The 190,097-nt window shown below is 36.4% G+C and carries 201 protein-coding genes, 1 other RNA gene, 5 pseudogenes, 2 riboswitches and 3 other annotated features (1 of these 212 only partly in view); of the genes and pseudogenes, 136 read left to right on the forward strand and 71 right to left on the reverse strand.

The window, feature by feature from the left end:
* The 3 genes in view from tpiA to eno are tightly spaced (at most 30 nt apart) and all read left to right on the forward strand, a layout consistent with a single transcriptional unit that may run on beyond the window.
* Positions 1 to 609, forward strand: partial view of a triose-phosphate isomerase gene (tpiA, locus tag ACXVYO_RS02485; protein WP_001231043.1) — the 3' portion only. It extends 147 nt beyond the left edge of the window; 609 of the gene's 756 nt are visible here — the last part of the coding sequence; its start codon lies off the left edge, out of view; the stop codon is at positions 607 to 609.
* Complete coding sequence (gene gpmI / locus ACXVYO_RS02490; protein WP_001231145.1) at positions 606 to 2,135, forward strand: 2,3-bisphosphoglycerate-independent phosphoglycerate mutase; 1,530 nt, start codon at positions 606 to 608, stop codon at positions 2,133 to 2,135. Before tpiA ends, gpmI begins: the two co-directional genes overlap by 4 nt.
* 30 nt (positions 2,136 to 2,165) lie before the next feature.
* Entirely contained in the window at positions 2,166 to 3,461 is a 1,296-nt protein-coding gene (eno, locus tag ACXVYO_RS02495; protein ID WP_000103948.1) for a phosphopyruvate hydratase, read from the forward strand.
* 50 nt (positions 3,462 to 3,511) lie between these two features.
* On the opposite strand, the gene ACXVYO_RS02500 is transcribed toward eno, so the two are convergent.
* Complete coding sequence (locus ACXVYO_RS02500; protein WP_458465938.1) at positions 3,512 to 4,462, reverse strand: nucleoside hydrolase; 951 nt, start codon at positions 4,460 to 4,462, stop codon at positions 3,512 to 3,514.
* 275 nt (positions 4,463 to 4,737) lie between these two features.
* On the opposite strand from ACXVYO_RS02500, the gene ACXVYO_RS02505 reads away from it, so the two are divergent.
* The 13 genes from ACXVYO_RS02505 to alo all read left to right on the forward strand — a co-directional run bounded on the left by ACXVYO_RS02505 (position 4,738) and on the right by alo (position 18,363).
* Positions 4,738 to 5,106, forward strand: a complete 369-nt coding sequence (locus ACXVYO_RS02505) for a CidA/LrgA family holin-like protein (protein ID WP_000673220.1) — start codon at positions 4,738 to 4,740, stop codon at positions 5,104 to 5,106.
* Positions 5,103 to 5,795 (forward strand): LrgB family protein, encoded by a 693-nt coding sequence (locus tag ACXVYO_RS02510; RefSeq protein ID WP_458465939.1) that lies wholly within the window; start codon positions 5,103 to 5,105, stop codon positions 5,793 to 5,795. Before ACXVYO_RS02505 ends, ACXVYO_RS02510 begins: the two co-directional genes overlap by 4 nt.
* A 94-nt stretch (positions 5,796 to 5,889) precedes the next feature.
* Positions 5,890 to 6,123, forward strand: coding sequence for a preprotein translocase subunit SecG (gene secG / locus ACXVYO_RS02515; RefSeq protein WP_000557263.1), 234 nt, complete (start codon positions 5,890 to 5,892; stop codon positions 6,121 to 6,123).
* A 162-nt stretch (positions 6,124 to 6,285) separates the two neighbouring features.
* Positions 6,286 to 7,026: a carboxylesterase gene (gene estA, locus ACXVYO_RS02520; protein WP_162937161.1), complete on the forward strand. Its 741-nt coding sequence runs from the start codon at positions 6,286 to 6,288 to the stop codon at positions 7,024 to 7,026.
* 142 nt (positions 7,027 to 7,168) lie between these two features.
* A complete protein-coding gene (rnr, locus tag ACXVYO_RS02525) occupies positions 7,169 to 9,607 on the forward strand; it encodes a ribonuclease R (RefSeq protein ID WP_458465940.1) in 2,439 nt (812 codons plus the stop codon).
* 373 nt (positions 9,608 to 9,980) lie between these two features.
* A complete protein-coding gene (smpB, locus tag ACXVYO_RS02530) occupies positions 9,981 to 10,448 on the forward strand; it encodes an SsrA-binding protein (protein WP_458465941.1) in 468 nt (155 codons plus the stop codon).
* 126 nt (positions 10,449 to 10,574) lie between these two features.
* Positions 10,575 to 10,929: a transfer-messenger RNA gene (gene ssrA / locus ACXVYO_RS02535) on the forward strand.
* 389 nt (positions 10,930 to 11,318) lie between these two features.
* A complete protein-coding gene (locus ACXVYO_RS02540) occupies positions 11,319 to 11,996 on the forward strand; it encodes a response regulator transcription factor (RefSeq protein ID WP_458465942.1) in 678 nt (225 codons plus the stop codon).
* 325 nt (positions 11,997 to 12,321) lie between these two features.
* Positions 12,322 to 13,335, forward strand: a complete 1,014-nt coding sequence (locus tag ACXVYO_RS02545) for a siderophore ABC transporter substrate-binding protein (RefSeq protein ID WP_458465943.1) — start codon at positions 12,322 to 12,324, stop codon at positions 13,333 to 13,335.
* 19 nt (positions 13,336 to 13,354) lie between these two features.
* Positions 13,355 to 14,371: an ABC transporter permease gene (locus ACXVYO_RS02550; RefSeq protein WP_061679285.1), complete on the forward strand. Its 1,017-nt coding sequence runs from the start codon at positions 13,355 to 13,357 to the stop codon at positions 14,369 to 14,371.
* Complete coding sequence (locus ACXVYO_RS02555; protein WP_166702690.1) at positions 14,368 to 15,432, forward strand: iron chelate uptake ABC transporter family permease subunit; 1,065 nt, start codon at positions 14,368 to 14,370, stop codon at positions 15,430 to 15,432. The genes ACXVYO_RS02550 and ACXVYO_RS02555 overlap by 4 nt, the downstream gene beginning before the upstream one ends.
* Positions 15,429 to 16,181, forward strand: coding sequence for an iron ABC transporter ATP-binding protein (locus ACXVYO_RS02560; protein WP_458465944.1), 753 nt, complete (start codon positions 15,429 to 15,431; stop codon positions 16,179 to 16,181). Before ACXVYO_RS02555 ends, ACXVYO_RS02560 begins: the two co-directional genes overlap by 4 nt.
* A 643-nt stretch (positions 16,182 to 16,824) precedes the next feature.
* Entirely contained in the window at positions 16,825 to 18,363 is a 1,539-nt protein-coding gene (gene alo / locus ACXVYO_RS02565) for an anthrolysin O/cereolysin O family cholesterol-dependent cytolysin Alo (protein WP_458465945.1), read from the forward strand.
* A gap of 51 nt (positions 18,364 to 18,414) precedes the next feature.
* Here the strand turns inward: alo and ACXVYO_RS02570 are convergent, their stop codons facing one another.
* The 3 genes from ACXVYO_RS02570 to ACXVYO_RS02580 all read right to left on the reverse strand — a co-directional run bounded on the left by ACXVYO_RS02570 (position 18,415) and on the right by ACXVYO_RS02580 (position 20,885).
* Positions 18,415 to 19,695, reverse strand: coding sequence for a purine/pyrimidine permease (locus ACXVYO_RS02570; protein ID WP_458465946.1), 1,281 nt, complete (start codon positions 19,693 to 19,695; stop codon positions 18,415 to 18,417).
* Positions 19,696 to 19,822: 127 nt separating this feature from the next.
* Positions 19,823 to 20,245 carry a cyanase gene (gene cynS, locus ACXVYO_RS02575; protein ID WP_458466036.1) on the reverse strand — a complete coding sequence of 141 codons (423 nt, stop codon included), beginning with the start codon at positions 20,243 to 20,245 and terminating at the stop codon, positions 19,823 to 19,825.
* A 58-nt stretch (positions 20,246 to 20,303) separates the two neighbouring features.
* Positions 20,304 to 20,885, reverse strand: a complete 582-nt coding sequence (locus ACXVYO_RS02580) for a beta-class carbonic anhydrase (RefSeq protein ID WP_458465947.1) — start codon at positions 20,883 to 20,885, stop codon at positions 20,304 to 20,306.
* A 167-nt stretch (positions 20,886 to 21,052) separates the two neighbouring features.
* On the opposite strand from ACXVYO_RS02580, the gene ACXVYO_RS02585 reads away from it, so the two are divergent.
* A complete protein-coding gene (locus tag ACXVYO_RS02585; RefSeq protein WP_458465948.1) occupies positions 21,053 to 21,484 on the forward strand; it encodes an Lrp/AsnC family transcriptional regulator in 432 nt (143 codons plus the stop codon).
* Between the two features lie 200 nt (positions 21,485 to 21,684).
* Here the strand turns inward: ACXVYO_RS02585 and ACXVYO_RS02590 are convergent, their stop codons facing one another.
* Positions 21,685 to 22,650, reverse strand: coding sequence for a DUF4822 domain-containing protein (locus ACXVYO_RS02590; protein WP_458465949.1), 966 nt, complete (start codon positions 22,648 to 22,650; stop codon positions 21,685 to 21,687).
* Between the two features lie 393 nt (positions 22,651 to 23,043).
* On the opposite strand from ACXVYO_RS02590, the pseudogene ACXVYO_RS02595 reads away from it, so the two are divergent.
* Positions 23,044 to 23,466, forward strand: a pseudogene (locus tag ACXVYO_RS02595) (Lrp/AsnC family transcriptional regulator); the annotation flags it as partial.
* A gap of 45 nt (positions 23,467 to 23,511) precedes the next feature.
* On the opposite strand, the gene ACXVYO_RS02600 reads toward ACXVYO_RS02595, so the two are convergent.
* A complete protein-coding gene (locus ACXVYO_RS02600; RefSeq protein WP_458465950.1) occupies positions 23,512 to 24,069 on the reverse strand; it encodes a cysteine hydrolase family protein in 558 nt (185 codons plus the stop codon).
* Positions 24,070 to 24,357: 288 nt separating this feature from the next.
* Here ACXVYO_RS02600 and psiE point away from each other — a divergent pair, with 288 nt between their 5' ends.
* From psiE to ACXVYO_RS02625, 5 genes and pseudogenes are all read left to right on the forward strand, one after another.
* Entirely contained in the window at positions 24,358 to 24,759 is a 402-nt protein-coding gene (psiE, locus tag ACXVYO_RS02605) for a phosphate-starvation-inducible protein PsiE (RefSeq protein ID WP_000671179.1), read from the forward strand.
* Positions 24,760 to 24,898: 139 nt separating this feature from the next.
* A complete protein-coding gene (gene speG, locus ACXVYO_RS02610; RefSeq protein ID WP_071723872.1) occupies positions 24,899 to 25,414 on the forward strand; it encodes a spermidine N1-acetyltransferase in 516 nt (171 codons plus the stop codon).
* A gap of 215 nt (positions 25,415 to 25,629) precedes the next feature.
* A pseudogene (locus tag ACXVYO_RS02615) lies at positions 25,630 to 25,836 on the forward strand (DUF3955 domain-containing protein); the annotation flags it as partial.
* The gene (locus ACXVYO_RS02620) at positions 25,810 to 26,037 is read left to right on the forward strand and encodes a DUF3955 domain-containing protein (protein ID WP_176374192.1); all 228 of its coding nucleotides are present in this window, start codon (positions 25,810 to 25,812) and stop codon (positions 26,035 to 26,037) included. The pseudogene ACXVYO_RS02615 and the gene ACXVYO_RS02620, both read left to right, overlap by 27 nt.
* 60 nt (positions 26,038 to 26,097) lie before the next feature.
* Complete coding sequence (locus tag ACXVYO_RS02625; RefSeq protein ID WP_063263145.1) at positions 26,098 to 26,337, forward strand: DUF3947 family protein; 240 nt, start codon at positions 26,098 to 26,100, stop codon at positions 26,335 to 26,337.
* Positions 26,338 to 26,370: 33 nt separating this feature from the next.
* Here the strand turns inward: ACXVYO_RS02625 and crcB (ACXVYO_RS02630) are convergent, their stop codons facing one another.
* The gene (gene crcB, locus ACXVYO_RS02630; protein ID WP_063263146.1) at positions 26,371 to 26,727 is read right to left on the reverse strand and encodes a fluoride efflux transporter CrcB; all 357 of its coding nucleotides are present in this window, start codon (positions 26,725 to 26,727) and stop codon (positions 26,371 to 26,373) included.
* A complete protein-coding gene (gene crcB / locus ACXVYO_RS02635; protein WP_073517073.1) occupies positions 26,724 to 27,128 on the reverse strand; it encodes a fluoride efflux transporter CrcB in 405 nt (134 codons plus the stop codon). The genes crcB (ACXVYO_RS02630) and crcB (ACXVYO_RS02635) overlap by 4 nt, the downstream gene beginning before the upstream one ends.
* Before the next feature lie 55 nt (positions 27,129 to 27,183).
* Positions 27,184 to 27,243, reverse strand: a riboswitch (Fluoride riboswitch).
* A 220-nt stretch (positions 27,244 to 27,463) separates the two neighbouring features.
* Here crcB (ACXVYO_RS02635) and ACXVYO_RS02640 point away from each other — a divergent pair.
* From ACXVYO_RS02640 to tyrS, 5 genes are all read left to right on the forward strand, one after another.
* Positions 27,464 to 28,522: an endonuclease/exonuclease/phosphatase family protein gene (locus tag ACXVYO_RS02640; RefSeq protein WP_458465951.1), complete on the forward strand. Its 1,059-nt coding sequence runs from the start codon at positions 27,464 to 27,466 to the stop codon at positions 28,520 to 28,522.
* A 27-nt stretch (positions 28,523 to 28,549) separates the two neighbouring features.
* A complete protein-coding gene (locus tag ACXVYO_RS02645) occupies positions 28,550 to 30,052 on the forward strand; it encodes a DUF4077 domain-containing protein (protein WP_458465952.1) in 1,503 nt (500 codons plus the stop codon).
* A gap of 197 nt (positions 30,053 to 30,249) precedes the next feature.
* On the forward strand, positions 30,250 to 30,645 hold the full coding sequence (locus tag ACXVYO_RS02650) for an SET domain-containing protein (protein WP_000573651.1): 396 nt from the start codon (positions 30,250 to 30,252) through the stop codon (positions 30,643 to 30,645).
* Positions 30,646 to 31,033: 388 nt separating this feature from the next.
* Positions 31,034 to 31,951, forward strand: a complete 918-nt coding sequence (murB, locus tag ACXVYO_RS02655) for a UDP-N-acetylmuramate dehydrogenase (protein WP_458465953.1) — start codon at positions 31,034 to 31,036, stop codon at positions 31,949 to 31,951.
* A gap of 97 nt (positions 31,952 to 32,048) precedes the next feature.
* Positions 32,049 to 32,264: a binding site (T-box leader), on the forward strand.
* 52 nt (positions 32,265 to 32,316) lie between these two features.
* The gene (gene tyrS, locus ACXVYO_RS02660) at positions 32,317 to 33,576 is read left to right on the forward strand and encodes a tyrosine--tRNA ligase (RefSeq protein WP_458465954.1); all 1,260 of its coding nucleotides are present in this window, start codon (positions 32,317 to 32,319) and stop codon (positions 33,574 to 33,576) included.
* A gap of 383 nt (positions 33,577 to 33,959) precedes the next feature.
* Here the strand turns inward: tyrS and ACXVYO_RS02665 are convergent, their stop codons facing one another.
* From ACXVYO_RS02665 to ACXVYO_RS02675, 3 genes are all read right to left on the reverse strand, one after another.
* Positions 33,960 to 35,138, reverse strand: coding sequence for an NAD(P)/FAD-dependent oxidoreductase (locus tag ACXVYO_RS02665; RefSeq protein WP_000043194.1), 1,179 nt, complete (start codon positions 35,136 to 35,138; stop codon positions 33,960 to 33,962).
* Positions 35,139 to 35,182: 44 nt separating this feature from the next.
* Complete coding sequence (locus ACXVYO_RS02670; RefSeq protein ID WP_001115312.1) at positions 35,183 to 35,623, reverse strand: DUF1641 domain-containing protein; 441 nt, start codon at positions 35,621 to 35,623, stop codon at positions 35,183 to 35,185.
* Positions 35,624 to 36,052: 429 nt separating this feature from the next.
* Positions 36,053 to 36,400 (reverse strand): winged helix-turn-helix transcriptional regulator, encoded by a 348-nt coding sequence (locus ACXVYO_RS02675; protein WP_000760478.1) that lies wholly within the window; start codon positions 36,398 to 36,400, stop codon positions 36,053 to 36,055.
* A 392-nt stretch (positions 36,401 to 36,792) separates the two neighbouring features.
* Between ACXVYO_RS02675 and ACXVYO_RS02680 the strand changes: the two genes are divergently transcribed.
* The 4 genes from ACXVYO_RS02680 (at position 36,793) to ACXVYO_RS02695 (ending at position 44,859) form a co-directional block, all read left to right on the forward strand.
* Positions 36,793 to 37,956, forward strand: a complete 1,164-nt coding sequence (locus tag ACXVYO_RS02680; RefSeq protein ID WP_458466037.1) for an MFS transporter — start codon at positions 36,793 to 36,795, stop codon at positions 37,954 to 37,956.
* Positions 37,957 to 37,968: 12 nt separating this feature from the next.
* Positions 37,969 to 38,811 carry an aldo/keto reductase gene (locus ACXVYO_RS02685; RefSeq protein WP_458466038.1) on the forward strand — a complete coding sequence of 281 codons (843 nt, stop codon included), beginning with the start codon at positions 37,969 to 37,971 and terminating at the stop codon, positions 38,809 to 38,811.
* Positions 38,812 to 38,936: 125 nt separating this feature from the next.
* The gene (locus ACXVYO_RS02690; protein WP_458465955.1) at positions 38,937 to 39,866 is read left to right on the forward strand and encodes a thioester domain-containing protein; all 930 of its coding nucleotides are present in this window, start codon (positions 38,937 to 38,939) and stop codon (positions 39,864 to 39,866) included.
* A 571-nt stretch (positions 39,867 to 40,437) separates the two neighbouring features.
* Entirely contained in the window at positions 40,438 to 44,859 is a 4,422-nt protein-coding gene (locus ACXVYO_RS02695; RefSeq protein ID WP_458465956.1) for a putative mucin/carbohydrate-binding domain-containing protein, read from the forward strand.
* Positions 44,860 to 44,898: 39 nt separating this feature from the next.
* Here ACXVYO_RS02695 and ACXVYO_RS02700 read toward each other — a convergent pair whose 3' ends face one another.
* Positions 44,899 to 45,537, reverse strand: coding sequence for an NAD(P)-dependent oxidoreductase (locus ACXVYO_RS02700; RefSeq protein ID WP_458465957.1), 639 nt, complete (start codon positions 45,535 to 45,537; stop codon positions 44,899 to 44,901).
* A gap of 299 nt (positions 45,538 to 45,836) precedes the next feature.
* On the opposite strand from ACXVYO_RS02700, the gene ACXVYO_RS02705 reads away from it, so the two are divergent.
* The 5 genes from ACXVYO_RS02705 (at position 45,837) to ACXVYO_RS02725 (ending at position 52,531) form a co-directional block, all read left to right on the forward strand.
* A complete protein-coding gene (locus ACXVYO_RS02705) occupies positions 45,837 to 47,267 on the forward strand; it encodes an alanine/glycine:cation symporter family protein (protein WP_458465958.1) in 1,431 nt (476 codons plus the stop codon).
* A 332-nt stretch (positions 47,268 to 47,599) separates the two neighbouring features.
* Positions 47,600 to 49,042, forward strand: a complete 1,443-nt coding sequence (locus tag ACXVYO_RS02710; RefSeq protein ID WP_458465959.1) for an alanine/glycine:cation symporter family protein — start codon at positions 47,600 to 47,602, stop codon at positions 49,040 to 49,042.
* A gap of 296 nt (positions 49,043 to 49,338) precedes the next feature.
* Complete coding sequence (locus ACXVYO_RS02715) at positions 49,339 to 50,520, forward strand: NupC/NupG family nucleoside CNT transporter (RefSeq protein WP_144615191.1); 1,182 nt, start codon at positions 49,339 to 49,341, stop codon at positions 50,518 to 50,520.
* A 502-nt stretch (positions 50,521 to 51,022) separates the two neighbouring features.
* Positions 51,023 to 52,204, forward strand: a complete 1,182-nt coding sequence (locus ACXVYO_RS02720) for a NupC/NupG family nucleoside CNT transporter (protein WP_073517059.1) — start codon at positions 51,023 to 51,025, stop codon at positions 52,202 to 52,204.
* Between the two features lie 93 nt (positions 52,205 to 52,297).
* Positions 52,298 to 52,531, forward strand: a complete 234-nt coding sequence (locus ACXVYO_RS02725) for a hypothetical protein (RefSeq protein ID WP_458465960.1) — start codon at positions 52,298 to 52,300, stop codon at positions 52,529 to 52,531.
* Between the two features lie 25 nt (positions 52,532 to 52,556).
* On the opposite strand, the gene ACXVYO_RS02730 is transcribed toward ACXVYO_RS02725, so the two are convergent.
* Together ACXVYO_RS02730 and ACXVYO_RS02735 are read right to left on the reverse strand one after the other, a co-directional pair.
* Positions 52,557 to 53,063: a ferritin gene (locus ACXVYO_RS02730; RefSeq protein ID WP_000949395.1), complete on the reverse strand. Its 507-nt coding sequence runs from the start codon at positions 53,061 to 53,063 to the stop codon at positions 52,557 to 52,559.
* A gap of 53 nt (positions 53,064 to 53,116) precedes the next feature.
* The gene (locus ACXVYO_RS02735) at positions 53,117 to 53,440 is read right to left on the reverse strand and encodes a MazG nucleotide pyrophosphohydrolase domain-containing protein (protein WP_098078507.1); all 324 of its coding nucleotides are present in this window, start codon (positions 53,438 to 53,440) and stop codon (positions 53,117 to 53,119) included.
* 73 nt (positions 53,441 to 53,513) lie between these two features.
* On the opposite strand from ACXVYO_RS02735, the gene ACXVYO_RS02740 reads away from it, so the two are divergent.
* Entirely contained in the window at positions 53,514 to 54,092 is a 579-nt protein-coding gene (locus ACXVYO_RS02740; protein WP_458465961.1) for an LOG family protein, read from the forward strand.
* Positions 54,093 to 54,210: 118 nt separating this feature from the next.
* Positions 54,211 to 54,477 (forward strand): annotated as a pseudogene (locus tag ACXVYO_RS02745) (hypothetical protein); the annotation flags it as partial.
* Positions 54,478 to 54,660: 183 nt separating this feature from the next.
* Here the strand turns inward: ACXVYO_RS02745 and ACXVYO_RS02750 are convergent.
* From ACXVYO_RS02750 to ACXVYO_RS02760, 3 genes are all read right to left on the reverse strand, one after another.
* Positions 54,661 to 54,858, reverse strand: coding sequence for a hypothetical protein (locus ACXVYO_RS02750; RefSeq protein WP_000656323.1), 198 nt, complete (start codon positions 54,856 to 54,858; stop codon positions 54,661 to 54,663).
* Between the two features lie 267 nt (positions 54,859 to 55,125).
* Complete coding sequence (locus ACXVYO_RS02755) at positions 55,126 to 55,566, reverse strand: Dps family protein (protein ID WP_001041895.1); 441 nt, start codon at positions 55,564 to 55,566, stop codon at positions 55,126 to 55,128.
* Positions 55,567 to 55,901: 335 nt separating this feature from the next.
* Positions 55,902 to 57,335: an alanine/glycine:cation symporter family protein gene (locus ACXVYO_RS02760; RefSeq protein ID WP_458465962.1), complete on the reverse strand. Its 1,434-nt coding sequence runs from the start codon at positions 57,333 to 57,335 to the stop codon at positions 55,902 to 55,904.
* Positions 57,336 to 57,745: 410 nt separating this feature from the next.
* Here ACXVYO_RS02760 and ACXVYO_RS02765 point away from each other — a divergent pair, with 410 nt between their 5' ends.
* The 7 genes from ACXVYO_RS02765 to nprB all read left to right on the forward strand — a co-directional run bounded on the left by ACXVYO_RS02765 (position 57,746) and on the right by nprB (position 63,767).
* On the forward strand, positions 57,746 to 58,243 hold the full coding sequence (locus ACXVYO_RS02765; protein ID WP_458465963.1) for a cation:proton antiporter regulatory subunit: 498 nt from the start codon (positions 57,746 to 57,748) through the stop codon (positions 58,241 to 58,243).
* Entirely contained in the window at positions 58,244 to 59,443 is a 1,200-nt protein-coding gene (locus ACXVYO_RS02770) for a cation:proton antiporter (protein ID WP_073517052.1), read from the forward strand.
* Positions 59,444 to 59,522: 79 nt separating this feature from the next.
* Positions 59,523 to 60,116, forward strand: a complete 594-nt coding sequence (locus ACXVYO_RS02775; protein ID WP_458465964.1) for a DedA family protein — start codon at positions 59,523 to 59,525, stop codon at positions 60,114 to 60,116.
* A gap of 137 nt (positions 60,117 to 60,253) precedes the next feature.
* Positions 60,254 to 60,688, forward strand: coding sequence for a DUF3920 family protein (locus ACXVYO_RS02780; RefSeq protein ID WP_073517051.1), 435 nt, complete (start codon positions 60,254 to 60,256; stop codon positions 60,686 to 60,688).
* Positions 60,689 to 60,800: 112 nt separating this feature from the next.
* Complete coding sequence (locus ACXVYO_RS02785; protein ID WP_458465965.1) at positions 60,801 to 61,211, forward strand: MarR family winged helix-turn-helix transcriptional regulator; 411 nt, start codon at positions 60,801 to 60,803, stop codon at positions 61,209 to 61,211.
* Positions 61,212 to 61,262: 51 nt separating this feature from the next.
* A complete protein-coding gene (locus ACXVYO_RS02790) occupies positions 61,263 to 61,958 on the forward strand; it encodes a pirin family protein (RefSeq protein ID WP_458465966.1) in 696 nt (231 codons plus the stop codon).
* Positions 61,959 to 62,117: 159 nt separating this feature from the next.
* Positions 62,118 to 63,767, forward strand: a complete 1,650-nt coding sequence (gene nprB / locus ACXVYO_RS02795) for a neutral protease NprB (protein WP_458465967.1) — start codon at positions 62,118 to 62,120, stop codon at positions 63,765 to 63,767.
* A gap of 78 nt (positions 63,768 to 63,845) precedes the next feature.
* Here the strand turns inward: nprB and ACXVYO_RS02800 are convergent, their stop codons facing one another.
* The 4 genes from ACXVYO_RS02800 to ACXVYO_RS02815 form a co-directional block, all read right to left on the reverse strand.
* Complete coding sequence (locus ACXVYO_RS02800; RefSeq protein WP_000082521.1) at positions 63,846 to 64,163, reverse strand: metal-sulfur cluster assembly factor; 318 nt, start codon at positions 64,161 to 64,163, stop codon at positions 63,846 to 63,848.
* Positions 64,164 to 64,282: 119 nt separating this feature from the next.
* Positions 64,283 to 65,974: a methyl-accepting chemotaxis protein gene (locus tag ACXVYO_RS02805; protein ID WP_458465968.1), complete on the reverse strand. Its 1,692-nt coding sequence runs from the start codon at positions 65,972 to 65,974 to the stop codon at positions 64,283 to 64,285.
* A gap of 224 nt (positions 65,975 to 66,198) precedes the next feature.
* Entirely contained in the window at positions 66,199 to 67,893 is a 1,695-nt protein-coding gene (locus tag ACXVYO_RS02810; protein ID WP_458465969.1) for a methyl-accepting chemotaxis protein, read from the reverse strand.
* Between the two features lie 415 nt (positions 67,894 to 68,308).
* Positions 68,309 to 69,127, reverse strand: a complete 819-nt coding sequence (locus ACXVYO_RS02815) for a class I SAM-dependent methyltransferase (RefSeq protein WP_458465970.1) — start codon at positions 69,125 to 69,127, stop codon at positions 68,309 to 68,311.
* A gap of 112 nt (positions 69,128 to 69,239) precedes the next feature.
* Positions 69,240 to 69,510: a binding site (T-box leader), on the forward strand.
* A gap of 51 nt (positions 69,511 to 69,561) precedes the next feature.
* Between ACXVYO_RS02815 and metG the strand changes: the two genes are divergently transcribed.
* On the forward strand, positions 69,562 to 71,196 hold the full coding sequence (gene metG / locus ACXVYO_RS02820; RefSeq protein ID WP_458465971.1) for a methionine--tRNA ligase: 1,635 nt from the start codon (positions 69,562 to 69,564) through the stop codon (positions 71,194 to 71,196).
* A 42-nt stretch (positions 71,197 to 71,238) separates the two neighbouring features.
* On the opposite strand, the gene ACXVYO_RS02825 is transcribed toward metG, so the two are convergent.
* From ACXVYO_RS02825 to ACXVYO_RS02850, 6 genes are all read right to left on the reverse strand, one after another.
* Entirely contained in the window at positions 71,239 to 71,493 is a 255-nt protein-coding gene (locus ACXVYO_RS02825) for a hypothetical protein (RefSeq protein WP_458465972.1), read from the reverse strand.
* 192 nt (positions 71,494 to 71,685) lie between these two features.
* Positions 71,686 to 72,588 (reverse strand): EamA family transporter, encoded by a 903-nt coding sequence (locus ACXVYO_RS02830; RefSeq protein WP_458465973.1) that lies wholly within the window; start codon positions 72,586 to 72,588, stop codon positions 71,686 to 71,688.
* 138 nt (positions 72,589 to 72,726) lie between these two features.
* Positions 72,727 to 74,169 carry a sensor histidine kinase gene (locus tag ACXVYO_RS02835; RefSeq protein ID WP_458465974.1) on the reverse strand — a complete coding sequence of 481 codons (1,443 nt, stop codon included), beginning with the start codon at positions 74,167 to 74,169 and terminating at the stop codon, positions 72,727 to 72,729.
* Complete coding sequence (locus ACXVYO_RS02840) at positions 74,147 to 74,812, reverse strand: response regulator transcription factor (RefSeq protein WP_002145008.1); 666 nt, start codon at positions 74,810 to 74,812, stop codon at positions 74,147 to 74,149. Before ACXVYO_RS02840 ends, ACXVYO_RS02835 begins: the two co-directional genes overlap by 23 nt.
* Positions 74,813 to 75,175: 363 nt before the next feature.
* Positions 75,176 to 75,637, reverse strand: a complete 462-nt coding sequence (locus ACXVYO_RS02845) for a L,D-transpeptidase (protein ID WP_073517039.1) — start codon at positions 75,635 to 75,637, stop codon at positions 75,176 to 75,178.
* 30 nt (positions 75,638 to 75,667) lie between these two features.
* Positions 75,668 to 76,111: a DUF3978 family protein gene (locus ACXVYO_RS02850; protein WP_458465975.1), complete on the reverse strand. Its 444-nt coding sequence runs from the start codon at positions 76,109 to 76,111 to the stop codon at positions 75,668 to 75,670.
* A 412-nt stretch (positions 76,112 to 76,523) separates the two neighbouring features.
* On the opposite strand from ACXVYO_RS02850, the gene ACXVYO_RS02855 reads away from it, so the two are divergent.
* A complete protein-coding gene (locus ACXVYO_RS02855; RefSeq protein WP_458465976.1) occupies positions 76,524 to 77,138 on the forward strand; it encodes a DedA family protein in 615 nt (204 codons plus the stop codon).
* A gap of 56 nt (positions 77,139 to 77,194) precedes the next feature.
* Here ACXVYO_RS02855 and ACXVYO_RS02860 read toward each other — a convergent pair whose 3' ends face one another.
* Positions 77,195 to 77,980 (reverse strand): hypothetical protein, encoded by a 786-nt coding sequence (locus ACXVYO_RS02860; protein WP_458465977.1) that lies wholly within the window; start codon positions 77,978 to 77,980, stop codon positions 77,195 to 77,197.
* A gap of 164 nt (positions 77,981 to 78,144) precedes the next feature.
* Between ACXVYO_RS02860 and ACXVYO_RS02865 the strand changes: the two genes are divergently transcribed.
* From ACXVYO_RS02865 to ACXVYO_RS02880, 4 genes are all read left to right on the forward strand, one after another.
* The gene (locus tag ACXVYO_RS02865; protein ID WP_073517036.1) at positions 78,145 to 78,366 is read left to right on the forward strand and encodes a helix-turn-helix transcriptional regulator; all 222 of its coding nucleotides are present in this window, start codon (positions 78,145 to 78,147) and stop codon (positions 78,364 to 78,366) included.
* On the forward strand, positions 78,356 to 79,063 hold the full coding sequence (locus tag ACXVYO_RS02870) for a DUF3169 family protein (RefSeq protein ID WP_458465978.1): 708 nt from the start codon (positions 78,356 to 78,358) through the stop codon (positions 79,061 to 79,063). The genes ACXVYO_RS02865 and ACXVYO_RS02870 overlap by 11 nt, the downstream gene beginning before the upstream one ends.
* Positions 79,064 to 79,105: 42 nt before the next feature.
* The gene (locus ACXVYO_RS02875) at positions 79,106 to 80,158 is read left to right on the forward strand and encodes a M50 family metallopeptidase (RefSeq protein ID WP_458466039.1); all 1,053 of its coding nucleotides are present in this window, start codon (positions 79,106 to 79,108) and stop codon (positions 80,156 to 80,158) included.
* Positions 80,159 to 80,254: 96 nt separating this feature from the next.
* The gene (locus ACXVYO_RS02880; RefSeq protein ID WP_000404783.1) at positions 80,255 to 80,395 is read left to right on the forward strand and encodes a DUF3985 family protein; all 141 of its coding nucleotides are present in this window, start codon (positions 80,255 to 80,257) and stop codon (positions 80,393 to 80,395) included.
* Positions 80,396 to 80,790: 395 nt separating this feature from the next.
* Here the strand turns inward: ACXVYO_RS02880 and ACXVYO_RS02885 are convergent, their stop codons facing one another.
* Positions 80,791 to 81,177, reverse strand: a complete 387-nt coding sequence (locus ACXVYO_RS02885; RefSeq protein ID WP_458465979.1) for a DUF3938 domain-containing protein — start codon at positions 81,175 to 81,177, stop codon at positions 80,791 to 80,793.
* A gap of 460 nt (positions 81,178 to 81,637) precedes the next feature.
* Here ACXVYO_RS02885 and ACXVYO_RS02890 point away from each other — a divergent pair, with 460 nt between their 5' ends.
* On the forward strand, positions 81,638 to 82,159 hold the full coding sequence (locus ACXVYO_RS02890; protein WP_458465980.1) for a GNAT family N-acetyltransferase: 522 nt from the start codon (positions 81,638 to 81,640) through the stop codon (positions 82,157 to 82,159).
* Positions 82,160 to 82,269: 110 nt separating this feature from the next.
* On the opposite strand, the gene ACXVYO_RS02895 is transcribed toward ACXVYO_RS02890, so the two are convergent.
* Positions 82,270 to 83,163 (reverse strand): YitT family protein, encoded by an 894-nt coding sequence (locus tag ACXVYO_RS02895; RefSeq protein ID WP_000530035.1) that lies wholly within the window; start codon positions 83,161 to 83,163, stop codon positions 82,270 to 82,272.
* Between the two features lie 277 nt (positions 83,164 to 83,440).
* Here ACXVYO_RS02895 and ACXVYO_RS02900 point away from each other — a divergent pair, with 277 nt between their 5' ends.
* From ACXVYO_RS02900 to ACXVYO_RS02930, 7 genes are all read left to right on the forward strand, one after another.
* Positions 83,441 to 83,725 carry a hypothetical protein gene (locus ACXVYO_RS02900; protein WP_073517034.1) on the forward strand — a complete coding sequence of 95 codons (285 nt, stop codon included), beginning with the start codon at positions 83,441 to 83,443 and terminating at the stop codon, positions 83,723 to 83,725.
* A 28-nt stretch (positions 83,726 to 83,753) separates the two neighbouring features.
* Positions 83,754 to 84,536, forward strand: coding sequence for a membrane protein insertase YidC (gene yidC, locus ACXVYO_RS02905; RefSeq protein ID WP_073517033.1), 783 nt, complete (start codon positions 83,754 to 83,756; stop codon positions 84,534 to 84,536).
* Between the two features lie 129 nt (positions 84,537 to 84,665).
* Positions 84,666 to 85,628, forward strand: coding sequence for a hypothetical protein (locus tag ACXVYO_RS02910; protein WP_458465981.1), 963 nt, complete (start codon positions 84,666 to 84,668; stop codon positions 85,626 to 85,628).
* A gap of 295 nt (positions 85,629 to 85,923) precedes the next feature.
* Positions 85,924 to 86,160: a binding site (T-box leader), on the forward strand.
* A 65-nt stretch (positions 86,161 to 86,225) separates the two neighbouring features.
* The gene (locus ACXVYO_RS02915) at positions 86,226 to 87,539 is read left to right on the forward strand and encodes an APC family permease (RefSeq protein ID WP_458465982.1); all 1,314 of its coding nucleotides are present in this window, start codon (positions 86,226 to 86,228) and stop codon (positions 87,537 to 87,539) included.
* A 107-nt stretch (positions 87,540 to 87,646) separates the two neighbouring features.
* Entirely contained in the window at positions 87,647 to 88,831 is a 1,185-nt protein-coding gene (locus ACXVYO_RS02920) for an MFS transporter (RefSeq protein ID WP_458466040.1), read from the forward strand.
* Between the two features lie 80 nt (positions 88,832 to 88,911).
* Entirely contained in the window at positions 88,912 to 89,082 is a 171-nt protein-coding gene (locus tag ACXVYO_RS02925; RefSeq protein ID WP_458465983.1) for a hypothetical protein, read from the forward strand.
* A gap of 270 nt (positions 89,083 to 89,352) precedes the next feature.
* Positions 89,353 to 91,236, forward strand: coding sequence for a SpaA isopeptide-forming pilin-related protein (locus tag ACXVYO_RS02930; protein WP_458465984.1), 1,884 nt, complete (start codon positions 89,353 to 89,355; stop codon positions 91,234 to 91,236).
* Between the two features lie 30 nt (positions 91,237 to 91,266).
* On the opposite strand, the gene ACXVYO_RS02935 is transcribed toward ACXVYO_RS02930, so the two are convergent.
* Positions 91,267 to 92,025, reverse strand: coding sequence for a TrmB family transcriptional regulator (locus tag ACXVYO_RS02935; protein WP_458465985.1), 759 nt, complete (start codon positions 92,023 to 92,025; stop codon positions 91,267 to 91,269).
* A gap of 188 nt (positions 92,026 to 92,213) precedes the next feature.
* On the opposite strand from ACXVYO_RS02935, the gene ACXVYO_RS02940 reads away from it, so the two are divergent.
* The 4 genes from ACXVYO_RS02940 to ACXVYO_RS02955 all read left to right on the forward strand — a co-directional run bounded on the left by ACXVYO_RS02940 (position 92,214) and on the right by ACXVYO_RS02955 (position 96,118).
* Entirely contained in the window at positions 92,214 to 94,214 is a 2,001-nt protein-coding gene (locus ACXVYO_RS02940; protein ID WP_458465986.1) for a methyl-accepting chemotaxis protein, read from the forward strand.
* A 78-nt stretch (positions 94,215 to 94,292) separates the two neighbouring features.
* Positions 94,293 to 94,595, forward strand: a complete 303-nt coding sequence (locus ACXVYO_RS02945; protein WP_071748124.1) for an MTH1187 family thiamine-binding protein — start codon at positions 94,293 to 94,295, stop codon at positions 94,593 to 94,595.
* A gap of 48 nt (positions 94,596 to 94,643) precedes the next feature.
* Positions 94,644 to 94,889 carry a YusU family protein gene (locus ACXVYO_RS02950; protein ID WP_001290594.1) on the forward strand — a complete coding sequence of 82 codons (246 nt, stop codon included), beginning with the start codon at positions 94,644 to 94,646 and terminating at the stop codon, positions 94,887 to 94,889.
* Between the two features lie 311 nt (positions 94,890 to 95,200).
* Positions 95,201 to 96,118 carry a proline dehydrogenase family protein gene (locus ACXVYO_RS02955; RefSeq protein WP_000436767.1) on the forward strand — a complete coding sequence of 306 codons (918 nt, stop codon included), beginning with the start codon at positions 95,201 to 95,203 and terminating at the stop codon, positions 96,116 to 96,118.
* Between the two features lie 22 nt (positions 96,119 to 96,140).
* Here ACXVYO_RS02955 and ACXVYO_RS02960 read toward each other — a convergent pair whose 3' ends face one another.
* Positions 96,141 to 96,980 carry a D-alanyl-D-alanine carboxypeptidase family protein gene (locus tag ACXVYO_RS02960; RefSeq protein ID WP_458465987.1) on the reverse strand — a complete coding sequence of 280 codons (840 nt, stop codon included), beginning with the start codon at positions 96,978 to 96,980 and terminating at the stop codon, positions 96,141 to 96,143.
* A 97-nt stretch (positions 96,981 to 97,077) separates the two neighbouring features.
* Complete coding sequence (locus tag ACXVYO_RS02965; RefSeq protein ID WP_001096344.1) at positions 97,078 to 97,224, reverse strand: YuzL family protein; 147 nt, start codon at positions 97,222 to 97,224, stop codon at positions 97,078 to 97,080.
* A gap of 237 nt (positions 97,225 to 97,461) precedes the next feature.
* Between ACXVYO_RS02965 and ACXVYO_RS02970 the strand changes: the two genes are divergently transcribed.
* The 8 genes from ACXVYO_RS02970 (at position 97,462) to ACXVYO_RS03005 (ending at position 105,310) form a co-directional block, all read left to right on the forward strand.
* Positions 97,462 to 99,843, forward strand: a complete 2,382-nt coding sequence (locus ACXVYO_RS02970) for a 3-hydroxyacyl-CoA dehydrogenase NAD-binding domain-containing protein (RefSeq protein ID WP_458465988.1) — start codon at positions 97,462 to 97,464, stop codon at positions 99,841 to 99,843.
* Between the two features lie 21 nt (positions 99,844 to 99,864).
* The gene (locus tag ACXVYO_RS02975) at positions 99,865 to 101,037 is read left to right on the forward strand and encodes an acetyl-CoA C-acetyltransferase (protein ID WP_458465989.1); all 1,173 of its coding nucleotides are present in this window, start codon (positions 99,865 to 99,867) and stop codon (positions 101,035 to 101,037) included.
* 135 nt (positions 101,038 to 101,172) lie between these two features.
* Entirely contained in the window at positions 101,173 to 101,352 is a 180-nt protein-coding gene (locus tag ACXVYO_RS02980; protein WP_458465990.1) for a hypothetical protein, read from the forward strand.
* Positions 101,353 to 101,424: 72 nt separating this feature from the next.
* The gene (locus ACXVYO_RS02985) at positions 101,425 to 103,209 is read left to right on the forward strand and encodes an acyl-CoA dehydrogenase family protein (RefSeq protein WP_080492771.1); all 1,785 of its coding nucleotides are present in this window, start codon (positions 101,425 to 101,427) and stop codon (positions 103,207 to 103,209) included.
* A gap of 139 nt (positions 103,210 to 103,348) precedes the next feature.
* On the forward strand, positions 103,349 to 104,071 hold the full coding sequence (locus tag ACXVYO_RS02990) for an MBL fold metallo-hydrolase (RefSeq protein ID WP_458465991.1): 723 nt from the start codon (positions 103,349 to 103,351) through the stop codon (positions 104,069 to 104,071).
* 3 nt (positions 104,072 to 104,074) lie between these two features.
* The gene (locus ACXVYO_RS02995) at positions 104,075 to 104,623 is read left to right on the forward strand and encodes a TetR/AcrR family transcriptional regulator (protein WP_458465993.1); all 549 of its coding nucleotides are present in this window, start codon (positions 104,075 to 104,077) and stop codon (positions 104,621 to 104,623) included.
* Positions 104,624 to 104,798: 175 nt separating this feature from the next.
* The gene (locus tag ACXVYO_RS03000; RefSeq protein WP_075312353.1) at positions 104,799 to 105,026 is read left to right on the forward strand and encodes a helix-turn-helix transcriptional regulator; all 228 of its coding nucleotides are present in this window, start codon (positions 104,799 to 104,801) and stop codon (positions 105,024 to 105,026) included.
* Positions 105,023 to 105,310 (forward strand): DUF2178 domain-containing protein, encoded by a 288-nt coding sequence (locus tag ACXVYO_RS03005; RefSeq protein WP_458465994.1) that lies wholly within the window; start codon positions 105,023 to 105,025, stop codon positions 105,308 to 105,310. The genes ACXVYO_RS03000 and ACXVYO_RS03005 overlap by 4 nt, the downstream gene beginning before the upstream one ends.
* A 49-nt stretch (positions 105,311 to 105,359) precedes the next feature.
* Here the strand turns inward: ACXVYO_RS03005 and ACXVYO_RS03010 are convergent, their stop codons facing one another.
* Entirely contained in the window at positions 105,360 to 105,488 is a 129-nt protein-coding gene (locus ACXVYO_RS03010; protein WP_002193867.1) for a hypothetical protein, read from the reverse strand.
* Positions 105,489 to 106,041: 553 nt separating this feature from the next.
* Here ACXVYO_RS03010 and ACXVYO_RS03015 point away from each other — a divergent pair.
* The 4 genes from ACXVYO_RS03015 to ACXVYO_RS03030 all read left to right on the forward strand — a co-directional run bounded on the left by ACXVYO_RS03015 (position 106,042) and on the right by ACXVYO_RS03030 (position 108,722).
* Positions 106,042 to 106,227, forward strand: a complete 186-nt coding sequence (locus tag ACXVYO_RS03015; protein WP_002112687.1) for a hypothetical protein — start codon at positions 106,042 to 106,044, stop codon at positions 106,225 to 106,227.
* 13 nt (positions 106,228 to 106,240) lie between these two features.
* A complete protein-coding gene (locus tag ACXVYO_RS03020) occupies positions 106,241 to 106,489 on the forward strand; it encodes a spore coat protein (protein ID WP_001002985.1) in 249 nt (82 codons plus the stop codon).
* Positions 106,490 to 106,735: 246 nt separating this feature from the next.
* On the forward strand, positions 106,736 to 107,686 hold the full coding sequence (locus ACXVYO_RS03025; RefSeq protein WP_458465995.1) for an L-lactate dehydrogenase: 951 nt from the start codon (positions 106,736 to 106,738) through the stop codon (positions 107,684 to 107,686).
* Positions 107,687 to 107,708: 22 nt separating this feature from the next.
* Positions 107,709 to 108,722 (forward strand): PTS transporter subunit IIC, encoded by a 1,014-nt coding sequence (locus tag ACXVYO_RS03030; RefSeq protein ID WP_458465996.1) that lies wholly within the window; start codon positions 107,709 to 107,711, stop codon positions 108,720 to 108,722.
* Positions 108,723 to 108,776: 54 nt separating this feature from the next.
* On the opposite strand, the gene ACXVYO_RS03035 is transcribed toward ACXVYO_RS03030, so the two are convergent.
* Positions 108,777 to 109,424, reverse strand: a complete 648-nt coding sequence (locus ACXVYO_RS03035) for a phosphatase PAP2 family protein (protein ID WP_458465997.1) — start codon at positions 109,422 to 109,424, stop codon at positions 108,777 to 108,779.
* Between the two features lie 143 nt (positions 109,425 to 109,567).
* On the opposite strand from ACXVYO_RS03035, the gene ACXVYO_RS03040 reads away from it, so the two are divergent.
* The 16 genes and pseudogenes from ACXVYO_RS03040 (at position 109,568) to sufB (ending at position 122,390) form a co-directional block, all read left to right on the forward strand.
* The gene (locus ACXVYO_RS03040; protein ID WP_458465998.1) at positions 109,568 to 110,095 is read left to right on the forward strand and encodes a hypothetical protein; all 528 of its coding nucleotides are present in this window, start codon (positions 109,568 to 109,570) and stop codon (positions 110,093 to 110,095) included.
* A 253-nt stretch (positions 110,096 to 110,348) separates the two neighbouring features.
* Complete coding sequence (locus ACXVYO_RS03045) at positions 110,349 to 110,591, forward strand: DUF3937 family protein (protein WP_458465999.1); 243 nt, start codon at positions 110,349 to 110,351, stop codon at positions 110,589 to 110,591.
* A 760-nt stretch (positions 110,592 to 111,351) separates the two neighbouring features.
* Positions 111,352 to 111,717, forward strand: coding sequence for an arsenate reductase family protein (locus ACXVYO_RS03050; protein WP_458466000.1), 366 nt, complete (start codon positions 111,352 to 111,354; stop codon positions 111,715 to 111,717).
* 41 nt (positions 111,718 to 111,758) lie between these two features.
* The gene (gcvH, locus tag ACXVYO_RS03055; protein ID WP_000026896.1) at positions 111,759 to 112,142 is read left to right on the forward strand and encodes a glycine cleavage system protein GcvH; all 384 of its coding nucleotides are present in this window, start codon (positions 111,759 to 111,761) and stop codon (positions 112,140 to 112,142) included.
* Between the two features lie 573 nt (positions 112,143 to 112,715).
* Positions 112,716 to 113,060, forward strand: coding sequence for a toprim domain-containing protein (locus ACXVYO_RS03060; protein WP_098668822.1), 345 nt, complete (start codon positions 112,716 to 112,718; stop codon positions 113,058 to 113,060).
* A gap of 3 nt (positions 113,061 to 113,063) precedes the next feature.
* Positions 113,064 to 113,372, forward strand: a complete 309-nt coding sequence (locus tag ACXVYO_RS03065) for a thioredoxin family protein (RefSeq protein ID WP_002008881.1) — start codon at positions 113,064 to 113,066, stop codon at positions 113,370 to 113,372.
* A 154-nt stretch (positions 113,373 to 113,526) separates the two neighbouring features.
* Positions 113,527 to 113,871: a hypothetical protein gene (locus tag ACXVYO_RS03070; protein ID WP_048528307.1), complete on the forward strand. Its 345-nt coding sequence runs from the start codon at positions 113,527 to 113,529 to the stop codon at positions 113,869 to 113,871.
* Between the two features lie 125 nt (positions 113,872 to 113,996).
* A riboswitch (SAM riboswitch) is annotated at positions 113,997 to 114,104 on the forward strand.
* Between the two features lie 180 nt (positions 114,105 to 114,284).
* On the forward strand, positions 114,285 to 115,310 hold the full coding sequence (locus tag ACXVYO_RS03075) for a methionine ABC transporter ATP-binding protein (protein WP_458466001.1): 1,026 nt from the start codon (positions 114,285 to 114,287) through the stop codon (positions 115,308 to 115,310).
* A complete protein-coding gene (locus ACXVYO_RS03080) occupies positions 115,303 to 115,968 on the forward strand; it encodes a methionine ABC transporter permease (RefSeq protein WP_061678021.1) in 666 nt (221 codons plus the stop codon). The genes ACXVYO_RS03075 and ACXVYO_RS03080 overlap by 8 nt, the downstream gene beginning before the upstream one ends.
* A gap of 23 nt (positions 115,969 to 115,991) precedes the next feature.
* Complete coding sequence (metQ, locus tag ACXVYO_RS03085; RefSeq protein WP_458466002.1) at positions 115,992 to 116,804, forward strand: methionine ABC transporter substrate-binding lipoprotein MetQ; 813 nt, start codon at positions 115,992 to 115,994, stop codon at positions 116,802 to 116,804.
* Positions 116,795 to 116,971: pseudogene (locus ACXVYO_RS03090) on the forward strand (MetQ/NlpA family ABC transporter substrate-binding protein); the annotation flags it as partial. The gene metQ and the pseudogene ACXVYO_RS03090, both read left to right, overlap by 10 nt.
* A 238-nt stretch (positions 116,972 to 117,209) precedes the next feature.
* Positions 117,210 to 117,995, forward strand: coding sequence for a Fe-S cluster assembly ATPase SufC (sufC, locus tag ACXVYO_RS03095; RefSeq protein ID WP_000929163.1), 786 nt, complete (start codon positions 117,210 to 117,212; stop codon positions 117,993 to 117,995).
* A gap of 15 nt (positions 117,996 to 118,010) precedes the next feature.
* The gene (gene sufD, locus ACXVYO_RS03100; protein WP_000152177.1) at positions 118,011 to 119,303 is read left to right on the forward strand and encodes a Fe-S cluster assembly protein SufD; all 1,293 of its coding nucleotides are present in this window, start codon (positions 118,011 to 118,013) and stop codon (positions 119,301 to 119,303) included.
* Positions 119,303 to 120,523 (forward strand): cysteine desulfurase SufS, encoded by a 1,221-nt coding sequence (gene sufS / locus ACXVYO_RS03105; RefSeq protein ID WP_001020767.1) that lies wholly within the window; start codon positions 119,303 to 119,305, stop codon positions 120,521 to 120,523. Before sufD ends, sufS begins: the two co-directional genes overlap by 1 nt.
* Entirely contained in the window at positions 120,513 to 120,944 is a 432-nt protein-coding gene (gene sufU / locus ACXVYO_RS03110; RefSeq protein WP_000009525.1) for a Fe-S cluster assembly sulfur transfer protein SufU, read from the forward strand. Before sufS ends, sufU begins: the two co-directional genes overlap by 11 nt.
* Positions 120,945 to 120,992: 48 nt before the next feature.
* Entirely contained in the window at positions 120,993 to 122,390 is a 1,398-nt protein-coding gene (sufB, locus tag ACXVYO_RS03115; protein ID WP_001118824.1) for a Fe-S cluster assembly protein SufB, read from the forward strand.
* Between the two features lie 181 nt (positions 122,391 to 122,571).
* On the opposite strand, the gene ACXVYO_RS03120 is transcribed toward sufB, so the two are convergent.
* Positions 122,572 to 123,318, reverse strand: a complete 747-nt coding sequence (locus ACXVYO_RS03120) for a VanZ family protein (protein ID WP_458466003.1) — start codon at positions 123,316 to 123,318, stop codon at positions 122,572 to 122,574.
* Entirely contained in the window at positions 123,318 to 123,647 is a 330-nt protein-coding gene (locus tag ACXVYO_RS03125) for a PadR family transcriptional regulator (protein WP_458466004.1), read from the reverse strand. Before ACXVYO_RS03125 ends, ACXVYO_RS03120 begins: the two co-directional genes overlap by 1 nt.
* 575 nt (positions 123,648 to 124,222) lie before the next feature.
* Here ACXVYO_RS03125 and ACXVYO_RS03130 point away from each other — a divergent pair.
* From ACXVYO_RS03130 to yunB, 3 genes are all read left to right on the forward strand, one after another.
* Positions 124,223 to 125,614: a bifunctional metallophosphatase/5'-nucleotidase gene (locus ACXVYO_RS03130; protein WP_458466041.1), complete on the forward strand. Its 1,392-nt coding sequence runs from the start codon at positions 124,223 to 124,225 to the stop codon at positions 125,612 to 125,614.
* Between the two features lie 65 nt (positions 125,615 to 125,679).
* Positions 125,680 to 125,982: a YunC family protein gene (locus ACXVYO_RS03135; protein WP_000248463.1), complete on the forward strand. Its 303-nt coding sequence runs from the start codon at positions 125,680 to 125,682 to the stop codon at positions 125,980 to 125,982.
* 54 nt (positions 125,983 to 126,036) lie between these two features.
* Positions 126,037 to 126,768: a sporulation protein YunB gene (yunB, locus tag ACXVYO_RS03140; RefSeq protein ID WP_458466005.1), complete on the forward strand. Its 732-nt coding sequence runs from the start codon at positions 126,037 to 126,039 to the stop codon at positions 126,766 to 126,768.
* Positions 126,769 to 126,804: 36 nt separating this feature from the next.
* Here the strand turns inward: yunB and ACXVYO_RS03145 are convergent, their stop codons facing one another.
* A complete protein-coding gene (locus ACXVYO_RS03145) occupies positions 126,805 to 127,788 on the reverse strand; it encodes a M23 family metallopeptidase (RefSeq protein WP_061678025.1) in 984 nt (327 codons plus the stop codon).
* Between the two features lie 189 nt (positions 127,789 to 127,977).
* Between ACXVYO_RS03145 and lipA the strand changes: the two genes are divergently transcribed.
* Both lipA and ACXVYO_RS03155 read left to right on the forward strand, forming a co-directional pair.
* Complete coding sequence (gene lipA, locus ACXVYO_RS03150; protein ID WP_000166375.1) at positions 127,978 to 128,874, forward strand: lipoyl synthase; 897 nt, start codon at positions 127,978 to 127,980, stop codon at positions 128,872 to 128,874.
* A gap of 72 nt (positions 128,875 to 128,946) precedes the next feature.
* Complete coding sequence (locus ACXVYO_RS03155) at positions 128,947 to 129,276, forward strand: DMT family transporter (RefSeq protein WP_458466006.1); 330 nt, start codon at positions 128,947 to 128,949, stop codon at positions 129,274 to 129,276.
* Between the two features lie 11 nt (positions 129,277 to 129,287).
* On the opposite strand, the gene ACXVYO_RS03160 is transcribed toward ACXVYO_RS03155, so the two are convergent.
* The gene (locus tag ACXVYO_RS03160) at positions 129,288 to 129,770 is read right to left on the reverse strand and encodes a YbaK/EbsC family protein (protein WP_458466007.1); all 483 of its coding nucleotides are present in this window, start codon (positions 129,768 to 129,770) and stop codon (positions 129,288 to 129,290) included.
* Between the two features lie 74 nt (positions 129,771 to 129,844).
* Complete coding sequence (locus tag ACXVYO_RS03165) at positions 129,845 to 130,399, reverse strand: histidine phosphatase family protein (RefSeq protein WP_458466008.1); 555 nt, start codon at positions 130,397 to 130,399, stop codon at positions 129,845 to 129,847.
* A 286-nt stretch (positions 130,400 to 130,685) separates the two neighbouring features.
* On the opposite strand from ACXVYO_RS03165, the gene ACXVYO_RS03170 reads away from it, so the two are divergent.
* Positions 130,686 to 131,129, forward strand: a complete 444-nt coding sequence (locus ACXVYO_RS03170; RefSeq protein ID WP_458466009.1) for a hypothetical protein — start codon at positions 130,686 to 130,688, stop codon at positions 131,127 to 131,129.
* A 22-nt stretch (positions 131,130 to 131,151) separates the two neighbouring features.
* Here the strand turns inward: ACXVYO_RS03170 and ACXVYO_RS03175 are convergent, their stop codons facing one another.
* Entirely contained in the window at positions 131,152 to 131,967 is an 816-nt protein-coding gene (locus tag ACXVYO_RS03175) for a YhfC family intramembrane metalloprotease (RefSeq protein ID WP_458466042.1), read from the reverse strand.
* Between the two features lie 99 nt (positions 131,968 to 132,066).
* On the opposite strand from ACXVYO_RS03175, the gene ACXVYO_RS03180 reads away from it, so the two are divergent.
* Positions 132,067 to 132,798: a MerR family transcriptional regulator gene (locus tag ACXVYO_RS03180; protein WP_458466010.1), complete on the forward strand. Its 732-nt coding sequence runs from the start codon at positions 132,067 to 132,069 to the stop codon at positions 132,796 to 132,798.
* Between the two features lie 37 nt (positions 132,799 to 132,835).
* Here the strand turns inward: ACXVYO_RS03180 and ACXVYO_RS03185 are convergent, their stop codons facing one another.
* Positions 132,836 to 133,414 (reverse strand): YhcN/YlaJ family sporulation lipoprotein, encoded by a 579-nt coding sequence (locus ACXVYO_RS03185; protein WP_002191082.1) that lies wholly within the window; start codon positions 133,412 to 133,414, stop codon positions 132,836 to 132,838.
* 115 nt (positions 133,415 to 133,529) lie between these two features.
* Between ACXVYO_RS03185 and ACXVYO_RS03190 the strand changes: the two genes are divergently transcribed.
* On the forward strand, positions 133,530 to 133,841 hold the full coding sequence (locus tag ACXVYO_RS03190; protein ID WP_002073449.1) for a YutD family protein: 312 nt from the start codon (positions 133,530 to 133,532) through the stop codon (positions 133,839 to 133,841).
* Positions 133,842 to 133,880: 39 nt separating this feature from the next.
* On the opposite strand, the gene ACXVYO_RS03195 is transcribed toward ACXVYO_RS03190, so the two are convergent.
* The 3 genes from ACXVYO_RS03195 to glpX form a co-directional block, all read right to left on the reverse strand.
* Positions 133,881 to 134,378, reverse strand: coding sequence for a cytoplasmic protein (locus ACXVYO_RS03195; RefSeq protein WP_458466011.1), 498 nt, complete (start codon positions 134,376 to 134,378; stop codon positions 133,881 to 133,883).
* 371 nt (positions 134,379 to 134,749) lie between these two features.
* The gene (locus ACXVYO_RS03200) at positions 134,750 to 135,016 is read right to left on the reverse strand and encodes a DUF3055 domain-containing protein (protein WP_000392615.1); all 267 of its coding nucleotides are present in this window, start codon (positions 135,014 to 135,016) and stop codon (positions 134,750 to 134,752) included.
* 16 nt (positions 135,017 to 135,032) lie between these two features.
* Positions 135,033 to 136,004: a class II fructose-bisphosphatase gene (glpX, locus tag ACXVYO_RS03205; RefSeq protein ID WP_088867965.1), complete on the reverse strand. Its 972-nt coding sequence runs from the start codon at positions 136,002 to 136,004 to the stop codon at positions 135,033 to 135,035.
* A 147-nt stretch (positions 136,005 to 136,151) separates the two neighbouring features.
* On the opposite strand from glpX, the gene ACXVYO_RS03210 reads away from it, so the two are divergent.
* The 4 genes from ACXVYO_RS03210 to ACXVYO_RS03225 all read left to right on the forward strand — a co-directional run bounded on the left by ACXVYO_RS03210 (position 136,152) and on the right by ACXVYO_RS03225 (position 138,819).
* A complete protein-coding gene (locus tag ACXVYO_RS03210) occupies positions 136,152 to 136,592 on the forward strand; it encodes a DUF86 domain-containing protein (protein WP_048528348.1) in 441 nt (146 codons plus the stop codon).
* A gap of 79 nt (positions 136,593 to 136,671) precedes the next feature.
* Positions 136,672 to 137,304 carry a helix-turn-helix transcriptional regulator gene (locus ACXVYO_RS03215; RefSeq protein ID WP_087959413.1) on the forward strand — a complete coding sequence of 211 codons (633 nt, stop codon included), beginning with the start codon at positions 136,672 to 136,674 and terminating at the stop codon, positions 137,302 to 137,304.
* Between the two features lie 108 nt (positions 137,305 to 137,412).
* Positions 137,413 to 138,177 (forward strand): TIGR01457 family HAD-type hydrolase, encoded by a 765-nt coding sequence (locus tag ACXVYO_RS03220; RefSeq protein WP_033659218.1) that lies wholly within the window; start codon positions 137,413 to 137,415, stop codon positions 138,175 to 138,177.
* 111 nt (positions 138,178 to 138,288) lie between these two features.
* Positions 138,289 to 138,819, forward strand: coding sequence for an iron ABC transporter substrate-binding protein (locus tag ACXVYO_RS03225; RefSeq protein ID WP_087986025.1), 531 nt, complete (start codon positions 138,289 to 138,291; stop codon positions 138,817 to 138,819).
* Between the two features lie 34 nt (positions 138,820 to 138,853).
* Here ACXVYO_RS03225 and ACXVYO_RS03230 read toward each other — a convergent pair whose 3' ends face one another.
* Complete coding sequence (locus tag ACXVYO_RS03230; RefSeq protein WP_458466012.1) at positions 138,854 to 139,435, reverse strand: NAD(P)H-dependent oxidoreductase; 582 nt, start codon at positions 139,433 to 139,435, stop codon at positions 138,854 to 138,856.
* A 381-nt stretch (positions 139,436 to 139,816) separates the two neighbouring features.
* On the opposite strand from ACXVYO_RS03230, the gene ACXVYO_RS03235 reads away from it, so the two are divergent.
* From ACXVYO_RS03235 to ACXVYO_RS03245, 3 genes are all read left to right on the forward strand, one after another.
* Positions 139,817 to 140,605 (forward strand): ABC transporter ATP-binding protein, encoded by a 789-nt coding sequence (locus tag ACXVYO_RS03235; protein WP_001021173.1) that lies wholly within the window; start codon positions 139,817 to 139,819, stop codon positions 140,603 to 140,605.
* Positions 140,589 to 143,162 carry an FtsX-like permease family protein gene (locus ACXVYO_RS03240; RefSeq protein ID WP_458466013.1) on the forward strand — a complete coding sequence of 858 codons (2,574 nt, stop codon included), beginning with the start codon at positions 140,589 to 140,591 and terminating at the stop codon, positions 143,160 to 143,162. Before ACXVYO_RS03235 ends, ACXVYO_RS03240 begins: the two co-directional genes overlap by 17 nt.
* A gap of 503 nt (positions 143,163 to 143,665) precedes the next feature.
* On the forward strand, positions 143,666 to 144,145 hold the full coding sequence (locus ACXVYO_RS03245) for a GNAT family N-acetyltransferase (protein ID WP_458466014.1): 480 nt from the start codon (positions 143,666 to 143,668) through the stop codon (positions 144,143 to 144,145).
* 177 nt (positions 144,146 to 144,322) lie between these two features.
* On the opposite strand, the gene ACXVYO_RS03250 is transcribed toward ACXVYO_RS03245, so the two are convergent.
* On the reverse strand, positions 144,323 to 144,814 hold the full coding sequence (locus ACXVYO_RS03250) for a phosphatidylglycerophosphatase A family protein (protein ID WP_000665100.1): 492 nt from the start codon (positions 144,812 to 144,814) through the stop codon (positions 144,323 to 144,325).
* Between the two features lie 120 nt (positions 144,815 to 144,934).
* On the opposite strand from ACXVYO_RS03250, the gene yutH reads away from it, so the two are divergent.
* Positions 144,935 to 145,936: a spore coat putative kinase YutH gene (gene yutH / locus ACXVYO_RS03255; protein WP_000581260.1), complete on the forward strand. Its 1,002-nt coding sequence runs from the start codon at positions 144,935 to 144,937 to the stop codon at positions 145,934 to 145,936.
* Between the two features lie 60 nt (positions 145,937 to 145,996).
* Here the strand turns inward: yutH and ACXVYO_RS03260 are convergent, their stop codons facing one another.
* Positions 145,997 to 146,212, reverse strand: a complete 216-nt coding sequence (locus ACXVYO_RS03260) for a hypothetical protein (protein ID WP_001137787.1) — start codon at positions 146,210 to 146,212, stop codon at positions 145,997 to 145,999.
* A gap of 189 nt (positions 146,213 to 146,401) precedes the next feature.
* On the reverse strand, positions 146,402 to 146,638 hold the full coding sequence (locus ACXVYO_RS03265; RefSeq protein WP_000431158.1) for a NifU family protein: 237 nt from the start codon (positions 146,636 to 146,638) through the stop codon (positions 146,402 to 146,404).
* Positions 146,639 to 146,833: 195 nt separating this feature from the next.
* On the opposite strand from ACXVYO_RS03265, the gene ACXVYO_RS03270 reads away from it, so the two are divergent.
* The 5 genes and pseudogenes from ACXVYO_RS03270 (at position 146,834) to phnA (ending at position 150,463) form a co-directional block, all read left to right on the forward strand.
* The gene (locus tag ACXVYO_RS03270) at positions 146,834 to 147,142 is read left to right on the forward strand and encodes a YuzD family protein (protein ID WP_000248590.1); all 309 of its coding nucleotides are present in this window, start codon (positions 146,834 to 146,836) and stop codon (positions 147,140 to 147,142) included.
* A gap of 53 nt (positions 147,143 to 147,195) precedes the next feature.
* Positions 147,196 to 147,990 (forward strand): nucleotidyltransferase domain-containing protein, encoded by a 795-nt coding sequence (locus tag ACXVYO_RS03275; protein ID WP_458466015.1) that lies wholly within the window; start codon positions 147,196 to 147,198, stop codon positions 147,988 to 147,990.
* 96 nt (positions 147,991 to 148,086) lie between these two features.
* Complete coding sequence (locus ACXVYO_RS03280) at positions 148,087 to 148,764, forward strand: CPBP family intramembrane glutamic endopeptidase (RefSeq protein ID WP_458466016.1); 678 nt, start codon at positions 148,087 to 148,089, stop codon at positions 148,762 to 148,764.
* Between the two features lie 319 nt (positions 148,765 to 149,083).
* A pseudogene (locus ACXVYO_RS03285) lies at positions 149,084 to 149,886 on the forward strand (DUF2628 domain-containing protein).
* Positions 149,887 to 150,121: 235 nt separating this feature from the next.
* Positions 150,122 to 150,463, forward strand: a complete 342-nt coding sequence (gene phnA, locus ACXVYO_RS03290) for an alkylphosphonate utilization operon protein PhnA (protein WP_000212737.1) — start codon at positions 150,122 to 150,124, stop codon at positions 150,461 to 150,463.
* Positions 150,464 to 150,626: 163 nt separating this feature from the next.
* Here the strand turns inward: phnA and ACXVYO_RS03295 are convergent, their stop codons facing one another.
* From ACXVYO_RS03295 to ACXVYO_RS03310, 4 genes are all read right to left on the reverse strand, one after another.
* Positions 150,627 to 151,424 carry an ABC transporter permease gene (locus ACXVYO_RS03295; RefSeq protein ID WP_073516985.1) on the reverse strand — a complete coding sequence of 266 codons (798 nt, stop codon included), beginning with the start codon at positions 151,422 to 151,424 and terminating at the stop codon, positions 150,627 to 150,629.
* Complete coding sequence (locus ACXVYO_RS03300) at positions 151,408 to 152,067, reverse strand: ABC transporter ATP-binding protein (protein ID WP_458466017.1); 660 nt, start codon at positions 152,065 to 152,067, stop codon at positions 151,408 to 151,410. The genes ACXVYO_RS03295 and ACXVYO_RS03300 overlap by 17 nt, the downstream gene beginning before the upstream one ends.
* A gap of 208 nt (positions 152,068 to 152,275) precedes the next feature.
* Complete coding sequence (locus ACXVYO_RS03305; RefSeq protein WP_144535513.1) at positions 152,276 to 152,449, reverse strand: aspartyl-phosphate phosphatase Spo0E family protein; 174 nt, start codon at positions 152,447 to 152,449, stop codon at positions 152,276 to 152,278.
* 233 nt (positions 152,450 to 152,682) lie between these two features.
* Positions 152,683 to 153,753, reverse strand: coding sequence for an NAD(P)/FAD-dependent oxidoreductase (locus ACXVYO_RS03310; protein WP_000682067.1), 1,071 nt, complete (start codon positions 153,751 to 153,753; stop codon positions 152,683 to 152,685).
* A gap of 501 nt (positions 153,754 to 154,254) precedes the next feature.
* Here ACXVYO_RS03310 and ACXVYO_RS03315 point away from each other — a divergent pair.
* The 3 genes from ACXVYO_RS03315 (at position 154,255) to ACXVYO_RS03325 (ending at position 156,142) form a co-directional block, all read left to right on the forward strand.
* The gene (locus tag ACXVYO_RS03315; protein ID WP_000595024.1) at positions 154,255 to 154,494 is read left to right on the forward strand and encodes a YuzB family protein; all 240 of its coding nucleotides are present in this window, start codon (positions 154,255 to 154,257) and stop codon (positions 154,492 to 154,494) included.
* Between the two features lie 387 nt (positions 154,495 to 154,881).
* Positions 154,882 to 155,748: a diaminopimelate epimerase gene (gene dapF, locus ACXVYO_RS03320; protein ID WP_458466018.1), complete on the forward strand. Its 867-nt coding sequence runs from the start codon at positions 154,882 to 154,884 to the stop codon at positions 155,746 to 155,748.
* Between the two features lie 40 nt (positions 155,749 to 155,788).
* Positions 155,789 to 156,142 carry a HesB/IscA family protein gene (locus ACXVYO_RS03325; protein WP_000573830.1) on the forward strand — a complete coding sequence of 118 codons (354 nt, stop codon included), beginning with the start codon at positions 155,789 to 155,791 and terminating at the stop codon, positions 156,140 to 156,142.
* 146 nt (positions 156,143 to 156,288) lie between these two features.
* Here ACXVYO_RS03325 and ACXVYO_RS03330 read toward each other — a convergent pair whose 3' ends face one another.
* Positions 156,289 to 156,852: a GNAT family N-acetyltransferase gene (locus ACXVYO_RS03330; RefSeq protein WP_458466019.1), complete on the reverse strand. Its 564-nt coding sequence runs from the start codon at positions 156,850 to 156,852 to the stop codon at positions 156,289 to 156,291.
* Positions 156,853 to 157,069: 217 nt separating this feature from the next.
* On the opposite strand from ACXVYO_RS03330, the gene ACXVYO_RS03335 reads away from it, so the two are divergent.
* Entirely contained in the window at positions 157,070 to 157,423 is a 354-nt protein-coding gene (locus ACXVYO_RS03335) for a YxeA family protein (protein WP_458466020.1), read from the forward strand.
* 27 nt (positions 157,424 to 157,450) lie between these two features.
* Here the strand turns inward: ACXVYO_RS03335 and ACXVYO_RS03340 are convergent, their stop codons facing one another.
* Positions 157,451 to 157,912 (reverse strand): 2-thiouracil desulfurase family protein, encoded by a 462-nt coding sequence (locus ACXVYO_RS03340; RefSeq protein WP_048528388.1) that lies wholly within the window; start codon positions 157,910 to 157,912, stop codon positions 157,451 to 157,453.
* A gap of 78 nt (positions 157,913 to 157,990) precedes the next feature.
* Between ACXVYO_RS03340 and ACXVYO_RS03345 the strand changes: the two genes are divergently transcribed.
* Positions 157,991 to 158,872 (forward strand): helix-turn-helix domain-containing protein, encoded by an 882-nt coding sequence (locus ACXVYO_RS03345; RefSeq protein ID WP_458466021.1) that lies wholly within the window; start codon positions 157,991 to 157,993, stop codon positions 158,870 to 158,872.
* Between the two features lie 17 nt (positions 158,873 to 158,889).
* Here the strand turns inward: ACXVYO_RS03345 and ACXVYO_RS03350 are convergent, their stop codons facing one another.
* From ACXVYO_RS03350 to ACXVYO_RS03360, 3 genes are all read right to left on the reverse strand, one after another.
* A complete protein-coding gene (locus ACXVYO_RS03350; protein WP_458466022.1) occupies positions 158,890 to 160,137 on the reverse strand; it encodes an MFS transporter in 1,248 nt (415 codons plus the stop codon).
* A 175-nt stretch (positions 160,138 to 160,312) separates the two neighbouring features.
* The gene (locus ACXVYO_RS03355) at positions 160,313 to 160,792 is read right to left on the reverse strand and encodes a GyrI-like domain-containing protein (protein WP_458466023.1); all 480 of its coding nucleotides are present in this window, start codon (positions 160,790 to 160,792) and stop codon (positions 160,313 to 160,315) included.
* 122 nt (positions 160,793 to 160,914) lie between these two features.
* Positions 160,915 to 161,904, reverse strand: a complete 990-nt coding sequence (locus ACXVYO_RS03360; RefSeq protein ID WP_000829779.1) for an NAD(P)/FAD-dependent oxidoreductase — start codon at positions 161,902 to 161,904, stop codon at positions 160,915 to 160,917.
* A gap of 462 nt (positions 161,905 to 162,366) precedes the next feature.
* Between ACXVYO_RS03360 and ACXVYO_RS03365 the strand changes: the two genes are divergently transcribed.
* From ACXVYO_RS03365 to pepA, 5 genes are all read left to right on the forward strand, one after another.
* Positions 162,367 to 163,575, forward strand: coding sequence for an NAD(P)/FAD-dependent oxidoreductase (locus ACXVYO_RS03365; protein ID WP_000856609.1), 1,209 nt, complete (start codon positions 162,367 to 162,369; stop codon positions 163,573 to 163,575).
* Positions 163,576 to 163,698: 123 nt separating this feature from the next.
* A complete protein-coding gene (locus ACXVYO_RS03370; RefSeq protein ID WP_458466024.1) occupies positions 163,699 to 164,205 on the forward strand; it encodes an NUDIX hydrolase in 507 nt (168 codons plus the stop codon).
* Positions 164,202 to 164,519, forward strand: coding sequence for a YuiB family protein (locus ACXVYO_RS03375; protein WP_000027015.1), 318 nt, complete (start codon positions 164,202 to 164,204; stop codon positions 164,517 to 164,519). Before ACXVYO_RS03370 ends, ACXVYO_RS03375 begins: the two co-directional genes overlap by 4 nt.
* 84 nt (positions 164,520 to 164,603) lie before the next feature.
* Positions 164,604 to 165,230, forward strand: coding sequence for a 3D domain-containing protein (locus tag ACXVYO_RS03380; RefSeq protein ID WP_073517218.1), 627 nt, complete (start codon positions 164,604 to 164,606; stop codon positions 165,228 to 165,230).
* A gap of 145 nt (positions 165,231 to 165,375) precedes the next feature.
* Positions 165,376 to 166,860, forward strand: coding sequence for a cytosol aminopeptidase (gene pepA / locus ACXVYO_RS03385; protein ID WP_458466025.1), 1,485 nt, complete (start codon positions 165,376 to 165,378; stop codon positions 166,858 to 166,860).
* A gap of 130 nt (positions 166,861 to 166,990) precedes the next feature.
* Here pepA and cdaS read toward each other — a convergent pair whose 3' ends face one another.
* Complete coding sequence (cdaS, locus tag ACXVYO_RS03390) at positions 166,991 to 167,596, reverse strand: sporulation-specific diadenylate cyclase CdaS (RefSeq protein WP_001158741.1); 606 nt, start codon at positions 167,594 to 167,596, stop codon at positions 166,991 to 166,993.
* 143 nt (positions 167,597 to 167,739) lie between these two features.
* Here cdaS and ACXVYO_RS03395 point away from each other — a divergent pair, with 143 nt between their 5' ends.
* Together ACXVYO_RS03395 and galU are read left to right on the forward strand one after the other, a co-directional pair.
* A complete protein-coding gene (locus ACXVYO_RS03395; protein WP_458466026.1) occupies positions 167,740 to 169,464 on the forward strand; it encodes a phospho-sugar mutase in 1,725 nt (574 codons plus the stop codon).
* Positions 169,465 to 169,572: 108 nt separating this feature from the next.
* The gene (galU, locus tag ACXVYO_RS03400) at positions 169,573 to 170,460 is read left to right on the forward strand and encodes a UTP--glucose-1-phosphate uridylyltransferase GalU (protein WP_242256526.1); all 888 of its coding nucleotides are present in this window, start codon (positions 169,573 to 169,575) and stop codon (positions 170,458 to 170,460) included.
* 45 nt (positions 170,461 to 170,505) lie between these two features.
* On the opposite strand, the gene ACXVYO_RS03405 is transcribed toward galU, so the two are convergent.
* Together ACXVYO_RS03405 and ACXVYO_RS03410 are read right to left on the reverse strand one after the other, a co-directional pair.
* The gene (locus ACXVYO_RS03405) at positions 170,506 to 171,099 is read right to left on the reverse strand and encodes a biotin transporter BioY (RefSeq protein ID WP_458466027.1); all 594 of its coding nucleotides are present in this window, start codon (positions 171,097 to 171,099) and stop codon (positions 170,506 to 170,508) included.
* Positions 171,100 to 171,149: 50 nt separating this feature from the next.
* A complete protein-coding gene (locus ACXVYO_RS03410) occupies positions 171,150 to 171,893 on the reverse strand; it encodes a DUF3298 and DUF4163 domain-containing protein (RefSeq protein ID WP_458466028.1) in 744 nt (247 codons plus the stop codon).
* A 95-nt stretch (positions 171,894 to 171,988) separates the two neighbouring features.
* On the opposite strand from ACXVYO_RS03410, the gene ACXVYO_RS03415 reads away from it, so the two are divergent.
* Positions 171,989 to 172,372 (forward strand): hotdog fold thioesterase, encoded by a 384-nt coding sequence (locus ACXVYO_RS03415; RefSeq protein WP_001140606.1) that lies wholly within the window; start codon positions 171,989 to 171,991, stop codon positions 172,370 to 172,372.
* Positions 172,373 to 172,411: 39 nt separating this feature from the next.
* Here ACXVYO_RS03415 and ACXVYO_RS03420 read toward each other — a convergent pair whose 3' ends face one another.
* Together ACXVYO_RS03420 and ACXVYO_RS03425 are read right to left on the reverse strand one after the other, a co-directional pair.
* The gene (locus ACXVYO_RS03420; protein ID WP_000287155.1) at positions 172,412 to 173,788 is read right to left on the reverse strand and encodes a glycine--tRNA ligase; all 1,377 of its coding nucleotides are present in this window, start codon (positions 173,786 to 173,788) and stop codon (positions 172,412 to 172,414) included.
* A 348-nt stretch (positions 173,789 to 174,136) separates the two neighbouring features.
* Positions 174,137 to 174,850 carry a DNA alkylation repair protein gene (locus ACXVYO_RS03425; protein ID WP_098254956.1) on the reverse strand — a complete coding sequence of 238 codons (714 nt, stop codon included), beginning with the start codon at positions 174,848 to 174,850 and terminating at the stop codon, positions 174,137 to 174,139.
* A 118-nt stretch (positions 174,851 to 174,968) separates the two neighbouring features.
* On the opposite strand from ACXVYO_RS03425, the gene ACXVYO_RS03430 reads away from it, so the two are divergent.
* Complete coding sequence (locus tag ACXVYO_RS03430; protein WP_000390058.1) at positions 174,969 to 175,436, forward strand: hypothetical protein; 468 nt, start codon at positions 174,969 to 174,971, stop codon at positions 175,434 to 175,436.
* Between the two features lie 109 nt (positions 175,437 to 175,545).
* On the opposite strand, the gene ACXVYO_RS03435 is transcribed toward ACXVYO_RS03430, so the two are convergent.
* Positions 175,546 to 176,871, reverse strand: coding sequence for an SLC13 family permease (locus ACXVYO_RS03435; RefSeq protein WP_141524233.1), 1,326 nt, complete (start codon positions 176,869 to 176,871; stop codon positions 175,546 to 175,548).
* 289 nt (positions 176,872 to 177,160) lie between these two features.
* Between ACXVYO_RS03435 and kapD the strand changes: the two genes are divergently transcribed.
* On the forward strand, positions 177,161 to 177,784 hold the full coding sequence (gene kapD / locus ACXVYO_RS03440) for a 3'-5' exonuclease KapD (RefSeq protein WP_016085749.1): 624 nt from the start codon (positions 177,161 to 177,163) through the stop codon (positions 177,782 to 177,784).
* 41 nt (positions 177,785 to 177,825) lie between these two features.
* Here kapD and ACXVYO_RS03445 read toward each other — a convergent pair whose 3' ends face one another.
* Complete coding sequence (locus ACXVYO_RS03445; protein ID WP_458466029.1) at positions 177,826 to 178,209, reverse strand: kinase-associated lipoprotein B; 384 nt, start codon at positions 178,207 to 178,209, stop codon at positions 177,826 to 177,828.
* Between the two features lie 164 nt (positions 178,210 to 178,373).
* On the opposite strand from ACXVYO_RS03445, the gene ACXVYO_RS03450 reads away from it, so the two are divergent.
* Entirely contained in the window at positions 178,374 to 178,550 is a 177-nt protein-coding gene (locus ACXVYO_RS03450; protein ID WP_000982762.1) for a hypothetical protein, read from the forward strand.
* Positions 178,551 to 178,618: 68 nt separating this feature from the next.
* Positions 178,619 to 179,158, forward strand: coding sequence for a superoxide dismutase [Cu-Zn] (sodC, locus tag ACXVYO_RS03455; RefSeq protein ID WP_458466030.1), 540 nt, complete (start codon positions 178,619 to 178,621; stop codon positions 179,156 to 179,158).
* A 70-nt stretch (positions 179,159 to 179,228) separates the two neighbouring features.
* On the opposite strand, the gene ACXVYO_RS03460 is transcribed toward sodC, so the two are convergent.
* Entirely contained in the window at positions 179,229 to 180,383 is a 1,155-nt protein-coding gene (locus tag ACXVYO_RS03460; protein ID WP_458466031.1) for a MalY/PatB family protein, read from the reverse strand.
* A 117-nt stretch (positions 180,384 to 180,500) separates the two neighbouring features.
* Between ACXVYO_RS03460 and ACXVYO_RS03465 the strand changes: the two genes are divergently transcribed.
* On the forward strand, positions 180,501 to 180,752 hold the full coding sequence (locus tag ACXVYO_RS03465; RefSeq protein ID WP_061680261.1) for a YugE family protein: 252 nt from the start codon (positions 180,501 to 180,503) through the stop codon (positions 180,750 to 180,752).
* 176 nt (positions 180,753 to 180,928) lie between these two features.
* On the opposite strand, the gene ACXVYO_RS03470 is transcribed toward ACXVYO_RS03465, so the two are convergent.
* Positions 180,929 to 181,768 carry an alpha/beta fold hydrolase gene (locus ACXVYO_RS03470; protein WP_063260546.1) on the reverse strand — a complete coding sequence of 280 codons (840 nt, stop codon included), beginning with the start codon at positions 181,766 to 181,768 and terminating at the stop codon, positions 180,929 to 180,931.
* Positions 181,769 to 181,877: 109 nt separating this feature from the next.
* Positions 181,878 to 182,870: a 2-hydroxyacid dehydrogenase gene (locus ACXVYO_RS03475; protein ID WP_458466032.1), complete on the reverse strand. Its 993-nt coding sequence runs from the start codon at positions 182,868 to 182,870 to the stop codon at positions 181,878 to 181,880.
* A 266-nt stretch (positions 182,871 to 183,136) separates the two neighbouring features.
* Between ACXVYO_RS03475 and ACXVYO_RS03480 the strand changes: the two genes are divergently transcribed.
* From ACXVYO_RS03480 to yugI, 3 genes are all read left to right on the forward strand, one after another.
* Positions 183,137 to 183,634, forward strand: a complete 498-nt coding sequence (locus tag ACXVYO_RS03480; protein ID WP_061680264.1) for an Lrp/AsnC family transcriptional regulator — start codon at positions 183,137 to 183,139, stop codon at positions 183,632 to 183,634.
* Complete coding sequence (locus ACXVYO_RS03485; RefSeq protein ID WP_458466033.1) at positions 183,631 to 184,821, forward strand: aminotransferase; 1,191 nt, start codon at positions 183,631 to 183,633, stop codon at positions 184,819 to 184,821. The genes ACXVYO_RS03480 and ACXVYO_RS03485 overlap by 4 nt, the downstream gene beginning before the upstream one ends.
* 252 nt (positions 184,822 to 185,073) lie before the next feature.
* Positions 185,074 to 185,418, forward strand: coding sequence for a S1 domain-containing post-transcriptional regulator GSP13 (gene yugI, locus ACXVYO_RS03490; RefSeq protein WP_000003765.1), 345 nt, complete (start codon positions 185,074 to 185,076; stop codon positions 185,416 to 185,418).
* Positions 185,419 to 185,530: 112 nt separating this feature from the next.
* Here yugI and ACXVYO_RS03495 read toward each other — a convergent pair whose 3' ends face one another.
* Complete coding sequence (locus ACXVYO_RS03495; RefSeq protein ID WP_048542215.1) at positions 185,531 to 185,764, reverse strand: DUF378 domain-containing protein; 234 nt, start codon at positions 185,762 to 185,764, stop codon at positions 185,531 to 185,533.
* Positions 185,765 to 186,038: 274 nt separating this feature from the next.
* Between ACXVYO_RS03495 and ACXVYO_RS03500 the strand changes: the two genes are divergently transcribed.
* Complete coding sequence (locus ACXVYO_RS03500) at positions 186,039 to 187,391, forward strand: glucose-6-phosphate isomerase (RefSeq protein WP_000103655.1); 1,353 nt, start codon at positions 186,039 to 186,041, stop codon at positions 187,389 to 187,391.
* Positions 187,392 to 187,499: 108 nt separating this feature from the next.
* Positions 187,500 to 187,913, forward strand: a complete 414-nt coding sequence (locus tag ACXVYO_RS03505; RefSeq protein WP_458466034.1) for a YugN-like family protein — start codon at positions 187,500 to 187,502, stop codon at positions 187,911 to 187,913.
* Here ACXVYO_RS03505 and ACXVYO_RS03510 read toward each other — a convergent pair.
* Positions 187,900 to 188,895 (reverse strand): potassium channel family protein, encoded by a 996-nt coding sequence (locus ACXVYO_RS03510; protein ID WP_458466035.1) that lies wholly within the window; start codon positions 188,893 to 188,895, stop codon positions 187,900 to 187,902. The genes ACXVYO_RS03505 and ACXVYO_RS03510 overlap by 14 nt on opposite strands.
* 94 nt (positions 188,896 to 188,989) lie before the next feature.
* Positions 188,990 to 189,670, reverse strand: coding sequence for an MgtC/SapB family protein (locus ACXVYO_RS03515; protein WP_063260549.1), 681 nt, complete (start codon positions 189,668 to 189,670; stop codon positions 188,990 to 188,992).
* Between the last annotated feature and the right edge of the window lie 427 nt (positions 189,671 to 190,097).

The raw sequence follows: 190,097 nt of genomic DNA on the forward strand, positions 1-190,097 counted from the left end.
TTAGTAGCGGCAACTGAAGGAACTGACTTACAAGTAGGTGCACAAAACATGCACTTCGAAAAAAATGGTGCATTCACTGGCGAAATTAGCCCAGTAGCACTTAGCGACTTAAAAGTAGGCTATGTAGTACTTGGCCACTCTGAGCGTCGTGAAATGTTTGCTGAAACAGATGAGTCAGTAAACAAAAAGACTCTTGCAGCATTTGAACATGGTTTAACACCAATCGTATGTTGTGGTGAGACTTTAGAAGAGCGCGAAAGCGGAAAAACATTTGATCTAGTAGCAGGTCAAGTAACAAAAGCACTTGCAGGTTTAACAGAAGAGCAAGTTAAAGCAACTGTTATCGCTTATGAGCCAATCTGGGCTATCGGTACAGGTAAATCTTCTTCTTCTGCAGATGCAAACGAAGTATGTGCGCACATCCGTAAAGTTGTTGCAGAAGCTGTTTCTACAGAAGCTGCAGAAGCTGTTCGTATTCAATACGGCGGTAGCGTAAAACCAGAAAACATTAAAGAGTATATGGCACAATCTGACATCGACGGCGCTTTAGTTGGCGGTGCTAGCTTAGAGCCTGCTTCGTTCTTAGGTCTTCTGGGGGCGGTAAAATGAGAAAGCCAACAGCTTTAATCATTCTTGATGGTTTCGGACTACGTGAAGAAACTCACGGGAATGCTGTAGCACAAGCTAAGAAACCTAATTTTGATGGTTACTGGAACAAATTCCCTCACACAACGCTTACAGCTTGTGGTGAGGAAGTGGGGCTTCCAGAAGGTCAAATGGGTAACTCTGAGGTTGGTCACTTAAATATCGGTGCTGGCCGCATTGTATATCAAAGCTTAACACGCGTAAACGTTGCAATTCGTGAAGGTGAGTTCGATCAGAACGAAACGTTCCAAAATGCAATTAAAAGCGTAAAAGAAAAAGGTACTGCTCTTCATTTATTCGGTTTACTTTCTGACGGTGGTGTGCACAGTCACATGAACCATATGTTTGCTCTTCTTCGCTTAGCAGCAAAAGAAGGCGTGGAGAAAGTTTATATCCATGCATTCTTAGATGGCCGCGATGTTGGACCACAAACAGCAAAAGGTTATATCGATGCAACAAATGAAGTAATTAAAGAAACAGGAGTAGGACAATTCGCGACTATCTCTGGTCGTTATTACTCTATGGACCGTGACAAGCGTTGGGATCGCGTAGAAAAATGTTACAGTGCTATGGTGAATGGTGAAGGCCCTACTTATAAATCAGCAGAAGAGTGTGTAGAAGACTCTTATGCAAATGGTATCTACGATGAATTCGTATTGCCGTCTGTAATTGTTAACGAAGATAACACGCCAGTTGCAACAATCAATGATGATGATGCAGTTATCTTCTATAACTTCCGTCCAGACCGTGCAATTCAAATTGCTCGTGTATTTACAAACGAAGACTTCCGTGAGTTCGATCGTGGTGAAAAAGTACCTCACATTCCTGAATTCGTTTGTATGACACATTTCAGTGAAACTGTAGATGGTTACGTGGCATTCAAGCCAATGAATCTTGATAACACATTAGGTGAAGTTGTTGCGCAAGCGGGATTAAAGCAACTTCGTATCGCGGAAACTGAAAAGTATCCGCACGTTACATTCTTCTTTAGCGGTGGTCGTGAGGCTGAATTCCCAGGAGAAGAGCGTATCTTAATTAACTCACCGAAGGTTGCAACGTATGACTTGAAGCCTGAAATGAGCATTTACGAAGTAACGGACGCTTTAGTAAATGAAATCGAAAATGATAAACATGATGTTATCATTCTTAACTTTGCGAACTGTGATATGGTTGGCCATTCTGGGATGATGGAACCAACAATTAAAGCAGTAGAAGCAACTGACGAATGTTTAGGAAAAGTTGTAGAAGCGATTCTTGCAAAAGATGGTGTAGCACTTATTACTGCTGACCATGGTAATGCTGATCAGGAGTTAACTGCTGATGGTGGACCAATGACAGCTCATACAACTAACCCGGTTCCTTTCATCGTTACAAAAAATGACGTAGAGCTTCGTGAAGGTGGTATTTTAGGAGATATCGCCCCAACAATGCTTACACTTTTAAATGTGGAACAACCGAAAGAAATGACAGGTAAAACAATTATTAAATAATTTGCTTATATAAAAAGGAGAGAATTTATTATGTCAACAATTATTGATGTTTATGCTCGCGAAGTCCTTGACTCTCGTGGTAACCCAACTGTAGAAGTAGAAGTTTACACAGAAAGCGGCGCTTTCGGACGCGCTATCGTACCAAGTGGTGCATCTACTGGTGAGCACGAAGCAGTAGAATTACGTGACGGTGACAAATCTCGTTACCTTGGTAAAGGTGTTCTAAATGCAGTAAACAACGTTAATGAAGCAATCGCTCCAGAAATCGTTGGTTTCGACGTAACTGACCAAGCTGGTATCGACCGTGCTATGATCGAATTAGATGGCACTCCAAACAAAGGTAAACTAGGCGCTAACGCTATTCTTGGTGTATCTATGGCAGTAGCTCACGCAGCAGCTGACTTCGTAGGTCTTCCATTATACCGTTACCTTGGTGGATTCAATGCAAAACAATTACCAACTCCAATGATGAACATCATCAACGGTGGTTCTCACGCTGATAACAACGTAGACTTCCAAGAGTTCATGATCTTACCAGTTGGTGCTCCAACATTCAAAGAATCAATCCGTATGGGTGCTGAAGTATTCCATGCACTTAAAGCTGTATTACATGACAAAGGTCTTAACACTGCAGTAGGTGACGAAGGTGGATTCGCTCCAAACCTTGGTTCTAACCGTGAAGCATTAGAAGTAATCATCGAAGCTATCGAAAAAGCTGGTTACAAAGCTGGCGAGAACGTATTCTTAGGAATGGACGTTGCTTCTTCTGAGTTCTACAACAAAGAAACTGGTAAATATGACCTTGCAGGCGAAGGCCGTACTGGCTTAACTTCTGCAGAAATGGTTGATTTCTACGAAGAGCTTTGCAAAGACTTCCCAATCATCTCTATCGAAGATGGTTTAGACGAAAACGACTGGGATGGTCACAAATTATTAACTGAGCGTATCGGTGATAAAGTACAATTAGTTGGTGACGACTTATTCGTAACTAACACGCAAAAACTTGCTGAAGGTATCGAAAAAGGTATCTCTAACTCAATCTTAATTAAAGTTAACCAAATCGGTACTTTAACTGAGACTTTCGAAGCTATCGAAATGGCTAAACGTGCTGGTTACACAGCAGTTGTATCTCACCGTTCTGGTGAAACTGAAGATGCTACAATCGCTGACATCGCAGTTGCAACTAACGCTGGCCAAATCAAAACTGGTTCTATGAGCCGTACTGACCGTATTGCTAAGTACAACCAATTATTACGCATCGAAGACGAACTAGGCGAAATCGCTGTTTACGATGGTATCAAATCTTTCTACAACATCAAACGATAATTGTAGAAAATAACGACAGACCGTGAGAAATCACGGTCTGTTTTTTTATGTTAAAATTGCTCACCCGTCATAAGTGACATGAAATGTTTAAAGAAACGGTTATAATCAAAATCAATTGCGATTTGATGACTCGGCCAATCAGTAAATGGTTTAGATTCTCCTAAAGAACGAAATTCTCCAATGCTTGCTCCTTGTGCATAGGATTCCGTCATGACAGCGATAGGTGATTTATGATACGTAAACATAGAGTTATCAAGTAAAGCGAGTATTGGTATTGTGTCATGAAAGGGGCTTCCTTTTAAATCTGGTAGGGCATTTTTATAATATCCATAGTAATAATGATCGAATAACGGTTTGACAAGTGGGGCTTTTCCTTTTGCTTCAATGTATTCAGCCATTTCTGGTGTAATGACAGAATATTGAGTGACGTTTAACGGGTATATATACATGTTAGCTGTGGATTGAAGGACTATATTAGCAGCAGTAGGATCGCCATAAAAGTTTGCTTCGGAAATAGGTGTAACATTACCAGGGTGTAAAAAGGCACCGCCCATTACATAGTAAGATTTAATTTGCTTCATTAGCTGTTTACATAGGATGAATAAAATGGCGAGTGAGGTAAGTCTTCCTAAACTTACAATGATTAATTCATCTTTATATTGCTCAATAAGAGGGATAACTTCAAAAAAATTCTCCATTTCTCCGTTAGTGACATTCTCCTTTGGAATAATTGGCCCGAGCCCTTGTTTCCCGTGTACATTCGTAAAGAAAGCAGGAGGGGCACCAGTAAGCGGTTGTTCTGAACCACCAAATACTTTAATATTTCTATTTTTTGTTTCGTGCTTAAGAAAATGAGCATTTTGTACGGCCATTTCTTTTGGAACATTGCCGTAATCAGCAACAATGCCGATGATTTCTATTTCATTGATAAAGAATGCTAAGAGGAGGGCCATCGCATCATCAATCCCAGGATCACAAAAAATAAGAACTTTTTTGGGCATATGTTCACCACCTATCTTATTCATATATATGTAAGCTTAAGGATAAAAAGATTATTTTATTGAAATAACAACCTTATAAATTCAGAAAATAAAAACTTTTTATATTAGGTCAAGGTTTTTGACTTAATTTCTGCGCAGAAATCCAGTCATATCAAGGTTGTAAGCGTCTAACATAGGCTGTTTTTGCTGTCAAGTTGATAAATTGCAGCTTTTTACAATTTATACTATGATAAAGATATTAAGAGAAGATCGTATAAACATGAGGGATGATGAACATGAAATTTACAAAGATTCTTGTCCAAATTGCTGCTCTTTACGTCTTTTATATGGTTGGAACTTGGGTACAAGAAATGTTAAATATTCCGATTCCAGGAAGTCTGATTGGAATGTTCCTCTTACTTGTTTTACTTAGCCTAAAAGTTCTTCCAGTGAAATGGTTCGATTTAGGAGCAGAAACACTCGTTGCTATTATGCCGTTTTTATTAATTCCGCCAACGCTTGGCCTAATGAATTACGGTGCTTTTTTTATGAGTAAAGGAATTTCTCTTTTCATTACAATTGTAGCGAGTACATTTTTAATTATTATTGTCGCAGGACATACAGGACAATATCTTGCGAATAGAAAGGAAAGAGAGTCGCGATGAGCCAAATATTAATCGGAATTGGTTGGGTTCTTTTTACGTTGCTATTATACCAATTGTCTAAAAAAATCTATCAATTATTTCCAACACCATTCACCATTCCAATGCTTGTAGCAACAGGATTAATGGCTTTCTTATTTATCATGCTTGATATACCATATCAACATTATATGGAAAGTGGTGGCGGCTGGATTGCAAAATTGCTCGGACCCGGTGTTGTAGCCTTTGCAATTCCTCTTTATAAACAACGTCACGTTCTTCAAAAGTATGTTGTACCGATTGCTGGTGGCGTATTAGTAGGTACAACAGTTGCCATTGCGAGTGATTTTGCCATAGCATCACTTATGGGGACAGATAAAAGCTTAATTTTATCTTCTTTACCAAAATCGGTGACAATGCCAGTTGCAATGAGTGTTTCAGAGCAAGTTGGTGGTGTACCGTCATTAACAGCAGCGTTCGTTGTTATCGCAGGGATTACTGGAACGATTACCGGCCCGCTTTTATTAAAATGGAGCCGTGTTACAAACTCAGTTGGTAAAGGTATCGGGTTTGGATGTGCTTCTCATATTATGGGTGTTATGAGAGCGATGAAAAATAATGAACATGAAGGTGTTATTGGATCGGTAACAATGACATTAACAGCAATTTTGACATGTTTGCTCGGACCGTTATTTGCAATGATGTTTATGTAATAGAAGAAAAGCGAGAGCGACTCTATAGCTCTCGCTTTTCTATAGAATTTATGCTACAGTTAAAATAACTGAATCTTTGTAGGAGGTACGCCAAGTGCATACGTTATTATCCGTTTTACTTATTATTGTATCGATTTTAATGATTGTTATGGTACTTATGCAGTCTAGTAATAGCTCAGGCCTTTCAGGTGCAATTTCAGGCGGTGCAGAGCAATTATTTGGTAAGCAAAAAGCACGTGGAATTGAAGCAGTATTAAACCGTATTACAATTGTTTTAGCGGTTTTATTCTTTGTATTAACAATTGCTGTTACGTACTTAAATTTATAGAATTGAAAGAAGAAGCGTTAGTAAGTTGTACTAATGGTTCTTCTTTTTTTATTTTGCCATTTGAAAGATGTTTCTAATTAGATTATAGAAATATAAATATGGTACACTAAGATATAGAAAGAATACGACTAGATTACAGAAGAGAAAGAGGAGAAGTACATGATGAAATTAGCATCTCCGAAACCATTTACATTTGAGGGTGGAGACCGCGCTGTTTTATTACTACATGGTTTCACAGGAAACTCAGCTGATGTACGTATGTTAGGGCGTTTCTTAGAGAAGAAAGGCTACACTTGTCATGCGCCAATTTATAAAGGGCACGGTGTACCACCAGAAGAGCTTGTTCATACAGGTCCTGAAGACTGGTGGCAAGATGTAACAGAGGCATATCAGCTTTTAAAAGATAAAGGCTTTGAGAAAATTGCTGTTGTTGGATTATCACTTGGCGGCGTATTTTCTTTGAAATTAGGTTATACAGTACCGGTTTTAGGTGTAGTACCAATGTGTGCACCAATGTATATTAAGAGTGAAGAAACGATGTACCAAGGTATATTGGCATACGCCCGCGAATATAAAAAGCGTGAGCAAAAATCACCAGAGCAAATCGAACAAGAAATGTTGGAATTCCAACAGACACCGATGAATACATTAAAAGCATTACAACAATTAATTGCTGACGTACGTAACAATGTGGATATGATTTATGCACCAACATTTGTTGTACAAGCACGTCATGATGAAATGATTAATACAGATAGTGCTAACATTATTTATAACGGTGTAGAATCTACGTTAAAAGACATTAAATGGTATGAAGACTCTACGCATGTCATTACACTTGATAAGCAACGTGACGAGCTACATGAGGATGTATATAACTTCTTGGAGCAACTAGATTGGTAAGATCTAGTTGCCTCTTTTTTTCATAAGGAATTTTTTGTGAAAACTGTAAAAATCATAAGGGGAGTATTGAAGTTTCGCTTTATACATCCCCTATCTTTCGGATACACTAAATAATATAAGGTTTTAAAGGAGGTATTTTTGCTTGGAAGAAATCACACAAGAACATATTGATAAGTTGTTATTATTTATGAGAGAAGAAGCGTATAAACCGCTGACGATACAAGAGTTAGAAGAGGCATTTGGAATTGAAGGCTCTGAGGGCTTTAAAGATTTTGTAAAGGCACTTGTAATGATGGAAGAGAAGGGACTTGTTATCCGTACACGTAGCAATCGTTACGGTCTTCCTGAAAAAATGAATTTAGTACGTGGTAAGTTAATTGGACATGCACGTGGCTTTGCATTCGTTGTACCTGATGAGAAGAAGACGGGAGACGATGATCTTTTCATCCCGCCTACAGAGCTAAACGGTGCACTTCATGGCGATACTGTATTAGCACGCCTTAGTTCCCAATCGAGCGGTTCGCGTCAAGAAGGTTCAATTGTACGTATTTTAGAACGCGGCACGAAAGAACTAGTTGGTACATATACAGAATCGAAAAACTTTGGATTTGTTATACCTGACAATAAGCGCTGGACGAGTGATATCTTTATCTTGAAAAGTGCATCAATGGGTGCTGTAGAAGGCCATAAAGTAGTTGTGAAAATTACGAGCTATCCAGAGAATCGTTTAAGTGCAGAAGGTGAAGTTATTCAAATTCTAGGTCATAAAAATGATCCAGGAGTAGATATTTTATCTGTTATTCATAAACATCATTTACCTTTAGCATTTCCTGAAGAAGTGATGGAGCATGCAAACAGTGTACCAGAAACGATTTCAGAAGAAGATTTAAAAGATCGTCGTGACCTGCGTGACCAAATGATCGTAACGATTGACGGTGCAGACGCGAAAGATTTAGATGACGCTGTTACAGTAACGAAGCTTGAGAACGGTAATTACAAACTTGGCGTTCATATTGCGGATGTAAGTCATTACGTTCAAGAAGGTTCTCCAATTGATGTAGAAGCAGCGGAAAGAGCGACGAGCGTCTATCTTGTTGACCGTGTAATTCCGATGATTCCACATCGTCTATCTAACGGTATTTGTTCGTTAAACCCGAAAGTAGACCGCCTGACATTATCTTGTGAAATGGAAATTAACAACTTAGGTGATGTTGTAAAACACGAGATTTTCCAAAGTGTAATTAAAACGACAGAGCGTATGACGTATGCTGACGTAAGAAGCATTTTAGAAGATGAGGACGAAGAATTAATTAAGCGCTATGAGCCGCTTGTACCGATGTTTAAAGAGATGGGGCAATTAGCACAAATTTTACGCGAAAAACGTATGCGCCGCGGTGCAATCGACTTTGACTTTAAAGAAGCGAAAGTATTAGTGGATGAAGAAGGAAAACCGACAGACGTTGTTATGCGTGATCGTTCTGTATCAGAGAAGTTAATTGAAGAATTTATGCTTGTTGCGAACGAAACAGTAGCAGAGCACTTCCACTGGATGAACGTACCATTCATGTACCGTGTCCATGAAGATCCGAAAGAAGATAAGCTTGAGCGTTTCTTCGAGTTTGTAACGAACTTCGGATATGCAGTAAAAGGACGTGCGAATGAAATACATCCTCGTGCGCTGCAACAAATTCTTGAAATGGTTCAAGGACAGCCGGAAGAAGTAGTTATTTCAACGGTAATGCTTCGTTCAATGAAACAAGCGCGTTACGATGCGGATAGCTTAGGGCATTTCGGTTTATCAACTGAGTTCTACACGCATTTCACATCGCCAATTCGTCGTTACCCAGATACGATTGTTCATAGATTAATTCGTGAATATATCATTAACGGTAAAGTCGACCATGAAACACAAGCAAAATGGCGTGAAAACTTACCTGAGATAGCAGAGCATTCTTCTAATATGGAACGCCGTGCTGTTGAAGCAGAACGTGAAACAGACGAAATGAAAAAAGCAGAGTATATGGTTGATAAGATCGGCGAAGAGTATGACGGTATGATTAGCTCTGTAACAAACTTCGGTTTATTCGTAGAGCTTCCAAATACAATTGAAGGTCTTGTACATGTTAGCTACTTAACGGATGATTACTACCGTTATGACGAGAAACATTTCGCAATGATCGGAGAACGTACAGGTAACGTATTCCGCATCGGAGACGAAATTACAATTCGCGTTATTAACGTAAACAAAGACGAGCGTGCAATCGACTTTGAAATCGTTGGCATGAAAGGTACACCTCGTCGTAAGTTCAAAGATCGCCCAGTCGTGATCGAACAGCCAAGAACAGGCAGAAAGAAACGCGGTGGACGTAGCGAGCGCAGTAATGAGCGCGGCGGAGAACGTGGTACAGGTAGAAAATTTGACCGTGGTGGCAAAGGAAAAGGCACAGGAAAAGGAAGAGGATCAGCATCAGCATCAGCATCCGCTAGCCAGCCAGGGAAAAAAGATGGTAACGGCAAGAAGAAAAAAGCATTCTTCGAAAACGTACCAGGATTCAAGAAGAAAAAGAAAAAGCGTAAGTAAGAAAAGGAAAGCTTCGCTTTGATGAAAAGCGAGGCTTTTTCTTTTTTCTTGGTGGCTTGAGAGCGAGCCACTTTCGCTTTTTATTGTAATCCAGCTACAGTGGCTAGAATCTATTGGCCATTTCACGCCCTCGGACGAAGCAAAAAGCGCTTCTCTGTCGGGAGTTCCAATGTCCAAGGATTCTGAGCGAGCCACTTTCGCTTTTTGTTGTAATCCAGCTACAGTGGCTAGAATCTATTGGCCATTTCACGCCCTCGGACGAAGCAAAAAGCGCTTCTCTGTCGGGAGTTCCAATGTTCAAAGATTCTGAGCGAGCCACTTTCGCTTTTTATTAACATTTGTTACAATAGTAAAAATAGAGGAGGGACGTTATATGCCAAAGGGTACAGGTAAGATTATTGCACAAAATAAAAAAGCATTTCATGATTATTTCATCGAAGAAACATACGAGGCAGGGCTTGTCCTTCAAGGAACGGAAATTAAGTCGATTCGCGCTGGACGCGTGAACTTGAAAGATGCGTTTGCACGTGTACATAATGGTGAAGTATGGGTTCATAATATGCATATTAGTACATATGAGCAAGGCAATCGTTTCAATCATGATCCGCTTCGCACGAGAAAGTTACTTCTTCATAAAAAAGAAATTGAGAAGTTAACGGGTGCTTCCAAAGAAACAGGCTATGCGTTAGTTCCAGTTAGAATTTATTTAAAAAATGGATTCGCGAAAATGGCACTTGGTTTAGCAAAAGGTAAAAAGCAATATGATAAGCGTAACGATTTAAAAGAGAAAGAAGCAAAACGTGAAATTGCCCGCGCGTTCCGTGATCGTCAAAAGATGTAATACAGATATTTACATTTGTAAAACGGCGCGCGTATGATATAATAACTTATGTAAGATTGTTGCACATTGAAAAACAGCTCTTAGTAGCTATCACGATATTTTCTTCGTATGCTCCATTTTTATCATGGGGACGTTACGGATTCGACAGGGATAGTTCGAGCTTAGGTTGCGAGTCGAGGGGATCGGCCTCGTTAAAACGTCAAAGCCTATAATTGGCAAACAAAACAATCTTTCTTTAGCTGCTTAATTGCACTAAAGGTTCCTCCCTCCATCGTCCATGTGGTAGGGTAAGGGACTCAAACTAAGTGGACTACGCCGGAGTTCGTCGTCTGAGGGCGAAGGAAGAGAACAATCAGACTAGCAACTTGGAAGCCTGTCGATAGGCCGAAGAGTTCGCGAAATGCTAATATATCGACTACACTCGTAGAAGCTTAAGTGCCGATATTTTTGGACGTGGGTTCGACTCCCACCGTCTCCACCAATACATAACTGTTTGGTGGTTTTTTATTTTGTATGATATGAACCATAACTTTGCCAGGTTGGCTGGGTTATGGTTCTTTTTGTTTTGTGGTTTTATAAAATGCTTAAGTTGATAGAGGAGGGGCGTTACCCTTGAAACTTAAACTGAAGGAATAGTTATTGCTGATAAGCCGCTAAATACTGTAACTGCCCTTAATGATTAAATAATATATATTTAAATCTTCATATCTTTTGTGTTTCTATTCGTATCTATTGTAAGATTATATAGAGTTCTCCTAATAAGCTGTTATAATGGCTTTTTTAGGAATTTGATATTTATAAATCTTAAATTATTTTTTTGAGATAATTTTTTATCTAACTAAGTTATATTGAAGTAGAGGTGAACCATCGGTGAGGCAGGTGTTAGTAATTAAGAATGAGCGGTCTTTTGCAAAGAAAATCGTAAGCGGTCTAACGCAAGAAGGCTCTTTCATTTTAAAACTTCACAATGAAAACCAAGGTTTAAATATAATATATGAACAAGATTGGGATATTATCATATTGGATTGGGATTCATTAAGTATATCGGGACCAGAAATTTGCAGACAAATACGACTTGTTAAAACGACACCAATCATTATTGTGACTGATAACATTTCTAGCAAGGATTGCATAGCAGGGTTGCAAGCAGGAGCAGATGATTATATTAGAAAACCATTTGTAAAAGAAGAATTAGTAGCAAGGGTTCAAGCGATTTTAAGAAGAACTGACTGTATCCAGCAAAATGAGATAAACTTTTTTCAATTTAAAGATCTCTTTGTTGATGCATCTAGCAATATTGTGAAAAAAGGTGGCAAAAATCTCTCGCTTACGAAGCGCGAGTACGATTTACTTGTATTTTTAATTAAGAATAAAAATACAATATTAAGCCGTGAAATGCTTTTGAACCAGGTTTGGGGATATGACGTAGTAGTAAATCCGAATGTCGTAGACTTATATATTGGGTATGTAAGAAAAAAGCTAAAGTGCGAGAAGAAAGACAGATATATTCAAACGATACATGGCAGAGGCTATTCAATGGTTGAATGATAAAAATAAGATAATAAAGTAGTTTCTGTGAAATATTAGCTATTACTGCGCGTATTTTGTAAGGGAGGACTCTCTCTCGCATTCGTTGAGACAGTATTTAATGAAGGTTAATCAACAGTCCAGAACGCACATATTACTTTTTATACTTGATTTTATGAATTCACACCATTCACAAGATTTTCACAGAATTAATGACTATACTTATTTACAGGATGTTTAAATGAAAATGATTATCAATAGCAATTTAGATACATGAAAGTTACTATCTAATTCAATCTATGACGTCATCATTTTCGAACTAAATTACATAATAAGGAGTATACGTATGAAAAAAACTATGCTTTTAAAATTAGTAAGTATTCTAGCAATTTTCACTTTAATGTTAGTAGCTTGCTCAGATTCAGGTAAGGAAACTTCGAAAGCTAATAAAGGTGATAGTAGTGATAAGCCAAAAACGGTTGAAATCACTGATGCTCATGGAACTGTTAAAGTCCCTGTAAATCCAAAGAATGTAGTTGCTTTAGATAATAGAACTTTTGAAACTCTAGCTGATTGGGGAATTAAATTAGCGGCTGCTCCAAAGGATATCATGCCTGCGGATTCAGCATATAAAAAAGATGATTCAGTTAAAAATATCGGGAATCACCGCGAACCAAATCTTGAAATTATTGCAGCGGCAAACCCTGAACTTGTAATCGTTGGTCAAAGATTTGCTGATCATTACGAAGAAATCAAAAAATTAGTGCCAAATGCAGCTGTTATTGATCTTAATTTTGATGTTTCTGAGAAGGCTACTAAGCCTGGAGAAAACTTAGTAAAAGGACTTAAAGATTCTACAACTACTTTAGGAAAAATCTTTGCTAAAGATAAAGAAGCTAAACAATTAGTAGCTGATTTTGATAAATCTATTGAAAAAGCAAAATCTGCTTATAACGGAAAAGATAAAGTTATGAGTGTTATCGTTACTGGTGGGAATATTGGTTTTGCTGCTCCACATTCTGGTCGTGTTTGGGGACCAATGTATGAAATTTTCGGTTGGACTCCAGCATTAGAAGTGTCTAATTCTACTGCAGGTCATAAAGGTGATGACGTTTCTGTTGAAGCTATTGCACAAACAAATCCTGATTGGCTTTTCGTATTAGATCGTGATGCTGCAACATCTGATGCAGCTAAGTCAACACCTGCTAAGGATGTTATTTCTAAATCACCAGCTCTTCAAAACACAACTGCTGTTTCTAAACAACAAGTTGTTTATGCACCAGAAGATACTTACACAAATGAATCAATTCAGACTTATGTAGAGTTATTTGGAAATCTTGCAAAAACTTTAGCTAAGTAGTGTAAAGGGGTACGAAGCAGTGTCAAAAAATATGATTTCTAGGGTTGAGAATATTTCTCAACCCCAGTTTTATAATCACAATAAAATATGGACAAAACCTTTTATAATAGCGGTTATAGTTGTTATAATTTTAGGGATTATATCACTGTTTACTGGAGTTTATGATATACGTGGACAAGAGGACGGAATGGAGATGTTTTTCATCACTCGTGTTCCGAGAACAGTTGCATTAATGCTTACTGGAGCTGCAATGGCGATGGCAGGGCTCGTCATGCAACTCATTACACAGAATCGCTTTGTTGAACCTACTACAACGGGGACGATTGAATGGTCAGGCTTAGGCCTGCTTTTTGTGTATTTACTATTTCCTGCCCCAACTTTAGTTCAAAGAATGACGGGTGCAATCATTTTTTCTTTTATAGGAACTATGATTTTCTTTCTATTTTTAAGAAGAGTTAAGCTTCGCTCATCTTTAATTGTTCCGATTATTGGATTGATGCTTGGAGCAGTTATTTCTGCAGTGTCTACTTTTTTGGGACTCCTTTTTCAAATGACGCAAAGTATTGAAACTTGGTTTGTAGGTTCATTTGCTAACATTCAGGTGGGAAGGTATGAATATTTATGGCTGATTGTTATCATTACTTTGCTTATTTTTATGTATGCGAATAGATTGACTTTAGCTGGACTAGGAGAAGATGTCGCAACAAGCCTTGGCGTTAATTACAATAGAATTGTTCTTTTTGGGACTGCTCTTATCTCTGTTGCAGTTGGAATTGTTGCAGCTGTTATTGGACACTTACCTTTCTTGGGATTAATTGTGCCAAATATTGTTTCCATGTTTAGAGGTGATGATCTTAGAAGTAATTTACCTTGGGTTTGTGTGATTGGAATGGGGACAATAACTGCCTGTGACATCATTTCTCGAACAATAATAAAGCCTTTTGAAGTCCCTGTTTCTTTAATACTTGCAACAGTGGGAGCGGTCGTGTTTATTACTATTCTATTGAGACAAAGAAAACCAAGGAGGCTGCGATGATCACATTAGAATATAAAAATAAAGAAAATGTCGAAATCGATTCTAGCCTTCATAATGCAAGTAGATCAGCTAGTGCTTTTCGTTCTAAGAAGGAAGCAAGACGTTATTGGATTTTACTCATAGCATTGATTGCTTTAGGTCTCCTTTCTTCATATGGACTTTTAGTTTATAACAACCCAGTTCCGATAGATTCACCTTCTTTTATCCCAGTTGTTCAGAGAAGGATAGTAGCTATTGTTGCAATGATTATTGCGGCAGTTTGCCATAGCTTATCGACAGTTGCTTTCCAATCTATTACGAATAATAAGATTATTACTCCTTCACTTTTAGGTTTCGAATCACTTTATTCAGCAATTCAAACGAGTACAATATTCTTCTTTGGTGCTAGTGCATTAATAAACTTTAATGGAATTGGATCATTTTTATTTCAAGTTGTTGTGATGGTCTTCATGAGTTTGATACTTTATGGATGGTTACTTTCCGGTAAATACGGGAATTTACAACTTATGCTTTTAGTTGGAATTATTATTGGTACCGGGCTAAATTCTGTGTCAACTTTCATGAGAAAACTACTTGCGCCTTCAGAATTTGATATTTTACAAGCGAGATTATTTGGTTCTGTTAATCATGCAGACCCTGCATATTTTCCTATTGTAATTCCTATGATCATAATTGTAGCGGTATTAATTTTTGCTCATTCTAAGAAGTTGAATGTTTTGTCACTAGGGAAGGATGTTGCTACTTCTTTTGGGGTTAAATATCAACCTAGTGTAATTTATACGCTTGTGTTAGTAGCTATTTTAATGTCTATCTCAACCGCTCTAATTGGGCCACTTACGTTCTACGGCTTTTTAGTAGCAACTTTGAGTTATCAGGCGGCGTCAACTTATGATCATAGATATATTTTCCCAATGGCGTTTGCTATAGGATTTTTAATAATGACGAGTGCATACTTTTTAATGTATCATGTATTCCATGCTCAAGGTGTAGTTTCAGTTATTATTGAATTATTTGGTGGAATCATATTCTTAACTATAGTTTTAAGGAAGAGGGCTTTATGATAAAAATCGATAATGTTAAAAAGTTCTATACTGATAAGGTGAAAATAGGACCTTTGGATATTGAAATACCGAAAGCAGGCTTTACTTCTTTAATTGGACCAAATGGCGCTGGAAAGTCTACGACACTTTTGATGATTGGAAGACTTTTAGATATGGATGAAGGTCAAATTCAAGTAGCGAATATGGATGTTTCTGAATCCAAATCAAAAGACTTAGCAAAAGTTTTGACTATATTACGACAAGAAAATCATTTTGTAACGAGGCTTACGATTAGACAACTAGTTGGATTTGGGCGCTTTCCTTATTCAAAGGGAAGATTAACTAAAGAAGATGAGGTTATCATTTCTAAATATATTGATTTTCTAGATTTAACTAGTTTAGAGAATAGATATTTAGATGAGCTTTCTGGTGGTCAAAGACAAAGGGCATATGTAGCGATGGTATTGTGCCAAGAGACTGAATACGTGCTGTTGGACGAGCCTCTGAACAATCTCGATGTTGCGCGTTCTGTTCAAATGATGGAGCATTTGAGACGTGCAGCTAATGAATTCGGAAGAACAATTTTAACTGTTATGCATGACATAAATTTTGCAGCTAAATACTCTGATAAAATTTGTGCTATGAAAGATGGACAAATTGCTGCTTTTGGAACAGTAGAAGAGGTTATGGACCCAACACTTTTAACAGATATTTTTGAAACAAAAATAGAAATTATCAAAGGTCCTTATGGGCCAATCGCTGTTTATTAATTACGAAATGAGTATGCAAAAAAGCTGCTGTCTATATTTTATAGACAGCAGCTTTTTTTATGCGGTTTCCAATGATAACTCTGTCCCACAGGTATTTCATTATTTCCGGTCCTGCGACGCTTCCAACAATAAACTTGTAAATTACTCATAAAATGCAAAGGAATGCTTTACTTTTTCAAATATCTACGAAACGAAAAGTTTATCCCGCTTTAATGGGCAGTAAGACCCCCACCTCAAAATTCAGCGAAAGCAAAGAATTTAGGGGGGGCGGGCTGCCCATAAAAGTCCGATTGGTGAGGGCTAATAATCAGTGGGGGATGAAGAAAATCCCCACTGATTAAAGTTTCACTTTATCTCTGTATAACTTTTTATGAGGATTCAGCTTGGTTCTTAGTATGTAATATTGCATATAAGAGTGTATTGATAAAAGTGTAAGGGGTCACTATAATGAGGGCATAAAGATAGATCACATTTTCGTAGCAATAAAAAAGGAGGAAATAATATGGAAATCGCAATGGCTGTTTTGAAATTTGTAGGTGGCGTAATCCCGTTAATTCAAGAACTTTTAAAAGCATTTATGTAGGTTTATTAGTTAGCAATCATTTATCAATCATTATCATATCTTACTAAAAAAAAGAACGGGGTGATTTTTCTGAATATTAAGAAAAACACTAAAAGAAGAAAGTTCCTTGCATGTTTATTAGTTAGTCTATGCACTATTAATTATTCATCTATTTCCTTCGCAGAAACACAAGTAGGTAATGCAACTGATGTAATCAAAAATGCTAGTGGCATTGATACTGGTATAGCAAATCTTAAATATAATAATCAAGAGGTTTTAGCTGTAAATGGTGATAAGGTGGAGAGTTTTGTTCCGAAAGAAAGTATCAATTCAAATGGTAAATTTGTAGTAGTGGAACGCGAGAAAAAATCACTTACAACTTCACCAGTCGATATTTCGATTATTGATTCTGTGGTGAATCGTACGTATCCAGGAGCGGTACAACTTGCAAATAAAGCTTTTGCAGACAATCAACCGAGTTTATTAGTGGCTAAGAGAAAGCCTTTGAATATTAGTATAGATTTACCTGGCATGAGAAAAGAAAATACAATCACTGTCCAAAATCCGACATATGGTAATGTGGCTGGAGCAGTAGATGATTTAGTATCTACTTGGAATGAAAAGTATTCCGCAACACATACGTTACCTGCAAGAATGCAGTATACAGAATCTATGGTTTATAGTAAATCACAAATCGCAAGTGCCCTTAACGTTAACGCTAAATATCTCGATAACAGTCTAAACATCGATTTTAATGCGGTTGCAAATGGAGAGAAAAAAGTGATGGTAGCGGCATATAAGCAAATATTTTATACCGTAAGTGCTGAACTACCTAACAATCCATCCGATCTTTTTGATAATAGTGTTACTTTTGGTGAGTTAACTCGTAAAGGTGTAAGTAATTCGGCTCCACCTGTTATGGTTTCAAATGTAGCTTATGGTAGAACTGTTTATGTAAAATTAGAAACAACATCTAAGAGTAAAGATGTACAAGCTGCTTTTAAAGCCTTACTTAAGAATAACAGCGTCGAAACGAGTGGACAGTATAAAGATATTTTTGAAGAAAGTACCTTTACTGCTGTAGTATTAGGCGGAGATGCGAAAGAGCATAACAAGGTTGTTACTAAAGATTTCAATGAAATCCGAAATATCATTAAAGATAATGCTGAATTAAGTCTTAAAAATCCAGCATATCCAATTTCATATACAAGTACTTTCTTAAAAGATAATGCAACTGCTGCTGTTCATAACAATACAGATTATATTGAGACGACAACTACAGAATATTCAAGTGCTAAAATGACACTTGATCATTACGGTGCTTACGTTGCTCAATTTGATGTATCTTGGGATGAATTCACATTTGATCAAAATGGAAAAGAGGTACTAACACATAAAATATGGGATGGTAGCGGCAGGGACAAAACGGCTCATTACTCTACAGTAATTCCTCTTCCGCCAAATTCCAAAAATATAAAAATTGTAGCTAGAGAATGTACGGGTCTTGCATGGGAATGGTGGAGAACAATTATTAATGAACAAAATGTTCCATTAACAAATGAAATAAAAGTTTCAATTGGAGGAACAACATTATACCCAACTGCTAGTATTAGTCATTAGGTATAAAAAAGCGCCCTGTAAGTAGGGCGCTTTTTTACTTAATCGTAAATTTTACTCTTTCCAAAACTGTTCTAACAAAATAACAATCATAGTACCTACGAGTAGTCCATTACTTAAAACATATTGTAAAGAAGAAGGAATGCCGCTAAATGCGCTTTCTGGAAGAAACATTATTCCTAAACTGATTAATAATGTAATTCCCAATATAGTTAATCGGCGTTGATTTAATTCTTCACGTAAAGTGGATTGAAATGAAATGCCTATTACTTGGACAAATGTTGCTAAAAGTGCAGCATTAGCAATCGGGCCTGGAAGCAAGGATATAAAGCTTACAATTGAGGGGATAAAAGAAATACCTGCTAATATAAGACTTGCTATAAGGAACGACTTCACTTTTCTTTGTCCCGTTAGTTGAATAAATCCTGCTGATGCAGGTAATGGTACAATTCCAATTGTAGAGAACAACGACGAGATAATATGTGATATACCTCCGATCCATACACCACGGTTCAGTGTTTGCCTTTCATTTTCTTTAGATAACGGAGCCACTTGTTTTACAGCTGAAACAGCAGCAATTGTATTTGCAACTAAAAGAAATGTAAATAAAGTTGCAGTTAGAGTCATTCCAATATCGAATCTAGGCATGCCCCAAGCGAATATCTGTGGTAACTTAACTAGCGGTGTGTATGAAGGCATATGAGACGACTTTCCTAATAAAGCATACAAAAGCCAACCAATTGAAATGCCAAGTAATACAGCGTAACTTTTCATCCATCCTTTCCCTTTAATTGATAAGAAGGTAATCATGGCAAAAACAAAGAGTGCAATAGTTGCTGTTGTATAATCAGGATGAGTTGCAGCCCCTTGTAACCCCATCATTCCTTTTAGTAACACACCACTAAGCTGAAGTGCTAAGATTAAAAGAAAAGTTCCTGTAACCAAAGGTGTAAATAAACGTAGAATTCGATGTACAAGCCCTGTTATACCAAGAATGAAGAGTAATATACCTGCAATAATTAACCCGCCTTCTAAAAGTTGCAACACGTCTTTTGCACTTTGTCCCTGATGCATAGCGACTTGTCCCAATATGACAAATATACTTACCCATGAACCGGCTGGCCCATCCGCAATGGGATAACGATGTCCAAACCACGCTTGTATAAATGAACTTACTCCGACAACTAAAAAAGTTCGCTGCATTAATGTTGAAATATCTTCTATTGATAAATGAAATATGCCACCAATAATGATAGGCAATGCAATTGCATTTGCTAATAAAAAAACAAACCACTGTAGAATGCTAAAGCTCGCATTAGAGTATTTTTTATTCATGTTATTCTCCTTTATCGAAAAAGAATCTCATAGTAAAGATCCATCCTTTCTATACATTTAGATTAAAAAGGATGGATTTTGTAAATCTATAAAATTATTTTAATTATATAGATGAATTTTTGGTTAATTACCATGTACGGAACGGTAAGAATTTCCCGTTAAGTGTAATGACGATACGAGGGTCGCCACCTTGTGGATCTTCTTGTGTATCCACACCGAGGTTGAAGTTAATTGCACTCATTACACCTTCGCCGGCTTTTTCTAAGATTAATTCTCTAAGAGTTGGTGCGTATTGTAACATCATTTCGTATAGTCGATATAAGATTGGATCAGTAGGAGGCATTTGCATTACTTGCCCTCTAAGTGGAACTACTGTTAATGCTTGAACTACTTCTTCATCTAATTCTAATAGTTTACCGATTTTTTCTGCTTCCGGACGTGTCATTGTAGCTTGTCCTAATAATGCTGTTACAACCCAAGTCTCAGAGTTTTCACTTACTTTTGAGATTTCTTCCCATGTTAAACCTCTTGCGATTTTTGCTTCCATAATTTTTTGCGTAGCTTCTTATCTATTCATATTTAATAACTTCCCTTCATTTAAGTAATGATTAATGTTTCATACCATTTAATTTTTTATATCCATCGACTACTAAATCTAATTTACCTGTGTGAGGATCAATAACTAAACCATGTACAGGAACATCTTTTGGAATAAGTGGATGATTTCTTACTAAATCAACATTAGCTTGAGTCGAATCGCAGATATCATCGAATCCAAATAGCCATTTTTCAAGGTCAACACCAGCATATTTAATTGCTGATAAAATTTCTGGTGAAGCTACTCCACGATCTAATATTTTTTGAAGTGTTCCTTTTGGATTCGTTTGGCTCGCACCACATCTATGGTGTCCAATAAGGAAGATTTCATCTGCATTTAAATCGTATACTGACGCTACAACACTTTGCATAACACTATCGAAAGGAGAAGTAATTTTACCACCTGCATTTCTGATAACTTTTGCATCACCGTCGTGTATATCTAAAGCTTTTGGGAGTAGCTCAATTAAACGAGCATCCATGCAAGAAACAACAACCATACGTTTTTTAGGCATTTTTGTTGCTTCACGAGGAGCGTATTCCTTATTTTCTACAAATTGTTCATTGAACGATAGAATTTCTTGTAATAACATATTTGTAACCTCCTTTAAATCTAGATTTATTTTTTTGATGTGTCCTCTATGTTATAAGTGAATATACCTGATAAATAATGTGATGTAAGAGGATAAACTAAGTATAGTGAATTGTATCGATAAGCAGAATAAGTTGGCGAAACACTTTCGGGCTTTCTACTTTCACGGTGAAAGGATTGGTTTATATCATTGATCAAACAGATTTTGAGATACTGAAATTATTAGGAGAAAACTCGAGAATACAATGGAAAGAACTTGGTCAGAAAATACATATGACAGGGCAGGCTGTAGGAAATCGAATTCGGAGATTAGAGGATCTAGGAATTATTGAACAATATACAATTGCAATAAACCGAATCAAATTAGGACAAGTAGTGACTGCATTTGTTACTTTGTTTGTAACAACAGCTAATCATCAAGAGTTTATGAATTTCTTTCAAGGAGAAGAAGGGATTTCTGAGGTACACCGTGTAAGTGGTGAGGGGTGTTATTTATTAAAAATACATTTTGCTTCCAATGAAGACTTAGATAACTTTCTAGGGCGGCTATTAAAATACGGGAATTATCGTGTTAACTTATCAATAGGAAAGTTGAAATAAGGTTTCTTTTCCTTGGAGGGGATGGTAACATTATTTGCTAAGCCTTATTTGTATAGAGATAATGAAGTCGTTTAATGTTTATCTTAAATAGTCAGAGCCTTACTGCAATTTATGTGTAGTAAGGCTTTTTTTAGGGAGTTATAAATAATTTTGCCTTGAAAAACCCTGTAGCTCAGTACAGGATTTGTAATAAAATGTTTTTAAAAGCTAAATTGTGGTTTCATATCACCTTTATAAGGTTCATGTTCAACGAATACAGTGATGTCTTTACCAGCTTGATCTTTACCAGTTCTTTTATACGTAAATTTATTATTATTCAGTTCAGTAAGTTCAAGAGCGGCACCATATTTGTTATTTCCAATTGAAACATGGGCTCTTATTTTATTTTCATGTACAACATCGAAGTAGCCATAATCACCGCGGCTTTGACCTGTTTCGCTATTGAAGAACTCATATTTATTAGACTTGTCATCAAATTTTGCTAAGCTTATAAAATTAGAATTAAACTGTGTTACATCGTTACCAGCTTCATCTAATACTTTTGTTCCGTGCCAAAGGGTACCACCTAAAATTTTATCTCCATCAACATTTTTAACAATATCTCCTGTAGTAGAGTTCAGTTGCTTGTCCGGATCAGTGAAAGAAAGTTCTTTTTCTTTATATGGAACATGTTCAATGAAGACTTCTACATCTTTACCGTTAGCATCTTTCCCCATTCTTTTATAAGTAAATACATTTTTATTTAGTTTTGTCATGTCAACAACAGCTTGATACTTCATTGATTCTGAAATTAATACTCTCTTCTTCCCATCATTTGTGACAAAGAAAGTTCCTTTATCGCCACGACTTGCACCTGTTTTAGCATCAAAGAATTCGTATCTTCCTGATTTCGCATCATATTTTGCAAGACCAATGAAGTTTGCATTCTCTTTTGTTAAATCATTTTTATCTTTGTCTAACACTCGTGTGCCTTGCCAATTTGTATCGCTAAGGATGTTAGCCATTTTTTGCCCTTTCGTTAACTTATTTTCCTTTTTTGTTTCTTTAGCAGTTTGTTCTTGTTTTGGTTTACTATGATTTTCTTCGGCTTTAGTGCCAGCACAACCTGTTAATGCTAATGTGAATCCGAGCAGTATGGATGATAGTGCTTTTGTTTTTTTGTTCATGTTTATCGTCTCCTCATTTTATGATTTTAAGTAGCACGGTTTGCGATTATAGTAATAGTTAGTCCTTCTGAACGCAGTTATTACGTTTATTATGTTAATCCTCGAGTATAAACTGCCTCTAAATAAAACATTAAAAAAAGATAAACTAATTACTAAAAAATTTTCATATTTATAAAAAAATCGCTAGCTTGCTGTATGGCCCTTTCGAACACTTACCAATTTTTTTGATGCCTACGAGTAATCCCAAAATACATAGTAAGGAAGAAGGAAAGCCGTTAACAGTAATGTAATTCTTAATAGAGTTAATCAATTGTATTGTAAAAATTTTTAAGATGGATTGTAGGGGGAAATGAAAATCTTATAGAAGGTGATTCCTATAGGAAGGGGACGGCTATGTTTGATTTAACAGATCTTAAGATTATACAATTACTACAAGAAAACGCTAGGATGAATTGGAAGGAAATTGGAGAGCTAGTACATTTGACGGGCCAGGCTGTTGGGAAACGAATTAATAAATTAGAAGAGGCAGGTGTCATTCAAAAATATACGATAGATATCGACAGGGCTAAGCTGGAAGGGTCTATCATGACCTTTGTTACGCTATTTTTGCATGCACCACATTATCATAATCAAATTCAAACCTTTTTCGAAAAAACGGACGTAATTACTGAAATGTATCGTATAAGTGGCGATGGATGTTATATCATGATTCTTCATACATCTTCGCACCAGCAATTAGAAGAGACTCTTGCAGATGTTTTACATTATGGTGATTATCGTATAAATACTGTCATTAAGACAATTGAAAAAAGAAAGAATAAGATATTTATTCTTTCTTTTTTCATATGGAACTGTAATTCTTTATTTGCTTTTGTTTATAAAACTGCTTGCGGATATGACTTTTGCGTAAATATCACCAAACTCTAATGCACTCATGAACGATTGATGAGCGTGTACCACGGGGATTAAATTTCCTTGAAACTCTAAATCTTTTGTTGTACAAGCATCTTCAATTACAACACATTGAAATCCTAAATCACTGGCAGCGCGTACGGTTGCATCAATACATACGTGAGTCATCATACCGCAAATGACTAGTTGATCTATTTTTTCTGCCTTTAATGTTTCTAATAAATTTGTTCTTAAAAAACTGTTAGGGTGATGTTTTTGTATGACTTTTTCGTTAGCAATCGGTTGTACATCATCATGAATTTGAACACCTACTGTATCGGGTAAGAAGAAAGTAGCTCCTTCATTGTTCGCGATATGTTGTACGTGAATAACTGTTTTATGCTTTTCGCGAAATAGTTTCAAGACTTCTTTCGCTGTTTTTACGGCTTTTTCAGGTCGATGTAATGCCATATTTCCGCCTTCAAAGTAATCATTTTGTATGTCGATTAATAGTAATGCTTCGTTCATCATTAATCCCCCCACAATTAGTTATACAGCACGTTATTTGTACTGTATTGTTATTATATAAATTACAAGTATGTGGAAGTAATAACGTCATGAAACGATTTTGACGTATATAGTTTCATTGTGAAAAAGCTAAAAGATACAAAGTGAAGCTTGGGGAAGCGACTATATTAAGCGTAAATATCCGAATGGTGAAGTGATAGTGAAAGAGGACGATCATATTTGATTTAACACTTCTGTAAGTATAATTTTGCTATAATAAATAAGTATTTACATGAAGGAGAGTGTGAAATGAAGTTTAATATCGATCATTATATAGCTAGCGTTTTACAGTGGATATTAAATATAGCGTTAATTATATTGTCCATTGTTTTATCGATCTTTTTAATTAATGAGACAATCACATTTATTCAATACATATTTTCAACAAAGGAATATACATCGTATAAATTGGTTGAGAGCATCATCGTTTATTTCTTATACTTCGAGTTCATCGCATTGATTATTAAGTATTTTAAGTCGAATTACCATTTCCCGTTACGTTATTTCATTTATATCGGAATTACGGCTTTAATTCGATTAATTATTGTGTCTCATGAGGAACCGATGGAGACGTTGTTATATGCGGGATCCATTCTCGTTTTAGTCGTTGCTTTATACATATCAAATATGAGAGATTTGAGAAAAGAGTAGTGCAGGCATAAGTTTGTACTACTTTTTTATGTCTTGACCTTCAAGTTGCTTGAAAGTTTACAATGTAAATAGGGCGTTTGAAATTGAAAAAAATTGAGAAATTAAGTGAAGAGGTTTCTTTTACTTGGAGGTTATAGCAATGAGTCAGGAATTGAAGTTACGTCCTTTAGAACGGGAAGATTTAAAGTTTGTACACGAACTTAATAATAATGCACATATTATGTCGTATTGGTTTGAAGAACCGTATGAGGCATTTGTAGAGCTGCAGGATTTATACGATAAACATATACATGATCAAAGTGAACGCCGATTTATCGTGGAGAAAGATAATGAGATGGTTGGATTGGTCGAGTTAGTGGAAATCGATTATATTCATCGTAGAACAGAATTCCAGATTATTATTGATCCAAATTATCAAGGATATGGTTATGCAGCAGAGGCGACGCGTTTAGCGATGGATTACGCTTTTTCTGTATTAAATATGCATAAAATATATTTAGTTGTCGATAAAGAGAATGAAAAAGCTGTACACGTTTATAAAAAGGTTGGATTTATGGTAGAAGGAGAACTTCTCGACGAGTTTTTCGTTGATGGTAACTATCATAATGCGATAAGAATGTGTATGTTTCAGAAGGAATATTTTAGAACGAAATAATGGATTGAAAAGGCTATAGACAGTGATTGTCTATAGTCTTTTTTTTTTTTTTTTTTTTTTTTTTTTTTTTTTTTTTTTTGTATATTAAACAACAACTATTTATCGTAAAACGATAAATAGTTGTTGACTTGTAATGTGGTCAAGCTTATTATGATGGTAGTAAGAATAGTAAAAAGGAATGCAGATAAATGAATTGTGAAATCAAAGGAGAATATATTATGAAAAAATATTTATTAGCAATTGTATTGATATCATTAGGCGCTACTTGTTTAATCATACATGGGACGACAAGTAAAATGGATGGAAGTGGTTTGCTTATAGAACCTTACTTCTTCCTAGTACCAGTGAGCTATCTATTGTTCTTTAGTGGTATTGGTGTGTCAGTATTTGAATTTATTACTTCAAATAAGGAGAAAAAATACTTATTAGCTTCTAGTCCAATATTTTTAGGCGTGTTATGCATAATTATGTTTAATATAATTGGTTCTGAAGTAAAACCAGACGGAACTTTAGTGGAGCCATTTTTCTTAATTCCATTAGCATATTTATTTACTTTCACTGGAATTGTTGCAATTTTGTGTGTGGCTCTTTTCTCAGTGATTCGAAAAAAGACAGCACGATAAAACACTTGCCATGAAATAGAAGCATAAGATATGGAAGAAAAATAATAAGTGAGCTGAATCATGATGAATCATTATTTTTATAGTGGTAGACAAGTGGGAGCAGCCATTACATTGGCAGGAGCACAGGGGACAATTCATGCTGTGAATCAAGCGATTCAAATGCAGCAACAAGCATATTTTGCACAAATGATGCAAGGGCAGTATATGTCGTACTCACAGTTTCCGATGCAAGCTGTACATTATGATGTGCATCCAGCATATTTATTTTCCATCCCATATGGCGGGACATACTTCTTATGAAAGAAAGCGACTGATCAGAGTCACTTTCTTTCTTTATATTCCGCCTAGTTTCATGCCAAGGAATGCAAAAAGGATACCAATCATATAAGTGGCACTTAAATATAGAAATAGTATGCCGAAGTTTTTACGGTTGAAAAGCTGAACAGATTCTAATTTAAACGTTGAAAATGTCGTGAAGGCACCCATAAATCCAGTCCCTAATAATAATTGCCAACTTGTGGTGACTCCGTTGCCAATTATATATCCGAGTAAAAATGCGCCTGTTATATTGATGAGAAATGTAGCAATTGGAAACGAAGTTTTATTTCTTTTTTTAAACCAATTGCTAATTGCAAATCGTGTAATAGCACCGAAGAAACCTCCAGTTGCCACTAGTAAAGCCTCCATCATAAGTGATCACCTTCCGTAAGTTGTTTCTTAATTAAGAAATCACCTAGTGTATAGCCAAGGCCAGACATAATGAGGCCACCAAGTATACTGCATGTTACGTATAAGAAAGCCGTACCCCATTCAGAAACATTGATTAATTGCACAGTTTCTACACTGAATGTCGAGAACGTCGTAAAGGAACCGATGAATCCAGTTCCAATGCCTGTAATAATTTCTGAAGGTAAGATATTTCGCCGAGCTATATACGTAGTTAGCCACGCTAATAAGAAACAGCCGATTAAGTTAATGAGCAACGTGGCTAATGGAAATGAATACTGCCATGAAGTATGAATAGTAAGACCTAAATAATAGCGAGAGAGGGCCCCTAATATACCGGCTATGCCAACGATAATATAAATCAATTTCTTCACCTCTTTAAAATAGCTTGCTCAAAAAAATAGACTCCTACCAGTAGTTATACTGGTAGGAGTCATTAGCTAAGCAGCAGTTATGGCGAACTCCATCGCCTTTGATTATTACATATAGTGTACTAAAAATTGCATTGAATTTCCAGAGTGAAGAAGTGGAGTCATTTTGTATGTGTGTGATGGTTTAAGGTAGGGTGATATGCTTATAAACTAAATATAGTGATATAAGGTTTTCGATGTGATAAAATATTTCTTATGTCTGTCATTCAGTTTTATTTAACTGAAAATAAAGATAATTTAGTTGTGTGTTTTAGAAAAGGGGCGTTTATTTGAAGAAATTATTAAAAATAGTACTTATATGTATTTTGATAGGAGCTTGCATTTTAGGTGGTTTTTTAGCGTATATGACACTTACAAAAAAACAGCCTGCTGATGTTATAAGCTTGAAGGTGGAAAATAATAAGGAGCGTGTATTAGCGCCTGACAATGAGTTTAAAGTTACAACATTTAATATTGGATATGCTGGATTAGATAAGGATCAAGATTTCTTTATGGATGGAGGAAAGGGATCTGGTTCAAGTAGTAAAGAGCAAACGGAAACGAATTTAAAGAATATGCTTTCGTTTTTACAAAATGAGAATAGTGATTTTGCGTTATTACAAGAAGTTGATATAAAATCATTGCGGTCTTTTGATGTAAATGGGCATGAGTTTTTGAAAAAGGGACTACCTGAGCATGCTTCGTCATTTGGAAAGAACTATGATACAAAATGGGTCCCTGTTCCAATTACAAGTCCAATGGGATATGCGGAGGCTGGATTAAGTACGTTTTCGAAATATAAAATTCAAACAGCGGAGAGGTTCCAGCTTCCTGGAATGGAGCCTTGGCCAAAGCGTTTATTTGATTTAGATCGAGCGATTGTTGAACATAAAATCCCTGTTAGTAATGGGAAGTTTGTTAGACTCGTAAATTTACATTTGTCTGCGTATGATGAAGGCGGACAAATTAGAAAGCAGCAAGTAGAGTATTTAAAAGAATATATGAACAAGCATTATAAAGATGGTGATTACGTAATAATGGGCGGAGATTGGAATCAATTACTTTCTGATATTCAGTTAAGTGATCCGAAGTTTGTGAAAGAGCGTCCAGAATGGTTAGTAGAGTTGCCGAAGGACTTTACTAATGGTGGCTTTAAGTGGGCTGTAGATCCGTCTGTTATGACGGTGAGAGATGATGTGAAGAAGTATGTGGAAGGTGAAAACTTTGTCACGATTATTGATGGCTTTATCGTTTCACCGAATGTGGAGATTGTAAATGTACAAGGGAAAGATTTAAAGTTTGAGAATAGTGATCATAACCCAGTGAGTGCGGTCTTTAAGTTGAAGTAATTAAGCGTAGAAAGTGGGACTTTATATATGGAGTGGTTAAAGAAAACTTGTTTTTCTAACCTTGAGAAAGAATCACAGAAAAATCATTTATTGCTGTTTATCACGATTTGTAGTTTCTTCCTTGGAATAATCGCGATTGGGTATTACGGATATATTTTTACAGAGAGAGCAATAGCATTTTGGGTTTGTGGTATTTCAGTTGTTGTATTTGGAACGCTTCTGACTTTTATAGAAAGCATGGAAGCGATGTATAAATATATTATGACATTTATGCTGCTTATTATGTCTTTCATTATGGTACAAGCTTTTAACGAAAGCCCGGCTGTATTCCAAATGGTCTACTTTACATTAGCAGTTTCACTTATTTATTTGAGTGAACGTCTCGTTATCATTCTCGGCGGAGTGGCGGTTGTTCTTACATTTATTCTTTGTAGTTATTGGCCGGAGCAATTTTTTGCTTATACAGCGGCATCTGAAGCTGCAAACTTCGCAAGCTTGTTAGCAATCGTAACGATCGCTATGTGGGGCGTAACGAAGATTGGATCTAATCTGCTAGCTCGTTTAAGTGATGAGAAGCAAGAAGTAATGAGGAAAGCTCAGGAGCTAGAAGAGACTCAAAGGCTTATTGAGGAAACGGTTGTAAAGTTAGATAGTAATTTCAATCATTTAAGACAAAATATGAATACATCGACGGAGTCGATGAGTGAAATTAATTTCGCTTTTGAAGAAGTGGCAGTTGGTACCCAATCACAATCAGAGATGATGCATCGTTCGGTAGAAGTATTGAACGATATGGAGGGGAATATTGAACAAATCATTTCTCAAGTGAGAAATGCATCAATTCGTATGGATGAAAGTTTAGAAATTTCAAAGGGCAGTGTACATACTTTACGAAATTTTGAAGCGAATATGAGAAGTTTAAATGATGTTGTTTCACAATCAGGAATTATATTTAGAGATTTAATGATGCAGTCGAAGCAAATTAATGAAATTGTAGATGTAATAACGAATATTTCAAGTCAGACGAGTTTGCTAGCTTTAAATGCAAATATAGAAGCTGCAAGAGCAGGAGAGCATGGAAAAGGATTTGCTATTGTAGCGAATGAAGTATTAAAGCTTGCTGAAGAATCAAATCGTTCTGCGGGGAGAATTCAAGGTATTTTGAAGGAGTTTAGTAATCAAGCGAGTAAAGTGGAAGTACAGGTAGAGAAATCAGAAAGAGTACAAGAAGAATGTAACGAAATGCTAGCAAGTGTTTTAACAAATGTAACGGATTTAGGGAAGTTTATTGATGTAATTAATGATGTAATGAGAGAGATTGTTGATCATCAAGAAAGTTTCCAAGTTAAAACGACGAATATCGTAAAGGATGTTACACATGCTTCTCATGTAATCCAGCAAACTTCTGCTGCTACAGAAGAAGTGTTAGCAAGTGTAGAAGAAGAAAAACATCGAAATGATACATCAGTGAAGACGTTACATACGGTTAGCGAGCAAGTGAAGTTACTAGAAGATATTCTAGAAAAGTAATATTTCTTGAAAAGGGCACACCATGTGTGCTCTTTTTTCATTTAAATAAATACTTGATAGTAATTTAATTGCTTTTCTGTGCGTTTTCTGCCAAGCTTAAGGAGATAAAGTGAGACTAATACCTACTAATTATTAGTTGAACTCCCGCAAATAGCGGGATAAAATACTTCAAAGAAAGAATTATATAGGTGACGCATATGATTGAAGTTAAGACTTCTGAACTTAGTGATGGAGAATTTAATAGAGGTGTATTTGCAACTCGTGATATTAAAAAGGGTGAGTTGATTCACTCAGCACCAGTTATCTCTTATCCGAATGAACAGCATGAACACATTGAGAAAACGTTACTTGCTGACTACGCATTTGAGTATGGGGTAAATCATACGGCATTCCTGTTAGGATACGGCATGTTATTTAATCATGCATATAATCCGAATGCAACGTATGAAATTGTCTTCGAGAATCATACATTTAACTTCTTCGCTTATAAGGATATAAAAGCGGGAGAAGAAATTTTAATCAACTATAACGGTGAAGTTGATGATGACGAACTGTTATGGTTTGATAAGGAAAAAGAAGAGAACGAAAAGTAAATTATAATAAATAATGAAAAAGATGCTTTTACACAGGTAAAAGCATCTTTTTTTATTGATGAAAATAAAGTAAAGATTACAAAAAATACCACTTTATTTTCGTATGGTATAGTAAGATACTGAAGGATAGTGTTTTGAAAAAGTAATATATTTTACAAATTGTTGTCTTTCTGATGACATGTCAAGTTTAGTAGCCCATTTGGGTTGCTTTATTATGAAATATATATTTTAATATGAGTGGCACCTCTTATAAATTAAGAGGTTTATAGGTGTCTCGAATTGATTTTGGGTACACTGTATCCACCACTTTAGGTTCGTTCATGTATGTGGGGATATTATGGGCCCGTATAACGGGATAAAAAGAATATAGAAATAGAGGAATCGTAAAATGAATATGCAAGAGGTTTATAAATATTTAAGTACGGTATTGCCTGAAGGTCATGTGAAACAAGATGAAATGTTAAAGAATCATACGCATATTAAAGTTGGCGGAAAAGCAGATGTGTTCGTTGCGCCGACAAATTATGATGAAATTCAAGAAGTTATCAAATATGCTAACGAATATAATATTCCAGTTACGTTTTTAGGGAATGGATCGAATGTCATTATTAAAGATGGTGGAATTCGCGGGATTACAGTAAGTTTAATTCACATTACAGGTGTGACTGTAACAGGAACGACAATTGTAGCGCAATGTGGTGCAGCAATTATTGACGTATCACGTATTGCGTTAGATCATAATTTAACGGGTCTTGAGTTTGCTTGTGGTATTCCAGGTTCAGTTGGCGGAGCATTATATATGAATGCTGGTGCTTACGGCGGTGAAGTATCGTTTGTATTAACAGAAGCTGTTGTGATGACAGGTGATGGAGAGCTACGTACTTTGACGAAAGAAGCATTTGAATTTGGATATCGTAAGAGTGTATTTGCGAACAACCATTACATTATTCTTGAAGCGAGATTTGAACTTGAAGAAGGTGTACGTGAAGAAATTAAAGCAAAAATGGATGATTTAACGTTTAAACGTGAATCAAAACAGCCTCTAGAATACCCTTCATGTGGTAGCGTATTTAAGCGCCCACCAAATAACTTTGCTGGTAAGTTGATTCAAGAATCAGGCCTACAAGGTAAGCGAATTGGTGGAGTGGAAGTTTCCCTAAAACACGCTGGATTTATGGTGAATGTGGATAACGGAACAGCACAAGATTATATCGATTTAATTCACTTTGTACAAAAGACTGTTGAAGAGAAATTTGGCGTGAAGTTAGAGCGAGAAGTAAGGATTATTGGAGAAGATAAAGAGTAACGAAATACGTATGAAAATGTGAATTATTTTAAAATAACATTTGGGTATTGTTGACAATTTGTTTTCAATTCAATATAATGGCTAATAATTTAACAAATCATATACGTTGAAAGAGCCCAGTAGCAGTTTGTCACTGTTAACGAGAGAGCTAGGGGTTGGTGGAACCTAGCACAAACAAACTTGCGAATTACACTCTGGAGTATCTTAGGTAATGCTAAGCGGATTGGCAATCGATATTATTGCTAAGAGTGGTATGAGTAGCTACGCTATTTATACAAACTGGGTGGTAACACGGTGAATAATCGTCCCTATGTCATAGACATAGGGACTTTTTGTTTTCAAAAAAATAGAGGGGATGACAAAAGATGAATATCATTGATGAATTAGAATGGCGCGGCGCCATTAATCAACAGACGGACGAAGAAGGTTTACGTAAGCTAGTAGAAGAGAAACAGATTTCACTATACTGCGGAGTTGATCCGACTGGTGATAGTATGCATATCGGACATTTGATTCCGTTTATGATGATGAAGAGATTCCAGTTAGCTGGCCATCATCCAGTTATTTTAATCGGCGGGGCAACAGGAACAATTGGTGATCCGAGCGGACGTCAATCAGAACGTCAACTTCAAACGTTAGAAGTCGTTCAACATAATGTGGATGCGTTAACAGCGCAAATGAAAAAGTTATTTGATTTTGGCGGAAATAGCGAAGTGAAGATGGTAAATAACTACGACTGGACACGTGAAATAAACATTATTGAGTTTTTACGTGATTACGGGAAAAACTTTAGCATTAATAGCATGTTAGCGAAGGATATTGTAGCAAGTCGTTTAGATACAGGGATTTCTTTCACAGAATTTACGTACCAAATTTTGCAAGCGATGGACTTCCATCATTTATACACGAAAGAAGATGTTCAACTGCAAATTGGTGGTAGTGACCAATGGGGAAATATTACGAGTGGTTTAGATTTAATTCGTAAGTTAGAAGGGCACGAAGCGAAAGTATTCGGACTAACAATTCCGTTATTATTGAAATCAGATGGTACGAAGTTTGGTAAATCTGCAGGTGGTGCGGTTTGGCTTGATCATGAAAAAACAACACCATTTGAATTTTACCAGTTCTGGGTGAATACAGATGACCGTGATGTCGTTAAATACTTGAAATACTTTACGTTCTTAACGAAAGAGCGTATTGATGAATTGGCAGCGAAGGTAGAAACAGAGCCTCATAAACGTGAAGCACAAAAAGTATTAGCGGAAGAAATGACGAAATTCGTTCATGGAGAAGAGGCATTTTCACAAGCTGTGAAAATTACAGCAGCATTATTTAGCGGAGATATTAAATCGTTAACAGCTGATGAAATTGAGCAAGGCTTTAAAGAGATGCCAACATTCGAGTCTGCAAAAGAGACGAAAAACATCGTAGAATGGCTAGTTGATTTAGGAATTGAACCATCTAGACGACAAGCGCGTGAAGATATTAATAACGGAGCTATTTCTATGAATGGTGAAAAAGTAACGGATGTAGGTACGGATGTTACTGTAGAAAATTCATTTGATGGACGATTTATCATTATTCGTAAAGGGAAGAAGAACTACAGCCTAGTTAAATTAGGATAATGAATAAGGTTGAAAAATTATATCAGCGATTTTCTCGATATATCGATTTGCCGACGAAAGATGATAATAAAAGCTGTTCCAAAGAGGGACAGCTTTTATTATCAAAAGTCAGTATATTTCGATAATTATAGAGGATTAACTTATGCTTCTGCCGAATAAGTAAGTTAGAGAAAAATACGGATAAAGTGAAACTTTAATCAGTGGGGGTTTTGTTCATCCCCAACTGATTATCAGCCCTCGTCAATCGGGCATTTACGGGCTGTTGATTTCCAACCTAACTTTTTTGCTCCCATTGAATTTTGAGGAGGGAGATTTACTGCCCGCAAATAGTGGGATAAAAATAGCCCGAACCATGCAGGGCATGATTCGGGCTTATATTCAGATTAGTAAGCTAAGCTGAATAGACCTTTAATGTGTGATAAGTAACGAACGTTACTTGCTTCTTTCATTAATGATGCTGGTAAGCCTTTAAGTGGAGTATTGCTTGCTCCAATTGTAGCAACAGCATCTTTACGTCCTAGACTAGCAAGTGTTCCAGAGTTTACAGGTGCGAACTCTTCGAATGCTTTGCCTTCTAGTGCTGCGTATAAGTTGTATCCAATTAACTCACCCATTTGCCAAGCGATTTGTGCAGTTGGTGGGTATGGACGTCCGTCTGGAGCGAAGACAACAGCGCTGTCTCCAGCAACGAATACGTCTTTGTGAGAAGTAGATTGTAGGTATGCATCAACTGTTGCACGACCACGGTTTACTTCAAGACCTGATTCACCGATTAATGGGTTACCTTGTACGCCACCTGTCCAAACGAATGTGTTAGCAACAAGTTTTTGACCGTCTTTTAAGTCGATTTCATTGCCAGCAACGTTTGTTACAGGAAGACCTGTTAAGAATGTAACGCCGCGTGCTTCTAGGCTAGTAGTTGCACGTTCGATTAAGTGGTCTGGTAATACTGGAAGGATTTTTGGACCTGCTTCAACAAGAAGAAGTTTAACTTCTTTTGGATTTACGCCGTGGCTTTTTGCAAGTTTAGGCATAATGTCAGCAAGCTCACCAACTAGCTCAACGCCAGTTAATCCGCCACCACCGATTACGATTGTAGCATCAGCTTCGTTTTTCGTTTTCGCGTATTCACGAATACGGTCTTCAACGTGTTTGTAGATTTTGTTTGCATCAGCAGCAGATTTTAATACCATGCTGTTTTCTTCTAGTCCTGGAATACCGAAGTAAGCAGTTTTACTTCCTAAAGCAACTACAAGTGCATCGTAAGATAAAGTAGTGCCACCAGCTAGTTTGATTTCTTTGCTATCAACTGAGAATGACTCAACTGTTGCAATTTTAAGATCAATGTCTTTACCTTTGAAAAGCTTTGTAAGTGGCATTGCAATTGCTTGCTCAGCAACGTTACCAGCTGCAAGGCGATGTAGTTCAGTGATGATTTGGTGCGTTGGGTATTGGTTAATCACTGTAACTTGTGCTTCTGATTTGCTGTAATATTTACGTACGTTTAAAGCGGCAAGAAGACCGCCATAACCAGCGCCTAAGATGACAATTTGTTTTGACATAGTATGATATCCCCCGTCTTTACTAATTGTTGTTATAAGTTAAATTATTTATTGTTACGTTCTGCACTAATTTGAAGGTATGCGTTCACAAAGCGGAACATTTTTTGTGCTTGTGGGTCTTTTAGTAATTTTAATAGACCAAACAGGCCGATAACTTCGTTGCTTTCGTCAGCACGATCTTTCGCTTCGATAGCAGTTGCAGCCATGCCTTTCACTGTATCTTTTACAGGTTCTACAAGCTCTGTGATTGCACTAACAGTGTCGCTTTTTAATACTTCATCAGTAGCAACAGTTTGAGCGAAGTCATAAGACTTAGTTAAAATGTTAACAAGCTCAGTTAATTTTGGAAGCTGTTCTACTAGTGTAGTTAATGATTCTTGTACCTCAGGTTTTAACAACTGATCAAGTACATCAAGTTGTCCTTGGCTAGCAGAAATTTGTACAGTTTCTTGTTCTGGCTTTGTTTGAGTCATAGTTTCTGGCATCTCCAATTCTCCTTTACGATAGCAATACTCTTATTTTTGATAGGTAAGATAGTAAACGCTTGCGAAACTTTATACAAAGTTTCACAAAGCACAATAAAATGCCTTTAAATTTATGCCAGCAAGTAAGCTGAAATCATAAATCCAAAACCATAATGTCCTACCTATTATTTATGAACTGTCCGATACTTGGCTTGTCCGCATAATGGAAAGTTCCTTTATCGGAAAGTGTATATAATATATATCCTATATTATATACTATATACACCTATGTTAACATAAAAATGATTCCTAATTATTTGATATTAAGTGTATAACGTAGTACTGACAAGGCGTGAAAGCGTATAAATTATTTTGTTAAGCTAAGAAATGTACGTATATATAAAGAAAAAAAGGAAAAAACGGACAAATTTATGTTCATTTTTTCCTTTTTTATTGTTCACCTTCTGTTATTAGCATCGATGTGTTACCGCTTTTTTCAAGATGGCATTCGCCCCAAGTACAAAGGGAATCAAGAATGGATTCTAAAGACCAACCGTAGTCTGTAAGGGAATATTCTACTTTCGGTGGTACTTGATTGTATACCTTTCTTTGAATAACTCCATCCTCTTCTAATTCGCGTAATTGCTGTGTTAACATCTTTTGTGTAATACCAGGCATGAGACGTTTTAATTCACTCGTTCTCTTTGTACCTTTCGTTAAGTGGCAAAGAATAACGACTTTCCATTTGCCCCCGATAACCTCTAAAGTCGCTTCGACGGGAATGTTATATTTCTTCATATACAAATCTCCTTTGATGAATGTAAATTTCAGTTCTCCAACAAAAGAAGCTAAATAGTTTAAATGTTACTAAAAAGTACCTATAGCACTTTAAAGTACGTACTTTTTATCATGTTGAATATGTTCCATAATAGCATACGTAAGAGGGAAATGAGTAGTACGGTACTAAAAAGTGCCTATGTTACTTTTGGGTACCTATCGTACTTTTAAGTGCGTTCTTCAAAAATAGAGTGAAGCCATTCATAATAGCCATATAGCAATAAATTTATTTTTGTAGAAGATAAAAAGGCCTTTTTATCATACTATTATGATTGGATTTCTCGCATTAAGGAGGAGTTCAATTGAATTCATATACAGTATCTTCTTCGGCGGTACAGACGAACCGGAGAAGTATGTTTGCTTTATTAGCACTAGCCATTAGTGCGTTTGGAATAGGTACAACCGAATTTATTAGTGTCGGTTTATTACCATCTATTTCAGAGGATTTACATGTTTCTGTTACAACAGCGGGTTTAACCGTTTCTTTATATGCGTTAGGAGTAGCATTTGGTGCCCCAGTATTAACGTCATTAACAGCTAGTATGTCGCGAAAGACGTTATTAATGTGGATTATGATTATTTTCATTATTGGTAATGGAATTGCAGCGGTGGCAACAAGTTTTACTGTGTTACTTATCGCGAGGGTTGTATCTGCGTTTGCGCACGGCGTTTTTATGTCGATCGGATCTACAATTGCGGCTGCTCTTGTACCAGAGAATAAACGTGCGAGTGCAATTGCATTTATGTTTACTGGTTTAACTGTTGCGACCATTACAGGCGTACCAATTGGAACGTTTATCGGTCAACAATTTGGCTGGAGAGCATCGTTTATTGTAATTGTGGCAATTGGAATCGTTGCCTTAATAGCCAATAGTATGCTAATTCCTTCTAACTTAAAAAAAGGTACGCCTGTATCATTTCGCGATCAGTTTAAGCTAATTACGAATGGAAGACTATTACTTGTATTTATTATTACTGCATTAGGATACGGGGGAACATTCGTAACATTTACGTATTTATCTCCGCTATTACAAGAAGTAACAGGATTTAAAGCAAGTACCGTTACAATTATTTTGTTGGTGTACGGGATTGCAATTGCGATTGGGAATATGGTTGGCGGAAAATTATCAAACCATAATCCGATTCGAGCATTATTTTACATGTTCTTTATTCAAGCAATTGTATTATTTGTTTTAACATTTACAGCGCCGTTCAAAGTCGCTGGATTCATCACAATTATTTTCATGGGACTATTCGCATTTATGAATGTTCCAGGGCTACAAGTGTATGTCGTTATATTGGCTGAGAGGTTTGTTCCAAGTGCTGTGGATGTAGCATCCGCGATTAACATTGCAGCGTTTAACGCAGGAATCGCTCTTGGTGCTTACTTAGGTGGCATTGTAACGAACTCGTTAGGGTTAATTCATACAGCTTGGGTAGGCGGAATTATGGTAGTAGGTGCTGTTATGTTAACAGCATGGAGTATGACATTAGAAAAAAGAGATCAATTGAAATAAGGGAGAGAAAATATAATGAAACATTTACAAAGTACAACAACATTGCATAACGGTGTAGAAATGCCTTGGTTCGGTTTAGGTGTATTTAAGGTCGAGGATGGACCAGAACTTGTAGAAGCTGTGAAATTGGCGATTAAAGCAGGATATCGCAGTATCGATACAGCTGCGATTTATGGAAATGAGAAAGCAGTAGGAGAAGGAATTCGCGCTGGCATAAAAGAAGCCGGGATTTCTCGAGAAGATTTATTCATTACTTCAAAAGTGTGGAATTCGGATCAAGGGTATGAAACGACACTTGCTGCATATGAAGAAAGCTTAAAAAAATTAGAACTAGATTATTTAGATTTATATCTTGTTCATTGGCCTGTAGAAGGGAAATACAAAGAGACGTGGAGAGCGTTAGAAACACTTTATAAAGAAGAACGCGTACGTGCAATTGGCGTAAGTAACTTCCAAATTCATCATCTGCAAGACGTACTAGCAGGTGCAGAAATGAAACCGATGATTAACCAAGTGGAATATCACCCTCGTTTAACGCAAAAAGAATTACAAGCGTTCTGTAAAGAGCAGGGTATTCAAATGGAAGCATGGTCACCACTTATGCAAGGTCAATTGTTAGATAACGAAACATTACAGGAAATTGCTGATAAGTATGGTAAAACGACAGCTCAAATCATTTTACGCTGGGATCTTCAAAATGAAGTTGTTACAATTCCGAAGTCAACGAAGGAACACCGCATTGTTGCAAATGCCGATATATTTAATTTCGAATTAACGAAAGAAGATATGGAGAAAATCGATGCGTTAAACGAAAATCATCGCGTTGGTCCAGACCCTGATAATTTCGATTTCTAAACTTATAGTGGAGAGAAAGAGTGCAAAACAGTTTGCACTCTTTTTTGTTTTGTTTATGCATAAAAAAAAATTCTAACTAAATAATAAACAGTAGTAAATTTGTTATTTCATAAGGGGTTGTAAACATGAATATAAAAAGATCGTTCAAGCTAATGGCCGCTTTTTTGAGTGTTTTATTCGTATTTGCGAACTTATTATTTCCACTTCAAAAAGCATTCGCGGAAGTTATGGATCATACAAAGTATGAAATGGATTGGAGTTATAGTAGGTCAAAGAAGAAACCAATTCGAACAGAGCTTATAAAAACAGCAGATGGCAAAATTGCCTTTTGCCTAAATGTAGATTTGAAATCTCCGAGCGGTCAAGATTTACCGGAAATGGGGAAAGTGGATGTTAATGTGTACCGTGTACTATTGAATGGATATCCACAAAAGAGTCCACAAGAATTAGGTGTTTCTGATTGGAGAGAAGCACATTATGCAACGCAGCTTGCAGTATGGAATGCGTTAAAACAAATCGATATTAATGATTTAGATTTCCGTAATAAAAATGTAGAAAAGGTAACGAAAGATATCGTTGCAAAAGCAAATGCTAGTGAGGAATTACAAGAAATTACGATGAGCGTCGTGCCATCAGAAGAACAACAAGCAGTGTTGAAAAATGATTTCTTTGAAACAGGTTTATATACAGTAGAAACAAACGCGAAAAGTGGAACGTATAAAGTGCAAGCAACAGGTGCACCAGCTGGCGCGAAGTTTGTAAATGAAAAAGGCGAAGCGAAAACAGAATTTAGTGTGGGAGAAAAGTTCCGCATCTTAATTCCAAAACAAACACCAGCTGGTGGATTTAGCTTTAAAGTATTAGGGAATTTAACAAAGTTACAAGGGATTGCACATAAAGGGACACCGACTATTCAAAATGCGGTTGTATTACTCGAACGAAGTGAGGAAAAAACAAGTCCGGAGTTATCGGTAAGTTGGAAAACAACAAATGGTCATGATAACAATAAACCACATACTCCAAATGAACCACATAAACCGAATCAAAAGAGATAATGAAAAAGCATTGGCCTTGTGCCGGTGCTTTTTTATATGAATGATAAAATTATATTAGGAAAATTAAATGTGGGATAAAATTACTGTTTATACAGTTCAAACTCTATTTAGAAATAATATAGATATGTTAAAATTCAAACGTAACAATCAATAGATTATATTCACAAAATTGTAACATTATTCTAATTGGAAAGGCTATCAAACAAAGTAGAAAGCGTGTAAAATTCAGTTGAAAAAACTACCTATAGATGGTCATATATGAAAAAAATGTAAGTTCCTATTGTTATTTGTATTTACACATGTATAGATGACAAGACCGAAAATCTTTTACTATTCTCTTTTTATGTAGACAGAGAACTCATCACAAGTAGAGAGAAGTGAGGAGGATACAGCACATAAAAATTTTTATAATATAAGAAAGCGAATACATGGAGAGGGATGCGGTAGTAAATGATACAGGTGCGCGAGGTGTTAGTCTATTCGCTAAATGTTTTTATAAAAATAATAGGATGTCTTATTAAATGAATATATAGGATAGTTTCTCTAAATAAAGGAACAGGAGACACAGATTATGTCGAAGAAAAAGAGTAGTAGGGTATTAGTAGCTGGAATATGCATATCAACATTATTATCGCCAGTAGCTTTCGAAGCATCGAAAGGATATGCGGCACCTTTGGAAGAGAATAAAGGTGGGAAATTAGAAGAGGTTAAAGAGAATAAATTTGAGCAGAGGGTATTTCAGTTGCCGGGGAAAGGTAGCGTAGAAGAAGAAAATAATCGTTTAAGAGTTACTTGGAAACTTTCCGCTAATGAACCGACTGGAATTTATGCAGAGCCAAATGAAGAGATTACAATTGATATAAAAGGAACGCAGTCTATTCAAGCTTTTATTGGAACGAGATCTTATGATGAAAAGGATCCAGAAGAGTTTGATTTGAAACCAGGGAAAAATGTTATTTCATCTCCAAGAGGCGGTATTTTATATTTTTACAATATGAATAACGAAGGAGAAGTAACAGCTTCAGTTACGAATGGTGGTAGTCACTGCCCTTTATTTATTTTAGGTAAGCATACGAAAAAAGATTGGGATGAAATGTTAAAAAAATATAAGGATCCTTATGCAGTGGAATTAAAAGGTGAGAGAAGTTTAATTACTGCTAGTCCGAGCTCTATACAAAAGTTTATGAAAAACACAAACCCGATAGAGTTAATGAAATTGCATGATAGGATTATTCGAATAGAAAATGCAGTAGCAGGATTATCTGAGGACGGTGTTGGGGTTGCGAAATCTCCAATTCATTATGCTCAGTTTGTTGAGAAACGGAAGCCTGCTGAAGATGACTTTATGTTTGCGAAAAATTATCATACAGGATATATCCCGACGGCAATGAATAGAGTTTTGGATATAGAAGTGCTTGAAAAGGATGGCTGGGGACCATGGCATGAAGTTGGACATTTACATCAGCAAGAACCTTGGAAGTGGTCTAAAGTAAGGGAAGTCACGGTAAATATTTACTCATTAGCTGTTCAAAAGGCGTTAGGGAATCAATTAGAAATGGACGGGCATTATAAAAACTCATTTGAGTATTTAGAGAAACCTAAAGCAGAAAGATTCATTGATGACATTAATCCTCTTACAATGTTTTGGCAATTAAATGTAGTGTATGGAGAACATTTTTATCCTAGGTTACATCAAGCTTATCGTTTGTTACCTCAGAGTGAAATGCCTCATTCTGATGAAGAGAAAAAGCAGCTATTAATTTATATGACATCACAAGTGGCAGGGCAAAATTTAATTCCTTTCTTTGAGGAATGGGGATTAACACCAAATGATGATATTAGAGAGAAAATAGAAAAATTAAAGTTACCTAAATTAGAAAAAGAAATCTGGAAAGCTACAGATAGTAATGATATTCGCGAGAAGCAAGTTGAACCGTATAAAGTTCCGTATGGTGAACCTGCTAATGAGGTACAAAACCTTTTAGTTGGTACGGATTTGGATGAGAATGAAGCGAGTAAACTTGTCCGAAACTTAGGGGAGAATGTAAAAGTAACAGGTAAGATTATATGGTCTAAATTAGGTGATGGGAAACAGGAAGTGTTAGTAGAAATTGAGGATGAGAAAGGAAATAAAAATTCAATTCCTGTCCAAGTTAACGGAGTTTATGATGACAGTATAGTTTTCCAAGGACTTTCAGATGATGTAATGTCGACAGTGACACTTCACCACAATGAGAAGAAATTAAATGTAAACTTTACTAATAATGAAATACATTATCGTTTTGAAAAAGAAGAATATATGGGCTTAACGCTATACGATCGAAATGGGATTGAAAAGAAACGTGTATCAGCAGAAGGACAAGAAACGGGAAAAAGATTTGCGATGGAACTAAATGAATTGAATTTTGAATATGGTGATGTAGTAAAAGTATTCCACGCAGAACCAGGCCGTTTGAAGTGGTACAAAAATAACGCACTTGTAGATCAAGGGAAAGCTAAAAATAAAAAAGAAAAATTATTCCAAATCACTGAGCAAGGGTTCGAATTAAAAGATAGTTTACAAGAAGTGACGGCGAAACCGCAAAAAGTAGTAGTCGGAATGGATGTAGAAAAGTTAGATCCAAAATCTTTTGTTGAAGTAAAAGATGGAGAAGTAATCGGTTTTGTAGAGAAACCAAATACAACAAAAATCGGTGAACAAAAAGTAAAAGTAGAAACGAAAGATCGTTTTGGAAATAGAAAAGTGACGGAAGTACCTGTCGAAGTGATTTATGGAGATAGTATTGCATATGTAGGATATAACAATGAAATTGCTTCAGTTATAACATTAAAGCATGATGAGAAGAAATTACATGCGACTGATATGAATAAGCAAATTCATAAATATTTTGATACAGAACAATATATGGGAATCACTTTATATGATCAAAATGGAACGGAGAAAAAGCGTGTAACAGCAGAAGGACAAGAAACTTCAAAGAACTTTGCAGAGCAAGTGAATGGAGTGCAGTTTGAGTATGGAGATGTTGTGAAAGTATTCCACGCAGAACCGGATCGTTTGAAATGGTATCAAAATAATACCCTTACTGGTCAAGGTGAGAAAAAAGGGGCAAAAGAATTATTCTTCAAAGTGACAGAAAAAGGCTTTGAGAGAATGGACATGTTGCAAGAAGTAACAGCGAAACCACAGCAAGTAGTAGTAGGAACAGATGTTGAAAAATTAGATCCAAAATCTTTTGTTGAAGTAAAAAATGGAGGAGTAATTGGATTTGTAGAGAAACCAAATACATCAAAAATCGGTGAACAAAAAGTAAAAGTAGAGACGAAGGATCGTTTCGGAAATAAGCAAGTGACAGAAGTTACATTAGAAGTAATTTACGGTGATAGCATTATGTTCTTTGGTACATGGTATGGTGGGACGAATATTAAATCGATTGTGACATTAAACCATGAAGAAAAGAAATTTAGTACAACCAATTCAGAAGGTCCAATGCATACTTCATTTGCAGACGAGAAGTATATGGAAATGACTGTATACGATAAAGCTGGAAAAGAGAAGAAAGTAGTATCTGTAAAAGCATCTGAAAATACAAAAGCATTTGCAGAACAATTCAATGGAATGACTTTTGAGTATGGTGATGTAGTAAAAATCTATCAAAGAGAGTTTGATCGATTTAAAGTGTATAAAAAGAATGAATTTGTGAATACAGAGTATGGCGTTCATGAGGTAGTCTTTAAAGTTACGGAGCACGGTTTCGAAAGAATGGCGACTCAACAAGAAATAACAGCGAAACCGCAACAAGTAGTAGTAGGAACAGATATTGAGAAGTTAGACGCAAAGAACTTTGTTGACGTGAAAGATGGAGAAGTAGTTGGATTTGTAGAAAAACCCAATACAACAAAAATCGGTGAACAACAAGTGAAAGTAGAAACGAAAGATGTGTTTGGAAATAAGCAAGTGACAGAAGTTCCTCTAACAGTAACATATGGAGATAGCCTACTTGTATATGGATTGAGCTATAGAGATGGTGACTTGAAATCAATTGTAACTTTGCATCATGATACGAAAAAACTGAGTGCGACAGATACAAAGAACCTAATTCATGATTACTTTAAAGATGAAAAGTATTTTGAATTCACATTGTACGATAAAGAAGGATCAGTGAAGAAAAATATAGCGGTAAAAGGTTTAGAGAACACGCAAGCATTTGCTAAGGAAGTAAATGGAATTACATTTGACTATGGAGATGTAGTGAAAGTATATCATGCAGAATCTTCTCGTTTACATTGGTATCAAAAAGATGTATATGTGGGCGAAGGAAAAAGTAAAGAGATAAAGGAATTAGTCTTCAAAATCACTGAAAATGGATTTGAAAGATTAGACGGCGAGCAAACAGTAACAGCGAAACCGCAAAAAGTAGTAATCGGAACAGAAGTTGAAAAGTTAGACGCGAAAAACTTTGTTGAAGTACAGGGCGGAGAAGTAGTAGGTTTTGTAGGTAACCTTGATACGACAAAAATGGGTAAGCAAACAGTAAAAGTAGAAACGAAAGATCGTTTTGGAAATAAAAAAATAACAGAAGTAGCATTAGAAGTAACGTATGGAGATAGTCTTGTATACCAAGGGCTGGGTGATGTTATTCGTTCTGTTGTAACGTTAAATCATGAAGATAAGAAACTACATGTAACGCATACAAATGAACAAATTCATAGTTACTTTAAAAATGAATTATATATGGGAATTACACTATATGATCAAAATGGAACGGAGAAAAAACATGTAACAGCAGAAGGACAAGAAACTTCAAAGAACTTTGCTGAGCAAGTAAATGGAACTTCGTTCCAGTATGGAGATGTAGTGAAAGTGTACCATGCTGAATCAGGTCGTTTGAATTGGTACAAAAATAGTGAGTTAGTCGGAAAAGGAGATAAGAAAAGGTTTAAAGAAATTTCTTTCAAGATTACTCCGAATGGTTTAGAGCAAGTACAATAATAAAAAGCTCGTAAACATTATGTTTACGAGCTTTTTCTATTATTCAGCTTCAGAAACTACTGTGAAGCGTTCGTTTACGTGTTTCGGATTTTCGATTTCATCAAGTGTTGCAACTGCGAAGTCTTCGTAACTTACATAGCTATCACCCTTTGCGTTAACAAGAAGGTTGTCTTTGCCAGCTGTATAAGAGCCTGTGCGTTTTCCTAATGCAAATAGTGCAGAAGGGCTGATGAATGTCCAAGTAATATCGTTTGTTTGTTGCAAGATTTCTAAGTTTTTCCCTTGGTTTTGAGCTGTTGCAAGGTATTCATTTGGGAAACCTGGTGTATCAAATACACGTGTTGTTTTCTCTTCGTCTACAAATAAGCTTCCAGCACCACCAACTACAAGTAATTTTGTGTTTGGTGCACCTTTCATCGCTTCAATTAGTACATTTCCTGCATCTACGTGAAGGTGCTCTTCGCCTGCTGGAGCGCCGAAAGCATTTACAACTACGTCAAATGCCTGTAGGTCATTAGATGTAAGAGAGAATACATCTTTCTCTAAAACTTTTACGTTTTCTTCTGTAATTTTTGCAGCGTTTCTTACGATTGCAGTTACTTCATGTCCACGATCTAATGCTTCTTTTAAAATACGACTTCCTGCTTTACCAGTTGCTCCGATGATTCCGATTTTCATAATAAATCCCTCCAAAGTGTTTTGTTAAAGTGTATATCTGAAAGTAAATGAATTTGTTGTAATTAGGTTTGTTACAACCTGATGTAATCATTATAGTTACAGGTTGGTACTTTTGTCAATGGGGTAGTTTGTAGATTTATTTTTGTTTTAGTATGCGCAGTTAGAGGGAGGAGAGTCATAAAAAGATTGATGCGTTATAAACCACTAACATTTGGAAAACGCAAATTGTCGAAAAATGTTGATTTTTAAATGTTTTTTAAATATAATTCGTTTTATGGAGAAAAGGAGGGGTTAATTGTATGAATATTTTAGAGCAATTTGTTTCATCAACGAATACAATTCTTTGGTCATATATTCTTATTGCAATGTTAATTGGTTTAGGTCTTTATTTTTCTATTAAATTGAAATTCGTACAAATTACTCATTTAGGGGAAATGGTTCGACTAATGAGTGATGGATTAACTGGAAAGACGCGTAAAAAAGGTAGTGTATCTTCTTTCCAAGCGTTCTGTATGAGTTCAGCAGCTCGTATTGGAATCGGGAACTTAGCTGGTGTAGCATTAGCTATTTCAATGGGTGGACCTGGCGCAGTATTCTGGATGTGGGTTATTGCAATTATCGGGGCGTCTTCAAGTTTCGTAGAAAGTACGCTTGCGCAAATTTATAAAATAAAAGATGGCAGTGGCTTCCGTGGTGGTCCTGCTTATTATATGGAAAAAGGTTTAAATAAACGTTGGATGGGAATTTGGTTCTCTATCCTTATTACAATTAGTTACGGATTAATTTTTAACTCAGTACAAGCAAATACAGTTACATTAGCATTTAAAAACGCTTTTGGTATTGAGCGTTACGTTGTTGGGATTGTATTAGCAGTATTAGTTGCGGTTATTATCTTTGGTGGCGTGAAAAGTATCGCGCGTATGTCTGAAATGATCGTTCCGCCAATGGCGCTTATTTATATTGCAGTAGCAATTTTCGTTGTTATTAAAAATTATTATTTAATACCGGATATGTTTACAGAAATTTTTAAAGGAGCATTCGGTTTAGATTCAGCTGTAGGTGGCGGTATCGGTGCTGCAATGAAGTATGGTATTCAGCGTGGCTTATTTGCGAATGAAGCAGGTATGGGTAGTGCGCCGAACGCGGCAGCAACAGCTGATGTAACGCATCCAGCAAAACAAGGTTTTATTCAAACAATTGGAGTGTTAGTGGATACATTCTTAGTATGTACATCAACAGCATTTATCGTACTATGTTCTGGTGCATATAAGGCAACAAATTTAGAAGGTATTGAATTAACGCAAGTTGCGTTAAGTTCACAAATTGGTTCGTGGGCAAGTAGCTTCTTAGCGATTATTATTTTCTTATTTGCATTTAGTTCACTTCTAGGAAACTACTATTATGGTGAAACGAATATTGAATTCATTAAACAAAGTAAAACTTGGTTAACAATTTACCGTATTGCGGTAGTTGCAATGGTATTATTCGGTTCTGTTGCTACACTTCAAGTTGTATGGAATATGGCAGATTTATTTATGGGTCTAATGGTAATCACAAACTTAATCGCGATTACACTTCTTGGCCGATTTGCATATGCTGCGTTGGCAGACTATGTAAGGCAAAAGAAACAAGGAAAAGATCCAGTCTTCAGTGCAGATTCTATTCCAGGTTTAACGAATACAGAGTGTTGGGATAAGCCAGTAGTAACAGATAAAGAAAAAGCGGTGTAATGAAAAGGCGAGCGTCGAGATAAATTCGATGCTCGTCTTTTTTGTTGTAGTAAATGCTGAAAAGGGTGAGAGGGAATTATTAATATAATTTTGTTTGTTCATTATTCTCGTTATTTGTAGAGAATGCACTGTCTTAAAAGTATGACTGGTCGAATGGGATGATTGATTGAGTGTTGGATACATGCACGTACTGGTTATGTTTTTACGTGGGAAAACATATATGTTAAGAAGTTTAACGTGTTCATGTTATAAAACCTAACATAAAATTCTTGATTACTAAAAGTTTTTAGAATATAATTTTCTTATTGTTAGGAAGAGGGGGCAATGCGATTATGGATTTTTTAACGAATATAATTGGGGATATAAATAATGTCCTTTGGTCATATGTCATTATTGCGATGTTAATTGGGTTAGGACTGTATTTTTCGTTTCGTGTGAAATTTGTCCAAGTTCGTTACTTCGGCGAAATGATTCGATTGCTTGGGGATGGGGCAAGTTCGAAAACGAGGAAAGCGCAAAAAGAGAAGAGTGGTGTATCATCGTTCCAGGCTTTTTGTATGAGTACAGCTTCTCGTGTAGGTACTGGTAACTTAGCTGGTGTAGCTATCGCAATCTCAGCAGGTGGCCCAGGAGCAGTATTTTGGATGTGGTTAATTGCGGTAATTGGGGGTGCTTCTGCATTTGTAGAGAGCACATTAGCGCAAATTTATAAAGTAAAAGATGGGAATGCATTCCGCGGTGGCCCAGCGTACTATATGGAAAAAGGTTTAAAGAAGCGCTGGCTAGGGGTTGTCTTCTCTGTTCTAATAACAGTTAGTTTCGGATTAATTTTTAACGCTGTACAGTCTAATACTGTAGCGGCTGCTTTTGATGGGGCATTCAAAACAGATAGTAGATTAGTAGGTCTGTTTATGGCTGGTTTACTTGCAATCATTATCTTTGGCGGAGTAAAACGTATTGCACGTGCGGTTGAAATGATTGTTCCAGTAATGGCAATTATTTATGTAGCAGTAGCGTTATTCGTTGTTGTGACAAACATTACGGCAATTCCATATGTATTTAAAGAAATTTTCTTACATGCTTTTGGAATTAAAGAAGTAGTAGGCGGAGGATTAGGAGCTGCGATTTTATTAGGGGTAAAACGTGGATTATTCTCAAATGAAGCAGGTATGGGGAGTGCGCCGAACGCAGCTGCGACTGCAAACGTAACGCACCCAGTTAAACAAGGTTTCATTCAAACTTTAGGGGTATTTACAGATACATTATTAATTTGTAGTTGTACAGCATTTATTATTCTTTTATCAGATGTGCATAATGCGGCTGATTTAAATGGTATTCAATTAACGCAGCAAGCATTAAGTCAACATATCGGACCGTGGGCGTCTATATTTGTAGCGGTTGCAATCTTCTTGTTTGCATTTAGTTCATTAGTAGGTAACTACTACTATGGTGAAACAAATATTGAGTTCTTAAATGGAAGTAAAGTGTTATTAACAGCGTACCGCATTGCTGTACTTGGTATGGTTATGTTAGGATCTGTAGCAACAATTCAAATCGTTTGGGATTTAGCAGATTTATTCATGGGTATTATGGCTATCATTAACTTAGTTGCAATCGTATTCCTTTCTAAGTATGCTTTCGCGGCATTAACAGATTACATTAAGCAAAAGAAACAAGGGAAAGATCCGGTGTTCTATGCGGAGTCTATTCCAGGTTTGAATAATACAGAGTGCTGGGATAAGCCAGCAGTAGCTGATAAAGAAAAAGCAGTATAATGAGGTGAGCATCAAGTGAAACTTGATGCTCATTTTTTTGTTTTATAAAGATATTTTTGGGTAGTAAAAGACGAACATTCATGAGTGTTTTATAATAAAATGTAATTTTTTTAAGAAAAGTGCGGATATGAGTTGTGATTTATGTTAGAATGGGAAATGCCTTTGAAACAAGAGGTTTTATGATCTTTCCTATCCGATTGAAGGTTCTGGAGGAGAAATGGAAAGTTCGGATTATTTCTTATTTTGGATGGTCAGACGTTCAACGTTAATGAAGAGTTAAATGGAGGATTTTATTAATGAAGTTTGTTATGTTTCTTGTAGGATTGCTCGTTGTATTCGTACTCGGTTTTCTTATAAGTGCCGATCGAAAGAAGATTAAGTATAAACCAATCGCAATCATGCTTGTTATTCAGCTAGCGCTAAGTTATTTCTTATTAAATACGCAAGTTGGTTATATTTTAGTAAAAGGAATTTCAGATGGATTTGGCGCGCTTCTTGGATATGCGGAAGCTGGAATCGTTTTCGTATTTGGTGGTCTTGTTAATAAAGGAGAGGTTTCATTCTTCTTAACAGCGTTATTACCGATCGTATTCTTTGCTGTTTTAATCGGAATTTTGCAACATTTTAAAATTTTACCGATAATTATTCGTGCTATTGGTACATTGTTAAGTAAAGTAAATGGTCTAGGAAAACTAGAATCATATAACGCAGTAGCAGCTGCCATTGTTGGGCAAGCAGAAGTATTTATTACAGTAAAAGATCAATTAAGTAAAATCCCAAAACATCGTTTATATACATTATGTGCATCTTCAATGTCGACAGTATCAATGTCAATCGTTGGTTCTTATATGAAAATGATCGAACCGAAATATGTAGTAACAGCACTTGTATTAAATTTATTTAGTGGTTTCATTATTATTCATATTATTAACCCGTACGATATTACAGAAGAAGAAGATACACTGAAATTAGAAAATAAGAAAAAACAGTCATTCTTTGAAATGCTAAGTGAATATATTATGCTTGGTTTCACAATTGCGATCACAGTAGCGGCAATGTTACTTGGTTTCGTAGCATTAATTACAGCAATCAATAGCTTGTTTGATTCTATGTTCGGTATTACATTCCAAGCTATTTTAGGATACATTTTCTCACCATTAGCATTCGTAATGGGTATCCCGCAAGCAGAGATGGTAACAGCGGGACAAATTATGGCAACAAAATTAGTATCAAATGAGTTTGTTGCGATGCTTGATCTTGGAAAAGTAGCTGGTGATTTATCAGCTCGTACAGTTGGTATTCTTTCTGTATTCCTTGTATCATTTGCGAACTTCTCATCAATCGGAATTATCGCAGGTGCAACGAAAGGTATCGATGAAAACCAATCAAATGTTGTATCATCATTCGGTCTACGCCTTGTGTACGGTGCGACATTAGTAAGTATTCTATCAGCGATTATCGTTGGTGTTATGTTATAAAATGAAACTTTAATTAGTGGGGGGAGCTTTATCCCCCGCTGATTATTAGCCCTCACCAATCGGGCTTTTATGGGCAGTTAATCACCCATCTAACTTCTTTGTTTTCGCTGAATGTTGAGATGGGGGTCTTACTGCCCGTTAAAGCGGGGTAAAAAAGATGGTCCTAGCTTATAGCTAGGGCTATTTTTTTGGTAAATTTTCATAAAAAAACCAATTAATTAGGAATATATTAACATATGAAAATCTTTTAAAATTTCTATTGCATTTCAATTAGATAACGCTTACAATTTGATTTGTAGGTGGTATCAATTTCAGACTTTCAAGTATGGTAGGAGAGAAGAAACTACCTTTTATAAATTGCAATTTATGTAAACGCTTACTGATTTTAGATAAAAGTTGAATAGTATTTAGGGGTTTTAAATTTTTTTAACACTAATGGTCAGACGTCATTCGTTATACGTTATACGACCGATAACTCTTGGGAGAAGTGGAGGATTCACATATGAAAATCGTAATGTTTCTAGTCGGTTTACTTGTAGTATTTGTACTAGGGTTCCTTATCAGTTCAGATCGTAAGAAAATTAAATATAAACCAATTGCACTTATGCTTGTCATTCAATTGGTACTTGCGTATTTCTTACTAAATACAAAGGTCGGATTTGTATTAGTAAAAGGGATTGCAGATGGATTTGGCGCTATTTTAAAATTTGCGGAAGCAGGGGTTAATTTCGTATTTGGTGGTCTAGCAAATGATGGACAAGCACCATTCTTCTTAACAGTATTATTACCAATTATTTTCTTAGCAGTACTAATTGGGATCTTACAACATATTAAAGTTTTACCGATTATCATCCGTGCAGTCGGCTTCCTATTAAGTAAAATTAACGGCTTAGGAAAACTAGAATCATATAATGCAGTAGCAGCTGCAATCGTTGGTCAAGGTGAAGTATTCATTACAGTAAAAGATCAACTAAGCAAATTACCGAAAAATCGTTTATACACACTTTGTGCATCTTCTATGTCAACAGTATCGATGTCAATCGTCGGTTCTTATATGAAAATGATTGATCCAAAATATGTAGTAACAGCACTTGTATTAAACTTATTTAGCGGATTCATTATCGTTCATATTATTAATCCATATGACGTGAAAGAAGAAGACGATATTTTAGAATTACAAGAAGATAAAAAACAAACATTCTTTGAAATGTTAGGCGAATATATTATGCTTGGTTTCTCTATCGCTGTAACAGTAGCGGCGATGTTAATCGGTTTCGTAGCATTAATTACAGCAATTAACGGTGTATTCGATTCAATTTTCGGAATCACATTCCAAAGCATTTTAGGATATGTCTTCTCACCATTAGCATTCGTAATGGGTATTCCAACATCAGAGATGCTAGCAGCAGGACAAATTATGGCAACGAAATTAGTAACGAACGAATTCGTTGCAATGCTTGACCTTGGAAAAGTAGCTGGCGATTTATCAACTCGTACAGTAGGTATTTTATCTATCTTCCTTGTATCATTTGCGAACTTCTCATCAATCGGAATTATCGCAGGTGCAACGAAGAGTATCGATGGCAAACAAGCAAACGTTGTATCTTCATTCGGATTAAAACTTGTATATGGTGCAACGTTAGTAAGTATATTATCAGCGATTATCGTTGGGGTTATGCTTTAATAAAACGGTATAGAAGTCGTTTATCTCTCGCCTAGAGGGATAAACGGCTTTTTTATTTTTGTATGATAAGTAATACAGAGAGGGGGGATTAAGTTGAAAGAACGGGATAGTTTAAGGGAGTTTGATGAGATTATAGAGAACATAGATCAATTAACTGGAGAAGATGCTAGAACCTTTTTGAAATTCATACATGGGTATTTAAGCATAGTAGAAGGAGGCGATGGGACTTTTACTAATAGTGACTTTGTTAAAAAGGTTTCAGGGCTTTATAAGAAGGATTTAGTTAAGCTTATTAAGCTGAGAGAAGAAATAAAAAAATCACCTTAATACATTCATTAAGGTGATTGGAATACTACTCAGCTGGAGGCGTAAATGTACGTTTCTCTAATTCAGCATCTAGCATAAATAATGCGTTTGAATCGCTTGTAATACGTTTTAATTTTTGGATGATGCTATCGAAGGAAGCTTCTTCTTCTACTTGCTCATCGACGAACCATTTTAAGAAGGTAATTGTTGCGTGCTCACGCTCATCCCAAGCGATATCAGATAAGTTATAAATACGCTTCGTTACTTCACGCTCGTGCTCAAGTGCCACTTCAAAAGCGTTTAGTACAGATTCATATACGTTATTCGGATTATCAAATCCAGTAATAATAGCGCGCTCACCGCGGTCATTAATGTAGTTATAAAGCTTCATTGCGTGGAAGCGTTCTTCTTCAGCTTGTACAAGGAAAAAGTTAGCGAATCCATCGTAGCTCTCAGCTGTACAGTAAGCAGCCATTGCCATATAAGCGTGGGCAGAGTAAAATTCAAAGTTCATTTGATCGTTTAATGCGTCGTGCAATTTTTTAGATAACATAAAATCCCCCTTAGTATTGTGACAAGAATATTATACCATAATTGATAATATTCTCATTTGGATACTTCGAACCTTTTCGAAAGCTTTGTGACGTGTGCCTCCATAATGTCTTGTAGATCTAGATCATATTTTTGTGAAAGAATAATAAGATTAGATAGTACATCACCAAGTTCTTCTTTTAACTCTTGCTTTAGCTCTTCTTCTGTCTTCACTTTTTCGTCGGGACGATCACGGCCAATTTCAATAGCGCGAACAACACGTGAAACTTCCCCAACTTCCTCAGTTAAGAAATTTAAGCGAATAAAGGAATTATATTGTGACCAGCTTCGTTTTTCGTAAAATTCCTCCACCCATCTTTGAAATGCAATGATATCCATTTCTTCCTCATCCCTTCAATATGTTGTACAATGTTCATTGTATCATAACAATATATAGTTTCGGGGTGTAGGAATGAGAAAGATTTGTGTGTTTGCAGGTTCCAACTTAGGGGAGAGACCAGAATTTAAAGAGCAAGCAATAGCGTTAGGGAAAATGTTTGTTGAGAACGACTATGAGCTCGTATACGGCGGTTCATGTGTTGGATTAATGGGAGAAGTAGCAAATGAAGTTCTTCGTTTAGGTGGACGTGTAACAGGTGTTATGCCGCGCGGCCTATTCCGAGGAGAAATCGTTCATACAGGTTTAACAGAATTAATTGAAGTAGAAACGATGCACGAACGTAAAGCGAAAATGGCAGAGCTTGCGGATGCTTTTATTGCACTGCCAGGCGGATATGGAACGTTTGAAGAGCTATTTGAAGTAGTATGTTGGTCACAAATTGGTATACATAATAAGCCGGTTGGTTTATTGAATATAAAAGACTTTTATGGACCAATTTTGCAAATGGTTGAACGTGCAGCGAAAGAAGGGTTTATGAACCCATCGAATAAAGAGTTGATCGTTTCAGCTGAGACGGCAGATAAACTAATTCATGAAATCCAAAATTATAAGCGTCCTGTTTTAGGAACGAAATGGAAACAGTTATCATAATACAAAATTATAGAGATTTTTGGAAACACATGTCATTTTATCTTGAAAAGGCATGTGTTTTTAATTTGGTTAAATATGTTAATGTTGAGATATAATGTTTTTGGAAAAGGAGAAACAGATGGAGGAGTTTGTGTATTTACGTCCTGTTTTTAAAAGTATATTAGCAGCATCCCTTCTTGCTATGCTCATTGTTTCAACACAGAAGAAAGAGCTAATTAATGAATTTTCGCTTTGGTTTATTTCGATATTATGTATCGGTGTTTCAGCTATAACGTTGTTTATGTCTGGTTTTATCGTGGATGAGTATAATCTAGCTGGAGATGTGCAGAGTTTTAGCATGTTTATTGCGATTGGCTGTATTAGCGGTTTGAATTTTATTATTTATCCCGCTTTAATGGGCAGTAAGAACCCCACCTCAAAATTCAGCGAAAGCAAAGAATTTAGGTGGGGGATCAACTGCCCATAAAAGTCCGATTGGTTCAACTAATAATCAGTGGGGGATGAACAAAACCCCCACTGATTAAAGTTTCACTTTATTATAGACGGCAATAAAAGAAGGCATTCCGTATTACTTTGGAATGCCTTTATCACTTTGATTACTTTGTTTTTTATACAGGTACCAGCCACCCCAGCCGCCACCAATTGCTACAACAACGAGGAAAGCATAGTCTTTCACCTCGATACGTATATTGAAAATATTAGCTATAAGTAAGACAATCCCAACTGTTATTAACGCAAAAAATGCTCTAATTAAGTAGTCTTTCAACTGAACCACTCCCGCCATTTAAGTAGTAAATGATGAATATGGAAAAGCTTTTGGATCTATTTTACTAAAGGATGTTACCTATATTTTAACATAAAAGGGATTGTAATATATTGATAAAAGTAGAGGAGAGGGGCGCTGATATTGTCGTGATTTGTCGGTAAGTCCGTACCCTGTGTCGAATCGTTGATATAATTTCATGTATCAGCATGTGCGACCACTCCATAGAAAAAAGCGACTCTGAGCAAGCCGCTTCCGCTTTTAAATATATTATTGATTCAAGAACGCACGTAGCATCCAAGCGTGTTTTTCTAGTTCTGTGTAGATGCCTAGTAATAGGTCAGATGTCATTTCGTCGTCAGAGTCTTGAGCGATTTCCATGCCTTTTTTCAGTTCGACTAGCATCATTTCGTAGTCTTTCATGATTGCTTCAACCATTCCTTCTGCAGTTTCTCCGTATGCTGCTTCTTGAATAGAAGATAGTTCTAAGTATTCTTTCATTGTTGCTACTGGTTTGCCGCCAATTGCTAAAATACGTTCTGCAATTTCGTCGATGTGAGTAGCTGATTCTGTGTATAGTTCTTCGAATTTCTCATGTAATGTGAAGAATTGAGGTCCTTTTACGTACCAATGGAAGTTGTGTAGTTTTGTGAATAAAACGCTCCAGTCGGCTACTTGTTTGTTTAATACTTCGATTACTTGTTTGTTCATTATGATCAATCTCCTTTTGAGTTGTTATGTGATATCAATTACTAATTTATAATAATTATAATCTAGTAATTTGTATAAATCAACCCTTTTGCTGGAATTAATTTGAACAAATTATGAACTGTTATAAATAAAAATCCCTATTACGGTGAAGTAATAGGGATTTTGTTTGATATATAGCTCTTGTTCTAAACGAGCCGCTTCCGCTTTTAATGATATCCAGCTCCAGCGGCTAGAATCTCCGGTCATTTCGCTCTCTCGCTCGAAGCAAAAAGCGCTTCAAGGTCGAGAGCTCCAATGTCCTGCGATTCTAAACGAGCCGCTTCCGCTTTTAATCGTTATACAGCTTTTTTATTCTCTTCTACATCCTGTCCATCCCAGCACTCTGTATTCTGTAAGCCAGGGATAGAACTTGCAACGAAAACAGGATCTTTTCCTTGTTTCTTTTGCTTTATATAGTCTACTAATGCTGCGTAGGCGAATTTGCTTAGGAATGAGATGGCAATTAAGTTTGTGAATACCATTAGTCCCATAAAGAAATCAGCTAAACTCCAAACAGTTTGAAGGGCAGCGATAGATCCGAAGAACACCATTCCGACAACTGCAACACGATAAATCAGTAACCATGTTTTGCTTTCTTTAATGAATGCGATGTTTGTTTCGCCATAATAGTAGTTTCCTAGTAAAGAACTGAAAGCGAATAGGAAAATAATAATCGCTAAGAAAGTACTTGCCCACGGTCCAATTTGTGAACTTAATGCTCGTTGTGTTAATTCAATGCCTTCTAAATTGGATCCTTTGTAAAGTCCAGAACATAATACGATAAATGCTGTTGATGTACATACTAAGAATGTATCTACGAACACTCCTAATGCTTGAACAAGTCCTTGTTTTACAGGGTGAGATACATCTGATGTTGCTGCTGCGTTAGGAGAGCTACCCATACCTGCTTCTGTCGCGAATAAACCGCGCTGAATTCCGAACTTGATTGCTGCTCCAATACCACCAGCGATAGCTTGGTCTAAACCAAAAGCGCTGCTAAATATTTCTGTAAAAATACTTGGTAACATAGTGAAGTTGTTAATAACGACGAAAATTGCCACACCAATATAAATGATTGCCATTGGAGGAACAATCATTTCTGTAATACGTGAAATGCTCTTAATACCACCAAAAATAATAACTGCCACTAATAAAGCTAATAGAGCTCCTACGAGAGTTCGCTCTAGTCCAAAAGCATTTTCAAATGCTATTGTTACTGTGTTTGCTTGTACAGAATTGAAAATTAATCCGTACGCAACTGTAATAAGAAGTGAGAACCAAACACCCATCCAGCGCTTGTTTAATCCTTTTTCCATGTAATATGCTGGTCCACCACGGAACCTGCTTCCATCTTTTACTTTATAAATTTGTGCGAGCGTACATTCTACGAAACTAGTAGCTGCTCCAAGGATAGCGATAAACCACATCCAAAATATTGCGCCAGGTCCACCCATTGAAATGGCTAATGCTACACCGGCTAAGTTTCCGATACCGATACGTGCTGCTGCACTTAAGCAAAATGCTTGGAATGGAGAGATGCTATCTTTCTTTTTTTCTTTTCGATTAAACCCTTTACTAATTAAACCGACCATCTCACCAAAATGAGTAATTTGGACAAATTTTAATTTGAAAGAGAAATAAAGACCGAAGCCGATTAGCATTGCAATAAGAATATATGACCATAAAATATTATTCGTTACCTCAAGGAATCTGCTAAAGATATCAACCATATAATACACTTCCTTTTTTCCGTAATAAGAAAATTATATGCAAAAAATATATGAGAATCAATTTTTCTAAAAAATTATGTTACATAAACGTATTTTGTGTTATGATTATGTTACATCGTAATATTTTTAGAATTATTTACATTTTAAAAAACTAAATGTAAAGCGAGAAAGAGGGGATAATTTGAAAGAAGAAACTTTATTGAAAGTAAGCCTTAAGAGTTTGAAAATGAGAAGTAATATATTTTTTATCATTACATCTGCAAGTATCTTTTTAGGTGCCACTTATTATTACAATAAAAGATTTCCAACTCACATGTATCCTGAATGGTTAGAATTTCTAAAGTTGATTGGATGAATAAAAGACAGAAAAACAGAAAATTTAAATAAAAAATGTTGTGGAGGAGCTAAATATGAATATTAGAGAAAGTGAACTTCCGGGTATTGGTTATAAGTTTCAAATCGTTACGAAAGGTAACGAAAAGATGGTGATTGTCATTCATGATGACGGGCGTAGAGAAATGTATCATTTTGATTCAGACCATGAAGAAAGTATCTCAAGTATTTCATTACGTGACTCAGAGGCAAGACAAATTGCAGCAATATTAGGCGGAATGGTGTATAAGCCTAGAGCATTAGAAAATGTTGAGATGGTCTTTGAAGGTTTAGCGATTGAGTGGTTCAAAGTGGAGAATGCAGCTCCAGCAATCGGAAAAACAATTGGCAATCTGGAAATAAGAAAAACATATAGCGTAACGATCATTGCAGTTATGAAAAAGAATATGAAAAAGCTATTTAATCCGGGGCCAGAAACAGCAATTGAAGAAGGCGATATGCTTGTAGTTTCTGGTGAGAGAGAAGAAATTAAAAAAATTATTAATGAGTTACTTTCGAATAGGGGGACTGACTAGATGGATACGTTAATTTTTGAAGTTGGTACAGCGTTAGTATTAGTTGCAATTGCGGCAGTAATTGCTGGAAAGTTTAAATTCTCAGTAATTCCGTTTCTAATTGTTCTTGGAATGTTAGTGGGACCACATGCGCCGACAATAGGTGTTATCGATTTCAAATTTATTGAAAGTGCAAGTGTCATTTCCTTCCTTGGACGGATTGGGGTTCTGTTCCTTCTGTTCTATCTAGGACTAGAATTTTCGATGAAAAAACTAATTAAATCTGGACGTTCTATCGCGATTGGCGGAACGATTTATATTTTAATTAACTTTTCACTTGGGTTATTATACGGATTTATAATGGGGTTCCCTTTACTAGAAATCTTAATTATTGCGGGTATTATTACGATTTCTTCTAGTGCTATCGTTGCTAAAGTGTTAGTGGATTTAAGAAGAACTGGTAATAATGAAACCGAATTAATTTTAGGGATTATTATGTTTGAAGATATATTCCTTGCTGTATATTTATCAGTTGTATCTGGTTTAGTTCTAGGAGATCATGCTTCCTTCCTAGGTGCTCTTACTTCAATTGGAATTGCTTTAGGATACATGCTTCTATTCTTTATTGTAGCTAGAAAGGCGACGCCTTTATTAAATAAATTGCTCAATATTAGTTCAGATGAAATTTTCATTATTGTAGTATTTGCTTCGTTATTCTTTATTGCAGGTTTCTCGGAAACAATTCACGTTGCCGAAGCAATTGGAGCACTTCTTTTAGGATTAGTTTTCTCAGAGACAGAGCATAGTGACAGAATTGAACATCTTGTTGTTCCATTTAGAGACTTTTTCGGAGCTATTTTCTTCTTCAGTTTTGGATTAAGTATTGATCCGTTCTCATTGGGCGGAGCGATATGGTTAACGTTAGGTGCTGTCCTTCTTACAATCATCGGAAACTTTGTTGCAGGGATGATTGCAGGGCGACAAGCTGGATTATCTCATAAAGCATCAACAAATATTGGATTAACAATCGTTTCAAGAGGAGAGTTCTCCATCATTATGGCCAATATCGGTATCGCCGGTGGTTTAATGTCAGTACTGAAACCATTCTCAGCACTATACGTGCTTATACTATCCATTTTAGGTCCACTTCTGACGAAAGAGTCAAAGAATGTATATAAATTTTTAAATAAAGTCTTTAAGTGGGATACGAAGGCTAACTAAATTAAAAAAATAAAAGTACAAGATATTTCCTGCTTGTACTTTTATTGTTTGCAATGAAAACAGTAAAGAGAGGTACATGATGTTAGGAGAGTTGATTCATTCCGTTTTAGTTTTTCTAGAAGGACTTGGTTATTGGGGAATTATGCTTGGATTAATGCTAGAGGTTATCCCAAGTGAAATCGTATTATCTTATGCAGGTTATTTAGTATCAACAGGAAGCATTACATTTTGGGGTGCTGTCGCGTTCGGTACAATTGGTGGTGTAATCGCACAACTATTCATTTATTGGATTGGTCGATACGGAGGAAGACCTGTTCTTGAGCGATATGGAAAATATATTTTAATTCAAAAGAAACATATTGATTATGCTGAAGATTGGTTTAATCGTTACGGAACTGGTGTTATTTTTACTGCTCGTTTTATTCCTGTGGTGCGTCATGCTATTTCGATACCAGCGGGTATTGCGAAAATGTCACATGCTAAGTTTATTACGCTAACTACATTAGCTGTTATTCCATGGTCAATTGTATTTGTATATTTAGGTTTTAAATTAGGAACAGAGTGGGAAAGCATTAATAAAGTAGCTGGACCATATGTGAAATACTTTGCACTTGCTGCTATTGTTTGTGCAATTGGTTACTTTGTATTTAAAAAAGTTATGAAAAAAAAGTGATTACGGAAAAGGAATCTATGTCGGCATAGATTCCTTTTTTATTGGCATTTTTTCAAGGATAAAAGAATACGTTTAATATTTACCATATTGTGGCATACATATAGAAAAAGGGTGCTTGGAAAGGGGAATAAAGAGAAATGGAACTCCAGTTTCAAAATGTATATCAACAGGTGGAGAATTGGTATGTGTTGGATTCGGAGCTTCCTTGGGATGTCAAAAGGCTTAGAGACGATGTGTTTTCACTTATTGAAGTATGTAAAACGCCAGTTATTTTTTGTGATACGTGTGATGCGAATCATGTGCTTCTATCATTAGGAGAAGAAGAAGAGGAATTTTTATTCCCAGTAGGTGGTTTTTATCATAAAGAAAAACAATTAATTTTTGTTTGTATGTGGGAAGAGTATGAGCAAGTGCTCAAAACACTACTGCATGAATTTCGCCATGCGATGCAGCATAAGAGAGAAGTATTGTATGTTGGAAATGAATTGTACGAAGATAGATGGATTGAGAAAGATGCGAGGAAGTTCGCGGAGAGGAAGTTAGATGAATATAAAAATAGAAAGTTAATGTAAAGCATAGTGGAGAAATGGCACTGTGCTTTCTTTGTTGTTTACTAAAAGTAAGTGATTGACTTTTATAAAGTTTAGTTCTAAACTAATGATATGAAACGAGCGAGGTGATAGAATGAAAACAGAAGATAGACTCGGATTACTATTATGGTTTCGTTTATCACGTTTTTATAACAAAAGCATTCGTGAGACGAATCAGCATTTGAAAGAATGGAATGTGTCTGCCGCTCAGTTTGATGTACTAGCTCAAGTTGGAGGGCATAATCGTCTAACGCAGCAAGAGCTTGGAAATAAACTATTTGTTACGAAGGGAAATATCACGCAGCTTTTAAATAAAATGGAGCAGCTAGAGTGGATTCGTCGTGAGCAAGAAGGTACTACAAAATATATTTCGTTAACAGAAAAGGGAAAAGTTTTATATGAAGAAATCGTCCCGCCTCAAGAAACGTTCCAAGCGGAGCAGTTTCAAAATTTAAATGTAGAAGAACAACGTCAATTATTACAATTACTAAAAAAATTACAGTGAGAAAAATTTTTTTAATAAATCTTGAATTCGAGATAATATGAGGTGAAGGATATGTTTAGAAAAGTTGATCATAAAAATATGGGAAGAGCAAATCACGGTTGGCTAAATACACATTTTCATTTTTCATTTGCGAATTATTATAACCCTAATAACATGAACTTCGGAGCATTGCGTGTAATTAATGATGACCTAGTAGCCGCACAAACTGGTTTTGATATGCATCCGCATCGCGATATGGAAATCATTTCGTACGTTGTAGATGGTGCTTTAACACATGAGGATAGCATGGGGAACCGCGGAACAATTGAGCGAGGACATGTTCAATATATGAGTGCTGGTACAGGTGTATTTCATAGTGAGCATAATTTAGGAAATGAAACACTACGTTTATTACAAATTTGGATTTTACCAGATCGTGCGGATCATAAACCAAACTATGGTGAGTTTAAATTTGATTGGAGCAATCGTGAAAATGAATGGTTCCATATGGTATCTCCAGTAGAAGGAGAGGCACCAATTCATATTCACCAAGATGCAAATTTATACTCTTTATCGTTAGATGCCGGAAAAGAAATTCATTTTCCTGTGCGAGAAGGCCGTCAATTGTATCTTGTTCAAATTGAAGGAAGTAGTGTAATAAATGGGGAAACGCTTGTTATGCGTGATGCAGCAGAGGCGATAGAAGAAGATATTCATATTGAAGCGAAAGAGCAGTCACACTATTTAGCAATCGAGTTGAAAAGATAATAGAGCATTTATGGAAAAGAGGACATCCGATAGGATATCCTCTTTTTTGAGTTGAATTGTCAGAAAAAACTTTCTCAAATTTTTGGTAAAGGTATCGACTTGAAAAACAAGAATTGTATAAAAGTGTCAAAAATCTTTATGGGAATGGGGAATGTTATAGTGAAAAAGCAAGTCATTTCATCAGCATTAGCGTTAACTGTTATAGCCGGGGGATTTGGAACATTTGGAGCAACGACAACGAAAGCGGAAGAACAAAAAATTCAATATCATCAAGAGTTTAAAACACCTGCATACATAGGTGAAGAATGGAAAGCACCGGAAGGACTAGATAAAAAAGAAACGGTCTTTCAATATTTAGACAGTAAGAAGGATATGTTCAAATTAGCAGGGAATATTGATAAACACTTCAATATCGTTGGGGAAGAAAAAGACGCTGAATCTGGTACGACACACGTGAAGTTAGTTGAGAAGCATAATAACATCCCTGTGTATGGTTCAGATCAAACTGTTACACTTGATAAAGAAAATAATGTAAAAGCATTCTTCGGACAAGTTATTCCGAATTTAGATGATAAAAATATTCCTGCGTTTGCAAATATTAGCGCAGAGCAAGCAGAAACGATTGCAAAGGCAGATATTGAAAAAGAAGTTGGTAAAGTAAAGAATTATGACGGTGTGAAAAAAGATTTATTTGTATATGAAAAAGATGGAAACTATTATCTTGCATACTTAGTGAAAGCATCGATTTCAAAACCAGCTCCAGGATACTGGCATTATTTTGTTGATGCAACGAATGGGAATGTGATTGAGAAATATAACGCTGTAGATCACATTACAGGATTTGGTTACGGAGTATTAGGCGATAGACAATCATTTGAAATTGCTCAAGATGAGAAAACAGGAGCGTTCAACTTATTTGATGGTAAACGAGGACAAGGTGTTCATACATTTGATGCAGAAAATATGGATGAAAACTTGTTTAATTTATTCTCACAATGGCTTGGATATACAGGAGAAGAAGTTGAGAGTAAATCTAAGTTCTTCGAAGACAAAGCTGCAGTTGATGCGCATGTAAATGCAGGGAAAGTATATGATTACTACAAAAAGACATTTAATCGTAACTCTTTCGATGATAAAGGTGCGAAGCTTATTTCTACTGTTCACGTTGGGGAAAGCTGGAATAACGCAGCTTGGAACGGTGTGCAAATGATGTATGGTGATGGCGATGGTACGACGTTTATTCCATTATCTGCTGGACTAGATGTTATCGGTCACGAATTAACGCATGCTGTAACTGAACATACAGCAAATCTTGTTTATAAAAATGAGTCAGGTGCGTTAAATGAATCGTTATCTGATATTATGGGTGTCATGGTTGAGAAGAAGAGCTGGGATCTAGGTGCTGACATTTATACACCTGGAAAACCTGGTGATGCACTTCGTTCTCTGAAAGATCCAGCATCTATTCCAAATCCATTAAAACCAGGTGAAGGTTACCCGGATCATTATAATAAACGCTACACTGGAACAGCTGATAATGGCGGCGTTCATATTAACAGTAGTATTAACAATAAAGCTGCATATTTAGTGTCTGATGGCGGAGAGCATTACGGCGTGAAAGTAACTGGAGTAGGCCGTGAAGCGACAGAAAAAATTTACTACCGTGCTCTTACGAAATATTTAACTGCAAACTCTGACTTTAAGATGATGCGTCAAGCTGCTCTGCAGTCAGCTGAAGATTTATATGGTAAAAACTCTAAAGCTGTACAAGCTGTTACGAAAGCTTATGATGCAGTAGGCGTAAAATAAGGCGAAACTTTAATCATTACATGTACCTAGCAGAAAAAAAGAGCTCTAACAATATAATATTGTTAGAGCTCTTTCTATTTAGTCGCGAATACCTAATGCGATTTTCGCCATACGTGACATGCGTTCTTTAGACCAGGGTGGATTCCAAACGACATTTACTTCTATTTCATTGACTTCAGGTACGTTCGTTGATAATACTTTTTTAACGTCTGATACAATTTGCCCGGCCATTGGACACCCGATAGAAGTCATCGTCATTGTAATGACAGCATTATTATTTTCATCTGCTGTAACGTCATAAACTAATCCAAGATTGATAATATCAACACCTAGTTCAGGATCAATAACAGCTTCTAAGTTTGCATATAACTTTTCTTCAAATGCTTGTTGTGACATGTGTAGCACCCCCTGCATATTAATGATATCGATTCTCATTATAACGGAAATGTACATAATGTGCAGGAAATGAGCTCAAAAAAAAGATCCCTTTTGGAAGAGGGATCTTTTTGGAATGTCTATTCAGTTTTAAAATGAGACACGAGTTGATCTAATTCTTCAACTGTTTGTTTCATTTGTCTAGCAGTTTGTGTCATCTCATTCATCGTAACGACTTTTTTCTCAGCAGATTGTGCTGTTGCCGCTGTTTCACTAGATACTTCAGTCGAAATAGAAGCGATGTTATTCAGTGAAGCGTTCATTTCTTCAGCAGTTGCAGCCATCTCTTCAGCAGTTGCTGATATGTCTTGCATTTGTGTAGAAGCTTGATTTACTTGTTCTACGATTGTTGTGAAAGAAGAGCCTGCCTGACGAATAACATGAATACCTTCTGATGCTTCAGATCGACCTTGAGACATCATAGAATTAGCTATTTCTGTATCATTTTGAATTTGATGAAGTAATTGATTAATATCTGTTGCCGCTGTTTTAGATTGCTCAGCAAGTTTTCGAACTTCGTCAGCTACGACAGCGAAACCTTTTCCTTGTTCGCCAGCACGAGCTGCTTCGATAGAAGCATTTAAAGCAAGTAAGTTTGTTTGTTCTGCAATATTAGAAATAGATTGTACAGCTGTATCAATATATTTTGTATGAGTGATTAGACGTTCGACCACTTCTGAAGTAGCATTTACAGCGTCGTGAATCGTTGTCATTTGTGTAATAGATTTTTGGATAACGGTATTTCCATCATTCGCATGCTCATAAGTAGTTACAGCTAGTTCTGCTACAGATGAAGCGGATTCAGCAATACGCTGAACGCTTACTGTCATATCGTCCATTGCAGTTGAGCTTTCTTCCATGCTAGCAGATTGCGATTGAATACTTGCATTTAAGCTAGACATCGAGCTTTGAACTCTTATTGTTGCCTCGCGTGATATATTCGTCTTTTCTAGCATATTTTCAGAAGCGTTTTGTACTTCTACAGATGTTTTTTGAACACGATTGATGATATGTTGTAGGTTTTCTAACATTGTATTAAATGATGTTGCGATTGTACCAATTTCATCATTGCTATTTACTTGTAGGCGGGCTGTTAAGTCACCTTCTTGAGATGATAATTCTTTTAGTTTACTATCAATTTGTTGAATTGGTTTAACAAGTTTACCAGAGAACCACCATGTAAGAGTGATAGCTACGATAATACAAATAACAAGTGATAAGAAGACAACATATTCGATTTGTAGCGAAGATTTATCAATTTTTTCGATAGATTGATCACGTAACTTAGCTTGTTCATTACTATAATTTGTGAAGTCACCAATTACTTTATAAACAGTACCATTTTCTGCATAAGCTACTTGTAGAGCTTCTTCCCATTTTTGTTCTTTTGCAAGAGTGAAAACTTTTTCTTCAATAAATTTTCTCCAAGTCGATCCGGATTCCATTGTATTTTTCACAGATTGAGAAATGTTAGGATTTGAAAGAAGCTCATCTTTCTTATCTTCAAGAAGTTTACTCATTTCATTAAACTTGTCTAATTCAACTTGGTCACGTTGTAATAAATAACCTCTTAAAGCAGAGAGCTGTACTTGATAAGCATCCCCACGCTCTTTTAATTGTGTTGCCAGAGGGGAAATTTCTTTTTGTAATGCTTCAGCTTTATGAGATTGATCAATAGCAAAAAATAAAATAAAAGCTAAAGCGATGCCAAATAAAGCGCAAATCGTTCCCATCATGAACATTAGTTTTTTTCGAATGCTAATAAAATTCATATGATAAAAAGCCTCCTTGTGAAATCAAAGTATTAGAATTAATAAATGTAAAAAATTGAAAGAAAGCTTTACTCCGACTGGAATAAAGCTTTCTTCTTTCCTTTAGGAATTATAGCAGACGGAATGAGAGATAGAAAGAGATATTTTAAATTGAAAAAAGAGAGACTATAGATCTCTCTTTTTAATAACTTGGAGCTTCTAGAAGTATAAATGAAAGTCTCGCTTTAAATGTTTGTTTTGAAATGCGAAACGAGAATTTCAAGTTCTTGTACAGTCGTTTTCATTTCAGACGCTTTTTTAGCAACGACACTCATTTTGTTTACTTGGTCACCAGCTGAAGTTGCTGTTTGTGATGTTTCGGCGGCAACTTCATTTGAAATAGAAGCGATGTTATTTAAAGCTGTATTCATTTCTTCTGAACTTGCGGCCATTTCTTCAGCAGTCGCAGACATTTCTTGCATTTGTGTAGAGACTTTGTTAATGTGGTTAACAATTTCTGAGAATGAAGATCCAGCGGTACGAATGACTGTAATTCCTGCAGAAGCTTCTGACTGACCTTGTGTCATCATTTCATTTGCTATTTTTGTGTCAGCTTGAATGTGATGAAGTAAATGGTTAATGTCAGTTGCTGCTAGCTGAGATTGTTCAGCAAGTTTTCGTACTTCATCGGCAACAACGGCGAATCCTTTTCCATGTTCGCCAGCACGTGCTGCTTCAATTGAAGCATTTAAAGCGAGTAAATTCGTTTGTTCCGCGATATTAGAAATGGATTGAAGTGCAGTATCAATATGATTCGTATGTGTAATGAGTCGTTCTACTACTTGTGATGTAGCGTTAACAGCTTCGTTAATGGTATGCATTTGTGTAATAGATTTCTCAATGACTTTATTCCCACTATCTGCTTTTTCAGCAGTTGTAACAGCTAGGCTAGTAACAGAAGAGGCAGATTCAGCAATACGCTGAACACTCGTTGTCATATCATCCATTGCAGTTGAACTTTCTTCGATACTGGAAACTTGTGAACGAATATTATGCTCAAGAGCATTCATAGTTTCTTGGGTTTTTGCGGTATTTTCCATAGACGTAGTTGTTTCGATAAATACATTTTCAGACGCTTCTTTGACGCTTGTAGATGTTTGTTGCACTTGTTTTATAATACGTTGTAAATTAGCGAGCATTTGATTAAAGGAATTGGCGATATCACCAATTTCATCTTTACTCGTTACGTGCAATCTAGCAGTTAAATCGCCATCTTGAGAAGCTAATTCTTTTAATTTCTCATCAATTTGTCTTATCGGTTTAACGAGTTTACCAGAGAACCACCATGCTAATAAAATAGATGTTACTGTACATGTAATGAGTGAGAAGAAAATAATATATTGAATAAGAGATGAAGAAGACTCTACGTCAGCAATTAATACGTCACGTTTATCATTTTCTTCATTTGCATATTTAGTAAAGCGACTTAAAAGGTCGTTTACATAATCGGTTTGAGCTAAAGCGATTTTGGATGCTTCGTCCCATTTTCCTTCGCGGGCGAGAGGGAGGACTTCATTATCTATAACGCTTCGCCATTTTCCTCCCATTAAAATCGCTTCTTTCATTCCTTCTGGGAGTTTTTTATCACTTGTTACTTTTTCTCTAGTATCAGCTAGTTTTTTTCCTTCTTGGTTGAATTTATCCAATCCCTTTTGATCATGTGACAGTAAATATTCTTGTAAACCGGCAACTTGTGCTTGGAACCAATCGCCACGTTCTTTTAAAATTGTTGCTCGTTTTGATACATCATTTTTTAACGTTTCAATTTCGCTTGCTTGGTTCATAGCGAATGAAAGAATAACAATAAGAGCAATACTAAATAAAGAAGAAATGCTTAAGAGTGTGAACAGTAGTTTTTTTCGAATACTAATATATTTCATCGTTACCCCTACCTTTTTAAAAAACTATTTATATTGATTTATAAATATTAAGAACGATATTAATAAAAACATTATTATGAAGTTATTAATCTGTTCAATGAAAATTATAGCAGATAATGGAAGATGGCAGATTCATATGAGTAAATGTTCTTAAAATGTATACATTTGTATATCAAAAAATTCATAAATAAAAATGAGAAATACTATTGAAATTTGAAATTACATCATGTATACTTCTAATTAGTTGATAACGATTATCACTATCAACTATAAACATTACTCTTCGTTATGTTGGTCATACCCCTTTTTGACGACGTAAGTCAGAGACGAAATGTTGAAATATCTTGTGTCCTATTCTACAGAATTATGGTAATCTCCAACCTCAACTTATATGCGTGAGCATGCAAAAAGGATCCTATCCGTGAAGGGATCCTTTTTTGCATGCTGTCGCAATTAATGTATATAAACCGGGTATTTGTTCTTCAATTCCTTCCCGCGCAGTAGGAGGGAAGACCCACCTTTGATGACATCCGTGTTCTTCAACTAGTTTTTCAATTTTAAAATGTTCTTCTGCAAGCGTTGTAATAATTTCTCCTAGCGTCCAGCGACGGATGAGTGTTTTAGGTAACGATTCTTTCTGCGCTTCTGTAAGAAGGGTGCTATAAGCAACATCATCTTCAATTAATTCTTCATCGAAATAATTTCCATTAGCCCGAAATGATGGGTGGTCTACTCCTAATAATTTCGTGTAAACAGGATGATAGTCACGAAGGATAAGCATGCCATCTCCTTTAAGCAAGGTAGCAATTTTTTGAAAGAGCGGTTTTAAATCTAAAAAGTAATGGAGTACACCAAGTTCTAGCAATACGATATCAAATGATTCGGAGAGCTGAACATTTAGTACATCAGAAACGACATACTGGATAGAGACACCTGCTGCTTCAGCAAGTTCATTTGCATATTTTGCATTACTTGCTGAAATATCAACAACTGTTACGTCAGCTCCTAAAAGAGCGAGAGCAACCGCTTTATTTCCTTTTGACCCGAGTAAATTAATAATACGTTTTCCTTTTGGAGATTGTATGTAAGGTAAATAGTGATTAACCTCGCGCGCGGGATCTTCCATAAGCTTTTTTGCATAATCGGCTGGCGCCCCGTGGCGATTCGTCCAAGCTTCATAAGCAGCTGCATTCCAACTTTTTTCATTACGTATGCTTAGTTGGTTTTGATTCAATCGTATCACTCCTTTTGTGAACGTATAGTTATTCTATGAGAGGATGGGATTTCCTCTTCTTTTTGAATAAAAATTTGATTTTTCTGTGAGTAAGTCGTAAAATACATGTTATATAAAAGCGTTGAAAAGGAAAAGTAGGATGAAACCATTCTGTCCAGAGAGCTTCGGTAGCTGAGAAGAAGCAAGAATATTCATTTGAACAATGGCCTTTGAGCTTCGTCCTGAACTTATCAAATGATAATAGTAGGCGGCGACGAGAGTTGGTACTCGTTATCAAAACCACAGTATAAGAGCATATAGCTCCGTACTTGTTAAGGCTAATTATGTAAGTAATTGGCGAAATAAGGTGGTACCGCGACTGTTTATACAGCCCCGCCCTTATCTTTTTTAAGATAAGGGCGGGGCTTTTTTATATTTAAAAGGAGGAATGTAAGATGAGTATTTTTATTGGAGGCGCTTGGCCGTATGCAAATGGTTCGTTACATCTTGGACATATTGCGAGTTTGTTACCTGGAGACATTTTAGCACGTTATTACCGGGCAAAAGGTGAGAATGTGTTGTATGTTTCGGGAAGTGATTGTAATGGAACGCCAATTGCAATTAGGGCAAAACAAGAAGGTGTGACGGCGAAGGAAATTGCTGATAAGTATCATGAAGAGTTCCAGCGATGTTTTCGTAGCCTTGGTTTTACTTATGATTGCTATACACGTACAGATAGTGAGCACCATCATGAAACGGTTCAAAATGTCTTTTTACGTTTATTAGAAGAAGGCTATATTTATAAAAAAACAGTGGAACAAGCGTATTGTGAAACGTGTACGCAGTTTTTACCTGATCGTTATGTAGAAGGCGTTTGTCCACATTGCCATGAAGCAGCAAGAGGAGATCAATGCGATGCGTGTTCAGCTATTTTAGATCCACTTGATTTGTTAGAAAAGAAATGTAAGTTATGTGGTAGTACGCCATCCGTACAGGAAACAGAGCATTTCTATTTCGCATTGCATACATTTCAGGAGCAAATTAAAAGGGCTGTAGAAACTGCAAAACAAGCAGGAACATGGCGCGACAATGCGATTCAATTAACAGAGAGATATGTTAAGGAAGGATTATTAGATAGGGCCGTATCACGTGATTTACCAATTGGGGTACCAATTCCAGTAGAAGGGTATGAAGATAAGAAAATTTACGTATGGATTGAAGCAGTGACAGGATATTATTCGGCAAGTAAACATTGGGGGGAAGAAACAGGGAAAGATGATCAAGAGTTTTGGGATAAAGAAGCGAAAACATATTATGTGCACGGAAAGGATAATATTCCGTTTCATTCCATCATTTGGCCAGCGGTATTGCTTGGAATAGGAGAAGGAGCTACCCCTCGTCATATCGTTTCGAATGAATATTTAACAGTTGAAAAAAGAAAGTTATCTACAAGTAAAAACTGGGCAGTATGGGTGCCTGACATATTAGAACGCTACAATCCAGATTCCATTCGTTACTTTTTAACAGTCAATGCACCAGAAAATCGTGATACTGATTTTTCGTGGCGTGAATTCATTTACAGTCATAATAGTGAATTGCTAGGTGCATATGGGAACTTTGTGAACCGGACATTAAAGTTTATTGAAAAGTATTATGGCGGTATTGTACCGAAGGGAAGTATTGATGTAGAACTGAAAGGTAAAGTAGAAGGATTATATAAAAATGTTGGAGAGGCGATTGAGCAAACTACATTTAAGGTGGCGCTAGAAACAATATTTGAGGCAGTACGTTTTGCAAATAAATACTTTGATGAGAGGCAGCCGTGGAAACAACGAGAAGATGATCCAGTTGCATGCGAAGAAACGATTTATAATTGTGTGTATCTTATCGCTAATTTTGCGAATCTCCTTGAACCATTTTTACCATTTTCAAGTGAAAGAGTTAGAAATACATTATCGATTGTGAAACGAAATTGGGAGCCTCAAAACACGTTGCCGAATAGAATTGATAGTGTGCAGCCGCTATTTGAACGAATTGATGTAAAACAAATTGAGCATGAGGTAGATAAGTTATATGGAGCGGTAAAGTGAGATAGAGAAAAAGACCTTTCAAATACATGAAAGGTCTTTTTGTTATACAGTAGGATTCTCTTTCTTATTCTTTAAGAAGAAAAGTACAGCAAGGATTACGAGAATAATAGCTGCAATATCATATGTTATTTTGAATGTAGTATTAAAGTTTAAGTACTCTACTAAAGGGGTTTTGACTGCCCCAGCATATATGCAAATGGGAATGAGGAGCAAATCGTAAAATTTCTTTTCTTTCATATATCTTATTAAGAAGAAGATACACATAATGGCAAAAAAGGCTACACTTAAAATAGTCATTTATACCTCCAAATAGATTTGAAATTATACCACATTGTAACTGCATTTACATTTATCCCGCTTTAATGGGCAGTAAGATCCCCACCTCAAAATGCAGCGAAAGCAAAGAAGTTAGGTGGGGGTCGGGCTGCCCATTAAAGTCCGATTGGTGAGGGCTGATTAAAGTTTCACTTTATATGCAAACTTCTATTTTCACGCACTATGCACGCTACTATGTTTTTTTGTTTTCCTAGCCGTAAGCAGCTGAGGAGTAAAAATTCCAAGTAGTATAAAGATGATCCCAATCCACTGCATGAAGGTTACGACTTCATGTACAAGTGTAATAGAAGCGATAATGGCTGTTGGTAATTCAGCTGCTCCTAGTATTGTACTAAGTCCTGTTCCTACTTTCGGTACGCCAATTGAAAAACAAATGACAGGTACGACAACGCCGAACAATCCGAGGAAGAAAGCGTATTTCCAAAGGCCTGCTTGCAGGGCACCGTCTGTTAAAAAGGTTGGCGGGAAGAATAGGCATACGATAAGAGTAGCGCTTGTTGTCATAAGAAAACTTTTTGTATAAGGCGGAACTTCTGTAGCAACGCGCCCGCTTGCAAACACATAGAATGAAAAAGAGACAGCGGCTAATAAACCAAATATAATACCTTTCGTGGAAAAGCTTTGTCCTAGACCTTCAAAGAAACCGCCTGCAAACAATGTACCAGTAAATAAAATAATGATAGATATAATTTTCTCACGGCTTGGAAATGTTCGATTGGCAATTGCTTCAATGACTACACCAATCCATGTGAACTGGAACAGTAGGACAACAGCGATAGATGCTGGTAGTTCTTCTACAGAGATAGCGTAGAAGATACCAGTCATGCTCATTGTTGTGCCAACTGTTAGTAAGGAAAAGAATTGCTTTTTTGTTACTTTATGACGTGAAGCGAAAAGAACGAGCAGAAGAAGCCCAATCCACCCGAAGACATATTGTCCTCCTAATAGTTGATGTGCTGAAAATCCATCAATAAATCCGAGTTTGAAAATAGTTGAAAGTACGCCGTAGCTACAAGCGCCGAATAAAACGAGTAATGAATACTTAAATTTTTCCATGAAAATCCTCCTTTTACATAATAAAAAACGCCCGCTATCCAAATAAGGATAACGGGCGAACGAAACAGAGTAAGATACTCTACAAAATTCCGCCACTCATACGAAGTATGAATTTGGGGTATGAAATTGTAGTAGGTTTTACATTGCTTTTGGGAATACAATAGAACATTTTACACCTTGAGCTGTGTTTTGTATCCCATAAGGAAACTGATGTTTATCTAATATTTGCTTTACAATATATAGCCCAAGGCCACTACCTTGTACTAATCCATGTTTGCCAGGGTTTGCGCGATAGAATGGCTCAAATAAATGGGCAAGTTTATCCTCATCAATTTGTGAACCTGTATTTAACACTTCTAATGCGTAACCGTTTGGCTTTTCATAAAGCTTGATATAGACATGCTGATGGTCAATTGTGTAATGAATTGCATTTGAAATAATGTTAAAAATAGCAGTTTGAATAAATTTAGGATCAGCTAAAATTTGTACATCTTGTTTAATGTTGGATTGAACATTTAATTGCTTTACAGATACAAAGTAGTCTACTTTTTTCATAACATCCTCAATAATAGAAGTTAATGAAATAACTTCTAAATTCGGTTTAAATTGAGGGTTTTGTATTTTGGATAATTCTGACATCTTTTCCGTTAATATGTTGATATCTTGCATCATCTCATAGGAGCGTTTTAAATACTTATCTCTATCTTTATAAGCACCAATTCCGTGAATCATACCATCGAGTTGTCCCATAACTGCCGCGATTGGTGTTTTTAATTCATGGGATACCATAGACATAAATTCTTTACGAGATTGTTCTAATTGTTGTTCCTTTTTGAGCTCACTTTTTAAATCTTGATTGCTCGCATGTAAATTTTTCACAATATTTGGGACCTGTGAAGCAGCTACTTGTAAATTAAAATCTGTTTGATCTGTATTTGTGTTAAGTGATTTTTTATCTGAGAAATCAATATTCATAATATCTTTTAAAGCATCGCTCATATATTGAAAAGGTTTGGCAATTAGTTTTGTATAAATTAAGGATCCGAGTAAAGATAATGCAAGCATTGTCGCGCCAATATGTGGAGCTAATTGCTGCAGTGCATCTGCTAATTTTGGATGATCTTGTGCATCATTTGTTTTACTTGCTGCATTTTGTTTATGTAAGGCATCATTAGTAGCGACTTGCTTTTCCGTTTCTATAGGTAGAGCAGAAGTACTATTTTGTTTCGCAATATTTTGAGTATGTTCTTTTGCTTTTGCAGTTTGGCTAGGCTGCAAAAGGTGATTTATGGCTGTAGAGAGTGCTTTATAATCTATAATAGAAGATTGGAAATTAGAAATTATACCCTCTGAAACAGCCTTACTTTGATTCGTTTTACTTTGGTCGTTTTGTTTGTCTGAATCCGCTTGTTCTGTAGTCAGCGCTCCATTTTCTTTCGCAAAACGTTCTTTATCGTAGTTTGAAGCTAGGAAGTAAATAATTTGATAAAGACAAAGTGATAAAAGAATACAAAATAATAAGGTTTTGATGAAAATATTTTTGGTGATGTTGTCGGTGCTACGATTCGATTTTGTAGCCAATGCCTTTCACCGTTTTAATATAAGGAATCCCTAATTTTTTTCTTAAGTTTTTAATATGTGTATCTATAACTCTTACATCACCATAATGTTCATAGCCCCATACCTTATTCAGCAAATCACTTCTTGATAATACTTTTCCCCGATTTTGCAGTAAAGTATAAATAATTTCAAATTCCTTTGTTGTTAATTCAATTTGATTACCATGAACATAAGCGGCATATGCTGTAGAATTTAACATCAATTCATGGAATTGTAGTATAGTTGCAGTTTCTGCTTCCTTCGTTGCTGCCCTTCTTAATACAGCCTCTACACGTTTAATAAATACGGTGTAATGGAACGGTTTTGTAATATAGTCATCAATACCTAATTCAAATCCTTTAATTTCACTTTCTTCATTATGTAAGCCTGTTAACATAATGATCGGTACATCAGACTGTCCTCGCATAATTTTACAAATACTATAGCCATCTATATCTGGTAACATCACATCAAGGAGGACCAGGTCGTATGAATTTTTTTGGAAAAGAAGAATACCTTCTGTTCCAGCGCCAACGACATCAACGGTAAAGTTTTGTGCCATTAGAAATTCACGAATTAGTTCTTGTATATCTGGGTTGTCTTCAATCACCAGTATATGCGTCATAGTAACACCTCCTAAATAACGCTTTTTACTGCAATATTCAAATTCATCATTTTCGAATGACTCAGATTGTTTATACATATAATAAGCCCCCGCTATAAAATAATCATGAAAGTAGCAAGGGGAGTTGTTTAGCGAAACTGAATATTTCAGAATTACAGTAGTTCTATTATAGTATGTAATGTAAAATTTATAAAATATTATAACTGTATAATTTTAATATCCATGTTTATCAATGTTTTAATGTCATTTGACACAATCTATTTTTATTATATATGTAAATACAGTTGTTTTGCTACTGTAAATGAAGAAATAAAATAAGCCAAGACATAAAATTCTTGGCTACACGTAAATCGTGTTGTTAGGTTATTTTACAGTGACAGTAGCCTGCTGGGGAATACGCTCAAATAACCAGTGTATATCATTGTTATACATACGAATACAACCTAGTGTTGTCCATTTGCCGATTGCCTGATTATTGTTCGTACCATGAATCGCATAAGTTGTTCCGTAAGTTCCTGCCATGTTTAGTCCGAGCCAACGGTCACCAAGTGGATTACGTGGATCTCCGCCTTTAATTTTGCCTGTATAATAAGGACGATTTTTAATTTTATTTACGATTTGGAAAGTGCCTTTAGGTGTAGGAGTAGTTGTTTTTCCAGTAGCAACAGTAAAACTTTTTATGAATTTTCCATTTTGATAATAATCCATTTTATTTAACTGCGTGTTTACAATTAGTTGAGCGTTCGTTGTAGCTGCCTCAGCATTTGTGAATGGAATAGTTAAAAATCCTAATGATAATAGTGCGCTTAATAATAGTTTTTTCATTATATTCTCCTTTTTGCTATTGTAATAGTCTTACATACAATGAATTTGCAAACCTCTTAATACCTTATTTACATTTTCATCTAATGTTTCAAAGAACGTGGTAATTTTGGGATTGTTTTTGTTGTTTTTATCAATAAGTAATCTTTCATTTAGTAAAAGTTCACCATGTAGTCCAAAACTTTGCACTTGAATATTTAGTTCATCTTCAGTTTCAGAAATAACTGGTAAGAAGTAGTGGAAAGCTTTCGTTGGAATGATGTAACTTTTGCCAATCATGCTTTCTTGATTTGAATTAATCCATTTTTTCGTAACGATTTTAATGTTCTTTTTTGAAACGATAAAAGACAGTGTTGTAGATTTTGTTAAACTTACGTCAAATTCACTTGTTTCACATATGTGTAAATTAAAAACGGTTTCATTTTGATGAGATTCAACATTTGTATTAATAAAATCGTGCATTTTATAAGCTTCCATTTCTTATTCACCCTTTTTTCAATTTCGAAAAACGACTTATATTTATTCAATTTAATGCTTAGTCATATATTGGTTAAATTTTTCAACAAATTCCGATATAATCTTACAATACGTATATGAAGCTAATATGAAGTTCGTATGAGTTTGTGGTGGTTTTTTATTGAGAACAAAATAAGGTGACTTTAAGTGTTAAAAACTGGATAAAAAATGCATATTAAGTCCAAGTTTCTCACGGTATATATTTGTTAAGTTGTTTTTAAATGAACGTACATAGAAGTAAATAAAGAACGGAAAATTTTAGTGTGGGCCTTACAAAAATGTAATAAAAATGTAAGCTATTGAGATAGTTATTTCGACAATTTTTTTATACAATAATAGTAAGAAGTTGTACGTGATTGGAAGGAGAGATGACATGGAATGGATTCATGAATTATTTCAGCAGTACGGGTACTATGTTGTACTTGTTGGTTTGCTGTTAGAATATATTGCACTTCCGTTTCCGGGAGAGCCAACGCTAGCATATGCGGGATTTTTAGCACAGAAAGGTGATTTAAGCTTACCAATTTTAATTATCCTATCTTTTATTGGGACAAGTGTAGGAATGACAATTCAATACTTTTTAGGAAATAAATTAGGTATGCCCTTTGTTCAAAAGTATGGGAAATACGTATTTTTAACACAAAGAAAAATCGACTTAACAAGAATGTGGTTTGATAAGTATGGATACTTCCTTATTTTTATCGGTTTCTTTATTCCTGGTGTCCGTCATTTTACAGGATATTTTGCAGGAATTATTAACTTACCATTCCGTCGCTTTGCCATTACAATTTATTCAGGTGCTCTATTTTGGGTATCGTTCTTCTTAATCGGTGGTTACTGGTTAGGTGGCAACTTGCATGATATTTTTGGAGCGTTAGAAGGTCACATCGGTAAAATCATTTTTGGAGTGATTGTGATTGTAGCAATTACGTTAGGAGTTCGTTTCCGCAAACAGTTAAAACGAGTATTTTTACAAAACGCAAGTTAATATGGAATCCATTCTATGTCAAAATTTAGGGAGGCAGTGCAGACGCACTGCCTTTTTTATTTTATGTTCCAGTTTATTTTTAATTTTCCTTTTAATTGGTTTCCGCTAACTATAATGTAATAAGTTCCGGTCTTAATTGCTGCGAAATGATACGTATCAGGACCGACTGAAGCTAAATACTTTTCTTCCTCTTGAAATTCACTAGCCATTTTGATTTCTCCTATGTAGCCATCTGGATTTTCAGCTCGTGATTCAATGGTGAATTCTAATATATCTCCTCGTTTTAGTTCAATGGGGACTTTATGTTCACCGCTAAAATGTTGAAAAGATGCTTCAAAAGAGTTATCTGTTTTTGTTTCGACCCATTGTTCTTTTAATGTTCCGGCTTTTTCTATATCTATTAAGTTAATTGTGGTAAATATAATAAGCATAATGCTGGGTACGAAATACTGTACCCACTTAAATTTTGCTGCTATGAATGTATATAAGTAGAAGGACAGAGAACATACTGCTCCAATTGATCCGAGAAACAAAAACTGTATTAGATCAGTTTCTTTAAATATTAGGAGTGGAAGAAAAAATAAATAACCGCAAAAAATATAAAGGCATAATGTCTTCAGTCGTGTGTAAGTGTGTAAGCTTAAATTATCGATGCAAATAGAACAAAAAATTGCATATACCGCAAGAATAGGAACGAAAGGAATATATAGTAGTTCTCGTAATCCAGTTAAGAAACTATATAGTGTTGGTTGACTAGTTGTTAAGAGAAGCGTGCTAATAAGTAATAATAAAGTAGCTGTAAGTTTAGTAAGAATATAGGGAAAAGTAGATGTTTTATTCATATGTCACTTCCTTTGTTTAATATTTCAAATTCATTATATAAGTTATTTCTATCATAATACATCCTTATTTTTGTCAATTATAATAGTCGTAATGACAATTATAATTGACAAAAATAAGGATATTATTTACAATTTTAATTAAATAAATGAAAAAGAGGGAAGACATGAAGCTTCAAAATCGAGTGAGGGAATTGCGGGCAAAGCATCGTTTATCACAAGGGGATTTAGGAAAAGCGATTGGATCATCACGGCAAACGATTAGTTTAATTGAGCGCGGGGATTATGCACCATCTATCGTATTGTCGTTAAAAATCGCACAACTTTTCAATGTACCGGTGGAGGAAATATTCACGTTAGTGGAGGGGGAAGAGGATGATGAAGAGTAAACGAAAAAAACAATTTGATTTTGTGGGGAAAATAGCATTAAGTATGATGGGTGGCTTTTTAACATCTTATATAGCTTTAAATTTACTCTCGGATGAACCGAGAAAATTATCATCTAATACATTTATAGGTGTATGTACTATTTTTGGAATCTTAATGATGTACTACACTTGGAAGAATACACGTATGTTAGCGGAGGCACGCGATGAAGAAGAGAGCGTACAAGGCAGAAAATTAGGCATTATAAGTATATATTTACGTGTAGGTGATATAGTTACGCAGGCATGGTTTGTATATGCAGTTATTACATGTAGACGTGCACTGTTGCAGGATACAAATGTTTCATTTGCAGTGTGGAATTTAGTAGCTTCTATCGTCTGTTTAACTATTGTAGTGGTTATCGGGCTCATAACAAAAAATCGTTATAACAAGCTATATCCTGAACAAGGTGTAACATATATGGAATCTATGAAAATGTGGACGAAAAATGCAGATGAAGGATTAAAACACATTGTGCATGAGGCTGGATATAAAGCGTATGAATTTACGAATACAATATTAGCATATGTATGGTGGGCTGCCGTTATATATACAGCGGCTAGTGATATCGATTTTGTATTAATTGGCTTAATCTCACTTATTTGGATATTGCATCTTGGAAAATTCATGTACGAAATGCAGAGAAAAATGATTTATTAAGGAGAGGAAAAATTGGATATTTTCAGAAGGCCAGCTGGTTCTATGACGGCGGCGTTAGTTTTGTCCATTTTATACGGAGTGATCCGAACTGGGAAATTAGAAGTAATGTTAGATATATGGTCATTATTTGGAATCTTTTTATTAGTGTTAGCTATTCATGAGCTGGGGCATGTAGTATTTGGTTTAATAAGTGGTTTGAATTTTAAATTTATGACAGTAGGGCCGATTACTTTTCAAAAAGAGAAGGGGAAAGTACGCATTCGAGAAAATAAATTGTGGATGTACTTTGGAGGCGTCGTAATGTTAGTGCCACCTTCTATAGATACACCGAACCTTTCAAAAAAATGGGCATGGATGACTTTAGGTGGACCGATTACAAGTTTACTATTTGGTGTTATTTCAGGTTACATATACATGGTGGGTTATTATCAATATCTTTTATATTTCGCTGTGTTACACTTTACAATTTTTGCAGCTACAATCGTACCGATAAAAGGAACGTTTTTGAGTGATGGTATGCAATTTTTCATTTTAATTAAAGGTGACGAAAAGGCGAAGCAGCATTTATATAACATTCAAGTATCGAGTGAGTTATTTAGTTATAAAAGACCGAAAGATTGGGATAAGAGATTAATAGAACTTAGTGAGGAAAAATTAAAAGAGGATAAAAGTATAAGAGATATAATGAGCGGACTTATGCTCGTCTTCCTTGCTCGTTCGGATCAAAAGGGAATGGAAAGAGCGATACCGTATGTAGAACAAATCGTGAAACTCCCTGTAACGAAAGAAAATAAATATTTCGTTAGTAGTTTTCATAGTTGGTATCTTTTATATCGGGCTCTTTATGAGATGGATCGCCTTTCTCTGCAAGAAGCGAAGGAGTATGGGAAGGCCATTACAAAAGTGGACTTACATGGGTATTATCGAGCACAAGCAATTGTTACATATGCAGAGAATGATTTAGAAGCTTCCCGTTTGTATATGAAGAAAGCCGATAAAGAATTACAGAATGCTGAAAAGAATGAATTGGGATATTTACAATTAGAGAGAGAATGGTTTGAGCAGTTGAAAGAGAGGGTATCTTACGATGGGTAAGGTATCCTCTTTTTTCTATGTCGTCTTATGCCGTTCCATAAAAAGTCTGGGGCGAGTAAAATAAGGTAAGAAGAGCAAAGCTTGGAGGAATTCTAGATGGAAATTTTAACGATTATTTTAATAGTTTTGCTCATTTATGCTGTTTTTAAAGTAGCATATGTAGCATTAAAGATACTCGCGATCCTATTAGTTATCTTTTTAATCGTAGAGTTCGGCAGTAAATTGCTTGGGGGATAGGTATGTTGTACGTTTTGGGTTTCAAAGGATGTCGGTAAGTCGATATCCTATGTCGAATCGTCGATAAAATGAAAAAATCGTTGATATAAGTGGAGAAATCGCCGATATATTTGGAGAATCGTTGATATATTTTAGTGAATGCTAAGTGGGGTATGTGGAAAAGAAGTTGCCGTGAGGTAGCTTCTTTTTATTTTGGTGTTGGGTATAGAGTCTGAATAGGTTGTCGAAAGATGTCGGTAAGTCGATATGTTGTGTCGAATCGTCGATAAAATGAAAAAATCGTTGATATAAGTGTAGAAATCGTCGATATATTTGAAAAAATGTTGATATATTCCAACGAGTACTAGCCGGGGTATACAAACCAATCTAAAAAAGCTGGAAGAATATCTTCCAGCTTACGAGTTACTTTCAATTTGGCGTCTGTTTTCTTCTTCATTGTCTTGTAGTAGGTTGAATACGTCTGCTAAGCAGAATGCAATGAACCAAGTCCATAGACCGTGGAAGAAAGCTGAGCTTAATTGAAGTGGTAATGTATAGTTAGTCATTGAGTAGGAAATACATCCGCCAACGATTCCGATCATTGTTAATAACATTGTTTTTTGCGCATTTTCTTCTGGATTGAAGAGGAAGAAAATGTATCCGCCTAAAATTGAAGCGCTTACAAGTGTTTCGATTCCATTAAAAATGATATTCTCTCCAAGCTGAGTGTTTGTCCAGAAGCAGATTGTTCCGCCGATAATAGCAAACAGGACAGCTATTGTATATCTGATATATTGATTCATATGTTCATCTCCTTATGTAATAAGATGATTTGGAAGTCAAAAAGGTAGGTATAGTATATTGAAGTGAATTTTAGTTGTACGTATCTTTTTTATAAAAAGATCATGGAAGAATAACTAAGATGATCGGTTTTTTAAACCGTTACGTGTATGGTGTTTGAAATATACCCGACTGCTCGTTTCTTTTTGCTTGTAAAATAAGAGAAACTTCCAAGTCTATATACTCTTTTTTTGTGAGTCTGCTTTCATTATAACACATTTAGGGGCACAATAATAGAATTATCTGATTTTGTAATAAGTGTAAAAAATAAAAAGCGCAAAGAAATACCATTAACGGCGCAGTTTAGTGGCAGAAGGATTTTCATTTATTATGATGAAATATGTAATCAAGGTGGGATATAAGAAGGGGACTTAAATACTATAAAAATGTTTTGTAGTATGAATGAAAGGGAGGAGAGCTAACTTGGAGATCATAACAGAAAGATTAATAATTAGACCATTTAAGAGTACTGATTTAAAGGATGTATTTGCTATTTATAATAATGATGATACATGTAAGTTTCTATTACATAATAAGTGGACTCATGAAGACATGCAGAAGAGATTTAATAAGAAGCTAGCAAACAATGTACTTACTAAAGAATCAATATTAAGTTTGGCAGTTATATATAAGACTAAAGTAGTTGGAGACTTATCCGTATGGTATACAAATATGAAAGACACTGTTGAGATTGGTTATAGTTTTTCCAATGAAGTAGCTGGGATAGGCTTGGCAACAGAAGCAGTAAGTAGTTTGGTATTTAAATTATTTAATGAATGTAATGTACATCGTATACAAGCTAATCTTGATGCACGTAATACAGCTTCACAAAAATTGTGTGAACGAATAGGCATGAGAAAGGAAGCCCATTTCATACAAGATTTTTGGAGTAAAAATGAATGGACAGATAGTATTGTATATGGAATGCTATCCTCCGATTTGTAGTAATAAACTTGGTGATTTTATTATGCTAAAAGGTGCGTTAGTTAAATAACAAAGGGCATAACATATTATATATGACTAATATGTTATGCCCTTTAATGTATTAACCTTTTTTATATGCGTTTGAAACGGCCGACAATTTCAACTGTTTCAGTAATGTTCATGAATGCTTTGTTATCCACTTGACGGATAATACGTTTCATTTCGCCTAACTCATAGCGAGTCACGACAGTGTAAATCATTTTTTTCTTATGGTTTGTATAGCCGCCGACAGCATCTACCATTGTCACTCCGCGTATGCCGTGATGTAATAGTGCGCTTTTTATTTCCTCGCCTTTTTCTGTAACTGTCATTATCGTTAATTTAATATGTTTCGTATGCACGGCATCAATTACTTTACTGACTACAAACCGGCTAATTAACGTATAAAGTGTAATATCCCATCCGAAAATAAATCCTGCTGCAACAAGTAAGATTAAGTTGAATCCAAAGATGATTGCTCCAATCGAAATATCTCGATGTTTCGCTACAATCAATCCAACAACATCAAAACCACCTGTTGAAGAAGCAAATCGGAATATGATTCCGGAAGCTGCTCCGCAGATTACACCACCGAATACAGAAGATAGTAAAATATCGTCTGAAACTTGGTGTACAGGGATAATGTTCATCGCTAATGATGATACAGCTACAAAGTACGCTGTTAAAAAGGTTGTCTTCTTGCCTAAGTAAAAGTGACTTAAAATAAGAAGAGGAATGTTTAGTAAAAAGATAAGTGCACCGATATTGTAGTGCATTAAATAACCGATAATCATCCCTACACCAGCGAAGCCACCGCTAATCATGTTATGCGGGATAAAGAACATATTCATAGAAATTGCATACAAAATAGAGGCTACGAAAATAACAACCAACTGTATGATGAATTCTAAGTGAAATGTTTTAGCTGCTGGGAAGGATAAAAAGGCGGTGTCGGGAACGTAATCGGCGTCTCCTAGTTGACCCATAGTATGTTTCATCTCCATATTCATTTTTGATTACAAGAAGAGAATAAAGGTTTTTTCAAAAACTGGCAATAGTTTTATTATAATGCAAAAATTTTATAAATTTCTAATAAATCAAGCCTATTCATTGATGTGTGTGAATATACTAAAGAAAGCGAATACAACGTTTCTTAATTATTGTTTTCTTGAGAAAATATGCAAAATACTTTTTTTGAAAATAAAAGGAAATAGAGAATGTTTGCCGAATGTGCTAAAATGACCTTATTAAGGATGTGAAGCGATGGAATTTTTATTGCAGGATGCAATTCTATATATATCGTTTGTAACGACAGCACTTTGTTTATTAGAAGTTTTCTTCCTTGCTAACGTTTCTCGCTTTGTGCGTCAGCAAGCATCGAGCGGTAGACAGAGGGCCTTTAAACTAGTTGATACATGTGAAGATAGTGCAGGGAATGTACCGCTATTTTCAATTTTTTATAAATATGGAATGATTCGTTCTGTACGCAGACAAGAATCAAGTGAAGAGAATGACGAGGTCGGTCCGTATACACCAATGTTTCGCTAAATAATTACGAAACATTGGAGGAATGAACATGTTAAAATCATACCGAGCTGCGCTCATTAGTTTATCATTATTACTTGTTTTTGTTTTATCTGGTTGCAGCAATGCAGCCCCAATTGATGCACATAGTACGGGGATTTGGGATCATTATTTCGTATATCCAATCTCGTTTATGATTCAATTTGTTGCTCATCATATACCGGGAGCTAGCTTTGGGATTGCTATCATTATTATGACGCTCGTTATTCGTTCAGCAATGATTCCATTAGCTGTTTCGCAATATCGTAGCCAAGCAAAAATGAAAAAAATGCAACCTGAATTGCAGAAGCTAAAGAAAAAACACGGTGATGTAAGTAAAGATTTAGAAAAACAAAAGCAGTATCAAAAAGAAATGTCAGAACTAATGAAATCAGGCGGTTGGAATCCACTTGCTGGTTGCTGGCCAATCTTTATACAAATGCCGATTTTCTCTGCTTTGTATTATGCGATTAGCCGAACAGAAGAGATTCGCACCTCATCATTTTTATGGGTGAACTTAGGACATGCAGATCCATATCATATATTACCGATTCTTGCAGCGCTAACGACATTTATTCAGATGAAAGTTTTCCAATCTAACGTTACACCTGGAGAACAAGTACAGATGCTGAAGGTGCAGCAAATTATGATGCCGGCAATGATTCTATTTATGGGATTTGCGGCGCCATCAGGACTTGTGTTGTACTGGATAACAGGTAACTTATTTACAATGACACAAACAATTGTATTAAGAAGAATAATGGAACGTGAAGAATTACAATTACAAAAAGCTTAGAAAAACGCCGCTCGGGATGAGCGGCGTTTTTTTGTTAAGTCGTTAAGGAAATGTTAAGAAACCGACATTACTATAGGCATTGTATACGAAAGTGTACATGCTTTAGAAATATGAAGGAGGAAATTTCCTATGAAGAAGAAAACAGTTGGGTATTTAGCGATTGCAGGTGCTTTATCATTCGGAATCATTGGAGGCGTCGGTATTCCGGCATTCGCGGCAACGAATACTCCAGCAGCTGAGCAGTCTACAAAAACGGCGAAAAAAGATTTGGATGACGCTACAAAACAAAAAGTAAAAACGATTATGGACGATACAAAGAAACAGTTGAAAGAGCTAGGTGTAAACCTTCCAGAGAAAGAAAAACGTAAAGATATGTTTGCGGGATTAGACGATCAAACGAAAGAAAAGGCGAAATCGATTTTAGAGCAAGAGAAATCCGGCAAATTAACACGTGAACAAGCGCAAGAGGAATTAACGAAGTTAGGCGTGAAAATGCCAGAGAAGGGTAAGCATGGAGATATGTTTGCTAACTTGGACGAAGCAACAAAAGAAAAAGCAAAATCAATTTTAGAGCAAGAGAAATCCGGCAAATTAACACGTGAACAAGCAAAAGAAGAATTAACAAAACTAGGCGTGAAGTTCCCGGAAAAGGGTAAACATGGAGATATGTTTGCTAATTTAGACGAAGCAACAAAAGAAAAAGCAAAATCAATTTTAGAGCAAGAGAAATCCGGCAAATTAACACGTGAACAAGCGCAAGAGGAATTAACGAAGTTAGGCGTGAAAATGCCAGAGAAGGGTAAGCATAAAGACATGCTTGCTAATTTAGATGAAGCAACAAAGGAAAAAGCGAAGTCTATCTTTGAACAAGAAAAATCCGGAAAATTAACACATGAGCAAGCAAAAGAAGAATTAACAAAACTAGGTGTGAAACTTCCAGAGAAAGAGAAGCATGAAGACATCTTTGCGGGATTAGATGAGGTAACAAAAACAAAAGCAAAATCAATTTTAGACAATGAAAAGAAACAATTAGAGGAATTGAATGTGGACCTTCCGCATCATAAGTTTTTTATGAACAAAGATGAGAAATAATTGAGCGAAGTCGTATCTTTCGTGTGGGCAACCGGAAGGTACGTATGTGAGGAGACTTTCTTTTAGAAAGTCTCCTCTTACTCATTGTCGTTTTTTGTTGGTAAATCGATATATTTGAAAAATCTCTGATATAATTTTTTACCGATATACTGTTCCAAAGATATTAGGGAATTAGAGAAGTGTCGTAATTTCTGTTATAATATAAGAAGAGAAATATTTCGTATGTTATATAAAAAAATATATTGATTTTTTCTAACAATTCAATATAATGAACAATAACTACAAAATTCGACATCAAGAAGTGATGATGAGGACATGATCAATTTTTTACGATTCTCAGAGAGGGAAGCCTTTGGCTGTGAGCTTCCTAATACGAAAAAATAGATTACCACCTCTGAACTGCAGCAGTGAACGAACATCTAGTAATTGCTTGCCGGCAAAAACCGTTATTTAGACTTGAGAAATTGGTGAAGTGTGTCACTTTGCTAATTGAAACAAGGGTGGAACCACGAATATAACACTCGTCCCTTTTTTAGGGAGGAGTGTTTTTTTATTTCATTTTTGCATCACACTAGGATTGGAAGGAGGATACGCAGCATGCATCATGATGAGAAGAACAAAATTGGCTTAACAGTAGCACTTTCTATTGTGGTAGGAACGATTATTGGATCTGGTGTGTTTATGAAACCAGGGAGCGTATTAGATTACTCGGGGAGTTCTAATATGGCGATTCTTGCTTGGGTAATTGGTGGTCTGTTGACGCTAGCAAGTGGTTTAACAGTAGCTGAAATTGGAGCGCAAATCCCGAAAAATGGTGGGTTGTATACGTATTTAGAGGAGATTTACGGAAGTTTTTGGGGATATTTATCAGGCTGGATGCAAACGATTGTTTATGGACCAGCTATTATTGGAACATTAGGGTTGTACTTTAGTTCTTTAATGATTAATTTTTTCTATTTAGATAAAGTATGGAATTTACCAATTGCAATTGGAACAGTTGTATTCCTTGGCGTTGTAAATAGTATGGGAACAAAATACGGAGGTATCGTCCAAACGGTTACGACAATTGGGAAGATGATTCCGATTGTTTTAATTGTTGTGTTAGGTTTTTGGAAAGGAAATAGCGATATCTTTAACGTAGTTGTGCCGATATCGGAAAATCAAAGTATCGGTATGGCAATTTTAGCAACGTTATTTGCTTATGACGGCTGGATTCTACTCGCTTCAATTGGCGGAGAAATGAAGAATCCAACAAAGTTATTACCGAAAGCAATGACAGTGGGGATTTTAATTGTAACGGCTGCTTACGTGTTAATTAACTTGGCATTATTAAATGTATTACCAGCAGCGAAGATTGTAGACCTTGGAGAAAATGCAACAGCGACAGCTGCGGGCATGCTACTTGGAGAATATGGTGGGAAAATTATTAGTATCGGTATTATCGTTTCTATTTTCGGTTGTTTAAATGGAAAGATTTTAACGTTCCCACGTATCCCGATGTCGATGGCAGAACGTGGACAACTTCCGTTTGCTAAGTTTATTGCAAAGGAAAGCCCAAGATTTAAAACACCAGCAAATGCGATTACTGTTGAAATCATTTTAGGAATTATTTTAATGATTATTAGTGATCCGAATAAGCTATCTGAGATTTCCGTATTCATTATTTATATTTTCTATGTAATGACGTTTATTGGTGTCTTCATTTTAAGAAAGCGTAATAAGAATAAAGAGCGTGCATATAGTGTACCTTTATTCCCAATCGTACCAATCGTCGCGATTTTAGGTTCGTTCTTTGTAATCGGCAGTGCAATTATTAATGATCCGGTAAGTTGTTTCTTATCAATTGGAATGGTCTTTACTGGACTACCGGTGTATTGGTATTTAAATAAGAAGAATAAAACTAGTGTTTAATAATTAGAAACAGGCGTATCATACGCCTGTTTTTTATTGTAAAAAAATTGTACTTGTGTTCAATTTCTGTTTTGGTTACTATAGTCGTAGTAACTAAAACAGAAAGCGTGGGGAAAGACTTGAATTTTCGTGTGTATATTTTAGCGATCGCGGCTTTCGTAGTCGGAACGGTTGAGCTAATTATAGGAGGAACGCTCGATCTAGTTGCCAATGATTTAGGAGTATCTATTAGTGCAGCTGGTCAACTTATAACAATATTTTCAGTAGTATTTGCTTTATCAGGTCCGGTTTTATTAGCGGTAACTGGAAAGTTTGAAAGAAAAAGATTATACATTGGGGCATTATCAATTTTCTTAATCGGAAATATTATTTCGGCATTTAGTTTGAATTACGGGATGTTAATGTTCTCGAGGGTTGTTTGTGCGGCGAGCGGTTCATTAATTATTGCGTTATCTGTAACACTTGCTTCTAGTGTTGTAGAACCGCATTTTCGTGCGCGTGCAATTGGAATCATTTTCATGGGGATTAGTGGGTCGCTTGTACTTGGAGTACCGCTCGGTCTTGTACTCGGAAATGCATATGGATGGCGTGCACCATTTGTATTAATTTCGGTATTAACAGTTATGGCAATCGCTTGTATTTCATTATTTTTAACAAAAGTACCACCGACATCGGTATTATCAATAAGAGAGCAAATTGCTACGTTAAAAGATAAGAAAATCGTAAGTGCACAGTTAACGTCATTTTTATTTTTAACAGGTCATTTAACACTATATGCATATTTAACACCATTTTTAAAAGATGTGATGCATGTGGAAGCGAATTGGATTAGTGTATTTTACTTCATTTTCGGAATCGCAGCGGTACTTGGAGGCGGCCTTGGGGGCTTGCTTGCTGATAAATGGGGATCGAAGAAAAGTATTATCTCAATTATTATCGTATTTGCGTGTGCAATCTTCATATTGCCGATGATGACATTCTCATTCCCACTGTTCATTATTATGATGGGACTTTGGAGTATGCTGAGCTGGGCTATTTCACCAGCGCAACAAAATTATTTAATTGAAATTGCACCAGAATCAGCTGGTATTCAGCAAAGTCTAAATAACTCTGCGCTTCACTTAGGAATTGCACTCGGTTCAACAGTAGGCGGAGTTGTTATTGAAAAATCATCTGTTATATATAACGCTTGGGTAGGCGGCGGCTTTATTATATTAGCGCTGCTTTGTGCAATTTTCTCTATTACGAGAGGAAGTTCTACTCAGTTTGCGAAGGAAGAATCTATCGTTTGATAGGTTCTTTTTTCATTTGTGAAATTTTGCAGGTTTTAGTAGATGTATGGAGAAGGTTGTATGTAGCGAGGTGATGGGAAATGATGTTTAACTTCTCGATATTCGGTATGATACTTGCACTATTACCGATAGTTGTAGTTGTTTTTGTATTAAGATGGGTACGTTTCATCTATCAAAATTCAGAGAAACAAGTGGAGCAAAATGAGAAAATTATTGAGCTGTTGAAGGAGATAAAGGAAAAAGATAAGTAATATGTATTCGTTTGAAATTTGTTTCTCGTAAGTTAAAAAGGCACTTATAAAGTGTCTTTTTTATTATGTTTGAAAGTTGGAAATATGTAATGTTCATTTGTCAATAGCAGCATGAGAACAAACAGTTTTAAAGTTGCTTATTACTGTGAAACTTTCTCAACAATTCGACAAGATACTACAAAAAAACCACCTATTCTCTTTTTTTCACTATAAGTACAATGAAACAGTAAGATTGCTTCATGTAGAAATTTATATATGGTGGTGGAGAAAATGAAACGAAAGATGTTAGGAAAATGGTTTAGTTTTTTAAGTGCTCTTATTATTTTATTAGGAATTGCAATGCCGCAAGTGAAGGCAGAAGTAATGAACAGAGAAACATATAAAATGGATTGGAGCTACAGTAATTCGAAACAGCGTGAAATAAAGACAGAAATAATTAAAGCGGCTTCGGGTGGTATTGCGTATTGTTTAACGCCTGATTTACGTTCTCCCAATGGGGATGATTTGCCTGAAATGGGGAAAACATCTGATGCTGTATATCGTGTTTTATTAAATGGGTATCCTCAAAAAAGCCCATCTGAATTAGGGGTAGCGACAGTAGAAGAAGCGCATTATGCTACACAATTAGCGGTATGGATTGCAGCAAATGAATTAACGGTAGAAGATTTAGTTGCAAAAAATGAACGAGTACATAATCTTATGAAGCGTTTAGTAGAGGCTTCAAAAAAAGAAACAGAATCACAAGATGTATTTTTAAAAGTTAATCCTGTAGATCCACAAACTGCTACACAAAAAGGTGATTATTTAGAAACAGGATTTTATGCAGTGCAAACAAATGCGGTTTCTGGCTCTTATACAATTCTTCCTGAAAATGCTCCTAAAGGGATTCGAATTGTAAATGAAAATGGAGAAGAGAAAAGTATATTATCAATTGACGAAAAATTTAAAATATTAATCCCGAAAGATACGAGTAGCGGTAATTTTAAAATGAAAGTGAAGTCTACTTTAACAAATTTACAAGCAATAGCTTTTAAAGGATCAGAAAAAGTTCAAAATACAACAGTATTGTTACAAAGAAATAGTGAGAAAATCAGTACAGATTTAGTTGTAAATTGGGAATCAGTAGGCTTTTTAAAGATTATGAAATTAGGAGAAAAAAAGGAATTATTAAAAGGAGCGGTGTTTGAAGTTTCTAATGAAAACTTTAAACAAAATGTTACGACTAATGATAAGGGGATTGCTGAGCTAGGGAATCTTCCAATCGGTATATATAGCGTCAAAGAAATTCAAGCGCCAGCTGGATATGTGTTAGACGGAAGTGTTAAAAAAATTGAAGTGAAAACTGGTGAAACTGCTGTATTAGAGTTGAAAAATGAAAATGTAAAAGGTGAATTAGAAATAACGAAAGTAGATGTAGCGGATGGGAATACGAAACTGCCGAACGCAGAATTTACAATCTACAACGAACAAGGGAAAGAAGTAGCAAAAGGAAAAACGGATGAAAAAGGTGTAGCGAAATTTAAACTACCATACGGAAAGTACACGTATAAAGAAACAATAGCACCGAATGGATATGTAATAAATGAAGAGACATTCGCATTTGAAATAAAAGAGAATGGAGAAATTATTAAGCATATCGTTCAAGATAAGAAGGTAGAAGGTGAATTAGAAATAACGAAAGTAGATGTAGCGGATGGGAATACGAAACTGCCGAACGCAGAATTTACAATCTACAACGAACAAGGGAAAGAAGTAGTAAAAGGAAAAACAAATGAGCAAGGTATAGCGAAATTCAAATTACCATACGGAAAGTACACGTATAAAGAAACAATAGTGCCGAATGGATATGTAATAAATGAAGAGACATTCGCATTTGAAATAAAAGAGGATGGAGAAATTATTAAACATATTGTGAAGAATAAGAAAGAAGAAAAGGCATCGCTTCCTTCTAAGCCAAATAAGCCAACACCGAATGGAGAAGTGAAACCTTCCGCTGATGTGAAGCCAATGCAACAACCTAGTAATCATAATGAAGTGCGTTTACCAGCTACTGGCGGCGTCGGCAATGAATTTACCGCTTTATTCGTTTTAGGAATTGGTTTTATTATTGCGGGTGCTTATGTGTTAAGGATGAAAAATAGAAAAGAAATGTAGAAAAAAACGCCTTGTAATAGAGGCGTTTTTTTAGTATCTCAACTTCCGCAACAAACTCTTAATTTCCTCATCTTGCATAAAGAGATCATGGTGTTTCTGGGTAATCTTTGCAAGTGCAACGTCGTGATGGAAAAATTCTATGAAGAACTTTACAAAAGGTTTTGACATTGTTTTCATCGCTTGCCATGATTGTTGCTCTACACCAGCAAATAAAATTTCGTGGTCGTCAACGACGAGTAGTAAATAGCGCTCTAATGCGTTAGGTTCTTCAGCTGGAATTAGAAAATGCATGTTTTCTAAATTTGTTTCTACTTTTCCAACTATAAGAGACTCGATGTGGACGCCTTGTTTTGCTTTTTCTTCTAGTATAGGAAGGTATTCAGAAAGAGTATCATTCCAAGCTGAAATAAGAATGGATTTTTTTGCACCTTCGATGAGTTCTTTACTTTGAACTCGAATAGAAGATTGCATTTTTAAGCTCCACACACGGTCATCTGTAAATGATTTTTTCGATATATTTGTTTCTAATTCTTTAATATTTGATTGAAATTCTGTCGTTAATTTTTCAATTGCTAGCTTGAGTGGTAATGCTGTATACAGCTTTTTCTTTTCAGAAACAGAATCCATTACCATGCCTTTATCGATCAGGCGTGCTAGCACTTCATATATTTTTGCTTTTGGAACACCAGAGTGCTTCACAATTGTTGTAGCATCTAGTGGTTCGTTGCTTGATACGACAACTTCATAAGCTTGGCTTTCATATTGTGAGAAACCGAATTTTTGTAACATAGTTCCCTCCGAACGAATGAGTTTATATAGCTTAAGGATAATGAACTATTTGTTTTTGCACAAGTGGTAGTAGGTTTTCTACTTAAATTGAGATGAGAATTAATTTCAATTTTTTAATTTTATCCATTATACTTAATATATTGATTAATATGATTGCGATGCAACGAGAAGGAGATGTTTGGGGGAAGATGTTGAGAAGTTTACGTTTAAAAATTGCGGTAGTATTTTCGGTACTTATTTCTATGATGTTTGTAATATTAGGTACAGCTATGTATCAATTACAGAAAGAGAAGGAAGTGCGCTCCTTAGACCAGTATTCTCAAAATACGATGGATCTTGTGACAGAGCAACTTACGACATTTGTTCAAAGAACGGATGAAGATATGGGATATTATGCGAACAGTGAGATGGTTCGTAATATACTTCAAGACGGAGTTACTCCAGAAGAAGAAGCATTTTTGATGAAAGAGTTTTCGGAGTACAAAAAGAATCATCCTGGTATTTTAGACCTATATATTGGTACGAAAGATAAAAAAACATTAAGTGCCAATCTTGCTGAAGGTGGACAAGTGCCAGAAGGATATGATCCAACGACAAGACCATGGTATAAAGACTCAGAAGCTGATGTGAAAAAGGTTCACTGGGGACAACCTATGTATGAAATTGCAACAGGTAAGTTAAGCGTGGGAGTTTCTAAAGCAATTACAGCTCAAGATGGATCTGTATTAGGTGTTGTAGCGATGGATGTATCACTTGGAACAATTCAGAAGTTACTTCATAATATTCAATACAATAACGGCGGAGAAATGTTTATTATAAATGATAAAAATATGGCTCTTGTTTACCCAGAGAAAATAGGGAAAGATGTTTCGAAAGAGCCACTTGTGAAGAGTTTAAATAAAGAGGTAACAAAATACGCTGTCACTACATTAAAAGGTGAAGATGTAGTTGTTTATAGCCAGTCATTTGATTTGATGAAATGGAAAATAGGAATTTTTTATCCGAAAGAAACGATTGATGGGCTATTAAATAGTACGAGAAATACAGTCCTTATAATGGCATGTATTAGCTTATTAGTTGGAATCATAGCTTCATACTTGTTCTCAAGAAGATTAGCAAGACCGCTGCAACTATTAACGAATCACGTTCAAAAAGTAGCAGAAGGTGATTTAACGTTGCAAATGAAAGTGACAAGTAAGGATGAAGTTGGAGAGCTGACAAATCACTTTAATCATATGGTTGAGCAAATGAATGAAATGGTAAGCAAAATTAAAAATAGTGTATCAACAGTGCAGCAATCAACGAATAATCTACATTATTTAACGACTGAAACTGTAGCTGCTAGTAGAGAAGTGTCAGGTGCAATGGATGATGTGAGCGGAGGAGCGTCTACTCTTGCTAATAGTGTAGATGAAGTTTCAGAGCAGCTGGAGAATATGGCGCAGTCAGTGGAACAAATGAATCAATCCGTTGGTGAAATAAAAGGAGTGGCTGGCAAAGCTGAAGAGGCATCTAAGCAAGGATTAAATACGATGCGTAATTTAGTTCGTACAAGGGGCCAATCATCTTCGATTGTTGTTCATACAGAGGAAGCCTCCGGAAAGTTAGAGCAAAGAGTTGGATCGATTCAAAATGTTGTAGAGCTTATAAAAGGTATTTCGGATCAAACGAATTTACTTGCTTTAAATGCTTCAATCGAGGCGGCGCGTGCAGGTGAGCAAGGTAAAGGATTTGCTGTTGTTGCTGAAGAAGTTCGGAAATTAGCGGAACAATCAAAAGATGCAACAGTAGAAATTGCGACGATGATTGGTGATGTACAAGTAGAGGTAAGACGTGTTGTAGAAGTTGTAAGTAAATTGAAAGATATCGCGGATGTACAAAATAAAGTGACGACAGAGGCAGAAACGGAATTCCGTACAATTATGTCAGTTGTAAATACGATTAGTACTTCAGTGGAACAAATTGTAGCAGAGGTAAATAACATTGGTCACGAGCAAGGGGAGATTACAGAGGTAATGCATACAATTGCTGGTACGAGTCAAGAAAGCGCAGCTGTTTCGGAAGAGGTAAATGCTGCAACTGAATCTCAAGTGAATCATCTAGAAAAGGTAGCTCATACGATGGCAAGTTTGACGGAGCACATGAGAGACTTAGAAAGATTAGTTGAGCAGTTTAAAATAGAGGAATAACAAATTAGTAAAATGATGAGTATTTCGGTAAAATAGACAATGGATATATAAGAAGCAAGTAATAGGAGGAAGACTACTATGGCAATTGTTGACGTATCGATTATTCCAGTAGGAACGGGTAATCCAAGTGTTAGTGAATATGTAGCAGAAGTACAAAAGGTGTTAGAGAAAAATGCAGATCGCGTGAAATATCAATTAACACCAATGAATACAATTATTGAAGGAGATCTTCCTGTCATTCTAGAAGTTATTCAACAAATGCATGAAGTTCCATATATGAAAGGTGCACAGCGCGTTGCGACAACAATTCGTATCGATGATCGTCGTGACAAAGTAAGCACAATGGAGAAGAAATTAAACTCTGTTCGATCAAAATTATAAGAAAAAGCAGCGATCTTCGCTGCTTTTTTCATATAGGAGGTAGATAAAATGAGTGAAAAGTTTAACGAACAATTTGATGGGTTGTTAGAGAAATATACGGAACTATTACTTGGAGAGAGTAATGAAGAGAGAAAGGAACAGGTGCAGAAGTGGGCACTGTATTCTTACATAGCTAAGACGATGCCGGCTTTAGTGAAGCATTGGAATGAGACTTACCCTGATGCGAAAGAAGAGATGGTACAGTTAATTACAGATATTAAAAGGCTTAATGAAGAGAAGAGAAATGAGCAATAAAAAAACTTGCGATAAATATAATCTCAAGTTTTCTGTATTAATATCCTTGTATAATTTACATGGAATATAAAGGGTTTTATAAGCATGTCGAATATTTTCGACATGCTTATTTTGTGCCTAGTAAATTCGTTTTTTCTAAATGTCGAAAAATATTTCCTGCATATTTATAAGCGAAAATATAGGGTTTTAAATGTTTTTATAGTATTTTATAAATTATCTAAATAATTATTTGTATCCAATAATTTTAAACAATGATATAATTTTGAAGAGGGGTAAAAAACAGATAAATCACAGTCATAGGGGTGAATTACATGGAACAATTAATGCGAAATTCGTTTCTTTTCTTGTCAAAAAATAAAGCGCTAACAAAACTGGCTAAAAAGTACGGTTTACGCTTTGGTGCAGGTCGCTTTGTCGCAGGGGAAACGATTGAATTAGCGACAGCTGCAATTAAAGCATTAAATAAGCAAGGTCTTTGTGTAACGATCGATTATTTAGGTGAATTCGTTGATAACGAAGCGGAAGCAAATGAAATGGCTAGCGAATCGATTGAAGCGATTCGTGCAATTGGAAGAGAAGGTCTTAATTCGCAGCTTTCTTTAAAGATGACTTCTATGGGATTAGATATCTCTGATGAAATCGTAATGAATAACATGCGCCGTATTTTAGAAGCTGGAAAAGAAAATGGTGTGTTTATTACAATTGATATGGAAGACTATACGCGCTGCGGGAAAACAATTGAGATCTTTAAACAATTAAAATCTGAATACGATAATATTGGTACAGTTATTCAAGCCTACCTTTATCGTACAGAAAAAGATATGGAAGAATTAAATGCTTATAGTCCAAATTTACGTCTTGTAAAAGGAGCTTATAAAGAACCTGAAGAGGTAGCGTTCCCGGATAAGAAAGATGTAGATGATAACTATAAAAAAATTATAAAAATGCACTTATTAAATGGAAATTATACTGCAATTGCTTCACATGACGAAGCGATTATTGAATATACGAAAAAACTTGCCGAAGAACACAACATTCCAAGAGACCAATTTGAATTCCAGATGTTATATGGTATTCGTAATGAGCGTCAACTTGAGCTAGTAAAAGAAGGTTACAAAATGCGTGTTTACGTACCTTATGGAAACGACTGGTATGGCTACTTCATGCGTCGTCTAGCAGAACGTCCAGCAAACGTTGCGTTCGTGTTAAAAGGTATGGTTAAAAAATAACCAAGGAGAAAATACTCCTTGGTTATTTTAATTGCTGAAATGCGTAATGTGCCATTTTCTTCGTATCAGGATATAGTTGCGTACGAGTAGAAGATAATACAACATTAATGACGCGTTTACCGTCTTTTTCATCCACTGTTACGACCGTATATTTTCCGAGTGCTGATAGACCGCTTTTACTTCCAATTGCATATGGATCGTCATATAGTTCTTCTCGTCCATAGTTTGCGATGTTTGGAGAGCGTTCTGAAGTATGTAGAGTTGTACGTGTTGAATTCATATATTCTAAAACAACTGGGTACTTTAACGCTTCTTTCGTAATCATAGCAATGTCATAAGGTGATACCTTATTTCCGAGTGCATCAGCACCACTTGCGTTTTTGAAAGTCGCATGCTTTGTACCAAGTTCCTTCGCTCTAGCATTCATCATTTTTACAAATTCATTTTTTGATCCTGCGATATGTTCTGCGATGGATTCGGCTATTGGGTCTGCACTAATGATAAGCATCAGTTTTAATGCCTCATCACGCTTTAACTTTTCCCCAGCACGAAGTTTAATTTTTTTACTTTGACTTTCTGTTTTAATTGCGTTCTCTGTAATTGTAATTTCTTCATCCTCTTTTACATTCTCTAGTAAAAGAAGGGTTGTCATCATTTTGGCTATACTAGCCGGATAAGAGCGTTCGTCTTCTCGTTTTCCATACAAAATTTCACCTGTGTCCGCATCGATTGTAATGGCGTATTGTCCAGTGATGCTAGGTTGATCGGCTCTTACAGTTTGCTGTCTTTGTGCGTAAGAGAAGAAAATCATCCCTGTAAATAGTGTAGCAATCATTACAATCATAACTATTGTTCGTTTCATCATCGTTCCCTCTTTTGTTTTCCATATGTACAAATAAATTGGGCAGAAAAAGCAGCCATTACCCATTATGCCACGTTTTCTGCCCAAAAATATACCGTTATTTTTCGCCCATATTATGCTTCTTATATTGTTGGTTATTACCTTGACGGCCCTTTTCCACACCGTGATTATGCGGACCTGCATTTCCAGTTACACTTGCTGCGCTAATTCCAGCTTTTGAAGGGTTCTTCTTAAGTTTTGCCATATATATTCCTCCAGTTTCGTCAGATTATAAAAAGGAAAAGTGTATTTGAGTGAAGAAAATACATACATATAGCATGGGCAAATAAAAGAAATATATTTATTTCAGAAAATTTTATCAATAAATATATTGCGAAAATTCAAACTGTATCATATATTTATTAGTAGAGGCTCACTCATTGATTGCGACTTATGTCGAAAAATTGAATGAGCATTCATTCAAGAATAGGGGGAGAATTGGATGTTCCAAATTAAAAAGGCTGCTGTTCTAGGTTCAGGCGTAATGGGTTCAGGGATTGCGGCACACTTAGCTAATATTGGTATTCCTACATTATTGCTTGATATTGTACCACCTGCGCTAACAAAAGAAGAGGAAGCGAAGGGGCTTACATTAGAACATAAAAGTGTGAGAAATCGTTTTAGTAATACGGCTGTGCAAAAACTATTAAAGCAAAAACCAGCTCCTCTGACAGTGAAAGGAAATTTAGCACTGATTGAAGCAGGTAACTTAGAAGATGATCTTGAGCGTCTAGCTGATGTTGATTGGATTATTGAAGTAGTAGTTGAAAACTTAGATATTAAAAAGAAACTATTTGAAAAAGTAGATGCTGTTCGTAAAGCGGGTTCTATTGTAAGCTCGAATACGTCAGGCATTTCAGTTGAAAAAATGGCAGAAGGTCGTTCAGACGACTTCCAGAAACACTTCTTAGGCACACACTTTTTTAACCCACCACGATATTTAAAACTTCTAGAGGTAATACCGACGAAAGAAACAGATCCACAAGTATTAAGCTTCATGAAACTATTTGGCGAAGACGTTCTTGGAAAAGGCGTTGTTATCGCAAAAGACACACCAAACTTTATTGGAAACCGCATCGGTACGTACGGTTTATTAGTAACTCTTCAAGAGATGATAAAACGCGGCTATAGCATTGGAGAAGTTGATTCTGTAACAGGCCCACTTATTGGTCGTCCGAAGAGCGCAACGTTCCGTACATTAGATGTTGTTGGTTTAGATACATTCGTACACGTTGCAAATAACGTATATGAAAACGTACAAGAAGAAGAGCGTGATGTATTTAAAGTACCAGCTTTCATGCATGACATGCTTGATAAAAAATGGCTTGGAAGCAAAACAGGTCAAGGCTTCTTCTTAAAACAAGGAAAAGAAATTTTAGAACTAAATCCTGAAACGATGGAATATGAAGCACGCAAAAAATTAAAAGCTGCATCTATCGAGTTAAGTAAACAAGAAAAAGGTTTATCGAATAAATTGAAAGCGCTTGTATACGCAAAAGACCGCGCAGGAGAGTTGTTATGGAACATCATTACACCGACTCTTTTATACTCTGCAAAACTTCATAAAGAAATTGCTGACGATATCGTTGCAATTGACCAAGCGATGAAGTGGGGCTTCGGCTGGGAGCAAGGACCATTTGAAGTTTGGGATGCAATCGGCGTTGAAAAGTCTGTTCAAAAGATGGAAGAAAACGGCGTAGTTGTTCCGACTTGGGTGAAAGAAATGGTAGAGAAAGGTTTCACTACTTTCTACAAACATGATAACGGAGATAGCTACTATTACGATAATGGCGAATATAAGCTAATCGAACGTAATAAAAAGGCAATTTCTCTTAAACAATTAAAAGCGAAAAATGGCGTATTAAAGAAAAATAGCGGAGCGAGCTTAATTGATTTAGGTGACGGCATCCTTTGCTTAGAATTCCATTCGAAGAGCAATGCAATTGGTATGGATATTACGCAAATGATTAACTACGCTGTTGATGAAGTAGAAAAGAATTATAAAGGTCTTGTTATCGGTAACCAATCGAAGAACTTCTGCGTTGGTGCGAACTTAGCAATGATCTTAATGGAAGCACAAGATGACAACTACTTTGAAATCGAGTGGGTTGTAAAAAACTTCCAAGATGCAATGACGAAAATTAAATACTCTTCTAAGCCAGTTGTAGCAGCACCATATGGTATGACGCTTGGCGGAGGTACAGAAGTTTGCTTACCAGCAGCTAGCATTCAAGCTTCTAGTGAAACGTATATGGGCTTAGTAGAAGTTGGTGTTGGCTTAATCCCTGGCGGAGGCGGTAATAAAGAGCTATACATTAAACACTTAAATAAAATGCCAAACGGTGTAGAGTTTGATCTGCAAAAAGTTGCGAATAAAGTATTCGAATCTGTAGCGATGGCGAAAGTTTCTACATCAGCACAAGAAGCTGTATCGAACAACTTCTTAGGCGATAAAGACGGTATTAGTGTGAATGGTGATCACTTACTATATGATGCGAAACAAAAAGCACTTTCTTTATATGAAGCGGGTTATAAAGCGCCGATTCGTAAAAAGATACCAGTTGTTGGTGAAACAGGCTATGCAACGCTTGTACTTGGTGCAGAAGCAATGCATTTATCAGGTTACATTTCAGAGCATGATCTTCACATTGCGAAGAAACTTGCATATGTCATTGCGGGCGGAAAAGTGCCGTACGGAACAGAAGTTGATGAGCAGTATTTATTAGATGTAGAACGTGAAGCATTTATTAGCTTAGTAAGTGAGATGAAATCACAAGCAAGAATGCAGCACATGCTTGTAAAAGGAAAGCCATTACGTAACTAATAACGAGGGGAGATATCGTTCATGAGAGAAGCTGTCATTGTTGCGGGAGCAAGAACACCAATTGGAAAAGCAAAGAGGGGTTCATTAAAAACAGTTCGTCCTGACGATTTAGGGGCGTTAGTAGTAAAAGAAACGTTAAAGCGTGCGAATTATGAAGGACCAATCGATGATTTAATTTTCGGTTGTGCAATGCCAGAAGCAGAGCAAGGTTTAAATATGGCTCGTAATATCGGCGGATTAGCAGGACTTTCCTACGATGTTCCAGCTATTACGATTAACCGTTACTGTTCTTCAGGTTTACAAAGTATCGCTTACGGAGCAGAGCGTATTATGCTTGGTCATTCGGAAGCGGTATTATCAGGCGGAGCGGAATCAATGAGTTTAGTTCCAATGATGGGACACGTTGTTCGTCCGAATAGTCGCCTTGTAGAAGCGGCTCCAGAATATTATATGGGCATGGGACATACAGCAGAGCAAGTTGCTGTGAAATATGGAATTTCTCGTGAAGAGCAAGATGCATTTGCAGTAAGAAGTCATCAACGTGCTGCGCAAGCATTAGCTGCGGGTAACTTCGCTGATGAAACAGTATCTGTAGATGTAACGTTACGTACTGTTGGATCAAACAACAAACTGCAAGAAGAAACAATCATTTTCGCGCAAGACGAAGGTATAAGAGCAGAAACAACGCTAGACATTTTAGGGAAATTACGTCCAGCATTTAACGTTCGCGGTTCTGTAACAGCTGGTAACTCTTCACAAATGAGTGACGGTGCAGCATCTGTACTATTAATGGATCGTGAAAAAGCAGTGAGTGATGGTATGAAACCACTTGCGAAATTCCGTTCATTCGCAGTAGCTGGCGTACCACCAGAAGTAATGGGAATCGGCCCAATTGCTGCAATTCCAAAGGCGTTAAAATTAGCTGGTCTAGAGCTATCTGATATTGGCTTGTTCGAACTAAACGAAGCATTCGCTTCTCAATCGATCCAAGTTATTCGCGAACTTGGTTTAGATGAAGAAAAAGTAAACGTAAACGGCGGTGCAATCGCACTTGGACATCCACTTGGTTGTACAGGAGCAAAACTAACACTATCTCTTATTCATGAAATGAAACGCCGCAACCAACAATTCGGTATCGTAACAATGTGTATCGGCGGCGGAATGGGAGCAGCAGGAGTGTTTGAATTACTATAAAAAAAGTGCAGGTGACTCGTTCAGAACAGGAGGGCGTTGGAAGCCCTGACGAAGAGGCGCTTTTTGCCTCACAGGAAGGGGTGAAACGACCGACTGTTTTAGCCACTGGAACTGGATTATGGAAAAAAAGTGGAAGTGGCTCGCTCAGAATGTGAGGGGGATGGAGCTTCAGACGTAGAGGCGCTCTTTGCCTCGCAGGAAGAAGCGAAGCCACCGAACATTCTAGCCGCTGGAACTGGATTAAAAAAAGTGCAGGTGACTTGCTCAGAACGAGACGTCGCCAATACAAAGAATGGAAGTAACAAAGGTTTATAAAAACAAAAGGGAGAGCTAGCTTCTTTCAAAAAGAAAGAAGCGGCTCATGAAAATATGAAGGAGGAAATTTTCATGGAAAAAACAGTAGGAAGTGCGGTTAAAGGCGGTAGCTTTTTAGTTGATGAGATTACAATTGATCAAGTGTTTACGCCAGAAGATTTTTCATCTGAGCATAAAATGATTGCAAAAACGACAGAGGACTTTATCGTAAATGAAGTTCTTCCAGAGCTTGAATATTTAGAGCAACACGAGTTTGATCGTTCTGTTCGTCTTTTAAAAGAAGCTGGGGAACTTGGGTTATTAGGCGCTGATGTACCAGAAGAGTACGGCGGAATTGGCCTTGATAAAGTAAGCTCAGCGTTAATCGCAGAGAAATTCTCTCGCGCTGGTGGTTTTGCAATTACTCACGGTGCTCACGTAGGTATCGGATCTTTACCAATCGTGTTATTCGGTAACGAAGAGCAAAAGAAAAAGTATTTGCCATTACTTGCGACTGGTGAGAAGTTAGCTGCATATGCATTAACTGAGCCAGGTTCAGGATCTGACGCATTAGGCGCAAAAACAACTGCACGTTTAAATGCAGAAGGTACACATTACGTATTAAATGGTGAAAAGCAATGGATTACAAACTCAGCATTCGCTGATGTATTTATCGTATACGCAAAAATTGATGGAGAGCACTTCTCAGCATTTATCGTAGAGAAAGAATATGCTGGTGTATCTACAAGCCCAGAAGAAAAGAAAATGGGTATTAAATGTTCTTCAACTCGTACGTTAATTTTAGAAGATGCATTAGTACCGAAAGAAAACTTACTTGGTGAAATCGGTAAAGGTCATATTATCGCGTTCAACATTTTAAATATCGGCCGTTATAAATTAGGTGTTGGTACAGTTGGATCTGCGAAACGTGCAGTAGAAATTTCAGCACAATATGCAAACCAACGTCAACAGTTCAAACAACCAATCGCTCGCTTCCCATTAATTCAAGAGAAACTTGCGAATATGGCAGCGAAAACATATGCAGCTGAAAGCTCTGTATACCGTACAGTAGGTTTATTCGAAAGCCGCATGAGCACATTATCTGAGGAAGAAGTAAAGGACGGTAAAGCAGTAGCAGCTTCTATCGCTGAATATGCAATCGAGTGCTCTTTAAATAAAGTATTCGGTTCTGAAGTATTAGATTATACAGTAGATGAAGGTGTTCAAATTCACGGTGGTTACGGATTTATGGCAGAGTACGAGATTGAAAGAATGTACCGCGATTCTCGTATTAACCGTATTTTCGAAGGAACGAACGAAATTAACCGCCTAATCGTACCAGGTACGTTCTTACGTAAAGCGATGAAAGGTGAATTACCACTTCTTCAAAAAGCACAAAAATTACAAGAAGAGTTAATGATGATGATGCCAGAAGAAGTAGGCGATGAGCCATTAGCACTTCAAAAATATTTAGTAACTAACGCGAAGAAAATCGGTTTAATGGTAGCTGGATTAGCTGCTCAAAAATACGGTAAAGCATTAGATAAAGAGCAAGAAATTCTTGTGAATATCGCTGACATCGTAAGCAACCTATACGCAATGGAGTCAGCTGTTCTTCGTACAGAAAAAGCGATTAAAACAACTGGTCTTGAAAAGAATAAACAAAAATTGTTATACACTGAAGTATTCTGCCAAGAAGCATTCAACGAAATCGAAGCAGATGCGAAAGAAACACTTATCGCAGTTGAAAACGGCGACATGCTGCGCATGATGTTATCATCATTACGTAAATTAACTCGCCACACACCACTTAACGTAATTCCGAAGAAACGTGAAATCGCTGCAAAAATTTTAGAAGATGAGCGTTACACAGTTTAATAGCTGTAAAGAAAAGTAGTCGTATAAACGGCTACTTTTCTTTTTTTTTGTAAAAATGAAATTTTTAGTGACATAAAACTAATACCATTAGTATAATAAAACTAATGGTATTAGTTTTTGTGAAAAGGGAGATGGAAATATGAGAATGATACATGAACAAACGGTATATCAATTGTCATTTTTGCCAAGAGTGTTTCCAGTGAATTGTTACTTTGTGGAGGAAGAAGATGGTTTAACTTTAATTGATGCGGCTTTGCCATATAGCGCAAAAGGTATTTTACAGGCGGCTGAGAAAATAGGGAAGCCAATTACTAAGATTGTATTAACGCATGCGCATGATGATCACATCGGTGCATTAGACGCATTAAAGGAAGTACTTCCTAATGTTCCAGTCTATATTTCTAAGCGGGACGCAAAGCTGTTAGAAGGAGATACGACGTTAGAAAAGGATGAACCGAATATACCGATAAAAGGCGGTGTACCTAAAAAAGTAAAAACGGTGCCTGATGTTTTATTGGAAGATGGCGACCGAATTGGATCGCTTCTTGCGATTATGACACCGGGACATACGCCAGGCTCCATGTCGTTTCTTGATGTACGGAATAAAGCTCTTATTGTCGGGGATGCATTCCAAACAAGAGGCGGTATGGCTGTTTCGGGCCAAATGAAATTTTGGTTTCCGTTTCCTGCGATGGCAACGTGGAGCAAAGAAATATCATTACAAAGTGCAGAGAAGTTAAGCGAATATGAGCCTTCCTTGCTTGCGGCAGGACATGGAAAAATGATAGAGGATCCAGGTGCTATCATAGAGCTTGCTATAAAGGAAGCTAAGCGGAATATAGAAAGTAGAAAAGAGGGGTAATTTATGTCACCGAGAATCGGACTTACATTACAGAAAATTGTAGAAACAGCGGTAGAAATTGCGGATACAAATGGAATACAAGAAGTAACGTTAGCTTCATTAGCGCAAACATTAGGGGTACGTTCACCTTCGCTATACAATCATGTGAAAGGTTTACAAGATGTACGGAAAAATCTTGGCATTTACGGAATCGAACAGCTGCATAACAGACTGGAAGAAGCTGCTGAGGGTAAACGTATGGACGAAGCAATTCATGCTTTAGGAAAAGCGTATGTAGCATTTGTACGCAAACATCCTGGACTGTATGAAGCAACTTTTTTACGAGATGAAGAAGTAAGAAAAGCTGGTGACGGAATTGTAAAGCTTTGTCTTCAGGTTTTACAGCAGTACGGATTAGAAGGGGAGAATGCACTTCATGCGACACGTGGATTCAGAAGTATTTGTCATGGATTTGCGTCGATTGAACAGCAAGGTGGATTTGGTTTGCCACTAGATTTAGATACAAGTTTACATGTATTATTGGAAACGTTTATTAAAGGATTACGTGAATAAGAAGCAAGGCAAACAAAAACCTTAGAAGTGATTCTAAGGTTTTTTAGTGCATATGATTCGAAAAGAACAGTAGGTAGATTAAAGTTTCACTTTATTTGTGTTAAAAATAGTTTACATGATGTTAAAAATAAATTACAATTAAAATATAGAAAATAATGTAAAATAAGGAGAGGTTATGAAACAGAGTGGGAATTTAAAAAATAATCTCGTTGTACTTAGAGCAGAAAAACGCTGGTCACAAACTGATTTAGCGAACAAAGCAGGGGTAAGTAGACAAACAATCGCCTCAATTGAAGCAAATCGTTACAATCCATCTTTAATTTTAGCTTTTGAAATTGCACATATTTTAGGTAAGGAGTTTCATGAAGTTTTTCAATATAAGATAGAGGGGGAAACGGAATGAGTATTATAATAGGGATCATAATCTCAGTAGCAGGACTAATAGGAGTTTTATATTCAACACGTTTTCAGAAGAATGAGGGAGAAGATGAAAGAGGCGAGCATATTACAGGGAATGCAGCTAAAATTTCATTATTTGTATTTTTACTTCTATATTTAGTTATCTTTTTAATTGGGAATCTATATTCACTGACAGGCGAACAGTATAAATTAGCAAATGCATGTTTATTAGCTGGAGTACTTTGTTCTTATGCTCTAACTATCGTAGTTTTAAAAAGAAAATATTAGATGAGAAAGAGTCTCTAATGATTTAGAGGCTCTTTCTCGTTAAATGATATTATTTAGCTGGTTTGAAAAATGTATATATCGCTAAGAAAAAGCAAACGAAACTGAATGCGATGGGATCTTGATATGGACTAGGCTCAGAACCCTTCTGGATTTCTGTAAGGAAGTCATGTGTTTTCATGTTCATTGCTCCTCTATGTAAGAATACTTTTAATGAAACTAACACTTACTAATAGGGTTGCACTAATAAAGACGAGGAAAAAGGTAGTGTTACGGTTTCTATAATTGTTAAATGCTATAAATAGAAAACAAATGAGAAATAACATATGTACAGGTATAGAAGTGAACAGTGGTTTTGAAGTTAATATATCAATTAATAATTTTATATATAGGATTGCGTAAACGATAAAGAAGATAACTTTAAAATATTTTTGCATAAGCACACCTACCTACTATGGTTTGTTTGGGGAGTATATTGTTGTCATAGGTTACCTATTGAAAATTTGTATTTTTCTGTAATTATAACGTTTTATCCCACTTTAATGGGCAGTAAGACCCCCACCTCAAAATTCAGCGAGAGCAAAGAAGTTAGGTGAGGGCTGATTAAAGTTTCACTTTATTGGATTTATAAATAGATGCGATTGATTTGAAATGTAATAAAGTTTTTTAATGAATACGATTTAAAAAGAACAGAATACTAAAGAAGAATGAAAGAAGAAAGGTAGGAGTATTCTATGCAAAACTTAACAGAGCTTGAAGTAGAAAATTTACGTCATTTAATTGGTGGACATGCAACAATTATTAACAAGTTAGACCAGTATGCACAGGCTTGTACAGATCCAGAGTTGAAACAAATGTTACAAAAGGATGCGCAAGATGCAAGAAATACGAAACAGCAATTAATGACTTTCCTAGGATAGGAGGAAGCGACAGATGAATGAAAAAGATATGGTAAATGATTATTTAGCAGGATTAAATGCAAGTTTAACAAGTTATGCAAATTATATTGCTCAGTCTGATAATGAACAATTGCACCAAACGTTAATCCAAATTCGTAATCAAGATGAAATGCGCCAACGTAATATGTATGAGTACGCAAAGCAAAAAAGTTATTACAAACCGGCAGCACCTGCGAATCCAATGATTGTTCAGCAATTAAAAGGTCAATTAAGTGCAGAATAATGGGATGACAAAAACGAGCGAATGAAGTCGCTCGTTTTTTGTTTTGAGCATGTCAATAAATATAAAATAAATATTTTTCCAGTTGTAACAAATATGACGAAAATGGAATATAACAATTCACAAAAAGGACAAAAAGTTTGCTCAATATTTCACAAAGTATCCATGGTTTATATCGTGGGAATCTCTATAATTAGGAGTGTAAAGAACAAAAGAAATAGATTATATGATCAATTAGGAGAGATTGCTATGAAACGAAATACAAGAAAAATTGCAATTATCGGTACTGGATTAGTTGGATCAAGTTGTGCATATTCCATTGTGAATCAAGGCATTTGCGAAGAGCTATTATTAATTGATATAAATCATGAACGTGCAGTTGGGGAAGCGATGGATTTATCACACTGCATTAACTTTACAAATACAAGAACAAAAGTATATGCAGGAAGCTATAAAGATTGCAAAGATATGGATATCGTTATTATTACAGCAGGACCAGCACCAAAGCCTGGACAAAGTCGCTTAGATACTTTAGGAGCGAGTGCGAAGATTATGGAAAGTGTTGTTGGCGGCGTAATGGAAAGTGGATTTGATGGTATTTTCTTACTTGCATCGAACCCAGTTGATATTATTACGTATCAAGTGTGGAAATTATCTGGATTACCTAGAAATCGTGTGATCGGTACTGGTACATCACTAGATTCTTCTCGCTTACGAACAATTTTATCTGAAATGTTACATGTAGACCCTCGTAGTATTCATGGGTATTCATTAGGAGAACATGGTGATTCTCAAATGGTTGCTTGGTCTCACGTAACTGTTGGTGGAAAGCCAATTCTACAAATTTTAGAAGAGAAAAAAGACAAATTTGGTGAAATAGATTTAGATGAAATTGTTGAGAAGACTGCAAAAGCTGGATGGGAAATTTATAAACGAAAAGGTACTACTTATTACGGAATCGGAAATTCTCTAGCATATATTGCGAGCTCAATCTTTAACGATGATTACCGTGTCATTGCTGTATCAGCTATTTTAGATGGGGAGTACGGCGAGTATGATATTTGTACAGGAGTGCCAGCTATTATTACTAGAGATGGTATAAAAGAAATTGTAGAACTAAACTTAACAGAGGATGAAGAATCTCGATTCGCAAAATCAAACGATATTTTACGTGATTATATGAAAACAATTGGTTACTAACTTATAGGAGAAGGTGAAACAAATGAAGGAATATATAATGTCTCGTGTATTTAAAGCATCTGCTGGAATCGCACAAGGTATTTTCGTATCCCTTGGAATTGGTTTACTAATAGAAAATATAGGAAGAATTGTTGATATTCCGTTACTTATTACAATCGGAGTTGTTGCAAAATCACTTATGGCACCAGCCATTGGTGCCGGAATTGCTTTTATGCTCGGTGCAAATGGTCTTGTAATCTTCTCGGCTATGGTAGCTGGAGCGATTGGTGCTGGATCCATTTCAATTACTGAAGCAGGTCTAATCATTAAAACAGGTGAGCCAATCGGTGCATTATTAACAGCAACTTTAGCTGTATATCTTGGTAAACGTTTAAGCGGGAAAACTGCGTTAGATATGATGCTCGTTCCATTTGCGGCCATATTAGGTTCTGGTTTAGTCGGTATTTGGTTATCTCATAATATTACTCCTGTTTTAAATACAGTTGGAGCATTTATTAAAGATAGCTCAGCTGGTAGCCCGTTCATCGCTTCTATCGTCATTGCAGTCGTTTGGGGACTATTACTTATCTCTCCAGCTTCATCAGCTGCGTTAGCAATTGCACTTAGCTTAGATGGTGTTGCAGGTGGTGCTGCTCTTGCAGGCTGCGTTGCCCAGTTTATCGGATTCTCTGTTATCTCAGCGAAAGAAAATAATTTAGGCGGCATATTAGCTCAAGCACTTTGTACTCCGAAAGTACAGTTGCCAAATATCACTAAAAATCCAATGATTCTCGTCCCAACTGTTGTCGCCAGTGCGATAGTTGGTCCAGTATCAGCATTGATTTTTCAACTGGAAGCAGGAAAAGAAATTGCAGGTCTTGGATTGAGTTCTCTTATCGCACCAATTAATTTAATTTCTAGTGAAGGATGGGAAGTTGTCCCAGCGATGGTAATCACTTATATCATCATTCCAGTAGCTGTTTCTTATATACTTTACATTGCTCTTAAAAAAGCAGGTCGTATTCATTCTGGTGATATGACTGTACCGCAATCTTAAATTGAAAATCTCCTTTATATAGAGAAAAGCAGACTGGAAGCCACAGTCTGCTTTTTACATTTTTTGATTTTGTTTTACTGGAACACGTATTGTTTCTTTTGCTAATAACAACTGAACGCCGAAGTAAAGTATGCTTGCAAGCGTCATTCCAGAAATGGCGTCTACAAATGCGTGTTGCTTCGTAAATAGCGTTGATAAAATAATAAGCGTACCGAAGAAGGTAAGAATGTAATATTCAAAAGCATGTTGTTCCCTACGTCTAAAGGCAGCTAACATAATGATAAAGGTAGTAAGAACGTGAATGCTAGGGAAACAGTTCACCGGTTGATCAATACTATAAATATAGCGGACTAGTTCGGAAAATACGTCTGACCCAACGACTGTTGGACGTGGTACAGTTGTCTGCCAAAAATAATAAATAGAAAAACAAGCAAGTTTTCCAAGAATTACACTACTTAAAGTGACATAATATTGTTTTCGATCCGCAAAGCAGTAATAAATAAGTGCGCCGTATAAGTAAGGAAACCACAGTAAATAAGGAATAATAAATGCTTTTACAAATGGAATCCAATCGTCTACTACAGTTGTGACATCTACTGCGTGAACAGCCGATTTATTTAATACATCGTAAAGGGGACTTACGAGTACGAGTAGAAGTATATAACTTAACGGAAGAAAAGATGAAAGTTTAAATTTCTTCATGATAATCTCCTATGTTTAGTAATGTAAGTAAATTCAATTGATTATAATATAGAAACGTAATTTGAGCTATCGATTTTACTTACATTTTCTTGAATGAACCTTACGTTTTTGTCACTTGACTGAAAAGAAGGGGAGGGTGCTATATGAAGCGTTTATCGTATTTCTTAGTTTTTATATTGATATGCCTAGTCGGTGCTGGGTGTGCAAAGGATAAAGAAGGAGAGAAATTAGAATATAACGGAAGAGCACTCGTAATTGGAGTTATTGGAGAAAAACCGAAAGATACGTTTAGGAATATAAAGTTTGAGGAAATGAAGTTAGAGGACCTGGAAAAGAAATCTAAGGAAGTGGATGGTTTTCTAATAATGAAAGATCACTTTCAAGAAGCCTCAACAGAGCAGTATAAAAATGTATTTTCATCGCTAAAGAAACCAGTATTTTTTATCGGTTTGCAAGATAAATCATATTCAACGTTTATTACAAAAGGGATAGAGTATAACAGTGCACGAAAAGATGTAAATGCTATGTATACACAAGGCTTTGCAAATATCGGAAGTGGTGAAGGACAACAATGGGCAGTTGGTTTATCAAATGGTGGAAATACTGAAGAAAGTATTCATAATATGTATATCGTCGTATTTCAAACAATTGCCGATTATTTGAGTCGATGAAGAAGGAGCCTGTAAACAAGGCTTCTCCTTTATTTCGCATTTAGGGATCGGTTATATAATGGTCCAAATGATTCCATTGTTATGAGGTTACTAGTAGGGCTTTTTTATTAACAGTAATTCCTCAATATGCAAGAAATATGCAAATGTGCATATTGTATTTATTTGGATATTTTGTATGTTAAAATTAAATATATGGATTTTTTATATAAAGAACTAAAATCAGAAATATCCAATGGATTTTGAGAGGTGTTACATGTTTACAAACAAGAAATTAATTCGAATTGGTCTAACATTACTTGTATGTTTATTTGTAATTGATTTTACAATCGGTTATTTTCAAGCATATTTTGAATCAGCGGCAGGTATTAAATGGGTAATCTCAGAAACTTGGAGAACTATTTTGTTAGATGCCCCTGAAAGTATATTGGTTATTTTAGGCGCAATTGCTTTATATGATTTCACAAAAGAAACATCGCAAAAAGACGCATCAATTTAGATGCGTCTTTTTCTATGCAGTAATTTCTTCAACATTATGGAATACTCTCACTATTACGGCCAAAATCGTTATTTCCTTTTATCCCGCTTTAATGGGCAGTAAGATCCCCACCTCAAAATTCAGCGAAAGCAAAGAATTTAGGTGGGGGTCGGGCTGCCCATAAAGTCCCGATTGGTGAGGGCTGATAATCAGTGGGAGATGAAGAAAACCCCCACTGATTAAAGTTTCACTTTATCTGTACGCCTTGTCATGTAAAGTGTTGCCAGGTTTTGTGACTATAGGCTGAAATGGTTAAATAAACGTTTGTTTAAGATGTATGTTCGGTAGGAAGAAACTGATGTAGCTCAAAGGTCAACAAAGAAAAATAGAGAATTAATCAAACGTTTGTTTAAGGTGTATGTTCGGTAGGAAGAAACTGATGCACCCCAAGGGTTAGCAAAGAAAAATAGGGAGTTAATCAAACGTTTGTTTAAGATGTACGTTTGGTAGGAAGAAGTCGATGCAGATCAAGAGTAAACAAAGAAATATAGGAGTTAATCAAATGTTTGTTTAAGACGTATGTTTGACGAAGGATGTGAGAAGAATCAAAAAAAATTTATATATTTATTTTTTCTTAACAAATGGCGGAAAAATAAGAAAAATTTGCAGGATTATTAAAAATTATCACGAAATAAGTAAAAGTTTAGCGAATAATCGTTTGAAATAATAAAACGTTTTCTATATGATAAAGGTAAAGGTTAGTAAAAAAGTAGGTGAATTTATGACAGTAACATTTTATTCATATCCAAAGTGTGGCACATGTCAAAAAGCAAAGAAATGGTTTGAGGCAAACGATGTAGCATATGAGATGATTCATATTGTTGAAAATCCACCATCAAAAGAAGATTTACGTAATTTACATGAAAAAAGTGAATTACCATTGAAAAAATTCTTTAATACAAGTGGAATGCGTTACCGTGAACTTGGTCTGAAAGATAAGTTAAAAGATGCAAATGAAGACGAAATGTACGAGCTTTTAGCATCTGATGGCATGTTGATTAAACGTCCAATTGTAACAGATGGAACGAATGTAACACTTGGTTTTAACGAAGAGCAGTTTGAAAGTGTGTGGAAAAAGTACCAATAAGGTATTTTTACATAATTAATACATTCACTGGAGGTACAGTCATGAGCATTCCAAATAATTTACGTTACTCTGAAGAACACGAATGGGTAAAAACTGAAGGTAATGAAGTTGTTATCGGTATTACTCACTTTGCACAAGGTGAGCTAGGCGATATCGTATTCGTTGAACTTCCTGAAGTAGGTGCAACAATTGAAGCTGACGAGCCATTCGGAAGCGTAGAATCTGTTAAAACAGTTTCTGAGTTATACGCGCCTGTAAGCGGTAAAGTTGTAGCAGTAAACGAAGAATTAAGTGACCAACCAGAACTTGTTAACGAATCTCCATACGAGGGTGCATGGATGGTTAAAGTTGAACTTTCTGATGCAAGCCAAGTTGAGAAGTTATTAACTGCTGAAAAATATGCAGAAATGACAAACCAAGACTAATTATAGTCGACTAAAGGACAGCCTTTGTGCTGTCCTTTTTTATTTTGTGTTACATAATACATTTAAAATCGAACGTAAATGAATAAGCTATTATAGGAATGAACGTTTTTCGGTAAGGTTTCATGGGGCTTCTTGATCTAAACAGGTGGTTCCGCTTCTTCCTGCAAGGTAAAAAGCGCTTTTACGTCAGAAGCTCCATCCCCCTCACAATCTGAACGAGCCGCTTCCGCTTTTCATTGTCTAGCTCCACCTCCTAGCCCTTCATGTCTAAGAACCTTCCGTACGAGAAGACAAAAAGCGTCTTCTGTGCGAAAGAACCTTAGCCAACAGGGCTAAACAGTCGGTTCCGCTTTTCTGTATTGTCCAGCTCCAGCGGCTAGATTGCTCGGTGGCTTCGTTTCTTCCTACAAGGCAAAAAGCGCCTTTACGTCAGAAGCTCCATCCCCCTCACAATCTGAACGAGCCGCTTCTGCTTTTCTTTTGCAAAAATAAACAGGAAACAACATGAAAATAACGAATATACTATATACTAAGTTAAAGGTTGTATAGTATATGGTGATCGGGTGATGACATATGATTTATGTGGAAAAAGTCATTATTGTAGAAGGTACATCAGATAGAAGAAAGATTGAATCTATTATTCGGGAACCAGTGGAAATTGTTTGTACAAATGGTACAATTGGTTTGGCGAAAATGGATGAGCTCGTTGATCAGTTTTTTGATAAAGAAGTGTATGTATTAGTGGATGCTGATGATGCTGGAGAAAAGTTAAGGAAACAATTTCGAAAAGAATTTCCGCAAGCAGAGCATATTTATATTGATCGCTCGTACCGGGAAGTGGCAACTGCGCCATCTTCACACTTAGCAAATGTACTATGGGGAGCTGACATTGACGTTTATACAGAATATTTACGGTAAGGAATGATAGAAGTGATTGACTGGACAGGAGCCGAAGCAACAGCCTTAATAGAGAACGAAGAAAAAACAGTGTTATATGTATATACTCCAATGTGTGGAACATGCCAATTAGCAAAAAAGATGTTAACTGTCGTTGAGATGACAATTGAAGATTTGAAAATTGGAATGTTAGATTTAAATTATGCTCCGCATTTAGCGAAAGAGTATGGAATCGAAAGTGTGCCGTGTTTACTTGTTTTTGAAAATGGGACACTTATGAAGAAGATATATGCATTTCATTCGGTTGAATATTTATATACGGAATTAAAGTAGGCGGCAAAGTTTTTGCCGCCTCGACATATTTCTTGGGAAATATGTCGAGATGCAGGGTGGTTACAGTATTTGTCGAGCGAAAGTAACAGGATTGCTCTTTAGTAAGAGGGAATGGTATGTGTAATAGAAAGTGATATGAAGGATGTGATTCAAGGTGAAATTATATTCTTTGCTGCAATCATTTGTAAATTACGCTAATGGTCAATATCATTTAGAGCCGCTTTTAAGACAAGGAGAAAAAACTGTTAATTTCCGCTTTGGAGATGAAAGTTGTTCGTTACAAATTTCAAGAGATTATATAGAACTGCTACATGAGGAAATAGGGACGGAGCAAATTGTTTGTGTAGATGAAGAAGATGTAAAACAATTGGTAAACGGCAATGTACGATTGCAAATGTTAATGAACGATGGACGTGTACAATATTCGGGAACATATCGAACGATGCTATTAGTCGAATCGATGTTTCACATATGTAAACCGATGTCAGTAGGGGCTTGAAATTCTGAAGGTTCATTTTTTACGAAAATTTCTGTTGACATGGTGTGTGGATATTGATACAATTCAATTCATAAAATATAGACAATTTCATAAATTACAAATCAGACGAAAATGTAATCTGATTTCTCTTATCAAGAGAGGTGGAGGGACTGTGCCCTGTGAAGCCCGGCAACCGTCAACTTATGTTGAAATGGTGCCAATTCCTGCAAAGCAAATGCTTTGAGAGATGAGAGAGAGGGATAATGCTGTTATATACGCACATAAACCTTTCTGCTTCTCTAAAGCAGAAAGGTTTTTTTATTGTTTGAATGTGGAGGACATTCAAATAATAAAAGTAGTGATACCGGTGGACTACACGCATCAAAAATAAAAAATTGCGGAGTCGACCCAAATAAAAAAAGGGGTGATACACCATGATTCTATTAGAGAATGTAAAGAAAATATATAAAGCAAAAAGCGGTGATGTCACTGCTGTAGATAATGCCAATTTAAAAATAGACAAAGGTGAAATCTTTGGTGTTATCGGATATAGTGGCGCTGGGAAAAGTTCTTTAATCAGATTATTCAATCAGTTAGAGAAACCAACTTCTGGCCAAATTACAATTGCAAATCGCGTGATTTCAGCGATTACAGGAAGTGAACTTCGTAAAGCAAGGCAAGAAATCGGAATGATTTTTCAGCATTTCAACTTACTTTGGTCACGAACTGTACGCGAAAATATCGAGTTCCCGCTTGAAATTGCAGGTGTTGATAAGGCGAAGAGAAGAAGACGCGTGGATGAGTTAATTCATCTTGTTGGATTAGAAGGAAGAGGAGATGCGTATCCATCTCAGCTGAGCGGAGGACAAAAGCAACGTGTTGGTATTGCAAGAGCGTTAGCTAACAATCCGCAAGTGCTTTTATGTGATGAAGCGACGTCAGCTCTTGATCCAGAAACCACAGATCAAATTTTAGATTTATTATTAGATATTAATAAGCGTCTCGGTTTAACAATTGTACTTATTACACATGAGATGCACGTGATTCGAAAGATTTGTAATCGAGTGGCGGTAATGGAGAAAGGGAAGATTGTAGAAACGGGTCCAGTACTTGATGTATTCCGTAATCCACAGCAAGATATTACAAAACGATTTGTAAAGCAATTAACAGATTCTGAAGATACAAATGAAACGATTGAAAGTTTAATTGAAAAATATCCAGATGGTAAAGTAGTTCGTTTGCAGTTTATCGGTGAAGCTGTAGAAAGACCAGTACTTCAAAGATTAATGCAACGTAGTGATATAGAAGTTAGCATTTTGCAAGGAAATATCGCACAAACGAATGACGGTTCTTACGGTAGTTTAGTTGTTCATTTAAATGGTGAGGAAACAGCGATTCAGCAAGCAATAGAGGGAATACATCAAGATCAAGTAGAGCTGGAGGTGATTGCACATGGATAAGTTACTGGCAAATGTTGATTGGAATCAAATGTTAGAAGCAACTGGTGAAACGTTATATATGACGGCAATCGCAGCTCTTGCCACATTTGTTTTAGGACTCATTTTAGGATTGTTACTTTTTATGACAGCGAAAGATAATTTATGGGAAAACAAGACGGTTAACACAGCGATTGGAGCGTTCGTAAACATTTTCCGTTCGATACCGTTTATTATTTTAATCATTTTATTAATCCCATTCACAAAGATTTTGCTTGGAACAATTCTTGGAGCAAGTGCAGCATTGCCGGCTTTAATTATTGGAGCGGCACCGTTTTACGCGAGAATGGTTGAAATCGCACTTCGCGAAATTGATAAAGGTGTAATTGAAGCTTCAAAAGCAATGGGAGCAAAAACAAGCACAATTATTTTGAAAGTATTAATTCCAGAATCGTTACCAGCATTAGTATCTGGCATTACAGTTACGACAATTGCTTTAGTAGGCTATACAGCAATGGCGGGAGTTGTTGGTGCTGGTGGCCTTGGAACACTTGCATATTTAGAAGGATTCCAACGAGGAAATAACGATGTAACAATCGTTGCTACAATTTGTGTATTACTGGTTGTATTTTTCATTCAGTGGATTGGTGATCGTGTAACGGTTCGAATAGATAAACGATAATAAAAAACGGGAGGATGTTTCAAATGAAAAAATTATTACTTACAGCACTTATTTCAACTTCAATTTTTGGGTTAGCTGCTTGTGGCGGGAAAGATAAAGATGAAAAGAAATTAGTTGTGGGGGCTTCTAACGTACCGCACGCTGAAATTTTAGAAAAGGCAAAGCCGTTACTTGAGAAAAAAGGAATTGAGTTAGAAGTGAAAAAATTCCAAGATTACGTGTTGCCAAATAAATCGTTAGCGGATAAGGATCTAGATGCAAACTACTTCCAACACATTCCGTATTTAGAAAAAGAAATGAAAGATAAAAAATATGATTTTGAAATAGCAGGAAAAATTCATATTGAACCAATTGGTGTATACTCTCAAAAATATAAGAGCTTAAAAGAACTTCCAGACGGGGCGACAATTATTATGAGTAATTCCGTTACTGACCATGGACGTGGTTTAGCAATTTTACAAAAAGAAGGCATTTTAAAAATTAAAGACGGAGTAGATCCAGTTAGTGCAACGCCAAAAGATATTGCAGATAATCCGAAAAACTTAAAGTTCAAAACGGATATTGAGCCTGGTTTGTTACCACAAGTGTATAACAATAAAGAAGGCGACGCTGTTTTAATTAATTCAAACTATGCAATTGATGCGAAATTAAACCCAGAAAAAGATGCAATTGCAATTGAAGGTGATGATTCTCCATATGCAAACGTAGTAGTGGTTCGTAAAGGTGATAAAGATAAAAAGGCGATTAAAGAGCTTGTAGAAGTATTACATTCTAAAGAAATCGAAGACTTTATTACTAAAGAATATAAAGGAGCGGTTGTTCCTATAAAAGAATAATTGCGATTGAAGGATCAGACTCTCCGTACGCAAATATTATTGCAGTTCGTAAAGGTGACGAGAAGAAAAAAGAAATGAAAGAATTAGTAGAAGTATTGCATTCAAAAGAAATTCAAGACTTTATTACTAAAGAATATAAAGGTGCTGTACTTCCGGTAAGTGAATAAATATGAGGAAAGGACTGGAAAATTACCAGTCCTTTTTTCTTTATATAAATAAGAAGAAAGGTGTATCATATAAGGATGCAAGGGAAATACTTATATACATTTGTGAAAAAATTGTTACTTTTTTTCGTCGTTTGCGATATCATTTTATTTGATATAAGATTAGAATGAGAATAAAATGAGAATATGAACGTTTTAGGAATTTTTAAAATGTATATATAGGATTAATGGAGGTATTGAGATGGCTGGTTCTACATTAACGGTTAAAGACTTACACGTATCAATTGATGGCAAAGAAATTTTAAAAGGTGTAAACCTTGAAGTAAAAGGTGGAGAAATCCACGCAATTATGGGACCTAACGGAACAGGTAAATCAACTTTATCTTCTGCGATTATGGGTCACCCAAAGTATGAAGTAACAGAAGGTAGCATCATCATCGACGGTGAAGATGTATTAGAAATGGAAGTAGACGAGCGCGCACAAGCAGGTCTATTCCTAGCAATGCAATATCCAAGTGAAATTAGCGGAGTAACAAACGCTGACTTCTTACGTTCTGCAATTAATGCACGTCGTGAAGAGGGCGATGAAATTTCTCTTATGAAATTTATCCGTACATTAGATAAAAATATGGAATTCCTAGAAATGGATCCAGAAATGGCACAACGTTACTTAAACGAAGGTTTCTCTGGTGGAGAGAAAAAACGTAACGAAATTCTTCAATTAATGATGATTGAGCCAAAAATCGCAATCTTAGATGAAATCGACTCAGGTCTTGATATCGATGCATTAAAAGTTGTATCTAAAGGTATTAACCAAATGCGCGGCGAAGAGTTCGGTTGCCTAATGATTACGCATTACCAACGTTTATTAAACTACATCACTCCAGACTTCGTTCACGTTATGATGAACGGTCGTATCGTTAAATCTGGTGGCCCTGAGCTTGCACAACGTCTAGAAGCTGAAGGTTATGACTGGATTAAAAAAGAATTAGGTATTGAAGACGAAACAACAGAGCAAGAAGCGTAAGAGAGGAGCATAAACATGACAATCGGTACATTACCTTTCGATCAAGAAACAATCCGTCAACGCGCAAGCGAAGTAAACGAAGCTGCTTGGTTGACTGAGTTCCGCTTACAAGCTCTTGCACAAGCAACTGAACTTCCAATGCCAACGCCTGATAAAACGAAAATTGAGAAATGGGACTTTATCGGAAAAGGCGACGCTGCTAAGCAAGAGCCTGTAAGTTCTTTAACAGAGCTTCCAGAAGCAGTGAAAAACTTAATCGATGAAAATAACAGCGTATTAGTACAACGTACTGGTACAACTGCGTTCGTTTCTTTAGCAGACGAAGCAAAAGAAAAAGGTGTTATTTTTACAGACATCGTAACAGCTGCAACAGAGCATGCTGAACTATTACAAAAGTATTTAATGAAAGATGGCGTGAAGGTAGACGAGCATCGTTTAACTGCACTTCATGCTGCATTAATCAACGGCGGTGCATTCGTATATGTTCCGAAAAACGTTGTTCTTGAAACTCCACTTCAAGCTGTATTCTTAGTAGACGGCGAAGAAGCTAACGTATATAACCACGTATTATTCGTAGCTGATGCGAACAGTACTGCAACTTATGTAGAAAACTACGTTGCAAATGAAAATGCTAAAGGTATTGCAAATATCGTAGCAGAAGTAATCGTGGAACAAGGCGCACAAGTGAAATTCGGTGCGGTTGATCTATTAGCAAAAGACGTAACAACTTACGTTAACCGCCGCGGTGTTGTAGGACGCGACGGCCGCATTGATTGGGCTCTAGGCCTTATGAATGACGGAAACACAATTTCAGAGAACGTTACAAACTTAATGGGCGACGGTTCATATGCTGATACGAAAACAGTAACAATTGGCCGTGGTAACCAAACACAAAACTTTACAACTAAAGTTGTTCACTTCGGTAAGCACTCTGAAGGTTGGATTTTAAAACACGGTGTACAAAAAGATAGTGCAACATCTATCTTTAACGGAATTGGTAAGATTGAACACGGTGCATCTAAATCAAATGCACAACAATCTTCTCGCGTTCTTATGTTAGATGAGAAAGCTCGTGGGGATGCAAACCCAATTCTTTTAATCGACGAAGATGATGTAATGGCAGGTCACGCAGCTTCAGTAGGCCGCGTAGATCCGTACCAATTATACTACTTGATGAGCCGTGGTATTCCAAAACGCGAAGCAGAACGTTTAGTCATCCATGGATTCTTAGCACCTGTAGTAAATGAGCTTCCGATTGAAGGAGTAAAAGCACAGCTTGTTGAGGTAATTGAAAGGAAAGTTCGCTAATGAATATTCATGAAATACGCAAACAGTTTCCAATTCTTGATCAAAAAGTGAACGGCAAACAACTTGTATATTTCGATAGTGCAGCAACTTCTCAAAAACCAATTCAAGTCATTGAAACGTTAGAACGTTACTATAAAGAATATAATTCTAACGTGCATCGCGGTGTTCATACGCTCGGTACGAAAGCTACCGACGCGTATGAAGGTGCACGCGAGAAAGTTCGCAAGTTTATTAATGCGAAATCAATGGAAGAGATTATTTTCACGCGCGGAACGACAACTGCATTAAATACAGTAGCGGCTAGCTATGGTCTTGAAAATGTAAAAGAAGGCGATGAAATCGTTATTTCTTACATGGAGCACCATAGTAACATCATTCCGTGGCAACAAGTTGCGAAGAAAACTGGTGCAACTTTAAAATACCTTCCGCTTCAACCAGACGGTACAATTTCTTTAGAAGATGTTCGTCAAACAGTTACACCGAATACAAAAATCGTTTCTATTATGCAAGTTTCAAACGTGCTTGGAACGATTAATCCTGTAAAAGAAATCGGAGCAATCGCACACGAAAATGGCGCAATTATGGTCGTTGACGGTGCACAAAGTACACCTCATATGAAAGTGGATGTACAAGATTTGAACTGTGATTTCTACGCATTATCTGCTCATAAGATGTGCGGACCTACAGGTATCGGCGTATTATATGGTAAAAAAGAATTGCTAAACAATATGGAGCCAATTGAATTTGGCGGTGAAATGATTGATTTCGTAGATTTACAAGAATCTACTTGGAAAGAGCTTCCGTGGAAGTTTGAAGCAGGTACACCGATTATCGGTAATGCAATCGGACTTGGAGCGGCAATTGATTTCCTAGAAGAAATCGGTCTTGATAATATTGAAAAGCATGAACATGAATTAGCGCAATATGCTTTAGAAAGACTATCAGAAGTAGATGGCGTTACAATTTATGGTCCAAAGCATCGCGCTGGTCTTGTTACATTTAACATTGAAGACGTACATCCTCACGATGTAGCGACAGTATTAGATGTAGAAGGCATTGCGGTTCGCGCAGGACACCACTGTGCACAACCGCTTATGAAGTGGCTGAAAGCTTCTTCTACAGCACGTGCGAGCTTCTATTTATATAATACAAAAGAAGAAATTGATACATTTGTTGAATCGCTAATCAAGACAAAGGAGTATTTCACAAATGTCATTTAATAATTTAGATACGTTATATCGTCAAGTTATTATGGATCATTATAAGAATCCTCGTAACAATGGCGTGTTAGAAGATAGTGTTACAGTTAACTTGAACAATCCAACTTGCGGCGATCGTATTCAACTTACGATGAAAGTAGAAGAAGGTATTGTGCAAGAAGCGAAGTTTGAAGGAGAAGGATGTTCTATCTCAATGTCTTCAGCTTCAATGATGACACAAGCAGTAAAAGGTAAGAAAATTGAAGAGGCACTTCAGCTTTCTAAAATTTTCTCTGACATGATGCTAGGAAAAGAGTACGATGACAGCATTGATTTAGGAGATATTGAAGCATTACAAGGCGTATGCAAGTTCCCTGCACGTATTAAATGTGCAACATTAGCGTGGAAAGCGTTAGAAAAGGGCTTAAACGAAGATAAGTAATGTTAAAGGTTCCTAAAAACGAGGTTATCTAAGGAGGGACACACCAACATGGCGAAGCAACTGCCAGATATCGGCGATTATAAATATGGTTTCAAAGACAAAGACGTTTCGATTTTCCGTGCTGGACGCGGTTTAACAAAAGAGATCGTTGAAGAGATTTCACGTATGAAAGAAGAACCACAGTGGATGTTAGACTTCCGTTTAAAATCACTGGATAAGTTCTATGAAATGCCAATGCCACAATGGGGCGGCGACTTAAACGACTTAGATTTCGATGAAATTACGTACTACGTAAAACCATCTGAGAAATCTGAGAAGTCTTGGGATGAAGTACCTGATGAAATTAAAGCAACATTTGATAAATTAGGTATTCCAGAAGCTGAGCAAAAATATTTAGCTGGTGTATCTGCACAGTACGAATCTGAAGTTGTATACCACAACATGAAAGAAGACCTAGAAGCTCTAGGAATCGTCTTCAAAGATACAGATAGCGCATTAAAAGAGAACGAAGATATTTTCCGTGAGCATTTCGGAAAAGTAATCCCACCAACAGACAACAAATTCTCTGCATTAAACTCTGCAGTTTGGTCTGGTGGATCATTCATCTACGTTCCAAAAGGTATTAAGGTGGATACACCACTTCAAGCGTATTTCCGTATTAACTCTGAAAATATGGGACAATTCGAGCGTACGCTTATCATCGTAGATGAAGGCGCACACGTACACTACGTAGAAGGTTGTACAGCACCTGTTTACACGACTAACTCACTTCACAGTGCGGTAGTAGAAATCATCATTAAGAAAGATGCATATTGCCGTTATACAACAATCCAAAACTGGGCGAACAACGTATACAACCTAGTTACAAAACGTGCGGTTTGTGAAGAAAACGCAACGATGGAATGGATTGACGGTAACATCGGATCTAAATTAACGATGAAGTACCCAGCAGTTATCTTAAAAGGCGAAGGCGCTCGTGGTTTAACATTATCTATCGCGATTGCTGGTAAAGGCCAACACCAAGATGCTGGTGCGAAAATGATTCACTTAGCACCAAACACGTCTTCAACAATCGTTTCTAAATCGATTGCGAAGCATGGTGGTAAAGTAACTTACCGTGGTATCGTACACTTCGGACCAAAAGCGAAAAACTCTCGCTCTAACATCGAGTGTGACACGTTAATCATGGATAACCAATCTACATCTGATACAATTCCTTATAACGAAATCAAAAACGATTACGTTTCACTTGAGCACGAAGCGAAAGTATCGAAAGTATCAGAAGAACAATTATTCTACCTAATGAGCCGCGGTATTTCTGAGCAAGAAGCTACAGAAATGATCGTAATGGGCTTCATCGAGCCATTCACTCGCGAACTTCCAATGGAATACGCAGTTGAAATGAACCGCCTAATCAAGTTTGAGATGGAAGGTTCTATTGGTTAATAGATAAAGTAGAAGCGCCCTGCTATGCAGGGCGCTTTTTTATGTTGTGCTTAGTTGGATTCAGTTTATAGGTCAGGTTGGGATACCCAGGTGGGTGTTCATTTAAATATATCAACGATTATTTTAATATATCGACTTATCAACAAATTACGACAGGAAGAACAACACGTATACCCCGGACCTAAATCGTATCCACCTTATCCACAGAATTAACACGGTCCCAAATATACTTCATCCCAACAAAAGAACCATATCCAATTACAGCACCTAACATATTCAATATGATGTCATCAATATCGAAAACACCAGTAAAAGTAAGGAGTTGTAACGATTCAATTAATAAAATAGACTTAATGAAAATTTTTGATGCCATTTTTACATTGTTTATTTGTTTAAATAATAACGGCAGAAGGAATCCGAGTGGGATAAATATGATGACGTTCCCTAATGTGTTCATAAGTACGATTTCTATATTATAAGGATCTAGTAAATGAGTAGGATCGAATCCACTTAAATAGTTGATTGTACTTCTGAAAGGAACTAAGTTTATTAACCCACCGTGTATAGAATGCCAGTCACCTGTTTCAAAGAAGTACTTCAGATTACCAAAGTAAAAAACTGGCCTCCCGAGCAATAGTTTAAATAATAAAACAAATGAATACGGTAAAAATAATCCCCAGCCAATCCACTGTACATATTTTTGCGTAGAAGATTGCATCGCTTTTTCAATTTCAGTTCCTAAAGTAGAGGCTTCTCCGAAGGTTTGAATGGCTAATGTAGTAGCTTCTTCTTCGGATTTTCCTTGATCGAGAAATTCTTGTTTTAAACTTGTAAGATGATCGTAAATTTCGAAGTATAGTTCGTCTTTATCAGATTGCGCTAGGTTTGTTTTTTGAACGATACTCTTTATGTATTTTTCAATCGTCATTAATTTAAAGCTCCTTTCTGACAAGTTTTAATAAGAGCTGTAACTGAATTCCACGCTGTTAGTTTTTCTTCTAAAAATTTTTTTCCGCTCGTAGTAATGCAATAAAACTTTCGTTTCATACCAGTTTCAGATTCACCCCAGTAGGAATTGATTAAATCCTTTTGTTCCAAGCGTTTGAGTGCTGGATAGAGTGTACCTTGGCTCATCGTGTATAGATCATTGCTGTTTTCTTTTAGCTTTTGAATAATTTCATATCCGTACGTATCGTGCTGTTTAATGATGGAGAGAAGTAAAATATCAATACTTCCTTTTAATATCTCTTTATCCATTTTATGGTTCACCACCTTATGATGAGATTGTAACACGACATATGTCGTGTTACAAGGTATAAGTGTAGGGTGATACCCCGTCTAGTATCCATTTAAATATATCAACGATTTTTCAAATATATCGATCACAACTCGGAATATATCGGCGATTGTTTCAATATATCAACGATTCGACAAGGAATATCGACTTATCCACAAAGTAAGACAAAAGAAATTCTTCATATACCCCGCAACATTTTATATGAAAAGAGAACGACTAGCAGTAAGGAAAAGATACTGACAAATCTCCTGGATAATCCAATCGAACTCGAACCTGTCGACCACTTTGTTAAACTTTTTGACAAATCCCCCTCCCCGAATCCCAACCTAACTCCACCACCAAAAATCCTTCCACACAATAAAAAAGTTTTCCTATCAAAAAGGGCAATCTTTTGCTTTTTCTCACAATGCGAGTACAATGTAAAATAGCAAGAAAAGACGAAAAGTATTTACAGGATTATTGCGTACGCATAGCGTAAATGGCAGTAAGGAACTGAGAGGAGGTTTTTTCTCTGAATATAAATAAAGAAACAATCATCCACCTTTATCATACAAACGATATACATAGTCATTTTGAAAATTGGCCGCAAATTTCTCGGTTTGTACAGGGAGAGAAAAGGCGAAGACAGGAAGCTGGAGAGACCGTTTTGACGGTTGATATCGGAGATCATGTGGATCGTTTTCATAGTATTTCGGAAGCGACGAATGGACTTGGTAATACGAAGCTTTTGAATGAGGCGTTATATGATTATGTAACGATCGGAAATAATGAAGGAATTACGTTAGCGAAGGAGCATTTGAATCGTCTATATGATGATGCTGGATTTGAGGTGCTCGTCGCGAATTTATTTGAAAAAGAAGGTGTACGTCCGGAGTGGGCAAAGCCTTATAAATTACATACAACGACAGATGGGATTACGATTGCTTTTATCGGATTAACGGTTGCATATCCAGAGTTTTATCATATGCTAGATTGGCATATTGAAGATCCGCTTATCCATTTAGAGTCTATTTTAGAAGAAGTGCGAGATGAGGCTCATATTACAGTTGTCCTTTCTCATCTTGGAAAAAGCATGGATGAGTATATGGCGGAGCATTATGATATAGATGTTATTTTAGGTGCACATACGCATCATTTATTTGAGCGTGGTGTTCTTATGAATAATACTTTACTTTGTTGTTGTGAAAAGTGGGGACGTTACGTTGGGCACGTTCAGCTTACTGTGGATAGAGAGACGAAGAAGCTGTTGAAAAAAGACGGTAGAGCGATTAAGACAGAACGTTTAGGTGCTTATAGCAAACCGTTATCCACAATTGAATTGCTGCAGGAAGAAAGTAAACAGATTATGGCCGAGCCTGTCGTTCATTTAAAGGAAGCATTACCGGTCGATTGGTTTCAGGAGACATCATTTTCGCACATGTTAGCAAGTGCGCTGAAAACGTGGTGTGGTGCAGAGATTGGCATGGTGAACGCTGGTGTGCTATTAGAGGGATTAAATGAAGGTGTTGTGACGCGCGGAGATATTCACAGAATTTGTCCACATCCCATTAATCCATGTTTATTAAAAGTACCGGGAAAAACGTTAAGAGAAGTTATTTTGAAAGCGCGCCGCCCGAATATGGAGAACCTTGAGGTAAAAGGATTTGGATTTCGCGGGACAGTGATGGGGAAAATGATTTACGCTGGTGTAGAAGTTATTCCAGATACGATTCCTGGGAATAAAATTTTACTCGAAGATGTATTGATTAACGGGGAATCGCTGGAATTAGATCGTATATATACAGTAGGAACGATTGATATGTTTACATTCGGCTACTTATACCCAGAGCTATCCACACTTTCTGACAAACAATATTATATGCCGGAACTACTTAGAGATGTGTTAACAGACGTGTTGATAACTCATACATCTTCCGTCAAACTATAGGCTAGTTAACTTGTAACACTCATTTTTCTCTTGTCATACAGATAAGAAAGAGAGGAGTGTGAACTATGGTTAATGTGGAGCCAATTATAATCGATAATTATACGTTTATTGCGGTTAGCGTCAAACTTCCAAAGACAAATTTGCTAGCTGTAATGAGCGATAAAGGATATATTATGTGCGGGGCATTAGATGTAGGTCTTTTAAATGAAAAGTTAGGTGATCGAGGTATTATTGCTGGCCGCGCGGTTGGTGTAAGAACGATTGAACAACTTCTTGAAGCACCGCTAGAATCAGTAACGATTGAAGCCGAAGCTTTAGGTATTACGGCTGGCACAATCGGAAAAGAAGCATTATTAAAAATGAGATAAGCATATATCGTCCCTCCTTCTTGCATAGAAATGATATAAGAAGGAGGTTTTTTTATGAGTATATTTCGTTCGAAAAATTCGCGGTTTCGAAGGGGGCCTATTTCCTTTCGGTACATACTGCTTATGTCGTTTATTCTTTTTGTTATATTACTCGTGCAAGGATTATGGATTGTGAATAGTAGCATTCAGCCGACGTTACTTAAATATGGGGAAGTAGAGACGCATAAAATGGCGACAGCGATTATGACGAAGGCGGTAAAAGATAGAATGAATGAAGGATTCGATGTGGATTCATTAATGAAAGTACAAAATGATAAAAACGGGAAAGTATCCACAATTAATTTAAATACGAAGCAAGTAAATGAAATCATAACATCAACGACCACATACATAGAAAAATATTTACAGCAAGTAGAGCAAGGTGATTTGAAGGGACTAGGTATTTCTGAAAAAAATGGGGCAACGATGGCAGTTCCTTTTGGTCGCATAACGGATAATGCGCTTCTTGGAAATATAGGACCCGATATTCCAATTGATTTCACGACGATTGGTCATGTGAATACGGATATTAAACAAAAAATTGAGCCGCACGGAATCAATACGACAGCGATTCAAATTATTATGGAGATGGAAGTAACGTTGCAAGTGATTATTCCATTTCATACGAAAGAAATAAAAGTAAAACAAGATGTTCCGATTGCAACGCGCATTGTTCAAGGGGAAGTGCCTACTTATTATGGAAGCGGGAGTGTTGTTGTACCTGATAAAAAGAAAACGGATAGTTAGCCAAATTTAAAAAATAACCGTAGCATATTGCTACGGTTATCGTTTTGTATTCGCGCGTTCTTTTCGCTCCCAAAGACTTAAATGCATGTATGGATCGAAAGCCCATTCTGTATAGCCATTGTCTTTATACATGCCGAAATGTAAGTGAGGAGGGAATTTTCCCGCTGTGCCGGGAGGGCCGTAACCGGTGCTACCAACAAATCCAATTACTTTTCCTGGTTCGACAATTTGTCCAAGCTGTATTTCTTTTGAGAATCCGCCTAAATGAGCGTAATAATGGTAATTATTATGAAGGTCACGAATACCGATGCGCCATCCGCCAAGGCGGTTCCAGCCCTTTGTTTCAATAATGCCATAGCAAGTGGACCTTACTGGTACGCCATAGCCTGCAAAAATATCGGTTCCTTCATGAACTCTTCTTCCCCCAAAACTTCTTCCAGCGCCAAAGGTACTACGGTAGCTATGGTCGCTACGAATTGGAAGTGGGAAAGCATTTCCTTCTAAATTAATACGTCCATAATGTTTATAAATTTGGGCGTATTCGGTAATTAATTCAACTGTTTTCGCACGTCTATAATATTCCCAAAGCATAATGTGAACACGGTCTTCGGACGTTCCTTGTTTTTTTAAAATCGTTGCTGCTGTATGCAAAAGATCACGGTCGTTATTTGCATTTGCAAATCCATCTTTGTCACCATCTAAACCTAACCCGCCAAATAAAGAAATTGTATGGGGGAGAGTGTCGTTACCATTAACGGGTCCAGCCCATATTTCTGGTTTGAAATAAAGGGAAATGATGGCATCTGGTTTTTTCGGAATATCTTTTCTTACGCTCCGTATATTTCTTTCATATTGATCCATTGCAGCTAAGTAATACCACGGAATGCCTGAAGATTGCTCGGTTTCTTTATATAGTGCCATGCGCTTTTCGTATATGCTTTGCTGATTATCTTCACCGTAAGCGATGTTTTGGTGGAGAAGAAAGCAAATTGAAAGCAAAAGAGAAATTTTTCGAAGCATGAAATAGACTCCTTTCACAACATCACTCTTTTTAGTGTGGGATATACGGAGTATTTCATTATAGGGAACGATTGGAAAAAATCTTAGAATCTTCATTTGAGCAAATCGCTTTCATACGTTAGAATAGATATGTTACATTGAAAGAAGCGAACACGGTAAACTATTTCATATTGTGCGGAGTTGATAACCATGACAAAACAAACAGAATATAAGCGCAAGCCCGAATGGTTGAAAATTAAGTTAAACACGAATGAAAACTATACAGGCTTAAAGAAAATGATGCGTTCTAAGAATCTTCATACAGTTTGTGAAGAAGCGAAATGTCCGAATATTCATGAATGCTGGGCTGTAAGAAAAACAGCAACATTTATGATTTTAGGTGCGGTTTGTACACGTGCTTGTCGTTTTTGTGCGGTTAAAACAGGCTTACCAACTGAGCTTGATTTACAAGAGCCAGAACGCGTAGCAGATTCTGTAGTACAAATGGGCTTAAAGCACGTTGTTATAACAGCGGTTGCACGTGATGATTTAAAAGACGGCGGAGCAGCTGTTTTTGCTGAAACAGTACGCGCTGTACGTCGTAAAAATCCATTTACGTCAATCGAAGTATTACCATCTGATATGGGTGGAGTAGAAGAAAACTTAAAAATGTTAATGGATGCAAAACCAGATATTTTAAACCATAACATTGAAACAGTACGTCGATTATCTAACCGAGTTCGCGCTAGAGCAAAATATGACCGTTCATTAGAGTTTTTACGTCGAGCGAAAGAAATGCAGCCTGATATTCCAACTAAATCGAGCATTATGGTGGGCTTAGGTGAAACGAGAGAAGATTTAATTGAAGCAATGGATGACTTACGTGCAAACAATGTGGATATTTTAACTCTTGGACAATACCTACAACCATCTAAGAAGCATTTACCAGTTCTTAAATATTACCCACCAGCAGAATTTGCAGAGCTTAAAGAAATTGCACTTAGCAAAGGCTTTAGCCACTGTGAAGCTGGTCCACTTGTGCGTTCTTCTTATCATGCGGACGAGCAAGTTCGTTCTGCAAAAGAAAAAACAGCAGAAGCAAAATAATAAAAAACTCCTTTTTAGTTTAAAACTAGGAAGGAGTTTTTTATTTTAAAAATGATAAAAGGGGGTATGAGGGTGAAAGCTTTTATCTTCTTAACGATAGCGATTGTAAGTGAAGTATTCGGGACATCAATGTTAAAGGTATCGAATGGATTCACAAAATTGTTACCGAGTATAGGTGTAGTGATTGGATTCGCTTCAGCATTTTTCTTCCTATCTAAATCATTGCAACATATGCAACTTAGTACGGCATATGCGATATGGGCAGGAGTAGGAACTGCTTTAACAGCACTCATTGGTGTATTTGTTTGGAAAAATGCTTTTACGTGGCAAACTGCCTCGGGATTAGTACTTATTATAGGCGGAGTTGTTGTATTGAATTTGTCAGGTTCTGGCGCTCACTAAAAAGAGAGCTATTATAAGCTCTCTTGTTTCTTATATTCTAAAACAGTATTCGGGCATGTTAATAAGATTTTCTTTAATTCCTCTGTGGATAATTCAATTGTAAATTCAGGTACACCAGGTGTAATTAAAATTTTTTCGTAAGTATAAATCGTACGATCCACAATAATCGTTACATGTTGTGAATAACCGAAAGGAGCGACACATCCTGGTGTACAGCCTGTTTCTTCTCTTAGCTCAACGGGAGAACAGAGAGATAAGCTTTCTCCTGTTATTTCTTTCATCTCTCCTCGGTTGAGTCTTGTGCCCTCTAGCGTAAAAAATACGTAATAATCTCCAGACTTTGATTTTAAAAATAAGCTTTTACTTGGAGTGCCGTGTAAGCCAAGCCTTTCACGTACGATACGATCTGTTTCATAATCGAGTACTGGTTCGTGTTCAAACTTTTCGTAAGAAGCATTTGTTTTATGTAGTAAAGCAAGTACATCTTCGTACATATGGAGTGATACCCCTTTCTATTGTTAGTACAGTTTCTTCTCGTGGCGTCAACTGAATGTGTTGGAAAGAGATATTACTCGGACGGTGCTTCCCATAATCGTTTTAGGACACATTGTTCATCGATTGTAATTTCGTAAATATCAGGATTCGTTAGAGCTCTCCATTCATTAAAACCAATCGTATGATCAAAGTGCTTTAAAATGAGCGTAAGTAAGTTTCCATGTGTAACGAGTAGTGTTGTAGTATGGTTTGATTTTAAAACGTCTTGGATAAGCGATATAGCACGGTCCGTTGCTTGTTTTGTCGACTCTCCGCCTGAAAAGGCAATATCTATATTTGTAAAAGTAGATTCTAGTTTTTGCATCCAATCGTCCATTGGAACGTCGCTTAATATGCGTTCAGCTAATCTTTCATCTTCTTGGATAGGTGAGTTAGCTTGGAGCGCATAGGGCCGAATAGAATCGATAGCTCGCACAAATGGGCTTGAAATAATATGATCTATTTGTAGTTGGTTTTCTAAGAGGAATGTAGCAAGGATGTTTGCTTGGTTTTTTCCTGCAATCGTTAATTCGGCATCACGTTCTTGGCCAGTTGCTGAACAATGTCGTATTACAATCAATTTCTTCATAATTCATCCCCATCTTTCAAGTTGACGCTATATACTTCGACAAATGTGGAAAAAATTCCTTTTTATCCCGCTTTAATGGGCAGTAAGACCCCCACCTCAAAATGCAGCGAAAGCAAAGAATTTAGGGGGGGTTCGGGCTGCCCATTAAAGTCCGATTGGTGAGGGCTAATAATCAATGGGGGGTGAAGAAAACCCCCATTGATTAAAGTTTCACTTTATTGGAAACGGCATATTGATTTTAATATGTGGAAAAGTAATGTGGATAATGAACATTTGAGGTGCACTTATGAAAAAAATGATATGTATTATATTCAGTCTTTGTTTCTTTCTGCACTTGTCCACAACATATGCAGAATCGAATACGAAATTAAATTATCCAAGCAACCGAAATAAATCGTTTGTGAGTGAAGATGTGTTTTATGAACAGTTAGATAAAAAGGTGTATAAAGAATATAAAAATGCAGCATATAGCATTCGAAAAAAAATCTCATTTAAAGAAGTGCCTGATGAAGAATTTTCTTTCCTACAAAAAACAGCTGTGGGTTGTCGGAGTAGTGTGGTGTTTCAAGATTCTTTTATTCACCCTGATCGCCAAGTTTATTTTTTCGCGTCCTTTTCTCAAAATGAAGCAAACGAATTTCGTAAGTACATTGTTATAGATGCAGAAACGAAGAGGAAGCTGCAAGAGGGAAAAAGCTATCATCATTATGATAATCCATATAAAAAATAACCCACCAACTGGTGGGTTATTTTTATGCCGGCAAACTCATTAATTTCTCTTTCATTTTACGAATAAGAATGACAGCACCAATTGTGAAGAGAAGGGTAATTCCTTCTGCAACAAAGATGTTGATTGTTTTTGTTTGGTAAAGTGCCGCGAAAAAGTCTACAAATGCGTGGAATAATATAGCGTAAACAAGGAAGATATATTTCTTCTGTTTTACTGCGTATAAGACAAGCATCGTAAAGGCAATTTGCAGTACAAGAGCCATAATTCTTTCCAAGCTGCCAAGGAAGTATAAATAAGCAGGTTGTTCTATTAACATATCCTTTATAACATTTAATTGTGGTAGTTTTTCTGCCATTTGAGCGAAGCTACCGTTGTTAATAGCATTTGCGAATATAAGTGTCTGCAATGCGGAGAATCCGCCGACTAAAATGGATTCAATCCCGCCGTGACCTATTCCGTAAGCAAAACCATCTTTATATTCTTGATATTTTTTTAGTAGGAAGAAGAAGGCAACGAAACGTCCTAATTCTTCAAAAATACCAGCGGTTAGTCCGCCATAAAGTGCAAAGACAAATGGATTTTCTAAAATTGGAGCGATTGCCGGATTTCCGCGCATAAATAGGTGGAACGGTGTCTCGAGAATTTGGGTAAATCCAATAAAAATAAGAGCACCAACACCGACTACTTTCCAATTAATATGATATTTTTTACGAAAATAAACAAACGCAATAATAGGTACCAGAATCGAAAGCACAAGTTGAATTGTGATACTGGCAATTACCGTACTTGAAACCATACTTTCACCGCTTTCTAATATATGTACATATCTATTATGCATGAAATATAGTGGAGATGAAACTTTTAACAAAAAATGAATTTACTTATTGACTCTAACGTTGCGTCATACTTTATCGTATGTACTAAGGGGGAGATACACATGACAATGAAGGTAAAAGAAGTAGCTAATTTAGTTGGAATTAGTGTGCGCACACTGCATCATTACGATGAAATCGGGTTGTTAACCCCAGACGAGACGACAGAGTCTGGATATCGTCTGTATTCCAATGAAAATTTAGAGACATTGCAGCAAATTTTATTTTTTAAAGAACTAGGCTTCCCTTTGAAGAAGATTAAAGAAATTATCATGAGTCCATCATTTGACCGCGAAGAGGCATTACAGCTTCATAAGAAAATGCTTATTGAAAAGCGTGCTAGGTTAGATAAAGTGATTGCGACGATTGATAAAACAATTCAACATACAAAAGGAGAGATTGAAATGACGAATAAAGAGAAATTTGAAGGCTTCGATTTCAGCCAGAATCCGTACGAAGAAGAAGCGCGTGAGAGATGGGGAGACGCAGCTGTAGATAAAGCGAATGAATATGCAAAAGGTATGTCAAAAGATAATCAAGAAGAGTTCAATACGATTTACAGAAATTTAGCGGCGCTTAGACACGGCGCACCAGATTCTAAAGAGGCACAGGAAGCAATAGGAGTATGGTACGATTACTTGCAAAACTTCGGAGAATATTCATTAGATGCTTTTAAGGGACTCGGTCAAATGTACGTTGCTGATGAGCGCTTCACGAAAAATATCGATAAGTTTGGCGAAGGATTAGCAAAGTTTATGTGTGATGCGATGGAGGTTTATGCGGATCGTAAGAAATAGTCAAAAATAAAGAAGGTGGAGGTTTTCTCCATCTTCTTTATTTTTTTATCATATCATTTAAAGTCTGATCCCCCGTATTGTTCAAATGAGGATTTTTACTCATTTCCCGTTTTAGCATGTCGAGGCTCTGTGTATATTCTGTATCATTTAAAGCGCCAGATTGAAGTCCTTGAATTTGAGAAATCAACTTTTGGTCTGTTGATACATATGCTTTATAATAGCGAGGGACGATGGACAAAGCAGCTTTATATACTTGATCTGCTACGAGCTTTGGATCTGTTGTGTTTGCACGGTATACAACAAATACTTCATCATCTGTAACGAGCGTAGCAGCGTTTGTAACGTCAGGAAGTTTGACTGTCATGCTTGTAATCATTTCAGCGACTTTCTCACGGTTAATGGCTCCTACTTGTTTGTTAGATACTTCATGTTTTTGTTTAGATGAATAGCCGACCCTTGTAAGTCGTGTATTTGTATTTTCCGTATGATACATGTCGTTTTTATTGGAAACAAGAACACGACTCCCTTCTTCACGTTCCATTTCGGCTTTATTCGTTGATTGACAGCCTGCAAATAAGGAGAGAGTGAGGAGAGAGAGTATAATTTGTTTTTTCACGATGTATCACCTCCTTCTCCATAGCATGCACTAATTTTCAATTTTTTGTATTTGAAATTGTTGGTTGGTATGCTTTGTGATACGATAAAAAGAAGAATGCTTAGAGAGGAAGTTAATGATGGAGCAAAAGCAAGAGCAAGAGATGCATGCTACGGTGAGCATTAATAATGTTCAGTACGAAGTAATTAAAAACTTTCGTGATGGTTTTAGTGAAGAAGCATTTAAAGAGCGTTATGCAGAAATTTTAAATAAATATGATTACATCGTTGGGGACTGGGGTTATGAGCAACTTAGATTGCGCGGTTTCTTTGATGATAGTAATCAACGTTCGACATATGATACGAAAATTAGTACTTTATCAGAGTATTTATACGAGTACTGTAACTTCGGTTGTGCACACTTCGTATTACGAAAAATGAAGAAATAAAAAAATCCTCTTACGATTGTAAGAGGATTTTTTACTTGCTTACAAACAAATTGAAATAGAATCGCCTTCAGAAAGTAGTGCGTTTGGTTTCATGTGTTGCCCGTTCAATTGAATATCCCCATTTTTAATTTTATCCACAATGCGTGTACGGCTCCAGTCGGAAATATATGTGGATAAGGCTTTATCGATTCGGTGTGAACCGAAAACGATATCTAATACGATCGTGATTTCGGTTATGTCGTTTTCCTTATGTTGCGTAATGGAAATGGTAGTAGTTGTTTCTGTTTGATCCTGCTGGGTCATATCGATTGTTTCAACGTGATCAGTAAATGATTTATAAATACGAAGTTTTTGATTCCACGTATGATCTTTCGGACATTTATAAATGGCAAAGCGGTATATGTTTTTTCCATTGGCATTATGCCTACGAATATTCGTGTCAGTAAATAGGGTAGTGCGTCTGCAATTTTTACAATACTTTTCAATTGTATTTTGCTCATTTTCATATAAACTCCAAGAAAGTTGTACTTTCTGCATTTTTCTTCACCTCTTATAGTAGTGGCAAAGAAACGTAATACAGCTATTTGGATGTCTTGTAGTATGAAGACATGGGAAAAAGACAAAAATAAAAGGAGATTCCCTTAGGAACCTCCGTAAACATCATACTACAGATGCGTTACGTTCCTTTGTAATGGGAATGGGCAGACTACTCCCTTGAAAAAGCACGGTGCTTTTTTGAGAGTAATGCTATCCAATTGCTGGTCCATTACAAAGTAAATGTTGGCATACGTAGATAACGTCCTTTCTATCCAAATAGATTTATTCTTAATTATAACATGGTGGTTTGAAAATTCAAAATACTTAAAGTGGGAAAAACACCAGCTAAAATAGCTGGTGCATACGATAAATTATATAAGTTCAAATAAAAATGAGCGTAGTTCTTCTGCAATTTCTTCAGTCATAGAAAATGCATGCTCTAAGTAGCCTGGTTCGTTTAAATCGTCAGGACCGATGATTGCAAATTTATTGCGCTGCATATCAAGGACAATTGTTTTACCGTAATGACGATCGGAGTATAAAAGCGCTAAATCATGACGCTCATTTTCTCCCATAAAGCTAACGAAACGAGTTCTTGTAGCGACTGTATCGTCGTACAGAAAGAAACGTTCTTCCATACACATGGCTCCTTTATTAAATATCTAAGTTTAAGTGTGGTTTATGATCTAAATGGTGATGCGTTTTAATGAATCGTACCGTTCTTGTTTTGTAGCGCATAACGATAGAATATGTTTCAGCTAAATCTCCGCCAAGGAATTTCACACCGTCTAATAACTCACCAGCAGATACACCAGTTGCTGAGAAGATTGCATCATCCCCAGATACTAAGTCATCTAACATAAGAAGTTGACGAGGATCTTCTAATCCCATTTCACGACAACGAGTTTCTTCTTCTTCGTTCATTGGAACTAAGCGAGCTTGCATTTCACCTTCAAGGCATTTTAATGCTGCTGCAGAAATAACACCTTCTGGAGCTCCGCCAATACCTACGAATAAATCAATACCCGTTCCAGGTAGTGCAGTTGCGATTGACGCACCAACATCACCATCACCAAATAATTTCACGCGCGCACCTTTTGCACGAACACGGTCAATAATATCTTGATGACGTTCACGTTCTTGAACGATAACTGTTAGATCGCGAATCTTTTTATTGTTAGCTTCTGCTACAATTTCAATTGTTTTTTCAATTGGATCATCTAAGCTAATTTTACCAGCTGCTTTTGGACCAACCGCGATTTTTTCCATGTACATATCAGGAGCATGAAGAAGGTTTCCTTTATCTGCGATTGCGATAACTGCCATTGCATTTGCAAGACCTTTTGCAACGATGTTTGTACCTTCTAATGGGTCAACGGCGATGTCTACTTCTGGACCGTTACCTGTTCCTAGTTCTTCACCAATATACAACATCGGTGCTTCATCAAGTTCTCCTTCACCAATTACAACTGTACCTGCCATGTTTACTGAATCAAACATATCACGCATTGCTGTAGTTGCTGCATCATCTGCTTCGTTTTTCTTTCCGCGGCCCATCCACTGTGCGGATGCTAATGCTGCTGCTTCTGTTACACGGACAATTTCTAGTGCGAGTTCACGTTCCAAGATTCCATTCCTCCAATTTCAAAAATCATACAAATATAACTATAACAAATAACGGAGAAAAGGTGAATTCGAAAAATTGTCGATTTTTTCAGAAGAAAGCGTTACAATTAAAATGTAAATGCTTTAATTTCCAGGTAGGTGACATTCATGTATTTTGTAGACAGAAAGAAAATAGAACAAATGCTAGTATGTTTAGAACGAGCAACAAGTACATTTCAAGAGAAAAAGATATATGAAACCGAGTTTGAATTTTACGCATTAGAACGCATAGCTCATCTAATTATTGATACTGTATTAGATGTAGGGAATGCGATGATTGATGGATTTATTATGCGCGATCCAGGAAGTTATGAAGATATTATCGACATTTTAATGGACGAGCGAGTGATAAGTGCAGAAGAAGGACAAGGCATGAAAGAAGTGATTCTTCTTCGAAAAATGCTTACGCAAGATTATATTCAAATGAATCATGATGAATTATATAAGACGATTCAAAAACATATTGCAGTGGTAGAGAAATACCCAGCAAATATTCGCAGTTATTTAGAGAAGGAATTAGGACCTGTATCTGCATTTGTACCAGAATAATTATGCTTATAAGATCCCCAAGGTACCTTTTTGGGGATCTTATATTGTATGTGAGAAAGAAAAGGGAGAAGGTTGAAACATGGGGGAAGCACGTACGACGAAAGATGAAATTGTACAATTGTTGAAAGTAAAGGGAGAACACACGGTAGCAGAACTAGCTGACGTTTTAGAGATTACAGAAATGGCGATCCGAAGACATTTAAGTAATCTTGAGAAAGATGGTTTTATTTATTCCAAGATGGTAAGGCAACATGTCGGAAGACCAACTTATTTATATGGATTAAGCGAAAAGGGAGAAGATACATTCCCGAAGGAGTATAAGCAATTTGCTATTGATATGCTAGAAGATTTAGCTCGAATGGGTGATGAAAAAATACTTCGTTACGTTTTAAAAGAGAGAACGAAGCGAATGGAAGAACAGTTGCAAAAGCGAGTGAGTAATCAAAAGAATTTAGCATATAAAGTGCAAGAGATAGCAGCTATGCAAGAGAAAAATGGTTATATGGTTCAAATAAAGAGAGATGGAGAAAACTCTTTCATAATTGAAAAACAAAACTGTCCGCTAAAGGAAATTGCAGAGAGATTCCCACAAGTATGTGAAGATGAAAAAGAGATGTATAATCGTTTATTTGCAGGAGCAGATGTGAAGACGTTAGCAAACATGTGTGAGGGCGATTGTAGTTGTTCTTACCAAGTAAAAGAGAAAAAATGAACGTTATGGGGCGCTTTAAGGTAAAGCGTTTTTTTCTTTGGAAAAAGCGGGTAATATAAGAGTGGTATGATAGGTGAGAACGTTAGCATAGAAGGAGAGACATAATCGATGTATAAAGGTTACTTAATTGACTTAGACGGTACGATGTATCGCGGAGAAGAACAAATTGAAGAAGCGAGCGACTTCGTAAAAGCGTTAGGAGAGCGCGGCATTCCTTATTTATTCGTTACGAACAACTCAACGCGTAAACCAGAGCAAGTGGCAGAAAAACTTGTTCGTTTCGATATTCCAGCGGAAGCAGAGCAAGTATTCACAACGAGTATGGCGACTGCGAACTTCATTTATGAACGTAAACAAGACGCAACTGTATATATGATTGGTGAAGAGGGCTTACATGATGCGCTTGTGGAAAAAGGATTTGAACTTGTGGATGAAAATCCTGATTTCGTTGTTGTTGGTTTAGATCGTGACATCACATATGAAAAATTAGCAAAAGCTTGTCTTGCTGTACGTAACGGCGCAACATTTATTTCTACAAATGGAGACATTGCCATTCCGACTGAGCGCGGATTATTACCAGGTAACGGTTCATTAACATCAGTTGTAGCAGTATCAACAGGTGTGGATCCAATCTTTATCGGAAAACCAGAATCAATCATTATGGAACAAGCGTTAAAAGTGCTTGGGATAGGAAAAGATGAAGCATTAATGGTTGGGGATAACTACGATACAGACATTTTAGCGGGAGTAAATGCTGGTATGCATACGCTTCTTGTCCACACTGGAGTCACAACTGTGGAGAAGTTAACAGAATATGAAGTACAACCAACGCAAGTTGTGCATAACTTGACGGAGTGGATTGAGAAGATGTAATGGAATGCAGGTAACCGGAATAGGTTACCTGTTTTTTTATGCATAATTGCATATTCGCTGTTGTTATATAAAATGTAAAATTTATATGTAATGATACAAGGGGGAATCAGAGTGTACTGGATGTCATGTATTATGTTTGTTTTTACATTATGTGTTTTGTTTTTTGTTCTATGGAAGATATATAAAATAAATGAAATGAAAAAAAGCTCAGGAAAACTCATTGCAATGTATCCTCGGGTGAAAAGACGTTGGATTGCATTACTTGGACCAGCATATTTCATTGGACAATGTATGTATATATATGCTCAGTACGTAAGTGGCGATATTGATACAGTTGAACAGTTCCTCATTCAGCTAGGTATTCATGCTGTAGCAAGTTGTTTTATGACTTTAATAGCTATCCATCTTATTAAAAGTGTACAAATATATGAAAAAGGTGTAGTAGACGGATTAAACTTTTATTCATACGAAGAATTAAAAGGCTATAAAACATCAACATGGGAAAATCCAAAAGAAAATATATTTTTATATCGCGGGCGAGAAAAAATGAATGACAATGTAAATTTACTTATTAGACAGGAAGATATGAATGAATTAGAAAGCATTCTTCAAAGATATATTCCGAAATTAATGATGAAATAAAAAAACTCCGGTTTTAACAACCGGAGTTTTTTTATTAGAATGCACGATTCACAACATCTTTAACTTCTTCAAGATATTGCTTACGCACATTATCATCCACAGAAGGGACACTCGTATAGAATGTATGCTCAATTGTTTCAATGCCTGTAAATTCAAAAATACCAACATCTGCTGTTTTCTTCATTGCTTCAAACATACCGCCTGCTGTGTATGCCTCTTTCGTATTTCCCATTGTAGATAATAATAAGCCTTTTTTACCGCTTAATAACTTTTCAATACCATTTTCACCGTAAGCATAAGCGAAGCCGTGGCTAAATACACGGTCAACGTATCCTTTTAAAATAGCAGGAAGTCCCGCCCACCAAACTGGATAAATGAATGTAATGCTATCAGCCCAAGAGATATGCTCTTGCTCTTCTTTTATATCTTCTGGTGTGTTTCCTTGAGAAAATGAGATGAAATCGGAAGCGCCTAATACGGGATTGAAGTTTAATTCGTATAGGTCGCGAACGCGTACTTCATGACCTTTTTCTTCTAATTCACTTTTTACCGTTTCTAAAATCGCATGGTTGAAGCTTGCTTTATTTGGGTGTGCATAAACGATTACATGTTTCATTGTTCTTCCTCCTATTTGTGGATATGTGAATAGTTTTTTTATTTATCCCGCTTTAATGGGCAGTAAGACCCCCACCTCCAAATTCAGCGAAAGCAAAGAAGTTAGGCGGGGGTCGGGCTGCCCATAAAAGTCCGATTGGTGAGGGCTAATAATCAGTGGGGGATGAAGAACCCCCCACTGATTAAAGTTTCACTTTATGTAACTATTACGGTTACTTCTTTTGTGGGAGTCAACTTTTCTGACGTGAGAAATAAAGTGAAAATGTAATTGGCTAATATGGGATACATGTTAGTATGTGACAAAAAAATACAAAAAAGTAGGGATTTTGCATTCCGAATAGAATATATAGATTGGTAAATAGAGAGAGAAGGGGATATGAGGATGAATATTATTGAAATTGAAAGGTTAGAAAAATCGTTTGATATTGGGGATAGTAAAGTAAAAATATTAAAAGGCATTAATCTTCAAATTCAAAAAGGAGATTTTGTTTGTATTATGGGGGCAAGTGGTTCAGGGAAAACGACTTTATTGCAGCTATTAGGTGGATTAGATATTCCATCGGTAGGTAGTATTCGAGTTGATGGTACAGAGATTTCAACATTAAAAGAAAAAGAGCTCGCTTTATTTAGAAGGCATAAAATCGGTTTTATTTTTCAGCAGTTTAATTTGATTCCAGTGTTTAGTGCGGAGGAGAATGTAGGATTACCGTTACTGTTAGATAATGTCTCGCAAAAGAAGGCAACGGTGACAGCAACGCGATTATTAGAACTTGTCGGATTGAAGGGAAAAGAAAAACATTTACCAGCACAGTTATCAGGTGGGCAACAGCAAAGGGTTGCGATCGCAAGAGCTTTTGCAAATGAGCCGGCTATTATATTAGCTGATGAACCAACAGGGGCATTAGATTCAGAAAATAGCAAAAATATAATTGCGGCACTTCGCAATGCATGTGATGAGTTAGGACAAACAGCTGTCATTGTAACACACGATCCGTTCGTAGCGGCCCATGCGGATAAAGTTGTTTTCTTATTAGATGGTGAAGTGATTCATGAACATGCTGAAAGTAAAGGGTGGAAGTTTCGAAATATCCCGCAACAAGTTACTCACATTCAAGAGATTATGAATCGTCACTTTAAAGTAGGGGGTAAAGGTGATGCGATGGGTAATTAAGTATGCAGTAAAATCGATGAAACAAAATTGGCTGCGAAATATGTTGATTGCTCTCGGTGCAGCTTTAGGTGTTATGTTAGCGACGATGTTATTACTAGGCAATCAATCTGTAGAGAAAAGTGTGAAAGAACAAGTAGTAAGCCGGTATGGAGATTATAATTTGCAATTTGGTTATATAAAAAATGATATGTATTTAAATAATGAAAGTTTAAAAGGAATAGATGGCTTAGAAAATGCTGAAAAAATATCAAAAGTACTTATACCATATCCTTTTCCAAATTATAAAGAGTTATCGGGAAAACCGTCCTATTGGGGTGTGGAGCAAGATTCTCCAGAAATGCACTCTTATAAAATATTAGAAGGACGATATCCGAAAGAAGGTGCTGAAGTAGCGCTGACAAAAGGATATACAGACCGTGAAAATATACGGTTAGGAGATACGATTCAGTTGCCATTTCCCCAGCATGGAGAAAAGAATGTGAAAGTCGTCGGGATTTTAAATCCGCCGTTAATGGCAGCAATGGGGCATAGTGCGTATTTTCCAATTCATTGGCTTCAAAAAGAATTAAATCTACCAAATCAATTTAACCTCGTTCAAGTTAAAACAGCCGATGTAAATGTGAAAAGAGCAATTGCTCTTGATGTAAATAAGAAGATAGAAAATATAAAGGTGGATCAACGTACTTATGTTGATAAGGCGTTTGAACGACTAAATGTAATGAAGCCGTTAATTTTTAGTTTAGGTGGTATTGCTTTATTTGTTGTAGCTCTTTTAATAATGGGAAGTTTCTTCTTATCTGTTAGAAGTCGATTTAAGCAGTGGGCATTATTACGTGCACTCGGTAGTAACCCAAATCAAATTATAGTAGTCGTTTTATTAGAGGCCTTATGTATCGGAGCAATCGGATCGCTAGCAGGGGTGATTCTTGGGGCAGGTACGCAAACAATCGCAGCATCATTCATTAACAAATGGGTGAATATTGAGGGAGCAGGGAAAGCATCATTCTCAATTTCAGGTGAGATTTTACTCATTACTTTTTTATTGGGGATTGTCATGTCTATCATAGGGGCCATTATACCAGCTTTCATGGTGAGAAAGATTCCACCAGTTCAAGCACTTCGCCCAGGCCTTCCTAGTAATGAGAAAAAAGAAAAGAGATGGAGTGCTTTTAGCCTTAGCATTTTAATTATTGGTACTGCTATTGGACTGGCAGGTAACGTATTAGAGCAGTATATCGGTTTTAATCCAAGTGCGATAGGAGCGCTGTTATTTGCAGTTGGTTTGTTATTTGCAATTCCGTTCTTTATTCGTGTGATAGCACCAGTGATTGCAAAACCGTTTCAAATGATATTACGAATTGAAACGACGATTAGTAGCCGGAATGTAATTCGTTATCGGAATAAGGCAGCTGTGTCGGTTGCTATACTAGCATTTGGTTTTATGTTAGCGCTTGTTGGAACGATGTATGTAAATTCTATGTATGAAGGTATGAAAAAAGGATTACAAAAACATTTACCAGCGGACTTAGTAATAAGAATTCCGGTAGAGTCGCAAGGAATAGAAACATTACCGTTTAGTTGGATGGAGAAGGTTAGAAAAATTGATGGTGTGGAATCGAGTGTTGGGAATGCTACTGACTTTACAGCAAAGCTTGTGAATTATGACTTTAAAAAAGCGAATCAAGAATGGTATGAATTTGCGAAAAAAAACAATTTGAACTACGATTCAATGGAAGTTGTAGGTAACGATATTGTAGCGTACCAGAAAGTAACAAAGGCGAAAGTGATTGCAGGGCAAACCTTAAATAAGCCATTACAAGATGGTGAGGGAGTCATTACGAAGGAAGTGGCTAAAAATTTAGGACTTCAGTTGCATGATACGATTGACGTACAAGGAAAAGGGAAAGAAAAACAAACGATTAAAGTCGTTTCGATTATTGAGCAAGGATTAAGGTTAAGAGGATTAGATGTTTTTGTAAATGAACAATGGGCTCGCGATAAGTTTCACGTACAAGGATATGAAGCGATTCAAATTATGACAAATTCAAATCAATCATTTGAAGCGATTAAGAAGCAAGTAAAAGAAATTACAAATAATAAAGAGAATGTAGAAGTTATAAACAGTTATGATTTATTGAAAGAACAAGAGCAGTTATTATCGCAAATGATGATGTTAATTCGCTTGTTAGTTGTAATTGTTTTCATTATTTCTGGTATAGGATTAATGAATGCGATAGTCGCAAGCTTGCATGAAAGACGTGCTGAAATTAGTATGATTCGTGCGGTAGGAGCTATTCCGAAGCAAATGAGACGGATCGTTTTATTAGAGGGAACTTTACTTGGAGCGATAGCTGGTTGTATTGGCATTTTTGGCGGGATTTTGTTTAGCTATATTGTGTTATCAAGTCTAGAGCTAACAGTTATTATCATTCCGTATAATCAAGTCTTCATATTGGCTCTAGCTAGTTTGATGCTTGGCGCAGGGGCAGCATTGATTGCTTCCTTACAATTAAGAAAGTTTAAATTAAGTGATACTTTAAAGGAGTTATCAGCATAAAAGATTGCTATACCCCGCTCATACAAAGTACAAAGAAGACAAATAAAATGATGACAATACCAATGCCGAAGTTAAATACGAGAGTACTATCCATACTATGTAACCTCCTTATTTGAAAGTAAAAAGCACTCTAGCCAAGAGTGCTTTTTTATTTTGAGTCTACGTTACAACTTTTAGAAAGGGATATATGCATGTAAAGAGTTACATTATTTTATGTGTTTATGCTTTGAAATGAGTAAGTCCTTGTGGGATATAAAAAAAAGACACTCTTTTGAGTGTCTTTAACGATGACAAAATGTGCCAATTGCTTGAGTTTGATAAGGCGCTAATATCCGTTTTAACGCCTTTTCTTTGATCAAGAAGTGTAGCAACAGCGATTCAAATAAAATTGTACCATTTGTTTCATAGGTGTACGTATGCAATTATGCATATTCCAATTAGAGGGAAATGAGGCACGAAAAATGAATGAGTATATATAGAATATTTGATTAGGGGAGAGAAGGATGGATATACATAAGTTAACGGTAGCAGAAGCAAATGAGATAAATACGTGGATGTATGAGAAACCTTATGATTTGTATAGTTTTTCAGGAGAGGAAGAAGCAATAGAAGAATTATTAGATGGAACATATTATGGCTGTTGTGACGATAATAGGGAGTTTATCGGCTATTTTTGTTTTGGGGAAAATGCACAAGTACCAGGGGGAAGAGATGCTCATTTATATGGTGGAGAAGATGTAATTGATATTGGGCTTGGCATGAAGCCGGCGTTAACAGGGAAAGGGCTAGGGAAAATGTTTTTTCAAGCTGGGATAGCTTTTGCTGTTAAAGAATTTAAGCCGAAAACATTTCGACTTAGCGTAGCGACATTTAATACAAGAGCGATTACGCTATATGAAAATATAGGTTTTCAGCAAGGTTCTATTTTTTTGAGCCGGGGAAGAGAATTCATGCTCATGGAATACGAAAGACCGTCAGTATGAAACTGACGGTCTTTCATGTTTTATCCCGCTTTAATGGGCAGTAAGACCCCCACCTCAAAATTCAGCGAAAGCAAAGAAGTGAGGTGGGGGTCGGGCTGCCCATTAAAGTCCGATTGGTGAGGGCTAATAATCAGTGGGGGATGAAGAAAACCCCCCACTGATTAAAGTTTCACTTTATTATTCCGAATGCTCAGCTCTATGCGCTAAGCGGCTTGAAGCAGCGGCAGCAATTCCGCCAACGATATCATCAAGGAATGTATGCACCTTTCCAGATGATTTATCATTTAAGAATTCTAAAATACCAGGTTTTAATTTATCGATATATCCAAAGTTCGTGAAACCGATAGAGCCGTACACATTAACGATAGAAAGTGCGATCACTTCATCAATTCCGTATAAGCCTTCATCACGCTTTACGATATCTTGTAACGGCTCACTTAACATTCCTTTTTCAGCAAGAACATCGAGTTCGATACCAGTAATCAGTGCGTTTTGTACTTCACGTTTTGATAATACACGCTCAACGTTATAACGGCATTCTGACATCTCTAAATTTGGATGATATTTTTTTTGAAGAAAATGAACAAGCTCAGCAATATCGTCAATTGTTACACCACGTTCTTGTAATAGTTGTAATGCTCTTTCTTGTAGTTGATTTGATTCTTTCATGTTTATCACCTTTTTTTCTTTTTAGTATTTGTATACGTTTCGTTGCTTTATCATGTGCATAGGAATGAAAGGCGAGCACAAGCTCATATATATAAAGAAAAACCATAGGTGGCGACTGCGATGATTCATCATATTTATGAGCATTATCACATGCATGTTAAAGAATTAATCCCCCTTGGCCCCTATAAAAGCTTTTGGATTCGCAACAAAATTTATGTACTTGTTCCAATTGGAGAAATGGAGGAAGAAGTACTTGTAGAGATGAAAAAGCTCAGTGACTATATGAACCAGCAAGGGGATATAACTGTAGCGACTTTCGTTCCGACTATACACGGCTACTATGTATGTGAGATAGAAGAACAAAATTACTGCTTATTAAAAGGTATGCGTGCGTTAGAACGACATGCTACATCATTAGGAAGTGAGCTTTCTATATTCCATAAACGAGGTGCATTCTTTCCGGAAGAAATCGAGCAATTAAGCCGCATAGGCGAATGGAAAGCGTTATGGGAAAAAAGGCTCGATCAATTAGAAAAGTTTTGGCAATCACAAGTGATGAACCACCCTACAGACGTATTCGATCAATTGTTTATTGAATCCTTCCCGTATTACTTAGGAGTTGCAGAAAATGCAATTCAGTATGTTGTCGATACAGAGATGGATGATACACCGCAAATGACTGATGCAGCAACAATTTGCCAAGAACGATTCACACCCTTATTATGGCATCAAACGAAGCGCCTCAAACTTCCTTTTGACTGGGTGTATGATCACCCAACTCGAGATATGGCAGAATTAATTCGCTATATGATGATAGAAAAAAAGAAAGACTGGGAGCAAACAATCGTTCAATTTGTTACAGATTATGAACGGAATTATTCGCTATCTTCGTTTGGTTGGCGCCTATTATTTGCAAGGCTCCTGTTCCCACTTCACTACTTTGAAACAGTCGAACGATATTACCAAACGGGAAACGAAGAACAAAAAAGCATATATAGAGATCGCTTAGAAGCCATTTTACACGATGTGAACCGCTCTGAGCAATTTATGAAGCACTTTTATGGCTCACTTCGTTTACCGGTCGATAAGTTAGGGATTAGGAAATTAGATTGGCTATCTTAAAATATAAAAAAGAGACCGATTGAGGTCTCTTTTTTATATATCACAATTGTATGTAATACATTATGCCCCTACCTGTTGATCTGCACATATATTTAAAATGAATTGATGTTGTTCGATTTTTTCATTTACTTTACTCAATAATTCTTGCTGAATTTCTTTAAATAAAAATTGGTAGCTCGCATTCCACGTTGGTATAACGGATGAAAGATCTAATAAATACTCTTTTTTCTTTTCTAGTTCTTGAATTGTTAAAAAAGTGTTTCCCATTCTTGGCATGTGTCGTCCCCCTATGTTTTTTTCTGTATATGTGTGAACGATTCTATAGTATTAATTATCTCATTTTTTGAGAAGGATTTCCAATTTTGTTTTATGATGTTAAAGGGGAGCTGCTATTTGAATAAAAAAAGAGACCCATTTGGGTCTCTTTCTAGGAAGCGATTCTGAACGAGCCGCTTCCGCTTTTAATTAAAATACTTGTTCTACTTCAATAACGCCTGGTACTTCTTCTAGTAATGCGCGTTCGATACCAGCTTTTAGTGTGATTGTAGAACTTGGGCAGCTTCCGCAAGCACCCATAAGGCGTAATTTTACGATACCTTCTTCAATGTCTACTAATTCAACGTCTCCGCCATCGCGAAGTAAGAATGGACGTAATTTATCTAATACTTCTAGTACTTGTTCTTCCATATGTGGGTTTTCCATTTTTATCGACTCCTTTCATCAGTTTTATTATAATCAAGATAGAGGGGAAAATCTATTTTTTCTCTTCTTGTTTTATTGTCGAAATATTTTATTGTGTTTTTTCAGTATAGGGGTGGGGACTAAGTTTGTAAAATGATGTGCTTATGTACTGAGACATCTGAATATACTGTTGAAACAAGAGGTGGGGGAGAAGAAATGGTTAATGTGCAAGTGTATGGGACGAAAGTAATTTGTGCGAGCTGCGTTGGAATGCCATCTTCAACAGAAACGTTTGAGTGGCTACAAGCGGCGATTGGTCGTAAATATGAAGGACAAGAAAATAAATTTAATTTCGAGTATATTGATTTTCAAGAAGAACAAGAAGATGAAGATAAAAAAGCATTCGCAGAGCGCGTAGTGGAGGAAGATCTATTTTATCCAGTCGTTCTTGTAAATGGAGAAATTGTTGGAGAAGGAAATCCTCGTTTGAAGGATGTTTACGAAGAAATCGAGAAATATTTATAAAGCAGGAAGCCTTTGCGAATTCGCAAAGGCTCTTTTTTATTGGAGGGATAGATGTGGAAAATAGAGTGAGGCATGCTTTACCAACAGAAGTACAACAGTTAATGGAGCGGTACACCGTAGAATTAAAAGAAATCTTTTTGGATGAAAAAATAGTCGGCGTATATATTTATGGTTCCATTGCACTCGGTGCATTTCATGCAGAAACGAGCGATGTTGATTTTGTTACAGTAATAAGTGATTCTGTGAATGAAGCTGAAAAACAGCAACTTGTAGAACTTCATAAGAAACTTAGTGGTAGTACGTTAGGTAAAAGAATGGATGGTATGTATATTCCGCTTGCTGATTTAGGGAAATACAATGATGAAATGAATGAGTACATGTATTGTGCAGATGGTAAGGCAAATATAGGTCATTGGGATATTAATGCGGTCACATGGTGGACATTGAAAAATCAAGGTATTACAGTTGCTGGGAAAGAAGCAGAAGATCTTTCATTTCAAATAGGGTGGGATGATGTAGTCAATACGATGAAATACAACGTAGAACGATACTGGAGTGAAAAAGCGAAGCAGCCATATTTATTTTTCATAGAAGAGTGGGTAGGATCAGCTGTCGTTACGATGGGGCGTATTTTATATACACTAGATCATAAAACAATCATTTCAAAAGATAGAGGATTGCAATACTTGTTAGAACGTTCAGGGGAAGAATGGGAGCTTTTATTAAAAGAAGTAGCGAGAATAAGGCAGAATCCAAAAGAAAAGCGAATGCTCTCAAGGTGGAGAAGGGCAGATATGACGAGGAAGTACTTACTGCATTTAATTGAAATATGTAGAGAGAAATGGTAGGGAAAAACAGACGATACAGTAAATTGTATCGTCTGTTTTTGTGATGTATTTGGTATATAATGGTTTAAAAGGTTTAATTATACTGGAGGGGATAGGGTGAATACAGAATTAGCTACTTATGAAGAAAAGTATGTAGTAATGAGTATGCGCGAAGTAATTAGCATGATAGTAATTATTTTTGGGGTCATGCATGGAATTGGTTTTTTAAACATTATATATGACTCTTCCTTATATCCATGGTATGTAGATCATCTTATTCCGCCTTTAACATGTCTCACTATTATTTTAATATACTCACCAGCAAGAAATTATTGTGTGCAGTTAGTAAAATCAATACAGTTCAATAATTTTAAGCATTATGTAACGATAGTAATGACGATGATCGTACTGCCTATATATCTTGCGGTATTAAATTTAGTTTTACCACATGGGCTTGGTGTGAATGAATCTAATCTAGTAATAGAGCCTACTAAAAGTGAAATCATTTTATATGTAGTTGTACTCACTGTTTTTGCACCGATTTGGGAAGAACTTTTATTTCGGGGGATGTTTTTCACAAAATTATCTCAGCGCTTTTCTACACTTAGTAGTGCCGTTATAAGTGCTTCTATATTTACTTTAGGTCATCCCCTTACGGTAGGTAGTGTTTTATATATTTTTGGTGGCGGTATATGTTTAGCTTATACATATAAGAAAACAAATAACTTACTCGTCCCATGGGGGATTCATTTATTAAATAATGCACTTTTTATATTAGTAAATTTTCAACTGTAAAAAGACGCCTTTTTGAAAAGGGCGTCTTTCGTATTTTGGAGAAATGGATTTATATGTACTGTGTAGAGAAAAGGTAATACGAAATATGGATAGTTTCATGTGAAACATTTTTATTATCAAATATACAAAATGATTAACTTAGTGTATTAAACGTATTATTCATAAGTATTCTAATATATTTAAAAGTAAAATGGAATAATAAATGGATAATTGTCGGAATATATTCGATTTCTGTTTATTTTTATGGAATATATGTACTTTTTGTTAGATTCCTTCTTTTTATTTCTATAAAATACACGTATGTAGATATGAGAAGAGGATGAAGTACGTGAAGGACACTGTTTTACAAGAAACAATTTCTCCGCAACAGTTACATACAGTCGTTCAAAAGAATACGGCGCATTATGACTTTAAGTGGGGAAAAGTAGAAAATCCAGCGCAAGGAAATACGTGGAATTGGGTAGCCTTTTTCTTCCCAACTTTTTGGTTAGCCTATCGTAAAATGTATAAGTTGTTTATTATACTTACTTTATTAGCGGTACCTAGTATCGTTGTAACTCCTTTTATAGATATTCCAGATGGGATTTATTTAACGTTTAGTTTAGTTTAGTTCTTCAATTAGGAATGATGATATTTACTGGATGGCAAGGAAACCGTTTATATTATAAGCACGCTGTTCGTATTTTACATAAGGGAGAAAATATGCCTGATCATGAGAAGGCGTATTACTTACAATCAAAGGGTAGTGCTAGTTTTGCTGGCATGATTGGTTTACAAGTTATAGTGACGATAGTATTTGGTGGAGCTATGTTCGGACTCTCACTTTTACCAACTGAGCCGAATATTAAAAATGTTGTTCGTTCAAGTGGTGAAGGTGTTACTTTAGAGATTATGACAGATAACCCAACTTGGAAGTTTGTGAAGAAAGAAAAAGATTATGATGTAGTAGAGTTTACTGGTTATGATTATACAGAGAAGAAAAATGTGAAAATAAAATTTGCTGTTTATTTTAGTGAAGACTATTTTGAATGGCAAGAAGTATATGAGAATAATAAAAAGTTAAGTAAAGAAGAGTTAGAAGAGTATCAATTTTATATTGAAGAAAATGGTTGGGCGTTCTAGTGAGAACTCATTTATTTTGAAAAGAAGAATCTTGTGAAGGTTCTTCTTTTTTATTGTAAAACACCATACGAATTGAAATTTTGTAAAATACAATAAAAAATGAGAATTCCAGGTAGGCTTGTCAATAACGTAAGACTGTGGCACTATAAAGAAATGCTGTACAAATTTTATTTATCGAGATGTAAACATCAATTTTGATTTTTACGTATAAATAATGAACGGAGGAAATGAATTTATGGCTACTTTACCAAATTGTCCAAAATGTAATTCAGAATATACGTATGAGGATGGCGTTCTTTTCGTATGTCCAGAATGTGCTCATGAGTGGGGCCAAGAAGCAGAAGCTGAAAATAATGATGGTGCAAAAGTTGTAAAAGATGCGAACGGAAACGTTCTTCAAGACGGCGATGCTGTTACTGTCATTAAAGATTTAAAAGTAAAAGGAACTTCTTCAGTTGTGAAGATCGGTACGAAAGTAAAGAGTATCCGTCTAGTTGATGGCGATCACGATATTGATTGCAAAATCGACGGTTTCGGAGCTATGAAGTTAAAATCACAATTCGTTAAGAAGGCGTAAATAATAAAAAGAGGAGGCGAGTAGCCTCCTCTTTTTTATTGTTATTTTTTGTCGGTGAGTCGATATTCCTTGTCGAATCGTCGATATATTTCAAAAATCGTTGATATATTTTGAGTTACGATAGATATATTAGAAAAATCGTCGATATAATTTCATTTACCATTTACCGTGCACTATAGTCAACCTCTTTCAACTGACACCGCTTATTAAAGAATGTTTTATATCCAAGTTGTAAGAAGATAATAACAGCAAAGGCAGTACTTCCTGAAATACCGAGTATGATAGCAATTTGATATTGAATGGCTGTAAATGGTGATACACCAGATAAGATTTGCCCTGTCATCATACCTGGTAGGCTTATAATCCCCATTCCGACCATAGAATTGATCGTTGGTAAAATAGCAGAGTCAAAAGCGTCACGGATGAGCGGAGCGGCGGCTTCTTTCGGTGTTGCGCCAAGCATAAGTGCTCCTTCAATTTGACCTCTTTGTGATTTCATATTGTTTAAGAACGTATTTGCCCCGAGAGAAACACCTGTCATCGCATTCCCAACTAACATTCCAGTAATCGGAACGATATATTGCGGCGCATACCAAGGGTCATGCCCGATAATAACAAAGATAAATAGTAGAAGTGGTCCAATTGATCCGGCCACCATGGAAAGAGCGGCTACTCGTTTTAAGTCTTTTGACATCGGGATGTTAACTCGTTTATAAATATTAAAAATGGCAAAGGTAGTAATAGAAGTAATAAGAGCAATTGTATAAAATGGATTACTATTTTCAAATACGTATGTAAGGACATATGCAACAAGTACGAGCTGAATCGTCATACGGAATGTTGCGAGCGCAATTTGTTTTTCACGCGGTATTCCTTTTAATTTTACAAGTCCAATTAAAATAAGAATAAAAATATATGCAGCGGCAAGTTGCCAAATTTGGAGTTCAATAACGCCCTTCAACGGAGAGCACTTCCTTTCTAGTTGCACCGTTTGTTTTGCTAATTTCAATAATATCGTCTGCAATTTCTTCTGGAAGTTGTTGCGAGTGCGTGATGAAGATAACTGTTTTTTTCTTTTCTTTTGCTAGTATAGTAAATTGTTTCATAACGCGGCGTTCTGTATCGCTATCTAGCGCCGAGGTTGGTTCATCTAATAAATAAACAGGTGGATCCATAAGTACGATACGTGCGAAAGCAAGTCGTTGTTTTTCCCCGCCTGATAAGGAATCAGCGTTGTCTTCTAAATTTTTTTCTAAGCTAACAGTTGTTAATGCGCCTCGCAAAATATCATCATTTGGAAATGGTTTTTCAGAAAGACGAAGTCCCATTAATAGATTGTCTTTAATCGTTCCATCAAAAATAGGTGGCGTTTGCCCAAGCATGATTATATCACGTCGTAATTGAATAGGAGGATAATCAGAAATTAGTTTTCCGTTATATTCAATTGTACCGGATGTTGGAGAGTGCAAATCATTTAGCATGCGGAGCAATGTGCTTTTTCCACTTCCACTCTCACCGATAATACATGTGATTTTTTCTTTTTGAATCTGTAAATAAGGAATGTGTAGTATATCTTTATATGTAACGTCTTTTAATATAAACATAGATGGCTCCTTTCTGATTCTAGTTCTCCCGCTATTCACCGGGCAGTAAGACCCCCACCTCAAAATTCAGCGAAAGCAAAGAAGTTAGGTGGGGATCAACTGCCCGTAAAAGCCCAATTGGTGAAGGCTGATAATCAGTGGGGGAGGAACAAAACCCCCACTGATTAAAGTTTCACTTTATATCGTATCAAAAAAGAGAAGATAACGGTTATAAAGAGCAACGTTTTTTCTTCGTCTTGTTTTCTATTAATAAGTTAAGTAAACGATCTAATTCTTGGCTGAAAGAAATCACTTTATCATGAGTGAATCCATACTTTTCAACGAGATAGATCAATTCTTTCTTCTTCGCTTCTATTCGATCGTTTAGTTTCGTTACGTTCATAAGTGAAATGGAATACCTCCTGTAAAAGTATTTACAACACAAAAAATAAGACCGAATGACTTCGGTCTTAAAGGAAATAAAACAACTTATAAATAGCATACACTGTTTATTGATAGTTTTTAATATAAAAATGAAAAATAAATCATTATTCATATTGAGAAAGATGTGTCTGATAATTATATTGTAACGAATAAAAGAGGCTGCCTGCTTAGTAGTAGACAGCCTGTAAAGTATTAACCCTTATGATACTTGTACATCCAAAGAAGACCGGATTTTAATAATCTCGGTACACGTCCCATTAATGGTTGGTTTGCTAGTAAACCGAAGCCGTGCTTCTTCCCAAGAGAACCGAGAACACCTTTTAATTTAATAACAGGTAGTTCGTCAGGAAGTGGTTCATTATTCCAACGTTTTAATAATATTTGGACAATTTGTTCTCCTTGACCTTCAGCAAGTTGTGCAGATGGTGCGTGTGGAAGTGCTGCACAATCTCCTACAACATACACGTGCTCGTTATTTGGAATATTGTGATATTTTGTTAAAACAACCCGTCCGCTACCATCTTGTTCAACTGGAAGGTTTCGAACAACTTCATTTGCTTGAATACCAGCTGTCCAGACGATTGCATCACATTCAAGTGGTTCATCGTGGTTGTACACAATATTTGGTTCTACTTTTGTAATGTTAGAGTTTCGTATGATAGTAACTTTATGTTTTACGAACCATTCTTCTACATATCTACTTAGTTTCTCTGGATATGGGAATAGAATTCTATCTTTTCGATCAAATAAGTAGATTTTTAAATCAGAACGGCTTTCGCGAAGTTCACTTGCAACTTCAACGCCACTTAATCCAGCACCAACGACAGCTACTGTTGCATTTGGTTCTAGACTATTTAATTGTTCATATGTCTTACGTGTTTGTTCAATCGATTGTAGGCTATGTGTATATTCCTTCGCCCCAGGAACGTTATGATATTTATCTTCACAGCCAAGACCGATAATTAAATCATCATATTGGATCGCTTCGCCGCCATCGAGATGAACAGCTTTTTCTTCGAGATCAATATTTGTTATTGTGCCGTATTGAATATTGAGGCGTGGGTGCTCAGGAAACGGTATACGAATATGCGTTTCTGAAATAGTACCCGCAACTAATGCATAATATTCAGTTTTGAAGCAGTGATATGGTACTTTGTCGATTAATGTCACTTGTACATCATCTGGAAGTTGGTTGCTTGGAAGTAGCCGCTGCAGAATTCTCATTCCACCGTAGCCGCCACCTAGTATTACGAGGTGTTTCATGATGGATTACCCCTTTTCTGTTGAAATATCCCCTAATCACACAATTTTATATTAATAAAATATTTTGACTTTACTCAATCAAATTATATCGAATTTGTGAACAAATAACAATGCATGAATGAATACTCTGTTGTACAATAAGAAGAAAAGTAAAGTAAACTGTTTTACCTTTTTAGTTACCATTTCATTGCAAGTAGCATGTTATATAAAATAAGACTATCTACTTTGAAGTGAAATAGTGAAGTAACTAAATAGTTTAGAATGTATAACGAAAACAACAAGAGACAGCTTAGTTTTCTTCTTATAGATAAAGTGAAACTTTAATCAGTGGGGGGGTTCATCCCCCCACTGATTATTAGTTGAACCAATCGGGCATTTACGGGCAGTTATCTCCCACCTAACTTCCTTGAGTTCGCCGAGTTTTGAGGTGGGAGTCTTACTGCCCGTTAATGCGGGGTAAAGTCAGAAGGTAATTTGTTTTGTAGTACAGGGGGGAGAATTTTGATTAAACCATTAATTGAATTTTGTGTAGGTAACCTTGCGAGTGGCTCGCAAGCAGCTTTAGAGAAATTAGAAAAAGATCCGAATTTAGATGTAATGGAGTATGGTTGTTTAGGATATTGTGGCATTTGTTTTGAAGGACCGTTTGCACTTGTAAATGGTGAAGTAGTACAAGGTGCTACAGTAGAAGAACTTGTCCATAATGTATATGAGTATTTGGATGAAAATCCAATGTTTTAAGGTGTTGCAATCAGCAACTCCTTTTTCTTTTTCTATTAGATAAAAACTTCTTTCGCGGGAGAGGATAATATTGTATGTCAAATCTCCCACTGAGACGAAACGTTTCAGTGGGAGATTGAGTTCGAACGCTAGGTCTTTTACGGACAGTTGATCCCCACCTAATTTCTTTGCTTTCGTTGAATTTTGAAGTGGAGGTCTTACTGTCCGGTGAATAGCGGGATAAATAAAAAAAGGCCCTTTTAGAAGGGCTTTTTTCTTACACAATTTGTGCAAGAGTGGCTCATCGCCAAATGTTGTCAAATATGAGAAACGGGGGACATTCATATTGTGTTCTAAAAGCGTGCATTTTATACTTGAAATAACAAATTATTTTTGGAGTGAATACAAATGAGCCGATTTTCTTTTACAAAAATGCATGGTCTTGGCAATAGTTATATATATGTAAATATGTTTGAAGAACAAATTCCGGAAGAAGATTTAGCTCTTGTGGCGGAAAAGGTTTCAAATATTAATACTGGTATTGGAGCAGATGGAATGATTTTAATTTGTCCATCTGACATAGCTCCGGTGAAAATGCGCATGTTTAATAATGATGGATCAGAAGGAAAGAGCTGTGGTAACGGTTTACGCTGCGTAGCGAAATATGCGTATGAGCATAAACTAGTAGAAGAAACAGTTTTCACAATTGAAACGTTAGCTGGCATTGTAACGGCGGAAGTAACGGTAGAAGAAGGGAAAGTTACATTAGCGAAAATCGATATGGGAGCACCGCGTTTAACACGTGCAGAAATACCGATGCTTGGTGAAGGTGAAACACCATTTATTCGTGAAAACTTCTTATACAATAATCATCGTTACGCATTTACAGCTGTTTCAATGGGGAATCCGCATGCGGTTATTTTTGTGGATGATGTAGAACAAGCACCACTTACAACACTTGGGCCAGTCCTTGAGACACATGAAATGTTTCCAGAGCGAGTAAATGTTGAATTCATCGAGATTTTGAATGAGGAAGAGATGAACTTCCGTGTTTGGGAACGAGGATCTGGTGTAACACAAGCTTGCGGAACAGGGGCGTGTGCTGCGGTTGTAGCCTCTATTTTAAATGGAAAGATGGAACGTGGTAAGGAAATTACAGTTCATTTAGCTGGCGGCGATTTAATGATTGCATGGACAGAAGAAGGCAATGTGTTAATGAAAGGACCAGCGGAAGTAATTTGCCGCGGAGTGTATGAGTACAAGATAGAAGCGTAAAGATGTATAATAGAATGAGAACAGAAAGGATGTGTATTTCATGATTGAAGTAACAGAACAAGCAGCTTTTCAAATTAAAGATATGTTAAAAGATGCTGAAGATGGAGAGAAGTACGTGCGCCTTGCTGTACATGGCGGCGGGTGTACTGGCCTTTCTTACGGCTTAGGATTTGAAGTAGAACCAAAAGAAGACGACACAGTTCTTGAGTTTTTCGGTGTTGAATTTGTTATCGATACAGAAAGTGCTCCGATTGTTAAAGGAGTAAAAATTGATTATAAACAATCTATGCTTGGCGGCGGATTCACAATCGACAATCCAAACGCAATCGCATCATGCGGATGTGGATCATCTTTCCGTACAGCGACGAATGCTGGTAAGCCAGAAGAGTGCTAAGTTTTTAACAGAAATAGAGAAAGACCTTTTTAGCGATGAAATAAAATCGTTAAGGAGGTCTTTTCTTTTGTCGTAAAAAATCAAAAACGTCGCCTTCCCAATTTAGAAACCGACCTTAAGGTATATTGCACAACGAATTATAAAATCTAATATATCTTTGCATAGATGCAAGTATCAGTTAGTTGTTTGCCATCAGCTGTAAAATCTTCATTACGTAATATCCCTTCAAGCTCAAAACCTAGTTTTTCAGGGATTGCACGACTTTTCGTGTTATTACGTTCACATCGTATTTCAATCCTTCTAAATTTGAACAACTGAAATCCAAGGTTTATTAACGCACTTACTACTTCTGTCATATATCCATTACCACTAAATTGGGTGTTAATCCAGTATCCAATTTCACATTTAGAAACCTTCCAATCAATTCTGTGAAGGCTAGCCGTTCCAATAAAATCATTCGTCTCCTTATGGTAGACAAGATAGCGAAAACTTTCTCTTTTCAAAAAATCTATATGCGCATTTCTCAGAAGAATTTCCGTTTCTTCAACAGTAGGAATTGACTGGAATAAAAGCAACCATTGCTTTAATTCATGAATGGAATCTTTAATAGCTTGTTGTACTACATTCCCTTCACCAGCTTGAAGTGGTGCTCGAAGAATGAGTCTGTCTGTTTCTATTTGTAACGGAACATCTAATAAAATAGGATTCATATTATTTCTCCTCTCAAAAGCTAAAAACAATAAATATATATTCCATTCATTATTTAGAAATCCCTTTTCGCATATTGAAGGCGGGATGACGGTTTCTAAAGTGAAGAAATAATTATTATCTTACAAAAGTGTAATGTTCATGTCATGTTTTTGAATTTCTTCTTTAAAGCTTAGGCTTTAAGATAACAATATAAGAAAAACACATGAGGTGAAGGAAATGAAAAGATATATTGCACTTTTTAGTATTTTAGTTGTATTTGCAAGCCTATTAGTTGGCTGTGATTTAAACCGTATGGGTAAAGATGAGTATTACGTTCAAATTACAGTAGATGGAAAAGAGTATAATGGTAAAGCTGATAATGGTCAGCCTTATAAAGATTACGAATACAAACTAAATGGTTTTGATAAAGAAGGTAAAGAGAAAGAATTAGAATTTACAGCTCAAAAAAATCTGCGTAAAGATGCATTCTTACGTGTATATCACTCAGATAAAAAAGGTGTAACAGCTTGGGAAGAAGTAAAGAAAGATGAGCTTCCTGCGAAAGTGAAAGAAAAATTAGGTGCGAAATAAGAAAGAAAAAGGAATTGACGAACAGGGTCAATTCCTTTTTTCTTTCTCAAAATCCTCTTCTGAAATGACTTTCAATCCGTGTCTTTTGAATAAAGCAGTTGTTACCCCGTAACCAGTTTGTTTATTCCCGTTAAATTCTCCAGTGTAAATTGTAGAGCTACCACAAGATGGGCTACGTTCTTTTAAAATAATATATTCTGGGTGTAAGCCTTTCAGTTGTTCCAATGCTTTATAAGCACCATTTACGAAAGCTTCTGTAACATCTTCCCCGTCTTTTGTCATCACTTTTGCTTTTCCATCCAAAACGTCATCGCCATTCCCACCAATAATTTCAGCTGAGGGACGAGGTGTTGGTAGTCCTCCTAATACTTCAGGACAAACAAGTAAGGTATCTTCTCTTTGTAATAACTCCTCTATTTTTGAAACGAGATTGTCATTTCCATCATACCGACAAGCGATGCCACCTAAACAAGCACTGATTACAATCATATTTTCATCTCCAATAAAAAATATTAACTATCACGCCAATTTCTCTTCCTGCCTCTTATTTATAAGTGAGGTGATAAAATGGGAAGCTTATATAACTTAATGAAACCATATAGTGAATTTCGAAGTAAAGAAGAGTTTAATACATATCAAAAGCAAGTTTTGAAGTGCTATCGATTTCAATTAAATAAAACGGATGCTACTATTATTCATTTTTTAGGAAAGTATGCGGTAAATGAGAAACAAAAAACAGTAGGAGTTGCTTGTCCATTAATGGAGACAATCGCTACAAATATTGGAAAGAGTATTCGTACAGTACGCCGCTCCATTGCAAAGTTAGAGGAACTAGGCATTATAAAGCGTGTTGCGACAAAAGAAAGACATAGGCGCGGCGGATATAGTGCGAACTTATATGTATTTCTGATATCTGCAATTGACCGCATGGATGACCGTATGAAAATGTCCGCATGTGAAAGTGAGGATTATGCAGCTGGCTGTAGTGAAAATGAGCAAAAAAATGAGGAGGAAACAATTTTTTCTAAAAACATTCCACAAATAAAAGAGAATAGAAAAGAAACGTACGAGCTTGATGAGACGTATTGCCGTCACGATATACCGAAGCCTTTTATATATGCACTTGTGCCGATGACGCGTAATCCGAAAAAGATTAATATATTTTGGAGTAAGGTGGAACTTGCATATAAAAAGAGCGGGTTACTGGAGCAAGGTGTGTTACTGGAGCAAATACTAGCTGATGAAGAAGTGTATGGAAATTTCATTTGGCGAGTGAAAAGTGTTGTGAGAGCGTATAAGTACGGGGAAATTCGTAAAAATGTGAAGGCTCTTTTATATAGTACAGTGCGGGATCTATTTTTAGAGGTTGGACTAGAATGGGGCGCAGCTGTGAGAAGAAGTAAGGGGATATCGTTATTTGATCCGTTTAAAAAGGAGTCATGCGTATAACACATGACTCCAAGTGGTTAATCAAACTTTCTTACAACTGGAACACGAACCGCTACAAAGAGTACGAAAACGATAACGGCGATTGCACCGCTTTTCATAACAGTTACGATTGGAATTCCTATTGCAAGTGCGATTGATGTGAATGCATAAGAAAGCGGGATAAAGCCCATGGATGATAGCATAAGTAAACTCATTACGCGTCCCATCATTTCTTCTTTTACTGTCGATTGAATCATCGCCATAAGCGGAACGATAGCCATTGCGATTGTAATACCGTAAAACATACCAGCTAATAATGCTTGCCAAAGTACGGTGCTAAAGTTGATGGATAAGAAGAAGACACCAGACAGTAGCATCATGATAATGCAAAATATACCGCGTCTGCGATTAATATTTTTTAAACCGACAATGACAGCACCTATTGCCATTCCGCCACCTACAGATGCTTCTAAGTAACTAAACTGAAGCGAATCACCGTGCAGAACATTTTTAACGAAAAGCGGGAAACCGACTTGCATCGGACCAATTAAAAATAAGTTTAAAAAGGCGCTACAAAGAAGGAAAGTTGAAAGGAATGGTGATGCCTTTACATATAAGATTCCTTCTTTAATAGAAGTGAACATGCCTTTGTCTGTATTTTGCTGCTCTGGCATCGTAAATTGTATTTTTTGAACGAGTATGGCTGCGACGATCAGTAATAAAATCGTGATCGAAAAAATCGTTTCATAGTTCGTAAATTTGATAAGAATGCCGCCAAGTACAGGACCTAAGATGACCGATGCTTGGTTTGTCATTTGTGTAAGTGAGTTTGCTTGTGTTAAACGGCTTTTTTCTACAAGTTCAGGCAAGATAGATCCATCAGCTGACCAGAAAAAAGCATCAGCAAGCCCAAAGAATAAAGCGAATAAAGCAAATGTATATAGTGTTACATCACCTACGATGAACCATGTAAGGATGGTCGCGACAAGAATAGCACGAATAATATTAGAATAAAACATAATGTTTTTTTTCGGGAATTTATCAGCCACAGCGCCGCCAATAATCATAAAAATAAGCCTTGGAACACTAAGAGCTACGAAAACAACACCGAGTGAAGCCTCAAGGTTTAATGTTTTTGCTATGTACCACGTTTGTGAAAAAGTAAAAAAGGCTAAAGCAAAACTTGAAAAGAGTGTAGCTGCCCAAAGAAAAAGGAAATTCGTATTTTTTAATAACGGTTTTCCGCTTCCCTCTAAAGCAGATTTATTTTGTTGTAGTTCCTCCATATTGCTTCCTTTCTATGTGACAAATTTAAACTAAAAAACTTGTTAACAATCAATTTATACAGTTTCTAATATTTCTATACTGCACTTTCTCATTGTAGACAATAATGTTGAATTTGCACAGTGGCTATTTCACGACAAAAAAGAAGATACCATTTGGTATCTTCTTTTTTGTCGTTTAGGCTAATGCAATATAAATATCTAATTGTGCGTTGGTTGGATCTGTTACTTTTTCATCATAAAGCTCAAAGTCTGTTGTAAAAGCACGTTTGTTTTCTTTTGACCATTTCCAAATATATTCCCAGGCCTCGCAAACGACTTCTGCAACTGGTCCCTTTCTCGTTGTAAATACCGCGTATGTAGCGGCAGGTATTGTTAAAGTTGTCATATTTTCAGGTACGTCTTCTAATGAAGAAACGGGTATACCGATTGTAAATTGATATGTACCAGTTTCATCTGATTCGTAATTTGAGTAGAAAGCGAATGTTTCTTTCGTTTGTTGATTTGGGATGTGATGCATGATTTGTTGTTGGAAGTATTGGTTCCAAAGCCCTGGAATTTTTCCTTCAGTAGATGTCTCTATTTTATTTGTCGTCGTAATCGAAACGCCGATTGCTTGGAAAGCTTCTTTTTTTACGATAATAGGTTCGTTTATCATTAAAAATCCCTCCTTTAAATTAGAACGTTTGTTCTTATTTATTGTAACATATTTTGGAAGGGTACGGTAGCACAATAAAAAAAGAACTCCTTCATGTAAAAGGAGTTCTTTTCATTTCTATATTAAAACATACTCGAGCTGTGCATTGGTTGAAGTTTTGCGTTTGGATCGAAGTAAGCTTTTGCATTGTTTACTGCTGTTGGTGCTTCCCCGAAGCCGCAAGCAATGAGTTTTACTTTTCCTTCATATGTACAAATGTCACCAGCAGCGTAAATGCCAGGAATATTTGTTTCCATTTTTGAGTTCACAAGAATGCTGTTTTTTTGTATATCTAATCCCCAGTTTTTAATTGGGCCAAGAGAGGAAACGAAGCCGTAGTTTACAATTACGTCATCGACATCGATGATAATTTTTTCTTCCGTTTTTACGTGTTGAAGAACGACTTGTTCAATTTTGTCATCACCAATGAGTTCTACTGGAACGTATGGTGTGCTTACTTCTGCACGAGAATTCATTAAGCTTTCTACGCTATGTTCATGCGCACGGAATTTATCACGGCGATGAACGATTGTAACTTTGTCAGCGATCGGCTCTAACATCATTGTCCAATCAACAGCTGAGTCGCCGCCGCCAAATACTACGACGCGCTTACCAGCAAATTTATTCATATCATCAACGAAATAATGTAAGTTTTTCTTTTCGTACTTTGCAGTCCCTTCTAATTCTAAGCGGCGTGGTTGGAAAGCTCCATTGCCGGCAGTAATAATAACTGATTTAGAATAGTGAGTTTGCTTATTCGTAACAAGTTTAAATATACCGTCAGCTTGTTTCTCAAGCGTATCAACAGCTTCTTCTAAACAAACGGTTGGGTCAAATTTCTTCATTTGCTCTTTTAAGTTATCAACTAATTCTTGTGCGCGCACTTTTGGGAATCCAGCTACATCATAAATGTATTTTTCAGGGTAGAGTGCGGATAATTGTCCTCCAAGTTGAGGTAAGCTTTCAATGATTTTTACACTTGCTTGTCTCATACCGCCATAAAATGCTGTGAACAGTCCTGTTGGACCACCACCAATAATTGTTATGTCGTAAACTTTTTGATTTTCTGCCACTTTCATTCCCCCTATAGATGGAATTTTGATATTGATTTCATATATTGTTCATATGTACACGAAAATCCTGCAAATGATGACACTTTCAAATAAATGATAGCATATTTGAGTTCATAATACTCCTGAAAACGACTGAATTGTGTGTAAGTTTTCGCATAGATGCTTTTTTAATTGTATAAAATATGGTGAAAGGAAAATACATGAAAAAAAGGCTGAAAAACCCTTGAAAACGCTATGTTATTTTAAAATATTGATAATTCGCCAGACGCTTGAATTCTGGAATAAAACCGACTAATATAGGGAAGTATTATGTTAAATTTCTATGACAAAATTCGTACGATTTTTTGACTGCGTTTTGTTATGATATAGAATGTGATAAATTCCACATTCTTGACAAATAGAGTTTTTAGTACTTGGTATTATTTTTTATTACTATTATATAAAGAAAAGGGTTGTGATTTGGTGAAGACTCCAAAAATCGTAGTTTTAGGTGCAGGTTATGGCGGGATGATTACGACTGTTCGTCTGCAAAAAGCATTATCTGTAAATGAAGCTGAAATTACGTTAGTAAACAACAACAGCTATCACTACCAAGCGACTTGGTTACACGAGAGCGCAGCTGGTACATTACAAGATGAAAAAATCTGTCTAGATATTCAAGACGTTATTGATACAAATAAAGTGAACTTTGTACAAGATACAGTAGTAGAAATTAAAGCTGCTGAAAAACGCATTATCTTAAAAGATGGCGAGTTAGAGTATGACTACTTAGTAATCGGTCTTGGTTTCGAATCAGAAACATTCGGAATTACAGGATTAAAAGAGCATGCATTCTCAATCGCTAACATTAATGCAACTCGTGAAATTCGTGAGCATATGGAAGCTAGTTTCGCTAAATATGCAACGGAACAACGTGATGAGTTAGTAACAATCGTTGTTGGTGGTGCAGGATTTACTGGTATCGAGTACGTAGGTGAGCTTGCAAACCGTGTTCCTGAACTTTGCAAAGAGTACAATGTACCACGTGAAAAAGCACGTATCATCTGTGTAGAAGCTGCTCCAACAGCACTTCCAGGTTTCGATCCAGCATTAGTAGAATACGCTGTTAAACAACTTGAGAAAAAAGGCGTAGAATTCCGCATCGGTACAGCAATTAAAGAAGCAACTGAAGAAGGTATTATCGTTGCAAATGGCGATGATACTGAATTAATTAAGTCTGAAACAGTAGTTTGGGCTGCAGGTGTTCGTGGTAATGGTATTGTAGAAGAGTCTGGCTTTGAAGCAATGCGCGGACGTGTAAAAGTTGATGAGTACATGCACGCTCCAGGATACGAAGAGGTATTCATGGTTGGTGACGCAGCGTTAATCATTAACGAAGAAATTAACCGTCCATACCCACCAACAGCACAAATCGCAATTCAACAAGGTTACAACATTGCACACAACTTAACTGTGTTAGTTCGTGGCAAGGGCGAAATGAAGAAATTCGCATTCGATAATAAAGGATCTGTATGTTCTTTAGGTCATGACGATGCAATGGGCGTTGTTATGGGCAAAAAGTTAACAGGTTGGAAAGCTTCCTTCATGAAGAAGGTTATCGATAACCGCTACCTATTCTTATTAGGTGGACCTTTATTAGTTCTTAAAAAAGGTAAATTAAAGTTCTTTTAATATATAGTAGAAAAAGCAGAAACGGCTAAGAGCTGTTTCTGCTTTTTTCATTTTAAAAATATAGTATAATATATAAAAAAGAAAGAATATTCTGTCCGTTCTAGTAGAGGAGGGTATTACATCATGGAGAAACGAGGGAAAGTATGGCTAGCTGTCGGTGGCTTAGTAGCTACAAAAGATGGTAGGTGGCTGTTCGTTAAGAAAAAATACAGTGGATTAAAGGGGAAATGGTCTTTGCCGGCTGGTTTTGTAAATGAAGGTGAGACGATTGATGAAGCTGTGAAACGTGAAGTGTTAGAAGAGACAGGCATTGTCGCTCATGTGAAGGGGATCATTGGCGTTCGATCGGGCGTGATTCGAAATGAGATTAGTGATAATATGATTATTTTCCTTTTGGAGCCTGAAGGAGAAAGCATTATTGTACAGGAGAAAGAATTGTCCGAAGTAGCATTTCTGCATCCAGATACGATTGCGGACGATCCAAATACGTCTGTACTTATTAAATATTTGTTAGAAAGAAAATCAGAATTCCATCTTGAGATGGACAAAACATTAAATCCAGGAGAGCAATTTGGTTATACGGCCTATCATGTATTTACGGCGCATACGAAGGAGAGGGAGAAAGAGTGAGTATACCGGTACTACTTATTTCAATGATGTTATTTTTCATTTTGTTTTTTGGAATTGGATTTTTACTCAACATGATATTGCGAGCAACATGGGTAATGGTGATTGTGTATCCGATTGTTTGTATGCTTATTATTAATAAGGCAAGTATGTGGGATTACTTTTCAAAGCCAAAAGAAACATTCTCTTCATTTGGGACAAGTGTATCGCATTTAGGACAAGCAGATGTGTTTATTTTATCTACTGGATTAGTAGGTGCTGCTTTAGCTGGAATTGTCATTAAGAAACTTCGGAAAAGCGGATATCAAATGTTTTAATCTCCAATTCATTTGGAGATTTTTTTTGCATATTCCTTCATTGTATAGGGAATGATTAACGATGAAGGAGTGTGGAATATAAAAATGTTAAAACGATATTGTATTCGCATTATGATGACTTGTTTACTTGTATCCGCATTATGCGTAACATGGAATGCTTTCACAGGAGTTTCTTTATTAGAGATTGTAAAGAAATATGAGGGAACGAGTGCAAAAGAAGTACATGCAGCAGAAGTTAAGAGAAATGTTGCTCCGAGTAAAGAAGTGATAAATGCTTTAGAGCAGGCGAAAGACTGGTCTAAATATCGTTCAATTGAAATGACTGCAACAGGTTATACGTCAGGAATTGAGTCAACTGGTAAGAGGCCGGGGCATCCGGAGTATGGTATTACATATTCAGGTGTTAAGGTGAAAAGGGATTTATATTCCACAATCGCAGCTGACTTGCGCGTATTCCCAATTGGAACAATTTTATTCGTACCAGGTTATGGATATGGTGTAGTAGCTGATAAGGGCGGTGCAATAAAAGGAAACCGTCTTGATTTGTACTATGATACGGTGAAAGATGTTTATAGCCAATGGGGTAAGAAAAAAGTAAATGTATATGTAGTGAAAGTTGGAGATGGTAAGTTTTCAGAGGAAGAGTTAACGATGTTAAATCAAGATGAAACGATGCAAGTGTTTCGCGGTCAATATTTAAAACAAAGATAGTCTAGTGGTAATTACGCTAGACTTTTTTAATTTTATATAGAAGAAATATGGATTATATAGGATGTAACAGAAGTTAGAATTGTCGCATTTTATCGAAAATAAAGTTATAATAAAGGTAGAGTAGAGAAATTTAGGGGGTCTGAACATGTTTCAAGTACAAAAAGAATTAGCAAGCCATGAAGCGGTAATTGTTGCCTTATTTGAAGAAGAGAAAACGAGTAGTTTTGTACAAGAACTGGACAAAGCGTTTGAAGGACAATTACAAGTTTTATTAGAAGAGAAAGAACTTTCTACTAAGAAGAAAGCTATTTCGAAAGTACATAGTTTAGGAAAAACAAATGTGAAACGTTACTATTTCGTTGGTTTAGGAAAGAAAGAATCGTATACGACGGAAACATTACGTGCGGCTCTTGGTAAGGCGTTTAAAACGTTACAGGCAGCGAAAGTACAAGATGCAGCAATCTTACTTGATTCTTTCGTAACAGAGAAATTAGACGCGATTGATGTAGCTCACATTGCAGCAGAGGTACAAGGTCTTGGTACATATGAGTTACAAACGTATAAATCAGATAAAAAGGAACGTGTGGAGTTAGAGAAGTTCACGGCTATTACAGCAGAAGAGGCACAAGAAATTGAAGCTGCATTAACAGTCGGTTACGTACATGGACATGCAACAAATTCAGCTCGTACACTTGTAAATATGCCGCCAAACGTATTAACAGCAACAAAGCTTGCTGAGTATGCTGTTGAGTTAGCGGAAAAGTATGATATGGATTATAAAGTTCTTGAGAAAGAGGAGATGGAAGATCTTGGTATGGGTGCGTTACTTGCAGTAAACCAGGGATCTACTGAACCACCAAAAATGATCGCCCTTATTTATAAAGGAAAAGAAGAGTGGACAGATGTTATTGGATTCGTTGGAAAAGGAATCACATACGATACAGGTGGTTATTCATTAAAACCACGTGAAGGTATGGTCGGTATGAAAGGTGATATGGGCGGTGCAGCTGCTGTGTTAGGTGCGATGGAAATTATCGGTGAACTTCGCCCAGAGCAAAATGTGATCGCTGTTATTCCATCAACTGATAACGTTGTAAGTGGTACAGCGTTTAAGCCAGACGATGTAATCACGTCTATGAGCGGAAAAACAATTGAAGTATTAAATACAGATGCAGAAGGTCGCCTAGCGTTAGCTGATGGTATTACGTATGCGAAAAAACTAGGTGCAAACTATCTGATTGATGTTGCGACATTAACAGGTGGTGTAATTGTTGCACTTGGAAATCATACGACAGGTGCAATGACAAACAATGAAGAGTTGTTTGAGCAAGTGCTAGAGGCATCTATGGAAACAGATGAATCAATTTGGCAATTACCGATTTTTGATCGTGATAAACAACGCGTTCGAAACAGTAAGTTTGCTGATTTAAATAACTCACCAGGCCGCGAAGGACATGCGGTTATGGCAGGTACATTCCTAGGTGAATTCGCTGAAGAAACACCGTGGGTACACTTAGACATCGCTGGAACATCTGAAACATCAGGAGCGCATGATTTAGGACCAGCTGGAGCAACAGGTGCAATGGTACGTACACTTGCAACACTTGTTGAACGTTTCGGAGAAGAATAAGATTATAAGAGAAGGCTGTTCCGATATTTTGGAACAGCCTTCTTTATTAATATGATTATTGTCATTTTTTTTCGGTAAGTCGATATAATTTCATTTCCTATTGTACTGTTCTATAGGAAAAAGATGGATTCTATAAAGAAATCGTATATAACGTCCCATTTAAGGCAAATGAAGTGCGACCTGTTTCTTCAGAGACAACTAAAATAAGGGCATCGCTTTTTTCGGATAAGCCAATTGCAGCTCTGTGACGTGTTCCTAGTTCTGGATCAACTTCTGTGCTTTTCGTTAACGGAAGAATATTGGCAGCTGAAACAATATGATTATTCTTAACGAGAACGGCTCCATCATGAAGAGGGTTACCTGGATAGAAAATGGATTCTAGTAAAGGTGCGGTTAAATGAGCGTTTAATGTTGTTCCAGTCTGAATGCAAGATTCAAGTGTCTCGTTTCGTTCCACAACAATAAGAGCACCATGTTTTCGGGCGCTTAAATGCTGGACAGCTGTTGTGATGAACTGTGAGCTTTCCGTATACGGTGATAAATACGCTTGAATATAGTATGTAGCTGCCAATGTTTGTACATTGGCTAACATATGATGAATATCTTCCATTTTGCACAAAATACATTCATCTTCTTTATCAATTGCTTGCCTCATAATTGATAATTCTTTCTCAGCAATTTCAATCATTTGCTTTGTTTGTATTTTGAGCTCTTCTGACAATCCCCATTCTTGCATAATCCTCATTCCCTTTATTGGAGTATTTAACCATAGTGTATACAAATATTCCTAGTAAAATCCTGTTAGATTGTAAAAAATATTGAGATACAGGTTGTTTTTTTCATATAATAAAGGTATGACAAGCGAGAGGAGATAGAAGTATGAATTGGAAACAGGAATTTAGTCGTTGGCTTTCATATACAGAGCTAGACGCAGAACTAAAAGAACAGCTAGAAAACATGAAGCAAGATGAGAAGAAAATTGAGGACAGCTTTTATAAAAATCTAGAATTCGGCACAGGTGGTATGCGTGGTGAACTTGGTGCTGGTACGAACCGTTTAAATGTATATACAGTTCGTAAAGCGACACAAGGATTAGTGACATTTATTGAAAAATTAGGTGAAGAAGCGAAAAAACGCGGTGTTGTTGTTGCGTACGATTCTCGTCATAAATCACCTGAATTCGCAATGGAAGTAGCTGCTACACTTGGTGCACACGGCATCACAACATATGTGTTTGAAAGCTTACGTCCAACGCCAGTGCTTTCTTTCGCAGTTCGTCATTTACATACAGTGAGTGGAATCGTTCTTACGGCAAGTCATAATCCGCCTGAATATAACGGTTATAAAGTATACGGTGAAGATGGTGGGCAGTTGCCTCCAAAAGAAGCTGATGAGTTAATTAGCTATGTAGATGCAGTAGAGGATGAGTTAACAGTTGAGGTTGCTAATGTGGAGCAATTAAAAGCTGAAGGTTTATTACATATTATTGGACAAGAAGTAGATGATGCATATGCTGCAGAATTGAACAATGTCATTATTAATAAAGAAATGGTACAAAATGTTGGGAAAGACTTAAAAATCGTCTTTACACCATTACACGGAACATCAAATATTTCTGTACGCCGTGGTTTAGAAGAAGTTGGATTTACAGATGTAACAGTTGTAAAAGAGCAAGAGTTACCAGATCCGAACTTCTCTACAGTTAAATCACCGAACCCAGAAGAGCATGCAGCGTTTGAGTATGCAATTCGTGACGGTGAGAAGGTAGGCGCAGATGTGTTAATCGCAACGGATCCTGACGCAGACCGCCTTGGCGTAGCAGTTCGTAATCACGATGGTGAGTTCCAAGTATTAACTGGTAACCAAACAGGTGCATTAATGCTTGATTACTTATTATCTCAAAAGAAAGAGAACGGAACGCTTCCAGAGAACGGTGTTGTATTAAAAACAATCGTAACGTCTGAAATTGGCCGTACAATCGCGAAAGCATACGGTTTAGATACAGTTGATACGTTAACTGGATTTAAATTTATTGGTGAGAAAATTAAACAGTATGAAGAAAGCGGACAATACGAATTCCAATTCGGTTATGAGGAAAGCTATGGTTATTTAATCCGTCCATTCTGTCGTGATAAAGATGCAGTACAATCTGTTCTATTCGCATGTGAAGTAGCTGCATACTACAAATCACAAGGAAAAACGTTATACGATGGTCTATTAGAAGTATTTGAGAAGTATGGTTTCTTCCGTGAAGATCTTGTGTCGTTAACGCTAAAAGGAAAAGATGGAGCGGAACAAATCCAAGAGATGATGGCAACATTCCGTGAAAATCCTCCGAAAGAAGTAGCGGGCCTAACAGTTGTAGCAGTTGAAGACTATAAAGCGAGCATCGTTACATCTTTACAAGATGGACATAAAGAAGAGATTCACTTACCGAAATCAAATGTGTTAAAATATCAATTAGAAGATGGTTCTTGGTTCTGCCTACGCCCATCTGGAACTGAACCGAAGATTAAGTTCTACTTCGGTGTTCAAGATAATTCTTTACAAAATAGTGAACAAAAGTTACTTACTATTAAAGAAGATATTATGAATCGTTTATAATATAAAGTAATTTTAAGTAGTAGAGAACAAAAGGGAGCGAAACCTCCCTTTTGTTCTCTGTAAGGAAATAATCGTTATTGATTCTGACAGAAGAGAGGGTATTTTGTGATGAAAAGAGTAAGAAAAGCGATAATCCCAGCAGCTGGATTAGGAACACGTTTTTTACCAGCTACAAAAGCAATGCCAAAAGAAATGTTACCGATAGTAGATAAACCAACTATCCAATACATTGTAGAAGAAGCAATAAAATCAGGAATCGAAGATATTATTATCGTTACTGGTAAAACGAAGCGCTCTATTGAAGATCATTTTGATAATGCATTTGAGTTAGAGCAAAACTTATTAGAAAAGAAAAAGTATGAGTTACTTGAAAAAGTACAGGCTTCTTCAAAAATGGTAGATATTCACTATATCCGCCAAAAAGAACCAAAAGGATTAGGGCATGCTGTTTGGTGTGCACGTAAATTCATCGGTGATGAGCCATTCGCTGTTTTATTAGGTGATGATATCGTTCAAGCTGAAAAACCATGTTTACGTCAATTAATTGAAGAATATGATAAAACGCTTTCTTCTGTTATTGGTGTACAAACGGTTCCAGAAAATGAAACACACCGTTATGGAATTATCGACCCATTAGAGCAAGAAGGACGTCGTTACCAAGTTCGTAATTTCGTTGAGAAACCAGCAGCAGGTACAGCACCTTCAAACTTAGCAATTATGGGACGTTACGTTTTAACACCTGAAATCTTCATGTTCTTAGAACAGCAACATGTTGGTGCTGGCGGTGAAATTCAGTTAACAGATGCAATCCAAAACTTAAATGAAATTCAACGTGTATTCGCTTATGATTTCGAAGGAACGCGCTATGATGTAGGTGAAAAGTTAGGATTCGTTCAAACGACAATTGAAATGGCCCTGCAACACCCAGAATTACGTGATGACATGGTTGTAATGATGCAGAAAATTTTAGAAAAACATACGAATCAAGAGTCTTAATATAAAAAAAGAGTTATTTCAGTGTACTGAAATAACTCTTTTTTATTATGAAATCGTCGAATGAGAATGCTGATAAGCGGAACGGCGTACAGCATAGTATATACGAGGTGCGATAATAGCACCGATAATGGTAAATGCAATATCTTTTACTGCGAACCACATCATAATCATCCAAGCCGCTTTATAACTCATATTACCGCCCATGAAGAAATTGACTGCCCCGTACATATAAGTAGTACCGATAATATACGTTAAAATGATTCCTGTGAAAGAGGCAATTGCAAATGTACTGAATGTTGGTCTTTCTTTTTGTTCTACTAGTTTTCCTGATACGTAAGCAACGATAATAAATGCAATAATAAAACCACCAGTAGGATCTAAAAGTGCCCCGAATCCAGCTTTGAAGTTAGCGAAAATTGGTGCACCAGCTAAGCCAACGAGCATATACACAGTCATTGATAATGCGCCAAGTCTACTTCCAAGAAGAAGCCCTGCTAAAATTGCGAAAAATGGTTGCATAGATAATGGGATGCCCGCTATTTGCAGGAATGGTGCCCAAGATACAATATTTGCACCAATGGCCATAAGAGCGACGAACATGGCAGCTAATGCTAAATCTAAAACATGAAATCTTCTCATAATGTTAACCTCCTGTTGTTTTTAGGTTAACATTATCGTAGCGAAAATATTTACTTGTTGTCAATTAAAATATTTTGATAAGAAGGCTTCAAATACTCTCTTAGCAACGTATACGGAATACGAAATTGAGGAATTCCGCTTGAATAAGGAGCAATCTCATATAAAGGGAAATAAATAACGAGATTGTCCGGTTCTAAAAAGAAGTGGAACTTTTTCGTGCTCATGACCTTTTCAGTTGCATCGGGAAAATAAATGCTTTCATTTTGTTGAATTTGTCTTACAATCTCAGCACGGATTATTTCTTTATATTTATCTTCTTGTTGAAATAAATCGTCTAAGTGTAGTAGCTTTTTTTTGTTTAAATCAAATGTGTTTGCCTTCCACGTATAAAGACCGTGTGCTCCGCCTGTATATTGATAGTAATTCAAATATAGGCTGAGCAACGGTGGTTTATTTAAGGAGACTTTATAATCAACATTCGCCACATACGGATGAAAGGGTGTACTAGATCCTTCTGCTTCTTTATAATATTTTTTTGCGTCTTTTTCTAATTTTGTTTTAAATTTGTCAGTAGATTTTTTGTAATAGAAATTGAGCTTATTTTGAAATTTAGAATCGGAAAAATTGTGAAACGAAGGTCTGTTAATTTGATATTCTATATAAGGTTTCTTACCTTTTTGTGTTACAGTCTGAACATCGATTGTCAGGTTGGATGCTTTGGCTGCTAGTGCACAATTTGGTACAATAGTCAGCAAGGAGAACATAAGCAGTAGTATACAAAATTTCTGTTTCATTTAGGTGAAACCTCCTTATATAAGTGTTATAAGTAGTTTGAAAATAAACAGGTAAAATTATACATTTAATTAAAGCAAGAGAAAGGGGAAACGAGATGGCAAAAACTTTAATGGATTCACTTGGAATCGAGTTGTTAGAGATGACAGAGGATAAGGTAGTTGCTACGATGCCTGTAGATGAGCGTACGCATCAGCCGTTTGGATTTTTACATGGTGGTGCATCCCTTGCATTAGCAGAGACAGTAGCAAGTGTCGGTTCATATAATTTAATTGATCAAGAGAAATGTATTTGTTTCGGTCTAGAAATTAATGCAAATCACATTCGCTCAAAGAAAGATGGAATTGTAACAGCGATCGGGACACCGATACATAGAGGACATTCAACAATGGTTTGGGATGTGCGTATCATTGATGAGAATGATGATTTATTATGCATATCAAGATGTACAGTAGCAATTAAAGAAAAACGTGAAAAATAAAAAAGAGGCGCTCTCATGAGCTGCCTCTTTTTCTTATAATTAGAACTGGATTTTCTTCTCTAAGAAACCTTTTAATTCGCTAATTGGCATACGAACTTGTTCCATTGTGTCACGGTCACGTACTGTAACAGCTTTGTCTTCAACTGAGTCGAAGTCATAAGTGATACAGAATGGTGTACCGATTTCGTCTTGACGACGGTAACGTTTACCGATAGAACCAGTTTCGTCGAAGTCTACCATGAAGTCTTTAGCTAATTCTGCGAATACTTCAGTAGCACCTTCAGATAGCTTTTTAGATAATGGTAAGATAGCTGCTTTGTATGGTGCTAAAGCAGGGTGGAAACGAAGAACTGTACGAGAATCGTTTTCTAATTGCTCTTCTTCATATGCATCACACAAGAATGCTAATGTTACGCGGTCAGCACCTAAAGATGGCTCGATGCAGTACGGTACGTAACGTTCATTCGTTTGTGGATCGATATAGTTAAAGTCTTCGTTAGAGTGTTCCATGTGACGTTTTAAATCGAAGTCTGTACGAGATGCTACGCCCCATAGTTCGCCCCAACCGAATGGGAATCGGAATTCAATATCAGTTGTTGCGTTACTGTAGTGAGACAACTCCTCTTCACCGTGGTCACGAAGACGCATGCTTTCTTCAGTCATACCAAGTGAAAGTAACCAGTTCTTACAAGTTTCACGCCAGAATGCGAACCACTCTAAATCTTCACCAGGCTTACAGAAGAATTCAAGTTCCATTTGTTCGAATTCACGTGTACGGAATGTGAAGTTACCAGGCGTGATTTCGTTACGGAAGCTCTTACCGATTTGGCCAATACCAAATGGAAGTTTTTTACGCATAGAGCGTTGTACGTTTTTGAAGTTTACGAAAATACCTTGTGCTGTTTCAGGACGAAGGAAGATTTCGTTCGTACTAGACTCTGTAACACCTTGGAAAGTTTTGAACATTAAGTTGAACTGACGGATTTCAGTGAATTCTTCACTACCACAATCAGGACATTTTACTTCATGCTCTTTCATTAAGTCAGCCATTTGGTCGAAAGTAAGACCGTCAACAACCATTTCGATGCCTTTTGCATCTAGTGCATCTTCAATTAATTTGTCAGCACGGTGACGCGCTTTACATTTTTTACAGTCGATCATTGGATCGTTGAAGTTACCAACGTGACCAGAAGCGATCCAAGTTTTTGGGTTCATTAAAATAGCTGCGTCTAAACCAACGTTGTATGGAGATTCTTGAATGAATTTTTTCCACCAAGCTTTTTTAACGTTATTTTTTAATTCGATTCCAAGTGGACCGTAATCCCAAGTGTTTGCAAGACCACCGTAAATTTCAGAACCAGGGAAAACAAAACCGCGATGTTTCGCTAAGTTTACAACTTGTTCCATTGAATACATAATAAAATCCTCCTTTTGAAAGTTAACGTATTGGCGATGACGTGCTCAGATACTGGTGAAACTAGCGTTATATGTGCTTTGAAAAACATAAAAAAACGCTCATCCCAAGGCTTAATTGCCTAGGGACGAGCGTTTGCCCGCGGTTCCACCCTAGTTGATACACAACAGGTGCATCCACTTTATCACGTATTGCTCGAGACTGCCGTTTCCTTGCAGCTTCAGGCTTTCACTATCCCTGAATCGCTTTTTGTGCAAGTACTTATAAGTCCGTCATCGCTACTTATATTAATAATAATGAACATATTCTAACACGTTCTTTTTTAAATCTCAATAGAGGAACGCGTCTATCTATGATAGAGTCTCGCCTATTTTTTCGTTATTTATTCCGTAATTTTGTTTAATGTGCTTAATTGCTTCGCGCTTACTAAGCGAGGCAAGTTCGTTATTTTGCACGTATTCCCAAACGACATCGGGCTTTGTTTTTGCATATTCACGAAGGACCCAGCCAATCGCTTTTTGAATGAAAAATTCTTTTGAAGAATGTAGTTGTCCAATAATCCAGAAAAGAAGTTCTTCATCCATCTTTTGTTTATATTTTAGCTGGAATAGAATAGCGGCGCGTTGTAACCATATGTTGTCGGATGCAATCCATTTTGGAATATAGGCAGAAATTAATTCTGGATGTTTTAAAAAGATATTCCCTAAAAATGTAGGAACGATGCTATCAACAGTGTCCCACCAAGACTTTGTGACAATGAGTTCTTCTAAGAAGGGGATATGCGTTTCGTTTATATGCTTTTTATATTTTTGCATAATATCAAGTGCGGCTGCTTGAAATTCACGTTCTGGTAAGTCCCAAAGTTCACGTATGATAATTTGAAAGTCTTTTTGATCTGGAAGAGTGTGTATTTGGATAACGTCTTTTAATAACTGTCTTCTTTCAGGTGTTTGAATACCGAGAAATGGGAAGTGGTTTTTCATATAACGTACCATTGGTTCTGCTTTTTCAAGGTTTTTATGAGCTATGAAATGCTCTTGTAATGCTTGTACAAATGGATGCATAAGTCCGTTCTCCTCTCTAATTATCTTACTCCTATTATTATACAGAGAGTTTGGTTGAATTTTAAAACATAACTTGCTATGTAATGAAATATGTTGAAAGTAGAGAGGAGAGGATAAGATGGAAGATCAAGGCCTACTAGCAGGTTTCTTTGCTCTTAGTTTTGCGTTTATTCTTGTTGTATTGATTTGGGCAATTATTGCGTATTTATTAACGGCTTTTGCACTGTATACGATGGCGAAAAATGATGGTGCAACGGATGGTGCTCTTGCGTTTATTCCTTTTTTAAATAGTAAGATTTGGGGTGACTTAGCAAAAGATAAATTACCAGATTTCTTGAAAGAAGAAGCAGGATGGAAAGTATTCGGCATATATGTCGCATGCTTCATCTTTAACTTCGTACCAATTCTATATTTATTAGCAACAGCTGTATCGATTGTGCTGTCTATTTATCTTATCTATGCTATTTTAGACAGGTACGGAACGAATTCTATATTATTTACGATTATTCATACCATCACATTTTCAGTTTTCTTGCCAATCCACTTGTTCATTATTCGGAATGAGCCGGTAAGATATAACGAGTAGATATATGCGGGGAGCTGTTTCGAAGATATTTTGGAACAGCTTTTTGTTGGTTAATCGGTATTTCGTTGACTAAGAAAAAAAGGCTGCCATATAGGACAGCCCTTTTTTACTACATAAGGTAGCGTAAATAAATATAAATATGAGAAATGATTAATGAAACGATCATAATTGGGAAACCGACTTTTAAGAAGTCCATGTAGCTAAATTTATGTCCTTCGCGGCTTGCGATACCTGCAACAATTACGTTAGCAGAAGCTCCGATTAATGTTCCGTTTCCACCTAGACAAGCACCTAATGCTAATGCCCACCATAATACGTCGACTTGTGCGTCAGAAGGTGATAAACCTAGCCCAACTGCCATATCGTTAATAAGTGGGATCATTGTTGCAACGAATGGAATGTTATCAATTGTTGCAGAGGCGATACCAGATACCCATAAAATAAGGATAGATGCGTAAGAAATATCTCCGCCCGTTATGCCAATTACTTTTTGCGCTAGCATTTTGATAAGACCGATATCGATAAGTCCTCCAACGAGCACGAATAGTCCTGCGAAGAAGAAGATTGTTACCCACTCTACACTTGCGAATACCTCTTCAATTTCATGTTCTTTCACACCGATTAGCATAAGTACAGTAGCACCAGTTAAAGCGATGATGGCTGCATCAACATGGAAAATCGAATGAGTCATGAAACCTACGATTGTAAGTCCAAGTACTGTTAAAGATTTTTTCATTAATACTGGATCTTTAATGTATTGCTTTTCATCTAAACTCATTAATTTCTTAACTTGTACAGGATCAGCAATTAATTGTTTACGATACATGAAGTAAAGTATTGTCGCTGTCACACCAATAATAATGATTACGATAGGTGCTAAGTTGAATAAGAACGCATTGAAATCTAAATGCTTATTTGCAGAACCGATCATAATGTTAGGTGGATCACCAATTAATGTTGCTGTTCCTCCAATGTTTGAAAAAATAATTTCAGAAAGTAAATAAGGGACAGGATTTACTTGCAGTATGCGCGTAATAGATAAAGTAACTGGAACAACAAGAAGTACAGTTGTAACGTTATCTAAAAATGCGGAACCAAGTGCAGTAAGTAAGGAAAGTGAAATTAAAATTTTAATTGGATTTCCTTGTGCTCCTTTTGCTGCTTTAATGGCAACGTATTGGAAGACACCCGATTTACTCGTAATGTTCACCAGAATCATCATACCGATGAGTAGCGTAATCGTCCCCCATTCAATATGTTTCGTAAAGGCGTTGTGTAAATCAACGACCCCCATAATTACCATGAGTGCTGCACCAAGAAGTGCGATGACAGCGCGATTAATTTTTTCAGAAATAATAATGGCATATGTAATTAAAAAGACTGCGATAGCAAAATAATACTGCCAGTTTGCGAGCTCTTGCGTTGTTTCGTGCAAAACTCTCAACTCCTTTCATTCACTTTTCTTAGTGTGTCAAAAATGTTCTCGAAGAAACACACATAAAGTCATTATAAAGTAGAAAAATGGAGGATGTAAATGAGAGGGGATATTTTGTCATATTTTCTGCATTGGTCATTTTTTCTTATTTTTAAAAATATTTGTGGGCATTTGACATATATATAAGATACATCCAATCTGAATATTTAAAATGGAATTAGCATTCGAGCTTGTTCGTGTAGGAGTGTCAAATAGGAAGGAATGACAAAGATGATAAGGAAGGGATCGTATGGATGAACAACAATTTTTATTTTTGGATTTTGAGTTTACGATGCCCCAGCACAGAAAAAAACCAAAAGGATTTTTCCCGGAGATTATTGAGGTAGGACTCGTCTCAGTTGTTGGCTGTAAGGTAGAAGACACGTATTCAGCTCATGTTAGGCCGAAAACTTTTCCTTCTTTAACGGATCGATGTAAGAAATTTTTAGGAATCAAACAAGAAGTCGTAGATAAAGGAATTTCGTTTCCGGAACTCGTTGAAAAACTTGCAGAATATGAAAAGAGATGTAAACCAACCATTGTTACGTGGGGAAATATGGATATGAAAGTGTTGAAACATAATTGTGAAATGGCGGGAGTAGACTTTCCATTCTTAGGACAGTGTCGTGATTTATCACTTGAGTATAAGAAGTTTTTTGGGGAGAGAAATCAAACAGGATTGTGGAAAGCAATTGAGGCGTATGGAAAAGCAGGGACGGGTAAGCATCATTGTGCACTAGATGATGCGATGACGACGTATAATATTTTTAAATTGGTAGAAAAAGATAAAGAGTATTTAGTGAAACCAGCACCTCCAACATTAGGAGAACTCGTTGATTTTTCAAAAGTGTTAAAGAAAGTGAGTACACAGTAACGACCAAATTGCACAGTATGTAATTTGGTCGTTTTGTTTTTTTAAAGTTTGTAGTCTTTTTTTAACTGTTCTAATGTTTCTAGACTACGAACCCCAAAAGGTGAATCGTCTTCAGAAAATGAATTCATTTGAGCTTCTAATGCTAATTTGAGTGACTCTGTATACTCTGGAATTTCACCTTCATATTTCTTTACCATTTGCTCAGGAATGTTCGTTTGTTCACGGAAAGCTAAAGCGCGTCTTTCATGGAAAAATGGTACGTCAGCTTGTTTTACGTTATGTAAGTCACCTTGCACCGGATGTTTTAAAACAGCTAATACTTTTACGACGTAACTGCCAGGACGGCTATTTGTAACTTCTCCGATGTATTTTCCAGTTTTATAAATACCAGTAACGATTTCGCCAATTTCAAATGTTTCTCTCATATTTTTCACCTCAAGTTTATAGTAAGGAAAGTCCACGAAGTAGTCAAAGAAATCCTTCTCTTTCGGAAGAACCCTTGAGAATATGAATCGGTTCAACTATAATTTAAAATAATATAACAGAAAATTCTGATGGTTTTTGAATCCTATAATAAGGAGTGTTCCGTATGATGCCTTTATATTTTCCGGAAGATAAAACAGAATATATTATTCCAGGGATTGTTTGTGTTCTATTTATCATTGGTGCCGTTGCTACGTGGCGCATGTTCATTCGTGTATCAAAACGAGAAGCAGATCGATTACAGAAAGTTGAAGAAAAACTTTTAGCGGAAAAGAAACAGTAACTCATTTTTGTATGTTTCCCTCTATGCTCGGACAATCTAAGGGCAGAATATATTTTGGAGGGAATAGAATGAAAAAACGGCTTTTTTTCAGTTGTTGTGTATTATTTCTGATGGCAGGTTGTGACCAAGGAAAGCCGAAAGAAATTGACGTGAAATTACATAATGCTTCAGGCGATGAAGTGGGGACTGCAAAAGTAGTGCAGCAAACAAGCGGAGTGAAAATTACGATTAAAGGGGAAGGTTTCGCACCTGGCCCACACGGCATACATGTACACGAAATTGGTGAGTGTAAAGCGCCACGATTTGAATCATCTGGGAATCATTTGAATCCTGATAATAAAAAACATGGTCTTCTTAATCCGAAAGGTGCAGAAAACGGTGATTTACCGAACGTAATTGCAGACGGTTCTGGAAAGATTAAAGCAGAAATCGATGCGCCGCATATAACGCTTGAAGAAGGGAAAACGACGATTCATAGAAAAGATGGAGCGTCTATTATTATTACAGAAAACGCTGATGATGGTATGACACAACCAGCAGGTAAATCCGGGGATCGAATTGCTTGTGGTGTCATTGTAAAAAAAGCGTCGGATATGAAGAAAAAGTAAAAGCTACCGTGCATGGTAGCTTTTTTTGTGAAATGTAAGTGAGAGTATATCGATTTACCTACAAAAGAGTTTAGGATGAAAGCGTATGGCGCAGTCTATTTAAAATTTCTTCTAAAACAGACCTTGGACAGCCGATGTTAATTCGAATATGTTCTTCTCCGCCTAATCCGTATTTTTCACCAGGTTCAACGATGATTTTTCCTTTTTCCTCAAGTAATGTAGTGCGTTCATTTTGAGAAAGCTGTAGGCGAGAGCAATCAATCCACAATAAAAAACTACCTTCTGGTTTCGTTACAGAAAGAGCAGGTATGTGATCTTTAATATATTTACAAGCGAATTGAGCGTTATCTTCTATATATAATTGGATTTCATTTAGCCAATCGTTGCATTCTGTATAGGCACTTTGCATCGCTGTATAGGCGAATATATTTAATCCGTGGAAGCCTTGTCTATATTGGATAGATGTAAAGGCTTGACGGAGTTTTTCATTTGGAATGATAATAATCGATGCCTGTAATCCAGCGATATTAAATGTTTTACTCGGAGCCATACAAGTAATGGTGCGTGCTGCTAATTCTTCAGATAAAGAAGCGAACGGTGTATGTGTATGGTCTGCGTAAATAATATCGGAATGAATTTCATCCGCGACAACGATTACGTTATATTTTGTACATAACGCGCCAAGCTGTGTGAGTTCCTCTTTTGACCAAACACGTCCGATTGGGTTGTGAGGGCTACAAAGAAGCATGAGTTTGACGCCTTGTTGAAATTGCTTTTCTAAATGTTCGAAGTCTATCGCATATGTATCATTTTGTTTCTGTAATGGACTTACGCATAATTGTCTATTGTTTGTTGTAACCATTTCGAAAAATGGTGGATAAATAGGTGGTTGTACGAGAACGGATTCATTTTCTTTTGTGAAGGCCTGTATACTCGTACTAAGAGCTGGAACGATTCCGGCGCTAAAGACAATCCATTCTTTTTGAATATCCCAGTTGTACTGTTTTTTTGTCCAGTTACAAATAATATCTCCAATATTTTCGGGAGGAAGTGTGTAGCCGAAAATAGGATGCTCGATACGTTTCTTTAAAGCAGTTTGAATTGGTTGTGGTACTTCAAAATCCATATCAGCAATCCAAGCATGGATAAGTTCTTCATTTTTATATGTATCCCATTTTGTACTATGAGTTCCACGTCGATTGACTGTTTTATGAAATAGTTGCATAAGTTTGCCCCCTTCTTCTGTAAAACCGTTAAGTTATGAAAGTTCTCTCTCTTCTTATAGAATAGCTGATGTGATAGGATAAAGAAAAGTATTAAAAAGTGAAAAGGCGGGAAGCGAATGGGTACATATGAAAAGATGATAGAGGTTGTGAAGAATTGGGATCCGTTTCAAATGGGACCGGAGTTTTATGAAACAGAAGCGAGCGATGTCGTGAACGTCGTAAGTGTGTTCGATGATCCAAAATACATCGCAAAGAAGATTCAACATATATACTTTATGTCTTTTGAGGAAGTACCTGCGCTTGAAAAATGTGAGAAGTTAGCTGTGGAATTACTTGTAGTAAAAGAAGGCGGAAGTTGTTCATTGTAGGCTGTCGGAATTTCCGACAGCCTTTTTACCTCGCATTAACGGGCAGTAAGACTCCACCTCAAAATTCGGGTAGAGCAAAGAAGTTAGGGGGAGATCCACTGCCCGTAAATGCCCGATTGGTTCAACTAATAATCAGTGGAGGATGAAACCCCCACTGATTAAAGTTTCACTTTATATTATTGCGCAGAAAAAGCGATGATTTCTTCATAAACGTTTTCAGGTTTTTCTTCAGGTAGTAAATGCCCTGTGTTTTCGTAAGAAATAAATTTTGAATTCGGTAAATCTTTGTGTAGCCGATGACCTACATGTACAGGGACGACGCGATCTTTTTCACCCCAAATGAGTAGTGTAGGTGTTTCGATTTTTTGTAATTCAGTTGAAGATAAGTCACCTTCACGGTCTCGTATCATACGAGTTAAAGCAGGGAATATACGGTTGTCATAAAATGGAGCGGAGTAGCCTTCTTTCATTTCATCGTCAATTAATGAGTGATCATGAACGACATTCATTAAGTTATGAACGATGCCGCGCCGAATAATCCAGTTCTTTACGTATAAATGAAAGAACGGTAAATAAGAAGAGTACAGTAAAGGTAAGGTTGCACGTGCTAAATAGCTAGAGCTACATAGTAAAATTGTCTTTGAAATTAATTCAGGACGTATACGGTTTACATAAAGAGAAATTTGTCCACCCATAGAATGCCCAACTAACACAATATTTGAGAGAGATAAATGTTCAATTAAATCGATAATAATCGTTGCTAAATTGTGATAAGAATACTTAAACAGATGAGACTTATCACTTTTTCCGAATGGTGGTAAATCAAGAGCCAGTACTGTTCCTGCTTTCGATAGTAAAGGAATAAGACGGCGGTAACTGAATGAGGAAGATAAAAAGCCGTGAATGAGCACGAAAGTAGGGCGTTCCGTTTTGTTGTCATGTTCATACAATTCGTAATGAATAGTAGTGCCGCGAGTGGAAAAAGTGAAATAAGGACAAGTATATTCGTGATTCATTTTTTGTCACTCCATTGATTTTTGTTCATATCATTTCCAAGGAAGAAGAAAATATGTTAACAAAAAAAGGCAAGATGACGATGTCATCTTGCCTTTCGCTTATTTAGTATTATCCGCGAACAATATTAGGTGGTGTTTTTCCTTGTAACCCCGCAACTAAATTTTCAGCGGCCGTCATAGCCATTTGCTGTCTAGTTTTTAAGGTGGCAGATCCGATGTGTGGTAAAGTCACAACATTTTGTAAGGATAAGAGCGGATTATCTTTTTGAATCGGCTCTTGTGTAAAAGTATCGATGCCCGCTGCAAAGATTTTCTTTTCTGTTAACGCATGGATTAACGCTTCTTCATCTACTGTTTTCCCGCGAGAAGCATTAATGAAGATTGCTGTTTCTTTCATTAATGAAAATTCCTTTTCTCCAATAAGATGATACGTTTCATCTGTTAATGGAGTAAGAAGGACAATAAAGTCAGATTGCTTTAGTAGTGTCTGTAAATCACAATATGTAGCATCGAATTTTTGCTCTGCTTCTTCTTTACGGCGACGGTTATAATAAAGAACATTCATATCAAATCCGAATTTCGCTCGTTTTGCAACGGCTTCACCAATTCGTCCCATTCCGATAATACCGATTGTACTATGGTGTACATCCAGTCCGAAGTGCTCTTTTCCAATTTCGGCATTCCATTCACCGTTTTTTACGTAGGAGTCTAGCTCGCAGACACGGCGACCAGCAGATAACATAAGAGCGAAAACGAGGTCAGCTACTGTATCATCTAGTACGTATGGTGTATTCGTTCCGATTACATTACGCTTTTCCATCGCTTGTAAATCAAAATTATCGTAACCGACAGAAATGTTGCTCACTACTTTTAAGTTAGCAGCTACCTCTAATAATTCTTCATTAATAGCAGATCCAAAATTTAATAAACCATCTTTATCTTGTATTTTCTCCAATAGGATATCACGAGGTACCTTCTCATTTTGCTCCCATTTTTCATAATCACAGTGTTCTGATAAATATTCTTCTACAAATGTTGGAACTGGTTCGGCAATATAAACTTTTGGTTTCACGGTTCCATCCCCTTTCGCTTTATCACGCATTTTTCCGCTGATTAAAGTTTCACTTTACCCCGCTTTAACGAGCAGTAAGACTCCCACCTAAAAAGACAGTTGAGGCAAAGAAGTGAGGTGGGAGATCAACTGCTCGTAAAAGCCCGATTGGTGCGGGCTAATAATCCATGGGGTGAACCTTTCCATGGATTAAAGTTTCACTTTATTTTGACATAATTCACTAAAAAAATCTTCTTTTCAAACTGGAAAGGGTATTTGTATAATTTAGACACAAACGAAAAGGAAGGATGATTTATATGGTAACAGAAAAAGAATTAGAATTATTAGCTTGTCTTGAAAAAAGTAGTCGATTAACTGTAGATACATTAGCGAAGCTGTTAAATATAGAAGTAGAAGAAGTAAAGAAAATGGTTGAAAAATTAGAGGCGGAAAAGATTATTGTGGATTATGTAACACATATCGATTGGACGAAGGTGAAAGAACATACAGGTTTAACGGCGATGATCGATGTGAAAGTTACGCCAAAGCGCGGCGTTGGGTTCGATGCGGTTGCTGAACAAATTTATCGTTATTCAGAAGTGAAGTCTGTGTATTTAATGTCAGGGACATATGATCTTTCTATTACATTAGAAGGAAAGACAATGGGAGAGGTAGCGATGTTTGTTTCTGAGAAATTAGCAACAATTGAATCTGTCGTTTCTACAACAACACATTTCATTTTGAAGAAGTATAAACATGAGGGAATTATTTACGAAAAAAACGATGATGATAAGCGGATTGTGGTGACACCATGAAGCAATTTGAACTATCTAGAGCAGCAGAATCTTTACAACCATCAGGTATTCGAAAGTTTTTCGATTTAGCAGCGAATATGAAGGGTGTTATTTCTCTTGGAGTAGGAGAGCCTGACTTTGTTACACCTTGGAATGTAAGGCAAGCATGTATCCGTTCTTTAGAACAAGGATATACGTCCTATACAGCAAATGCAGGATTATTGGAGCTCCGTCAAGAAATAGCAAAGTATCTAAAAAAACAATTTGCAGTATCTTATGATTCAAACGATGAAATCATTGTTACAGTTGGAGCGAGTCAGGCGTTAGATGTAGCGATGCGTGCCATTATAAATCCTGATGATGAAGTACTCATTATTGAACCGAGTTTCGTTTCTTATGCACCGCTTGTGACATTAGCTGGAGGAGTTCCAGTTCCCGTGGCGACTACATTAGAAAATGAGTTTAAAGTACAACCAGAACAAATTGAAGCAGCTATTACAGCGAAAACAAAGGCAGTTTTACTTTGTTCACCAAATAACCCAACAGGTGCGATGTTAAATAAATCCGAGCTTGAAGAAATAGCAGTGATCGTTGAAAAGTACAATTTAATCGTATTATCTGATGAAATTTATGCAGAGCTTGTATACGACGAAGTATATACAAGTTTCGCGAGTATTAAAAATATGCGCGAGCATACGATTTTAATTTCAGGATTTTCAAAAGGATTTGCGATGACAGGATGGCGCCTCGGTATGATTGCAGCTCCTGTTCATTTTTCAGAATTAATGCTCAAAATCCACCAATATTCCATGATGTGTGCACCGACGATGTCTCAGTTCGCAGCACTCGAAGCGTTACGCGCGGGGAATGATGAAGTAATTCGGATGAGAGATAGTTATAAGAAACGCCGTAATTTTATGACGACATCTTTCAATGAAATGGGATTAACATGTCATGTGCCGGGCGGAGCGTTTTATGTCTTTCCTTCCATTTCTTCAACGGGATTATCTTCAGCGGAATTTGCAGAACAGTTATTATTAGAAGAAAAAGTGGCTGTTGTACCTGGAAGTGTATTTGGTGAAAGTGGTGAAGGATTTATTCGTTGCTCATATGCAACATCGCTTGAACAACTAATGGAAGCAATGAAGAGAATGGAACGGTTTATAGAAAATAAAAAAAGGACAAAACGTAATACGTTTTGTCCATAAAAGGGGGGGAATACTAGAAAGCCATGTGTTAGTATTCTATCCCAATATTGGAGAATTATACGTACTACAGGAAATTTTTCGTTAATTTTGAATGAGTTCTGTCATAGTGGTATAATTTACTAATATAAGGTATGCGTATCCTGAGTAGCTTTACTTAGGGTACGTACTAACTAATCGGATATTTAACAATAAATCATCTGCTTTGCTATCTACAATTGTAGAGAAAATGGTAAACGTATGGGAGTGTTTCATATGTCAGAACAATATACAACAGGAGTGGTTGTAACAGGGAAAGTGACTGGGATTCAAGATTACGGTGCATTTGTAGCGTTAGATGCAGAAACACAAGGACTTGTGCATATATCTGAAATTACAAATGGATATGTAAAGGATATTCATGACTTTTTAAAAGTCGGCGATACAGTAGAAGTAAAAGTACTTTCAATTGATGAAGAACACAGAAAAATGAGTTTATCGTTAAAAGCGGCGAAAAGAAAACAAGGACGGATTCTTATACCGAATCCATCTGAGAACGGATTTAATACGCTGCGAGAAAAGCTAACAGAATGGATTGAAGAGTCCGAGTTAACAAAGTAAAAGAGGAGCGCATATGAGCGTTCCTCTTTTACTTTGTCTTATGATATATATTTGCAAATATGATTGCATGCAATCATATTCGTATGTCGGAGGTGAAATAAAGACATACTGACTAGTGGATTTCGTTCGTTTCTGGGTGAGTACCAAGATTTTCTGATGGTTTAAAGAGTAAACCAAGATTGATAAGCCCAGAAATACCGACGATGCCGTAAATAATACGTGAAAGAGCTGAGTTTTGTCCACCGAAAATGGCTGCCACTAAGTCAAACTGGAAGAACCCGATTAGTCCCCAGTTCACAGCGCCAATTACAGTAAAGACTAATGCGATACGTTGTAGTGTACTCATGAAAAAGCCCCCCTTAATTGTGAAGCATGAGCAAGCGATGAGTTAATTAACTCTTTTATAGAATGGGGTAGTTATGTTGTTTTTATACATAAAAAATATAAGAAAAAGGATGTATATACATCTATACCGAAAAATGCGAATTTTTATGCAAAAAATGAACTTTTTCTAAAAAATATATATTGGTTACGTTTACAATTGTTGAATCGCTTGATTTACAACTTCAGTTTCGCTAAAGTGAATACAGAAATACATATACATTATTGGAGGGAAAAAGATGAGTACACATGTAACGTTCGACTATTCTAAAGCGTTATCCTTCATCGGTGAACATGAAATCACTTATTTACGTGATGCAGTGAAAGTAACACATCACGCAATCCACGAAAAAACTGGAGCTGGGAACGATTTCCTTGGGTGGGTAGACCTTCCGCTTCAATATGACAAAGAAGAATTTGCTCGCATTCAAAAATGCGCAGAAAAAATTAAAAATGACTCTGACATTTTACTTGTTGTAGGTATCGGTGGTTCTTACCTAGGAGCACGTGCAGCAATCGAAATGTTAAACCATTCTTTCTACAACACGCTATCTAAAGAACAACGTAAAACTCCACAAGTGCTATTTGTTGGACAAAACATTAGCTCCACTTACATGAAAGATTTAATGGACGTATTAGAAGGTAAAGACTTCTCTATTAACGTTATTTCCAAATCAGGTACAACAACAGAGCCAGCACTAGCATTCCGTATTTTCCGTAAGTTATTAGAAGAAAAGTATGGAAAAGAAGAAGCTCGCAAACGTATTTATGCAACGACAGATAAAGCACGTGGTGCATTAAAAACATTAGCTGATAACGAAGGTTACGAAACATTCGTTATTCCAGATGATGTTGGAGGACGTTTCTCTGTATTAACGCCAGTTGGTTTATTACCAATCGCAGTAAGTGGCTTAAATATTGAAGAGATGATGAAAGGTGCAGCTGCTGGTCATGGTGACTTCGGTACATCAGAACTAGAAGAAAACCCAGCTTACCAATATGCAGCAGTTCGTAATGCTTTATACAATAAAGGAAAAACAATTGAAATGCTTGTTAACTATGAGCCAGCACTTCAATACTTCTCTGAGTGGTGGAAACAGTTATTTGGTGAAAGTGAAGGAAAAGATCAAAAAGGTATTTTCCCATCTTCAGCAAACTTCTCAACTGACTTACACTCATTAGGTCAATACGTTCAAGAAGGTCGTCGTGACTTATTCGAAACAGTTCTGAAAGTAGGTAAATCTACACATGAACTAACAATCGAATCAGAAGAAAACGATTTAGATGGATTAAACTACCTTGCTGGTGAAACTGTAGACTTCGTAAACACAAAAGCATACGAAGGTACATTACTTGCACATAGCGATGGTGGAGTACCAAACTTAATCGTAAATATCCCTGAATTAAATGAGTACACATTCGGTTACCTTGTATACTTCTTCGAAAAGGCATGTGCGATGAGCGGCTACTTATTAGGCGTAAATCCATTTGATCAACCAGGAGTAGAAGCATACAAGAAAAACATGTTTGCTTTACTTGGTAAACCAGGATTTGAAGAGTTAAAAGCAGAATTAGAAGAACGTTTAAAATAATAAAAAGCGACCGGAAATCCGGTCGCTTTTTATTATTTTATCGAAAAGTCCATCAGTATATTCAAACTAGAGTGGGTATGCTAAGGAAAAAGTCTAGGAGGGATGGGCTTGATTCCAATTCAATCAAATTTAGAAGGACGTACATATGCGTTATATAAGTTAGAAGAGATAATGAAGCCACTTGGATATAGTATTGGTGGCAATTGGGATTATGATAAAGGATGCTTTGATTATAAGATCGATGAAGAAGATGGCTATCAATTTTTACGGGTGCCATTTACAGCGGTGAATGGCGAACTAGATGTGCCGGGCGTCATCGTCCGTCTTGAAACGCCATATATTCTTTCGCACGTATACCAAGACGAACTAGATGATCATGTAAATACTTTAGCAGCCGGAACGAGTGGAATGGACCAATTTGCTGAGCCGAAAGATCCAGATGGAGATGTGAAAAGAAAATATATCAATATTGGGAAAGTGCTCATACAAGAACTAGAGCGTCATTTTATTAATGGTGAATAACAATGAGTATGTCGCTTTCAATGAGAACAAAGGAATGGACTGGATTAATCATATATTGTTCGTCGCGCTTTATACCTAGTAAGAGAATGTTTTGCTTTAACAGAGTATAGCTGCAATTTGCGAAAGTTTGTCCGATGCAGGACGGAGAAAGCTCCATCAGTTGTAATTTATTATCAGAGATTTCATCGTAAAGTGAGAATAGTACACCTGAAATGGAAGGGAATAAAAGAGAAGCGGTAAATACATAGCTCGTTAATTTATTTCCTTCTATAATTTCTGATACACCAGCTCTTGTTGCATTTTGTATTTGTTCAGAAGTAAGAAGTTCAGCGATGCAGTGAATATTTGGGTTGAGACCTTTTGCAGTTAAAATGTTTAAAATGGATTGTGTATCTGCTAAGCTTTCATTCTTTTCTTTATCAGCGGTTATTAATATAGTGTGTGCCGTTGTAATATTAGCTTTTAATAAAGTTTGATCGTGATGGGGGCACCCCTTTATAAATTCTAAATGATGAAATGGTTTTGGAAGTAAAGAAAGTGTTTCATCAATTAAAACGATATCAAGGTTCGGTTGTAAGATATGCATTTGTTTTACAACATGTTTTGCCCGTTCGTTCCAGCCGACGATAATCATATGACCGTTAGAAGTCGCAGCTTCTTCTCCTTTAATTTTCATATATTGTTTATTAATCATATCAGTAGCGAATAGAACCATATAATAAGAACAAAAGCCGGTTCCAAATAAAATAATACCCATACCGATAAGTTTGCCTATTAGCGTATGCGGGGCAAAGTCACCATAGCCAACAGTGAAAATGGTAACGATTGACCACCAAACTCCATCAAACCATGTTGTGAAGTGCGATGGCTCTAATCTATGTATAAGAAATCCGGAGAAAGCAGTAAGTACAATAATAAAGCAAACTAAACGAAAAATAATGGAATCGCGAAATGTATCTACTAAATTTGGACGGGATTTCAAACTCTTATTCCTCCTTACTTTGCAGGACTACATTCATTGTTACCATTATAGAAAAAAGAAAAACTCTCTAATTGAAAAGAGAGTTTGTTTTACATTACATACTTTCCACTTCAGTTTGTTGAACACTTTCAAGATGCTGGAGGGCGTAGTAAACATCAGCGGTATGTCTTTTTTGATCGATACATAATTTCAAATGTAAATAGTGCGAGCCATTTTCCAATGTTTTGAGCTTCATATTCTTAACTTTTATATCCATTTCTTTTATTTCTTCAATTACAATTGGGATATTGTCCATATTTCGCACAACAAGTTTTACTGCGATATCACGTTGACGAAATGATCTCGGTCCCACAAATTTCATTGTTAATGGTATAAGTTCGACACTAATCATAAGGAAACACATTCCGAAAATCGCTTCGATATAGAAGCCGGCTCCAACAGCAATACCAATACCGGAAGCGCCCCAGATCATAGCAGCAGTCGTTAGCCCTGCAATACTATCGTTTCCTCTTCGTAAAATAACACCAGCACCTAAAAAACCAATCCCTGATACAATTTGCGCGGCAAGTCGAAGTGGATCCATATTCATATGATCAGTATGTGGTAAATTGTAAGCCGCTTTAATAGAAACAATCGTCAGGAGGCAACTAATGATAGAAATAACTAAACAAGTTTTTAAACCAAGTGGTTTCCGTTTTAATTCGCGCTCTAAACCGATGGCGAATCCTAAAATAGCCGAGAGACCTAGTTTGATTAATAAATCGGTATAGTCCATATGTATTCCTCCTTGTATGATATGGTATATGAATAAAACATTTATTATAGAAAGAAATGTTTTTGGGTAGAGTGACTTTATATAGAATATATGTAGGAATCCCTTAGAAATGAAAGAGATATTTCGTTTAAGTATATGATATTAAAAAAGAAATGTAGTTAATTTAAAAAAAGTTTATAAAAGGTGTTGCATTTCATTTTTCACCATGATATATTAATAACCGTCGCTGATGCGGAAACGCAGAAAACGACAAAAAAGAAATTGAAAAACTTAGTTGACATCGAAAAACGAAGATGTTAACATAAGGAAGTCGCAAATGAGCGACCAAGTAGTTCTTTGAAAACTGAACGAAACAAACAACGTGAAACGTCAATTTTTATTTTTAGATGCTAGACAAACTAACTTTATTGGAGAGTTTGATCCTGGC

Source organism: Bacillus sp. BC08 (assembly GCF_054326875.1).

Excerpts from the sequence above, each read along its gene's own strand:
- gpmI (WP_001231145.1), top strand. The coding sequence starts at position 606 with ATGAGAAAGCCAACAGCTTTAATCATTCTTGATGGTTTCGGACTACGT.
- eno (WP_000103948.1), top strand. The coding sequence starts at position 2,166 with ATGTCAACAATTATTGATGTTTATGCTCGCGAAGTCCTTGACTCTCGT.
- ACXVYO_RS02500 (WP_458465938.1), bottom strand. The coding sequence starts at position 4,462 with ATGCCCAAAAAAGTTCTTATTTTTTGTGATCCTGGGATTGATGATGCG.
- ACXVYO_RS02505 (WP_000673220.1), top strand. The coding sequence starts at position 4,738 with ATGAAATTTACAAAGATTCTTGTCCAAATTGCTGCTCTTTACGTCTTT.
- ACXVYO_RS02510 (WP_458465939.1), top strand. The coding sequence starts at position 5,103 with ATGAGCCAAATATTAATCGGAATTGGTTGGGTTCTTTTTACGTTGCTA.
- estA (WP_162937161.1), top strand. The coding sequence starts at position 6,286 with ATGAAATTAGCATCTCCGAAACCATTTACATTTGAGGGTGGAGACCGC.
- smpB (WP_458465941.1), top strand. The coding sequence starts at position 9,981 with ATGCCAAAGGGTACAGGTAAGATTATTGCACAAAATAAAAAAGCATTT.
- ACXVYO_RS02545 (WP_458465943.1), top strand. The coding sequence starts at position 12,322 with ATGAAAAAAACTATGCTTTTAAAATTAGTAAGTATTCTAGCAATTTTC.
- ACXVYO_RS02555 (WP_166702690.1), top strand. The coding sequence starts at position 14,368 with ATGATCACATTAGAATATAAAAATAAAGAAAATGTCGAAATCGATTCT.
- ACXVYO_RS02560 (WP_458465944.1), top strand. The coding sequence starts at position 15,429 with ATGATAAAAATCGATAATGTTAAAAAGTTCTATACTGATAAGGTGAAA.
- ACXVYO_RS02570 (WP_458465946.1), bottom strand. The coding sequence starts at position 19,695 with ATGAATAAAAAATACTCTAATGCGAGCTTTAGCATTCTACAGTGGTTT.
- ACXVYO_RS02580 (WP_458465947.1), bottom strand. The coding sequence starts at position 20,885 with ATGTTATTACAAGAAATTCTATCGTTCAATGAACAATTTGTAGAAAAT.
- ACXVYO_RS02590 (WP_458465949.1), bottom strand. The coding sequence starts at position 22,650 with ATGAACAAAAAAACAAAAGCACTATCATCCATACTGCTCGGATTCACA.
- ACXVYO_RS02600 (WP_458465950.1), bottom strand. The coding sequence starts at position 24,069 with ATGAACGAAGCATTACTATTAATCGACATACAAAATGATTACTTTGAA.
- psiE (WP_000671179.1), top strand. The coding sequence starts at position 24,358 with ATGAAGTTTAATATCGATCATTATATAGCTAGCGTTTTACAGTGGATA.
- speG (WP_071723872.1), top strand. The coding sequence starts at position 24,899 with ATGAGTCAGGAATTGAAGTTACGTCCTTTAGAACGGGAAGATTTAAAG.
- ACXVYO_RS02625 (WP_063263145.1), top strand. The coding sequence starts at position 26,098 with ATGATGAATCATTATTTTTATAGTGGTAGACAAGTGGGAGCAGCCATT.
- crcB (WP_063263146.1), bottom strand. The coding sequence starts at position 26,727 with ATGATGGAGGCTTTACTAGTGGCAACTGGAGGTTTCTTCGGTGCTATT.
- ACXVYO_RS02645 (WP_458465952.1), top strand. The coding sequence starts at position 28,550 with ATGGAGTGGTTAAAGAAAACTTGTTTTTCTAACCTTGAGAAAGAATCA.
- ACXVYO_RS02650 (WP_000573651.1), top strand. The coding sequence starts at position 30,250 with ATGATTGAAGTTAAGACTTCTGAACTTAGTGATGGAGAATTTAATAGA.
- murB (WP_458465953.1), top strand. The coding sequence starts at position 31,034 with ATGAATATGCAAGAGGTTTATAAATATTTAAGTACGGTATTGCCTGAA.
- tyrS (WP_458465954.1), top strand. The coding sequence starts at position 32,317 with ATGAATATCATTGATGAATTAGAATGGCGCGGCGCCATTAATCAACAG.
- ACXVYO_RS02665 (WP_000043194.1), bottom strand. The coding sequence starts at position 35,138 with ATGTCAAAACAAATTGTCATCTTAGGCGCTGGTTATGGCGGTCTTCTT.
- ACXVYO_RS02670 (WP_001115312.1), bottom strand. The coding sequence starts at position 35,623 with ATGCCAGAAACTATGACTCAAACAAAGCCAGAACAAGAAACTGTACAA.
- ACXVYO_RS02675 (WP_000760478.1), bottom strand. The coding sequence starts at position 36,400 with ATGAAGAAATATAACATTCCCGTCGAAGCGACTTTAGAGGTTATCGGG.
- ACXVYO_RS02680 (WP_458466037.1), top strand. The coding sequence starts at position 36,793 with ATGTTTGCTTTATTAGCACTAGCCATTAGTGCGTTTGGAATAGGTACA.
- ACXVYO_RS02690 (WP_458465955.1), top strand. The coding sequence starts at position 38,937 with ATGAATATAAAAAGATCGTTCAAGCTAATGGCCGCTTTTTTGAGTGTT.
- ACXVYO_RS02695 (WP_458465956.1), top strand. The coding sequence starts at position 40,438 with ATGTCGAAGAAAAAGAGTAGTAGGGTATTAGTAGCTGGAATATGCATA.
- ACXVYO_RS02700 (WP_458465957.1), bottom strand. The coding sequence starts at position 45,537 with ATGAAAATCGGAATCATCGGAGCAACTGGTAAAGCAGGAAGTCGTATT.
- ACXVYO_RS02705 (WP_458465958.1), top strand. The coding sequence starts at position 45,837 with ATGAATATTTTAGAGCAATTTGTTTCATCAACGAATACAATTCTTTGG.
- ACXVYO_RS02710 (WP_458465959.1), top strand. The coding sequence starts at position 47,600 with ATGGATTTTTTAACGAATATAATTGGGGATATAAATAATGTCCTTTGG.
- ACXVYO_RS02715 (WP_144615191.1), top strand. The coding sequence starts at position 49,339 with ATGAAGTTTGTTATGTTTCTTGTAGGATTGCTCGTTGTATTCGTACTC.
- ACXVYO_RS02720 (WP_073517059.1), top strand. The coding sequence starts at position 51,023 with ATGAAAATCGTAATGTTTCTAGTCGGTTTACTTGTAGTATTTGTACTA.
- ACXVYO_RS02730 (WP_000949395.1), bottom strand. The coding sequence starts at position 53,063 with ATGTTATCTAAAAAATTGCACGACGCATTAAACGATCAAATGAACTTT.
- ACXVYO_RS02735 (WP_098078507.1), bottom strand. The coding sequence starts at position 53,440 with ATGGATATCATTGCATTTCAAAGATGGGTGGAGGAATTTTACGAAAAA.
- ACXVYO_RS02740 (WP_458465961.1), top strand. The coding sequence starts at position 53,514 with ATGAGAAAGATTTGTGTGTTTGCAGGTTCCAACTTAGGGGAGAGACCA.
- ACXVYO_RS02755 (WP_001041895.1), bottom strand. The coding sequence starts at position 55,566 with ATGAACAAACAAGTAATCGAAGTATTAAACAAACAAGTAGCCGACTGG.
- ACXVYO_RS02760 (WP_458465962.1), bottom strand. The coding sequence starts at position 57,335 with ATGGTTGATATCTTTAGCAGATTCCTTGAGGTAACGAATAATATTTTA.
- ACXVYO_RS02765 (WP_458465963.1), top strand. The coding sequence starts at position 57,746 with ATGAATATTAGAGAAAGTGAACTTCCGGGTATTGGTTATAAGTTTCAA.
- ACXVYO_RS02770 (WP_073517052.1), top strand. The coding sequence starts at position 58,244 with ATGGATACGTTAATTTTTGAAGTTGGTACAGCGTTAGTATTAGTTGCA.
- ACXVYO_RS02775 (WP_458465964.1), top strand. The coding sequence starts at position 59,523 with ATGTTAGGAGAGTTGATTCATTCCGTTTTAGTTTTTCTAGAAGGACTT.
- ACXVYO_RS02780 (WP_073517051.1), top strand. The coding sequence starts at position 60,254 with ATGGAACTCCAGTTTCAAAATGTATATCAACAGGTGGAGAATTGGTAT.
- ACXVYO_RS02785 (WP_458465965.1), top strand. The coding sequence starts at position 60,801 with ATGAAAACAGAAGATAGACTCGGATTACTATTATGGTTTCGTTTATCA.
- ACXVYO_RS02790 (WP_458465966.1), top strand. The coding sequence starts at position 61,263 with ATGTTTAGAAAAGTTGATCATAAAAATATGGGAAGAGCAAATCACGGT.
- ACXVYO_RS02800 (WP_000082521.1), bottom strand. The coding sequence starts at position 64,163 with ATGTCACAACAAGCATTTGAAGAAAAGTTATATGCAAACTTAGAAGCT.
- ACXVYO_RS02805 (WP_458465968.1), bottom strand. The coding sequence starts at position 65,974 with ATGAATTTTATTAGCATTCGAAAAAAACTAATGTTCATGATGGGAACG.
- ACXVYO_RS02810 (WP_458465969.1), bottom strand. The coding sequence starts at position 67,893 with ATGAAATATATTAGTATTCGAAAAAAACTACTGTTCACACTCTTAAGC.
- metG (WP_458465971.1), top strand. The coding sequence starts at position 69,562 with ATGAGTATTTTTATTGGAGGCGCTTGGCCGTATGCAAATGGTTCGTTA.
- ACXVYO_RS02825 (WP_458465972.1), bottom strand. The coding sequence starts at position 71,493 with ATGACTATTTTAAGTGTAGCCTTTTTTGCCATTATGTGTATCTTCTTC.
- ACXVYO_RS02830 (WP_458465973.1), bottom strand. The coding sequence starts at position 72,588 with ATGGAAAAATTTAAGTATTCATTACTCGTTTTATTCGGCGCTTGTAGC.
- ACXVYO_RS02840 (WP_002145008.1), bottom strand. The coding sequence starts at position 74,812 with ATGACGCATATACTGGTGATTGAAGACAACCCAGATATACAAGAACTA.
- ACXVYO_RS02845 (WP_073517039.1), bottom strand. The coding sequence starts at position 75,637 with ATGAAAAAACTATTATTAAGCGCACTATTATCATTAGGATTTTTAACT.
- ACXVYO_RS02850 (WP_458465975.1), bottom strand. The coding sequence starts at position 76,111 with ATGGAAGCTTATAAAATGCACGATTTTATTAATACAAATGTTGAATCT.
- ACXVYO_RS02855 (WP_458465976.1), top strand. The coding sequence starts at position 76,524 with ATGGAATGGATTCATGAATTATTTCAGCAGTACGGGTACTATGTTGTA.
- ACXVYO_RS02860 (WP_458465977.1), bottom strand. The coding sequence starts at position 77,980 with ATGAATAAAACATCTACTTTTCCCTATATTCTTACTAAACTTACAGCT.
- ACXVYO_RS02865 (WP_073517036.1), top strand. The coding sequence starts at position 78,145 with ATGAAGCTTCAAAATCGAGTGAGGGAATTGCGGGCAAAGCATCGTTTA.
- ACXVYO_RS02870 (WP_458465978.1), top strand. The coding sequence starts at position 78,356 with ATGAAGAGTAAACGAAAAAAACAATTTGATTTTGTGGGGAAAATAGCA.
- ACXVYO_RS02875 (WP_458466039.1), top strand. The coding sequence starts at position 79,106 with ATGACGGCGGCGTTAGTTTTGTCCATTTTATACGGAGTGATCCGAACT.
- ACXVYO_RS02880 (WP_000404783.1), top strand. The coding sequence starts at position 80,255 with ATGGAAATTTTAACGATTATTTTAATAGTTTTGCTCATTTATGCTGTT.
- ACXVYO_RS02885 (WP_458465979.1), bottom strand. The coding sequence starts at position 81,177 with ATGAATCAATATATCAGATATACAATAGCTGTCCTGTTTGCTATTATC.
- ACXVYO_RS02895 (WP_000530035.1), bottom strand. The coding sequence starts at position 83,163 with ATGGGTCAACTAGGAGACGCCGATTACGTTCCCGACACCGCCTTTTTA.
- ACXVYO_RS02900 (WP_073517034.1), top strand. The coding sequence starts at position 83,441 with ATGGAATTTTTATTGCAGGATGCAATTCTATATATATCGTTTGTAACG.
- yidC (WP_073517033.1), top strand. The coding sequence starts at position 83,754 with ATGTTAAAATCATACCGAGCTGCGCTCATTAGTTTATCATTATTACTT.
- ACXVYO_RS02910 (WP_458465981.1), top strand. The coding sequence starts at position 84,666 with ATGAAGAAGAAAACAGTTGGGTATTTAGCGATTGCAGGTGCTTTATCA.
- ACXVYO_RS02915 (WP_458465982.1), top strand. The coding sequence starts at position 86,226 with ATGCATCATGATGAGAAGAACAAAATTGGCTTAACAGTAGCACTTTCT.
- ACXVYO_RS02925 (WP_458465983.1), top strand. The coding sequence starts at position 88,912 with ATGATGTTTAACTTCTCGATATTCGGTATGATACTTGCACTATTACCG.
- ACXVYO_RS02930 (WP_458465984.1), top strand. The coding sequence starts at position 89,353 with ATGAAACGAAAGATGTTAGGAAAATGGTTTAGTTTTTTAAGTGCTCTT.
- ACXVYO_RS02935 (WP_458465985.1), bottom strand. The coding sequence starts at position 92,025 with ATGTTACAAAAATTCGGTTTCTCACAATATGAAAGCCAAGCTTATGAA.
- ACXVYO_RS02940 (WP_458465986.1), top strand. The coding sequence starts at position 92,214 with ATGTTGAGAAGTTTACGTTTAAAAATTGCGGTAGTATTTTCGGTACTT.
- ACXVYO_RS02945 (WP_071748124.1), top strand. The coding sequence starts at position 94,293 with ATGGCAATTGTTGACGTATCGATTATTCCAGTAGGAACGGGTAATCCA.
- ACXVYO_RS02950 (WP_001290594.1), top strand. The coding sequence starts at position 94,644 with ATGAGTGAAAAGTTTAACGAACAATTTGATGGGTTGTTAGAGAAATAT.
- ACXVYO_RS02955 (WP_000436767.1), top strand. The coding sequence starts at position 95,201 with ATGGAACAATTAATGCGAAATTCGTTTCTTTTCTTGTCAAAAAATAAA.
- ACXVYO_RS02960 (WP_458465987.1), bottom strand. The coding sequence starts at position 96,980 with ATGAAACGAACAATAGTTATGATTGTAATGATTGCTACACTATTTACA.
- ACXVYO_RS02965 (WP_001096344.1), bottom strand. The coding sequence starts at position 97,224 with ATGGCAAAACTTAAGAAGAACCCTTCAAAAGCTGGAATTAGCGCAGCA.
- ACXVYO_RS02970 (WP_458465988.1), top strand. The coding sequence starts at position 97,462 with ATGTTCCAAATTAAAAAGGCTGCTGTTCTAGGTTCAGGCGTAATGGGT.
- ACXVYO_RS02975 (WP_458465989.1), top strand. The coding sequence starts at position 99,865 with ATGAGAGAAGCTGTCATTGTTGCGGGAGCAAGAACACCAATTGGAAAA.
- ACXVYO_RS02985 (WP_080492771.1), top strand. The coding sequence starts at position 101,425 with ATGGAAAAAACAGTAGGAAGTGCGGTTAAAGGCGGTAGCTTTTTAGTT.
- ACXVYO_RS02990 (WP_458465991.1), top strand. The coding sequence starts at position 103,349 with ATGAGAATGATACATGAACAAACGGTATATCAATTGTCATTTTTGCCA.
- ACXVYO_RS02995 (WP_458465993.1), top strand. The coding sequence starts at position 104,075 with ATGTCACCGAGAATCGGACTTACATTACAGAAAATTGTAGAAACAGCG.
- ACXVYO_RS03000 (WP_075312353.1), top strand. The coding sequence starts at position 104,799 with ATGAAACAGAGTGGGAATTTAAAAAATAATCTCGTTGTACTTAGAGCA.
- ACXVYO_RS03005 (WP_458465994.1), top strand. The coding sequence starts at position 105,023 with ATGAGTATTATAATAGGGATCATAATCTCAGTAGCAGGACTAATAGGA.
- ACXVYO_RS03010 (WP_002193867.1), bottom strand. The coding sequence starts at position 105,488 with ATGAAAACACATGACTTCCTTACAGAAATCCAGAAGGGTTCTGAGCCT.
- ACXVYO_RS03015 (WP_002112687.1), top strand. The coding sequence starts at position 106,042 with ATGCAAAACTTAACAGAGCTTGAAGTAGAAAATTTACGTCATTTAATT.
- ACXVYO_RS03020 (WP_001002985.1), top strand. The coding sequence starts at position 106,241 with ATGAATGAAAAAGATATGGTAAATGATTATTTAGCAGGATTAAATGCA.
- ACXVYO_RS03025 (WP_458465995.1), top strand. The coding sequence starts at position 106,736 with ATGAAACGAAATACAAGAAAAATTGCAATTATCGGTACTGGATTAGTT.
- ACXVYO_RS03030 (WP_458465996.1), top strand. The coding sequence starts at position 107,709 with ATGAAGGAATATATAATGTCTCGTGTATTTAAAGCATCTGCTGGAATC.
- ACXVYO_RS03035 (WP_458465997.1), bottom strand. The coding sequence starts at position 109,424 with ATGAAGAAATTTAAACTTTCATCTTTTCTTCCGTTAAGTTATATACTT.
- ACXVYO_RS03040 (WP_458465998.1), top strand. The coding sequence starts at position 109,568 with ATGAAGCGTTTATCGTATTTCTTAGTTTTTATATTGATATGCCTAGTC.
- ACXVYO_RS03045 (WP_458465999.1), top strand. The coding sequence starts at position 110,349 with ATGTTTACAAACAAGAAATTAATTCGAATTGGTCTAACATTACTTGTA.
- ACXVYO_RS03050 (WP_458466000.1), top strand. The coding sequence starts at position 111,352 with ATGACAGTAACATTTTATTCATATCCAAAGTGTGGCACATGTCAAAAA.
- gcvH (WP_000026896.1), top strand. The coding sequence starts at position 111,759 with ATGAGCATTCCAAATAATTTACGTTACTCTGAAGAACACGAATGGGTA.
- ACXVYO_RS03060 (WP_098668822.1), top strand. The coding sequence starts at position 112,716 with ATGATTTATGTGGAAAAAGTCATTATTGTAGAAGGTACATCAGATAGA.
- ACXVYO_RS03065 (WP_002008881.1), top strand. The coding sequence starts at position 113,064 with ATGATAGAAGTGATTGACTGGACAGGAGCCGAAGCAACAGCCTTAATA.
- ACXVYO_RS03075 (WP_458466001.1), top strand. The coding sequence starts at position 114,285 with ATGATTCTATTAGAGAATGTAAAGAAAATATATAAAGCAAAAAGCGGT.
- ACXVYO_RS03080 (WP_061678021.1), top strand. The coding sequence starts at position 115,303 with ATGGATAAGTTACTGGCAAATGTTGATTGGAATCAAATGTTAGAAGCA.
- metQ (WP_458466002.1), top strand. The coding sequence starts at position 115,992 with ATGAAAAAATTATTACTTACAGCACTTATTTCAACTTCAATTTTTGGG.
- sufC (WP_000929163.1), top strand. The coding sequence starts at position 117,210 with ATGGCTGGTTCTACATTAACGGTTAAAGACTTACACGTATCAATTGAT.
- sufD (WP_000152177.1), top strand. The coding sequence starts at position 118,011 with ATGACAATCGGTACATTACCTTTCGATCAAGAAACAATCCGTCAACGC.
- sufS (WP_001020767.1), top strand. The coding sequence starts at position 119,303 with ATGAATATTCATGAAATACGCAAACAGTTTCCAATTCTTGATCAAAAA.
- sufU (WP_000009525.1), top strand. The coding sequence starts at position 120,513 with ATGTCATTTAATAATTTAGATACGTTATATCGTCAAGTTATTATGGAT.
- sufB (WP_001118824.1), top strand. The coding sequence starts at position 120,993 with ATGGCGAAGCAACTGCCAGATATCGGCGATTATAAATATGGTTTCAAA.
- ACXVYO_RS03120 (WP_458466003.1), bottom strand. The coding sequence starts at position 123,318 with ATGACGATTGAAAAATACATAAAGAGTATCGTTCAAAAAACAAACCTA.
- ACXVYO_RS03125 (WP_458466004.1), bottom strand. The coding sequence starts at position 123,647 with ATGGATAAAGAGATATTAAAAGGAAGTATTGATATTTTACTTCTCTCC.
- ACXVYO_RS03135 (WP_000248463.1), top strand. The coding sequence starts at position 125,680 with ATGGTTAATGTGGAGCCAATTATAATCGATAATTATACGTTTATTGCG.
- yunB (WP_458466005.1), top strand. The coding sequence starts at position 126,037 with ATGAGTATATTTCGTTCGAAAAATTCGCGGTTTCGAAGGGGGCCTATT.
- ACXVYO_RS03145 (WP_061678025.1), bottom strand. The coding sequence starts at position 127,788 with ATGCTTCGAAAAATTTCTCTTTTGCTTTCAATTTGCTTTCTTCTCCAC.
- lipA (WP_000166375.1), top strand. The coding sequence starts at position 127,978 with ATGACAAAACAAACAGAATATAAGCGCAAGCCCGAATGGTTGAAAATT.
- ACXVYO_RS03160 (WP_458466007.1), bottom strand. The coding sequence starts at position 129,770 with ATGTACGAAGATGTACTTGCTTTACTACATAAAACAAATGCTTCTTAC.
- ACXVYO_RS03165 (WP_458466008.1), bottom strand. The coding sequence starts at position 130,399 with ATGAAGAAATTGATTGTAATACGACATTGTTCAGCAACTGGCCAAGAA.
- ACXVYO_RS03170 (WP_458466009.1), top strand. The coding sequence starts at position 130,686 with ATGAAAAAAATGATATGTATTATATTCAGTCTTTGTTTCTTTCTGCAC.
- ACXVYO_RS03175 (WP_458466042.1), bottom strand. The coding sequence starts at position 131,967 with ATGCATAATAGATATGTACATATATTAGAAAGCGGTGAAAGTATGGTT.
- ACXVYO_RS03180 (WP_458466010.1), top strand. The coding sequence starts at position 132,067 with ATGACAATGAAGGTAAAAGAAGTAGCTAATTTAGTTGGAATTAGTGTG.
- ACXVYO_RS03190 (WP_002073449.1), top strand. The coding sequence starts at position 133,530 with ATGATGGAGCAAAAGCAAGAGCAAGAGATGCATGCTACGGTGAGCATT.
- ACXVYO_RS03195 (WP_458466011.1), bottom strand. The coding sequence starts at position 134,378 with ATGCAGAAAGTACAACTTTCTTGGAGTTTATATGAAAATGAGCAAAAT.
- ACXVYO_RS03200 (WP_000392615.1), bottom strand. The coding sequence starts at position 135,016 with ATGGAAGAACGTTTCTTTCTGTACGACGATACAGTCGCTACAAGAACT.
- ACXVYO_RS03210 (WP_048528348.1), top strand. The coding sequence starts at position 136,152 with ATGTATTTTGTAGACAGAAAGAAAATAGAACAAATGCTAGTATGTTTA.
- ACXVYO_RS03215 (WP_087959413.1), top strand. The coding sequence starts at position 136,672 with ATGGGGGAAGCACGTACGACGAAAGATGAAATTGTACAATTGTTGAAA.
- ACXVYO_RS03220 (WP_033659218.1), top strand. The coding sequence starts at position 137,413 with ATGTATAAAGGTTACTTAATTGACTTAGACGGTACGATGTATCGCGGA.
- ACXVYO_RS03230 (WP_458466012.1), bottom strand. The coding sequence starts at position 139,435 with ATGAAACATGTAATCGTTTATGCACACCCAAATAAAGCAAGCTTCAAC.
- ACXVYO_RS03235 (WP_001021173.1), top strand. The coding sequence starts at position 139,817 with ATGAATATTATTGAAATTGAAAGGTTAGAAAAATCGTTTGATATTGGG.
- ACXVYO_RS03240 (WP_458466013.1), top strand. The coding sequence starts at position 140,589 with ATGCGATGGGTAATTAAGTATGCAGTAAAATCGATGAAACAAAATTGG.
- ACXVYO_RS03245 (WP_458466014.1), top strand. The coding sequence starts at position 143,666 with ATGGATATACATAAGTTAACGGTAGCAGAAGCAAATGAGATAAATACG.
- ACXVYO_RS03250 (WP_000665100.1), bottom strand. The coding sequence starts at position 144,814 with ATGAAAGAATCAAATCAACTACAAGAAAGAGCATTACAACTATTACAA.
- yutH (WP_000581260.1), top strand. The coding sequence starts at position 144,935 with ATGATTCATCATATTTATGAGCATTATCACATGCATGTTAAAGAATTA.
- ACXVYO_RS03260 (WP_001137787.1), bottom strand. The coding sequence starts at position 146,212 with ATGCCAAGAATGGGAAACACTTTTTTAACAATTCAAGAACTAGAAAAG.
- ACXVYO_RS03265 (WP_000431158.1), bottom strand. The coding sequence starts at position 146,638 with ATGGAAAACCCACATATGGAAGAACAAGTACTAGAAGTATTAGATAAA.
- ACXVYO_RS03270 (WP_000248590.1), top strand. The coding sequence starts at position 146,834 with ATGGTTAATGTGCAAGTGTATGGGACGAAAGTAATTTGTGCGAGCTGC.
- phnA (WP_000212737.1), top strand. The coding sequence starts at position 150,122 with ATGGCTACTTTACCAAATTGTCCAAAATGTAATTCAGAATATACGTAT.
- ACXVYO_RS03300 (WP_458466017.1), bottom strand. The coding sequence starts at position 152,067 with ATGTTTATATTAAAAGACGTTACATATAAAGATATACTACACATTCCT.
- ACXVYO_RS03305 (WP_144535513.1), bottom strand. The coding sequence starts at position 152,449 with ATGAACGTAACGAAACTAAACGATCGAATAGAAGCGAAGAAGAAAGAA.
- ACXVYO_RS03310 (WP_000682067.1), bottom strand. The coding sequence starts at position 153,753 with ATGAAACACCTCGTAATACTAGGTGGCGGCTACGGTGGAATGAGAATT.
- dapF (WP_458466018.1), top strand. The coding sequence starts at position 154,882 with ATGAGCCGATTTTCTTTTACAAAAATGCATGGTCTTGGCAATAGTTAT.
- ACXVYO_RS03325 (WP_000573830.1), top strand. The coding sequence starts at position 155,789 with ATGATTGAAGTAACAGAACAAGCAGCTTTTCAAATTAAAGATATGTTA.
- ACXVYO_RS03330 (WP_458466019.1), bottom strand. The coding sequence starts at position 156,852 with ATGAATCCTATTTTATTAGATGTTCCGTTACAAATAGAAACAGACAGA.
- ACXVYO_RS03335 (WP_458466020.1), top strand. The coding sequence starts at position 157,070 with ATGAAAAGATATATTGCACTTTTTAGTATTTTAGTTGTATTTGCAAGC.
- ACXVYO_RS03340 (WP_048528388.1), bottom strand. The coding sequence starts at position 157,912 with ATGATTGTAATCAGTGCTTGTTTAGGTGGCATCGCTTGTCGGTATGAT.
- ACXVYO_RS03345 (WP_458466021.1), top strand. The coding sequence starts at position 157,991 with ATGGGAAGCTTATATAACTTAATGAAACCATATAGTGAATTTCGAAGT.
- ACXVYO_RS03350 (WP_458466022.1), bottom strand. The coding sequence starts at position 160,137 with ATGGAGGAACTACAACAAAATAAATCTGCTTTAGAGGGAAGCGGAAAA.
- ACXVYO_RS03355 (WP_458466023.1), bottom strand. The coding sequence starts at position 160,792 with ATGATAAACGAACCTATTATCGTAAAAAAAGAAGCTTTCCAAGCAATC.
- ACXVYO_RS03370 (WP_458466024.1), top strand. The coding sequence starts at position 163,699 with ATGGAGAAACGAGGGAAAGTATGGCTAGCTGTCGGTGGCTTAGTAGCT.
- ACXVYO_RS03380 (WP_073517218.1), top strand. The coding sequence starts at position 164,604 with ATGTTAAAACGATATTGTATTCGCATTATGATGACTTGTTTACTTGTA.
- pepA (WP_458466025.1), top strand. The coding sequence starts at position 165,376 with ATGTTTCAAGTACAAAAAGAATTAGCAAGCCATGAAGCGGTAATTGTT.
- cdaS (WP_001158741.1), bottom strand. The coding sequence starts at position 167,596 with ATGCAAGAATGGGGATTGTCAGAAGAGCTCAAAATACAAACAAAGCAA.
- ACXVYO_RS03395 (WP_458466026.1), top strand. The coding sequence starts at position 167,740 with ATGAATTGGAAACAGGAATTTAGTCGTTGGCTTTCATATACAGAGCTA.
- galU (WP_242256526.1), top strand. The coding sequence starts at position 169,573 with ATGAAAAGAGTAAGAAAAGCGATAATCCCAGCAGCTGGATTAGGAACA.
- ACXVYO_RS03405 (WP_458466027.1), bottom strand. The coding sequence starts at position 171,099 with ATGAGAAGATTTCATGTTTTAGATTTAGCATTAGCTGCCATGTTCGTC.
- ACXVYO_RS03410 (WP_458466028.1), bottom strand. The coding sequence starts at position 171,893 with ATGAAACAGAAATTTTGTATACTACTGCTTATGTTCTCCTTGCTGACT.
- ACXVYO_RS03415 (WP_001140606.1), top strand. The coding sequence starts at position 171,989 with ATGGCAAAAACTTTAATGGATTCACTTGGAATCGAGTTGTTAGAGATG.
- ACXVYO_RS03420 (WP_000287155.1), bottom strand. The coding sequence starts at position 173,788 with ATGTATTCAATGGAACAAGTTGTAAACTTAGCGAAACATCGCGGTTTT.
- ACXVYO_RS03425 (WP_098254956.1), bottom strand. The coding sequence starts at position 174,850 with ATGCATCCATTTGTACAAGCATTACAAGAGCATTTCATAGCTCATAAA.
- ACXVYO_RS03430 (WP_000390058.1), top strand. The coding sequence starts at position 174,969 with ATGGAAGATCAAGGCCTACTAGCAGGTTTCTTTGCTCTTAGTTTTGCG.
- kapD (WP_016085749.1), top strand. The coding sequence starts at position 177,161 with ATGGATGAACAACAATTTTTATTTTTGGATTTTGAGTTTACGATGCCC.
- ACXVYO_RS03445 (WP_458466029.1), bottom strand. The coding sequence starts at position 178,209 with ATGAGAGAAACATTTGAAATTGGCGAAATCGTTACTGGTATTTATAAA.
- ACXVYO_RS03450 (WP_000982762.1), top strand. The coding sequence starts at position 178,374 with ATGATGCCTTTATATTTTCCGGAAGATAAAACAGAATATATTATTCCA.
- sodC (WP_458466030.1), top strand. The coding sequence starts at position 178,619 with ATGAAAAAACGGCTTTTTTTCAGTTGTTGTGTATTATTTCTGATGGCA.
- ACXVYO_RS03460 (WP_458466031.1), bottom strand. The coding sequence starts at position 180,383 with ATGCAACTATTTCATAAAACAGTCAATCGACGTGGAACTCATAGTACA.
- ACXVYO_RS03465 (WP_061680261.1), top strand. The coding sequence starts at position 180,501 with ATGGGTACATATGAAAAGATGATAGAGGTTGTGAAGAATTGGGATCCG.
- ACXVYO_RS03470 (WP_063260546.1), bottom strand. The coding sequence starts at position 181,768 with ATGAATCACGAATATACTTGTCCTTATTTCACTTTTTCCACTCGCGGC.
- ACXVYO_RS03475 (WP_458466032.1), bottom strand. The coding sequence starts at position 182,870 with ATGCGTGATAAAGCGAAAGGGGATGGAACCGTGAAACCAAAAGTTTAT.
- ACXVYO_RS03480 (WP_061680264.1), top strand. The coding sequence starts at position 183,137 with ATGGTAACAGAAAAAGAATTAGAATTATTAGCTTGTCTTGAAAAAAGT.
- ACXVYO_RS03485 (WP_458466033.1), top strand. The coding sequence starts at position 183,631 with ATGAAGCAATTTGAACTATCTAGAGCAGCAGAATCTTTACAACCATCA.
- yugI (WP_000003765.1), top strand. The coding sequence starts at position 185,074 with ATGTCAGAACAATATACAACAGGAGTGGTTGTAACAGGGAAAGTGACT.
- ACXVYO_RS03495 (WP_048542215.1), bottom strand. The coding sequence starts at position 185,764 with ATGAGTACACTACAACGTATCGCATTAGTCTTTACTGTAATTGGCGCT.
- ACXVYO_RS03500 (WP_000103655.1), top strand. The coding sequence starts at position 186,039 with ATGAGTACACATGTAACGTTCGACTATTCTAAAGCGTTATCCTTCATC.
- ACXVYO_RS03515 (WP_063260549.1), bottom strand. The coding sequence starts at position 189,670 with ATGGACTATACCGATTTATTAATCAAACTAGGTCTCTCGGCTATTTTA.